The 230,686-nt window shown below is 48.1% G+C and carries 185 protein-coding genes, 1 tRNA gene and 2 pseudogenes (2 of these 188 running past the window's edge); 104 read left to right on the forward strand and 84 right to left on the reverse strand.

All coding sequences use genetic code 11. The annotated features are described in order from the left end of the window. The 10 genes and pseudogenes from queA to PRUB_RS01175 all read left to right on the forward strand — a co-directional run. Positions 1-262, forward strand: partial view of a tRNA preQ1(34) S-adenosylmethionine ribosyltransferase-isomerase QueA gene (queA, locus tag PRUB_RS01135; protein ID WP_010383278.1) — the 3' end only. 779 nt of this gene lie to the left of the window's left edge; 262 of the gene's 1,041 nt are visible here — the last part of the coding sequence; its start codon lies beyond the left edge, outside the window; the stop codon is at positions 260-262. 189 nt (positions 263-451) lie between these two features. After that, positions 452-1,576, forward strand: a complete 1,125-nt coding sequence (gene tgt / locus PRUB_RS01140) for a tRNA guanosine(34) transglycosylase Tgt (protein WP_010383277.1) — start codon at positions 452-454, stop codon at positions 1,574-1,576. A 33-nt stretch (positions 1,577-1,609) separates the two neighbouring features. Continuing rightward, the gene (gene yajC / locus PRUB_RS01145; protein WP_010383276.1) at positions 1,610-1,948 is read left to right on the forward strand and encodes a preprotein translocase subunit YajC; all 339 of its coding nucleotides are present in this window, start codon (positions 1,610-1,612) and stop codon (positions 1,946-1,948) included. Positions 1,949-1,969: 21 nt separating this feature from the next. Further along, positions 1,970-2,995, forward strand: a pseudogene (gene secD, locus PRUB_RS01150) (preprotein translocase subunit SecD family protein); the annotation flags it as partial. Then, positions 2,996-3,247 (forward strand): annotated as a pseudogene (yajC, locus tag PRUB_RS26705) (preprotein translocase subunit YajC); the annotation flags it as partial. Positions 3,248-3,268: 21 nt separating this feature from the next. Next, positions 3,269-5,128 (forward strand): protein translocase subunit SecD, encoded by a 1,860-nt coding sequence (secD, locus tag PRUB_RS01155; RefSeq protein ID WP_010383274.1) that lies wholly within the window; start codon positions 3,269-3,271, stop codon positions 5,126-5,128. Positions 5,129-5,137: 9 nt separating this feature from the next. Then, on the forward strand, positions 5,138-6,079 hold the full coding sequence (gene secF / locus PRUB_RS01160; protein ID WP_010383272.1) for a protein translocase subunit SecF: 942 nt from the start codon (positions 5,138-5,140) through the stop codon (positions 6,077-6,079). 66 nt (positions 6,080-6,145) lie between these two features. Beyond that, on the forward strand, positions 6,146-6,730 hold the full coding sequence (locus tag PRUB_RS01165) for a hypothetical protein (RefSeq protein WP_010383270.1): 585 nt from the start codon (positions 6,146-6,148) through the stop codon (positions 6,728-6,730). Between the two features lie 87 nt (positions 6,731-6,817). Further along, on the forward strand, positions 6,818-8,605 hold the full coding sequence (locus PRUB_RS01170) for a bifunctional diguanylate cyclase/phosphodiesterase (protein ID WP_010383268.1): 1,788 nt from the start codon (positions 6,818-6,820) through the stop codon (positions 8,603-8,605). A 128-nt stretch (positions 8,606-8,733) separates the two neighbouring features. Further along, on the forward strand, positions 8,734-9,525 hold the full coding sequence (locus PRUB_RS01175) for a substrate-binding periplasmic protein (RefSeq protein ID WP_010383267.1): 792 nt from the start codon (positions 8,734-8,736) through the stop codon (positions 9,523-9,525). Between the two features lies 1 nt (position 9,526). Here the strand turns inward: PRUB_RS01175 and PRUB_RS01180 are convergent, their stop codons facing one another. The 5 genes from PRUB_RS01180 to PRUB_RS01200 all read right to left on the reverse strand — a co-directional run bounded on the left by PRUB_RS01180 (position 9,527) and on the right by PRUB_RS01200 (position 14,183). After that, entirely contained in the window at positions 9,527-10,150 is a 624-nt protein-coding gene (locus tag PRUB_RS01180) for a hypothetical protein (protein WP_010383266.1), read from the reverse strand. A gap of 67 nt (positions 10,151-10,217) precedes the next feature. Beyond that, positions 10,218-10,838 carry a hypothetical protein gene (locus PRUB_RS01185; RefSeq protein WP_010383265.1) on the reverse strand — a complete coding sequence of 207 codons (621 nt, stop codon included), beginning with the start codon at positions 10,836-10,838 and terminating at the stop codon, positions 10,218-10,220. A 460-nt stretch (positions 10,839-11,298) separates the two neighbouring features. Then, a complete protein-coding gene (locus PRUB_RS01190) occupies positions 11,299-12,930 on the reverse strand; it encodes a methyl-accepting chemotaxis protein (RefSeq protein WP_021032737.1) in 1,632 nt (543 codons plus the stop codon). 126 nt (positions 12,931-13,056) lie between these two features. After that, positions 13,057-13,767 carry a pseudouridine synthase gene (locus tag PRUB_RS01195; RefSeq protein WP_010383263.1) on the reverse strand — a complete coding sequence of 237 codons (711 nt, stop codon included), beginning with the start codon at positions 13,765-13,767 and terminating at the stop codon, positions 13,057-13,059. Positions 13,768-13,850: 83 nt separating this feature from the next. Continuing rightward, positions 13,851-14,183, reverse strand: a complete 333-nt coding sequence (locus PRUB_RS01200) for a 5-carboxymethyl-2-hydroxymuconate Delta-isomerase (RefSeq protein ID WP_010383261.1) — start codon at positions 14,181-14,183, stop codon at positions 13,851-13,853. 125 nt (positions 14,184-14,308) lie between these two features. On the opposite strand from PRUB_RS01200, the gene PRUB_RS01205 reads away from it, so the two are divergent. From PRUB_RS01205 to PRUB_RS01225, 5 genes are all read left to right on the forward strand, one after another. Further along, positions 14,309-15,106, forward strand: coding sequence for a hypothetical protein (locus PRUB_RS01205; RefSeq protein WP_010383260.1), 798 nt, complete (start codon positions 14,309-14,311; stop codon positions 15,104-15,106). Then, entirely contained in the window at positions 15,087-15,710 is a 624-nt protein-coding gene (locus tag PRUB_RS01210; protein WP_010383259.1) for a LysE family transporter, read from the forward strand. The genes PRUB_RS01205 and PRUB_RS01210 overlap by 20 nt, the downstream gene beginning before the upstream one ends. Positions 15,711-15,725: 15 nt before the next feature. Further along, positions 15,726-16,229 carry a gamma-glutamylcyclotransferase family protein gene (locus PRUB_RS01215; protein WP_242065204.1) on the forward strand — a complete coding sequence of 168 codons (504 nt, stop codon included), beginning with the start codon at positions 15,726-15,728 and terminating at the stop codon, positions 16,227-16,229. A 15-nt stretch (positions 16,230-16,244) separates the two neighbouring features. Continuing rightward, entirely contained in the window at positions 16,245-17,822 is a 1,578-nt protein-coding gene (locus tag PRUB_RS01220) for a serine hydrolase (protein WP_010383257.1), read from the forward strand. An 87-nt stretch (positions 17,823-17,909) separates the two neighbouring features. Next, positions 17,910-18,827: a histone deacetylase family protein gene (locus PRUB_RS01225; protein WP_010383256.1), complete on the forward strand. Its 918-nt coding sequence runs from the start codon at positions 17,910-17,912 to the stop codon at positions 18,825-18,827. Between the two features lie 10 nt (positions 18,828-18,837). Here PRUB_RS01225 and PRUB_RS01230 read toward each other — a convergent pair whose 3' ends face one another. Further along, positions 18,838-19,131: a DUF4144 family protein gene (locus tag PRUB_RS01230; RefSeq protein ID WP_010383255.1), complete on the reverse strand. Its 294-nt coding sequence runs from the start codon at positions 19,129-19,131 to the stop codon at positions 18,838-18,840. A 76-nt stretch (positions 19,132-19,207) separates the two neighbouring features. Between PRUB_RS01230 and PRUB_RS01235 the strand changes: the two genes are divergently transcribed. Continuing rightward, complete coding sequence (locus PRUB_RS01235) at positions 19,208-21,760, forward strand: EAL domain-containing protein (protein ID WP_010383253.1); 2,553 nt, start codon at positions 19,208-19,210, stop codon at positions 21,758-21,760. 15 nt (positions 21,761-21,775) lie between these two features. Here the strand turns inward: PRUB_RS01235 and PRUB_RS01240 are convergent, their stop codons facing one another. The 12 genes from PRUB_RS01240 to rsmD form a co-directional block, all read right to left on the reverse strand. After that, entirely contained in the window at positions 21,776-22,603 is an 828-nt protein-coding gene (locus PRUB_RS01240; RefSeq protein WP_010383251.1) for a DUF2797 domain-containing protein, read from the reverse strand. 115 nt (positions 22,604-22,718) lie between these two features. Further along, positions 22,719-24,002, reverse strand: a complete 1,284-nt coding sequence (gene purD / locus PRUB_RS01245; RefSeq protein WP_010383250.1) for a phosphoribosylamine--glycine ligase — start codon at positions 24,000-24,002, stop codon at positions 22,719-22,721. Positions 24,003-24,017: 15 nt separating this feature from the next. Beyond that, on the reverse strand, positions 24,018-24,842 hold the full coding sequence (locus PRUB_RS01250; RefSeq protein ID WP_010383249.1) for a class I SAM-dependent methyltransferase: 825 nt from the start codon (positions 24,840-24,842) through the stop codon (positions 24,018-24,020). A gap of 103 nt (positions 24,843-24,945) precedes the next feature. Then, positions 24,946-26,532, reverse strand: coding sequence for a bifunctional phosphoribosylaminoimidazolecarboxamide formyltransferase/IMP cyclohydrolase (purH, locus tag PRUB_RS01255; protein ID WP_010383248.1), 1,587 nt, complete (start codon positions 26,530-26,532; stop codon positions 24,946-24,948). 239 nt (positions 26,533-26,771) lie between these two features. Continuing rightward, the gene (gene fis, locus PRUB_RS01260) at positions 26,772-27,062 is read right to left on the reverse strand and encodes a DNA-binding transcriptional regulator Fis (protein ID WP_010374122.1); all 291 of its coding nucleotides are present in this window, start codon (positions 27,060-27,062) and stop codon (positions 26,772-26,774) included. A gap of 15 nt (positions 27,063-27,077) precedes the next feature. Then, positions 27,078-28,049: a tRNA dihydrouridine synthase DusB gene (gene dusB, locus PRUB_RS01265; RefSeq protein ID WP_040644614.1), complete on the reverse strand. Its 972-nt coding sequence runs from the start codon at positions 28,047-28,049 to the stop codon at positions 27,078-27,080. 242 nt (positions 28,050-28,291) lie between these two features. Next, positions 28,292-29,164: a 50S ribosomal protein L11 methyltransferase gene (prmA, locus tag PRUB_RS01270; RefSeq protein ID WP_010383246.1), complete on the reverse strand. Its 873-nt coding sequence runs from the start codon at positions 29,162-29,164 to the stop codon at positions 28,292-28,294. Between the two features lie 90 nt (positions 29,165-29,254). After that, complete coding sequence (rpoD, locus tag PRUB_RS01275) at positions 29,255-31,099, reverse strand: RNA polymerase sigma factor RpoD (protein ID WP_010383245.1); 1,845 nt, start codon at positions 31,097-31,099, stop codon at positions 29,255-29,257. Positions 31,100-31,205: 106 nt separating this feature from the next. Next, on the reverse strand, positions 31,206-32,960 hold the full coding sequence (gene dnaG / locus PRUB_RS01280) for a DNA primase (protein ID WP_010383243.1): 1,755 nt from the start codon (positions 32,958-32,960) through the stop codon (positions 31,206-31,208). A gap of 73 nt (positions 32,961-33,033) precedes the next feature. Then, complete coding sequence (locus PRUB_RS01285) at positions 33,034-33,480, reverse strand: GatB/YqeY domain-containing protein (protein WP_010383241.1); 447 nt, start codon at positions 33,478-33,480, stop codon at positions 33,034-33,036. Positions 33,481-33,498: 18 nt separating this feature from the next. Beyond that, on the reverse strand, positions 33,499-33,714 hold the full coding sequence (gene rpsU / locus PRUB_RS01290) for a 30S ribosomal protein S21 (protein ID WP_010362466.1): 216 nt from the start codon (positions 33,712-33,714) through the stop codon (positions 33,499-33,501). A 228-nt stretch (positions 33,715-33,942) separates the two neighbouring features. Then, a complete protein-coding gene (rsmD, locus tag PRUB_RS01295) occupies positions 33,943-34,521 on the reverse strand; it encodes a 16S rRNA (guanine(966)-N(2))-methyltransferase RsmD (RefSeq protein ID WP_010383239.1) in 579 nt (192 codons plus the stop codon). A 288-nt stretch (positions 34,522-34,809) separates the two neighbouring features. Here rsmD and ftsY point away from each other — a divergent pair, with 288 nt between their 5' ends. The 7 genes from ftsY to PRUB_RS01330 all read left to right on the forward strand — a co-directional run bounded on the left by ftsY (position 34,810) and on the right by PRUB_RS01330 (position 42,437). After that, a complete protein-coding gene (gene ftsY, locus PRUB_RS01300) occupies positions 34,810-36,900 on the forward strand; it encodes a signal recognition particle-docking protein FtsY (protein WP_010383237.1) in 2,091 nt (696 codons plus the stop codon). An 81-nt stretch (positions 36,901-36,981) separates the two neighbouring features. Continuing rightward, positions 36,982-37,674, forward strand: a complete 693-nt coding sequence (ftsE, locus tag PRUB_RS01305) for a cell division ATP-binding protein FtsE (protein ID WP_010383235.1) — start codon at positions 36,982-36,984, stop codon at positions 37,672-37,674. Further along, complete coding sequence (gene ftsX / locus PRUB_RS01310) at positions 37,671-38,657, forward strand: permease-like cell division protein FtsX (RefSeq protein ID WP_010383232.1); 987 nt, start codon at positions 37,671-37,673, stop codon at positions 38,655-38,657. The genes ftsE and ftsX overlap by 4 nt, the downstream gene beginning before the upstream one ends. A gap of 313 nt (positions 38,658-38,970) precedes the next feature. Further along, positions 38,971-39,834: an RNA polymerase sigma factor RpoH gene (gene rpoH, locus PRUB_RS01315; RefSeq protein WP_010383230.1), complete on the forward strand. Its 864-nt coding sequence runs from the start codon at positions 38,971-38,973 to the stop codon at positions 39,832-39,834. 135 nt (positions 39,835-39,969) lie between these two features. Continuing rightward, positions 39,970-40,707 (forward strand): 1-acylglycerol-3-phosphate O-acyltransferase, encoded by a 738-nt coding sequence (locus tag PRUB_RS01320; protein ID WP_010383228.1) that lies wholly within the window; start codon positions 39,970-39,972, stop codon positions 40,705-40,707. After that, positions 40,682-41,017, forward strand: a complete 336-nt coding sequence (gene rraB / locus PRUB_RS01325) for a ribonuclease E inhibitor RraB (RefSeq protein WP_010383227.1) — start codon at positions 40,682-40,684, stop codon at positions 41,015-41,017. Before PRUB_RS01320 ends, rraB begins: the two co-directional genes overlap by 26 nt. A gap of 166 nt (positions 41,018-41,183) precedes the next feature. Continuing rightward, the gene (locus PRUB_RS01330) at positions 41,184-42,437 is read left to right on the forward strand and encodes a cyclic di-GMP phosphodiesterase (protein WP_040645119.1); all 1,254 of its coding nucleotides are present in this window, start codon (positions 41,184-41,186) and stop codon (positions 42,435-42,437) included. Here PRUB_RS01330 and PRUB_RS01335 read toward each other — a convergent pair. Further along, a complete protein-coding gene (locus PRUB_RS01335) occupies positions 42,397-42,708 on the reverse strand; it encodes a hypothetical protein (RefSeq protein WP_010383225.1) in 312 nt (103 codons plus the stop codon). The two genes, PRUB_RS01330 and PRUB_RS01335, sit on opposite strands and share 41 nt — an antisense overlap. A 293-nt stretch (positions 42,709-43,001) precedes the next feature. Between PRUB_RS01335 and PRUB_RS01340 the strand changes: the two genes are divergently transcribed. After that, a complete protein-coding gene (locus PRUB_RS01340; protein ID WP_021032863.1) occupies positions 43,002-44,258 on the forward strand; it encodes an outer membrane protein transport protein in 1,257 nt (418 codons plus the stop codon). Positions 44,259-44,299: 41 nt separating this feature from the next. On the opposite strand, the gene mutS is transcribed toward PRUB_RS01340, so the two are convergent. Continuing rightward, entirely contained in the window at positions 44,300-46,885 is a 2,586-nt protein-coding gene (gene mutS / locus PRUB_RS01345; protein ID WP_010383221.1) for a DNA mismatch repair protein MutS, read from the reverse strand. A 24-nt stretch (positions 46,886-46,909) separates the two neighbouring features. Between mutS and PRUB_RS01350 the strand changes: the two genes are divergently transcribed. Continuing rightward, positions 46,910-47,401 carry a CinA family protein gene (locus PRUB_RS01350; RefSeq protein ID WP_010383219.1) on the forward strand — a complete coding sequence of 164 codons (492 nt, stop codon included), beginning with the start codon at positions 46,910-46,912 and terminating at the stop codon, positions 47,399-47,401. Positions 47,402-47,466: 65 nt separating this feature from the next. After that, positions 47,467-48,519 (forward strand): recombinase RecA, encoded by a 1,053-nt coding sequence (recA, locus tag PRUB_RS01355; RefSeq protein ID WP_010383217.1) that lies wholly within the window; start codon positions 47,467-47,469, stop codon positions 48,517-48,519. A gap of 1,022 nt (positions 48,520-49,541) precedes the next feature. On the opposite strand, the gene PRUB_RS01360 is transcribed toward recA, so the two are convergent. Together PRUB_RS01360 and PRUB_RS01365 are read right to left on the reverse strand one after the other, a co-directional pair. Beyond that, positions 49,542-51,485, reverse strand: a complete 1,944-nt coding sequence (locus PRUB_RS01360) for a hypothetical protein (protein ID WP_010383215.1) — start codon at positions 51,483-51,485, stop codon at positions 49,542-49,544. A gap of 243 nt (positions 51,486-51,728) precedes the next feature. Next, positions 51,729-52,385, reverse strand: coding sequence for a Crp/Fnr family transcriptional regulator (locus tag PRUB_RS01365; protein ID WP_010383214.1), 657 nt, complete (start codon positions 52,383-52,385; stop codon positions 51,729-51,731). A 308-nt stretch (positions 52,386-52,693) separates the two neighbouring features. On the opposite strand from PRUB_RS01365, the gene PRUB_RS01370 reads away from it, so the two are divergent. Further along, positions 52,694-52,924, forward strand: coding sequence for a YgjV family protein (locus PRUB_RS01370; protein ID WP_010383212.1), 231 nt, complete (start codon positions 52,694-52,696; stop codon positions 52,922-52,924). A gap of 53 nt (positions 52,925-52,977) precedes the next feature. On the opposite strand, the gene PRUB_RS01375 is transcribed toward PRUB_RS01370, so the two are convergent. Next, positions 52,978-54,621 (reverse strand): amidohydrolase, encoded by a 1,644-nt coding sequence (locus tag PRUB_RS01375; protein ID WP_010383211.1) that lies wholly within the window; start codon positions 54,619-54,621, stop codon positions 52,978-52,980. A 134-nt stretch (positions 54,622-54,755) separates the two neighbouring features. Between PRUB_RS01375 and PRUB_RS01380 the strand changes: the two genes are divergently transcribed. Continuing rightward, positions 54,756-55,256 (forward strand): DUF1543 domain-containing protein, encoded by a 501-nt coding sequence (locus PRUB_RS01380; RefSeq protein ID WP_010383209.1) that lies wholly within the window; start codon positions 54,756-54,758, stop codon positions 55,254-55,256. 18 nt (positions 55,257-55,274) lie between these two features. On the opposite strand, the gene PRUB_RS01385 is transcribed toward PRUB_RS01380, so the two are convergent. Beyond that, positions 55,275-55,478, reverse strand: a complete 204-nt coding sequence (locus PRUB_RS01385; protein WP_010383207.1) for a hypothetical protein — start codon at positions 55,476-55,478, stop codon at positions 55,275-55,277. Positions 55,479-55,656: 178 nt separating this feature from the next. Here PRUB_RS01385 and proB point away from each other — a divergent pair, with 178 nt between their 5' ends. The 4 genes from proB (at position 55,657) to gltX (ending at position 59,887) form a co-directional block, all read left to right on the forward strand. Continuing rightward, on the forward strand, positions 55,657-56,781 hold the full coding sequence (gene proB / locus PRUB_RS01390; RefSeq protein WP_010383205.1) for a glutamate 5-kinase: 1,125 nt from the start codon (positions 55,657-55,659) through the stop codon (positions 56,779-56,781). Between the two features lie 128 nt (positions 56,782-56,909). After that, a complete protein-coding gene (locus PRUB_RS01395) occupies positions 56,910-57,863 on the forward strand; it encodes a GGDEF domain-containing protein (RefSeq protein WP_040645070.1) in 954 nt (317 codons plus the stop codon). Positions 57,864-57,932: 69 nt separating this feature from the next. After that, positions 57,933-58,298, forward strand: a complete 366-nt coding sequence (locus PRUB_RS01400) for a glutaredoxin family protein (protein WP_010383201.1) — start codon at positions 57,933-57,935, stop codon at positions 58,296-58,298. A 101-nt stretch (positions 58,299-58,399) separates the two neighbouring features. After that, entirely contained in the window at positions 58,400-59,887 is a 1,488-nt protein-coding gene (gene gltX / locus PRUB_RS01405) for a glutamate--tRNA ligase (protein WP_010383198.1), read from the forward strand. A gap of 92 nt (positions 59,888-59,979) precedes the next feature. Here the strand turns inward: gltX and PRUB_RS01410 are convergent, their stop codons facing one another. From PRUB_RS01410 to PRUB_RS01420, 3 genes are all read right to left on the reverse strand, one after another. Next, positions 59,980-60,423 carry a MarR family winged helix-turn-helix transcriptional regulator gene (locus PRUB_RS01410; protein WP_010383196.1) on the reverse strand — a complete coding sequence of 148 codons (444 nt, stop codon included), beginning with the start codon at positions 60,421-60,423 and terminating at the stop codon, positions 59,980-59,982. A 1-nt stretch (position 60,424) separates the two neighbouring features. Continuing rightward, entirely contained in the window at positions 60,425-60,907 is a 483-nt protein-coding gene (locus PRUB_RS01415) for a glutathione peroxidase (RefSeq protein WP_010383193.1), read from the reverse strand. Positions 60,908-60,992: 85 nt separating this feature from the next. After that, entirely contained in the window at positions 60,993-61,862 is an 870-nt protein-coding gene (locus PRUB_RS01420) for a LysR family transcriptional regulator (RefSeq protein WP_010383192.1), read from the reverse strand. Positions 61,863-62,014: 152 nt separating this feature from the next. Between PRUB_RS01420 and PRUB_RS01425 the strand changes: the two genes are divergently transcribed. The 3 genes from PRUB_RS01425 (at position 62,015) to PRUB_RS01435 (ending at position 64,771) form a co-directional block, all read left to right on the forward strand. Next, positions 62,015-63,169: an iron-containing alcohol dehydrogenase gene (locus tag PRUB_RS01425; protein ID WP_010383191.1), complete on the forward strand. Its 1,155-nt coding sequence runs from the start codon at positions 62,015-62,017 to the stop codon at positions 63,167-63,169. A 129-nt stretch (positions 63,170-63,298) separates the two neighbouring features. After that, complete coding sequence (locus PRUB_RS01430) at positions 63,299-63,943, forward strand: cytochrome b/b6 domain-containing protein (RefSeq protein ID WP_010383190.1); 645 nt, start codon at positions 63,299-63,301, stop codon at positions 63,941-63,943. A 135-nt stretch (positions 63,944-64,078) separates the two neighbouring features. Next, the gene (locus PRUB_RS01435; RefSeq protein WP_010383189.1) at positions 64,079-64,771 is read left to right on the forward strand and encodes a DUF3581 family protein; all 693 of its coding nucleotides are present in this window, start codon (positions 64,079-64,081) and stop codon (positions 64,769-64,771) included. A gap of 63 nt (positions 64,772-64,834) precedes the next feature. On the opposite strand, the gene PRUB_RS01440 is transcribed toward PRUB_RS01435, so the two are convergent. After that, positions 64,835-66,013, reverse strand: a complete 1,179-nt coding sequence (locus PRUB_RS01440) for a DcaP family trimeric outer membrane transporter (RefSeq protein WP_010383188.1) — start codon at positions 66,011-66,013, stop codon at positions 64,835-64,837. A gap of 323 nt (positions 66,014-66,336) precedes the next feature. Between PRUB_RS01440 and acs the strand changes: the two genes are divergently transcribed. Next, positions 66,337-68,274 (forward strand): acetate--CoA ligase, encoded by a 1,938-nt coding sequence (gene acs / locus PRUB_RS01445; RefSeq protein ID WP_010383187.1) that lies wholly within the window; start codon positions 66,337-66,339, stop codon positions 68,272-68,274. Between the two features lie 86 nt (positions 68,275-68,360). Then, positions 68,361-69,014 (forward strand): response regulator transcription factor, encoded by a 654-nt coding sequence (locus PRUB_RS01450; protein WP_010383186.1) that lies wholly within the window; start codon positions 68,361-68,363, stop codon positions 69,012-69,014. Positions 69,015-69,070: 56 nt separating this feature from the next. Here PRUB_RS01450 and purU read toward each other — a convergent pair whose 3' ends face one another. After that, positions 69,071-69,901, reverse strand: coding sequence for a formyltetrahydrofolate deformylase (gene purU / locus PRUB_RS01455; RefSeq protein ID WP_010383185.1), 831 nt, complete (start codon positions 69,899-69,901; stop codon positions 69,071-69,073). Between the two features lie 269 nt (positions 69,902-70,170). On the opposite strand from purU, the gene PRUB_RS01460 reads away from it, so the two are divergent. After that, positions 70,171-73,734: an amino acid adenylation domain-containing protein gene (locus PRUB_RS01460; protein WP_010383184.1), complete on the forward strand. Its 3,564-nt coding sequence runs from the start codon at positions 70,171-70,173 to the stop codon at positions 73,732-73,734. Positions 73,735-73,805: 71 nt separating this feature from the next. Continuing rightward, positions 73,806-74,291: a hypothetical protein gene (locus PRUB_RS01465; protein WP_010383182.1), complete on the forward strand. Its 486-nt coding sequence runs from the start codon at positions 73,806-73,808 to the stop codon at positions 74,289-74,291. 46 nt (positions 74,292-74,337) lie between these two features. Here PRUB_RS01465 and folE2 read toward each other — a convergent pair whose 3' ends face one another. Continuing rightward, complete coding sequence (gene folE2, locus PRUB_RS01470; RefSeq protein ID WP_010383181.1) at positions 74,338-75,231, reverse strand: GTP cyclohydrolase FolE2; 894 nt, start codon at positions 75,229-75,231, stop codon at positions 74,338-74,340. A gap of 16 nt (positions 75,232-75,247) precedes the next feature. After that, positions 75,248-76,579 carry a dihydroorotase gene (locus tag PRUB_RS01475; protein WP_010383180.1) on the reverse strand — a complete coding sequence of 444 codons (1,332 nt, stop codon included), beginning with the start codon at positions 76,577-76,579 and terminating at the stop codon, positions 75,248-75,250. A gap of 198 nt (positions 76,580-76,777) precedes the next feature. On the opposite strand from PRUB_RS01475, the gene PRUB_RS01480 reads away from it, so the two are divergent. The 3 genes from PRUB_RS01480 to PRUB_RS01490 all read left to right on the forward strand — a co-directional run bounded on the left by PRUB_RS01480 (position 76,778) and on the right by PRUB_RS01490 (position 80,730). Further along, complete coding sequence (locus PRUB_RS01480) at positions 76,778-78,931, forward strand: M3 family metallopeptidase (RefSeq protein ID WP_010383179.1); 2,154 nt, start codon at positions 76,778-76,780, stop codon at positions 78,929-78,931. A 120-nt stretch (positions 78,932-79,051) separates the two neighbouring features. After that, the gene (locus PRUB_RS01485) at positions 79,052-79,726 is read left to right on the forward strand and encodes a DUF1826 domain-containing protein (protein ID WP_010383177.1); all 675 of its coding nucleotides are present in this window, start codon (positions 79,052-79,054) and stop codon (positions 79,724-79,726) included. Between the two features lie 101 nt (positions 79,727-79,827). Then, positions 79,828-80,730 (forward strand): GTP-binding protein, encoded by a 903-nt coding sequence (locus PRUB_RS01490; protein WP_010383175.1) that lies wholly within the window; start codon positions 79,828-79,830, stop codon positions 80,728-80,730. A gap of 26 nt (positions 80,731-80,756) precedes the next feature. On the opposite strand, the gene PRUB_RS01495 is transcribed toward PRUB_RS01490, so the two are convergent. The 3 genes from PRUB_RS01495 to PRUB_RS01505 form a co-directional block, all read right to left on the reverse strand. Then, positions 80,757-81,146 (reverse strand): MerC domain-containing protein, encoded by a 390-nt coding sequence (locus PRUB_RS01495; RefSeq protein WP_010383174.1) that lies wholly within the window; start codon positions 81,144-81,146, stop codon positions 80,757-80,759. 155 nt (positions 81,147-81,301) lie between these two features. Then, positions 81,302-81,673, reverse strand: coding sequence for a hypothetical protein (locus PRUB_RS01500; protein WP_010383173.1), 372 nt, complete (start codon positions 81,671-81,673; stop codon positions 81,302-81,304). A 139-nt stretch (positions 81,674-81,812) separates the two neighbouring features. Next, complete coding sequence (locus PRUB_RS01505) at positions 81,813-83,312, reverse strand: calcium-binding protein (protein ID WP_010383172.1); 1,500 nt, start codon at positions 83,310-83,312, stop codon at positions 81,813-81,815. A 205-nt stretch (positions 83,313-83,517) separates the two neighbouring features. On the opposite strand from PRUB_RS01505, the gene PRUB_RS01510 reads away from it, so the two are divergent. The 6 genes from PRUB_RS01510 (at position 83,518) to PRUB_RS01535 (ending at position 94,827) form a co-directional block, all read left to right on the forward strand. Further along, on the forward strand, positions 83,518-87,264 hold the full coding sequence (locus PRUB_RS01510) for a DUF4132 domain-containing protein (RefSeq protein ID WP_010383171.1): 3,747 nt from the start codon (positions 83,518-83,520) through the stop codon (positions 87,262-87,264). Next, positions 87,258-88,328 carry an ATP-binding protein gene (locus PRUB_RS01515; RefSeq protein ID WP_010383170.1) on the forward strand — a complete coding sequence of 357 codons (1,071 nt, stop codon included), beginning with the start codon at positions 87,258-87,260 and terminating at the stop codon, positions 88,326-88,328. Before PRUB_RS01510 ends, PRUB_RS01515 begins: the two co-directional genes overlap by 7 nt. Next, complete coding sequence (locus tag PRUB_RS01520) at positions 88,316-90,556, forward strand: DUF5682 family protein (protein WP_010383168.1); 2,241 nt, start codon at positions 88,316-88,318, stop codon at positions 90,554-90,556. Before PRUB_RS01515 ends, PRUB_RS01520 begins: the two co-directional genes overlap by 13 nt. After that, complete coding sequence (locus PRUB_RS01525; protein WP_010383167.1) at positions 90,541-91,659, forward strand: VWA domain-containing protein; 1,119 nt, start codon at positions 90,541-90,543, stop codon at positions 91,657-91,659. Before PRUB_RS01520 ends, PRUB_RS01525 begins: the two co-directional genes overlap by 16 nt. Further along, positions 91,656-93,455, forward strand: a complete 1,800-nt coding sequence (locus PRUB_RS01530) for an SWIM zinc finger family protein (RefSeq protein WP_010383166.1) — start codon at positions 91,656-91,658, stop codon at positions 93,453-93,455. The genes PRUB_RS01525 and PRUB_RS01530 overlap by 4 nt, the downstream gene beginning before the upstream one ends. Before the next feature lie 79 nt (positions 93,456-93,534). Next, complete coding sequence (locus PRUB_RS01535) at positions 93,535-94,827, forward strand: FG-GAP repeat protein (RefSeq protein ID WP_010383165.1); 1,293 nt, start codon at positions 93,535-93,537, stop codon at positions 94,825-94,827. Between the two features lie 187 nt (positions 94,828-95,014). Here PRUB_RS01535 and PRUB_RS01540 read toward each other — a convergent pair whose 3' ends face one another. After that, positions 95,015-95,314: a hypothetical protein gene (locus PRUB_RS01540; RefSeq protein ID WP_010383164.1), complete on the reverse strand. Its 300-nt coding sequence runs from the start codon at positions 95,312-95,314 to the stop codon at positions 95,015-95,017. Positions 95,315-95,442: 128 nt separating this feature from the next. Beyond that, positions 95,443-95,829 (reverse strand): hypothetical protein, encoded by a 387-nt coding sequence (locus tag PRUB_RS01545; RefSeq protein ID WP_010383163.1) that lies wholly within the window; start codon positions 95,827-95,829, stop codon positions 95,443-95,445. Between the two features lie 107 nt (positions 95,830-95,936). On the opposite strand from PRUB_RS01545, the gene PRUB_RS01550 reads away from it, so the two are divergent. The 12 genes from PRUB_RS01550 to nhaA all read left to right on the forward strand — a co-directional run bounded on the left by PRUB_RS01550 (position 95,937) and on the right by nhaA (position 110,904). Next, positions 95,937-97,163 carry an AraC family transcriptional regulator gene (locus PRUB_RS01550; protein WP_162144653.1) on the forward strand — a complete coding sequence of 409 codons (1,227 nt, stop codon included), beginning with the start codon at positions 95,937-95,939 and terminating at the stop codon, positions 97,161-97,163. Positions 97,164-97,552: 389 nt separating this feature from the next. Next, a complete protein-coding gene (locus tag PRUB_RS01555; RefSeq protein ID WP_010383161.1) occupies positions 97,553-97,903 on the forward strand; it encodes a hypothetical protein in 351 nt (116 codons plus the stop codon). A 69-nt stretch (positions 97,904-97,972) separates the two neighbouring features. After that, positions 97,973-98,581 (forward strand): hypothetical protein, encoded by a 609-nt coding sequence (locus PRUB_RS01560; RefSeq protein WP_010383160.1) that lies wholly within the window; start codon positions 97,973-97,975, stop codon positions 98,579-98,581. Then, positions 98,581-99,696, forward strand: coding sequence for an efflux RND transporter periplasmic adaptor subunit (locus tag PRUB_RS01565; protein WP_010383158.1), 1,116 nt, complete (start codon positions 98,581-98,583; stop codon positions 99,694-99,696). The genes PRUB_RS01560 and PRUB_RS01565 overlap by 1 nt, the downstream gene beginning before the upstream one ends. Positions 99,697-99,704: 8 nt before the next feature. Continuing rightward, the gene (locus tag PRUB_RS01570; protein ID WP_010383157.1) at positions 99,705-102,812 is read left to right on the forward strand and encodes an efflux RND transporter permease subunit; all 3,108 of its coding nucleotides are present in this window, start codon (positions 99,705-99,707) and stop codon (positions 102,810-102,812) included. 71 nt (positions 102,813-102,883) lie between these two features. Continuing rightward, positions 102,884-103,258, forward strand: coding sequence for a hypothetical protein (locus PRUB_RS01575; protein ID WP_010383156.1), 375 nt, complete (start codon positions 102,884-102,886; stop codon positions 103,256-103,258). Between the two features lie 548 nt (positions 103,259-103,806). Then, on the forward strand, positions 103,807-104,721 hold the full coding sequence (locus tag PRUB_RS01580; RefSeq protein WP_010383154.1) for an IS5 family transposase: 915 nt from the start codon (positions 103,807-103,809) through the stop codon (positions 104,719-104,721). 519 nt (positions 104,722-105,240) lie between these two features. After that, a complete protein-coding gene (locus PRUB_RS01585; RefSeq protein ID WP_010383153.1) occupies positions 105,241-106,437 on the forward strand; it encodes an N-acetyltransferase DgcN family protein in 1,197 nt (398 codons plus the stop codon). Continuing rightward, positions 106,434-107,492, forward strand: coding sequence for an alanine/ornithine racemase family PLP-dependent enzyme (locus tag PRUB_RS01590; protein WP_010383152.1), 1,059 nt, complete (start codon positions 106,434-106,436; stop codon positions 107,490-107,492). Before PRUB_RS01585 ends, PRUB_RS01590 begins: the two co-directional genes overlap by 4 nt. Before the next feature lie 37 nt (positions 107,493-107,529). After that, a complete protein-coding gene (hflK, locus tag PRUB_RS01595; RefSeq protein ID WP_010383151.1) occupies positions 107,530-108,585 on the forward strand; it encodes an FtsH protease activity modulator HflK in 1,056 nt (351 codons plus the stop codon). Next, positions 108,582-109,580, forward strand: coding sequence for a protease modulator HflC (hflC, locus tag PRUB_RS01600; protein ID WP_010383150.1), 999 nt, complete (start codon positions 108,582-108,584; stop codon positions 109,578-109,580). The genes hflK and hflC overlap by 4 nt, the downstream gene beginning before the upstream one ends. After that, entirely contained in the window at positions 109,567-110,904 is a 1,338-nt protein-coding gene (gene nhaA, locus PRUB_RS01605; RefSeq protein ID WP_010383149.1) for a Na+/H+ antiporter NhaA, read from the forward strand. The genes hflC and nhaA overlap by 14 nt, the downstream gene beginning before the upstream one ends. 659 nt (positions 110,905-111,563) lie before the next feature. Here nhaA and PRUB_RS01610 read toward each other — a convergent pair. The 5 genes from PRUB_RS01610 to gorA form a co-directional block, all read right to left on the reverse strand. Then, the gene (locus tag PRUB_RS01610) at positions 111,564-112,001 is read right to left on the reverse strand and encodes a hypothetical protein (protein ID WP_010383147.1); all 438 of its coding nucleotides are present in this window, start codon (positions 111,999-112,001) and stop codon (positions 111,564-111,566) included. Next, positions 111,994-114,081, reverse strand: coding sequence for a hypothetical protein (locus PRUB_RS01615; protein ID WP_010383145.1), 2,088 nt, complete (start codon positions 114,079-114,081; stop codon positions 111,994-111,996). The genes PRUB_RS01610 and PRUB_RS01615 overlap by 8 nt, the downstream gene beginning before the upstream one ends. Positions 114,082-114,090: 9 nt before the next feature. Then, complete coding sequence (locus tag PRUB_RS01620; protein ID WP_010383144.1) at positions 114,091-115,794, reverse strand: hypothetical protein; 1,704 nt, start codon at positions 115,792-115,794, stop codon at positions 114,091-114,093. After that, complete coding sequence (locus tag PRUB_RS01625) at positions 115,787-116,989, reverse strand: site-specific integrase (RefSeq protein WP_010383143.1); 1,203 nt, start codon at positions 116,987-116,989, stop codon at positions 115,787-115,789. The genes PRUB_RS01620 and PRUB_RS01625 overlap by 8 nt, the downstream gene beginning before the upstream one ends. A 92-nt stretch (positions 116,990-117,081) precedes the next feature. Then, the gene (gorA, locus tag PRUB_RS01630) at positions 117,082-118,437 is read right to left on the reverse strand and encodes a glutathione-disulfide reductase (protein ID WP_010383142.1); all 1,356 of its coding nucleotides are present in this window, start codon (positions 118,435-118,437) and stop codon (positions 117,082-117,084) included. A 253-nt stretch (positions 118,438-118,690) separates the two neighbouring features. Here gorA and prlC point away from each other — a divergent pair, with 253 nt between their 5' ends. The 6 genes from prlC to PRUB_RS01660 all read left to right on the forward strand — a co-directional run bounded on the left by prlC (position 118,691) and on the right by PRUB_RS01660 (position 128,106). Beyond that, positions 118,691-120,736, forward strand: coding sequence for an oligopeptidase A (gene prlC / locus PRUB_RS01635; RefSeq protein ID WP_010383141.1), 2,046 nt, complete (start codon positions 118,691-118,693; stop codon positions 120,734-120,736). A 159-nt stretch (positions 120,737-120,895) separates the two neighbouring features. After that, positions 120,896-122,035, forward strand: a complete 1,140-nt coding sequence (locus tag PRUB_RS01640) for a response regulator (protein WP_010383140.1) — start codon at positions 120,896-120,898, stop codon at positions 122,033-122,035. An 82-nt stretch (positions 122,036-122,117) separates the two neighbouring features. Then, positions 122,118-122,873, forward strand: a complete 756-nt coding sequence (locus PRUB_RS01645; protein ID WP_010383139.1) for a class I SAM-dependent methyltransferase — start codon at positions 122,118-122,120, stop codon at positions 122,871-122,873. 474 nt (positions 122,874-123,347) lie between these two features. After that, positions 123,348-125,273 carry a methyl-accepting chemotaxis protein gene (locus PRUB_RS01650; protein WP_010383137.1) on the forward strand — a complete coding sequence of 642 codons (1,926 nt, stop codon included), beginning with the start codon at positions 123,348-123,350 and terminating at the stop codon, positions 125,271-125,273. Between the two features lie 148 nt (positions 125,274-125,421). Continuing rightward, positions 125,422-126,429, forward strand: a complete 1,008-nt coding sequence (locus PRUB_RS01655; RefSeq protein WP_010383136.1) for a DUF4350 domain-containing protein — start codon at positions 125,422-125,424, stop codon at positions 126,427-126,429. A 117-nt stretch (positions 126,430-126,546) separates the two neighbouring features. Beyond that, positions 126,547-128,106, forward strand: a complete 1,560-nt coding sequence (locus PRUB_RS01660) for a bifunctional GNAT family N-acetyltransferase/carbon-nitrogen hydrolase family protein (RefSeq protein WP_010383135.1) — start codon at positions 126,547-126,549, stop codon at positions 128,104-128,106. A gap of 89 nt (positions 128,107-128,195) precedes the next feature. Here the strand turns inward: PRUB_RS01660 and PRUB_RS01665 are convergent, their stop codons facing one another. Beyond that, on the reverse strand, positions 128,196-128,621 hold the full coding sequence (locus tag PRUB_RS01665) for a hypothetical protein (protein ID WP_010383134.1): 426 nt from the start codon (positions 128,619-128,621) through the stop codon (positions 128,196-128,198). 11 nt (positions 128,622-128,632) lie between these two features. Next, on the reverse strand, positions 128,633-130,441 hold the full coding sequence (locus PRUB_RS01670; protein WP_010383133.1) for a S8 family peptidase: 1,809 nt from the start codon (positions 130,439-130,441) through the stop codon (positions 128,633-128,635). 273 nt (positions 130,442-130,714) lie between these two features. Between PRUB_RS01670 and PRUB_RS01675 the strand changes: the two genes are divergently transcribed. Continuing rightward, positions 130,715-133,123 (forward strand): PAS domain-containing hybrid sensor histidine kinase/response regulator, encoded by a 2,409-nt coding sequence (locus PRUB_RS01675; RefSeq protein ID WP_010383131.1) that lies wholly within the window; start codon positions 130,715-130,717, stop codon positions 133,121-133,123. Between the two features lie 111 nt (positions 133,124-133,234). On the opposite strand, the gene PRUB_RS01680 is transcribed toward PRUB_RS01675, so the two are convergent. From PRUB_RS01680 to pepA, 3 genes are all read right to left on the reverse strand, one after another. Next, positions 133,235-136,081: a valine--tRNA ligase gene (locus PRUB_RS01680; protein ID WP_010383130.1), complete on the reverse strand. Its 2,847-nt coding sequence runs from the start codon at positions 136,079-136,081 to the stop codon at positions 133,235-133,237. A gap of 23 nt (positions 136,082-136,104) precedes the next feature. After that, on the reverse strand, positions 136,105-136,551 hold the full coding sequence (locus tag PRUB_RS01685) for a DNA polymerase III subunit chi (RefSeq protein WP_010383129.1): 447 nt from the start codon (positions 136,549-136,551) through the stop codon (positions 136,105-136,107). 147 nt (positions 136,552-136,698) lie between these two features. Then, entirely contained in the window at positions 136,699-138,210 is a 1,512-nt protein-coding gene (gene pepA / locus PRUB_RS01690; protein WP_010383127.1) for a leucyl aminopeptidase, read from the reverse strand. Positions 138,211-138,441: 231 nt separating this feature from the next. Between pepA and lptF the strand changes: the two genes are divergently transcribed. Beyond that, positions 138,442-139,554, forward strand: a complete 1,113-nt coding sequence (gene lptF, locus PRUB_RS01695) for an LPS export ABC transporter permease LptF (RefSeq protein ID WP_040645066.1) — start codon at positions 138,442-138,444, stop codon at positions 139,552-139,554. Continuing rightward, complete coding sequence (gene lptG, locus PRUB_RS01700) at positions 139,551-140,621, forward strand: LPS export ABC transporter permease LptG (RefSeq protein ID WP_010383123.1); 1,071 nt, start codon at positions 139,551-139,553, stop codon at positions 140,619-140,621. Before lptF ends, lptG begins: the two co-directional genes overlap by 4 nt. 65 nt (positions 140,622-140,686) lie before the next feature. On the opposite strand, the gene PRUB_RS01705 is transcribed toward lptG, so the two are convergent. Further along, positions 140,687-141,184: an RDD family protein gene (locus tag PRUB_RS01705; protein ID WP_010383121.1), complete on the reverse strand. Its 498-nt coding sequence runs from the start codon at positions 141,182-141,184 to the stop codon at positions 140,687-140,689. Between the two features lie 250 nt (positions 141,185-141,434). Here PRUB_RS01705 and PRUB_RS01710 point away from each other — a divergent pair. The 3 genes from PRUB_RS01710 (at position 141,435) to PRUB_RS01720 (ending at position 144,797) form a co-directional block, all read left to right on the forward strand. Continuing rightward, positions 141,435-141,519 (forward strand) — tRNA-Leu (locus tag PRUB_RS01710). Between the two features lie 2,169 nt (positions 141,520-143,688). Next, positions 143,689-144,090 (forward strand): DUF6746 family protein, encoded by a 402-nt coding sequence (locus PRUB_RS01715; RefSeq protein WP_021032861.1) that lies wholly within the window; start codon positions 143,689-143,691, stop codon positions 144,088-144,090. Positions 144,091-144,368: 278 nt separating this feature from the next. After that, positions 144,369-144,797 carry a BLUF domain-containing protein gene (locus PRUB_RS01720; RefSeq protein ID WP_010383116.1) on the forward strand — a complete coding sequence of 143 codons (429 nt, stop codon included), beginning with the start codon at positions 144,369-144,371 and terminating at the stop codon, positions 144,795-144,797. A gap of 83 nt (positions 144,798-144,880) precedes the next feature. On the opposite strand, the gene PRUB_RS01725 is transcribed toward PRUB_RS01720, so the two are convergent. The 5 genes from PRUB_RS01725 to PRUB_RS01745 all read right to left on the reverse strand — a co-directional run bounded on the left by PRUB_RS01725 (position 144,881) and on the right by PRUB_RS01745 (position 148,638). Continuing rightward, positions 144,881-145,084, reverse strand: coding sequence for a hypothetical protein (locus PRUB_RS01725; RefSeq protein WP_010383114.1), 204 nt, complete (start codon positions 145,082-145,084; stop codon positions 144,881-144,883). 195 nt (positions 145,085-145,279) lie between these two features. Continuing rightward, positions 145,280-145,492 carry a transcription antiterminator/RNA stability regulator CspE gene (gene cspE, locus PRUB_RS01730; RefSeq protein ID WP_010383113.1) on the reverse strand — a complete coding sequence of 71 codons (213 nt, stop codon included), beginning with the start codon at positions 145,490-145,492 and terminating at the stop codon, positions 145,280-145,282. Between the two features lie 268 nt (positions 145,493-145,760). Further along, on the reverse strand, positions 145,761-147,005 hold the full coding sequence (locus PRUB_RS01735; RefSeq protein WP_010383111.1) for a uracil-xanthine permease family protein: 1,245 nt from the start codon (positions 147,003-147,005) through the stop codon (positions 145,761-145,763). Between the two features lie 10 nt (positions 147,006-147,015). After that, a complete protein-coding gene (upp, locus tag PRUB_RS01740) occupies positions 147,016-147,645 on the reverse strand; it encodes a uracil phosphoribosyltransferase (protein ID WP_010383109.1) in 630 nt (209 codons plus the stop codon). A 132-nt stretch (positions 147,646-147,777) separates the two neighbouring features. After that, positions 147,778-148,638, reverse strand: coding sequence for a hypothetical protein (locus tag PRUB_RS01745; protein ID WP_155946332.1), 861 nt, complete (start codon positions 148,636-148,638; stop codon positions 147,778-147,780). A gap of 142 nt (positions 148,639-148,780) precedes the next feature. Here PRUB_RS01745 and PRUB_RS01750 point away from each other — a divergent pair, with 142 nt between their 5' ends. The 5 genes from PRUB_RS01750 to PRUB_RS01770 all read left to right on the forward strand — a co-directional run bounded on the left by PRUB_RS01750 (position 148,781) and on the right by PRUB_RS01770 (position 156,011). Further along, a complete protein-coding gene (locus PRUB_RS01750) occupies positions 148,781-149,173 on the forward strand; it encodes a hypothetical protein (protein ID WP_010383105.1) in 393 nt (130 codons plus the stop codon). Between the two features lie 154 nt (positions 149,174-149,327). Next, positions 149,328-149,816 (forward strand): DUF411 domain-containing protein, encoded by a 489-nt coding sequence (locus tag PRUB_RS01755; RefSeq protein ID WP_010383103.1) that lies wholly within the window; start codon positions 149,328-149,330, stop codon positions 149,814-149,816. Continuing rightward, positions 149,816-151,150 (forward strand): TolC family protein, encoded by a 1,335-nt coding sequence (locus PRUB_RS01760; RefSeq protein ID WP_010383101.1) that lies wholly within the window; start codon positions 149,816-149,818, stop codon positions 151,148-151,150. The genes PRUB_RS01755 and PRUB_RS01760 overlap by 1 nt, the downstream gene beginning before the upstream one ends. Continuing rightward, a complete protein-coding gene (locus PRUB_RS01765; RefSeq protein WP_010383100.1) occupies positions 151,143-152,846 on the forward strand; it encodes an efflux RND transporter periplasmic adaptor subunit in 1,704 nt (567 codons plus the stop codon). Before PRUB_RS01760 ends, PRUB_RS01765 begins: the two co-directional genes overlap by 8 nt. Before the next feature lie 15 nt (positions 152,847-152,861). Continuing rightward, on the forward strand, positions 152,862-156,011 hold the full coding sequence (locus tag PRUB_RS01770; protein WP_010383098.1) for an efflux RND transporter permease subunit: 3,150 nt from the start codon (positions 152,862-152,864) through the stop codon (positions 156,009-156,011). A 5-nt stretch (positions 156,012-156,016) separates the two neighbouring features. Here the strand turns inward: PRUB_RS01770 and PRUB_RS01775 are convergent, their stop codons facing one another. After that, positions 156,017-157,138 carry a TRAP transporter substrate-binding protein gene (locus tag PRUB_RS01775; protein ID WP_010383096.1) on the reverse strand — a complete coding sequence of 374 codons (1,122 nt, stop codon included), beginning with the start codon at positions 157,136-157,138 and terminating at the stop codon, positions 156,017-156,019. Positions 157,139-157,378: 240 nt separating this feature from the next. On the opposite strand from PRUB_RS01775, the gene PRUB_RS01780 reads away from it, so the two are divergent. Further along, positions 157,379-159,190, forward strand: a complete 1,812-nt coding sequence (locus PRUB_RS01780) for a sensor histidine kinase (RefSeq protein WP_010383094.1) — start codon at positions 157,379-157,381, stop codon at positions 159,188-159,190. Between the two features lie 17 nt (positions 159,191-159,207). Here PRUB_RS01780 and PRUB_RS01785 read toward each other — a convergent pair whose 3' ends face one another. The 7 genes from PRUB_RS01785 to PRUB_RS01815 all read right to left on the reverse strand — a co-directional run bounded on the left by PRUB_RS01785 (position 159,208) and on the right by PRUB_RS01815 (position 165,435). Continuing rightward, entirely contained in the window at positions 159,208-161,046 is a 1,839-nt protein-coding gene (locus tag PRUB_RS01785) for a DUF885 domain-containing protein (protein WP_010383093.1), read from the reverse strand. Positions 161,047-161,177: 131 nt separating this feature from the next. Further along, complete coding sequence (hemW, locus tag PRUB_RS01790) at positions 161,178-162,314, reverse strand: radical SAM family heme chaperone HemW (RefSeq protein WP_040645063.1); 1,137 nt, start codon at positions 162,312-162,314, stop codon at positions 161,178-161,180. Then, a complete protein-coding gene (gene rdgB / locus PRUB_RS01795; protein ID WP_010383091.1) occupies positions 162,311-162,904 on the reverse strand; it encodes an RdgB/HAM1 family non-canonical purine NTP pyrophosphatase in 594 nt (197 codons plus the stop codon). The genes hemW and rdgB overlap by 4 nt, the downstream gene beginning before the upstream one ends. 1 nt (position 162,905) lies before the next feature. Next, a complete protein-coding gene (locus PRUB_RS01800; RefSeq protein WP_010383090.1) occupies positions 162,906-163,352 on the reverse strand; it encodes a DUF4426 domain-containing protein in 447 nt (148 codons plus the stop codon). 18 nt (positions 163,353-163,370) lie between these two features. Continuing rightward, complete coding sequence (locus PRUB_RS01805; RefSeq protein WP_010383089.1) at positions 163,371-163,904, reverse strand: YggT family protein; 534 nt, start codon at positions 163,902-163,904, stop codon at positions 163,371-163,373. 10 nt (positions 163,905-163,914) lie between these two features. Next, a complete protein-coding gene (gene proC / locus PRUB_RS01810; protein ID WP_010383088.1) occupies positions 163,915-164,736 on the reverse strand; it encodes a pyrroline-5-carboxylate reductase in 822 nt (273 codons plus the stop codon). A 15-nt stretch (positions 164,737-164,751) separates the two neighbouring features. Beyond that, positions 164,752-165,435: a YggS family pyridoxal phosphate-dependent enzyme gene (locus tag PRUB_RS01815; RefSeq protein WP_010383087.1), complete on the reverse strand. Its 684-nt coding sequence runs from the start codon at positions 165,433-165,435 to the stop codon at positions 164,752-164,754. A gap of 29 nt (positions 165,436-165,464) precedes the next feature. Between PRUB_RS01815 and PRUB_RS01820 the strand changes: the two genes are divergently transcribed. The 3 genes from PRUB_RS01820 to PRUB_RS01830 are packed head-to-tail and all read left to right on the forward strand — an operon-like array spanning position 165,465 to position 168,567. Next, positions 165,465-166,511, forward strand: coding sequence for a type IV pilus twitching motility protein PilT (locus PRUB_RS01820; protein ID WP_010383085.1), 1,047 nt, complete (start codon positions 165,465-165,467; stop codon positions 166,509-166,511). Between the two features lie 15 nt (positions 166,512-166,526). Then, positions 166,527-167,651 (forward strand): PilT/PilU family type 4a pilus ATPase, encoded by a 1,125-nt coding sequence (locus PRUB_RS01825; RefSeq protein WP_010383084.1) that lies wholly within the window; start codon positions 166,527-166,529, stop codon positions 167,649-167,651. Then, complete coding sequence (locus PRUB_RS01830) at positions 167,623-168,567, forward strand: hypothetical protein (protein ID WP_242065205.1); 945 nt, start codon at positions 167,623-167,625, stop codon at positions 168,565-168,567. The genes PRUB_RS01825 and PRUB_RS01830 overlap by 29 nt, the downstream gene beginning before the upstream one ends. Here PRUB_RS01830 and ruvX read toward each other — a convergent pair. From ruvX to PRUB_RS01860, 6 genes are all read right to left on the reverse strand, one after another. Further along, positions 168,530-168,976 (reverse strand): Holliday junction resolvase RuvX, encoded by a 447-nt coding sequence (gene ruvX, locus PRUB_RS01835; protein WP_010383082.1) that lies wholly within the window; start codon positions 168,974-168,976, stop codon positions 168,530-168,532. The two genes, PRUB_RS01830 and ruvX, sit on opposite strands and share 38 nt — an antisense overlap. A gap of 75 nt (positions 168,977-169,051) precedes the next feature. Then, positions 169,052-169,609: a YqgE/AlgH family protein gene (locus PRUB_RS01840; protein WP_010383081.1), complete on the reverse strand. Its 558-nt coding sequence runs from the start codon at positions 169,607-169,609 to the stop codon at positions 169,052-169,054. Positions 169,610-169,627: 18 nt separating this feature from the next. Then, on the reverse strand, positions 169,628-170,587 hold the full coding sequence (gene gshB / locus PRUB_RS01845; protein ID WP_010383079.1) for a glutathione synthase: 960 nt from the start codon (positions 170,585-170,587) through the stop codon (positions 169,628-169,630). Between the two features lie 75 nt (positions 170,588-170,662). Then, positions 170,663-171,397, reverse strand: a complete 735-nt coding sequence (rsmE, locus tag PRUB_RS01850) for a 16S rRNA (uracil(1498)-N(3))-methyltransferase (protein ID WP_010383077.1) — start codon at positions 171,395-171,397, stop codon at positions 170,663-170,665. A 63-nt stretch (positions 171,398-171,460) separates the two neighbouring features. Then, on the reverse strand, positions 171,461-171,943 hold the full coding sequence (locus PRUB_RS01855; RefSeq protein WP_040645061.1) for a hypothetical protein: 483 nt from the start codon (positions 171,941-171,943) through the stop codon (positions 171,461-171,463). Between the two features lie 12 nt (positions 171,944-171,955). Then, complete coding sequence (locus PRUB_RS01860) at positions 171,956-172,849, reverse strand: DUF350 domain-containing protein (RefSeq protein WP_010383075.1); 894 nt, start codon at positions 172,847-172,849, stop codon at positions 171,956-171,958. Between the two features lie 71 nt (positions 172,850-172,920). Here PRUB_RS01860 and glnE point away from each other — a divergent pair, with 71 nt between their 5' ends. Next, positions 172,921-175,719 carry a bifunctional [glutamate--ammonia ligase]-adenylyl-L-tyrosine phosphorylase/[glutamate--ammonia-ligase] adenylyltransferase gene (glnE, locus tag PRUB_RS01865; RefSeq protein WP_010383074.1) on the forward strand — a complete coding sequence of 933 codons (2,799 nt, stop codon included), beginning with the start codon at positions 172,921-172,923 and terminating at the stop codon, positions 175,717-175,719. Positions 175,720-175,752: 33 nt separating this feature from the next. On the opposite strand, the gene PRUB_RS01870 is transcribed toward glnE, so the two are convergent. From PRUB_RS01870 to tolC, 3 genes are all read right to left on the reverse strand, one after another. After that, a complete protein-coding gene (locus tag PRUB_RS01870; RefSeq protein WP_010383073.1) occupies positions 175,753-176,361 on the reverse strand; it encodes a TcpQ domain-containing protein in 609 nt (202 codons plus the stop codon). Positions 176,362-176,389: 28 nt separating this feature from the next. Beyond that, entirely contained in the window at positions 176,390-177,316 is a 927-nt protein-coding gene (gene lpxL, locus PRUB_RS01875) for an LpxL/LpxP family Kdo(2)-lipid IV(A) lauroyl/palmitoleoyl acyltransferase (RefSeq protein WP_010383072.1), read from the reverse strand. A 164-nt stretch (positions 177,317-177,480) separates the two neighbouring features. Continuing rightward, positions 177,481-178,827, reverse strand: a complete 1,347-nt coding sequence (gene tolC, locus PRUB_RS01880) for an outer membrane channel protein TolC (protein ID WP_010383071.1) — start codon at positions 178,825-178,827, stop codon at positions 177,481-177,483. A 235-nt stretch (positions 178,828-179,062) separates the two neighbouring features. On the opposite strand from tolC, the gene PRUB_RS01885 reads away from it, so the two are divergent. From PRUB_RS01885 to PRUB_RS01915, 7 genes are all read left to right on the forward strand, one after another. Continuing rightward, positions 179,063-179,692: an NUDIX domain-containing protein gene (locus PRUB_RS01885; protein ID WP_010383069.1), complete on the forward strand. Its 630-nt coding sequence runs from the start codon at positions 179,063-179,065 to the stop codon at positions 179,690-179,692. Positions 179,693-179,716: 24 nt separating this feature from the next. Continuing rightward, complete coding sequence (locus PRUB_RS01890) at positions 179,717-180,157, forward strand: DUF1249 domain-containing protein (RefSeq protein WP_010383068.1); 441 nt, start codon at positions 179,717-179,719, stop codon at positions 180,155-180,157. After that, a complete protein-coding gene (locus PRUB_RS01895; RefSeq protein ID WP_010383067.1) occupies positions 180,144-180,917 on the forward strand; it encodes a metallophosphoesterase in 774 nt (257 codons plus the stop codon). Before PRUB_RS01890 ends, PRUB_RS01895 begins: the two co-directional genes overlap by 14 nt. Continuing rightward, positions 180,902-181,498: a YqiA/YcfP family alpha/beta fold hydrolase gene (locus PRUB_RS01900; RefSeq protein WP_010383066.1), complete on the forward strand. Its 597-nt coding sequence runs from the start codon at positions 180,902-180,904 to the stop codon at positions 181,496-181,498. The genes PRUB_RS01895 and PRUB_RS01900 overlap by 16 nt, the downstream gene beginning before the upstream one ends. Next, positions 181,495-183,384 carry a DNA topoisomerase IV subunit B gene (gene parE / locus PRUB_RS01905; RefSeq protein ID WP_010383065.1) on the forward strand — a complete coding sequence of 630 codons (1,890 nt, stop codon included), beginning with the start codon at positions 181,495-181,497 and terminating at the stop codon, positions 183,382-183,384. The genes PRUB_RS01900 and parE overlap by 4 nt, the downstream gene beginning before the upstream one ends. Before the next feature lie 80 nt (positions 183,385-183,464). Beyond that, positions 183,465-185,771 (forward strand): DNA topoisomerase IV subunit A, encoded by a 2,307-nt coding sequence (parC, locus tag PRUB_RS01910; protein ID WP_010383064.1) that lies wholly within the window; start codon positions 183,465-183,467, stop codon positions 185,769-185,771. Positions 185,772-185,992: 221 nt separating this feature from the next. Then, entirely contained in the window at positions 185,993-186,538 is a 546-nt protein-coding gene (locus tag PRUB_RS01915; RefSeq protein ID WP_010383063.1) for a hypothetical protein, read from the forward strand. A gap of 88 nt (positions 186,539-186,626) precedes the next feature. Here the strand turns inward: PRUB_RS01915 and PRUB_RS01920 are convergent, their stop codons facing one another. The 8 genes from PRUB_RS01920 to PRUB_RS01955 all read right to left on the reverse strand — a co-directional run bounded on the left by PRUB_RS01920 (position 186,627) and on the right by PRUB_RS01955 (position 195,697). After that, a complete protein-coding gene (locus PRUB_RS01920) occupies positions 186,627-187,562 on the reverse strand; it encodes a hypothetical protein (RefSeq protein WP_010383061.1) in 936 nt (311 codons plus the stop codon). Between the two features lie 9 nt (positions 187,563-187,571). Beyond that, complete coding sequence (locus PRUB_RS01925) at positions 187,572-188,954, reverse strand: hypothetical protein (protein WP_010383059.1); 1,383 nt, start codon at positions 188,952-188,954, stop codon at positions 187,572-187,574. Positions 188,955-189,136: 182 nt separating this feature from the next. Then, positions 189,137-190,390 (reverse strand): sensor histidine kinase, encoded by a 1,254-nt coding sequence (locus tag PRUB_RS01930; protein WP_010383058.1) that lies wholly within the window; start codon positions 190,388-190,390, stop codon positions 189,137-189,139. After that, positions 190,380-191,087 (reverse strand): response regulator transcription factor, encoded by a 708-nt coding sequence (locus tag PRUB_RS01935; protein WP_010383057.1) that lies wholly within the window; start codon positions 191,085-191,087, stop codon positions 190,380-190,382. The genes PRUB_RS01930 and PRUB_RS01935 overlap by 11 nt, the downstream gene beginning before the upstream one ends. A gap of 12 nt (positions 191,088-191,099) precedes the next feature. Continuing rightward, complete coding sequence (locus PRUB_RS01940) at positions 191,100-192,413, reverse strand: serine hydrolase domain-containing protein (RefSeq protein WP_010383056.1); 1,314 nt, start codon at positions 192,411-192,413, stop codon at positions 191,100-191,102. A gap of 382 nt (positions 192,414-192,795) precedes the next feature. After that, complete coding sequence (locus PRUB_RS01945; protein WP_010383055.1) at positions 192,796-194,133, reverse strand: radical SAM/SPASM domain-containing protein; 1,338 nt, start codon at positions 194,131-194,133, stop codon at positions 192,796-192,798. 46 nt (positions 194,134-194,179) lie between these two features. After that, on the reverse strand, positions 194,180-194,359 hold the full coding sequence (locus PRUB_RS01950) for a hypothetical protein (protein WP_040645059.1): 180 nt from the start codon (positions 194,357-194,359) through the stop codon (positions 194,180-194,182). A 435-nt stretch (positions 194,360-194,794) separates the two neighbouring features. After that, on the reverse strand, positions 194,795-195,697 hold the full coding sequence (locus PRUB_RS01955; protein ID WP_010383054.1) for a LysR family transcriptional regulator: 903 nt from the start codon (positions 195,695-195,697) through the stop codon (positions 194,795-194,797). A 351-nt stretch (positions 195,698-196,048) separates the two neighbouring features. Between PRUB_RS01955 and PRUB_RS01960 the strand changes: the two genes are divergently transcribed. The 3 genes from PRUB_RS01960 (at position 196,049) to PRUB_RS01970 (ending at position 210,247) form a co-directional block, all read left to right on the forward strand. After that, positions 196,049-197,518 (forward strand): hypothetical protein, encoded by a 1,470-nt coding sequence (locus PRUB_RS01960; RefSeq protein ID WP_010383053.1) that lies wholly within the window; start codon positions 196,049-196,051, stop codon positions 197,516-197,518. Between the two features lies 1 nt (position 197,519). Then, positions 197,520-208,571, forward strand: a complete 11,052-nt coding sequence (locus PRUB_RS01965) for a DUF4225 domain-containing protein (protein ID WP_010383052.1) — start codon at positions 197,520-197,522, stop codon at positions 208,569-208,571. A 563-nt stretch (positions 208,572-209,134) separates the two neighbouring features. Further along, positions 209,135-210,247: an FAD-dependent monooxygenase gene (locus PRUB_RS01970; RefSeq protein ID WP_010383050.1), complete on the forward strand. Its 1,113-nt coding sequence runs from the start codon at positions 209,135-209,137 to the stop codon at positions 210,245-210,247. Positions 210,248-210,303: 56 nt separating this feature from the next. Here PRUB_RS01970 and PRUB_RS01975 read toward each other — a convergent pair whose 3' ends face one another. Next, the gene (locus tag PRUB_RS01975; RefSeq protein ID WP_155946336.1) at positions 210,304-210,528 is read right to left on the reverse strand and encodes a hypothetical protein; all 225 of its coding nucleotides are present in this window, start codon (positions 210,526-210,528) and stop codon (positions 210,304-210,306) included. A gap of 347 nt (positions 210,529-210,875) precedes the next feature. Between PRUB_RS01975 and PRUB_RS01980 the strand changes: the two genes are divergently transcribed. Beyond that, positions 210,876-212,372 carry a Calx-beta domain-containing protein gene (locus PRUB_RS01980; RefSeq protein ID WP_010383047.1) on the forward strand — a complete coding sequence of 499 codons (1,497 nt, stop codon included), beginning with the start codon at positions 210,876-210,878 and terminating at the stop codon, positions 212,370-212,372. A gap of 28 nt (positions 212,373-212,400) precedes the next feature. On the opposite strand, the gene PRUB_RS01985 is transcribed toward PRUB_RS01980, so the two are convergent. Continuing rightward, entirely contained in the window at positions 212,401-212,943 is a 543-nt protein-coding gene (locus PRUB_RS01985; RefSeq protein ID WP_010383046.1) for a DinB family protein, read from the reverse strand. A gap of 209 nt (positions 212,944-213,152) precedes the next feature. Between PRUB_RS01985 and PRUB_RS01990 the strand changes: the two genes are divergently transcribed. From PRUB_RS01990 to glsB, 4 genes are all read left to right on the forward strand, one after another. After that, positions 213,153-213,458 carry a helix-turn-helix domain-containing protein gene (locus PRUB_RS01990; protein ID WP_010383045.1) on the forward strand — a complete coding sequence of 102 codons (306 nt, stop codon included), beginning with the start codon at positions 213,153-213,155 and terminating at the stop codon, positions 213,456-213,458. Position 213,459: 1 nt separating this feature from the next. Beyond that, positions 213,460-214,014, forward strand: coding sequence for a hypothetical protein (locus PRUB_RS01995; RefSeq protein WP_010383044.1), 555 nt, complete (start codon positions 213,460-213,462; stop codon positions 214,012-214,014). Between the two features lie 638 nt (positions 214,015-214,652). Beyond that, on the forward strand, positions 214,653-215,216 hold the full coding sequence (locus PRUB_RS02000) for a phosphoribosyltransferase (RefSeq protein WP_010383043.1): 564 nt from the start codon (positions 214,653-214,655) through the stop codon (positions 215,214-215,216). Between the two features lie 117 nt (positions 215,217-215,333). Continuing rightward, on the forward strand, positions 215,334-216,263 hold the full coding sequence (gene glsB / locus PRUB_RS02005) for a glutaminase B (protein WP_010383042.1): 930 nt from the start codon (positions 215,334-215,336) through the stop codon (positions 216,261-216,263). Positions 216,264-216,309: 46 nt separating this feature from the next. Here glsB and PRUB_RS02010 read toward each other — a convergent pair whose 3' ends face one another. After that, on the reverse strand, positions 216,310-217,614 hold the full coding sequence (locus PRUB_RS02010; RefSeq protein WP_010383041.1) for an inosine/guanosine kinase: 1,305 nt from the start codon (positions 217,612-217,614) through the stop codon (positions 216,310-216,312). 170 nt (positions 217,615-217,784) lie between these two features. Here PRUB_RS02010 and tadA point away from each other — a divergent pair, with 170 nt between their 5' ends. Then, the gene (gene tadA / locus PRUB_RS02015) at positions 217,785-218,306 is read left to right on the forward strand and encodes a tRNA adenosine(34) deaminase TadA (protein WP_010383040.1); all 522 of its coding nucleotides are present in this window, start codon (positions 217,785-217,787) and stop codon (positions 218,304-218,306) included. On the opposite strand, the gene PRUB_RS02020 is transcribed toward tadA, so the two are convergent. Both PRUB_RS02020 and mltF read right to left on the reverse strand, forming a co-directional pair. Next, complete coding sequence (locus tag PRUB_RS02020; RefSeq protein ID WP_010383038.1) at positions 218,297-218,461, reverse strand: hypothetical protein; 165 nt, start codon at positions 218,459-218,461, stop codon at positions 218,297-218,299. The two genes, tadA and PRUB_RS02020, sit on opposite strands and share 10 nt — an antisense overlap. Positions 218,462-218,579: 118 nt before the next feature. Continuing rightward, positions 218,580-219,968 (reverse strand): membrane-bound lytic murein transglycosylase MltF, encoded by a 1,389-nt coding sequence (mltF, locus tag PRUB_RS02025; RefSeq protein WP_010383036.1) that lies wholly within the window; start codon positions 219,966-219,968, stop codon positions 218,580-218,582. 183 nt (positions 219,969-220,151) lie between these two features. Here mltF and purL point away from each other — a divergent pair, with 183 nt between their 5' ends. From purL to PRUB_RS02050, 5 genes are all read left to right on the forward strand, one after another. Further along, on the forward strand, positions 220,152-224,036 hold the full coding sequence (purL, locus tag PRUB_RS02030) for a phosphoribosylformylglycinamidine synthase (RefSeq protein ID WP_010383035.1): 3,885 nt from the start codon (positions 220,152-220,154) through the stop codon (positions 224,034-224,036). 204 nt (positions 224,037-224,240) lie between these two features. Next, positions 224,241-224,783 (forward strand): hypothetical protein, encoded by a 543-nt coding sequence (locus tag PRUB_RS02035; protein WP_021032860.1) that lies wholly within the window; start codon positions 224,241-224,243, stop codon positions 224,781-224,783. Between the two features lie 135 nt (positions 224,784-224,918). Further along, complete coding sequence (locus PRUB_RS02040) at positions 224,919-227,510, forward strand: intermembrane phospholipid transport protein YdbH family protein (RefSeq protein ID WP_010383033.1); 2,592 nt, start codon at positions 224,919-224,921, stop codon at positions 227,508-227,510. 12 nt (positions 227,511-227,522) lie between these two features. Further along, positions 227,523-227,702, forward strand: a complete 180-nt coding sequence (locus tag PRUB_RS02045; protein ID WP_010383032.1) for a YnbE family lipoprotein — start codon at positions 227,523-227,525, stop codon at positions 227,700-227,702. Between the two features lie 11 nt (positions 227,703-227,713). Beyond that, positions 227,714-228,034 carry a YdbL family probable chaperone protein gene (locus tag PRUB_RS02050; RefSeq protein ID WP_010383031.1) on the forward strand — a complete coding sequence of 107 codons (321 nt, stop codon included), beginning with the start codon at positions 227,714-227,716 and terminating at the stop codon, positions 228,032-228,034. Between the two features lie 30 nt (positions 228,035-228,064). On the opposite strand, the gene PRUB_RS02055 is transcribed toward PRUB_RS02050, so the two are convergent. Both PRUB_RS02055 and waaA read right to left on the reverse strand, forming a co-directional pair. Next, the gene (locus PRUB_RS02055; protein ID WP_010383030.1) at positions 228,065-228,610 is read right to left on the reverse strand and encodes a DUF1415 domain-containing protein; all 546 of its coding nucleotides are present in this window, start codon (positions 228,608-228,610) and stop codon (positions 228,065-228,067) included. Further along, positions 228,611-229,882: a lipid IV(A) 3-deoxy-D-manno-octulosonic acid transferase gene (gene waaA / locus PRUB_RS02060; protein WP_040645092.1), complete on the reverse strand. Its 1,272-nt coding sequence runs from the start codon at positions 229,880-229,882 to the stop codon at positions 228,611-228,613. A gap of 147 nt (positions 229,883-230,029) precedes the next feature. On the opposite strand from waaA, the gene PRUB_RS02065 reads away from it, so the two are divergent. Further along, positions 230,030-230,686: the start of a capsule assembly Wzi family protein gene (locus PRUB_RS02065; protein WP_010383028.1), read on the forward strand. Its footprint extends 792 nt past the window's final position; only the first 657 of its 1,449 coding nucleotides appear in the window; the start codon lies at positions 230,030-230,032; its stop codon lies off the right edge, out of view.

Raw genomic sequence — 230,686 nt, forward strand, 5'->3', positions numbered from 1 at the left:
GTCAGCAGCTAAAGCGCATCCGGATGAGTTGAAGCCGTTTTATGGTGACACCGATATCTTCATTTACCCGGGCTATCAGTTCCAGCTGGTTGACGCCATGGTGACCAACTTCCACCTGCCTGAGTCTACCTTGATCATGCTGGTGAGTGCCTTTTCGGGACAGTCGCATATCATGCATGCCTATGAGACGGCGATTGCTGAGCAATATCGTTTCTTTAGTTACGGTGATGCCATGTTCCTGACCAGGCAGAACAAGGCGTAAATGATAAAAACCCAGCATTAAGGCTGGGTTTTTCTGTTTTAACCCCTGAATTCTGTGACCCGGCGCTTTAAAGTGCTAATTTAGCCCCAATATTATTGCCACTATGGTAGAATCGGACGGTTTTCAGTATAGCCAGGTGCTGCACCTGGCTAAGAGTAAGTTGGACTGTTTTTCCGACCAGAGGTAAGTATGAAATTTGAATTAGATTGTACACAGGGTAAAGCGCGTCGTGGCCGCCTGATCTTCGATCGCGGTGTCGTTGAAACACCGGCATTTATGCCTGTGGGCACGTACGGTACCGTAAAAGGTATGACGCCGGACGAACTAAAAGACACTGGTGCACACATCTGCCTGGGTAACACCTTTCATTTGATGTTACGTCCGGGCACCGAGATCATCAAACAACATGGTGATCTGCATGATTTTATGAATTGGGACAAACCAATCTTAACCGATTCGGGCGGTTTCCAGGTATTCAGCTTAGGGGCTATGCGTAAGATCAGCGAAGAAGGCGTACTATTCCAGTCTCCGGTCAACGGTGAGCGGATCATGCTTTCTCCGGAAAAAGCGATGGAAGTTCAGCGTGATCTGGGCTCTGATATCGTGATGATCTTTGATGAATGTACGCCTTATCCTGCGACGGAAAAAGAAGCGCGCGACTCCATGGAGTTGTCATTACGTTGGGCTAAACGCTCGAAAGAAGCGCACGGCGATAATCCATCCGCTCTGTTCGGTATTATCCAGGGCGGCATGTACCCGGAGCTTCGTGCTGAATCTCAGGCTGGATTGGAAGATATTGGTTTTGATGGCTATGCGCTGGGCGGTTTGTCAGTGGGTGAGCCAAAAGAAGACATGATCAATATTCTGGATCACTGTGCTTACAAGATGCCAGAACAAAAACCGCGTTACCTGATGGGCGTGGGCAAGCCAGAAGACTTGGTTGAAGCGGTACGCCGTGGTATTGACATGTTTGACTGTGTGATGCCAACCCGTAACGCGCGAAATGGTCACCTCTTTATTACAGGCGGTGTGATTAAAATCCGCAACGCGGTACATAAAACAGACACTGGTCCGTTGGATCCTGAGTGTGATTGCCACACTTGTAAAAATTACTCACGTGCTTATTTGCATCACCTGGATAAGTGTAACGAAATCTTAGGTGCGCGTCTTAATACTATCCATAACCTGCGTTATTATCAGCGCCTGATGGAAGGGATGCGTGAGGCCATTGCGGCCGGTACGTTTGATCAGTTTGTGGCCGATTTCTATGCCCGACGTGACAGACCGGTTCCGCCGTTGGCTGACACCGAATAACAGTTTGCAATAAAAATTAAATGAGGAAGAGCTATGAGCTTATTTATGTCTAGCGCGCATGCCAGTACGGCAGCCGCAGCACCAGCCGGTGGCGAGTGGAGCATGTTGATCATGCTGGGTATTTTTGGTCTGGTATTTTATTTCCTGATCTACCGCCCACAAGCGAAGCGTGTAAAAGAGCATAAAGATCTGATGGGCGCGCTGACCAAAGGTGATGAAGTACTAACTCAGGGTGGCCTGGTTGGTAAAATCTCTAAGGTTGCAGAAGACAAAGATTTTATCGTTATTGCCCTGAATGATCAGGCGGAAGTAACGGTACAAAAATCAGCGGTATCAGCTGTGCTACCAAAAGGCACAATGAAGTCGCTATAAACTAGCAATAAGGATGATCCAGTGTTAAACAAGTATCCAATGTGGAAATATTTACTTGTGCTCGCTGTATTGGCCGTAGGTATTTTATACGCTACACCAAACCTGTATGGTCGTGACCCGGCCATACAGGTTTCTGGTACTAAAGGTACCAATGCCGATCTCAGTGTGCTCGACCAGGTAAATAAAACACTTAAAGACAATAGCCTCACCGTCAAATCGACTGCCCTTGAAAATGGCCAGGTGTTGATCCGTTTCACTAATGTTGAAGATCAGCTAAAGGCGCAGGATCTGCTGCGTAATACCCTGAGTGACGATTATATCTCCGCCATTAACATGTCGCCTGCACAGCCTGACTGGTTAAAGAATTTAGGTGCTAACCCAATGAAACTGGGTCTGGACCTGAGCGGTGGTGTTCATTTTACGATGGAAGTGGACATGGCAACGGCCATGGACAAAGCATTCGAACAGATGGAGCAGGATTATAAGAGCGATCTAAGAGAAGAAAAACTACGTTATCGCTCTATTCGTCGTGTAGCCAACAGTGACCGTATTCAGGTGGTCATGCGTTCTGATGAAGACAGAGATGCGGCTGAGCGTTTTCTTAAAAAGCGTTACCCGGGCAATCTGTTTATCAATGACAGCAGCAACGGCCTGGCGTTTTTCTCAACGCTGAGTGAGCTGAAAATCAAAGAACTGCGTGACTACGCTATCAAACAAAACGAAACCATCATTCGTAACCGGATCAACCAGCTGGGTGTAGCCGAGCCGAACGTACAACGCCAGGGTGCGGAACGTATTATCGTTCAGCTGCCAGGTGTGCAGGACACCGCACGTGCAAAAGAAATCTTAGGCGCGACGGCAACACTGGAATTCCGTGAAGTTGACCAAAATGCCGACGCCCGAGCGGCGGCGCAGGGCCGCGTGCCTCCAGGCTCTGAAGTGATCATGCACCAGGCCGGTTATCCTGTTGTCGTGAAAAAGCGGGTGGTATTGGAAGGGTCACACATCACAGGCGCACAGTCTGGCCTTGATGAGTATCAACGCCCGATTTTTGGTCTGGTATTTTATTTCCTGATCTACCGCCCACAAGCGAAGCGTGTAAAAGAGCATAAAGATCTGATGGGCGCGCTGACCAAAGGTGATGAAGTACTAACTCAGGGTGGCCTGGTTGGTAAAATCTCTAAGGTTGCAGAAGACAAAGATTTTATCGTTATTGCCCTGAATGATCAGGCGGAAGTAACGGTACAAAAATCAGCGGTATCAGCTGTGCTACCAAAAGGCACAATGAAGTCGCTATAAACTAGCAATAAGGATGATCCAGTGTTAAACAAGTATCCAATGTGGAAATATTTACTTGTGCTCGCTGTATTGGCCGTAGGTATTTTATACGCTACACCAAACCTGTATGGTCGTGACCCGGCCATACAGGTTTCTGGTACTAAAGGTACCAATGCCGATCTCAGTGTGCTCGACCAGGTAAATAAAACACTTAAAGACAATAGCCTCACCGTCAAATCGACTGCCCTTGAAAATGGCCAGGTGTTGATCCGTTTCACTAATGTTGAAGATCAGCTAAAGGCGCAGGATCTGCTGCGTAATACCCTGAGTGACGATTATATCTCCGCCATTAACATGTCGCCTGCACAGCCTGACTGGTTAAAGAATTTAGGTGCTAACCCAATGAAACTGGGTCTGGACCTGAGCGGTGGTGTTCATTTTACGATGGAAGTGGACATGGCAACGGCCATGGACAAAGCATTCGAACAGATGGAGCAGGATTATAAGAGCGATCTAAGAGAAGAAAAACTACGTTATCGCTCTATTCGTCGTGTAGCCAACAGTGACCGTATTCAGGTGGTCATGCGTTCTGATGAAGACAGAGATGCGGCTGAGCGTTTTCTTAAAAAGCGTTACCCGGGCAATCTGTTTATCAATGACAGCAGCAACGGCCTGGCGTTTTTCTCAACGCTGAGTGAGCTGAAAATCAAAGAACTGCGTGACTACGCTATCAAACAAAACGAAACCATCATTCGTAACCGGATCAACCAGCTGGGTGTAGCCGAGCCGAACGTACAACGCCAGGGTGCGGAACGTATTATCGTTCAGCTGCCAGGTGTGCAGGACACCGCACGTGCAAAAGAAATCTTAGGCGCGACGGCAACACTGGAATTCCGTGAAGTTGACCAAAATGCCGACGCCCGAGCGGCGGCGCAGGGCCGCGTGCCTCCAGGCTCTGAAGTGATCATGCACCAGGCCGGTTATCCTGTTGTCGTGAAAAAGCGGGTGGTATTGGAAGGGTCACACATCACAGGCGCACAGTCTGGCCTTGATGAGTATCAACGCCCGAAAGTGAGCATCAACCTGGATAGCAAAGGTGGTGCGAAAATGAGTGCCTTTACCAAACGCGCGATTGGTAAACCGATGGCAACTGTTTTCATCGAATACAAGCCGTCAGGTAAAGTCGACAAAAATGGTAAAGCGCTGCCGCCAATCAAAGTGGAAGAAGTCATCAATGTGGCAACTATCCAGGCACGTTTGAACAGTTCTTTCCAAATCACTGGTATTAACACGCCAGCAGAAGCCCATAACCTGAGCTTGTTGCTGCGAGCAGGGGCACTGGTTGCGCCGATCCAAATTGTTGAAGAACGTACGGTAGGTCCTAGCTTAGGTCAGGAAAATATCCAGGCTGGTATGACTGCGGTTGTTCTGGGCTTTGCGTTTGTACTGGCATTTATGCTGATGTACTACAAAGGTTTTGGTCTGGTTGCTAATCTGGCATTGGCTGCCAACCTGGTCATGATTGTGGGCGTTATGTCGATGATCCCAGGGGCCACACTGACGTTACCTGGTATTGCCGGTATCGTACTAACCGTCGGTATGGCGGTTGATGCTAATGTACTGATCTTCGAGCGTATTCGTGAAGAATTGGGTGAAGGACGTAGTCCTCAGCAAGCCGTTCATCATGGTTATGACAGCGCCTTCAGCACCATTTTTGACGCCAACATCACCACGCTGATCGCTGCGGTGATCCTGTTCTCAGTGGGTACAGGCCCGATCGCAGGTTTCGCAGTGACACTGGCCATTGGTATCTTAACGTCGATGTTTACGGCTATTGTCGGTACTCGTGCGGTGATCAATGCGGTCATCGGTGGCAAGCGAATTAACTCGCTTTCAATCTAGGAGACGGACATGCAGTTATTAAGAATTAAAGAAACCATCCGTTTTATGTCGGCACGAAAAGTGTCGATGGCATTTTCTGCGCTACTGATCCTGGCATCTATTTTCAGCCTGACGTTCAAAGGCATGAACATGGGTCTGGATTTCACTGGTGGTACGGCTGTAGAAGTAGGCTTTTCACAGCCTGCTGACTTGCCAAAAGTACGTAGTACGCTGGCAGAGAATGGCTTCCCGGATGCATCGGTCACGCTGTTTGGTTCAAGTCAGGATGTGTTGGTACGTCTGGCCCCGCGTGATGATGTGAAAGCTGAAATCCTGGGTAACCAACTGGTTGATGCGCTGAAGCAGGTCGACAGCAATGTTGAAATGCGCCGTATCGAGTTCGTTGGCCCAAGTGTGGGTGAGGACCTGAAAGAGCAGGGCGGCCTGGCAATGCTGACAGCACTGCTGTGTATCCTTATCTACGTCGCGTTTCGTTTCGAATGGCGCTTCGCAGTGGGCGCGGTTGCCGCTTTGTTCCACGATGTGATCCTGACCATGGGTCTGTTCTCATTGCTTGGACTGGAATTCGACCTGACCATTCTGGCCGCGATCCTCGCCGTGATAGGTTACTCACTGAACGATACCATCGTTGTATCTGACCGGATCCGCGAAAACTTCCGCAAGGTCCGTATCGATGACACGTTGGAGATCATCGATATCTCGCTGACGCAGACACTGAACCGGACATTAGTGACATCAATCACAACCATTCTGGTATTGGTTGCCTTGTTTGTCTGGGGTGGCCAAACCATCCATGGGTTTGCAACGGCCTTGTTATTCGGTGTATTCATCGGTACTTACTCATCAGTCTATGTCGCCAGTTCAGTGGCGGTTGCGATGGGCGTGAGTAAGGAAGATCTGATCCCGGTTGAAGTGGAAAAAGAAGGCGCCGATCTGGATGCCATGCCATAATCAGCCAACTAGCTAACGGAAGCCGCGATTGTATCGCGGCTTTTTTGTGAGAACGGAGGAAATACCATGCGGAAGGAATGTGCGGCGGCACTAATTTGTTTATCGCTATTGGGGTGCTCTGAGCCATCAGGGCAGGCGGCCAATGCCCAGGCTGCGACATCTGCTCAGCAGGGAAGTGGCATTGAACCGTATGCGCTGTTAGCCAGCGAGTTACTGACAGACATTCGAATCCAGCGTGATGCAGGGGTGATCCAGGCTCGTGCGGATGACCTGATACAGCAAAGCAGTGTAGTTCTGGATGCCTTTAACCAGGCTTATCCACAGTGTCAGCCTTATCTGGATGCGGTATTGACGCTCAGAGCGTCTTTGGCAGAGATATCTCTTGACACACTGGCGCAAGACTATCATGGCGATGGCAAGTTGCCTGAGTTACCGGATCCGGTGTGTTACCATAGCAAAGATTTGGTGGTGCATCCTGCGACGGTTTTAGTGATGGCAAAAGGGGGACTTGCAGGCGACGAAGCGTATTTGGAAGCTGAGCTGGAAATGGTCGAGGTCATGGCACATATTGAGCAGGTAAAACAGGCACTTAAGCGTGCGGAGGAGCAGACAGAGCAACAGCAAGTTGCAAATGATTCAACATCAAATTAGGTACAATCGTCTTTTTGACATATAACTGTCATGTAAAATTGATAATTTGCTCGATTATCAATCAAACCTCATCTTGGTCATCGAGCAGTGGACTCAACGCAGATCCTTTTGGATGAAATCATCGCTAACAAAGCCGTTTATACGGCATTCCAGCCAATTTATGACTTGGCGAAGGAGCAGGTGCTGGGCTTCGAGGCTTTGAGCCGCGGCAAGCGTGGTTCTGTGTTGGAGCAACCAGATAGTTTGTTCGCTGCAGCCAGTCGCTACGATCGACTGTCGGAGCTGGAATTGTTGTGCCGTCAAAGGGCCATTACACAGTTTGTGGCGCAACAGTTGCCCGGTAAGCTGTTTCTCAATGTCAGCCCAAAGGCACTGCTGGATCCTCGTCATCCAAGAGGAGAGACCTTACACCTGGTTGAACAGGCCGGACTGGCAGCCAGCCGCATTGTGATTGAAGTGACAGAGCAGGATAAAGTCGATGATGGTTTCTTGTTGTTAAAGACCATAGCGCATTACCGCCAGCTGGGCTTCACGATAGCGATTGATGACTTAGGTGCCGGGTACTCCGGGCTGAAGCAGTGGTCAGAATTATGCCCTGACTTTGTGAAAGTGGATCGCTATTTTATTGACTATTGCGATCAGAGTATCGTTAAACGGGAGTTTCTCAAGTCTATTATTGAATTGGCTAAGGCAACCAATACCGCGGTGATAGCAGAGGGCATTGAGCGTATGGAAGAGCTCGCTCTGCTGGAGCAATTAGGGATTGTGAATGCGCAGGGTTATCTGCTGGCCAAGCCAAGTGAACAGCCTTGCCTGGAGATGATCAATCTGGCACAGCATCGTCACAGTGGCAGCAAGGATAACCCATTTGAGCAGTCCATTGCGATTGGCTGGCTGGCCAAGGACGTAGCTGCAATCCACACCTGTACTCAGTGCCTTGATGCTCATCGACATTTTGAACGTGATAAACGACTGATGAGTCTGACAGTTGTGAATGATGCAAGGCAGCCTGTTGGCTTGTTGCACCGGGACCAACTAACAGAAGTGTTTGCTGCTCCCTATGGTCATGCCTTATTCGATAAAAAGCCAGTGACCGAGTTAATGGACAAGCAGCCGTTGATTGTTGATGAGCAAGAGCAACTCGACAGTGTCAGTCAGCTGATCACCGAGCATGAATTCGATATCCGGCGTCATATTATCATTACCCGGGAAGAGCGCTATCTGGGATTGGCGCCTTTAAGGGATATCCTTAAGCATATTACGGACGAAAAAATCCGCCATGCGCAACACGCTAATCCACTGACCATGCTGCCGGGTAATGTGGCTATCAATGAGGCCATTGAACAGCGCTTAAGGGCTAAGCATGGATTCTCATTGGCCTACATTGACCTCAATCATTTTAAGCAGTTCAATGACCTTTATGGTTACGCCAGTGGCGATAGTGTGATTAAGCTACTGGCAGAGGTGACTGTTGCTGTGTGTAAACATAGTCATTGCTTTGTCGGCCACATTGGTGGTGACGATTTTATGGTGGTGTTTGACAACGACGATGCTGAAAACCTGTGTCATGAGATAATTCAGCGGTTTGAAGCTCAGTCTAAGGCTTTCTTTACGCCAGAGCATGTCGCTGCTGGGGGTTACTGGGCCAGTAATCGTGAAGGCCAGAAGCAATTTGTACCGTTACTGACCTTATCCATTGGGCTGGTATCGCCGGATGTGGAATCTTGCAGCAACAGTCATCAGGTTGCAGCATTGGCAACCGATGCGAAAAAAGAGGCCAAGCGCTATCGCAATAGTTATTTGTTTGTCTGTAATCGTCGCAAGCCCAGTGCACCGGTCGTGCGGTTAGAGGCGGTCAGCAGCTTAGCGACTTAAGTCAGCCAATGACGACAACACAATCTCGGTTGAGTATTGTTGCAGTTAGGTGTAGTTTGGAGGACAGGGTGATATGTCCTTTGATTGCACAATACAGGACTGACAATTCAATATGAGCTAGGTGGTGTATGGTAAAACGGGTTATTTATCTGATGCTGATACTGCTTGGCGTGGCGGCCGAAGCTAAGTCTACCATTTATGTTGCAAAGGAAATGCGGCCCCTCTATGACCGGGATTTGTTTCTTTACGAATTGCTCGACTTATCACTAAAAGCGGCTGAATACCCGGTTGATATCCAACATGTTAAAGTCCACCCGCATCAACAGAGAACCTTATTGGCTTTGAGCAAAGGGGAGGTTGACCTGCACTGGAGCATGTCGAGTCCGGCGCGAGAAAAGCTCGCCATTGCGGTTAAGTTTCCACTTTTTGATGGTCTGATAGGCAAGCGTGCGCTACTGGTGCATCGTGCACAACTGACGCGCTTTGAGTCCGTTCAGAGTAAAGCGGGACTCGCTAAACTGGTTGCTGTTCAGGGACATGACTGGCCGGATACTAAGATACTGGCTGCTAATGGATTAAAGGTCAGGCCCATTGTGAATTACCAGGCGATGTTTGATTTGGTGATCAGTCAAAAAGCAGACTATTTCCCTCGTTCAGTGGTGGAGGTAGACTCTGAGCTGGCGGCACAGTCAGCCACTGAACTGGTCAAACTGCCCGGTGTTTACTTGTCTTATCCGGCACATTTCTACTTTTTTGTGAATAAGCAAAAACCTGAACTGGCAGCAAAGCTGGCACAGGGCTTGAAACGCCTGAAAGACAGCGGCCAGTATGAACAGTTGCTGGCGCGCTATTTCGACCTTTCCTTCTTAACGACGGCACAGCCTATTTATCTGGATAATCCATTCTTTCATACTGACTGAGTTATGTTTCTCTATCATACACGATGAGGCGTCGTTTTTGATAGGTGAGCAGGGTGAGGACTAAGAGAATGCCGCACACCGATGAATAAAACAGATAGCCTGTTATCTCAAATGCATAGAAGAAGAGGGTGATGTCATATCCTCTGCCATTACGCAAATAGTTTTCGAATAAGGCTAAAAAACTAAAAATGGCGGTGAGCAAACATAACCACGGCAGCAGGGTATCAGCAAATGTGTAATAGATATGCCTGTTTGGAAAGAGGCGTTTACTTATCTCCATTCGGTAGATCAATAGCACCAGCAAAATAAGTTCTTTGATCAAGTGCAGACCAAAAATGAGACTGTTTTGGAACAGACGATTCTGTGTTTCTGACGTCAGGCTGATCAGGCCGGTGGTGAATAGCAGGTTTTCATAAACAATAGGAAACAGGGCCAGTCCTGTTAAACCGCACAGGTTCACCTCTCTCAGTCGGACTCCGATGATAAACAAGCCAATGAGTAAGAGTGAGTATGCTGAAAAAACGTAGAAAGTGGCGTCACGAAGAATGATTAAAAGCAGACTGAGTGTGACGGTGGCCATCAGCAAGGGTCTATTGAGATAGCGAAAATGGACCGCGAAGACCATGTATCAAATCCCTGGATATTATTAAGACAAACCTGTCGCTGGACTATACAGGTTTGCCTTTCGAATGTTAACTCCGTTTTTTAATGGTCGGTACTTTCAGTTCGTAGGCTTCTTTGTAGGAGATCACCGTCAGTGCAACCAGCATGGCACATATGGTAGAAAAGATCAGATAGCCTGTAATTTCAAAGGCGTAAAAGAAGAAGGTAATATCGTATCCCTTACCATTACGGAAGTAGTTTTCTATCAGTGCGAAGAAGCTGATAGCTGCACCTATGAGGTAGAGCCAGGGCATGATGCTGTCTGCAAAGGTGGCTCGGATCTGGTGTTTGGGGAACAGCCATTTGGTGATTTCTACACGATAGGTGAGAAGCACCAAAATAAGGAGCTCTCTGGCCATAGAAAGGCCGAATATAATGCTGTTTTGTAGCAGGCGATTTTCTTCGTCTGAATAGAGGCTGATCAGCCCAGTGGAAAACAGCAGGTTTTCTATCAGTATGGATGACAAGTTCATCATTGCGAGGACGCAAATATTAATGTCTTTGATCCGCAGCCCGATCAGAAAAACCAAAGAAATGATTGCAATACAAGAGAGGATGAACACATAGGTTGCATCCTGCATAATAAAAATGACTACTACCATCACAACGTATGGTAGTAGTAGGTCTTTAATCGATAAATCCTTTGTCATGTCGAAGTACGTTTTGTCTCTAGTTTTTGGGAAGTTTGTTGGCCTTTAGGTCTAACAGGGTGTAACACACTGGAACCGGCAGAGACTTTTTGGCAATCAGTAAATGAAAGAGATTTCATATTGATGTTCCTTATGTCATTGTTGTTTGCCTAACCAAAACGACTACAATAACTGGCTAGTCAGCTTCTAGAGTATAGGCACTGCATCCGCCTTTGCTCATTCATCTGAAAACTACGTGCATGTCGCGCAAACGTAATCCAGATGAACTGGGTGTGCTTAAGACCTATCATATATGATTTATTTCATACAGCACAACATAAGGTCTATTAAGCTCTGGTTAATAAATTTACCACCTAGTCCGAAAAAGTGAAATGAAATTTTTCATATAACTTTAATTAATTGTTAATTATATTGTTCGTTTCACTTTTTCTTCTTGAAAATCTGAATATTAACTACGTAGCTAAACTTTAAATTTCGCCATTTCTTTTTCCAGTTGATGCGTTAATGCCGTGATACTGTCGGTTGCCTGATGCGCATGATGGGAGACCTGTGCCGTCTGGCTGGCAGTATCAGATATGGTGACCACACGATGGGCGGTGTCTTCTCCGGCCGCGAGCTGTTCTTTTGCGGCTTGTGCGATTTGGTCACTCATTTGCGATATTGCACTGAGCGATTCAGCCACGCGCTTCAGCGCTTCGCTGGCTTCGTTTGACATTGTCACGGTTTTTTCACTGGTGGCGATACTGAGCGTAACCGACGCCTTGGCTTCCTGAGTTGCAGATTGCAGGTTACCAATCATGGTATGAATTTCTTCTGTGCTGCTTTGGGTGCGTTGTGCCAGCTGTCTGACTTCGTCTGCAACGACCGCGAACCCGCGTCCTTGCTCACCGGCACGTGCCGCTTCAATCGCGGCATTCAATGCCAGCAGATTGGTTTGCTCGGCAATGCTTTGGATGACACTCAGTACATTGGCAATGTTCTTCACTTCTTCATCGAGCACCTGAATATTATTGCCGGCACTGTCGATTTGCTGCTCCAGCAGAACAATGGCTTCTGAAGCTTTGGTGGTGAGCTTATCGGCACTTTGTCCCTGGCCTTCTGCCTGTTGCACTGAGTCTGCTGCTTGTTCAGCATGCTCAACCACAGTTTGCGCAGAGGCGGTGAGTTCGGTGATCGCTGAGGCCACCATTTGGGTTTCTTCGCTCAGGCTGCGAGTGAGTGACTCTAGCTCATTAGAGCGAGCTTCACCGTTGTGGCTTTGTTCATTGAGCGAATCGCTGACCGATTTTAGCCCCCCAACCACACCTTTTAGCCCTTCTTGCATATATTCCATGCCAGCCAGAATGCTGTCTGGCTTGGCGTTATCATTGTGGATCTGTGAGGTCAGGTTACCACGCGAGACTTCCTGAACGATGTCGAGCACATCATCCAGCTCTGCGCCTAATTTGTTAGACAGGGACAAGCCAAAACGGGTCAGCGCAAAGGTCAATGCGACAGCGATAAGTAATGACAAAGACGCGAGCCAGCTTGCGGTATCCCAGTAGCGCTCATCGACTTCCTGATAACTGATCCCGGTGCCAACATACCAACCGAACAGAGGAGTTTTTTGCACGACTGAAGTCATAGCCGCAACGGTGCCATTGCGCTGTGATGTCCAGTTGTAGGTAATAATACGATTTGTTTGTGAGCCTACCAGACGCTCCACCATGCGCCCGATACTGTTCCCATTTGCATCTTTAAAGTCGTTGAAGCTGGTGTCGTGTAAATGCGGGTCGTGTGGCGCAGCGATGAAATTGAGTTCACTGTCTACCACGTACACGTATTCGGAGTCATGATACTTATTTTCGCGTAAAATTTGCGATGCGAGTGTTTTGGCCTGTTCCTCTGTCAGGGCGCCGCTGCGCACAAACCCTTCAAACTGTTGCACTATATTGGCTGTGCTTTTCATCAGTTGATTGATCCGCGCAATATTATCTGTTTCGCTTGCATGTCTGAGGGATTGCAGTCCCACGATTGCCACCAGAATGAGTGCGACAAAGATAGAAGCTGCAAATAGGATGATTTTTGTTCTTAAAGTAAGTGATGAAAACACGTGATGCCCCTGTAGCAGAACCTGATTTAATGATTTAACACGAATTCCGTATTGTGGAAAGCTGAAAAAGGTCATTATAACAGTAATTTTAGATGATTTTTCCTCACTATAGGGGGTGACAGCGTTTTACCTTGCATTAATTATGTTAACTTCCGTATCACTGAGTAAGCGGTACTCTCCGGCTGCGAGTTGTGTATCCAGCTCGATACCTGCGACGTTTTCGCGGTGCAGCTCCACCACCTTATTACCGACCGCAGCTAACATACGTTTTACCTGATGATATTTCCCTTCGCAGATAGATAAGCGTAGCGCGTACTTATCCAGCTGCTCTGCTATGGCGGGCTGAGTGAGGTTTTTTTCGTTGTGCAGTGCGACACCCTGGCGCAGTTGCTCAAGTGCATCTTCGGTGAGTGCCTCTTGTGTTTCAACCAGGTAAGTTTTGTACTTCTGTTTCTTTGGTGAAGTGATTTGATGAGACCAGTCGCCATCATTGGTAATTAAAACGAGCCCTGTCGTATCCAGGTCCAGTCGTCCCGCAACATGAAAATCTTTTAAGTTGGGCTCGTCCAACAGCTCAAAAACGGTGGGGTGCAGGTCGTCCTGATTGGCGCATACATAACCGGCGGGTTTGTTCAGCATATAGTAACGTTTACCCAGATAAACCAGCGGTGTCTGGTTCCATTCGACCAGATCATTCTGCCCAACGGAATAATCCGCTTTGCTGATGGTGACACCATTGACAACGGCCAGGCCTTTTTTTATCCCGATTTTGACTTTACTGCGAGGCAGCTCCTGAACGTGGCTGACAAACTTATCTAAACGGCAGGGGAATTTCATAGTGATTGCTCTGTAAATTGTATACGACCCGCAGGTCAATGCAGGCGAGCTGAGGTCAGCTCTGAATTAGGGGCTATTATACGTCAGTTCTTGCGGTAGATCTCTGGGTCTAAGTCATAGGGGTGAACACTGAGGTGGATTTGCTCGCCATCGACGAGTGAATGCAGCGCTTTGAGTAGCGTTTCACTCAGCAGTTGTTTTTGCGCGACCGTTCTGCCGGTAATAATATGGGCTTGTACGTGTATAAAACCTTGATGGCCTCCACCGAGTTGATAGTCGTTATAGGCAATTGCCCGGGTTTTAATGGACGAAGGATCAAACAGCTGAGTACGTTCAGCGCCCTGGTGGACGGCCCGGACCAGCTCACAAACGGAAATATTCAGATGGGCAGAGTGTTCAATGATCAGATGAGGCATGGTATCACAGGGTATTTGTCGCTAATATGGCAATATGATATGAATCTTTTCTTGCAATGCCAAGTGATTAGTGGGCAGTGACACAGCCCGGAACTGGCAAACTTTGATACAAAAGACAGGATATTATGCTGGCGATATTTAAATCTAAACCGCTACTGGAAGACGCTCAGGCTCAGCAGTTAATTCATTTGTTTGGCTGGGCGGTTGAACATTTTGACGTCGACTTTTTTCTCCGTCACACCCGAATTGTTGAGCCAACCGTGCAAGACTTCCCGGATCAGGTCAACAGCGTCGAGCAAATGGCACAAACCGTATTTGACCGGGTGCGCGATTATGCCGGGTTGCAGCACTGGCCAATTGCTTTACTGCCACCTCAGCAAATGCCGCTGCAGCAGACCTTTCCTAATTTTTCCCTCAGTGGTGGATTGCGTGGTGCGCAGGTGTCGGTGTTGGAGCAGCCAGCTTTACCGATCGCGCTGTCCTATAACCCCAATCAAATCAACCAGCCTCAGGATATGGTTGCGAGTTTAGCAGGCTCTCTGGCGATGATTTTGATTCATCAGGTGGGTAAGTTGCCACCCGGCGGTCAGGAACACTTACCTGTTGCCGCTGATGTGCTGGCTGTGTATATGGGGTTTGGTGTGATGTTGAGTAACAGTGCTTACCATTTCAGAGGGGGGTGTGGCTCTTGTTATAATGCGTATGCCAATCGACAGGCTGCGCTCAGTGAGGCGGAAACGATTTTTGTGCATGCCTTGGTGTGTCATTTTAAGCCACAATATAATGGTGCTAAACACCTTAAACCTCACCTTAAAGGCCTGTATAAAAAAGCGTTTAAGCAGCTTCAGGGCATTTTGAAAACATCTCCGGATCCTGTTTTACTGGCACTTGAGGATCGCAGCCGTGTCGCCTTATCTGGATGAGTTTGTTTTGATTGTGCTGGCACATTTTTTTGCTGTTGCCAGTCCCGGACCTGATTTTGCTGTTGTATTAAAACAAAGTATCAGCTTTGGCCGGCGCAATGCCCTGATGACCAGCGCTGGAGTGGGGTTAGGGATATTGGTGCATGTCACTTATTGCCTGCTTGGGGTTGCGTTGTTGTTATCGCAATCGCCGGCGTTATTTAATGCGTTTAAATACCTGGCAGGGGCGTATCTGGCGTATATGGGTATTCAGGCGTTACGCGCCAGTGCGAAGCCGGTCTCACAGCAAGACAGCACTGCAACGGTGGGACAGGAAAGTGCACTGCAGGCGCTGCGCCTCGGCTTTTTGGTTAACGCACTTAATCCAAAAGCAACCTTATTTTTCCTGTCTTTGTTTACCCTGGTGATTGATCCCGGCACACCGCAGTCCGTACAACTTTTCTACGGATTGTATATGGCCGTGGCGACCTGGTTATGGTTTTCTTCGCTCTCAATGGTGCTGAGCAAAGCTTCTGTCCGTGGTTTTTTTCAACGCGCCGGGCATTGGTTTGATCGCGGAATTGGGGTGATTTTACTGCTGCTGGCGCTCAGAGTCATACTTTAAATAATGCCGGGAGTCATGATGGCAGACAGAGAGATACTGAATTTCGCTTTTGGATCAAATTTAACCCCCGCGCGCTTGTTGGCGCGTTTACCAGCAGCTCAATTGCTTGGTACCGCCCGCCTGCCAGGTTTTACCTTAGGCTTTCGTCATCTTGGTCAGGATGGCTCGGCCAAATGTTCTATCGAACCAGATGACAGTGCTGGGGCATGTGTACACGGGGTGCTGTATGCCTTAACTGAGCAAGAAGTCGTGCAGTTAGACCGCATAGAAGGAGAGGGCTATCAGCGCCAAGGTGTCGAGGTGGTCCGCCCCTGTGGTTCGCGTATAACAGCGCACTGTTACTTCACACAACAATTTTACGACGACCTGCTGCCGTTTTCCTGGTACCTGGAGCATGTGCTGCGGGGCGTGCAATATCATCAATTTCCCGCGTCCTATCAGCAGCTGCTTGCTAAGCAGCCATGTACCCTGGATTTGGATTATCACAGGGCCCGACGGGAGTTGTCCATTCATCAATAAGGAATAGCAATACACATGAAGTACCAAGTTGGCAAAGGCCTGATCGCCGCCGTGATTTTGTCGGTGAGTCATTTTTCTGCGTTGGCTGAGCAGCATGCGCCAGGCGTGAATATAGCAGATGTGGAACAGGCAGTCGCTGAAGCGATGGAAAGATTCCACATACCAGGCATTGCACTTGCTGTGGTTGAACACGGTGAGGTTGTATTGAGCAAGGGATATGGGGTACGCCATATCGCTCACCAAGATAAGGTGAATGCTGACACCTTATTTGGCATTGCTTCGAATAGTAAGGCCTTTACGGCTGCGGCACTGGCGATACTCGTCGATGAAGGCAAGGTGAATTGGGAAGACAAAGTCATCAAACATATTCCGGAGTTTCGCTTGTCAGACCCCTATGTAACGCGAGAAATGACGGTAGCTGATTTGCTCAGCCACCGCAGTGGCCTGGGTAAAGGAGCCGGAGATTTAATGATTTGGCCTGATACGGACAAAACCATGGCTGATTTGCTTGAAGGCATAGCACACTTACCAATTGAGAGCAGTTTTCGCAGTACCTATGCTTATAACAACCTGATGTTTGTGGTTGCGGGCGAAGTCGTACATCGAGTTAGTGGACAGAGTTGGCGAGATTTTATTGAGCAACGGCTGTTCAAGCCAATGGGGATGCATACCTCAAAAGCTGGATACTCACGCATTCCCCAGGAGAATAAAAATAGGGCGACCGGGAGTATCTACTGGGATGGCCAACTCACGCCTTTCTTTGTTGACTACTTAGAGGATTTTCGTGGCGCGGGTGCCATTGCTTCCAGTGCCAACGATATGAGCCTGTGGCTAAAGACTCAGCTGGCCGCAGGTAAAATGCCAAATGGCGATGTGCTGTTTCGCGAAGTGCAGCAGGCTTACATGTGGCAACCCTTTATTATGCGCTGGCCAAGCGAAGCGGGTAAGGCATATCAGCAACAGTTTCGAGGGTATGGACTCGGCTGGGGGATAGAAGACTATTTTGGCCATAAAAAAGTGGGCCACGCAGGTGGGATCCCGGGCATGGTCTCTCAGGTGGCTATGATACCGGGTAAACAACTGGGTGTGGTGGTACTGTCTAATCAACAGGCCTATCCGGCCCTGACAGCCATAATTAATGAGGTCTTTGAAGATGCGCTGGGTTTGCCTGACACAGACTGGGTTAAAGAAGCGGCTGAACAGTATACTCAAAAACGTGAAGAGGCCTATCGTAATGCTGGTGTGGTGAAGCTAGACAAACGGCAACCACCACTGGCTAACCAAGTGTACACAGGAACGCTAGTCAGCCCCTGGTATGGTGATGTCGTGGTGGAAGAGCTCAATGGTGAGCTATATATTGATTTTACCCATACCGCAATGCTGAAAGGGAAACTGCAACACCATACAGGTAATACCTTTGTTGTGAGGTGGCAGCACCCTATGCTAGAAGCAGACGCTTACATTGATTTTACTGTGTCTCCATCGCAACAGGTCGAAGCTGCGAATATGTCCTGGGTGAACCCGGATATTACGGACTTCAGTTTTGATTTTCATAACTTGCAGCTTAAAGCTAAGCCGCTTATAACAGAGTAAACTAGCAGGTTACACCAAAGTATCAGGGTTTGCTCCACACGGCTCTGATACACTTAAATGATGACTCTACGAAGGACTGATTTTGCTATGCGCACTGCATTGATCACTCACCCGCTTTGTCGTAAACATAAAATGATTGCGGATCATCCAGAATGTCCGGAGCGACTGGACGCTATTTCAGATCGTATTCTGGCGTCCGGGTTAGATGTGGCCATTGAATATAAAACGGCACCCAAGGCGACATTGGAAGACATTGCACGCGTGCACGACCAGGCGCATATTAACCGGGTGTGTGAGGCCTTGCCTGAGTCTGGTCTGGCCGAGCTGGATGGTGACACCTGGTTATGCCCTGATTCAATGAAGGCGATTGAGCGTGCTGTTGGGGCTGGTTTGCTGGCCGTTGATGAAGTGCTTGCAGGCAAGCTGGATGCGGCTTTTTGCGCGGTGCGTCCACCGGGACATCATGCCAATCAACATAGTTCTTCGGGGTTTTGCGTATTCAATAACCTGGCTATTGCGGTTGCTTATGCTCAGCAGCAGGGGGTGGATCGAATCGCGGTGCTGGACATCGACGTACACCATGGCAACGGGACGCAGGATATAGTACGCGATGACCCTCGGGTGTTGTTTTGTTCATTATTCCAATACCCTTTTTATCCTAATACAGCGATTGAAAATACGGATTCTATCTTGAATTCCCCGCTACCCGCAGGCAGCGATGGGCGAGATTTTCGTGCGCTGGTGGAGCAGCAATGGCTACCCAAGTTGGCTGAATTTTCACCTCAGCTTATCTTCATCAGTGCCGGGTTTGACGCGCACCTTGAAGATGATATGGGAGGACTGGGCTTTGTGGAGCAAGATTATATCTGGTTTACAGAGCAGGTGATTGCCTTCGCCAGGGCACACTCATGCCTGGGTATCATTTCTTATCTCGAAGGGGGCTATGATCTGTCATCGCTGGGGCGCAGCGCTGAGTGTCATGTCCGTGCGCTGGCAGAAGCCTGAGCCACCTCAATCAACGGATATCTTCTAACAACTCGAAGGCCTCTTTAACACTGCACTGGTTGAGTTTAGACACGCAACATTGGCCTTCCTGCACTAAGGTTTGTTGCACTAATCGGGTGAGTTCATCGGCCGACAGGGCTGGGACCTGTTGGCCTGAACGGGTCAAATACTGGCCATCAGGATAGATACAGATCCCCTCGTCAGCGCCCGCATAATGGCACATTTCGGTCAATTCAGTCTCATTGCTGACATAAGCTAGACTTTGGTCTAACCATAATAGGAACGGGTAAGACTTTATTGTCATTATTTGTTCTTGGTCAAGGTTGTGTAAATTGTCTTCATTATACTCGATTAGATTGGCTGAAAGCGAGGCTGTGCTTATGATGGGCGATACACGTCAACTGCAAATTAAAGATGTTTATTCTAATAACCTGTTGTGTTGTGACTACACAACGCGTTTATATGATGCGTTGAGTCTGATGCGAGAGCGGCGGGTCAGTTCGATATTTATTGAGCAGGACGGGAAAATCGTCGGAATTTGGACAGAGTCAGACTGTGTCAGTCTGGATTTCGAGCACACAGGTCTGGCACAGACTGCCATAGGTAATATTATGAACTCACCGGTGCATGACATTCTGATCAGTCAGACGTTGAGTGAAGCCACGATTAAGTTTCATCAGCTGGGGATCCGCCATCTCCTGGTGAAAGACGCCCACAACCAGCCACAGGGAGTGGTGTCTCTGTCTGATATTGTGCGCAATCAGGGGTTAGATCACTACCTGCACTTTCGCCCCATAGAAGATCATTTCGAGTCACAGATCAGCACGTTGGATGCCCAAGCTTGTATTTCCGAGGCGATTCATGCGATGCGCCGGGACAAGACCACCGCGGTGTTGGTGTATAACCAGGCATTGGCTGAGTATGGCATTATCACTCAACGGGATGTGGCCTATGTGATCCTGAACCAGGACTGGCGTATGCCCTGCTGGGAGTTGGCCAGCTATCCGATGGAATCCATGACCCCCAAAGACAGTCTGTTCGATGCTTACCGTCTGATGACGGCACGTTCAATTCGTCACCTGGTGATCCGCGAGCCCGGTTCAAATGCTGTGATGGGCTTGCTGGCTTTGAAAAATGTCCTGACCGAGATAGAAACCGCTTACTGTAGCGAGCTGGAAAAGGTGCTGGCTCAGCGGGATCTGGCGTTGCAAAAGTCGGAAAAAAATCTCTATTTGGCTAACCGCATCATCGATGCTTCGCTTGATGGCATTATGATCACCCGGGCCAATGGCGAAATCATCCAGATCAACCCTGCATTCAGTGCGTTGACGGGGTATCAGGATTATGAGGTGCTGGGTAAAAACCCCAGCTTACTTAGTTCGGGCGTACATGGTCAGGATTATTATGAAAGGATGTGGTCGGAATTGTCACATAAGGGCGTTTGGCAGGGGGAGATCTGCAATAAGCGTAAAAGTGGTGAAGTGTATGTCGAGTGGCTGACCATCATTGAGATCAATGAACCCTACAGTGATGATGTGCTCTATGCCGCTATTTTCAGTGACATCACCGAACGTAAAAATGCGGAAGAGAAAATTGCCCGACTGGCGTATTTTGATGAACTCACAGGCTTGCCTAATCGCCGGCTATTTTACGACAGGCTGTCTATGGCGTTGGCCTCGGCGCAGCGAGATAAGCACAAGCTCAGCGTGATGTTCATAGATCTCGATCGCTTTAAGGAGGTCAATGACACCCTAGGTCATAGTGCAGGGGATAAACTGCTCAGTCAGGTTAGCGAGCGGATAAAAGCCATTCTTAAGCCTGGCGACACACTGGCCCGTCTGGGCGGGGATGAGTTTGTGGTGCTGCTTACCGAAGTCGAGCATATGGAAGATGTGGTGGGCTTTGCCGATCAGGTGCTAAGTGAGCTCAGTGTGCCCTTTGCGCTGGGTGAGCTCAATGTGGCGGCGACCGCATCACTGGGGGCGGCAATCTACCCTGAGGATGGTCTGGACAGCGAAAGTCTGCTCAAGCATGCTGATGTGGCTATGTACCGCTCTAAAGAATTGGGGCGCAATTCTTTCCAGCTGTATAAAGCATCGATGAATGCGCGCTCGCTTGAACGCTTGTCTATGTTGAGTCGCTTTCAAAGCGCCCTCGAAGGCGGTGAGTTTGAGCTCCATTATCAGCCATTGCGTTGCCTGACGAGCGGTCGGATCATGAGTGTAGAGTGTTTGCTGCGCTGGCAAGACCCAAACCTGGGCACCATCTCGCCAGCCCAGTTTATTCCGTTGGCAGAAGAGCTCGGTTTGATTGTGAAATTGGATCAGTGGGTGATCAACGAAGCTTGTCGACAAATGGCTCAATGGTTGAATGAAGGGCTGGATATGCGTCGCATCGCGATTAACATTTCTGCCAGTCACCTCAGTCAGGGAGATCTGGTGATGACCATGGCCAAAGCGCTGGAACAGCATAATCTGGATGGTCATTATGTCGAGCTGGAGCTGACCGAAACCAGTTTTGTTAGCAATTTGCATGATGCTAAGGTGATGCTTAACAAGCTGAAAAATCTGGGAGTCTCGATTGCGCTTGATGATTTTGGGACAGGGTATTCGGCGCTAAGCTATCTGACTAAGCTGCCCATCGACATTCTGAAAATCGATGCCAGTTTTATCGCTAAAATACCGGATGAATATGGCAACAGTGAGATTGTGACAGCGATTGTTGCGATGGCCAAAGCACTGAATTTACATGTGGTGGCGGAAGGGGTTGAAAAATCCGTGCAGCAGAAGTTTTTGCAAAAGCTGGGTTGCCACACGATGCAGGGGTATCACTATTGCCGGCCACTGCCTCAGTCAGACTGGCTGAACTTTTACCGTTCAGAGCGGGGGCTGAATGAGCTCTCTCCCCCGCAACGACGGGTCAGCGGCCGCTAAATGGCCGCGCATGCGCTAGTCCAGACTCACCGAAACTTCGTATGAGGTGAACTTACGAATATTGATCACACCCGTGTCAAAGATCAGGTACTGGCCTTTAATGCCTTGCAGTATGCCACTGACAACTGGCTCTTTATCAAAGTTAAAAGAACTGATCTTGCTCGGGTAGTCAGTTACCGGGAAGTTCAGATCCACCACGTCTTCATCGAGCCGCTCAATTGCTGTGGCGCCAAACAGTTCAGCCAGCTCATCCAGCTTAGCCTGGATCTGTGGGATCAGCTCTGCAGCGGATGCTTTAAGGTCCAGTTCTGGATTAATGCCTTTGAGCATATTGCGCCAATTGGTTTTATCCGCAATAAATTCCGCGAGAGCCACTTCCACCAGGCCCGATTGCAACCGGGTCTGTACTTTGAAGATAGGGACTGCCTGCGTGGCGCCCTGATCTATCCAGCGTGTCGGGATCTGGGTATGACGGGTGATCCCCACTTTCAGGCCTGAGGTGTTTGCCAGGTAGACATAGTGCGGGATCATACAGTGTGTTTCGCCCCACTCTGGCTCACGGCAAGTGCCCTGATCATAATGGCAGGTTTCGGGCTTCATGATACACATGTCGCAACTCGCCAGTTTTTTCATACACACAAAGCAGTGGCCCTGAGAGTAACTCTTTTTGGTTTTCTTACCACAATTACAACAGAAAATGTTGCCACTAAATGTGAGCGTCAGACGCTTGCCAATCAGCTCGTTCAATGGCAACAGATCGTCGCCCACAGGCAGCTGATAGTTTATGGTTGGTGCCGATGCACAATTCAATTGTGCCTGCATCTTACGTAGAGTACCTTGCATCTTTACGCCCCTAAAGATGGTTGAAATAGGCGATCCTAGCAAAGCGTGACACAGAGGTGAAGAAAGGGGGAGAAATAAAAAACCGGGTCAGAGACCCGGTTTTGCGTTATGTGCTTTATTGCTCGCGTGCAATGGCACGGTAGGCGATGTCGGTACGATATTCAACACCGTCCCAGTTAATCTCCTGTACCAGCGCATACGCGCGCTTTTGTGCTTCTGTGACGGTGTGACCCAGCGCAGTAGCACACAGGACACGACCACCAGCTGTCACGACGGCGTCACCATCTTGTTTAGTGCCCGCATGGAAGACTTTTTCACCTTCCGGATAGGTAACACGTAAACCAGAGATCGCATCTCCTTTCGGATAGCTAGCTGGATAGCCCTTGGCTGCCAGCACCACACCCACAGCGGCGCGAGGATCAAACTGAATTTCAGTCTGATCTAGCTCTTGTCGGTTAGCTGCTTCAATCAGGGTCACCAGATCCGATTGCAGACGCAGCATGATAGGCTGCGTTTCCGGGTCGCCAAAGCGACAGTTGTATTCGATCACTTTTGGCGTGCCATCAGCTGCAATCATAAGGCCTGCATACAGAAATCCTGTGTAAGGGTGGCCTTCTGCTGCCATGCCCTCAACGGTAGGTGTGATCACCTCATCCATAATGCGCTGGTGGATCTCTGCGGTTACAACCGGAGCAGGAGAGTATGCGCCCATGCCGCCCGTGTTCGGACCTTCGTCACCATTATAAGCGCGCTTGTGGTCCTGACTGGTGGCGAATGGTAAAACGTTCTTACCATCAACCATTACGATGAATGAGGCTTCCTCACCTTCGAGGAACTCCTCGATAACAACGCGGCTACCAGCGTCACCAAAGGCATTGCCCGCCAGCATATCGCGAATGGCGTCTTCTGCTTCGGCTTCAGTCATTGCCACGATCACGCCTTTACCGGCAGCCAGACCATCTGCTTTCACAACGATTGGTGCGCCTTGTGCTTTAACATAAGCCAAAGCAGGCTCAATTTCTTCAAAGGTCTGATAAGCTGCCGTTGGGATCTGGTGGCGAGCTAAAAAGTCCTTAGTGAATGACTTAGAGCCTTCTAATTGAGCTGCTCCCTGAGTTGGGCCAAAAATGGCCAGACCCGCATCACGGAAGCGGTCAACGACGCCGATCACCAGTGGTGCTTCAGGGCCAACAATCGTGAGCTCAACTTTGTTGTCCTGGGCAAAAGCCAGCAAGGCATCGATGTCTTCGACACCAATGGCTACGTTTTGCAGCTTTGGCTCAAGGGCCGTGCCTGCGTTGCCAGGGGCAACAAATACAGTTTTTACAGATGGGTTTTGCGCAGCCTTGAACGCCAGTGCGTGTTCACGGCCGCCGCTGCCAATGACAAGTATATTCATGGCAATTGATTCCTATTAAAGCTTTTTGAATTTCAGGGTCATTCGATCGCTTTCCCCGATGGCCTTGTATTGCTCGGCCTTTTCATCACCCAAAGCTAAACGTGGTGGTAAAGTCCACACACCTTTCGGGTGGTTGGCGCTGTCCAACGGGTTGGCGTTGATTTCACTGCTTGCAACTAATTCGAATCCAGCTTGTTTAGCCAGGTTGATGACATAGTTTTGCTTCATATAACCAGAACGTTTCTGGTCTTCATCATCACGGTGTTCAGGTAAACGGTGCGCAACAACGCCCAAAGTGCCACCTGGTTTCAACGCTTTATTGAAAGCCTGAAAAGCAGCAAGCACACCTTCGTCACCCTGACGCATGTACCAGTTATGGACGCTACGGAAGATCAGTACCATGTCAGCGCTACCTGCAGGGGCAATATCAACGTGTGTGCCTGGTGCAAACTCAGTGACTTTGACTTCACTAAAGCGCGCATCTTCAGCGACTTTTTTCTTGAAGCCGTCCAGAGAACGTTTGAAGTAACCTTCGCTGTTTTCCGGGAAGTGTGCTGCGTAGTAAGTCCCCTGACCCTTAACAACCGGTGCCAGAATTTCACTGTACCAGCCACCACCTGGGGCAATTTCAACAACGGTCATATTTGGCTGAAGGCCAAAAAATGCCAGTGTTTGCTCCGGGTGACGATACTGGTCGCGTGCACGGTTCTCAGCCTTACGTTCAGCGCTCGCCACTGCTGAGCTCAGCTCGCTGGACGCACTGCTTTCAGTGGTGCTGTTACAGCCACTCAGGGCGGTCAAAATGCCTGCTGCGATGATAGATTTAATGGCAAATTTCATAGTCAGTTCCTTCACTGTCATTATTGTGATTGTCTTTTACTCACAATACTGGAAATTAGCGCAAACAAAAAGCGCGAAACGGTGAAGGTTTCGCGCTCATCGATTAGTGACGGAAATGACGCATGCCAGTGAAGACCATGGCCATGCCCGCTTCGTCGGCTGCGGCAATGACTTCTTCATCGCGCATTGAGCCGCCAGGCTGGATCACCGCAGTGATACCAGCTTCCGCTGCGGCATCGATACCGTCGCGGAACGGGAAGAAGGCATCAGAGGCCATAACAGACCCTTTGACTTCCAGGTTTTCATCGGCGGCTTTGATACCGGCGATCTTCGCAGAGTAAACACGGCTCATCTGGCCGGCACCCACACCTATGGTCATGCCATCACGTGCATAAACGATAGCATTCGACTTGACGAATTTAGCCACTTTCCAGCAGAACATCAGATCTTTCAGCTCTTGCTCGGTTGGCTGGCGCTTAGACACCACTTTCAAATCGCTCGCCTGAACCATGCCCTGGTCGCGGTCCTGAATTAGAACGCCACCATTGACACGCTTGATGTCAACGCCGGTTGTAGCCGTTTGCCATTCACCACATTCCAGCAAACGGACGTTCTTCTTCGCTGCCACAATTTGTGCCGCAGCGTCAGAGATTTTAGGGGCAATGATCACTTCAACGAACTGACGTGCAATGATGGCTTCAGCTGTGTCGGCATCCAGCTCACGGTTGAAAGCAATGATGCCGCCAAATGCAGACGTCGGATCGGTTTTGAAGGCACGGTCATAGGCGCTCAGGATGTCTTTATCTTGTGCCACACCACATGGGTTCGCATGCTTGACGATCACACAGGCAGGCTCTGAGAAGCTCTTCACACACTCAAGGGCCGCATCGGTATCTGCGATGTTGTTGTAAGACAGTGCTTTACCCTGAATTTGTTTCGCTGTCGCCACGGATGCTTCTTCAATGTCGTTTTCAACGTAGAAGGCTGCGTCCTGATGCGAGTTTTCACCGTAGCGCATATCCTGCTTCTTGGTGAACTGCATATTGATGGTGCGTGGGAACTTAGTGTCTTCGGCCGCCTCTTCGGTATAGTCCGGGACCATTTTACCGAAGTAGTTCGCGATCATGCCGTCATACTGCGCCGTGTGCTCATAAGCTGCAATCGCCAGGTCAAAGCGCGTCTTGTACTCAGTTGAGCCATTATTCGCTTTCATCTCGTTGATAACACGGTCATAGTCAGCTGCATTCACAACAATGGTCACATCTTTGTGGTTCTTCGCAGCAGCGCGAACCATAGTTGGACCGCCGATGTCGATGTTCTCAATCGCATCTTCCAGGGAGCAGTCAGCTTTTGCAACGGTTTGTGCAAAGGGGTATAAGTTGACTACAACCATATCAATGGCTGAGATGTTGTTGTCTGCCATCACGCCTTCGTCCTGGCCGCGACGTGCAAGAATACCACCGTGGATTTTCGGGTGTAGGGTTTTGACCCGGCCGTCCATGATTTCCGGGTGACCGGTGTGGTCAGATACTTCAGTAACAGGAATGCCGTTCTCGGCGATGAGTTTACAGGTGCCGCCAGTTGACAGGAGTTCAACGCCTTGCTCGCTCAGAGCACGGGCAAATTCAACGATACCGGTTTTGTCTGACACGCTTAGCAGCGCGCGACGAATTGGACGATGTATATCCATGATGGTTCAGGTTTCCTCAATGATAAGTTAAGGGCTAGCTTAGAAGTGCTGTATTTTAGCCTAACTTGGCTCAGAAAACGATTGAAAATGCGTGAGTGAGATTGAGAAAAACGGGGTTGCTTTTGGCTGTTTGCCATTTATTGCAGGTGAATGTTCGGGTTACAACAATAATCGCTCAATAAAAGTGACGCCAACAAAAAAGCACCCGAAGGTGCTTTTTGTGTTCGGCTGTGAACAGATTAGTTCATACCGTACTTTTTCAGTTTCTTACGTAGTGTACCACGGTTGATACCCAGTAAGATTGCAGCACGAGTCTGGTTACCACGTGTGTAAGTCATTACTTCTTCAAGTAGTGGTGCTTCAAGCTCAGAAAGAACCAACTCATAAACGTCTTGTACGTCCTGACCGTTAAGCTGTTTCAGGTAGTGGTGTACAGCTTTTTTCACTGCATCGCGAAGTGGTTGCGGTTTCTCTTGTGACTGAACATGAGCGTTAGTGATAAATGGAGAAGTCACATTTTGTTCGAACATCTTTATGTCTCTTTCTTAGTTAGCTGCTAGTGTTTCAAAATAGTGTTCTAATGTCTCGACTTGCGCATTGGCATCATCCAGAGCATTGAATACTCGCCTAAATTGACCTTCTTGGTCATGGGCCTGCAAATACCAGGACACATGTTTGCGTGCGATGCGTACACCCATTGGCATACCGTAGAACTGATGGAGGTTTGTCAAATGCTCCATCAAAATGCTGCGCACTTCGGATAATTCCGGAGCGGCTAGCGTTTCTCCAGTACGCAAATAATGGTCAATCTCCCGAAAAATCCAGGGACGACCTTGGGCTGCTCGACCAATCATGATGGCATCTGCGCCCGTAAATTCCAGAACCTGCTTGGCCTTTTGCGGAGAGTCAATGTCTCCATTAGCCACCACAGGAATGCCAACCGCTGCCTTGATCGCCTTGATCGTGGCGTATTCAGCATCGCCTTTATACATACATGCACGGGTACGCCCATGTACGGCCAAAGATGCAATACCATTGCGTTCGGCAATGCGGGCAATCTCAATGCCATTGCGATTTTCCGGGTCCCATCCAGTACGGATCTTTAGGGTGACAGGGACGTCGACTGCGTTGACCACGGCCTGAACTATCTCTTCCACAAGTTCCGGATATTGCAATAATGCTGAGCCTGCCAGCTTTTTATTCACTTTCTTAGCGGGGCAGCCCATATTGATATCTATGATCTGCGCGCCATTACTGACATTGAACTGCGCTGCTTGTGCCATCAATTCAGGATCTGATCCGGCAATTTGCACGGAACGAATACCCGACTCGCCGCTGTGATCCATGCGGTTCATTGATTTATCGGTTTTCCATACCTTCGGATTTGAAGACAACATTTCTGACACCGCCAGTCCGGCTCCTAAGCGCCGACACAATTGTCTGAAAGGCCTGTCGGTGATCCCCGCCATTGGCGCGACCATTAAGTTGTTTTCAAGTTGGTAAGGACCAATACGCACTGCTGTTCAATCCGCCTCTTTTCAAGGGGCGCTAAGTTTACGGTTTTTTTTGCAAAAATCAAAGGCTATAAATTGAACATAAGTGCTTTTTTTTTGAGCTTGACGGGTTGACTTTTTATAACAAACTGACTGAAGGCCATAATTGTTTTAAAATTAACCGTTTTTCATTTTAAGTAGGTGGGGATGACGCTGTAAAAAATGCGTAAAGCCTGTTAACTAAGGGCTTTACGCGTGATAGGGCACTAACCTTTTTTTCCGCTTACTCGGGTCCATTCACCTTCCTGAGCAATGGCATCCAGCGCAAGGAAAGGGGCATAGACATCGGCAACAGATTGCGCCTGCTCTTCCAGGATCCCCGACATGGCAATTTCACCGCCCGGTTTAAGAAAACCCAGGATCACTTCGTGAAGCTCTCTGAGAGGCTGAGCGAGGATATTTGCAACCACGATATCTGCAGAAAACTCAGGTTGGTTCTCTGGGAGGTAGACTTCCAGCTGCTCGACTACGCCATTACGGCTGGCATTATCGCGACTGGCAACCAGTGCCTGTGGATCGATATCGATGCCGATCACGCGTTCAGCACCCAGTTTGATCGCCGCGATCCCAAGGATCCCGGAGCCACAGCCAAAGTCGACGACGGTTTTGCCGCTTAAGTCTTGCTGTTCCAGCCACTTCAGGCATAGTGCGGTGGTCGCATGGGTCCCTGTGCCAAAGGCCAGTCCGGGGTCAAGCAGGACATTCACGGCGTCCGGCTCGGGTATATCGCGCCAGCTGGGGCAGATCCACAAACGCTCTCCGAATTTGATCGGGTGGAAGTTGTCCATCCACTCTCGTTCCCAATCTTTGTCTTCCAGCTGTTCCAGTTTGTACTTTAGCGGCGCATCGCTGGCCGTCTTTAAATAGTCCACAACGGCTTGCATATCATGACTTGCTTCAAACAAACCAATCACGATGGTTTGTGGCCACAGCAGCACTTCACCGGGCTTAGGCTCGTATATGGGGTTGTTTTGTCCGTCGATATATGTGACAGATGGACAGCCGATTTCCATAAGCAAATCGCTGTAATGGTCGGCGCTGGTTTTGTCGGCATCAATGCGGATCTGGATCCAAGCCATAGTTGTTACCTATTGATAAAGCAGGTCTTGAGACCTGTGAGTAAACTAAAAAGGCCGCAAATGCGGCCTTTAATGATTTTGAATGGGCGCTTAGCCTTTGACATCCAGGAAGCTCTTCAGTAAATCAGAGCGTGATGGATGACGCAGCTTTCGAAGCGCCTTGGCTTCAATCTGACGAATACGTTCACGTGTTACGTCAAACTGCTTACCAACTTCTTCCAGCGTATGGTCGGTATTCATGTCGATACCAAAACGCATGCGCAGTACTTTTGCCTCACGAGCTGTCAGGCCTGCAAGTACCTCATTGGTGGCGCCGCGCAGGCTTTCCATTGTGGCTGAATCCACCGGCGATTCAATCGTGGTGTCTTCGATGAAATCACCCAGATGCGAATCTTCATCATCACCGATTGGGGTTTCCATGGAGATTGGCTCTTTGGCAATTTTCAGCACTTTGCGGATCTTGTCTTCTGGCATCATCATGCGCTCTGCCAGCTCTTCCGGACTCGGCTCACGACCCATTTCCTGTAGCATCTGACGCGAAATACGATTCAACTTGTTGATCGTTTCAATCATATGTACCGGAATACGGATTGTACGTGCCTGGTCCGCAATAGAACGGGTGATTGCCTGACGGATCCACCACGTCGCATAAGTAGAGAACTTATAACCACGACGGTATTCAAACTTATCAACGGCTTTCATCAGACCAATGTTACCTTCCTGGATCAGATCCAGGAATTGCAGACCACGGTTGGTGTATTTCTTGGCAATTGAAATAACAAGACGTAAGTTGGCTTCAACCATTTCTTTTTTCGCACGACGGGCTTTCGCTTCACCAATGCTCATACGACGGTTGATGTCTTTGATACGTTCAATGCTCAGGCCTGTGCTTTCTTCAATGGCCGTCAGCTTATTCACACAGCGCTCAATCTCAGGCTTAACTTGAGCCAGCTTAGCTGAATGTTTGTCACCTGCGGCAATTTCTGCATCGACCCAGGCCATATCGGTTTCATTGTTGGCGAAGTGCTTGATGAAGGTTTTCTTCGGCAGTTTCGCTATCTGGCAAGCTTGCTTCATGATGATACGTTCTTGTACGCGAACGCGATCCATCATATCACGCATGTTATTTACCATGCGGTCAAATTGCTTAGGTACCAGCTTGAACTTACGGAATAACTCGCCAATTTCGGCGATCGCAGCTTGTGAGTCCGGGTGCGCTCGGCCTTTTACTTCAAAACACTTACGTGCATTGTTGTACAGGGTTCTTAATTCTTCGAAGTGCTCGCGCGCAATTTCAGGATCCGGGCCAGTATCAGCGTCTTCCGAATCGTCGTCGTCTTCATCGCCATCATCATCTTCATCGTCGAGATCTTCTTCGCTCAGCTCTGAACCGATGTGCGTTGCTGAAATGGGGGCTTCATCGTCTTCCAACGAGTCAAAAAAACCAGTTACAATGTCGCTCAGGCGCATCTCCTCGGCTTCGTACTTGTCCCATTGCTCCAGTAAGTAAGTAATGGCTTCAGGATACTCGGCAACCGAGATCTGAACCTGATTAATCCCTTCTTCAATGCGTTTAGCGATGAGAATTTCGCCTTCACGCGTCAGCAGTTCAACCGTGCCCATTTCACGCATATACATACGTACTGGATCTGTGGTCCTGCCGATTTCTTTTTCTACCGTTGCCAATGCGGCAGCCGCTGCTTCGGCTGCATCCTCGTCGGTCGTGGTTTCCTGCATCATCAGTTCGTCGACATCCGGTGCAGACTCTGCTACCTGGATACCCATATCATTGATCATGCTAATGATATCTTCTACTTGATCCGAATCTATGATGTCTTGTGGAAGGTGATCGTTAACTTCTGCAAAAGTTAAGTAACCTTGCTCTTTACCTTTCTGAATCAGAAGTTTGAGTTGTGACTGAGGAGATTGATCCATAGAGATTATTGCTTCCACTCTGATAAAGTTGTTACAACGGGCGTCAGCTAAAAACCACACTATTTTGGTTGACGCAGTGAATAGAACATTATAACAGCAAAAATTATTATTGACCAGTTCTTCGCGCACCTAACGCTTGAGTCAGGAGCGCGCATTCCAGTCGTTCATCGCTGTTTAACCCTTCTGTTTTGTCTTTTATTAATAAGGTCTCAAGGCGCAAATTTAAACACTGATCTTCAATAAACTGAAAAGTGTTTTTAAATTCATCAATGAGTTTTTCTTCATCAATGTTATGTTGCCAGGTTGCCAGCTTTTTGAGTGCTGAATATTCAGGCGTGTCCCTAAAAGCTTCAAGGATGTGTGCCGTCGTGTAATCAGGTCGTGATAAACAGGTGGCTTGTAAGGTCAGGAACAAGCGCATACCGGGTAAGGGGAGTTCTGCCAGATCCGGTAAATGTTCGACAACAGACGCCAGACTTGGATGCTGTAGCAACAGACCAATCGCTCTGCGCATTGGCGTGACTTTAAATTTACGTTCAATGGCATGCTGTTTTCGCGGTGTCGCCAGCTTGGCACTCAGTTGCTCGCGGGTACGACCGATCAGGCGCGCTAAAGTCGTCAGCAAAGACTCCTGATAATACTCACTGGGTACTTTCTCTATTAATGGCAGCGCTTCACTGAGTAACTTGGCTTTACCGGCATCAGTCGTTAAATCACATTGTTCTGACAGTCGGGCAAAGAGTACTTTGCCGTAGTCTTGTGCTTCAGACAGGCGCTGTTCAAATGTATCTTTACCTTCCTTTTGCACCAAGGAATCGGGGTCTTCACCATCCGGCAGAAAGACAAAGCGCAATGACTTGCCATCCTTTAAGTTGGGCAGTGCATGCTCCAGCGCACGCCAGGCAGCATCTTTACCAGCCCTGTCACCATCATAGCAACAAATGACCTCATCTGTGTTACGAAATAAAGTCTGCATATGTTCCGCTGTGGTTGCTGTGCCCAATGCTGCTACGGCATAGTCGATGCCATATTCAGAGAGGGCGACGACGTCCATATAGCCTTCAACGATCAGTACCTGTGCGAGCTGACGATGTGCTTGTTTAGCTTCATAAAAACCATATAACTCAAAGCTCTTATGAAAGATCCGCGTTTCCGGTGAGTTAAGGTATTTAGGGCCCTGATCTTGTCCCATAATACGACCACCGAAGGCGATCACTCTGCCACGCTTATCACGAATAGGGAACATCAACCGGTCTCGGAAAAAGTCGAACTGGCGACCCGGGGATTTCTCTGTCGCGAGTTTTAACTCAACCAGTTGCTGGCGTTGTGCCTGGTTACGCGCCAGGGTGCGAATAAGTTGATCCCACTCGGGCGGTGCAAAGCCAATCTGAAATTTATCGATGGTTTGCTGAGACAGGCCACGCCCAGTGACGTAGGCTTTAACCTCCGCTGATTTCTGATGTTGATTAAGCTGCTGCTGATAGTAACGCGCAGTTTGCTGCATCAGATCGTAATCGGACTTTTTCTCTTCAAAGCTTCTTTGTGGTCCGCCCAGGCCTTGTTCCCTGGGGATTTCCAGGCTGAACTGACCCGCTAATTCTTCAATGGCATCGACGAATTCGAGCTTGTCGTATTCCATTAAAAATGAAATGGCATTGCCGTTAGCACCACAGCCAAAACAATGATAAAACTGTTTATCACGAGAGACGGTGAAAGAAGGGGTTTTCTCGTTATGAAAAGGGCAACAGGCCTGATAATCTTTGCCGGCTTTTTTCAGACCAATACGGTTATCGATTAATTCAACGATGTCGGTTCTGGCCAACAGGTCGTCGATAAATTGTCTTGGGATTTTTCCTGCCATTTTTACCCTATCGCTTAGACGAAGAAACCGAGCGCTAGGCTCGGTTTACTTATAATCATACTTGATGCGGGGCTTATGCGCTAAGCTTCTGTTTAATCAAACCTGAAACTTTGCCCATATCAGCACGACCTTCAGCTTTTGCTTTGATCACGCCCATTACTTTGCCCATATCCTGCATACCAGCGGCGCCGGTGTCGGCGATTGCAGATTCGATCAAACTTGCTATTTCTTCTTCGCTCAAAGGTTGAGGTAAGAAGGACTCCAGCACGATGATCTCACCCGCTTCTACGTCCGCTAAATCTTCGCGGCCAGCGTCTTTATACTGAGTATAAGAATCGCGGCGTTGTTTTACCAGTTTCACTAAAACGGAGGTAATACCTGCGTCGTCCAGTGTGGTCTGGTTGTCGATTTCTCGTTGCTTAACTTCAGCAAGGGCAGCACGAATAGCAGTAAGACGAGGTTTGTCTTTGGCTTTCATTGCCGCTTTTTGCGCGTCTTTTAACGTAGCTAACAGGCTCATATGCAAGACTCGCAGCGATTAGTATAATTTAACGCGACGTGCGTTTTCGCGAGAAAGCTTTTTCATGTGACGCTTAACAGCAGCCGCTTTCTTACGCTTACGCTCAGCTGTTGGCTTTTCATAGTGCTCGCGACGACGAACTTCTGAAAGGATACCTGCTTTTTCACATGAACGCTTGAAACGACGAAGTGCTACGTCAAACGGTTCGTTCTCTCTTACTTTAATTACTGGCATTAAAAATTCACCTACCTAATTAGTGAGCTTTGCTCTAACCGACCAAAAAACGGTCAATTGGTTCAAAAATGGTGCGGTATTGTAAGCCGAAGCATCACCGCATGTAAAGACCAAATTATAGTTAAAATTGCGGCAACTGTCATGCCACAGGCCTGAAGCCACGGTCAACGTGAGCATTTATACTAAACTGTCCATTAATTCAGCAAGTTAGTGTAAATGCGGGATTGGTTAAGTGCGCTGGTAGAGACGGCAACAAACCTGTCCGGCTTGTTTTTCTTTCAAAATTGTCCAGTTCTCGGGAAATGTGGGCGTACTCTCGCGTTCAAATTCGACATAAATGAGGGCATCTTCACTTAGCCACTGATTGGCCTCCAGCAAAGCACAGCAGGATTGCACCATGTCGCGCCTGAATGGTGGGTCAACAAATACCAGGTCAAACGGTTGTGCTGCCGGGGTCGCCAGTTTATTCAGGCTATCGCCTTGTTCGACCCGGGCATTGTCAACCTTGAGCGTATCGGCGTTTTGTTGCAGCTGTTGTGCAACCTGCTTATCAAATTCGAAGAAGGTGGCGCTGTGCGCAAACCGTGACAAAGCCTCAAAGCCCAGGCTACCAGAGCCCGCAAAACAGTCGAGTACTTTGGCATCTCTGACATCCTGCATCAGCCAGTTAAACACGGTTTCTTTGACTCGGTCGGTGGTTGGTCTGAGTCCTTCAACGTCTTTAACGGGCAGTTTTCTGCCTCGAAATCGCCCACTGATCAATCGGATATGCCCTGACACCGGCTTTTTTGACTGCTGCTTTCTCATTTTTTACCAACTACGCGCAAAAGATAGCGGTCAGTATACCGCATCGGGGGAGGTGGATAGCAAGGTTTATTGTGACGCAGTGTGTTTATCAGGCAGATATCACTAAGCTGTGATTTTTCATCCTATTGGAACATGTTACACTGTCGCTCCAGTAATGATAGAGCTTGTTATCAGCCATTTGCATGGCCTGTCAGGTTTTCCTACAGAGCGCGGCCAGTGCATTTGGAGTATCTGCGCAAACAAGTTCTCACTAATTTGATTGCACACTAAAACGGTATTTAGCGAGTTATGGGTAAAAAGAGCAAAATTCTATCCTGGTTAGGATTTGGAAAGTCAGATAAAAAGCAGCAAGAAGCTGAACGAGAAGCCGCTCGCTTGGCCGAAGAGCAGGCAGCGCGAGAAGAAGCCGCTCGCTTGGCCGAAGAGCAGGCAGCGCGAGAAGAAGCCGAGCGTTTAGCTAAAGAGCAGGCAGAGCGTGAAGAAGCCGAGCGTTTAGCTAACGAGCAGGCAGCGCGTGAAGAATCTGAGCGTCTTGCCAAAGAGCAGGCAGAGCGCGAAGAATCTGAGCGTCTTGCCAAAGAGCAGGCAGAGCGCGAAGAAGCCGAGCGTCTTGCTAAAGAGCAGGCAGAGCGCGAAGCAGCCGAGCGTCTTGCTAAAGAACAGGCAGAGCGTGAAGCAGCAGAGCGTCTTGCTAAAGAACAGGCAGAGCGTGACGAAGCCGAGCGCCTTGCTAAAGAGCAGGCAGAGCGCGAAGAAGCAGCGCGTTTAGCTAAAGAGCAGGCAGAGCGTGACGAAGCCGAGCGTTCAGCTAAAGAGCAGGCCGAGCGTGACGAAGCCGAGCGTCTTGCTAAAGAGCAGGCGGAACGAGAAGAAGCAGCGCGTTTAGCCAAAGAACAGGCAGAGCGAGAAGAAGCCGAGCGTTTAGCCAAAGAACAGGCAGAGCGTGAAGAAGCCGCGCGTTTAGCCAAAGAACAGGCTGAGCGTGAAGAAGCAGCGCGTTTAGCCAAAGAACAGGCAGAGCGTGAAGAAGCAGCGCGTTTAGCCAAAGAACAGGCTGAGCGCGAAGAAGCCGAGCGTTTAGCCAAAGAACAGGCCGAGCGTGAAGAAGCTGAGCGTTTAGCCAAAGAGCAGGCAGAGCGTGAAGAAGCAGCGCGTTTAGCCAAAGAACAGGCAGAGCGTGAAGAAGCAGCGCGTTTAGCCAAAGAACAGGCTGAGCGCGAAGAAGCCGAGCGTTTAGCCAAAGAACAGGCAGAGCGTGAAGAAGCTGCGCGTTTAGCTAAAGAGCAGGCAGAGCGCGAAGAAGCCGAGCGTTTAGCTAAAAAACAGGCAGAGCGCGAAGAAGCCGAGCGTTTAGCCAAGGAACAGGCAGAGCATGAAGAAGCTGCGCGTTTAGCCAAAGAGCAGGCAGAGCGTGAAGAAGCTGAGCGTCAGGCGCAGGAACAAGAAAAACCGAAGAAGAAAGGTTTTTTTGCTCGTCTGAAGCAGGGCTTGCTGAAAACTAAGACCAACATTGGTTCCGGCTTTGCCAATATTTTCCGGGGCAAAAAGATCGACGATGAGCTATTCGAAGATCTGGAAACACAGTTATTGACGGCTGACATTGGTGTTGAGACAACCATGAAGCTGATAGATAACCTGACTGATGCAGCGGACCGTAAGCAGCTCAAAGATGGCGAAGCGCTATATGATCTGATGAAACAGGAAATGGCAGATATTCTGAAGGATGCAGAAAAGCCGCTAGAGATCCCGGCCAATAAAAAACCATTTGTGATTTTGATGGTGGGTGTGAATGGGGTTGGTAAGACCACCACAATCGGCAAAATGGCGAAGCAGTTCCAGGCTCAGGGTAAGTCAGTGATGCTGGCCGCCGGTGATACTTTCCGGGCAGCAGCGGTAGAGCAGCTGCAAGTGTGGGGTGAGCGTAACGATATTCCTGTTATTGCGCAGCATACTGGTGCAGACAGTGCATCGGTTGTATTCGATGCCTTCCAGGCTGCACAGGCACGTGATGTTGACGTATTAATAGCAGATACGGCCGGTCGATTGCAGAATAAAGATAACCTGATGCAGGAGCTTGAAAAAATTGCGCGGGTTATGAAGAAATTGGATCCGGATGCACCACACGAAGTGATGCTTACTATAGATGCGGGCACTGGCCAAAATGCGATTAGTCAGGTGAAACTATTTGATCAGGCCGTGGGTCTGACTGGCATTACCCTGACTAAGCTGGATGGTACCGCCAAGGGTGGGGTGATCTTTGCGGTTGCAGATCAATTCAAGATGCCTATCCGCTATATTGGTGTAGGTGAAAGTATTGACGATCTGAGAACCTTTAAGAGCGATGACTTTATCGAAGCACTTTTCAGTCAGGATAATTAAGACTGACAGTCAGGTGCTGCTCTGATCCTGCATGTCGGGATCAGGTAAAGCGGAAGCAGTATAACAAGAGCAGGGCAGGCAATGATCAAGTTTGAGCAAGTCAGTAAAACCTACCCCGGTGGACACCGGGCGCTGGAAAAGGTCAGTTTTGAGCTCACTAAAGGTGAGCTGGCGTTTCTGACTGGTCACAGTGGTGCGGGTAAGAGTACCCTGCTGAAGTTGATCAGCCTGATGGAACGCCCCTCAGCCGGGCGTGTTGCCATCAATGGTGTCGATCTGAATCAAATTAAAAATAGCCAGGTGCCGTATATTCGTCGCGACATTGGCATTATTTTTCAAAATCACCGCCTGCTGGAGCGCTATAATGTCTTCGACAATGTGGCACTGCCATTGGTCATTGAGGGCACCCATCATAATCATATGACCAAACGGGTACATGCGGCACTCGATAAGGTCGGCCTGCTAGACAAAGTAAAGTGTCAGCCGAGCACTTTGTCTGGAGGTGAACAGCAACGTGTGGGGATCGCCCGTGCAATTGTGAATTCGCCCCCCTTATTATTGGCAGATGAGCCGACCGGTAACCTGGATCCGGAATTATCAATGGAAATTCTCAAGTTGTTTGAGGACTTTAACCGCCATGGCACGTCGGTACTGATTGCCACACACGACCTTGGCCTGATTGCGCGGATGAAATACCGTAGTCTGACACTGGATCATGGCCGTTTAATTCAGGATCCTCTGCTGGGCACGTCGCTGCCAGGAGACGCGCTATGAGCTTATTATTCAAAGGTCGCGGCACGCAAAACGACAAACAAAGCAAATCGGTGATCCTGAAGTGTTACTTCTTCATTATTACGATATTGCGTCAGGGTGTGCATAGTTTAGGTGAAATGTGGCGTACCCCTTTGGCGTCGATGATGACCATTTTGGTGCTGGGTCTGAGTCTGACGTTACCAACCACCCTGTATGTGGTGGTTAAGAATGTGCAGAAAGTCAGTAGCGGCTTTCAGGAAGCGGCTGAGATCTCTTTGTTTGTCAAAGACAGTGTCAGTGAGCAGGCAACACAGACTTTGGTAAAGCGGCTGGCACTTTACCCTGAAATTGACACCGTTAGTTTCATTGGCAAAGACAACGCGCTGGAAGAGTTCAAATCCATCTCCGGGTTTGGCCAGGCACTGGATTATCTCGAAGAAAACCCGTTGCCCAGCGTCGTTCTGGTGACACCGACGGTTCGTCACCGCAGTGCACAAGCTGCTAATGCTCTGCTAAATAAACTGGAGCAGGAAAGAGAAATTGAGTTTGGTAAGTTAGATATTGAATGGCTTGAGCGCCTCAATGCCTTACTTAGCTTGCTTAAAGAAAGCGTGATCACCATCGGCTTACTGTTGCTCAGTGCTGTAGTCCTTATCATTGGTAACACCATTCGCTTGTCTATTATGGATAAGAAAGAAGAGATCCAGGTACTCAAGCTTGTTGGTGCGACCAACACATTTATTCATACGCCGTTTTTATGGACCGGGATCTGGTATGGGATCATTGGCGGCTTGATCGCCTTTATTTGTGTCATGTTGATGCTGTGGTGGCTTGAGTCAGCCGTTGCCCTGGTGGTGGGTGTGTATCAAAGTAACTTTGTACTACAGGGGTTATCTGGATCAGAGTTGCTGTGCCTGTTATTGCTGGCTGTGGCGTTGGGCTTTATCGGGTCTTTTTTATCGGTAAGAAAGTACATCAAAGACATCGAGCCAGACAAGGTGTAAAACTGCGCTCAGTTGTAATGGCCAAGAGAGTGCTAACTGATAAATACTTTAGCACTCTGTTAGGATAGATTAGCACTCTAACTCTTCCAAATTAGCACTGTCAGATATTGCAGCTGGCATTATCTGAACATCCGCTTACCATAAGTGCTTTTCTGAAGCCTAAAATACCCGTTTAAAATCAATGGCTTAATTATTAATTAAAGTGTAATAATAAAAAGCTTGATCTTTAAGGTTGAAAAGTAGTAGATTGCATTTAGCACTCTAAGGTAAAGAGTGCTAAAATTGGCAAAACGAATTATCACTGAGGTGAAAAATGAGTAAAGACATTTATGCGATGGCACTGACCGCTGGGCAACAAAGCGCGAGTATAGAAGGCTACCTACAATCGGTCAGTTCTATCCCGATGCTGGACGCTGAGCAGGAAAAAGCGTTGGCAACCCGCCTGCATGAGGATGGGGATTTGCACGCAGCTAAGCAGCTCATTATCTCTCATTTGAGATTTGTCGCCCATATTGCTAAAAGCTACTCTGGTTATGGCTTGCCACAGGCAGACTTAATCCAGGAAGGCAATATTGGTCTGATGAAAGCGGTGAAGCGCTTTGATCCGACAGTTGGTGTGCGTCTGGTGTCGTTTGCTGTACACTGGATCAAAGCCGAAATTCATGAATACGTATTAAAGAACTGGCGTATTGTTAAGGTTGCCACCACTAAAGCGCAACGCAAACTATTCTTCAACCTGCGTAAAAATAAGAAGCGCCTGGGTTGGTTTAATCAGGAAGAGATCACCACAGTTGCAAATGAACTGGGTGTCAGTGAAAAAGAAGTACGTGAAATGGAATCGCGCATGAGCGGCCAGGACATGGGTTTCGACTTAACTGCAGATGATGATGATAACAGTCCGAGCAGCAGTTTTTCACCGGTCCAGTACCTGACAGATGCAAGCAGTGATGTTGCAGAGGTCATTGAAGAAGAACAGTGGCAGGAGCAATCTCAAAACCGTCTTATCGCAGCAATGAAGACGCTGGATGAACGTTCTCAGGACATTGTGGCCGCACGTTGGCTGTCTGAAGATAAAGCGACGTTACAAGATTTGGCAGATAAATATCAGGTTTCAGCGGAACGCGTTCGTCAGCTGGAAAAATCTGCAATGAAAAAGTTACAGGCTGCAATGAGCTAATTGCTTAAGCTCCCTGAATAAAATTGAAAGTGCCGCTCAAGTTAGCGGCATTTTTTATGGCTGAAACAAAATTGAGCTTACAAGTGTAAGCCTATTTGATTATAATGCGCCGACTTGATAATAGGAGTCTCTATTTTGTTAGCTGTAGTTCGAATCCTGGCAATGGCGCTGTTTATCATCCTCAGTTGTCTGGCTGGCCTGACATTGAGCCTGATCCGCCCTTTCCATGCTAATAACGTGCATGTGGTTGCGTCCTGGTTTGGCAAGATGTCGCGTGTGATCGGGGTTAAGCTCGAGATCTCAATTGATCCTGGTGCGAAAGATCTGGGTCCCGCAATGTATATTGCTAATCACCAGAATAACTATGATTTATTTACCTTACCTGCTGTGGTGCCGCACAACACAGTGAGTATGGGCAAGAAAAGCCTGAAGTGGGTGCCTTTTTTTGGTCAGTTGTACTGGTTATCTGGCAACATTCTGATCGACAGGGCGAATCGCACAAAAGCGGTGAACACGCTGGACAAATCCATTGCAAAAATTAAGCAACGAGGGATGTCATTGTGGATGTTTCCGGAAGGAACGCGCAGCTACGGCAGAGGCTTACTGCCGTTTAAAACTGGTGCGTTTCATACTGCCCTGAGTGCTGATGTGCCTGTTGTGCCGGTTTGTATGAACAGTACGGCTGGTCAGATTAAGCTTAACCGTTGGGATAACGGCACAGTGTACATTGATGTTCTGGCACCAATCAGCCTGGACAAAGACATACCCGCACGTGAGCATGCCAAACAGATCCATGCTAAAATGGCAGCACATATTGCACAGTTAGACGAAAAAGTGAGAGCAGCAAGTGGAAAATTGGCAAGAGATCAGTGAAGACATCGTTGATTCGTTGTTAGAAGATGGGTCAAACCCGGATACCTTGTATGAGGTAGAACATCATTTTGTCAGCGAAGAATTTGAAAAGCTGGAACAGGCAGCGCTGGCTGCATTTAAACTTGGGTATGATGTTGAAGATCCGGCAGAGCTTGAGCTGGAAGATGGCAGTAAAATCTGGGGTTTTGATGTTGTCGTTGAAGCTGAGCTGGATGCAGCAGTGATTATGGAAGATGTCACTAAGCTGGTTGAAATTGCCACACACTGTGGTGTTGAGTACGATGGTTGGGGTACCTATTTTCAGGAGTAATCCCGCGTTGTAACTTCAGGTCAGGTGCCAAAGCAGCCCTGATCTGACACTTTTGTTCATAATACCTCATCCTTTTCTATTAAACTCGCTACAATGACTAGACAATTAAGTCTAGCCTATGCATATTAATGCAATTTACACTGCCGTCAGGCCTCATGCGAGCGATATGCGAGTCACCCTCCCTATTGAAGAGTTAAAACCCGGCATGTTTGTGGACAGCGTTCATAAACAAAAGTCAGGTGCTGAAGTTAAGATTAAATCTCGGGGTATGGTTCGGGATGACGCTATCATTGCTCGTCTGGTTGCCAATGGGGTGGTTGAGCTGAATATCGACTTTGCTCAAAGCGACATTCCGATTCCCGAAAAATACCAGCAACCCCAGGAAAAACCGGATGCGGCTGAGGCTGAGTCAAAAAAGCAGACGGCACAGCAAAAATCAGATAGAACCACCAAATCTGCTCCCACTAAAGAAAAAGTCATCAGCCTGGAAGAAGAATTTGCGAATGCAGCCAGGCAATTTGAACAGCACAATAAACAATTACAAATGCTGTATGGCAATCTGACAGCGGGCATGCAAGTCGATATGACGTTGATTAACGACATCAGTCAGGAAATAGTGGGCTCGGTACTGAGAAACACCAATGCGATGGCGATTTTAACGCGGATTAAGGACAAAGAAGGCTTTAATTGGCGTCATATGATCAACTGTGCGATTTTAGTGACTGTGTTTGCAAAGTATCTTGGCCTGGGTAAAAAGGTGATTGAACAAATGGCCATTGGTGCCATGCTACATGATGTTGGGCATACCAAAATACCTCAGGGCATCATCGACAAAAGTGGCCCCCTTAATAAATTAGAAATGAAAACCATGCAACGCCATGTTGCGCAGTCATTGGGACTGACGCGCGGTGCGCCAGGGATCACGCCTTTGATGCTGGATATGATAGTCAGCCATCATGAGCGCCTCGATGGCAGCGGTTACCCGCGTCGCTTACAGGGCATGCAGATCAGTAAAGCTGCGCGTATCATGGCGATTGTGGATGTGTACGAGGGAATGACTGCGGAGCGTCCTCATCGTGATGGCGATGAGCCTTTGGTTGCGCTACGATATTTGCTGGCTAATAAGGCTCAGTTTGACCCTGTACTGGTACAGCACTTTATCAAATGCATTGGTGTGCACCCTGTGGGCACCATAGTGAAACTCAGTAATGAGCGTCTGGCATTAGTTTTAGAGGGGAATCGGGGGGCGCCAACAGCACCCAAAGTGCGGGTGTTCTACAACACCAAGCATATGCACCATATCACGGCCAAAGACATTGATTTAAATGAGCAGGACAAAATCAAAATCGCTTCTACCGTCCGGCCACTGGACTATCAGATCAATTTATCCCGTCTGTTAAAAGATCATCTGCTTGCTTAAGTTTGCGTTTCTGCCATTGCGCAGATAGCAAAGCGCCGGCCAGGCAGCTGGCCATCATCAGGATCCACACTAACGTGCCTTTTTCGGTATGTAATGCCAGGCAGCTGCATACCAAAGCCAGCAGGGCGCTCAGTATCGCAGCCAGCCAGTAATGGTTGAGTGGGTTGTCGCATTGCCCGGCCCGCTTGCAAGCGCAGTAGTTAGCTTTGCACAGGCTGAATACGCTAAGTCCACAGAATGTCAGTGCACCGATCATCAATACTGCCAGCATAGACCTAATCTCCCTACAAGTGCCTCAATATCGCAAGGCGGTGAATGTGGCTAAGAGTATATGCGAATCAGTATCTCGACTCAATAGTAATGAGAATTAATATCATTTGGGTGTGTAAAGTTGAGGTTAGAGTAATTGCTCTTCATCTGATCTGATCTGTAAATAACTTGCTTAATCTGCTTTAAAGTTGTTCGATTGAGTTGCTAAAAGTACTTAAGTTGCGGATTTTTGCTTTTCTTTTCTGTACTGTGTGAGCAATTTTTTATTCTTGTGAATAACATTTGAGGTTGAGAATGAACACAGTACTACGCGCATTAATGGCGACAGGTTTGATGGTGGTGTCTTCACAGTCACTGGCCGCTGCATTTCAGTTGGCGGAACAGAACGTTTCTGGATTAGGTCGTGCTTACGCCGGTGAAGCAAGCGCTGCAGATGATGCATCCGTTGTTGCACGCAACCCGGCATTAATGAGTCAGTTTCAAGGGATCCAGGTGAGTGCTGCGGCCATGTATGTAGAACCGGATGTAAGCTTGCAAGGCATATCAACCAATAATGGTTTGCCGGCGAACTTGCTTGATGATGACAGCATTGCCCCCAGTGCCGTGGTACCAGCCGTGTTCATGACAGCACGCCTCAATGACCAGTGGTCTGTTGGTGCAGGTATGTACTCCCAATTTGGCTTGGCCACTGAGTTTGATAAGGATTACGCTGCGGGTCAGTTAGCAGGTGATACTGAAATTGTGACCATCAATACCGGTGTCTCTGTGGCCTATGAAATTGATCCACAATGGACACTGGCATTGGGTCTGAACCATGTCTATGCCGATGCCAAAGTGATCCGTCATTTGGGTGCTAACCCTCTACAAGCGCCTGCCAGCACAGAGGTGGTTAATCTGGAAGGTGATGACAGTGGTTATGGCTGGAACCTGGGTTTGAGTTATCAGATTGATGAAGACAATCGGCTTGGTTTTCACTACCGCAGTGAAACGGACATTACCTTTGATGGCCATTTCAGCAACCAGTTGCCAGCATCATTTGGCGGTACCAATGGCGTCGCGTTGCCTGGCACACTTGAGCTGACCTTACCTGCAATGGCCGAAATCTCAGGAACACATAAACTGACTGAACCAATGACTTTGCACTACAGTGTACTCTGGACGGGCTGGAATAGCTTCCAGGAGCTTGAAGCTCAGGTTGCGGGGAAGCCGGTATTCAATAAAAAGGAGCTGTTTGATAACTCATTACGCTTCTCTGTTGGGGGAGATTACCAGTGGAATGCCGTTTTGAAATTGCGCGCAGGTCTGGCGTATGACAGCTCGCCTGCCAATGAGTCACACATGTCTATCTCAATCCCAGATACTGACCGGACCTGGTACTCGCTTGGTGCAGAGTATCAGCTGAGTGAGACTGCCAGTGTGGATTTTGGCTTGAGTATCCTGCGTGGTAAAACTCAGACCTTTGTTGAGAAAGACAGCCTGGGTAGCGAGTGGGGCTTTAAATCTAAAGGTCATGCCACGGTTGTGGGCATTCAGTACAACCATAGCTTCTAACTTGAATAGAAAAAAGCGGCTTGAGAGCCGCTTTTTTTTGCTTAAAGGAGTGCTTTTAACTGATAGAGCAGGTCGTGTGCTGCACGAGGCGAGAGCTCGTCCGGGTCAAGCTCTGCAAGCATTTGTTCGACTTCAGACGGTTCACTGACCAAAGGCAGAGTTTGCTGCATTTGGGAGGCCGGCACTGTCTGCGGGCTTTCGACCACACTCTGGTGTTGCTCCAGCAATGCCAGCTTGCGCTTTGCCATGGCCAATACCGCTTTGGGTACTCCTGCGAGTCCGGCGACTTGTAAACCAAAGCTCTTGCTGGCGGCCCCTTCCATCACAGTATGTTTAAAGGCAATGGTATCATTGTGTTCAATGGCATCCAGATGCACATTGACCAGGCCTGATTGTTGCTCTGCCAGCTCGGTCAGTTCGAAGTAATGAGTGGCGAACAGGGTCTTGGCGGCAATTTTACCTGCCAGATAATCGGCAGTGGCATAAGCTAGCGACAAACCATCATAGGTACTGGTGCCTCGACCAATTTCGTCCATCAAGACTAGAGATTGGGCCGTCGCATTGTTGAGTATGGTGGCTGTTTCTGTCATTTCGACCATAAAGGTTGAGCGTCCGGAAGCCAGGTCGTCACTGGCACCAATCCGCGTAAAAATGCGATCGACTTTGCCTATTTGCGCAGCACTGGCGGGCACATAACTACCAATGTGTGCCATCAGCACTATCAAAGCCGTTTGGCGCATATAGGTCGATTTACCGCCCATATTGGGACCCGTAATGATCAACATCTTGCGATCAGCATTGAGGTGAACCGGGTTAGCAATAAAAGGTTCTTTGCTGACCTGCTCAACCACCGGGTGACGACCCGCTTCAATGTGGATCTCATCGCCATTACTCAGCTCAGGTTGACAGTAATCCAGCGTTTGTGCGCGTTCTGCCAGCGTATTGAGTACGTCAAGATCAGCCAGCGCCGCCGACATGGTTTGTAGTTGCTCGATGTAGGGCGCGATCAACGTGAAGAGCTCTTCGTACAGTTGTTTCTCGAGCGCCAGCGCCTTGCTTTGGCTACCCAGCACCTTGTCTTCATGCTCTTTGAGTTCAGGAATGATATAGCGCTCATTGTTTTTCAGCGTCTGGCGGCGAATATATTCGGGCGGTGCCAGGTGTGAGTTAGCTTTGCTGATCTCAATATAAAAACCATGCACTTTGTTGTAGCCAATTTTGAGTGTGCTGATCCCGGTGCGCTCACGCTCACGTTCTTCCAGTTGGTCCAGCACATCAGTTGCGCCCTCACTGAGGGCTCGCCATTCATCCAGCTCTGCGTTGTAACCCGGTGCAATGACGCCGCCGTCGCGGATCAGCACTGGCGGATTATCAATGATGGCGCGTTCCAGTAAATCCTGGAGTTTTGGCAAAGTCGGAGACTGTGCGCGGATCTGCTGTAACCTCGGATCGCTGCTTTCTCCCAAAAGTTGATGCAATGGGGGAAGTGCCTGCAATGCATTGCGCAGTCGCGTCAAATCTCTGGGTCGGGCATTACATAACGCCAGGCGTGCGACCACACGTTCAATATCGCCGATCTGGCGCAGACCGTCATAGACCTCAATATTGAGCTGTGACTCAATTAAGCTGGCAATGGCATTGAGCCGTGCGTTGAGCTCATCACGGTTGCGCACTGGTGTGTGAATACGACGTTTTAGTAATCGAGAGCCCATTGGTGTGGCGGTTTTATCCAGCACTTGTGCCAGGGTGTTTTCGATACTGCCAGACAGATTCACGGTCAGTTCAAGGTTTTTACGGGTGGCTGCATCCAGAATGACGGCGTGTTCGTTTTTTTCCAGAGTAATGGCACGGATATGAGGCAGTGCGGTGCGCTGCGTGTCTTTTACGTATTGCATGACACAGCCCGCAGCGATTAATCCTGCCCTGGCGTCTGCGACGCCAAACCCTATCAGGTCTTGTGTGCCAAATTGCTGGCAAAGCAAATGAGTAGCCGTATCCAGATCAAACTCCCAATCCGGGCGTCGTCTGGCGCCTTTTACTTGCTCGAGTACCAGCAAGTTACTGAATGACTCGGGGTAGAGCAGCTCTGCCGGCTGCAATCTTTGCAGTGTTGATGTGAGTGCTTCATCAGTGGCTAACTCGACGATGTTAAAGCGCCCCGAGTTAATGTCTAAATAGGCGACGCCATAGTGTTGCTTTTCCTGCCATAAGGCGGCGAGTAGGTTGTCCTGACGCTCCTGTAACAGCGCTTCATCAGTCACTGTACCTGGTGTGACGATGCGTACGACTTTACGTTCAACGGGTCCTTTACTGGTGGCCGGATCGCCGACCTGCTCACAGATAGCAACGGACTCGCCCATCTGAACCAGGCGGGCCAGGTAATTCTCAACTGCGTGATAAGGGACACCTGCCATTGGAATTGGCGCACCGCCAGCCTTACCCCGGTGCGTCTGTGAAATATCCAGTAACTGCGCAGCGCGAATGGCGTCATCAAAGAACAACTCATAGAAATCACCCATACGATAAAACAGCAGAATATCAGGGTGTTGTGCTTTGATCCTAAGATACTGCTGCATCATAGGGGTTTGTTGTTTTATAGTATGTTCGGAATAAAGATCTAACGACATTACTTATACCTAAAGGAAATGAGTATGGAGCTTCATACTGAGATAGCCAGCCTGGCGGCACAATTGGGGGCTATTCTAACCAATAACGGGCAGACAATCACTACCGCAGAATCATGTACTGGGGGTGGGATCAGCTATGCGCTGACCGATACGCCCGGGTCATCGGCGTATATTGAACGTTGCTTTGTCACATATAGCAATGAGGCCAAATCCCAGTTGTTGGGGGTGACGCCAAACACACTGGCTGAGTTTGGTGCGGTTAGCCAGCAAACGGTTCAAGAAATGGTGCAAGGGGCGGCGAATGCTGCCCGGGCGGACGTGGCCATTGCGGTATCTGGCATTGCCGGGCCTGGTGGCGGATCATTGGAGAAGCCGGTGGGTACTGTATGGTTTGGCTTCTATTTACAGGATAAAGTACTGTGTGAAGTCTGTCACTTTACCGGAACACGAGCTGAAGTTAGAGTGCAAGCTATTGAATTTTCAATTAGAAAAATAATTTCTCTGCTAAATGGTTAAATTAAGCTTGATACTGTAATTTCATACAGTATACTTGTCGTCAATACGCTAGATTGGAGAAGCAAATGAACGATAACAAACAAAAAGCGCTCGACGCTGCATTGTCTCAAATTGAGAGACAATTTGGTAAAGGCTCTATCATGAAGCTGGGCGATAGCCAGGCATTGGATATTGAAGCCGTTTCTACAGGCTCATTGGGGCTGGATATTGCTTTGGGTATCGGTGGCTTGCCAACTGGTCGTATTGTCGAAATTTATGGGCCTGAATCATCGGGTAAAACAACCCTGACGTTGCAAGCCATTGCAGAAGCGCAAAAGCAAGGTAAAACGTGTGCCTTTGTGGATGCAGAGCATGCCTTAGACCCAGTTTATGCAGAAAAGCTGGGTGTGAACGTCAATGACCTTTTGGTCTCTCAGCCAGACACGGGTGAGCAGGCGTTAGAGATCTGTGACATGCTGGTGCGTTCAGGCGCTGTAGACGTGGTAGTCGTTGACTCCGTAGCAGCACTGACACCGAAAGCAGAAATTGAAGGTGAGATGGGTGATACCCACGTTGGTTTGCAGGCAAGATTGATGTCTCAGGCACTGCGTAAGCTGACAGCCAACATTAAGCGTTCAAACACGCTGTGTATTTTCATTAACCAGATCCGTATGAAAATTGGTGTGATGTTCGGTAACCCGGAAACCACAACGGGTGGTAACGCGCTTAAGTTCTACGCGTCAGTACGTTTGGATATTCGTCGTATTGGCTCTGTTAAAGAAGGCGATGAGGTTATCGGTAACGAAACCCGCGTAAAGGTTGTTAAGAACAAAGTTGCGCCGCCATTTAAGCAAGCTGAATTTATCATCATGTATGGTGAAGGTACGTCGAAGCAGGGCGAACTTATTGACCTGGGCGTGAAACACAAACTGGTTGATAAAGCCGGTGCTTGGTTTAGCTACAATGGCAATAAGATTGGCCAGGGTAAAGCAAACTCAATTAAGTTCCTGAAAGAAAACACCGCCATTGCTGATGAGATTGAAGGCAAGCTGCGTGAAATGCTATTACTTCAGGCAACCATCAAGCCTGAAGAAGGCGAAGATCAAGGTCTGGCAGACGTAAAAGACCTGGAACTATAACGACTACTAGCGTAGCGGAGCACTCAGCAGTTCATATGGGTGCTCCTTTTGTTTATGTGAAACATGACGCGTCTACCTAATTGACTGGCTATGGCAGCAGTCTTCCAGTATTAACTACTTTTTTATCGCTTTTAGAACTCACAACTGCGTTCAGACACATTATGCGTTGTTCTGAGCTCATCTCAATCAGTCTTCTGATCCTATTATCCATTTATACTAAGCGGCTATCAGCGCAGTACTTCTTTAGTGAAAGGTACGCTATTTTGTATGGTTGTGTTATTTAATACGCCATGCTTTTAATACCAATTTGCTTAATTACATAATCTATTTTGAGGCGAGGAAATAGGGCCGATAACACCGCTCCCGCGTCCCGCTATCGCTGAGGCGCCTACATCCTATAGGCGAGGCAAATATTTGTGAATCTGTGTCTAAGGTGTAAGGTTCTAAATAAGAAGTTTTTAACGCTGTTAGCGTCCAATTTGCTCCTTCAAATAGACCAGGCAGTAAGTGAAATTGGTATAAGACACCAGCTAAGCATAGATAGACTCCTCGCTGAAGTGGTGAATGTTGGTAACATGAATTAGAGCTACATGTTCAACATAGTGGCTGTCAGCTTTCCTTATCTGTTACCCCGAATTAAGAGAATGCCACTGATAATATTGTATAAATACATCGATACGTGCGTGATATCAGATGAAGAGTGGCCTGACAGATTGTGTACTTAGCTGGTTAAGGCTAAGCCAGTGAGAGGCTTCGGGGCGGAATTAGGCAGTAAGTGTGTCGAATCGATATGAGGTATCAAAATGGCTAAATATGGCCTCAGGTAGTCCCAAACCCTACGATGATAATTTGGGCTTAGCGGAGTAAGGTTTGTCCATATCAACCGCAGCTGTGTTTAGCTGGCTCATACAATAATTGGTGTAACGCTGCCAGATGAATAAAACGCACAATGACCGTTTTATCTTGTACTCACAATAAAAAAGCCGCGTAAAACGCGGCTTTAATTCAGTTTACTTTAGTGATTAGTTACCACCGGTACCTGTTACAGGCTCGTCGGTGATAGTACACGTTACTGGGATATCAAGCGTTGCAGCTGTTGCGTTAGCAGCAATGTCTTGAGTAAACCAAGTGTTGTTGTTTGGATTTTTGAAGCGTACAGAGTAAGCTGTGTCGCCTTCTTCCAATGTTACGTCAAACGCACCTGAAGGGTAGAATGTCTTAACGAAACGGTTTTCACGGAATAACTGAACAACAGTTGGTGTAGTAACTGGTGTTGCAGGAATATCAGCGTCAGCGTTGTTAGTACATACGAACTGCGGAGTCAGTGACTTTGTAATCTCTGTTGCTGCAGAAGTAGTCAGTTTCAACGTACCGTTGTTCAGGTCACATAGGTTAGCGAAAGTTACACCTGTCGCTTGACCATCCGCAGCACCGCCAACTACGTTGCCGTCACCGTCAACTGCGTTGTCCAGAATGTTTACGCCGTCTTTCATCATCTTCAGTTTAACTTCAAATGATGGTGGATTTCTGAACGTACCTTTAGTCAGGTCAGAACGGTTGTATGCGCCGATAAGTAAGCGGTAGCTGTTCGCTTCAACCAATACGTCAGCGTATTCTTGGCTTGGCTGGTCGTTTGCATCAACAATGTTGAAGTTAACACGACGGTTGTCACACTTCTCTGCGTCCAGGATATAAGTGAAGAAATCCAGGTTCCAGTAAGATAGGTGATCTACGTCAACAACAACATTGTGTGTTGCTGAGTTTTCATCAGCATCCGCTGAAACTACGCCGTAGCTTTCAAAAGACCATTCACCAACTTCTTCGTTGTAGCTCCACACTGGGAAGATATCGCCTACAGCGATTTGACGAGGCTCAGGGTTAGTTTTACATACGCCGTTCTCAAACAGACCATTGTCACCTTCCGCAGCCGCTGCAACAGTGCCTTCACCGTCGAATACTTGTGGACAAGGGTTGCTGGTCGCTTTGTCTACTTTCATCGCAACCTGAATTGAGTTGCCTTCACCAAATTTTGAAACTTTGTTGCCCGCGTCATCAACCATTTCAATCGCAACGAAACCACCAGTTGAGAATGCACCGTCAATGTTAGTCGTTTCATTCTGAGCAACTGTCAGTGCCAGGCCACCAGGGAACGCATCGATAGCAGATTCTGCTGCTGCAACAGTATCAGTCTCATTAGCGTTACGCTGTGCTTCGTTGGCAAAGTAAGCCACAGTCAACGTAGGTGCTGAAGTCAGAGGTTGGTCATCTGCATCCAGGAATTGCGTACCGTTCTTAACAGTTACAGATACGCCACCTGCAGCTTTGTTTTCATTCTTTGCAGCGTCCAAGTTCTTTTCAAGAGTCAGCGCGTCTGCACCTTCAATTGCTAAACCAGCTTCAGCGCTATAAGTAGCTGTTACACCGTCACCTGCAAGTTCACCAATAGCTGATGAAGTAGCAATGATTGGAACCGCGCCGTCTGCTTGCTCAAGTGTGCGAGGAGTCAGGCGTACTAGCTCAGCAACATCAGCGGCGTCCTGAGTAAGTTCAACAGTGCCTGAGTTTGACAAGAAGCCTTCTGCCGTTACAACGAAGTCGAAAGTAACACCAGCTTCTGGTACTTCAGCAACAGTAAAGCCGAAAGAGCTTGCTTGAGAAGAAGTATCACCTTCACCAAGTGCTGCACCAGCCGTATTCAAGATACCTGTTGAGCCATCTGGGAAAGAAATAGTTGCAGTTACAGTATCCGCCAGTGGGTTACCTTGCGTGTCAGCTACAACGACAGTGAATGAGCCAGCTTGTTTTTCAACAACCTGATCTGTTGGAGGAGTTACAACCTTTTGAGTTGGCTCCGGTGGCGGCTGGATATCAACGTTATTGTCATTGTCGCTAAAACAGCCTGCTAAACTAACTGTAACGCCCAGTGCCAGGGCAAGTTTTGTTAGTTTGAATTGTTTGTTTCCCATGATTTTTACCTTTTCCTTTAAATCCAAGTAAACTGAGAGTAGTCACTAATGCTGTGCAGATGTAAGAGAGCCTTGCCCCGCGCGCAAATTAGTGTTTAGAGGATAAGCCCACATTAATTTTTCGTCAAGTGAACTGCTCGATCTTTATCCAAAATTTCACATAAAATAATAACCTACTGATGTACATTTAGGTTATCGTGCTACTTCTGTTAATAATCCTATGTCCAGAAGAATTATAAATAATTAAATTTGTGCAAATGCGTCGATAAATGCCTGTAATTTAGCCATGTCTACGGGCTTTAGCCCCTCAGATGTTCTCACTATTAACCCTTTCTCAACAAGTTCACTAACGACTCGGCGATAAGCCCGCTCCGTGGTTGCAAAACGCTCGGCTTCCGCACTGACGGTAGAGTATGCGCGCAGTAATGCTGGGTGGTTGTTCTCGGCTCTGAGCAAGCAATCTTTGGCGATATTATAGCTTAATGGCAGCAATAGCTTGTCGAGGTTTATTTTTTGGTTTTCTGTAAACTTTGCCGCAATCGTTTGCGCCGTGTATAAGCTCAATTCGGGTTGCGCCAGCAAAAGCTGTCGCCAATGCTTTAGCTCGATCAAGTTATACTGGACGTCATTAAGACAGGTAACCGTGTAAATACATGGCTGATTGTTCAAAGCTTCAATTTCACCTATTAAGGTGTTGTTGCAGTCTAGCTGGCCTAATAGCAGGCGACGACCATTACCGACATCGTAACTAAATGACACCGTACCACTTCTCACCAAGATCAGCTTTGTGAGTGGTTCATCCTGATGAATGAGCACTTCTTTTTTTGTGTGCTGAAAACTATTACCAGCGAAGCTGAGCAGTTGTTCCACCAAGGTGGTTGAAAAATGATATTGAAACATCTGGATGGCTCTTCGGACAATTGTCCTATTTATTAATTTGTTATGAAGATAGCATGCGTGTCATCGGTTTCATGCTAACTCACCCGATTGAGAGGCTAAATGCTTTTCACCCCCGTTCCCGTGTTAGAGCTTATTTCAGGTCCTAATTTCTGTGGGGTTTAGTGAGTTAGCCTTTTTATTCATGTCGCTTGCATGACAGCAGTGTGCTTTATGCAAGCTAACGCCAATTAGACGAGTGCTATTATCCTGCATTCTGAGTCTTGGTGTCTACACTGAATAATGCTAACTCAACTGCGAGGAGAGAACAAATGACTTGGGAACTTTTAGGTTACGTCGCGTCCGCATTTTTAGTCGTGTCTCTCATGATGTCCAACGTGGTTAAGTTACGTTGGTTTAACCTCGCAGGGTGTATTTGCTTTACTATCTATGGGGTGATGATCACCGCCTGGCCCGTTGCACTAACTAACGGATTGCTGGCGCTGGTGAATATTTATCACCTGGCCAAGCTACACCGCTCAGATAGCGACGCTTCCTCCTGACAGCGCATATCGAGCGGCTGTCCCGCCGCTCTGAGTTTCAGTCTGTTACAAGCTTAGTCTTGTGAATAACGTAGCTGACCTGCAATCCACGTCTGTTTGACCTGGATGTCTCTGATCTCCTGCTCTGGCACTTTAAAGTAATCTTTATCGAGTAAAATAAAGTCAGCCCACTTTCCTTGTTCCAGACTACCCAGTTTAAACTCCTGAAAAGCGGCATAGGCTGCATCTAAGGTAAACGCCTGTAGGGCCTGTGTTCGTGTCAGCCGTTCATGATTACGCCATCCCTGCTGCGGGTGGTGCTGTGCGTTCATGCGCGTGATTGCTGCATGTAAGCCATGAAACGGGTTGGCCAACTCGACTGGGAAATCTGACCCTGCTGCCACTTTACTGCCCTGTTGCAAAAAGGTTTGCCACGCGTAGGCCCCTTTGAGCTGCTCATCGGTGAGCCTTTGTTCCGCCATGTGCATATCCGAGGTAGCATGTACGGGTTGCATAGAGGGAATGATATCCAGAGTCTTAAATCTTGGGATGTCATCCGGTTCAACAATTTGTGCATGCTCAATTCGGTTTCTTAACAATTTACCACCGATGGTTTTAAAGACATTTTCATAGCTGTCCAGCACCAGCCGGTTGGCACGATCGCCAATGGCATGCGTATGCGCACTAAAGCCATGTTTTACCGCTTGCGCTATCAATTGTTCAAGGTGCTGCGGCTGCTCAAGCATCAGGCCCCGGTAGCCCTGGCGGTCTTTGTAATCTTTCAGCAATGCAGCTCCGCGACTACCCAGCGCACCATCCGCGTATATTTTAACACTACGAATAGACAGCATATCGCGCTTATCTTTGAATACCCCCGCTGTTAACATACTATCCAGCTGAGGGTCTGCGGCGCTGAGCATGGCATATATACGCAGCGGTAAGGTCTGGCTTTGTGAGCGGCTTTGGTAAAGTTTCCAGGTTTGTTTATCGATACCTGCATCATGTGCACTGGTTATACCCAGGCTGAGCAAATGATCACCGGCTTTATTTAGAGCCTGATTAAGGTGTGCTGTGGACGTGGGGGGGATGTGTTTTTTTACCAGGTGCTCTGCTTTGTCGATAAAAATACCGGTCGGATTCCCGGATGGGTGACGAAGGATCTCGCCGCCAGCAGGAGAGGCCGTTTTTGCATCAATCCCCGCCAATGACATCGCCATACTATTAACCCAGATGGCATGGCCATCAACCCGCGTTAAAACCACAGGGCGATCTTTGACAAATTTGTCCAGATCCGCCGCAGTTGGAAAGCGATTAGGCGTCCAGCGTGTTTGATCCCATCCGCGGCCGAGGATCCAGCCTTTGGGGTTTTGGGTGCTAAATTCCTTAAGTTGCTGACCTACCTGCTCGACTGAATTGGCTTCACGAATATCGAGCCGGGACAGGTTATTGCCCAAACCAATGATATGGCCATGCGCGTCAATGAGTCCTGGCAGCAAGGTCATTCCCTGACCATCAAATTTACTGGCTTTGGGGTATTGGGCTGCAAGTTGTTTATTGCCTATCCGGACGACTTTACCATCCTTGATCACTAAGGTCGCAAAGGTCTTGATTTCGCCGCTGCGGGTGGGGGTATAACCGTTGACGTTGTGTATCAGTGTAAACTGAGCCATGCTGATCCCACTGTACAAAGTCAGGGCCAGACAAATAAACCGGATCATGGCAGGAGTTTCCTTGTATTATTTTATTTCTTTAGCAACCAATACCGCATTTTGTCTTAAAAATACATCGAACTGAGACAGAAAAACGACTGTGGTAACATAAACCGATATTTGTTCATTTTATAGGGTCAATAATGCAGTTATTTATGGTTTATCTGGGCGGCCGTCTGAGTGGCTGTCACATCGAAATGCATGATATTCGTTTCGTGGTTGGTACACGTATCGAAGACACGTTTGGTGCGCTAAAGCAGCAATGGGTCGGTGACAAGGACAAAGTACACATGGACAGCTATGTCGCGCTCAGACATATCGATGGTTACCAGGTAGACCTGGTCAGTGAACCACCCGTCCAACAGCCCAATTTATATTTTGTGAATCTGGGTGGCTATCGCCATGACAGTCTGGCTGAACAGCATGCATTTGGCTTGCTTGTTGCCCCAACAGCACAAGCAGCCAAAGCCCGTGCGCTGAACACATTACTGCCTGATACCGAATTGCGCCATAAAGATGATTTGTATGCAGTGGATGACTGTATGGTGTTGGACCTCATCGATGGCAAGCACTATGTTCAGCTGACGCCCAGCGGTCAGTCCCAGCCCATCGCCCCGCAGTGGTTTGGCTACCATAAGTTGTGATGGCGCCTCTGCTCCGGTTTATTCTTCTTTATCTGCTTTAATGGCGATCCTGATAGCAATAATGACAATCGCAAACATCAGAAAGGGCAGCGCTGCTAAGGCATATTCTGCAATATGACTGTCCTGATAGTTAGGCTGCAAAATAAAGTGGCCACCAATACACAAAGCGATGCTTACAAAGAGTAAAGGTAACATTTTTAGTTCTTTATTTGGTTTGCTCATGATCCCAGCCTGTCATTACTTTTCGTCACAGGCTTTTTAAACGAGTTGGCTCGACAACGCAAGTTAATGCGGGCGTTTCTTTGATCCAACCCCTTTTTTGCAGTGCCATTTTTTTGCACCCCTCTTCGTGATATAACAAAGCTCAATGCCTGTCATTTATACAGTGAAGGAATGAGGAATGAAGAAAAGTAAAGTTATCGTGATTAAGTTGGGGACCAGTGTGCTTACTGCCGGTACAGATAAGCTCAATAAACCACGTATGATCGATATTGTGACTCAGTGTATGGCACTCAAACAGCAGGGTTATCTGCCCGTATTGGTGTCCAGTGGGGCAGTGGCTGCGGGCAGAGATGCGGTTGAGCACAGTGTCGGCGTTTCGATAGCAGAAAAACAAATGCTGGCGGCCATTGGACAGGGTCAGTTGATCCATTTATGGCAGTCTCTGTTTGCGCTATTTGATCAGCCTGTGGCACAACTACTGCTCACACGCGCAGATGTAGAAGATCGGGAGCGTTACCTTAATGCACGCGATACCATAACCCAGTTGCTGAAACATCAAGTGATCCCCATTGTCAATGAGAATGATGCCGTCGCCACCTCCGAAATAAAAGTAGGGGACAACGACAACTTATCGGCGTTGGTGGCGATTCTGGCCAACGCCGATAAGCTTTTGCTGCTGACCGATCAGCCCGGCCTGTTCACGGCGGATCCCCGCAGCAACCCAAAGGCCACGTTAATCTCTGAGGTTGAATTTATCGATCAGTCATTGATGGCGCTGGCGGGTGGGGCAGGCAGTAAACTGGGCACCGGCGGCATGTATACAAAGCTCGAAGCCGCACGCACTGCACAGCGGGCTGGGATTGAGACCATCATTGCTAAAGGGGCAGAACCTCAGGTAATTGAACAGGTGATGGCGGGCACAGCACAAAGCACCACCTTTGTGCGCTTTGATGCGCCGCTTGAGGGACGTAAAAAGTGGCTCTTGTCAGGTCCTAAATCAACGGGCTATGTGCAATGTGACCCCGGCGCGGTGGCTGCCATTGCGCATCAGGGCGCAAGTTTATTGGCGAAGGGCATTGTTGCCATCGGCGGCGAGTTTGCACGGGGCGATGTGATTGAAGTACGTGACCTTGACAATCAATTGCTTGCTAAGGGACTGGTCGCTTTTGATCATCAGGAAATGGATCAAATTAAACGTCTGCATAGCAGTGAAATCCCCCTGGTTTTGGGTTATCCGGCGTCTAATGTGGTGGTACATCGTGACGACCTGGTGTTGCTGGATATCTACGCCGGCTCACTCTAAGTTTTACTCGTTGCTACCTGGCTGAGTCTGTGATGCGCGGGCTCAGCTCAGGCACGTTATGAAGGTAGGATTGAAAGCTGGTAAATAAGCGCTAATCTTTAAGGTGGGTCTGAATACCGGGCAACTACGTGACTACTTCCACTTGCGGACACGAATACACCATTAGCTTGTTAGAGCTAAAAGAAGAGCAGGCATTGTATCAGCAGTTTTGCGACATTCTGCGGTCGCTGCTGCCAGAGCAGCCGTTGAGTTTTTTTATTCGCCCTAGCTTGTCTAACAAAGAAGCGCTCAAGCTGATCTATCAGCAACATGTCAGCGAGCCTTTGGCATTGCAAGAGATGCTTGAGAAAGCCCAGTTGTGTATGGACAAACCGGTGCTCATCAGTAAATCCTACACCTGTATGCCGTTGCGACTTGACGATCAGGTGATTGGGTTGCTGTGGATCTACGAGGCGTTAACTCCGGCTAATTGTAATTTGACTGCACATCTGATGAATGTGTTTTTTCATCAGTTGCATACCCTGGCGCTGGCTCGTATTGACCCCTTGTCTCAGTTACTCAACCGCCAGACCTTTGATGAGAAAGTCCTCGAAATCGCCTCTGGTCAGGGCTTTTTGCAACCCCGTGATGAACCGGATCCGCGTCGCTGGTATCTGGCTTTGTTCGACATAGACCATTTCAAGCGTGTCAATGACTCCTTTGGCCATGTGATAGGAGATGAAGTGATTTTATTAACCGCTCAGTACCTGAAAGAGAATTTTCGGGCCGAAGACTATGTGTTTCGTTACGGAGGCGAGGAGTTTGCTGTTTTGTTTCAGGCGCACAATGATAGCGAAGCCCAATCTTTGTTAGACCGCGTACGTGGCGTGATTCGTTCTGTGATGTTTCCTCAGGTGGGTCAGGTAACTCTGAGTGTTGGCTTTACCGATGTGACGGATGTTATGCAAGTGTCCGAGCTGGTAAATCAGGCCGATATGGCGTTGTATCACGCTAAACAACATGGTCGAGACAGGGTCGTTTTTTATGGCACGCTGGAGGGCCTCTCTTTGCAGGTTACGACCTCAGATATTGAACTTTTTTAAGTCATTCGGTACCAATTTTCCGGCAATTCTGTGGTATTCTACGCGCCACAAGAATTCTGGAGTATGACAATGAAATTAATCCGTATGCTGCTTGGCAGCCTGATTTTACTGTTTGATTTTATCTTTACCCCGCGCAGTAAAAAGCGCCCTGCAGAGGCGCAAGCCAAGTTGGATGCGCAAACCGCCAAACTGAAACTGTATCAATTCAAAGGGTGCCCATTCTGCGTTAAGGTGCGTCGTGCCGCTAAGCGGGAAGGCCTGAAACTGGAAACCCGTGATGCCAAGAATAATCAGGCATATCGTCAGGAGCTGCAAGAGCAGGGGGGCAGAATCAAAGTACCTTGCCTGAGGATTGAAGAGCAGAACCAGGTAACCTGGTTGTATGAATCGAACGACATTGTTGACTATTTACAAAAGCTTGAGCAAGCCGCTTAATCACGACATCCGGCACACTGGCTGTCAGCGGTTTGCCCGTACAAGGGGCTATGCTAGCATTAGCCCCATGACCTCATTAGACACAATTTAAGAGAAAAAACATGACTATCCGCACGCGTGTTGCACCGTCACCGACGGGCGATCCCCACTTAGGCACAGCCTATATTGCGTTATTCAACTACTGTTTTGCCAAGCAGCAAGGTGGTGAATTTGTTCTGCGTATCGAAGATACCGATCAACAAAGAAGTACCCCGGAGTCAGAGCAAGCAATTATGGACAGCCTGCGTTGGCTTGGCCTGGAGTGGGATCACGGACCGGATGTCGGCGGTGACTTTGGTCCTTACCGTCAGTCTGAACGCAGTGACTTATATAAAAAATATGCCCATCAGCTGGTGGAAGAAGGCAAAGCGTTTTACTGTTTTGCAACGGCCCAAGAGCTCGACGAAATGCGTGAGCAGCAAATGGCCGAGGGTTTACGTCCTAAATATGATGGTCGTGGTCTGAAACTGACTCAGGAAGAAATACAGGCAAACCTGGATGCGGGCAAACCTTATGTGATCCGTATGATGATCCCAGAAGAAGGCAGCTTTAAATTTGACGACTACCTGCGTGGTGAGATTGAGATCCCGTGGGAAAATGTCGACATGCAGGTGCTACTGAAAGCGGATGGCTTCCCAACTTACTTCCTGGCCAACGTGGTTGACGATCACCATATGCAGATCAGCCATATCTTCCGTGGTGAAGAGTGGATCAACTCAGCGCCGAAACTGCTCAAGCTGTATGAAGACTTTGGCTGGCAAGCGCCGGTTCTTGGCCACCTGCCATTACTGCGTAACCCGGATAAGTCGAAATTGTCTAAGCGTAAGAACCCGACTTCTATTAACTACTATAAAGAAATGGGTTACCTGCCAGAAGCGGTCCTGAACTATCTGGGCCGAATGGGCTGGTCTATGCCTGATGAGCGTGAGAAGTTTACGCTGGCCGAGATGATTGAACACTTCGACATGAAGCGCGTGTCTTTGGGTGGTCCGGTATTTGATATCGACAAGTTAAGCTGGCTAAATGGTCTGTGGATCCGTGAAGATCTCAGCGATGAACAGCTGATTGAACGCTTTGTTGACTGGAAGCTCAATGGCCAGATGTTAGCGCGAGTGCTGCCAGAAGCGAAAACCCGCATCAATACTTTGTCTGATTTGGTTGGTCTGGCAGGTCACTTTGTTGGTGGGATCCCTGAGTATGATCCGGCACTATTAACTGCGGGCAAAGCAGAAGAAGAGACCGTGCGTCAGGCACTACAGTTCTTTATCTGGGAACTGGACAAGCTGCGTCAGTGGAACAAGAGTGAAGTGTTCGCCGTGGCTAAGTCTGTAGCGACCTTCCACGAGTTGAAGATTAAGGACTTCCTGGAGCCCATCTTCGTTGCCATTACCGGCAAGACCTCGTCGACCTCTGTGGTGGATGCCATGGAGATCCTGGGATCTGACTTGTCTCGTGCGCGCTTACGGGTGGCATTAAACCACCTGGGTGTGTCTAAGAAGCAAGCAAAGAAGCTGGAAAAAGCATACCGTGAATACCCAAGCATAGGGTAACGGCGAACAACTCACATTATGCCCTTCAGATTGACGGGATAATGAATCGGGTTGGAATAAAAGGCTGAACTGAGGTTCAGCCTTTTTTATGGCTAATCAGCATCTGACTGACTCGTTAAAAAGCCATCCAGGAGTGCCTTGAGCTGTTGCAGATCTGCCAGTGGCATTTTGGTTTGTGCCAGCATTTGTTGGGGAATGCAGCTACACTCAGCCTCCAGTGCTTTGCCTTTTTCTGTGAGGTAAATATGGCACTGGCGCTCATCACGTTCTGAGCGCTCCCGCGTGACTAATGCTTGTTGAGCTAGGCGTTTAAGCAGTGGTGTAAGTGTGTTGCTATTGAGTTGCGCGCGTTTGCCAATTTCTCCCACCAGTAACCCATCCTGCTGCCAGAGGATCATCAGTACAATATATTGCGGATACGTCAGGCCGCGCGCCTTTAACAGCGGTTGATAAAGCCGGGTGACCTGCCGCGATGCGGCATACAGGCTAAAACACAGTTGATTGTCCAGACGTAGTTCCGTGGGCTGCTCTTTCATTTTATGCGCTTAATGCCTTTTCGATGTCTTTGCTTATTTTCTCAGGTTTTGTTGTTGGCGCATAGCGTGCTAATGGCTGGCCATCTTTACCCAGCAGGAATTTAGTAAAGTTCCATTTAATTTTATTACCAAACAGGCCGGGCAGGGCGTCTTTGAGATAAGCATACAACGGGTGTGCCTGCGCACCATTGACGTCGATTTTTTCCATCATCTGAAAATCCACCCCATAGTTGATCAGGCAGCCTTGCTGTATCTCGGTGGCACTGCCGGGCTCCTGCTGGCCAAACTGGTTACAGGGAAAGCCAATGATGCTCAGGCCCTGCGAACCATATTGCTCATGCAGCGCCTGAAGTCCCTCATATTGGGGGGTCAATCCGCACTGGCTGGCAGTATTAACAACCAGCACGACTCGGCCTTGCAGGCTGCTAAACTCAAACGGTTGCCCTTGCAGTGTATTTGCACTGAACTCATATAGTGTTGTCATTTAAAATCTCTCAAGATTATATCGTGTGCGATATAATTTAGAGTAACAGACCAGATAGATCAAGTTTTATTCAGTCACAGCTTGTCTATGTGGACTGAAACCGCTCCAAGAGAAAGTCGATGAGCAGGCGCACGCGATAGGGCATGAGATCTTTACGTGGATAAACCAGCCAGGAGGCGTTGTCGGTGACCTGAAACTCATCCAGTAGGCTGATCAGTGCACCAGAGGCGAGATGCGGCTCGACAATGTCGCGTGCCAGATGGGAGATCCCCAATCCTTGCAGGCAGGCCTGTAACAGGGCATGTGGGTGATTCGTTCGCCAGTTGCCGTTGATTTTGACTTCTTCAATCTCACCATCAATGATAAAGCGCCATCGATTATTTGCAGCCAGCAGGCAATTATGCTGAGCCAGCTCATGGGGGTGTGTGGGGGCTGGGTGAGCATCAAGGTAACGAGGGCTGGCAGCCAGGGTCATTGGTCGGGGTGTCAGCTTACGGGCGATGAGACTGGAGTCGCGCATGCGGCCAAAGCGGATCGCCAGATCAAAGCCATCTTCAACCAGATCAACGTTGCGGTTGTTGAAATCAATCTCAACGGTCACTTCCGGATACTGAAGGCAAAACTCGGCAATCACTGGCGCAACCGTATTGGCCACGAAATCCCCGGCACCGGTAATGCGAATGTGTCCTTTCGGTATTTGTTGACCACCTAATAGCTGATCATTGGCTTCGCTGAGCTCTTGCTGGATCAGTTTGAGTTTGGCCGCATAATGCTTGCCTGCGTCAGTCAGATTGATGCTGCGTGTGGTGCGTTGCAGCAACAAAGTGCCCAGTCGCTGCTCCAGTTGTTGGATTTGGCGGCTCACATGTGAAGTTGATACATCCAGTGCCTGAGCGGCTTTACTGAAACTGCCCTGCTCAACGACGGCGAGAAAGATATCCAGCCCTTGCCACATTTTTATTTCTCCAGTGCAAGTAAGATTAATATGGTATTAGTATTGTTGCAGTATGGCAAAATTAATTTGCCAGTGAACTAATGATCATGACAGTCTGTCAGGCTAGACTGAGAGTCGTTTTATATCGAGTCACAAACTAACAGGAACAAAGCATGCTGAATTTCAGTTTTCATAACCCAACGCAGATCCTCTTTGGAGAAGGTCAGATTGCCGCTATGTCGGATAGTATTCCTGCTGACGCGAAAGTGTTGGTCATCTATGGTGGTGGCAGCATTAAAAGCAATGGCATATACCAGCAGGTAAGTGATGCGTTGGCCAATCATCACTGGGGCGAGTTCAGTGGTATTGAGCCAAACCCCAGCTATCAGACCTGTATGCAGGCGGTTGAGGTCATTCGTCAACAAGGATATACCTATTTGCTCGCAGTTGGCGGTGGCTCGGTCATTGATGGCAGTAAGTTTATTGCGGCGGCGGCTGAGTTTAATGGTGAGCCCTGGGACATTCTGGCCAAAGGGGCACAAATTGAATCGGCCCTGGATCTGGGCGTCGTGCTGACCTTACCTGCAACCGGCTCTGAGTCGAATAGCTTCAGTGTGGTCTCTAACAAAGAAACCAACGACAAACTGCCGTTTGCCTCACCGCAAGTACAGCCTAAGTTCGCGGTGCTGGACCCCACGGTTATGAGCTCCCTGCCTGAGCGTCAGTTGATCAATGGTGTGGTCGATCCGTTTGTACATGTGATGGAGCAGTATCTGACTTACCCCATTGATGCGAAAGTACAAGACCGTTTTGCAGAAGGTCTGTTACTGACTTTAATGGAAGACGGTCCGAAACTCTTCTCTGATGAGGTGGACTATAAGGTTCGCGCTAATGTGATGTGGTCAGCGACCATGGCTCTGAATGGGCTGATAGGTTCAGGGGTACCGCATGACTGGGCAACTCATATGATTGGCCATGAATTGACAGCCGTTTATGGATTGGACCATGCTCAGACTCTGGCCATTGTTTTACCACGCGTAATGCATGAACAACGTGACAGTAAACAAGGCAAATTGCTGCAATACGCGGAGCGTGTGTTAGGGCTGGATATTAGTGATGAAACACAGGCGATTGATCAGGCGATTGAGAAAACCGAAGCTTTCTTCCAGTCGTTAGGCATGAAAACACGTCTCAGTGACTATGGTGTCGGTGAAGAGGCGGTGGATAAAATCGTCGCTCAGCTGGAACGTCATGGCATGGTTGCATTGGGAGAGCATCAGCAGGTTGACCTGAGCAAATCACGCGCCATTGTGGCTGCGTGCCTGTAACCTCAAAATCTCTCATATTAATCTCACTGTTCGGGGCGATGAGCGCAAATCTTCGCCCTGAATTCACGTATTTTTCCCGGCTGTGATACCCTTCGGGGGTTGTAACCAATATCACGCGGGGTAAATAGCATGGCAACTAAAGTTTGGGACGGATTCATACGTGGCTTTCACTGGCTACTGGTCATTGGCATTGCGGTGCTGTATTTCAGTGGTGAAGAAGGCTGGCTGGAAATCCACTTTGTAACAGGCTACCTGTTACTGGCACTGATGGCGACGCGTTTGATTTGGGGCCTGATCGGGAGCCAGACGGCAAAACTCAGCAGCTTATTCCACTCTCCAAAAGCCGTGCTTGCTTCGTTGAAATCTTCAGCCCCGTTTGTTGGTCATAATCCAGCAGGCAGCCTCATGGTATTGGCATTTTTTGTGTTGATCATAGTGCAGTTGATCTCTGGGTTGTTCACTACCGACGATATTTTGGTTGAAGGGCCACTGGTTTCATATGTGCCTTATAGTTGGGCAGAGTTGGCGGGTGATATTCATCATACCAATATCGACATTTTGCTGATTGCCATTGCCGTGCATATTAGTGCGATTGTGCTCTATCGTCTGAGAGGCAAAAATCTCGTTAAGCCGCTGCTCACCGGTAAAACAACTGAGCCAGTCGCATCAGCGCCGGCGATGCGCAGTGGTTTGCTGGCATATGGCATTTTTGTTGTACTCAGTGTGGTGTTGTTGCTGACGTGGGGGTATGAACCTCTTATGGCTTTATTTTGATTTTGTTAACTTGTTGCAATTACTAAACTTTTAACAGATAAAAACGTCTTTTTAAGGAAACTTAAACAGATATGACCTCTGTGGGTCATAATTCTGCTAACATAGTGCGGTTTTAACGCAATACAGAAGTGAATTATGCTAACTCCTTATTACCAGCAAGAAATGGATAGCGTGGCAATTAGCCGCGAGCAGGCCAGTCAGTTCGCTAAACAAGTGGCGGATGACTTTAACCCTTTGCACGATGTGGATGCTAAAAAATTCTGTGTACCGGGTGATCTGCTGTTCTCACTAGTCCTGGAACGCTACGGTGTGAGTGAGAATATGCATTTTGATTTTGTCGGCATGGTGGATGAAACCAGTCGTCTGCAGTTTCCACCGCTGAGTGATGCTTTTGATATCACCTCAGAAGACAAGGTCATGCTGTCGGTGAAACGCAGTGGTGAAATCAAACAATGTGACAGCCTGACCAGCAGCCTGATCCGTAATTACGTCGAGTTTTCGGGCACGACTTTCCCACATGTGATTATTCCATTGATGGGCAAACAAGATGTGATGATCAACCCAGCGCGTCCTATGGTGATCTACGAATCAATGTCGATTCATCTGGATAAGCTGGACATCGAGTCGGTGACTCTTGAACCGGCGGAGCCTGAGTTCTCCTTTGAAGGCAAACGCGGCAAAATCGTCCTGCGATTTAATCTGTTCCACGGTGATGAGCAGGTCGGTCAGGGTGAAAAGCACATGGTGGTTGCAGGCGTACGGGAGTATTGTCAGGAAGCTGTCGATAAGCTGATTGAGTATTACAACGAGCGAAAAGCAACCTTGTAAGCACTGCACATACAGTTTAAAAATAAAAAGCCCGCATCATGCGGGCTTTTTGTTGCGGGAGTTTTAAAAAACATACTTTACGGAGAACTGCAGGCGGTCCAGATCGCCTTCTGCGCCACTCTCAGTCTCACGTGTCGCGACTTTATATTCTGCGCCAAAGGTGAGCTTTTTAACTGGTGAGTAGAGAATATTCGCGCTATAGCTGGTGGTCGACTCTGTGGGATCTATGGTGATACCTAGCAGATCTTTGTCATTATCCGCAGATAAGAAAGAATACAGGAAGGTCGAACGCCACTGTGGGTTCCAGTAATGCTGGTAGGCGATAAATCCGGAGGTCGAATCAATTGCATGCAGGTCTTTGCCATCATAGACCGCACCATGTGCTGCATTGAGGCCCACATAACGACCCAGGCCCTGGCCTTGTGTCAGCATAAACTTAAGGTTGTTCTTACCAAAGTTGACACGACCAGAGGCGCTGATCCCGAAAGAAGTCTCGCTTTCATCAGCCGTGGCGACTTTGTAGGTCAGCTCGCGCCCTAAGGCGGCAACCACCAGGTGTCCCCAGTCCGCTTTATAGGTATATCGTGCGGTAAAATCAGGCATACTGGCGTCGTCAGTTACCACGCGTGCGCCACCTTCAGAGGTAATGGTACTTTCCGGGTTTTCCGCCGAAAAAGACCAGTTGCCAATGGTGTATTTGACCATGGCCTGGCGAACGAACACGGTACCATCTGCCGGACCGACAAAGTCCAGGGTTTCCGGCAGGGCGCTAACATTTTGGAAGTTAGACCAGGCCTGACCAAACAACCAACCTTTATAGGTCACATAAGCCTGACGGATCCGCGGTGAGTAAGAGTTCGTCACACGTTCGTTGCCGCCAGTTGAGGCGATAAAATCCAGCTCAATTTTTGTTTTAATACTGCTGCCGTCATCTAGCTTGGTATTTGTAGACAGGTTGAAGCGCGATTGACGGGCATGCATATCAAATACCGCATCTTTCGGTTCGCCGCCACTAACTGGGGTGGTACTTGGCACATAGAAATCCCGGCCAATATGCTGTGAGCCTAAACTGCCATCGGAAAAGTCACTCCAGATGGCATCCAGCTTAATGTATCCACCATATTTTACTTCGGTACTGCCCAGCTCAGCCGCATTGACACTGGCTGAGAGCAGGCCGCCAAGCAACGCGGTTTGCACGGCCAGGGCACTAAGCGTTAAGTTATTTTTCTTTGCTGTTGTCATAGTTGAATTCCTGTATACATTGCTCCGGATTGCGCAGACAAACCCGGGGTGAGGTCAGCGAATGTGCTTGTTGTTCTTCAATGTTGTTGATGACGGCTTTTTACTCAATTAACCTTTGGTCTATACGACTAAGGTGGGATGTCAGAGGGAAACGACTCTGCATTGTGTATCTTGTGCCTGTCGTACATCTGCAGAAGTGCCCGGTTTGTCTACTATGTTTGCAATACAGGTGCAAGTACAACTAAGGTCTAATACTTAATATAAAAAGAGTGGGCGATCCTTGGTGCATCGCCGTCTGGCCAAAAATCAACATGGAGATGACTATGTCACAGAGCATTTATCCGGTTCCTGAAGCCATCAGGAACGCAGCGCTGGTAGATAACGATCAATATACAAAGCTATACCAAGAATCCATTGACGATCCTCAGGCGTTCTGGGTGGAGCATGGTAAGCGCCTTGACTGGTTTACCCCTTACAGCAAAGTAAAGAATACGTCGTTTGACAAAGGTCATATCAGTATCAAATGGTATGAGGATGGCGTGCTGAATGCTTCCTACAACTGTATTGACCGTCATCTGAAAGACAATGCCGACAAAGTCGCACTGATCTGGGAAGGCGACGATCCAACGCAAAGTGAGCACATCACCTTCCAGCAACTGCACGACGAAGTGGCAAAGCTGGCCAATGGCCTGAAGAAGCTGGGTGTACAAAAAGGCGACCGTGTTGCCATCTATATGCCAATGACGCCACAGGCAATTTATGCCATGCAGGCGTGTGCCCGTATCGGTGCTGTTCACTCGGTTGTGTTCGGGGGCTTCTCACCGTCGGCAATTGCAGATCGGATCAAAGATTCGGGTGCAAAAGTGGTGATCACGTCAGATGAAGGCCGTCGTGGTGGTAATTGTGTGCCGCTTAAGGCAAATGTAGACGAAGCGGTCAGTCAGGACGGTGTGAGTATTGAACATGTGATTGTGCATCAGCTCACCGGTGGTGAAGTGGAATGGCAAGCGCACGATGTCTGGTGGCATGAGCTGGTGGCTGATGTTGCCAGTGAGTGTGAGCCTGAGCCAATGAATGCAGAAGACCCTTTGTTTATCCTTTATACCTCTGGTTCGACCGGCCAGCCAAAAGGGGTGGTGCATACCACGGGGGGTTATCTGGTTTATTCATCCATGACACACGAGTATGTGTTTGATGTTAAAGCCGATGACGTTTACTGGTGTACTGCCGATGTAGGCTGGATCACCGGCCACAGTTATATGGCTTATGGCCCGCTGGTAAATGGCTGCACTCAGGTTATTTTTGAAGGTGTCCCGACTTATCCAAGTTCAGGACGTATTGGTGAAGTTGTGGATAAGCACAATGTCACCATCCTGTATACGGCACCGACTGCTATCCGTGCCTTAATGGCGAAAGGCGATGAGCCAATTGCCAGCTCAAAACGCACCAGTTTGCGTATTATGGGATCTGTGGGTGAGCCAATTAACCCGGAAGCCTGGAGCTGGTACTACGAGAAGATTGGTAACAGCCAGTGTCCTATCGTGGATACCTGGTGGCAGACTGAAACCGGCGGCATCATGATCACGCCGCTGCCGGGCGCCACGGATATGAAACCGGGGTCGGCGACCCGCCCATTCTTTGGTATTGCGCCAGCCTTGTTCGATGCAGAGGGCAACACACTGCAAGGCGCAACAGAAGGGAACCTGGTGATCCTGGACAGCTGGCCTTCGCAGGCACGCACAGTGTATGGCGATCATGAACGTTTCGAACAAACTTACTTCTCGGCCTACCCGGGTGTGTATTTCACGGGCGATGGCTGTCGCCGCGATGAAGATGGCTATTACTGGATCACCGGTCGTGTGGATGATGTACTCAATGTGTCGGGTCACCGTCTGGGCACCGCTGAGATTGAAAGTGCCCTGGTTGCACATGAAGCGGTTGCAGAAGCAGCGGTTGTAGGTTATCCCCATGACATCAAGGGCCAGGGGATTTATGTGTACGTGACGCCAAACGAAGGGGTTGCTGTCACAGACGAGCTGACCAAGGAAGTACGTAACTGGGTGCGCAAAGAGCTCAGCCCAATTGCGTCACCGGATATGATCCAATGGTCACCGGGTCTGCCTAAGACGCGTTCCGGTAAAATCATGCGTCGTATTCTGCGTAAGATAGCGGCGAATGAGTATCAACAATTGGGCGATACTTCGACTTTGGCCGACCCGAGTGTGGTCGATGAATTGATCGAAAACAGACTAAACCGTTAATTGAGCGTTAATCGCTTGAATTATGACAAAATATTGACCTACTATATCGGCTGTCGAAATGACAGCCGATTTTTTAGGAGCCAAGCATGAACCAGTTTTTAATTGCGGACGATCACCCTTTGTTTCGCGAAGCATTAAAAGGGGCACTGCAAAACCAGTTTGACGGGTTAGAGATCTTTGAATCTGAAAACTTTGAGCAAACCTTGCAACAATTATCCGAACAGGACGAGCTGGATCTGCTGTTGTTGGATTTACATATGCCAGGCAATGGCGATTTATATGGCCTGATCCGGATCCGTGAGGATTACCCGAGTTTGCCCATCGTGGTGGTGTCGGGCAGTGAAGATTTGAATGTGATCTCCAAAGTGATGGGCTATGGTGCTATGGGCTTTATTCCCAAGGCGTCGTCGTCGCAGGAGATTGTTGAGGCACTGAATCAGGTGCTCGAGGGGGATGTCTGGTTGCCTGCCAGCCTGAAAGATCAGATTGCCGAACTCGACGGAGAAGACAAACAGCTGGCACAGCAAATTGCTTCTTTGACACCCCAGCAATACAAGGTCCTGCAATATCTGCACGAAGGCTTACTTAACAAGCAAATCGCCTATGAACTGAATATTTCAGAAGCGACGGTTAAGGCTCATATTACCGCGATATTCCGCAAACTGGGTGTCTATAATCGGACACAGGCAGTGCTAATTGCGGCTAAGTTGCAACTGGAACCGGTTGAAAGTACGAGCTAGCTGCGAGTCTAGAGCGTGTCAAACGCCAGCCCTGGGTGCTGGCGTTGTGTTGTGTGCTAGGCAAACACGACGGTTTTATTGCCGTTGATAAACAGCTTATGCTCTGCAGCCAGCTGAATGGCTTTGCAGAATACCACTTTCTCAATATCCCGCCCCATTTTCGCCATGGCCTCTGCGCTATCGGCATGACTCACCTGGGTGATATCCTGCATAATGATTGGGCCTTCGTCTAATTCGTCGTTGACGAAGTGTGCCGTAGCACCAATGATTTTTACCCCGCGCTCAAACGCCTGGTGGTAGGGTTTTGCGCCAATAAACGCAGGTAAAAAAGAGTGGTGAATATTAATGATTTGATTGCTAAAACGGGCAACAAACTCTGGGCTGAGAACCCGCATATATTTAGCCAGGCCGATAAAGTCGGGCTGATAGCGCTCAATGACTTTGGCCATGGCATCGTCATGCTGCTCCCGCGTGAGACCCTGGTGAGACACCAGATGAAAAGGCACGCCAAAACCTTCCACCAGCGGCTTAAGCGTATCATAGTTAGCGATCACTGCCTGGATTTCGACATTAAAGGCATTTTCGTACTGTTTCAGTAGCATGCCGCCCAGGCAATGGGCTTCTTTGGTCGCGAGCAGAACCACTTTGGTTTTTTCATTACCATGTAAATGTACCTGAGCACCGTCTGGTAGTGCACTGCGCAGTTGTGGTAAAAATGTTTCACTGATCGTTCCCGTCAGCTCTGTGCGCATAAAGAAGCGTTCGCCGGCGTTATCAACAAACTCATTGTTGCGCACGATATTCAGATTATGCTCAAAGCACAGCCCGGTTACTTTGGCGATCAATCCCACATCATCACGGCATTGGGTGGTTAAAACTATACTCATATCCTCATTCCCATACGTTTTCATGAATTCTTCACAATACCCCGTTGAACGTAAAAAACAAGCAGACAAAAGTCCTCACCCAGCCTGGGGGTTACTGGCTTACCTGAGTGAGTAAATGTTAATGTTGGTGTTGAATTTATGTGTATAAAAATCGCATTATTAAAAACCAGTTGTCACATCAAACACTAATACTGGCGTTAAGCTGCGTGAATCACTGCGCTTCAATTTGAAGAGTGACAAGGTTGACAATAACAACAAAGGAAAGAGGTATGGACCATTTAACTGGCCCTTCAGTTTCATCTGAACGCCACACACATCGGGAAAAAGATCAGAGCGTGAGTGATACACCAAGCATCCCGCATTCTGTTGCTGCCACATTGACCGCCCAGGTACAGCGCTACCCAGAAAAAACCGCACTGATTGACGGGACTAAGGAGATTAGCTACCAGGTATTGTGGGGGCGTGCCGGGGTCATTGCGGCTAAGTTGGTGAGCTGTGGTATTGAACCCGGTGCATTAGTCGGTGTGTGTATGGAACGCAGCTGGGAGCTGGTAGCGGCTATGCTCGGGGTGTTTAGAGCCGGGTGTGCTTATGTGCCGTTGGATCCGAGTTATCCACGTGCCCGGATTGACTATATGCTGACGCACAGCGCAGCGGCCACAGTCATCGTGGATAGCAGCACGTCGGCTGAATTATGCCAAAGCACACCTGGACAAATTTCGTTGGCTGATATCGGCGATGAGTTGCCTTCCTGTTCACCCCCTGAGCTGGACCCGCAAGCTCTTGCTTATGTGATTTATACCTCAGGGTCGACCGGAGAGCCTAAAGGTGTGGCTGTCACGCAAAGTAACGTGCTTGCCATGACTCTGGCTATGGGGGCACTATTAAACGAAGAAGAGCTGAGCGGAGTTTTGGCTGCTACCTCAGTGTGCTTTGACCCCTCAGTGATGGAGATCATAGGCACCTTATTGCTGGGGGGGACCGTGATCCTGGCGAAAAATATTTTGGCACTGCCAGATTTACCGGGGGCTGGCCGGGTTCGAACCTGCATCGGTGTGCCCTCAGCTCTGCGGGCCTTACTCAGTGGCTATACCTTACCTGACACACTGCGCTGCTTAATTTTTGGTGGTGAAGTACTTAAACCCGCATTGGTAAAACAAGTCTATGCGCAGCAGCCGACCCTGCGTGTTATCAATGTTTACGGGCCAACAGAAGACACGGTATTTTCGACGGCCGTCCAACTACACCCGGACATGGCAGAAATCACCATTGGCCAGCCTGTGGCAAACACCCGTGCTTATGTGCTTGATGAGGCGTTGCAGCCTGTTTCCACAGGTGAAGCGGGTGAGTTGTATCTGGCTGGCGACAAGCTGGCTGCGGGTTACCTGTTTGATGACTTGCGCACAGCCACGCGTTTTATCACGCCATCTCCGGATAGTGGCATAGCAGAGCCGCGCTTATACAAAACCGGCGATGTGTGTCAGTGGACGGATAGCAAAGAGTTGCGCTTTATCTCCCGTGTCGATCAGCAGGTCAAAATTCGCGGCTTTCGCATTGAGCTGGAGGAAATCGAAGCGGTTCTGAACACCATGCCGGGCATCGCTGACGCCGCTGTGAATGTGTTGCAGCAGGGACATGTGCAGGCCAGGTTACAGGCTTGTATTGTGCGCCAGGAGGGAGAAACTTTAAGTCCAGATGTGATTTTATCTTTCGTGGCGCGGCATTTGCCAAAACACATGGTGCCCCACAGCGTATGTTTTCTGGCGGCTTTGCCGTACCTGCCTAACGGTAAGTTAGATCGCAACAGTTTACCTGAGATTTCGACAGAGCCTGAGTCGCGGCGTTCCGGTCGGGTTGCAGACTCGGAGCAGGCACTGATTGCTGTGATCTGTGACGAGTTAAGTACTCTGCTGGGCCACAGCGCTCATGCTGTGCAGTCGCAGACTTTTGAGCAGGCGGGTCTGGATTCATTAACCTCGCTGGAGCTGAGCAACCGTCTGAGTAACCTGCTTGAGTTGCGCTGCCCGGTGCAGGCCATTTATCAATTTAATACGCCTCAGCGCCTGGCTCAGCACTTAAAGGCGTTAAATGGTCATGAGGTATTGCAGATTCAGCAACCATTGCGTGACACTTTGGGTGACTTGCAATTTCAATTACGCGCCAGCCATCCGACGTTTGCTGTGGCCAAGGCGCCGTCCTGGTCGGCTAGCGATAAAAGTAATGTGGTACAGGCAGCCACGCAACTGGTCAACAAACGTCGAGCTAATCCCTACAGCAAAGTGCTGCGCTCAGGAAGTGGCACCCGTGGCACGGTCGCAGATGCACATCATAGTGATGCACGCGAGGCGATTATCTGGACCACGAATTTATACCTTGGCCTGAACCGGGATACAGAGGTAGTCGATGCTGCACGTCAGGCCGTTGCGGAGTTTGGCACCGGCATGGGCACTTCGGCGGCAGCGTCCGGTTTAACCGATCTGCATCTGGCATTTGAACAGCAATTTGCTGCGCTGGTAGGCAAACCTGCTGCTTGTTTATTTCCCACCGGGTATACCGCCAATGTTGGTGCCGTAGCGGGCTTACTGGGCGAAAACGATGTGGTGGTGATTGATCAACTTTGTCATGCCTCGATTGTCGATGGCGCACGCTTGTGCGGTGCCAAAGTGCGCACCTTTAAGCATAATGATGTCGATGATCTGGCTTGTGTTCTGGAGAGCGAAACCTCTCCCTATCGCACTGTATTAGTGATTATCGAGGGCGTGTACAGCATGGGGGAAGGCGCAGCGCCTGTGGCTGAGATTGTGCGCACCGCCAAGCGTTACCAGGCTTTGATACTGGTAGATGAAGCGCATTCTTTTGGTTTTTATGGACAGCATGGCGCAGGGATCTGTGCGGCACAGGGGGTCAGCGAAGAGGTTGACTTCATCATGACCACACTGAGTAAGTCACTGGGTAGTCTGGGCGGTGTGGTAGCTGCCCGTGCTGAATATGTTGATTTACTCAAGTCGTCTGCCAGAGCCTATATTTTTCAGGCGTCTGTGAGTCCGGCTGACATTGCCGCGGCACTCACTGCACTGCAGCGCATCAGCCAGGATGATTCGTTGCGCGAGCAGTTATGGGAAACCGCCCGTTATATGCGGGCTCAATTCAGTGCCGCCGGCTTTGAGTTAGGCAGTGGAGACGGCCCGATTGTCACACCGCATTTTGCTGATAAAGACAAACTGTATGCGATTGTTCAGCGCCTGTATGAAAAAGGCATTCAGGCTTCAGCGGTGACTTATCCGATTGTTGAAACGGGGCGAGGCCGCTTAAGGTTTATCTGCTCTGCGGCACACACAAAACAAGATGTGGATGTCACGCTGGGGGCGTTACAGGAAGCTGTGCAGGAGGTGGAAGCGGTGTTTGCCAGGTCTGTGATGGCAACGCCAAAACCGTGGCTCGAAACAACGCGGCTGAATGACTGGTGGTGCTCCTTTGCGGCTTACCTGGAAAGGTGGCGAGAAACGCAGTCCGGTAAAGTCCCTGAGTTACAGCTGGAATTGAGCACGCCAGACAGCAGGTATACTTTGACTTTGTCGCAAGATGCAGTGACGACTAATGAGCCGTTAAAGGCTGGGCTACCTGTGTGCCGCATTCATTGCCTTGATACCAATGCGCTTACTGCGCTGACGCGCATGGATGTGCAGATGCTGTTGCAGAGCCTGTGTGAGGGGGAATGTGAGCTAAGTGGTCAAAGCGAAGTGTTTATTTGGCTTATGGGGCGTTTACTGACCTTGTCGAGCGGACTAAAACCGACTCGTGCCATGTCTGAAAATGTCGAGTTTTTGTCATAAAAGCACTGTTTACTTATACAGTTCAAATGCTAGAGTAACGCTCGATTATGACAATAAAACAAGGGATTATTATGCTTGAAAGCAATGCACCTGGTGCACCCGGCGACTTCGATTTTATGGTGGGCCAGTGGTCGGTACAGCACCGCCGTTTAAAAGACATACTGAATGGGGGAGACGAGTGGATAGAGTTTAAAGGGGAGTCATCAACACTCAACACGCTCGGCGGATTTGGCAATGTAGAAGATAACCATCTGCATTTTCCTGAGGGGTCTGTCAGAGCCAAGGCAATCCGTTCATTCAATGCAAGCACCGGTCAGTGGTCTATCTGGTGGCTGGATGGGCGTAATCCTGGCATGCTGGATACGCCGGTGGTGGGCGCGTTCACCGATGGCATAGGGCGTTTTTATGCCGACGAGGAGTATCATGGTCAGGCTATCAAGGTACGCTTTATTTGGGATGCCACGAACCCGGAACAACCAACCTGGTCACAGGCTTTTTCTAAAGATGGCGGTGAACATTGGGAAACCAACTGGGAAATGACGTTCACCCGTATCTAGTTGGGATAAACACCCACGTAACCTGTTACGTGGGTGCGTTATGGCTCTAAGATTTGCGGTCGTACACTACAGCATTGTGCGCATGCAGGCTTTCCTGATGCTCAACTTTAAACTGGTAGTCTTTGACTTCTGTGATTGATTCCAGTGTTGCTTTAATACGCCTTGCAGCGTCTTCACAAAACATCAGGTTTTGTGCATTCAGTGCAGCAAACGCCTGCTCATCTTCACGCTTAACCGCCGTTTGAACTGGCGTTGCCAGCGTTTCCTCAAACAATGAAAGCCAGTGCGCCAGATCGGGTAAGTGACCGCCAGCCAGATCGGCTTCAATGTAGGCAAAAGAGCGCTGGCTGTGTGGCGTTGCGACTGACCCTTGTGGCCCTTTGAGCCATGCCAGTAATTGTGCTTTGTCTATATTGTCCTGATCCGCAAACTGCTGCTCGACCGTGTCGCTCAGTAACTGGCGAGACAAAGCCGCTGAACAAGGGCAGGTGCTGCTGTAGGTAATGGTGCTGATAAGTTTGCAGTGGGTTTTGCCTTCAAGGTGCTCACAATGCAATTCTATCGGATAAGCATTGTAGCCGCTGTAGCTGCTTTTCAGAGCGGGTCTGTTCAGTGGCAGCTCAAACTTCAACACCAACTTGGCAGACTGACTGAGACCTTGTTGAGACGCGACTATCTCTTTGAGTACCTTATCCAGCTGTGCGTACGTGAGTTCAGTCCCTACCAGTGCCTCGTTGGCAAGCAGGTACAAACGCGACATATGAATGCCTTTTGCGCCTGTGTCCAGACTGACAAAAACGTCCATCAGGGTATTGATGTTGACGCTGGTCTGATCGCAGCGTACCTGCATGGGCAGTGCGATTTTTTCCATCCCAACCCACTTCAGCGGGCTTTGGCTGTCTGGCTCAAAATGGGTCGCAATATCGGGGAGTTGCATCATAATTTATGAGTCTCACTTAACGGTTAAAACGTAACGCCTGCGCGGCATTGTGCTCGGTATTGACCTTGTCACCATCAAACACCATGGCACCATTAACGAAGGTCGCACGGATCTGATGAGAGAAAGTGGTGTTATGAAACGGACTCCACTTACACAGGTAACGGGTTTGCTCGTGTTGTACGTGAGTTGCGTGATTTGGATCAATCAGTACCAGATCGGCAAAATATCCTTCTCTGAGGAAACCCCGTTTGTCGATGGCAAAGCGGGTTGCAACGTTATGTGCAGTTTTCTCAACCACCTGCTCAAGCGTCATTGCACCACGTTTAACCTGTTCCAAGAGCGTCAGTAAGGCATGTTCAACCAGTGGCAGACCTGCCGGTGCTTGCGGATAGGGCACGTTTTTCTCTTGCCAGGTGTGCGGGGCGTGATCGGTGGCAATGATATCAATGCGGCCGTCATGCAGGGCTTTTAGCAACGCGAGCCGGTCCGATTCAGCTTTTATGGCCGGGTTACATTTGATGAGGTTGCCCAAGGCCGGATAATCTTGTTCGTTAAACCACAAATGATGAACACAGGCTTCGGCTGTGATGTGCTTTTCTGCCAAAGGCGCAGTGCTGAATAAGCTCAATTCTTTTGCCGTGGTTAAGTGCAGCACATGCAGTTGCGTACGATATTTTTTAGCAAGCGCGACGGCATAAGAAGAGGATTGATAGCAGGCTTCATCATCACGGATCATCGGGTGATGGATGATTTGCGGCGTACCATATTGTTGCTCAATGCGCGCATTATTTTGCTGGATCACTGAACCTTGTTCACAGTGCGTGGCGATAAGGGTGGGACATTCTCTGAAAATCGCATCCAGGGCAGCGGGGTGCTCTACCAGTAAATCGCCGGTTGATGCACCCATAAAGACTTTCACGCCACACACCTGACGTGGATCAACGGCTTTGATCTCATCTAAATTATCAGGTGTAGCGCCGAGGTAAAACGCGTAGTTTGCGACTGAATCTCGTTGTGCAATGGCTTGTTTGTCTGCGAGTGCTTGTCGGGTCGTGGTTGAAGGTGAGACATTGGGCATTTCCATAAAGCTGGTGATCCCGCCGGCTGCGGCTGCGGCCGATTCACTTGCAATGGAACCTTTATGGGTCAGGCCGGGTTCTCTGAAGTGCACTTGATCATCTATCATGCCGGGCATCAGCCACATGCCCTGGGCATCGATGACTGTTTCATTGGGTCTGGCCGATAAATCCGGGCCAATTTCAGCAATGTACTGGTTTTCAATTCTGAGATCAGAAACGTAAAGCTTACCTTCATTCACTAAGGTGGCGTGTTTAATTAAGCGTGCCATTGGTATCCTGATTAATTGTAGAGATAAACAAAACTTAAGGCTGTTCTTTTGGGCCACGACGCAGGCCCAATCAACATTGCGCGTATTTTTCTTTGCGTACCCAACTCACATATGGGTCTGTTTAGCGCAACAAAGATTGTTGATTGTTTTGTTATATTATAACATATCCGCTCTATTTTACAGATGAGAGAATCGACGATGAAAAAGTTACTTGCACTGGCAGTGAGCTCTGCCTTACTTGTGACGGCCTGCACGGGCGGGGATCGTACGTCAGGCTTGCAAAAAACAGCAGCGTCTGCGACGGTAACTGAGGGTAATCCTTTACTGGTAGCAAGCACCTTGCAATATCAATCACCTGACTTTAACCGCATTGATGATGCGCACTTTATGCCTGCCTTTGAGCAAGGCATGGCTGAGCAAATGGCTGAAGTGAATGCTATCATTAGCCAAAACGAGTCTGCCAGTTTTAGTAATACCATTATTGCATTGGAGCGAAGTGGTGAGTTACTAAAGCGCACGCAGGGGGTATTCTTCAACCTGTCTAATACCGATTCAAATGCAAAGCGTCGTGAGATCCAGTCTGAAATGGCCCCTAAGCTGGCTGGCCACTACGATAATATTTATCTGAACAAAGCGCTTTATAAGCGGGTAGCTGAAGTTTACGGTCAGCTTAATGTGCTTAACCTGGGCGCAGAAGAAAAGCGTCTGACGGAAGTCTATTATAAGAACTTTGTCAGAGCGGGCGCCAAGCTGACTGAGTCGCAACAAAAAGAGATCCGTGAAATTAACGCGGATTTGTCTTCTCTGACGACGCAGTTCTCGCAGCATTTACTGGCCATGTCTAAGAGTAATGTGGTGCTGGTTCAGGACAAAGCGAAACTGGCTGGCCTGACAGACGCACATATTGCGCAGCTGGCACAAGCGGCTGAGCAAGCCGGGCATCCGGGTCAGTATTTGATCAAAATTACCAACACCACGCGCCAGCCTATTTTGGCTAAGCTGAAAGACCGTCAGTTGCGTGAGCAAGTATGGCGCGCCTCTGCTGAACGTGGCTTAGCAGGTGAGAATAACAACCGGGAAATTGTTGCACAACTGGCACAGCTGAGAGCAAAAAAGGCTGCGTTACTGGGCTATCAAAGCTGGGCTCACTATGGCCTGGATGCACAAATGGCTAAAACGCCAACTGCGGTTTACGACATGTTTGCCAGCATGGTGCCTGCTTTGCTGAAAAACGTGGAAGCGGAAGCGCAGGCCATCAATGACAAAATTCGTGCAACGGGTGGCGATTTTGAACTGGCTGCCTGGGACTGGTTGTATTACGCCGATCAGGTACGTCAGGATAAGTTCGATCTGGACGAGTCTGAGGTGAAAGCTTATTTTGAGTTTGATCGAGTGCTGGAAGACGGCTTGTTCTTTACTATGGAGCGCCTGTATGGCGTGACCTTCAAACCACGCACTGATATTCCGGTCTATCACCCGGATGTGAAAGCCTATGAAGTGTTTGACGCAGACGGCACCAGCCTGGCTATTTTTATGGCCGACTACTTTGCCCGTGAAGGCAAGCGCGGTGGCGCCTGGATGAGTTCGTTTGTGAAGCAATCGGGCCTTGACCAGGAGCGCCCAGTGGTGGTGAATGTGATGAACATTGAAAAAGCCCCTGAAGGTCAGCCGACCCTACTGAGCTATTCTGAAACCACTACTATGTTCCACGAACTGGGTCACGGCCTACACGGTATGTTGTCTCAGGTTAAATATCCGACGCTGTCGGGGACGTCTGTGTCTCGTGACTTTGTTGAATTCCCGTCAACGTTCGAAGAAGACTGGGCTATCCACCCGGAAGTCATTAAGAACTACGCTAAGCATTATCAAACCGGAGCAGCCATTCCGAAAGAATTGCTAGAAAAGGTTGTTGCCAGCCGCAGTTTCAATATGGGTTTTGACACACTGGAATATGTAGCGGCTGCGCTGCTGGATATGGAGTGGCATGCACTGGCTGCTGATGCGCCGTTGCAGGATCTGGTTGAATTCGAGCAAGCTGCATTGAGCAAGCATGGCGTGAACATCGACTATGTACCACCCAGATACAAATCGGCTTACTTCGCGCACTCAATGGGTGGCGGTTATTCAGCGGGTTACTACGCCTATATGTGGAGTGAGATCCTGGCTGCTGATGCCTTTGCTTATGTACAGTCTCAGGGCGGGCTAAACCGCAAGATTGGTACGCACTATCGCAAGAACATTCTCGAAGTGGGCAACTCTCGTGACCTGATGGAGTCGTATAAAGCGTTCCGTGGTGCAGAACCAACCACCGAAGCGCTGCTTAAGCGTCGCGGACTCAATGTTGCACCATAAAACCAGCAATTGAAGGGCTGCCTGTGGGCAGTCCTTACTCTGTTTGTAATTCTTCGATATGTTATACTGTAACCTTTGTTGTGAATGTCGCACAACTCGGTGCAGATGTAGGAGAAGACCATGACCCGTGCTTTAGCCACTAATGACAATTCAATGATCCCTGCCAATCGGTATGCAGCCATATCCTCTGAGCCGAACGTTCTGACGGATATCTATCGCGAAGATATTAACCTGAGTGTCTGGCAATGCACGCTGACTCAGGCGCTTAATTCAGAAGTAACAAATTTACTCAGCAATACCAGCGAGTTGCAGCTGTCGATTGCGGCGACTCCTGAGCAAACGATAGGCGAATTGCACGCCGCCTCTGCGTTGCTTGTTGATAAGCCTGCGCTGACTGAGCACCTGGCGATGCTGGTGGATATGTTTTGTACTTTGTTTGAGTTAAAGCGCGCCGGGCTCAGGCTCACGATACTCAATAAAGCCATGTGTCCTAAGTTCCATGTCGATCACATACCTTGCCGGCTGGTGAGTACGCTGGGCGGTGTGGCCTCTCAGTGGTTGCCTCACGATACAGTCGATCGCAGCAAACTTGGTGCCGGTAGCAAAGGTAAAAAGGACCATGAATCAGGAATCTACACGTGTGAATCGGACATTCAGCAACTCAATACTGGTGATGTTGCGCTATTGAAAGGCTCAGGCTGGCTTGGCAATGAAGAAGGAGCCCTGGTGCATCGTTCGCCAGCCCCCGGAGCGGGAGAAGCCCGCTTGTTGCTCACGCTGGATTTTATTGACTGAGTGGTAAAGTCACAGTGTGTTAGTATTTGACTGCACTGGATTGTCGTCAGATGACTGTCAGGTCATGACTATTTATAAGTTGGCTGGAGAGCAATGTAAGTATGGAACCAATCCTTGTACTGGTTGGCTTTTTGGGCGCGGGTAAAACCACGCTGTTAAAACGTTTGCTACTTGAGGCTCAGCAAGCCGACTGGGACCCCTATGTGATCCTGAATGATTATGAGCATGCCGAGCTGGATGCCAGACAACTGGCCGAACAGCTCAGTGAAGGGGCGTTAAAGCCGCTCGATGGCAGCTGTATTTGTTGCAGCGGCATCACCGCGCTGCGCGACAGCATTAATCGTATTCCACAGCGCAAGCGAGGGATCACCTTGATTGAAGCGAATGGTACATCCGATGCCTGTCGTTTAATGGGGTTTCTTGGTGTGGGGCTGGACGAACGCTTTAAACCCCCGGTACAGATCGCGGTGGTCGATGCCAAAAACTGGCAATGTCGTGGTGAGCACAATGCGCTGGAGGCCAATCAGGTGCAGGTCTCTTCGCTCATTGTGCTCACACATACCACCGGCTTATCCGACGCGCGTATACAAAGTGTTAAGGATGAACTTCACCAGGTGAACCCAAACGCGACAATTCAGGGGGGGAGTGAACTTGCACTTTGGCAGCTGCCGGAGCTGTCACCTGTGTCGGGTAATGTAGATGCATTTGAGCATCAAAAATCACACTGGGCGTCCTGCTCTGTGGCGTTACCTGCTTTACCTGATGAATCCTGCATTGAGGCTTTGTGTGCGCGTATACCCGAGACCATTTTGCGCGTGAAAGGTTGCACTCGAATTGGTACAAGTTCTGATTATACTTACTTTGAGCGATGTCCGGATGGCGCTGTGTCGATCCGGCCGTTCAAGGGCGAGCCGGTTACGGGGAGTAAATTACTGGTCGTTGGACCGGGTAGTGACCCAGGCAAATTGAATGAGCTTGTCATACAGGTTTTGGCCGCACATTGATTGTAAAGGCGGCCATGCAGGGTGGATTAGTGGCAACGCCCGGTCTGACACAGGTTAAAGTTTTTATAGTGGCTGATCACCAGCAACACGCTACCTAAAATGGTCAGTAATTTTTCCCCTTCCTCTGCCATTAAGTCATGGGCAAAAAATGCGGCGAAGAACAACACGCCGATGCCTGCGGTGCCGTAGCCAAAAATACGCCACTGGTTGTGCTTTTTACACCCCAGAAATAATGCGCTGCTGCTGGTCACCAGCACACCAACGAGTAACCAGCGATGAAATGCCTCATCTGAAAAGAAGGTCGCACCGAACGCCGGCAGCAGGGCAACCAGCAGGGGCACAAACAAGCAATGAACGACGCACATCGCAGACAAGCCGATGGCGTATTTGTCTAACCTTTCAGACAGGTTTCTCATGGATTCCTCACCTTGATGATTAACGTAAGCGCTTGCGCAGGCTGATCATACGAGCTGCTGAGCGCCTTGAATAAACTGTTATACTATATCATTTGTGGGACCTTGAATAGCTTGACGGTGATGAAAGCACCACGGGAGTTGGAGACTGTGGCCAGCTACATCGGGGCCACTACAAGCAGCACACTCACCACAGCAAATAATATCCATGACCAGTGCCTTCCTTTTGATAAACCCAAAGCCAGTAAACTGTGTAGCGCAAATGTCAGCGCGGTGATGTGCAGTAGCGTAGCAAGAGTGAATCCAGGTGATGCCAGCGCAATCAAAAGTGCGGCAAACCCCAGCCAGGCAATGGAAGTCAGGTGCCAGGCAAAACGCAGTGTTCGGATGGTAAAATCGCTACTGCCAAACAGTTGGGGCAGATTATTCCGCTTAAACAGCCGAATCAGAATAAAGCGCTCACCGAGGTAAGAATGTGCCAGCGAAACTAAAACGAGCAATGTGGCAGCGAGGTAAAGCAGTAAAGCCATAATAACATCCGGGTGTTGTCAGGTCGTGAAGTGAGATTTAGTTGTACCTTAATTGTTTTAATGTGACCAGAGGGCCGTAACCAGAAAAGTGTTTCATAGGCAGCGTGCTTCTGACTTCCTTGTCAGGCTGTAATTCGAGTTAACTACAGCTAATGGAGTCACCACTGCTGTTATAGCAGGTCTCAGTTTGCTGAATTATATGTCGGCACATATAGGCGACGTTGTTTTCCATGCAGTTAAAGTAAGTGCCGTAAATGCCAGAATTCCCGACATTATAATCAACCCGCCATTCATAGTAAGAATATGGCAGAGTCGATTGGTCGCTCAGCCAGCGCGCAAAGACGGCACCGGATACAATGTCGTATAACGGAGTCGGGCGGACACCCAGGCTACGCCAGCCATTGTTATAGCCAGAGTATTCACCTGACATTTCAACTACCGCGTTGGCCGCCTCGTAATACGGGTTATTGAAGTTACTTCTGTTATCCACCTTAGACAACAGACCCTGGTAGTCTTTGACCCAGGTAGTGCCTTCACAGCTATTCAGAAATACCATGCCCTTGTCATCGCCTTTACCACAGGTGCCCTGAGGCGCAGCGTCGGCACTCCAGATGAAGTCGGCACTTTTTCCGCCATGAATTTTTGCTTCATAGCCACTCGAAGAAGTGATGATCACATCATTGTCTTTACCGCCTTCCTGGTTGGAGTTTTCGCCATTGGTAAAGAGGATATCGTCACCATTGTTACCCCAGGCTTTGTGCCAGCGCAGGCTGTTTGGATTACCATCACCATTTTCGAACAAGGCATCGTTGCCATTGCCGCCATGTAAGCGATCTTCGCGGCCGCCATTGCCGGTCAGGTAGTCATTGCCATCTTCGCCATACAGGGTGTCATGACCGTTGTCGCCGCTGAGTACATCATGACCCGCGCCGCCGTAGAGTTTATCGTTGCCATCGCGATTGCTGTTACAGTTGCTCTGCGCATAAATATAGCCATTGTTAGCATTAGCCAGACGACAGCCACCGCCCAGGTAGTCGTTGTCATTGCCTCCGTAAAGTACATCGGTACCCTGACCACCCATCAGCAAGTCGCCGCCATCATCACCCCATAAGGTATCGTCGTTATAATCACCAAACAGCTTGTCATGGTGATTGCCGCCTTTGAGCTGATCATTCCCCCAGCCGCCGTGCAGTGTGTCGCTGCCATCTTCACCGAACAGCTGGTCATTACCACTGTTGCCCTTTAGGGTATCGTTGCCCCGGCCACCGTAGAGGCGATCGTTTTGATTACCCGAGATCAGGGTGTCGTTACCATATTGTCCGTACAGGGTTTGTGATACCGCAATGCTGCTGGCATTGAACGAATCGGCCCCATTGCCCAGGCGCGCTTCAAGCGCACTGATCTGGCTCATAAAGAAGGTCTCACAGCTACTGTTGCTACCCACTTTCCGGGTCACGGTCAGGGTATCGCCGGATTTACTGAGGGTGAACTGTTCGCTGTGGCGTGAGCCCTTAACTTTCAGCGTTTCGCCGTCCAGGTAAGCCGAAGCGCCGCCCGCAAGCCCGCTACAGGTTGCCATTGCCTGCCCCGAAACGCCCAGCGCAACTGCCAGACAGAGCGCATGTAACTTGGTGTTCATTCGCGTTCCTTAATTTCTTATTTTAGGTACTTTTATGCTGAGGGTAGCGGACAAATCTGCATGGAATATGGAGAGTTTTTAGATAGATGTGATACCAGGTAAGAGTTGGTGAGCATAGTTCAGTCCAATGGCTGCTGCGAATAGCATTGAGTTCTACAAGTTTGTTTGGTTCAATTGTCGGGAAATTACAATAGGGAGTGATGCTATGTTGTCCGATCTTTTAGGGAATATACTTAAAACTTACACCAATACTGTTCAGCAGGATGGCCTTGAGAAAGCATGCAAGGACTTCGAGCAATTTGACCCCAAACTACCCCGACGGATAGTGTCTTACGTGGTGTCGGGTGAATCTGACAGTGTATTAACCGACTTGCAGCAACTCACTGAGCAGCAACTTCAGGAAGTAACACTTCATCAGACACGGCTGATGATTTACTACCTTAAGGGTGGACAGAGCGGTAGTGGGTTTGAAAATAATGTCCGCGCCTACAATTACATTGATTTTTTGCGCAGTGCGTTGTTGTGTGACTTTGATGTTGCGCGTCGTCTTGGCAATGTGCTAGCCAGCTGCGGAAGGGAGCTTTCCATATCCACTGTGCAGAACCCTAGTTTACCCGGCTGGATCCGCCAGTTACTGGATGTGCTGAATTTTGCTTACATTCACGATGCAAACTCCCAAACCGGTGTGGAGCCTGCGCCGTTCCAATCTGTAACCTGGTTATTCGAACTGGCCAAAGCAAATGGCATTGATAAAGAGAGCATCTGGATCTATTTGCTGGAGTTGAGGGCGAATGCAGGGTATTTCGCGATGCCAGCCATTGAGCGGTTTTTAATTCATGTTGATCATATCGGGTTTTGCCAGCTGCCTGCTGATCCGCATCAGCTGGAAAAGCTGTCAATCGCAGCAAGATGTGAGTTAATACGCTTTGTTGTTGAGCGAAAAGACAAATCAAATCTGATGTCACTGGCGATGCTGCTGCATTCAGACTCTTCCAAAGTGGTGCGTGACAAGGCAAAAGCACTGCTGCCGTTTTTAGATACCCGGAAGCTGGCGTTATACCTTGAGAGCAACTACAGACATTTAAATGCCACATTGCGAAAACACTGGGTAGAAATAGCTCCTGAGTGTTTAGAAAATGGCGAGAGTTTACTGAAAACCTGGCGTCAAACAGAGACCGCTAAAGCAGTGCTGGAGTCTATTGAAAAAGTTTTGTCAGACAAGGCTGCAACAAACGAGGTCGCTCAGGCTTTTGCAAATATCACTTTGCCCAGCTTTGTTGCGCTGCCAGACTCAACCCCTTTACCTGAGCAGCTAAAACGAGATTGCTTCACTGCCCTGGAACTGCTGGCGGAGCACAAAAAAGAACGAGCCAGACAAGAGGTCGCTGATAATAAAGAGAATAACACCGACTGGACTTATGCCCAGAAGGAGCTTCAAGAGTTACAGGCACTGACGAGCAAAGACATTGCCCAAGAGCTGGTGGCCATTGAATCTGGTGTGGCAAATGCTGACACTCATAAAGTAAGGCGTTTTGTTGCGGAAGCATTTTCAAAGGCACGGGTTCTGGAAAACAGTGATATAGAGCTTATGCATTTGATAAACTATATCAATCTGTTCCCGGCTCGCTGTTATCAGGTTTTTGATCATTCGCTTTTTGAAGCGCTGGCCAGGACAAGCACCCCGCAACTGAATGATTATCGGCAGATTGTTGAGTACTACCAACGCAAAGGTTTCAGTACAGAGCGCATTAACGATCTGATCTTTAAACCATTTTGGGGAGACGAGGTAGATGAATTGCCCACTGGTGTGGGCGACACGATTAAGATATGGCCGTTTTTAATTGAACAAAAAGCCATATTAGACCATCGTTTGTTCAACCCGAAAGACCACGACCAGTTCTATCGGATACGTTATTTTGAAAGAGCTATCTGGTTGTTAAAGTATTTACCTAAATTGCCAACGCGCTACTCAAATTTTCTGTATGAGCTGGCTCTGGGGGATGCCAAAATATCGCGCTCTGCCGCACAGCAGGTGTTGGATCACTTTGAGATAGATATCGGGCGGGTAACACAGGCCTTGTGTTCGGGCAAGCAAGAGCTGCGTATTCAGGCTGCACGATGGTTGGCAAAATTGAATGCCCGGGAAGCCATTCCTGCACTGGAGCAAATGGTAGACAAAGAAAAGCGGGAATCTGCAAAAGCGGAAGGACTCGCGGCGCTTTCTGAGTTAGGGCAGGACATTTCTGCTTATTTGTCGCCAGACAAATTGCTCAAAGAAGCACAGCTGGGATTAAAAAAGGCCATACCTAAGTCCATGGCATGGTTCCCTTTTGAACAGCTCCCGGCGTTGTCTTTTTCTGATGGTAGCAAGGTGGATGCAAAGATCATTCGCTGGTGGATTGTGCTTGCTGTCAAGCTCAAAGAGCCCGGTGCCAATCCGTTGTTATTACACTATCTGCGTTTGCTCGACAGGACGAGTCAGCATCAGTTGGGCAGGTATGTTTTTTCCGCGTTTGTTGGTCAGGATACAGCGTGCCCTTCTGATAGTGAAGCGCATGAATACGCGCAAGAAAATAAAGCACAAAGGTATGCGAATTGGCAACGCTATGCCAATACAGACTGGGGAGCGGATTATGCGAACAAAACTGTTGAAGATGCTTATAAATGGTTGTTTAAATCTCACAAAGAGACTTTGCTGGGGTCGGCCATTAAAGATAAAGGCATGCTTTGCCTGATCAGCGGCATGATAGGTGCTGAAGCCGTTGAATTGGTATCTCGCTATATGAAGCAGCATTATACGCGACGTCACCAGATTGAAGCCATGCTGACCAGCCTGGCTAACAGTGATGATATGGCCGCGATACAATTACTTCTGAGTACGGCTCGTCGTTACCGCACCCATTCAGTGCAGGAAACCGCAAGAACTTTGATTGAGCGGATCGCCGAGCGAAATGGCTGGAGCCAGGATGAATTGGCAGACCGCACCATCCCCAGTGCGGGCTTTAGTGTTGCTGGTGAAATGGAGACTTTTGAGTTAGGTAATAGAGAGTTAAAGCTGGCGCTTACGTCTGATCTCAAAATATCGATTCTCAATGAACAGGGGAAGGCACTTAAATCTTTGCCACAGGCTCGCCAGGACGACGACACTGAGTTGTATAACCAGGCTAAGAAGCAATTCAACGCCAATAAAAAAGAGCTGAAACAAGTCATTGCATTACAAACGCAACGATTGTTTGAAGCCATGTGCTGTGGCCGCGAATGGACGTTTGCAGATTGGCAGGAATACTTATGGCAGCATCCGGTCATGTATCACTTGGTGCAAAGGCTCGTTTGGCAGTTTGAGATCGGCAACCAGTGGGTGGCTGCACGTCCCAGTGATGATGGCGAGTTACTGGACCTGGACGATGAAGAGCTGGAAACCGACGAGATCACTCAGGTGCGTTTGGCATCCGGTCATGAATTCACTGCTGAACAGCTCAAGCTGTGGCTAGCGCATATGAAGGATTACAAAGTAAAACCTTTATTTGAGCAACTAGCCGCAGCACAATTTAATTTGGCAAGCATCGAACCAAAGCAAACTCAGTTGACCCATTTCAGAGGGTTTTTAAGTGACACATTCACGCTACGTGGCCTGTTAACCAAAAGAGGCTATCAGCGCAGTGCAGCCGAAGATGGGGGCACCTTCTTCTTTTACTTCAAAGAATTTCAGTCACTGGGCTACCGCTTGATATTTGAGTTTTCTGGCAGCCAGCTGCCGGAAGAAAACATGGCTGCGGCTATTTACAGTGTGGGGGTTGTGCCCTTGTCTAAATCAAATTACTGGCGGGAGCAGGACTTTGTGCCTTTGAATGAGCTCAACAAAAGTCTGCTCAATGCTATGGCATTGGATTACGAAAGGGTCGCTGCCAAGTGTTCTGAAGATGCAAACTGGAAGAGTAAACTGCCATGGTGAAGCCATTACGCCAGCGAGCGGAGCAAAAATTTGCCAATGAACTGGCTTTGCTTAAAGAGCAAGATTCTGCACCTAAGCCACAAGGGTGGCAGCTCTCTCCCCGGGCTGTGAAGGCTTTTATACTCGGCGAGCCTGAGCTGGGGGTAGACAAAAAGTACTATGGCGAAGTCGCATTAGTAGAGCGTGCCATAGTCAGTTTAATGAGCAACCAGGGCCTGATGCTGGTCGGCCCGCCGGGTACCGCAAAGTCAATGCTGTCGGAGTTACTGGCGTGCGCTATCAGTGGGACCAGTGAGCTATTGGTTCAGGGCACTGCCGGGACAAGTGAAGAACAACTGAAATACACCTGGAATTTTGCACAACTATTGTCGAACGGGCCCAGTTTAGAAGCGCTGGTAAAAAGCCCGATTTACCATGCGATGGAGCAAGGCAAGATAGCCAGAATTGAGGAGCTGACCCGGTGTCCTCAGGAAATTCAGGATGCACTGATTTCAATTTTGTCTGAGAAACAACTCACAGTGCCTGAATTGGGGGTCAGTATTCAGGCTCAGCCAGGGTTTAACCTGATTGGCACCGCAAACCTGGCGGATAAGGGCGTGAATGAAATGTCCAGCGCACTCAAACGTCGGTTTAACTTTGAAACCGTACCGGTGCTTCAGGATCCCCTTCAGGAACGACGCCTGATCCAGTCACAGGTAAGTGCACAGTTAGAGCAACAGTCAGTGTCAGTTGCCATTGCCGATGAGCTGGTGGCTTTGCTTGTACAGGTATTCAATGATCTGAGGCGCAAGGGGCAGAGCAATCTGCAAAGTCTGGAAGCGGTTTTGTCGACCGCAGAGGCGGTCAATATTGTGCATGCATGCGCTTTACAAAGCCACTTTTTACAACAGCCGCTCAGCGGGGCGCATATCGCCCAGCAAATGCATGGCAGTGTAATCAAAGACAATGTGGAAGATATGGTTAAATTAGCCAGTTATCTCGACATTATCGTGCGCGAGAGAGCCCGTGAACAGGCCCATTGGCGGGACTTTTTTGAAGCAGGAAAAGTGCTGTGGATGAGCTGAACGCGGGTCAATGGAAACAGGAACTGTCTGAGCTATTTTACGCGCATGAGAGAATACGCTGGGCACCAATCCGTCATCATAGTCCTGCTTGCAGCTTGTACCTGCTTGAACTGTTAAATGCGTTTCAACCAGAGCAGGTGCTGATTGAGGCACCTGCGAACTATCTGGAGCACGTGGACGATATTGCAAGCGCCCACACCAAGCCGCCGATCGCCATCTACCAGCAAGGCAGTTTTTTTCCATTGGCTGAAAATAGCCCGGAATATCAGGCTATCAAGTGGGCAAAGCAGGCTGGGGCTGAGATCTGTTTTATTGACTTACCATATAGTCAAGACGCTCCAGGCGAGGCATGTTGGGATGAGTCCTGGCTAAACAGTTCTAGTTACAGCTTGCAGTTACAGCAGCGTTATCAATGCCGAGATGCCGATGAACTCTGGTGTCGCTTGTTTGAGCAAAAAGAATTTACCAGTGCTGATGCGTTCTTTTTTCAGGTTTTATTGTTTTGTGCGGCCAGCCGGGCGTGTTTTTCTCAGGCACAACTGGCGCGACAGGGCGACGAGCTGAGAGAAGACCATATGCGTGCTCATATCTCAACAGCGCATAAAAAAGACAACAAAATACTGGTACTGACAGGCGGATTCCATGTCCCTGCTTTATTTGCATTTGATGATCACGCGCAATTGGATCACACACCCGGTGAGCAAAGTTATCTGGTGCGATACAGTGAACCTCAGTTGGATGCACTGTTAGGCTATCGGGCAGGTATGCCATATCCGGGTTATACCAAAGAGTGGTTTCTGATGCGCCGCAGCAAAGTTGCAAATTTTGAACTGGTGTTGACTATGCTCGCACGCAGTGCCCCCGATTTTATGTCGGTTGCCGATAAGATTAAGGTCACCGAGCACCTTCAGGGAATATTGCAGTTGCGGGGCTTGAACCAGCCAAGTTATTACGACTTGTCAGATAGTATTACAAGTTGCTGGCTACAGGGAGAAAAAACGACTAGTTGGTTCACTCAGCTGCAGCTTGAGTGGCGTGGCAGAGCCTTGGGAGAACTGCCAGAGGGAAGCGTTGAGCTGCCTTTAATTGCGAATGTGCGGGCGTTGGCAAAGCAGCATCGTTTGTCTTTGCAGTACAGTGAAGCTAAAAAGGCACGGTTTGATGTTTTTGAGCCGAGCGGCTCAACACGCAACAGGCGACAATTTCTGTTTAGCTGCTGCATACTTGGCATTCCATTTTGTACGCGTTTGGTCGGCCCGAGTTTTTCGCATGGCGCGGACTTATCGCGTCAGCACGAGGTGTGGGAATACCAATGGTCTCCCCATGTCGAAGTCAGACTGCTTGAATTGTCCGGGTTGAGTGATAGGCTCGATGAAGTGGTGAAAAAAACGCTCCTGATGCAATTGCCCGATCTGGATTTCGAGGAGCGTATCGAGTGGATTGCCAATGCTATCCAGTGTGGGCTGGATGAACTGGTAGCGGACAATCTGAGCGCATGTTGTCAGGTCGTAGAGCTGCAAACGGATCTGAAAGCGCTGATATCAGCAATGATTCATTTGCTTTCATTGGCTAAACATCCATTGTTTGCTCATGAACACGATTTGCTCCGCGATCTCATTGAAAAAATATGGCTGCAGTTGTGTGGACAATTAACGCAATTGAATGCGCTGGAGATACGAGATGCACTGGATGTTTTGATGTCTTTGCAGGGCCTCTGCGTGACCTATCAATTGACGCCTGACTGGAAAGTACAGCTACAGAGGATAGTGAATAAACAAAGCCACAAAACCTGGCTTTATTATACAATCTCTGCGTTAATGGCCAGTTCAAGTGAAGACATTGATGCATTGGGCCATGAGCTAACACTTCTGTATTCGCGTGAACCTCAAGTCGCGTTTGATGCCTTACAAGCGATTGCTTCCTTGTTGCCCCATTGGCTGGATCAACAGCCGGTCATTTTGACACTCCTAAATGGTTGGCTGGAACAGATTTCAGATGAGCAGTTCAACCTGATACTGCCGTCATTACGAAAAATGTTTTGTCGCCTTGATAGTCAGGAGATTGACCGGATAGCTCAGCGTGTGCAGGGGATCAACCAATGGGATGAGCGCCTTGCATGGCAGCCCATTGGCATCAGCCAGAACAGCATTGACCGTGCTGCATACCTGCAACAAGAAATGATCATCAACTTAAAACAGCAAGGGTTATCTGAATGGCTGAGCGACTAAAATCACGTTGGCGTTTGGCTTTAGGCCGGTACGCGGAAGACCGCCTGGACGCCCAGCTGTCAGCAAACCAGCAAGCGCAGGATCAATGTCTTTTTCAGTTATATCAGCACGGTCTGGCCGACAGAGGGCATAAACTGAGTGCGGGCCTGGATGACAGCGCACCAGCTTTGGTTGAATGGCTGAATGACATTGACCAGCTATTTCCTAATTCTGTTTCTCATCAACTGCAAAAAGAAGCCATCGAAGAGTTCTCTTTGTCAGCATGTATTAACGAACCCAAGGTGTTGGAAAAACTACAGCCAAGTGTGGGGTTACTCAAGCACTTGTTGAGCCTGGGAAGCACCCAAAACCCAGCAGTACGCCAGCAGGTGCAAAGGATCATAGAGTCTGTAGTTGATGACTTGCTTGCCCGGCTAACGCCAGTCTTTACACAAAAACTGAGGGGGCGGATCAATCGATACGAGCATAGTGGGGCGCGAAAACTGGCTAACCTGGACTGGCAAAAAACAATTAAATCTAATCTGAAACACTATGACTTAGAGAAGAAAAAACTGCACTTTCAGAATATTTACTTTAATACGCGACACCAACAAAGCCTGCCATGGCACGTGATTATGTGTATCGATCAATCCGGATCTATGGCTGAGTCAATTATATATTCAGCGGTGATTGCGGGTATCCTCCATCGTCTTCCGACTATTTCGTTAACCTTGTATGTCTTCGATACCAGTGTCGTGGATCTGAGTTCAAAGGTTGAAGACCCGGTTTCCTTGCTGCTCTCAACGCAGCTTGGCGGAGGAACTCTGATAACAAAAGCCTGGCAAGTGGCAGAAAATGCCGTGTCTGATCCACGCAGAACTGTGATTGCAACTGTCTCTGACTTTTGTGAGGGAGGGTCTCCTCAGGCGCTATTTGAGCAAGCGCAAAGGTTAATAAGCAGTGGAGTAAAGATGATAGGCATGACGGCGATGAACGACCGGGGCGACCCATTTTACGATAGCTTTGCCACTAAACGCTTATCAGGCCTGGGTATGGAGATTGCGGCGCTGAGTCCAGATCAGTTTGCTGATTGGCTTGCGAAACAAATGGGGTTAGTGAAATGAACCAGCAGTTTTTAGAGCAGCTTACGAGCCCAGGGCTGGTCCGGCGTGCTAACAAGATATTGCAAAAAGAGTCGCCTGCGATTGAGAAGACCCACTCGAGTGTTGAGTACAGCTTAGAGGGGATGTCGGGAACATTGGATGTTGAAGACATTACCAAAAGCCGGTGTAGTTGCAATGTACAGGGGCTCTGTAAGCATCTGGTTGCCGTCGCTTTATTTGTGATAGAGAATGAAGATGCGTGTGAGGTAAAAGTTCCAGCAGTAGAGCCAGATGCACTCATGAAAAGTGCCGGGCGAGAAGCCGTCCGTCGAGTGTATAAACTCTACACGCTCAGCGCATCCTATAGCGGTACCAGGGATGGTGCCGTGGTGCACATAGAGATTAATGGCCAGGCATTTAGCTTTACAAAAGCGCAGCATATTGATGACTTGATCGGAGACTCTGCCAGTAAAGCAGAAAAGCTGTGGGGTATTTACCTTTACAGCTGTGAACAGGGCGTGGAGTGGCAGTGGCCGGATTGGTTGTTGGTTGAGCAAACTCAGATACAGACTAGCCTCAAGACACTACAAACAGAACTCAAAGCGGCGCTGCTCTGTGTGTGGTGGGTGGGTATCCATCGGGTGCGTTCTGCCCATTTACTGGACTTACAATTGTTAATCATCCCGCTGGCGAAAGCAGGGCTAAAGGCTGAAAGTCAGGCGTGTAAACGCATTATTGGTGCCTATCAGCGCTTTATATCGGGAGAAGGGCTCAGAGATGAACTGGTGATTATGACTGAGCTGGCATACCTTCTGGTCCTGATAGAGCAACCCATCAGTGAGGTTAAATCAGTCGGAGGGCAAGACCAAACTACACTCTTTTGCTTAGGTCCTGAACCCTGGCAAAGTGTGGGGCGCGCGCAAGGGCTTACCATTTTATTTCAATCGTCAGACGGCCAGATTTTTTCGGCTTCAGAAGCCAGAGCAAATACGTCGGGTCACTTTGACTCTGAACATGTCGCCCGGTATATGCGCTTTTGGGAGACGTCGAAACCCGCGATGGAACTCATGGGGAACTTGGTGTCATTTAATAAGTTAGAGGTGAATGAATACGACCGAATTCGGCGTACGCAGTCAACAGAGGTCATTGCTACAGAAAAAGGTGCTCCGTTTGTTTATTATGCTGATTTTAGCACCATAGAGTGGTCGGCTCAGCCGTATATTGTGATTGCACCTGATCGGTTTCATCATCTGGAATTTGATCAGGCACTTCAACAATTTCAGCTCCAGTATCGGGACGCAAATAAAAACACACTTACGCTAACGGTGCCTTATCAGAAAAACCATGCCTTGCTCATGAAAAACATGACCGCTTTGGAAGGTTTACCGGTTAAATATATCGCGTGTAATGTCAGCGAGAAGGGAAACCAAATACAGCTGAGACCCTTCGCACTGCAGCAGAGTGATGGGGTACAGTGGCAATCCTTATATTTCGACCAAATATCAACGGAAAGTCGTTTTCTGGACCGTTGGCGTGCCAAGTTTAATGCCCGAACAACTGCTGTGCCTGGCCGCGAAATAACTCAGTTACAACAGCTGCTTGCGGATTTTTCAAGGTGGTTATGTGCCTTCCCTTATCAAAGTGACGATGAAGTCAGGATTTGGCAGGGTAAGCTCGAGCAACTCGGCTTATACCAGCTATCCGTAAAACTTCAGCAAAACGACGACTTTGACCTGCTCCGATGCTTCTATATGCTGTATTGCTTGCGTAAAGCGGATGTCGCTTTACCTGTTATTTTGTATGATGAATGTACCTAAGAATAGTTTAGACTATTGAGAAATAATCAAAAATCAGACAAGTTATACAAGGTAACTGGAAAGAAGAAGGAAGGAACGAGTGAAATTACAATCAACCATGAAGTATAGCCTGTGCGCTATGCTGACAGCATTGGCTGGTCATAGCTTTGCGGCGCCAGACAGGTTACTTGCCAATGATGGCAAGGCGGAAGACTATTTTGGTTATGGTGCAGCGATTGACGGCAACACAGTTGTGGTGGGCGCGCACAAAGCGGATATCAATGGGATTAATGACGGCGGCGTGGGCTATGTCTACGTATTAGGGGAGAAGGGCTGGCAGCAACAAGCTAAGCTGGTTGCAAAGCCTCTGTCTGCTGATGACACCCTCGGTGGTAAGGTGGTCTTAAAGAACGACATTGCTATGCTCGGCGGTATGAGACGAGATGACAAAGGCAAAGACGCCGGTGCGGTGGTGGCCTTTGCACGTAAAGCGGACACATGGACACAAACTGAGATTTTTACCGCGCCCGATGCCAAACCGGGCGATGCCTTTGGTCAGAGTGTAGCATTTACCGACAAAGTGCTGGTGATCGGCGCCCCACGTAATGATGCAAAGGCGAACGATGCCGGTGCTGCGTATATTTATACCCGCTCTGGTGACACCTGGCGCTATCAGAGCAAAATCATGGCCAGTGATGGCGCGGCAGGCGACTTGTTTGGCATCGACGTCGCGGTTGATGGCAATACCATAGTCGTTGGTGCTGACTTGCACGACAAAACGGCAGAAAACGCCGGAGCCGTATACATTTACGTGCAAGACGGGGAGCAATGGCATCAGCAGGCTAAGTTGATGGCGTCCGATGGCGGTGATACCGATATCTTTGGTGTCAGGGTCGCAATTTCAGGAGATACGGCGCTGATTTCTGCGAGGCGCGATGACGTAGAGGGGCTGGGCGTGGATGCCGGCTCTGCCTATATTTTTGAGCGAACAGGCACGCACTGGGCGCAGGCTCAAAAGCTCACGTCACCGGATGGCGCGGCCGATGACCGCTTTGGCCGCGGTGTGGCGCTTAGTGGTGATACGGCGATTATCAGCGCGATGAACCATGACGCACAAGGCAAAGACACCGGCGCGTTATATGTTTATAAAAAGCGCGCTGATGGCTGGCACTATTCATCCAAAGTGGTTGCTAAACATGCGCAGCCAGGCGATCAACTCGGCTGGAACATCGGCCTCTCCGACGGTAAGGCGGTGATCGCGACCCCACACCATGACGCCAATGGTAAAGAGTCTGGTGCCGTCTACGTACAGGATCTGAATCAGTACAGCGCGTTTCATATTAAAAACCAGGTATCCGTTGCGGATAAAGGGAAAACGAAGTCTTCACAGTAATTAAACTCAGTACAATCAGACGTTAGTGTGGGTTATGTTCTGAACAGAAACCGTCATCTGGCGTCTGGCCAATTGCCGGGCTCAACAATGATGCCTTGATAAAGCAATGGGTCTAAAGTTAAAACTAACAATGGTGTTTTTAGCTGTGTGATTGATTTATGGTGCCCATGTGCTTACAGAGAGTGAATTATCGGTTTAAATAGGCCAACCACTCTTTCGCATTGGCAATGATAAACTCATAGCTATGACCGTTTATCAGCGTAATTCTGATTGCCTCAGTCGTTACAGGTAATATACCTGCCCCTTTACCATAACACCTCTCTATTTTTGATATGGCACTGCGCTCAATATGATACGGTCCTAACCCGAACTTTTTATTCAATGGCTCGAAAATCAAGGCGTCTTTTGTTGCTGAGAGTTTACCATCAGAGCGGGCGACGCCGTTTTGCATTGTTGCGATAGAAACGCTTGTTGAAGTTTTATTCATGACTTTCCCTTTAATGAATAAGTGTTTTTTATTACGAGTGGTTTTGATAAGTCAGCTATTTAAAAGCTCTGTGGAATTTAACAAGCAGAGGTTAAATTCCGCCTCTGCTTGTCTGTGTTTGCGTCCCTTCAATGCTGGGTACTAAATGCCTTTTTATTGGCCGCGCCTTTTTTCAACTGAATTGTGCCAGATAAAGAAAACGCTAGTATTAACCCCATTAAAATAGTCGTGACGACTTTCGCTACCCATGGATCTTGCACCGCGAACGCTGCTGCGTAACTAAACGTGAGTATGTTCGCGAACAGAGCCGTAAGGTGAATTCTAAAGCTTGTTGTTTTTTCTTTTAGCCTTGTAATGTTGAACGTGCAGGAGATTAAAAATGCGATAACCATTCCCGGGTTGCTCATCTGTTCAGGAGTAAGTTTAAAATTAAGGCTTATAAATACCAAAGCGCCATAAGCCACTGCGATTACAATGACAATGTAATTTAATAATAACTCTATCTTTGACTGCATACTTAACCTCTGATTTGTTGGTGTGGTTTTGTATGTTAAGCTCGTGCCTAGTGCTTTTCGGGGATACTGGCCAGTATGGACCGTTTATTTTTATCTTCTTGATTTTTATGTTTTTTATTTTTCTTTGCAAGGTGCGAAGAGGCCAGATTGGACGTATTTTTGAATACAAGGGAGTCTTGATGTTCAGTTTTAGTAATATCGTTGCCTTGGGCTGTATTCAAGCCTGTATTCAATCCTTGTATCTCTTGAGGTTTTCTGGCCCGGGCAGATTGCTTGCTGCTTTTATACTGCTTGTTTCAACCAATATGTGTGTTGGTTTCTATGTAGACAGTGGTCTTTTTGAACCTGATATGTTGCTCATAACGATGTGGGAGCGCTTAAACAGTTATTTGTTGTTGGGCCCCATTTTTATTGCGTTTGTTATGACAATGACAAATTCAGCGCATCGGTTTGATAAAAAAGATGTAATTCACTTATTACCTTTTCTTGTGTGGGTCGGGTATTTCGGTTCAATCTCATTGTATGAGCAAAGTGATTTTCTGGCTGCGCAAGCTTTTAACTTACAAACAGTATCAACCAGACCCTTTTCTGAGCGGTTTACCATGATATCTCTGTTCACCGCAGGGCATTTTTGTCTTTATCTGGCCTATGGTAGCTGGCAAATTTTTATGTTTTGGTGGCAACAACGCGGTAGCAGTATTTTTCGCCAGTTGTGTTGGTTGCTTACCGTCACTATGATTTGCTACCTGATGATGGCGAGTGTTTTTATCGTCTCTGTGACAGCAGTCATTATGGAACTTGAAAAATCAGATAAGCTGATTGCGTTGAGTTATCTGTCTACTGTGGTGGGCATATTTTCTATCAGTTATTTGTTGATTTGCTATGGGAGGCCTGCTGGCTTTAATCGTGCACTCGTAAAGGAGGGCATAACTGATAAAGACTTCGCAGAGCAAATCAAACCTGAAGTATCAACACAACAGAAAGGCCTTTTGATGTTGGTCGAGCAAGAGCTCAGGACGAACAAACTTCATTTACACCCTGATTTCAGCCAAATTCAACTGGCAGAAAAACTGAATATAAGCAGACATCAGCTTTCTGATGTGTTGGCCCTGCATGCTTCAGGTGGGTTCTATGAGTTGATAAACCAATTAAGGGTGGATGCGGTGATTGAGGAACTGGGAAAAAGGCCTAAAAGTGACAGGTTGATTAATATTGCCTACGATTGCGGATTTAATTCAAAATCTAGTTTTAATCAGGTGTTTAAAAAGCATACAGGAAAAACGCCGAGTCAGTACCGTGATATGGTTAAAACCAGTAAGGCTGAATCTCGCTAAGAGGAAAATGTGCATAAAGCACCACTGTGCGCTATTCAGACATGGTTGTCGTGTGGGGCTAATTCTTTCCCATCGTTTCAAAGCGCTTTTACTTTACTGATAACGATGAGTATTAGCCCCAGTAATAATCTACTCTGTACATCCAAATCTGGAATCCTATACGCCATCTAGTCTGGAAATTGGTTTTCCAGAACTGTACGGTCCTGCTACTAGCTGCTCAAAAGTGAAAATTGTCTAAAAGGTTAGTTCACTCAAAAAATAGCTGTGCTAACTGCAATGTAAAAGAAAGTTTTGAATAGTAGGCGTTTGCATTTTTTAAAAAATTAAAAATTGAGCTCGATTTATTTCGGTGGTAGGATTTCGTCAAACTGTTAATCTTTAGTCGCCTGATGCATAAATTGACGCTCATTCTGATCATGCTTTGCATTCTGAGTACCCAGGTATTCGGAAGCGTAGCGTATGAAGGAGAGCATAAGTCTCAGGGCGATGTGCATGCTTTACTGCACGAAATTGGTCAGCCACACAGTCACGACCATGATGATGAGGGTGAGTTTAGCCTCTCGTTTTCGGAAGAAGCCGTGAAGCACATCAATCAAGACCTTGACTGTTGTACCACGGGTATCGTTGAGGTGTCACCCTACTCAAATTCTGAAGTAAAACCGACAGGCCCGATCGCATCAATTAGCGTTGATTGGTCGCCCCCTTTTATTAAACATACCACACCTCCCCCCAGAGCTTAATCCAACTTAACTTTTCGTTGTCAGTGACTTGCGTCTGCTGGCAAGTGTTTCGTTTTTTTTGGATTAACTATGTCTTTTACGTTGAATATGCTGCGTACAGTGCAGCTGAATGCGAGCGTTATTTTCGTTGCGCTGATCGCATCGCTTTTTGTCCTTTCCAATGCGATGGCATCACCCGGGGCACACGGCCCGAATGGTGAGCACCTGGATACGCGAGCGAAAGTTGCGAGCTCCACAAACCCTAAATTTGAGAGTTTTACCGAAACGTTTGAGTTAGCCGGTGAGCTGCTTGAAAATGAACTCGTTATTTACCTCCATGACTTTAAAACCAATGCCCCAATTGCGCATGCATCATTGGATCTGGAGCTTGGCAACTTAAGTGCAAGTGCCGAATTTTATGAGCAATTACAAGCTTATGTACTTACACAGCCTGCGATGCTTTCTCAGTTACAACAACCTGGTTTACATGAAGTTGTTTTGACCATTTTGACAGAACACAGTGGTGATTTGCTGGTGGCGAATTTAGAAAACCATCAGGCAGCTGAAGATGCCGGCGCTCACGCAAATTCTGAGCACGATGAGCATCATCATGATTTTCCGTGGCTGATGATTGGATTGTGTATTGGTGTGTTCATTGCCGGATTGTTTTTGGGTCGTATCTCAAAGGAGCGTAAATAATGACATTTAAGAATGCAGTATTGTTTTCATTAAGCTTATATTCGTTCAGTTTGTTGGCCTCTCCAGGGGCCCATGGACCCAATGGCGAGCATCTCGATCAAAAACCAACTAGGGTAGAAGGCGCATTAGGCAAACAAGCTGACGGCTCAGTTATTATACCGATGAAGCATCAGACTTTACTGAATGTACGCACTCAGTTTGTTCGCGACTCTGAAGTGAAAAAACAGGTTCGCTTAGATGCCATTGTTAAACCTCATCCTGATGGATATGCAAAGATTCAATCCAGCAGTGATGGCCGATTAGACGCGCCTGAAACGGGTATCCATCCAACCGGTGTAAAGGTGCAAGCCGGGGATGTGCTGGGGCTTATCCGTTACCAGGACACCGCATACGAATTGGCGAGTCAGACCAGCGAATTAATCGCTATTCGTAATCGCATTGAACAAAGCAATCGCGATGTGGAGCGCTTAAAAAAGCTGGGAGATTTAGCCTCGAAACAAGCGTTAGAGCAGCTTGAAACTGAGCTGTTAAGCTTGCAACAGCAAGCGCAAGCACTACAAAAAGGCCTAGAAAAACCGGAGGTACTGATTGCACCTATCTCAGGTGTGCTCATTAATCATACGGTATCCAGAGGACAGTGGGTTGAAGCAGGCGAAGCATTATTTGAGATCATTGCCACTGAGCAGTTTTTAATTGAAGCCAGTACCCGTGATTTTGCGCTAACTCAGCAGCTAACATCCGCGAGAGTTGTCGAGCAGCCGGGCATCTCTCTCAATTACCTTGGTTTTTCACCGGAGCTTGTCAACGGCTTAGTGCACCTCAACTTTGAGCTATCACAGGGCCAGGATAATACTAACTTGTTTATTAATCAGAGTATTAGCATACAGGCGCCGATTGATGAAAAGCTCGAAGGCATCGTCATCCCGGCCAGCGCAGTTGTTCTCAGTCCAAATAATTTGCCACAAGTCTGGATTAAGCTCTCGGCTGAGCGCTTTTTGCCACAGCTTATTCGTTATCAAAACCTTGAGCCCGGGTTGGTGTTGGTGACCCAAGGGTTGGGCGCTGATAACCGCGTTGTGGTTGACGGTGCATCACTCCTTAACCAGGTGAGATAGGCGGTAAGATGTTTAATTTATTAGTCAAAAGCAGCCTTAAAAACCGTTTGGTTGTGCTCTTGCTGGCCTTTGTCATGATGGCTTACGGTGTTTTGCAAGGGCAAAAACTGCCGGTTGATGTGTTTCCAAATCTTAACAAGCCAGTGGTCACCGTACTGACTGAAGCCGGGGGCATGGCACCTGAAGAAGTCGAACAATTGGTGACGTTTCCACTTGAGAATTTGCTCAATGGTGTGACTGGCGTAACGCGGATCCGCTCGACATCAGGCATTGGCTTATCCATCGTTTACATTGAATTTGAGTGGGATACGGATATTTACCGCAATCGCCAGCTGGTCTCGGAGCGGCTCGATTTAGCCTCAGAGCAATTGCCAGCAGGCATAACTTCGGTGATGGGGCCAGTATCGTCCATTATGGGTGAAGTCATGTTAATTGCCTTACCCGTTGATGAACAGGGCAACACCGATGCAATGGCTGCCCGAGAATATGCGGATTTCGTTTTACGACCACGTTTACTGGCCATTCCTGGTGTTTCGCAGGTGATCCCGATTGGCGGCGAAGTACGCCAGCTGCGCGTGTCACCCGATACGGTGCGTATGCGTCAACATAAAGTGAATTTAGAATCGCTTCAGGCCTCTGTCAGTGATTTTGCCGCCAATTTTGGTGGTGGCTTTGTTGATTTGAACAATCAAGAGTACCTGATCCGCCATCAGGGGCGTACCTTAGAGGTTGACCATCTTAAAAACCTGGCGGTTGGCTGGCACGCGGGACGTCCGGTGTTGCTATCCGAAGTCGCATCGGTGAGCTATGCTGCTGCTGAAAAGCGCGGTGATGGTGGCTTTAATGGCAAGCCCGCGGTGGTGATCAATGTGCAAAAACAACCTAATGCCGATACGGTTCAGTTAACAACGCAAATTGAAGCGGCGCTGGCTGAGTTAGAAACGGGTTTACCAAAAGGTATCGCGCAGCCGCAGGTCCTGTTCCGTCAGGCCGACTTTATCAAATCGTCAATTGACAATGTCACAGAAGCCCTGCGAGATGGCGCAATCATGGTCACAATTGTGCTGTTTTTGTTCCTGCTTTCAGTCAAAACAACCATTATTTCTCTGTTTGCCATTCCGCTTTCCTTAGCTGTCACTGTGCTGATTTTCCAGTGGCTAGGTCAAAGTATTAACGTGATGACGCTGGGGGGGCTTGCTATTGCGATTGGTGAACTAGTGGATGACTCCGTGGTGGATGTTGAAAACATTCTGCGCCGTTTAAAACAAAATGCACAATTGCACTTGCCAAAGTCAGTGTTTGAGGTGGTTTGGCAAGCAAGTGTAGAGGTGCGTTCGGGCATTGTTTACGCAACCGCCATTGTTATCCTGGTGTTTTTACCTTTATTTGCGTTACCCGGTATTGAGGGGCGGTTGTTTTCACCGCTTGGTCTTGCCTATATCGTGGCGATCCTCGGCTCGTTATTAGTGTCCATGACCGTCACACCGGTGCTGTGTTACTACTTGCTGCCCAATGCCAAAGTGATCCATCAGGGTGACAGCTGGCTGGTTATTAAACTCAAGCACTTACAAAGTCTTTGGATTGACTGGGCGTTACCTAAGTCAAAGCAACTGATAACAGTGACGGGCCTTGTCGCGGTGATTTCAGCGGCCAGTATCATCCAATTTCCCCGCGCGTTTTTACCTGCCTTTAACGAAGGCTCTTTGGTGCTCGGCATTATTTTTGAGCCAGGCACCTCGTTGAGCGAGTCCAACAAAATGGGCCATTTAGCGGAGTCTCTGCTGTTGTCTGTGCCAGAAGTCACGCAGGTCGGCAGGCGAACGGGTCGCGCTGAGTTAGATGAACATGCTGAAGGGGTTCACTCGTCTGAAGTGGATGTTGATTTAGTGTCCTCAGCGCGCAGCCGCGAAGAAGTCCTCGCTGAAATTCGTGACAAGCTATCTGTATTGCCAGGACAAGTTGCCATTGGCCAGCCGATCTCACATCGACTTGATCACCTGTTGTCAGGTGTTCGGGCTCAACTTGCCATAAAGCTCTTTGGTGATGACTTAGAAGGCTTGCGGATCAGCGCTGAGCGACTGCGCAAGAAGCTCGAAAGTGTGCCTGGCCTGGTTGATGTCAATATTGAAAAACAAGTACTTATTCCCCAGTTGAGTGTGCGTTTAAAATATGACGAACTGGCCAAATATGGTCTCACACCGGGTTCTGCACTGCGTCAGTTGAATATGCTCACCGAAGGGACCAGTGTTACGGATGTCGTTGATGGGGTGAAGCGGTTTGAGCTGGTACTTCGGTTGGAGGATGCGGATCGCACACCCAATGCCATAGCCAACACCTTGATTGATTCGCCGGCGGGGGCGATTCCGATCTCATATATTGCAGATATTCAATTACAGGACGGGCCTAACCAGGTGCTCAGGGAAAATGGTCGCCGTCGCTTAGTGCTTTACGCCAATAGTGAAAATGTTGACGTAAAACAGTTGCTAGGTTCTGTTCGGGAGATAGTGGCAGAACATCAATTACCCGATGATAGTTTTATCAGCCTGGAGGGGCAATTCTTAGCACAGGAACAAGCCATGCGTTTATTGATCGTGCTTAGCGTTTTGTCATTCGCATTAATCTTTCTGGTGCTCTACTTACGTTATCAGTCAATGGTATTTGCAGCCATTATCATGTGTAGTTTGCCAATGGCCTTGATTGGTGCGGTGCTCGCCATGTGGTTAACCAAAACCTCACTATCGGTGGCCTCTGTTGTTGGTTTTATCACGCTTACCGGAATTGCATCACGCAATGGCATTTTAAAAATAAGCCATTACTTAAATCTAATCCGCTTTGAGGGGGAGTCATTTGATAAAGCCTTGATAATACGCGGCGCAAAAGAACGCTTGTCTCCGGTGCTGATGACGTCAATGGTTACGGCGTTTGCACTCATTCCGCTACTGTGGGCAGCAGATCAGCCGGGCAAGGAAATATTGCATCCAGTGGCCATTGTTATTTTTTCCGGCCTGATGAGCTCGACTCTGCTGGATACCTTATTGACCCCCTTGCTTTACTGGAAATTTGGCAAAAGACCAACAGAGCAATGGCTCAACAGTAATTCAAAAGAGCTAATTTAATAAACCAATGCCCCTTTGTGAAGGAGCATCGGGACACAATTTTACTAACAATACAAAGAGAGAAATAAAATATGAAAAACACATTGATAACACTTGCTTTCATTGCATTGAGCACACTGTTTTTTGCACCGTTTTCACAGGCGCACGGTGACACCAAACCGGTTCACGGTGGTGTCGTAAAGGTTGAGCATGAAATGGTATTTGAGCTTGTACGCGGAGAAACCGGTGCAAGCCTGTATCTTCGTGACCATGGTAAACCTTATCCAACGGCCAAAGTAACAGGTGACATCACTGTACTTGCCAATGGTAAAAAGGCTGGGGCGACGTTAACTGCTGCGGGTGATAACAAAATGACCGCTGACGTTGCCATACCTGATGGCGCCAAAGTACTGGTTAAAGTGAAGGAAAGTGGCCATCACTCGGTGACGGTTCGTTTTACATTCTAAGAAAACAGATTATTTTTAGGGTACTCACTCTTAGTGACTTGGCCCTTAAGTCAAGCTGTTTTATCAGCCACGACTGCGTTTGCAGTTTATCCGGTTAATCATTGTCGATGTTGCAGTATAAAAAAGCGCGAGCAGCTTTAGCAGACTCGCGCTTTTATTTTATTGCTCACAAAGAGACTTATCTCATTGTCATCAACTACTCTGTACATAAAAATCTGGAAATACTCTGGATAGCTATACATCATCTAATCTAGAAGACTTTTCCAGAAAAAGTGAAAAAACGCAAAGAAATTTGGACTTTTTTAGATCTGGAAAATAGTTTTCCAGACAAAAGGGGGTCGGATTAGCTCGTGTTTTATTTAGCCGTTCTGATAAATAGGTATGGATGCTACCTGAACGATCTCTATGAACGAGGAACAGACGGTCACTCTAGAGCGTTTTTGGACAGTTTCTATTTATGGCGAATTCAAACGGCGTTGTTTCCTAAATCATTGAACTAATCTAGCATTGTGTGATCAGATCTCAAAAGCAAACACCGAGACTGAATTTTGAAAGAAAAGCGTATCACTAACTGGCGTGATTACAATAAAGCTCTTATCGCCAGAGGCAATATCCAGCTTTGGTTTTCCGAGGGGGCAATTGAGCAGTGGAACAACACGCAACATCACGGCGGTAAAGGGCGAGCTAATCATTTCTCTGAGCTGGCGATTGAGACCTGCCTGGCTTTGCGGGCTGTATTTCGCTTGTCTCTTCGAGCTGTGCAGGGTTTTGTTTCTTCTCTGATATCAATGATGAAGCTTGATTTGGATACGCCAACTTATAGTTGTTTGTGTAAGCGAAGTGCAGAGTTGGCTGTTCATTACAGACCAAATAGAAGTACTTCCGGAGGCATTGATATCGTGGTTGATAGCACCGGTTTGAAGGTATACGGAAACGGTGAGTGGCACGCAAGAAAACATGGTGCGAATAAACGCCGGACATGGCGAAAATTACACCTGGCCGTTGATGCAAATACGCACCAAATCGTGGGTGCGGAGTTATCTACAATCTCCGTAGCTGATTCAGAAGTTCTTGGCGACTTACTCAGACCATTGCGCAGGAAGGTCAGCTCGGTAAAAGCGGATGGCGCATATGATACTAGAGGCTGTTATGCCGAAGTAGCAGCCAAAAAGGCCGACGCAGTGATCCCGCCAAGGTGTAATGCGCAGTTGTGGGAAGATGGACATGCTCGCAACAGCGCGGTTATTTTAACAAAGCATATAGGCAGCGGTGAGTGGAAAAAGTGTGTGAACTACCACCAACGTTCACTGGCGGAAACAGCAATGTACCGATATAAACAGCTTATGGGTGACAAGCTGGTCAGTCGAGGATTCAATCAGCAGCACACTGAAGCGATGATCAAAGTGAAAGTGCTCAATAGAATGGCTGGGCTAGGTATGCCTGAATATCAGGGAAACAGCTGAAATCGCAGTGTTGCCTAAGCTATCTGGATTTGATCAACAAGGCCAATTCAAACAGATATGGTGCATAGATTTTGTTTAACACTTGAAACACTAACCGTTATAAAAACTTTAAGCTTGAACCGTATAACCAAATAACGAAGAGCTCAATCAACTGAAAATACAGGACAAACTGGCATATTTTGCGCCGTTCTGAGCTTAGTAATACTACTAGAGTATTTTGATAGCAATTCAATAGTTTAATTCTTAGATATGCTCCAAGACTTAAATAAACACAACCTCTTCACAGTACACTAACCCGTTTTAATAAACGATTCGAATTATTACTTTTAATTCATAATATTACATTTTAAATAAAATTATTAGTAATTAAATTTGATTTTTAGCTATCTTCTGTTCAAAAAATAGACTACCTTAGATGTCCCCCAACTAACTTAGTGGGGACCGCTTGTACCTCTCCCGAACTAGAACCTCGGAATGCACAAATTGCCCCCTAAGTATGTACTTACTAGAGGTGTTATCATGATTAAAAAGTTACTCACAACGAAAGAGACTTTTTCGCAACGCTTTTTTGACTATAGTAATGAACCAAATCAAAGTAAAAGCATTCAACCTAATTCTTTCTTCGATCTCGATGTTGTGCCTACCGCAATTGTTTTTTGTGAAGCTAATTTTACTAAAAGTGATGGTAAAACAGCCAATGGGCTAATCCGTCACTCATCTAATTTTAAAATACTTTCAGTCATAGATAGCGAAATGGCAGGTTTAGACTCAGGGTGTGTTTTAGATGATAAAAGAAATGGAATCCCTATTTATGCAAGCCTCGATGAAGCAGCTGCAATGGCAGATGAATATCCTAACTTTTTCATTTACGGTTTAGCCCACTCCGATGGTTTACTGCCAAATTTCGCGCGCCAAGTTATGTTGGAAGCTATGTCGTTGGGCATGAATATTATCAATGGTTTACATCAATATCTAAATGATGACCCGGAGTTTATCGCAGCTTGCAACGAATATGGCGTGTCAATATATGACATCCGAAGGCCAAGAAATATAAATAATTTACAAATTTACCAAGACATCATTCGAGAGGTGTCATGTCCTCGAGTTGTCGTTATGGGCACTGATTGTGCTATAGGAAAACGCACGACGGCAGTAAAACTAAGCAATGCACTTACAGAGTATGGATTGAAGACCGTTTTGATTGCAACAGGCCAAACGGGGGTAATCCAAGGAGCACCTTATGGTTTAGTGATGGACTCTATACCATCACAATTTTGCCCAGGCGAGCTCGAAGCAGTCATTCACCGAGCTTATCATGTCGAAAAGCCCGATATCATCATTATTGAAGGCCAAGGGGCTTTGAGTCACCCTGCATTTTCAACAAGTGCAATGATTTTAAGAGGAAGTGCACCTCATGCTGTGGTACTGCAACATGCGCCACATCGAAAGGAGCGTATAGATTTTGATAATATGCCAATGCCAAAACTTTCTTATGAAATAGATCTTATTGAACGATTTACCCAAATAAAGGTTATTGGTATATGTATAAACCATGAAGATATGGATGAAACTGAGGTAGAAGAATACATTTATCGGTATTCTAAAGATTTCTCAGTACCCGTTACCGATGCTTTAAGTCGCTCAAGTATGTTTTTAGTCCATATGATTCTCGTCGCATTTCCTCATCTCGAAATCAAAGTGTCTTCACTGCAATGAGTAATCCTCGATTGCAAATTAACTGTAGCAAAATAGCAGAGAATTCTGCTCTGCTAATGCAGATACTAAAACCACTGTCTATTGACATTGTCCCTGTAACTAAGGTCTTTATGGGTCACCCAGTTATTGCGCGCATACTCATTGATGCAGGAGCAACTCAATTAGCCGACTCACGTATTGAAAATATCGAAAGGATGCGAAGTGCTGGCATAAATGTCCCCATCATGTTGATTAGAACCCCTATGTTAAGTCAAGTTGAGCGGGTAGTTACAAACTGTAATATAAGTCTCAATACTGAACTTTCTGTAATAAGGGCTCTTTCATCAACAGCAAAAAAATTAGGGGTATTTCATGAAGTGATTATCATGGTAGAGCTTGGTGACTTAAGAGAAGGTGTTATGCCTAAGAACCTTCTTAATATTATTAAAGAAACACGATTATTATCAAACATAGGTTTTATAGGGATTGGTGCTAACTTAGCATGCCGCTATGGCATTGCACCCGACCAGCATAATATGTCGATTTTGGCCAAGTTAGCGTCAAAGATAGAATCAAAATTCCATCTCAAACTTGAAATTATCTCCGGTGGCAACTCTGCTAATTTATTGTGGACAGTTAGCTCAAAAAACAAAAATAACTTTAATCAATTACGACTAGGTGAGGCAATTTTTTTTGGTGTAGAGGCACTTGAAAAACGCCACATAAAAGGCGCACATACTGATACAGTAATACTCATTGCTGAAGTCATCGAATCCAACCGAAAACCATCTATGCCTTGGGGTCAACGCCATCAAAATGCATTTGGTGAAAAACACGAAATTACAGATAAGGGAGATGTTAATCAAGCATTAGTTGCTTTAGGAAGGCAAGATGTGGACCTTAAAGGGCTGACACCTCCGAGGGGATTATCTATAGTATCTAGTTGCAGTGATCATCTTGTCTTAGAAAGTACAGGTGTACCTTTAAAAATAGGGCAAGAAATTGAGTTTAATATTGATTACGTGGGATTACTGTCAGCAATGACCTCACCTTATGTTCAAAAGCAATTCATCTAACACAGCGGAATAATTTTAACTTTGGAGAAATTCACTAATGAACCAGTTATCAAATCCAGGAAATCCATGGGGAGGTGGAAATAACTCACCTCCAAATCCAAAATATATATTTAACGCATATTCTCAATACAAGAAATATCTACCTGGTCGAAGTCCATTTAATTTTTTAATCATAGTAATTGTGGTGAGCATCATATTAATTATATGGAGCTCAATTTATACAGTTCCTAGTGATTCTGTTGCTGTAATTCAGCGATTTGGAAAATTCTCACACACAGAGCAACCGGGGCTACATTTTAAGCTGCCTTTAAACATTGATAAGTCAACAATCGTCGCAGTAAAGCGACAACTTAAACAAGAGTTCGGATTTTCGACTATTAAAGAAGAACCTCGCAGCCAATTGTCACGACAATCTTTAGACTTAAAAGAAACTCAAATGGTTACAGGTGACTTAAACGCTGCGCTTGTTGAATGGGTGGTTCAATACCGAATAGATGAACCTACAAAGTTTCTTTTTGAAGTAAGAGAGCCCTCAGAAACATTAAGGTATGTCTCTGAATCTGTGATGCGTGAAGTGGTCGGCGATAGAACAGTTGATGAAGTGATAACAATCGGTAGACAAGAAATTGAATCAGAAGCATTAAGTAAAATGCAGGCTCTATCAACAAAGTATGCAATGGGTATTAGAATAGACCAAGTTCAACTGAAAAACATCAACCCGCCTGAACCTGTACAAGCCTCATTCAATGAAGTAAATCAAGCTCAGCAAGAGAAAGAAAAACTAATTAATGAAGCTCGCCGAGATTATAACAAAGTAATACCGCTCGCTTTGGGGGAAAAAGACCAAAGAATAAGAGAAGCGGATGGTTATAGATTAAAACGCATCAATGAAGCTAAAGGAGATGTCGCTCGCTTTAATGCGCTCTACATTGAATATTTAAAGGCGCCAGAAGTTACAGTAAAAAGGATACACCTAGAAACCATGGAGCACGTGCTCCCTAATATCCGTTCAAAGGTGATAATTGAAGACACTGAAAACAGCATTTTGCCATTATTCCATTTTGGAAAGTCAAAACTAGGAGAACCACAGTGAAAAATCTTCTCACATTTTCAACGGTTTTTATCGCAGTGGTTGTATCTATCTTTGCCAATAATAGCTTATACACGGTCAGTGAAGTTGAACAAGTTATTATCACTCAGTTTGGTAAACCGATTGGTGAACCAATAACCCATGCAGGCCTCAAAATAAAAATTCCGTTTGTCCAACAGGTCAATGTAATGGATAAGCGAGTTTTAGAGTGGAATGGCAGACCTTCTGACATGCCCACAAAAGATAAGCTCTACATATCAGTCGATTTATTTGCAAGATGGAGAATTGTTGATCCCTTACAATACTTTCTGAGATTAAAAGATGAGCACAGTGCCCAATCAAGGTTAGATGATATTCTGGGCAGTGAAACCCGCAATGCAGTTGCCAAGCATGAACTTATCGAAATTATCAGAACTAACAGAAACCGCTTAGCATTAAGAGAAGGATTATTAAGTACTTTTGAGGAAGAGCTAAAAATAGGCACTTTAGTGCCAATCAAAAAAGGTCGAAAATTTGTTGAGCAAGAAATCTTTTCTTCTGCGTCTCAAAAGGTTGCCGTATTTGGTATTGAACTATTAGATATCCGGTTCAAAAGAATTAATTATAATGCAAGTGTTCGGCCAAAAATCTATGAACGCATGATCAGTGAAAGAAGGCAAATAGCAGAGCGCTTCTTATCAGAAGGTAATGGCGAAGCTGCCAGAATTCGTGGAGACAGAGTCAGAGATCTAAATAAAATTCAGTCAGAAGCTTATCAGCAAGTGGAAGAGATTAGAGGACAAGCCGATGCTTTAGCTACCCAAATCTATGCTAAAGCCTACAATCAAACACCTGAAGCAGTGGCATTCTATGAATTTACACACACCATGACAACGTATTCATCCATCATGACAGAGGATACAACACTTATCCTTTCATCAAAAAATGAACTTTTTAAGTTTCTGGGTAATACAAGACTAAGTAACTCAATAAATACGCTGCAAAATGCGAAGGACTAAAGGCGCGCTAAATCAGATTGAGCAAACTCAATACAATGAACTACCAAAAAAGCATATAGATTGGTTTGTAAAGCCAATTACTCGATTTATACAAATTGAAACAGCGTCAGGCGGTATCTTACTACTTGCGACACTCATCGCATTACTATTCGCGAACTCTAGTTTAAGCAGTGTCTATTTTCAATTTTGGGCAACTCCTGTTGGAGTCAGCTTTGGTGATATTCAGCTTAACCGTTCTATACATCAATGGATAAACGATGGTGCCATGACCATTTTTTTCTTTTTAGTCGCTTTAGAACTAAAAAGAGAACTTATTTTAGGTGAACTAAGAAGTCCCAAATTAGCTATGCTCTCAATTTCTGCCGCCATAGGCGGTATGATCGTACCTGTGTTCATTTTTGTATTGTTACAATTTGATGCCCCTGCCTTTAATGGTTGGGGGGTAGTCATGTCGACCGATACAGCTTTTGTTTTAGGGTGCTTAGCATTACTTGGTAAAAGTATTCCAAAAGTCTTAAGGGTTTTTATGCTGTCCCTTGCAGTGGTCGATGATATTGGAGCAATTTTAGTTGTCGCAATTGGTTATAGTAACGCAATTGACTGGGTATACATTGGCTTTGCTGTAGTTGGTTTGATAACTGTGAAAACAATGGCCTATGTTGGCATTAGAAGCTTTTTGATATATTTGGTGGTTGGTGGGATGATATGGTTAGCTATCGATTCGTCAGGCTTTCACCCTACTATTGCAGGCGTAATCCTCGGGCTTATGACGCCAACAGTAAAATGGGTTGATAACGAACGTTTACACAGCATAATAACATGTATTACTTCATACCCTTTATCACAAATCAGTGAAGGTAGTGTTCCATACAAACAAGCTTTAAAAACTGCTGAAGCAGCAGCAAGAGAAGCACTATCCCCTGTTGAACGGCTAGAGAATATTCTGCACCCATGGGTTGGCTTTGTAATTATGCCACTTTTTGCATTATCAAATGCTGGAATTATTATAAAAGAAGATAATATTTTTGATTTTCTAGCAATTACTATATTTATAAGCTTGGTACTTGGTAAACCTCTTGGAATAATTTTATTTAGTTGGTTTGCTGTCAAAACACGTATTGCTGTCTTACCAGAAAGCTTGAATTGGCACATGCTATTTGGTGGAAGCTTACTAGCAGGGATAAGTTTTACTATGGCATTGTTTATAGCCGATTTCGCATTGCAAGCAACCTATGTAACAACTGCAAAACTCGCCATAATTATTGCATCACTCACTTCAGCTTCCATTGGTTGTTTATTTTTAAAGTGTAGGACACGGTTGTGAGGTGCAAAAAAGTGATGTTATTTTCACAGTTAGGCTGTCTTGGACAAAGTTTCCAGTTCTTATAAACAATGATATTAGTACTTCTAAGATGCATCTCAAATCAGTAAGGTTTTAGCATTTTTACAAATGCAGCTCACACTCTAAATAATTTATTCTTTTAAGAAACTGATGATTCGATAGTGCAAGAGCGTTGTGAGTAGCCGCCACTAGTGACATCAATTCTTTGAGGCTCGCGGTATTTTTCTTTTTACCGTTTTTCATTGGCAAGCTTCTCACGTAGCCTAGTGACATCAGAGTTTTGTTGTGCTTGTTTTTTTGTGATGGCTTTTGACTTGAACTGCTTAATTTTTTCAATTACATCTTTGTAGTAGTAAGTAGAACCATTACCGAGATTAGCTTCCTCTTAGACTGCTATCGCGCTTAACCCACGTTTGGCATCAATACGTATGGTGTTGCCGGAAAGTATTCTGTCAATGGCGTTTAGAAGCTCTAATCTTGTGTTTTCTGACTTACTCAAATCTGTCTGAACTCGATTTCAGGTTTGTAAGGAGTGTAACTTATCTCGAAGTAATCCATAACTTTTTCAGCTGAACGAAGTTGTATAAAAAGTTGTTTAGCTGCTACAGAGATAGTGCTTAAACCTTTATGTTATTGCTCCGCTAACGATCCTTGTTCTCTATTCGGTGAACTTTATCCAAATGTTCTAACTCATTAATTTTGAACTGATATTGCTGGATAATTAACGCGAGTTGGTTATGTTGGCTCGCCATACTACTCAGTTGGGATTTTAGCTCTATGACCTCGAAACGATATTTTTCTTTTAACCTTTTCTCGTTTTTCAATTTCTTCTGTAGAGATGATATTTTTTCTTCATACAGTGAGTTATTTTGGCTTTTTTTCTGTGTCTTTAAAGTATGCTCTTTTATCCTACTGACAAGCTCAGGGTAGTAATAGACAGAACCGCTACCTAATCCAGCTTCTTCTTCCACCGCTTTTACTGATAGCTTTTGTGATGAAGGCACTATTTTTGGGTGCCCCTGGAGTATGCGCTCCAGAGCTTCCTCTATTTTTACTCGCGTTAAATTTGACTTACTCATTTTCTTTGCCTTTGAGATTAAATTTTTCAAAAGGGATCTTAAAATAGTGCATAACTCTTTCTGTAGCATGAATTTGTGTTATATAATGGCTTTCAATGGATGAGGTTAATCTGTTAATTGAATCTAAATAAATTATTTGCTCAGTTGCCCATCTATGGCGTTGAATCCAGTTTTTGGCTTTTTCTTCATCAATTAATTGGTTCTCACACTTAAAACAACTTGCTGTGGAAGCTACTTTATCCATGCGGCATTCATAACCTGCAAGGCAATATGAGTGCAGTGTTCCAACTAGATCAATTATGCCCTTTTCAACAAGCTCTTGGATTTGTTCTCTAGTTTTTAAGTCTGATGGAATTGAGCTGCGTTCTTTCATTATCTCGAGGCCTCTTTTTCCATATAGTTTTTCATTTGAGTTAAACCAGCGGTAAACATTATCAATAATTACTTCATTTGCGACTGAGCTTATGAGCTCTTTTAATTCATTGTCTTTTTCTATTCCTTGCAATGCAGCTGAGGCGCTTCCTTCTCCATACCAATCAGTAGTGGGTATGTCGAGATGTTTGAATTGATCTTTAATAGCTGTAAGTGAGCAAAGGTTATGCCGTCTAACGAATACGGCATAAGTTCGTCTAAATTGATGAGTTGTAATTCGCCAAACCTTACCTACTTGAATCTTTTTGTCAGCGTTCAGAGGGTTTCTATTTGGGTTGATCAGTTTAAACTCATCCAGGACTTGCTGGTCAATTAATGCACCAGCCTCTTTAGCTATCAAGTCGAAGTTAGTCCTCAAGTGTCCTTCATACATTAATTTTGGCTCTTCACTTTTTTTGGATTGATTTATCCAAAGGCAACTAGCTTCATGGTTTTTCATTGGGTTAGGACTTGATAATAATTCGACTCGCATATGTCGAGTTAGAGCTTCAGCTAATTCAATAGCCTTCCTGGTAATTGGAGACGTGACCCATTCTGTCAACTGTCCTCTCCCTTGAGTCATTTTGTGATGATAAGACTGAAGTGTGTAAATTGTTTTGCCATTGAATATTCGAGTTTTAAAGCTATCTGAGTGGAGTCCATACAATTCATTTCTTCGCATGCCAGTGAATGCTGCACACAGAATATAGCAAGCCGTTAATACTTTGCTGAACCAACCCTGTGTTCTTGCGGCTGACGGGATACAGTATTTTTCAAGAGGTGAGCCAACTAAAAATGACTCAATGATGAGCTTGTATGGCACAGGTTTGGATTTATTAACTTCAATACGGTAATTCGGTGAGTCATAACTCAGCCATGGCCAAGTGCCTGAGTCTATTTTCTTATCTATGGTCTTTTTACCCATTTTGTAGTTAAGCCTCAGTTCAGAGGCTAGTTCGTTTAATAGCTCTTTGTGCGGGTGGAGTTCTTCAATAAATTTAATGCACCATAAATAAATTTTTTCCATCACAGATGTAGGCATAGCATAGAATTGGTCAGCTCTACTTTTTGAAGGGCTACAGTATTCAGACGCTAACTCACCTGAACCTTGGTCAGTAGGAATTTCGAATGAGAAAGGTAAATATTTTGATGACTCTTGTACTTTTCCCAACACTGAAAATATGTGCTGGGCACTTATGAAGCTATACTCTAGTTCTTTGATGTAACTGCAAAATTCATAAAAAAGAACGGGGTGGGATAAATTTGAAATGCTATCTAACTTTAACTTGTCTAGGTACTTATAAACTTGTGTCAACTTACTATGAATTGCTATAAGAGAAGTGGGTTTTAGTGGTGAAGTTCGACGCTGCCCTGCAGGAGTGTATATCCAAATAAAAAAGATCAACTTGAACTCGTTAGCAAGGGATTGTGATGATATTTCGTTAAATGTTATTTTATATTTGTTTGTAATTTTTCTATCAACATAAGCGGTTAAATCCCACTCTTTGTCGCCAAAGTAACTGACGATAGAACCTGAGAATGTCTTAGTCACTGGGATTTTGTAAAGGTGCAATAAATCGTTTTTATTGTACAGGTCAAGTACGTTTAGATACCCATCTTGATTTTCTTTTAGCACGTTATTATTTGGAAGTTCTAGTAAGACTCTCATATCTAACTCCTAAAATAGATCATTGATTCCTTCCGGCCATAAACAATGTCGCCCTTCTTTTTTGAGCTTATTCTGTGCCTTTCGGCGTATAGAAGGATCGACCTTGAAAATAGCCAATTCAATTTTGTCTATTAAGTCTTGAAAGTTTCTTTCGAATTGCTGTCGATTTGCATGATTTGCAAGAGAGTCGTTAACCGCCTCTTTAAAACTCATCAAACACCAAATATCCTCGACTTCCTCTAGAATCACTTGATTAGGGCAGCTAAAGCATTTCAGAATATCTGAGCAAGCCAGGTGCTCGACATCGAGATCTTTTGGGCTGAAGTTCATTTTTCTTCTGTAATTGTCAGCTTGGGTACCAAAAGGGTCTTTGCAACCAGAGCCTATGATTGTCGCTTGTGGTTTCTTTTTAAAAGATGAGTATTTTTCTAGGAACTCCTCATATGGCAGTACCTCAACATCCAGTTGTTGTTTAGCATAATTTTTTGATTCAGCTACGTCAGAACAACGAGCAACAGCTTCTAGTGTGTAGGCCGCAGCCTGAAGCTGCTTTTTGTTTTCTATGGGACTACCTGTTGTATAGTGACGACTTAATGTTTGGGGGGTGTTACCTAATAGACTAGCTACCCCAACCGCATCTCCCGTCAAATCTAAGTAACGAGCACTACCTGAAGCTCTAAACCTTTTAGCCATTGGCCGCAGTGGCTTCCCGTAATCATCTATGGGGTTGAAGTACTCAAGTAACCAATTAGTTATGTCACGAAGATTTGAAGATTCAAGGGGGGAAGCTTTTCCTCTGCTAACTTTAAAAAACAGATGATCGCTATGCGGAGCGATTAGGTTACTAAGTTCTAGAAGCTTGTTGATAAATCTCAATGCATGTTTAGGCACATGCTGACTGTTGTTTTCACCAATCGAGATAGTCACATACTTATTAGCTCTGGCTTTTAGTACGCTTTGAGAATATACGATATTCTTGCTCAGGTCAGATTGCTTAAATTTCTTCATTTTCAGAATGGTAGTGCTATTTCCCCATGTGTAGTACGACATTAAGAAGTACCCAAGGGTAAAGTACTTAGTGATGGCCCCAGCTACTTGGTAATTGCGTCCTTTAAGCTGGATAGACGCAAATTTATCTCTTGGCTGGGCATTTAGGTAGAGAGTGAAATTAGATGTAATCTGTTTATAAAGTTGATTAAACAGTGGTTGAATAAGTCTCAGAAGAGTTTTTAGCTCTGCGTCTGAATAGGCTTCTGTCGGATTTGACTCCCGACGAAATAGGCCATGAGGAGAGAACCATTTAGCGACGGGGTAGCCTAAGAGTTTTAACAGGCACCGAATTGCACTGTTATGCTTTTGTGCTGTATTAACTTGCATGCTTCCTAGCCTAACTTTTTCAATGAGGTGCTGCTCCCAAGCATTCGCAGCCTCCTCTGATTCTGGGTTGAGCACCCGGCTGTCAGTAAAACTTACATATCGAGTTAAATCATGGAAATAACCAAACTTAGTCCGGTCAGAATATTCTTGGTTTCTTCCCAAGGTATCTACCCACTTGTGAACTAACTTGTCGCGGTTAGCGAATTTTGCCTTTTCAATTTGTTTTTTTGTGGGAACTCCAAGGTAGCGAAATCGATTGAAATCAAATGATTGATATTTTGATATACCAATTTTGAGGCTTACTACCAATTCTGGATGGTGTGATATTTCATTCATATACTGCTTCCTCTAGTATCTGGTCTAAGAAACTAGTGGCATCCTGAACGCTCTTTTCTCTCTCAAGGTAGTCTACGTATTTCCATATGGTACTTTCACTGTTGTGTCCCATCCATGCCATCATTTGGAGCACAGCATTTTTTTGTAGCCCATGCTCAAGCAATGATGATAGCCGATAGGTACAATAGGTTGCTCTGAGATCATGAGTCCTATGCTTAAAAGCCATGGAATTTTTTACTTCTATGTTTTTTTTCAATCGTCGGAAGGATTGCTGTACGTTGTTTGCGTTGAATGGAGTACCATTTTTTGTAACGAGCAGGAATTGGCTCTCCTTACCTTTTAGGCGCTTCTTTCGCCTAATAGATGTTGCGTAAGAATGGAGTAAAACAGCTAACTTTGCTGGGATTTCTACCTTTCGCTCTTTACTATGTTTCGTAGTAACGCCATTCGCTGGCCCTATCACAACTTCAGAGTAAAAGCCTGTATGCAGTTCATTGAGGGCAAGAGATTGTGGGAAAGTACAAGCTTCATTAATTCTTAGCCCAGAGTGAATTTGCAATAACTGATGTAATACAAACTCAATGCTAAAGTTTGTTAATTCAGAGGCATAAAGACGAATATTCTCTTTACTTAATGGGTTTAATGACTGAATGTTGGCGCGTTTGGGAACCTTAATGCGTAGGTCTGTACTTGTTACAAGAAACTGTGGGTTTAGATGTCTCATTGTCCCTTGGTTTTGCACTTTAACTAACTCATACTCAAATGGTTTAGCATGCTCTGTCACATGCAAGAGTCGGTGTGCAATACACCATTCATAAAATTTGATGACATGAAGCATGTACAAGGATGCGGTAGAAAACTGAATTTCACCATTTCGAGCACTGCTGAGTAAATCATCATTTCTAAAGCGGTAAGTCGGACGCAGGTACTTCGTAGCAGGAAAATCATCCCACCTTAATTGTTTTGCTTCCAAAAACTGCCAGTACCTTTTGATTGCTCGAACTGCAGAGTTTAAGTCTTTTGATTTCCGAAGATTTACTAAATAGTTCATCCATAGGTTAACAGGCATCAAGTATTGATGGTCGGAACTATAAAAGGTAGGAAAGCCTTTCAGTGAAATGGGAGGAGTTTCAGCTGATACTTTAGGGTATATTCTAGGAACATTTACGGGTGATGATTCAACTACGTAAACCATAAAAAATACCCTCAAAAAAGATAAGTCTTTAATGAGGGTAGTTCAGTTTTCCAGACTATGAAAATCTACAGTTTAGTTTTCCATAAAAAGATCTACATAGTAACAAACTCTTCAGATCCCGTCGGGTGAATAGCCACAACCGAATCAAAGTCGGCTTTGGTTGCGCCCATCTTCATGGCAACACCAAAGCCCTGGATCATTTCATCAACCGCGAAGCCGATGCCGTGCAGGCCAACGATTTTTTCGTCGTCACCGGCACACACTAGTTTCATTTTACAAGGCTGGCGGTGCTGGGTCACAGCTGTGTACATGGCTGCAAAGGTTGAGGTGTAGACCTTGATGTTGTCTTCACCGTATTGTGCAACAGCTTCTGGTTCGGTCAGGCCGATAGTGCCGATGGGCGGGTGACTGAAGACCACAGTCGGGACCAGGTTGTAGTCCATTTTGGCGTCAGGCATTTCCGGGTTAAACAGGCGCTCGGCCAGCATACGACCGGCTTTCACTGCTACCGGCGTCAGCTCAATGCCGCCTTCCATGATGTCACCCAGCGCATAAATGCCAGACACCGAGGTGTTCTGGTATTCATCTACTTTTACGTAGCCGCCGTCTGTGATGGCCACATCGGTGGCAGCCAGATTGATTTTGTCAGTCACAGGCTCACGACCAATGGCCCAGATCACTTGCTCAACCGTGTGTGACTCGCCGTTTTCCAGGTGTAAAGTGACGCTGCCGTCGTCGTTCTTGCTCAGCGACTTAGGTGTGCTGTGGGTGTGCAGGGTAGGCCCTTCTTTGTCCATTACCTCGGTGAGGGTGTCAATCAGGATAGGATCAAAGTTGCGCAGCGGAGCATGCTTACGTACGAACAGGTGCGTGTCTGTGCCCAGGCTGTGTAATACGCCCGCCAGCTCAACGGCAATATAGCCTGCGCCAATCACGGCCACGCTCTTAGGCTGTGCCTTAAGCTCAAAGAAGTCATTAGAATCAATGCCCAGCTCAGCGCCCGGAATATTCGGAATCGACGGGCGACCGCCTACGGCGATACAGATGTGATCGGCGGTGTAGTGTTCGCCATTGACTTCAACCGTGTTGTTATCAACGAATTTGGCAAAGCCATTGATCACAGTGACGCCATTGCTGGCCAGATATTTGTTATAACCCTGGTGGATGCGGCCAATGTAGGCTTCGCGGCTTTCAACCAGTTTGCCCCAGTCGAAGTCTTTAACTTCTACGTCAAAGCCATAATCCGGTGCATACAGTTTAATGGCTTCGGCCACTTGTGCGCCATGCCACATAACTTTTTTGGGCACGCAGCCCACGTTTACACAGGTGCCACCCATATGTTTGGCTTCGATAAGGGCGACTTTTGCGCCACGCATTGCTGCTCGGTTGGCCGAGGCAATACCACCGCTTCCGCCACCAATGGCGATATAATCAAAATGTTGTGCCATGCTTTAATCTCTACAAATGCTGATAAATGGCCCTAGCTTAACACTATATCTGCCGGGGCAAAGTCTGGTGGGATGAATTTTTCCGATGATAGCCATCGCTTTTTCCGATAACACTGTGATGCCGCACGTGACCAGAGAGGGCGATGCCCTGAGGTGGTCCTGTTTAATTTGTCAGGATTGACCGGGAAGCCTTGTTTTTTGTCAGGAAACACCCCAAATACATGAGATAAGCAAAGATCAACAGAGAGGCGTTATGACTAACCCGTTAATTGGCATGGAAGGCTTGCCACCGTTTTCACAAATCAAACCAGAACATGTTGTAGAAGCACTTAAACAGGCGATTGCGCACTGCCGTGATACCATAGATACGGTGCTCAAAAACGATGCATATAGCTGGGAAAACCTGGTTTTGCCGCTCGAAGAAGCCGATGACAAACTATCTCGTATGTGGTCACCTGTGTCGCACATGCACTCGGTTGTTAACAACGACGCCTTGCGCCAGGCCTATGATGCCTGTCTGCCGCTGATCTCAGAATACAGCACCTATGTTGGTCAGCATCAGGGGCTTTACGAAGCCTATAAATCGTTAAAAGACTCTGACACCTTTGCAGCGCTGAGCACGGCACAGCAAAAAACCATCAATAATGCACTGCGCGATTTCCAGTTGTCGGGCATCGCACTGGCCCCTGAGCAGCAACAGCGTTACGGCGAGATCAGCGCGCGTTTATCTGAGCTGGCAGCCAAGTTTGGTAACAATGTGATGGATGCCACTCAAGCCTGGACTAAGCATGTGACTGATGAAGCCGAATTGTCTGGCTTACCTGAATCCGCATTGGCATTGGCGGCACACACGGCGCAGAGTAAAGAACTCGAAGGCTGGTTATTTACCTTAGATATTCCATCGTATCTGCCTGTGATGACTTATGCGGACAACCGCTCGCTGCGTGAAGACATGTACCGTGCTTTTGTGACGCGTGCGTCAGATCAGGGTCCAAATGCCAAAGAATTCGATAACTCAGAGATCATGCGTGAGGAGCTGGCCCTGCGTTATGAGCTGGCGCAGCTGCTTGGCTTTGACAGTTATGCAGATAAATCACTGGCCACTAAAATGGCGCAGTCACCAGAGCAAGTCTTTGCCTTTTTAAATGACCTGGCGTTGCATGCTAAGCCACAGGCAGAGAAAGAGCTGGCCGAACTGAAAGCATTTGCAGAAAAAGAGCATGGGGCCACTGAGCTGGCGGCCTGGGACTACGGTTACTATGGCGAAAAGCTAAAACAGGCTAAATACGCCATCTCTGATGAGCTATTACGTCCTTATTTCCCGGCAGATACCGTATTAAAAGGCTTGTTCGAAACCGTGAACCGTCTGTTTGGTATTAAGGTCACAGAGGTTCAGGGTTTCGATACTTATCATCCTGATGTGCGTTTTTTCGCTATCCATGATGCGCAAGACACTTTGCGCGGCCATTTCTATCTGGACCTGTATGCTCGCGAACATAAGCGCGGCGGCGCCTGGATGGACGACTGCATGGGCCGTAAGATACGCGCCAGCGGTGAGTTGCAAACTCCCGTTGCCTATCTGGTGTGTAACTTCAACAAAGCGGTCGGTGATAAACCGGCGTTGTTTACGCACTACGAAGTCACGACGTTATTCCATGAGTTTGGTCATGGTATTCACCATATGCTGACCCAAGTCGATGCTGCACCAGTTGCGGGTATCAACGGGGTTGCCTGGGATGCGGTAGAATTGCCAAGCCAGTTCCTGGAAAACTGGTGCTACGAGGAAGAGGCGCTGGCCTTTATTTCTGGTCACCATGAGACTGGCGAGCCGTTGCCAAAAGCACTGCTCGACAAACTGCTGGCAGCGAAAAACTTCCAGTCCGCAATGCAGATGCTGCGTCAGCTGGAGTTCTCTTTGTTTGATTTCCATATTCACAGCGATTTTGATGCAGATAAACCGTGTCAGATCCAGCAAACACTGAATGCCGTTCGGGAAAAAACTGCGGTTGTAAAAGCGCCTGAATTTAATCGTTTCCAGCACAGCTTTAGCCATATTTTTGCTGGTGGTTATAGCGCAGGTTATTACTCTTATAAGTGGGCTGAAGTCCTGTCTGCGGATGCGTTCTCCCGGTTTGAAGAAGAAGGGATTTTCAATAGCCAGACTGGTGCGGACTTTATGCAGCATATTCTGGAGAAGGGCGGCTCAGAAGAGCCAATGGCTTTGTTTACCCGTTTCCGTGGTCGTGAGCCCAGTGTAGACGCACTGCTGCGTCACAGTGGTATCGAAAAAGCGGCATAATCGCCCCTAGGCTGGTGGCGTTTTGAACATCTGTTTCCCGCGTGTCACCAGCACCGACTCAAAAACACCACATAAGTACGTTGTGTGGTGTTTTCCATTCGCAAATTAGACAGTTCACGCTATGCTGTTCTAAAGAACAAACCTTGTAGGGAATGCTGCATGAGCAATCTAGTACTGGCCATTGACGACGATAAACTGGTACATCACATTGTTGAACAATCTTTACTGCACAGCTGCAAAGTCATCCATGCCTACAGTGGCGAAGAAGGCCTGGAAATGGCAGCACAGCAGCGCCCGGATATTATTTTACTCGATATTGAAATGCCTGGCCCTTCGGGGTTTGAGGTGTGTGAGCGACTCAAAGCCAACCCTCAGTTGTGCGATATTCCGGTGATGTTTTTATCTTCTAAAAGTGCCACCTCTGAGCGCATGCGCGGCTACAACGCCGGTGGCGCCGACTATATTGTCAAACCCTTCGACAGCGATGAAATGCTGGCCCGTATTAAAGTACTCGATGAGTATCGCCGTCAGTCACTTAAGCTGAAGCAGGATGTGCAGAAAGCGCAAATCACCGCCGAAATTGCTATGTCAGATTCGGGTGATATGGGCCGCATTATGCGGTATGTGGGCCAGTCTTATCATGCTCATGACCTGAATACGCTGTCGGAGTATTTCTTTGAGTTTTTTGTGCCTTTGCAGCTGCAAGTTGCCGTCGCATTTTGGTATCACGACAGTGAAGTGTTTTATTCTCAGGAAGGTGCTATTCAGCCTTTGGAGCAGGAGCTGCTCGAAAAACACCGAGATGGCGACCGGTTTGTCGATTTTGGCCGTCGCACCATTATTAACTATCCCAAAGTCTCACTGCTGATCAAAAACATGCCAACCGATGATGTGGGTTTGTACGGGCGTTACAAAGATCTGCTGCCGCATATACTGGAAGCCACCAATGCCAAAATCAAAGATATGGAGGTCAGCGAAGTCGCACTCACTAAAGTGGAGCAAATTGGTCTGGCATTTGAAGAGCTGAGCGATCAGCTGGGCGAGGTAGCTAATGGATTCAATGATAAACTGAGCCAGTTTTCTGACTATGTGAGTGACGGGCAGGCCAATGGCAATCAGGCTGAAGTAAAGCAGTTGTATGAGCACTTTTCACTGATCAATGACGACTTTTCGATTATCCGCTACAAACTGGGAGAGATCACAGAAGTACGCCATGAACTGATCCAGAGCCTTAACCAGATGGCCAAACCCTGGAGCGAGGAAGATGTGCCCGCCCAGACCGACATTGAACTGTTCTAATCTAATCAGGCACAGACACAAAGATTTCATAACCGGGATGATCCAGATATAATCTCTGCGTTACTATTTGCGGAGCCTGCTGTTGATCATCCACACCCCTTTTGCCGAAAACCGACCTTATCTTGCGCGTATAGAGCAGCAGTTTGCGCTGCACGACTGGCAGCAGACCAACCCTAATTTTCGTCTGACTTATGATGAAGCGGGTTTGCAGTTGCTAAAACTGGATGAGCCAAAGCTCGGTGGCATACGGGTAGACTTTGTCACCGGCGCCAGTGCGCACCGTCGTAAGTTTGGCGGTGGTAAAGGACAGGCCATTGCCAAGGCGGTGGGGCTCAACAAAGGGGCAACCCCTGTGGTACTCGATGCAACCGCAGGGCTGGGACGCGATGCCTTTGTGCTGGCTGCGTTGGGTTGCGAAGTGATATTACACGAACGTCACCCTGTGGTGGCTGCCTTGCTGTTTGACGGTCTGGAGCGCGCCTATCAGGATAGTGAAATCGGCAGCTGGATGCAGCAAAATATGCGAATGATCTTTGGTTCCAGTCATGACTTGTTAGCGCAGAGTGCGTTAAATCCGGACGTTGTTTATCTGGACCCTATGTTTCCGCATCGTGAGAAATCGGCTCAGGTTAAAAAAGAAATGCGGGTGTTCCAGTCTCTGGTAGGGGGAGATGCCGACGCCGATGCCTTATTGCCATTCGCTTATACACTGGCCACCAAGCGGGTCGTAGTTAAACGTCCGGATTATGCGCCTTTCCTGAACGAGCAAAAACCCAGTATGCAGATAGAGACCAAAAAGAATCGTTTTGATGTTTATGTTAAAGCTGCGATGAAATAGTGCTATGTGCGCTTAACTTTTGTGTCTTGCACTCATCCCGCATTGGATACGAGCACTGTCTCATAGCAACACGGAGAGTCCGTATTTTGTTTATTGATTGCATTCTCCTTCTGTTGTTTATTGCAATGAGTGCAGCCACCAACATATAAATATATAAACTACTCAATGGCCGCACGGTAAGTGCCTTTCGCTCACTGATTGCAATCTGCCCAGTCACCCGGGTGTTAGCCGGACAACCATTTGTTTGTGTGTGGTGAAATAGGGGCTTTTAAAGCAACAACAGAGTCAGAAATTGACCATTCTGAGTAGGTTGTCATCTGCATGAAGTAAAGTTCCTGTAAAAGGTAGAGAGTTCGCCTACGCCAAAAGTATGTTTTTAAAATTGACTGGCTATTTTCTGAGCAATCTACATCAAATTGTCATAAAATATTAATAGTCTACGCCCGAATTTGAATCAATATGGCTGTAGTATCTATGCGTGTTTCTACCTTTACCCGGCTGCTTGCCGTGTTACTGGCTCTGGCCAGTATCGTGCTGGCTGCCACTCTGTTTTGGGCCAGTCAGGTCTTTAGTGAATTAGATAAACAAAACAACGCTTATGTTACGCTGAAAAACACCATACTGATCGATTTAGCCGGTACGATCGAAGACTATCTGAGCAGTGGCGATAGCCAGGAGCTCAGTAAAGCCAGCGGACAAATAGCGCAACTTAAACAACAGCAATTGACAGCGTTGCCTTCCACCCTTGCCAACGATATGACCAGCCAGCTTGATGCACTTGATGCGGACATCAATGGCAAGTATCGTGCGCTGGGCAAGCTGTCGGGCAATGAAATGGCATTACTGGACAATGCCATCAGGCAGATGTCAGGCTCGGCATCGTCATTAATGAGCTACACCGCCAAAGCCCCTGAACATCCGCTAGCACCGCGCTACTATGCACTGGCTTCAGACTATTATGGTGAAGTGACTAACCTGAGCATTTACACCTACCAGCTCGTGATCCATTTTGAACAGCAAACACGTCAGAACCTGATGAACAGCGTGCGTCGTCTTCAGGAGCTGGCGCAACAAATCGATCGCCTTGGCAATCTGGGCGTCATGAGTGAAATTGATGAAGATGAGCTGTTCCTGGGCGCGGAAGCTGAAGATCTGGCTTTAGAGATTAAGGCCGAACTGATCAGCTGGCCCAAACGGTTTAGTCGCGATCTGGAAAATACCCTGGCCCAGGCCGAGCAGCGCCAGCAGGGGATGGCGCAATTAAGAGGTGATATTAAGGACATTTCGGCACTGGTACTGAGTGCGGAAGTGGCACTACAAGCCGAGCAGAATTCACTGAAGAAAAACGTGTTTACTATCTTTGGTGTGGCGATCGGCTTGCTGGTGCTATTGGCCATTGCTGTTTATATCGTCCAGTTTAGCCAGGTACTGACGCCACTGCGCCAGTTACGTAATGGGTTTGCGTTCCTGATAGAGAGCAATGAGCTGAAAAACATCGACAGCCAGAATGCCAATACCGAAATCGGTGAAATCGCCAGTTACTTTAACCAACTGATTGAACGTCAGCGCGGTGAAGCTGAGGAGCGAGAGCAAATGCTGGCGGTGATCAATGATTTTATGCAGGATATGAACACCAACCTGGCCAGTATCAGCGAACTGGCTGAGACCACCTCAACACAGGTAGAGCAAAACCAGGACCAGCTGGATGAGATTAAAGCGCTGGGTCTGGAAGCCAGCGAAATCAACCAACAGGTATCTGACAATGCGGGTGAAACCTTCTCTGCAATGAAACAGAGTGTCGGTTACGCTGAGTCGATGCTAAGCGCAAGTTCCAGCACACAACAACGGGTAGAGCAAGGCTTGTCCAGCCTTAATGAGCTACTCAATGGCGTTGCCGATGTGGGCAAAGTGATCGAAATGATCCGCACTATTGCAGAACAAACCAATTTACTGGCGCTGAACGCCGCCATTGAATCTGCGCGTGCGGGTGAGCATGGACGCGGGTTTGCTGTGGTGGCCGATGAAGTCCGTAAGCTGGCGCAACAAACGCAGGATTCACTCTCTGACATCAATGAACAACTGAATATTCTCAGCGATAACTCAAGCAAAGTGTCTTCGCAGATCAGCGCGCTGGCTGATGAAGCGCAGCAACAGACCGAGCATGCTCAGGAGTTAAAGGGGAACTCTGAAGGCGTCGCGGAGCGCGCGCAAAGTGCCAGTCAGGTCGCTGAGCATGCCATGGAGCTGGCACAGCAGCAAAGTACACTGGTTGATAACTTCAGCAGCGCAATGGCCACGATGAAGCAGCAGGTGAATGGCTCTAACCAGCAGGTACGTGACATTCAGCACAGCCTGCAGGAGCAAATGGCTAAGATCCGCGAGAGTATCGGAATACGATAATCATTGTGCTTTCTGAGTTAACTTGTCTGCTCGCCTGACGTGTTGTCTGCATTGAACGAGCAGAGACTCTGGCTGTCCTTTTCTGGTAAGTCACCGGATCTTTGCTAATACTTGCCAATGCATGATGGAAAAGTAAGGACAGCACACAATGACTTGGCTAGCCAAAGCGCTGACAGCGGGCATGTTCACCATGATCGTTGGGTCAGGCTTGATTGCCTGTACTGACAGTACCCAGCAGGGCGACCCGGATTTTACACCCCAGAACACCGAACGGCGTTTCTCAGCAAATAACAGCCCATTGGTGTTGTTTGATGAGGCACACTATAATTTTCTGACTATGCATGGCCGCTACCGTGCTTTCACTCAGGTATTGCAAAGCGATGGTTATACCGTGAAAGCCAGCAGTCAGCCATTCAGCACAACCCACTTAAACCAGGCCGATATCCTTGTCATAGCCAATGCGCTGGACCGTCACCGCACTGACTGGAGTCCCCCCTTTGGTCAGGCGTTTACAGCGCAAGAGGTGAGCGCTGTCATTGGCTGGATAGAGCAGGGTGGATCGCTGTTTTTAGTGGCAGATCATACACCGTTTCCTCGCGTGATCGATAATCTGGCGACTGCGCTGGGTGTTGAGTTCAGTCATGGCCATGTGGGCGAAGCGCAGTTTAGCACCGCTGATAATACCCTCGCACAACATGCCATCACACTGGCCGTGGTGCCCGCACTGAGAACCTTACCCGGCGCGGTGTCTATGACCGGGTTTGGCGTAACAAGTGCGGTTGGTGGGGCTGCATCAGCCGCAGCAGAGCAATCAACAGGTCAAATCGAGCGGGTGCGTGCTTTTGGCGGGTCGGCATTCAAAGTACCTCAGGGTGCTGTCTCATTACTGACGCTTGGTCAAGGTAAGATAGCGGTGACACCAGAGATCCCCTTTCAGATCACCGCCGACAGTCCTCGTGTGGATGTCGCAGGCTGGAGCCAGGGCGCCGTATTCGAGGTCGGGAAAGGTCGCGTTGCGGTATTTGCAGAAGGCATGATGTTCTCCTCTCAGGTTGATAGCAAAAGTGGCAAAAAATATGGTCTGGCGTCTCCCGGTGCCGAGCACAACGAGGGGTTTTTACTGAATGTGATGCACTGGCTGGCCCGCGCTGAGTAAACCAGAACACGCTCATCTTTGCTGCACCAATTTGTGCGCTTATTTTGCAGCGACTATCTTTAACTAAGGTGGTCGTATAACACCGTAAACAGTGAATATTGGATAGCAGGAGCCACAATGAGCGACGGTAATTTAACGGAGAACTTTGAACATAAACTCAATCTGCGCAGCCTGGAGGCAGGTGACTACGCAGATCTTAAAGAAGTCATGGCCATTGTCTATCCAGACTTAGGCGGGGCACCTTCAGAAAAACAATTTAAGGCTCAGCTCTCTAGTTTTCCCGAAGGCCAGATCTGTATTGAGGATCACGGTAAAGTCGTCGCTGCTGCGTTCTCATTGATTGTGGATTACGACAAGTTTGGCGATCATCACACCTATGAGGAGATCACCGGCGATGCCTATCTGACCACCCATGACCCACTCGGTGACGTGTTGTACGGCGCAGAAGTCTTTGTGCATCCCGATTACCAGGGCATGCGCCTGGGGCGGCGGTTATATGAAGCCAGAAAAGAGCTCTGTCAGAGTCTCAATCTTAAATCGATTGTGGCAGGCGGGCGTATTCCCAACTATCAGCACCATGCCAGTGAGATGTCGCCACAGAAGTATATTGAACTGGTCAAAAAGAAAGAAATTTACGACCCCATTTTGAGCTTTCAACTGTCTAATGATTTTGAGGTCAAACGGGTGCTCAACAAATACCTGCCTGAAGACAAAGAATCAAAAGGCTACGCCACTTTGCTGGAATGGACCAACCTTTACTATGAACGCAATGAAGTGCCGCTGTTTGGTGCGGTGAAGAAGTCGGCCCGGGTCGGCTGTGTGCAATGGCAAATGCGGCCACTCCATTCTGTGGCAGAGCTGACACAGCATGTGGAGTTTTTTATCGATGCACTGGCTGATTATCAATGTGATCTGGCGTTGTTACCTGAGCTGTTTAATGCGCCTCTGATGGGCATTGAAGCGCACGAAAACTCACTGGATTCAATCAAAGCGCTGGCTGAATTCTCAACTGAAGTGGTGGAGGCGATTTCGCATCTGGCGGTGAGTTATAACATTAATATTATCGCCGGCTCCATCCCGGTGATTGAAGACAAAGCCCTCTACAATGTGTCCTACTTCTGCCGTCGCGATGGCACCATAGAATCGCAAACCAAGATCCATCCGACCCCCTATGAAAAAAGTGCCTGGATCATGCAAGGCGGCGACAGTCTGAACGTGTTTGACACCGATTTTGGCAAAATAGGGATCCTCATCTGTTATGACGTGGAATTCCCTGAACTGGGGCGGTTACTCTCAGAGCAGGGCATGCAGATCTTATTTGTCCCATTCTGGACAGATACCAAAAATGCTTATTTGCGGGTACGCTGTTGTGCCCAAGCCCGCGCCATAGAGAACGAATGTTATGTAGTGACGGCAGGCAGTGTGGGCAACTTACCTAAGGTCGATGGCGCGGATATCCAGTACGCCCAGTCTGCGGTGTTCTCGCCTTCAGATTTTGCGTTTCCCCACGACGCCACGATGGCTGAAACCACCCCCAACACAGAGATGACTCTGATAGTCGATTTGGATCTGGAGAAGTTACACGAGCTGCGTCACGAGGGCTCCGTCAGAAACTACCTGGACAGAAGGCGGGACCTGTATCGAATTAACTGGCTGGGCGAACAAAAAGTTAAGTAATTGGGATGGGCGCATGTGATGAATATGCGCTGAGACTATGGCTGCTCAGAAGAGCTACCCAGCACCTGAGTGCCGGGTTTGTTTGCCCGTTACTCTGACTCCAGGCCTTCGATATCAATACCAAATTGGGTGCTGGTCACCCCTGCCAGGCCCTCGATATGGGCTTTAAAGGCATTGAGCTCTGTACCAGGTTGTGCTGCGAAAATGGCACGATTGGCCCGGACATAAACCAGTTCCAGGTTATGTGCCGCAGCAAATTCCTGGGCATTGATGAGCGGTTCCAGTTCTGCAACCACTTCACCGGTTAAAATGTAGGTGGTGCCGGTTTTCGCATCTGTGATTGCTACACCTGTTAGCAAGTGCTCACTGGCAGACAAATAACTTTTTCCATTGAGCGTCACGCTATGGCTGAGTGTCGCACTGAGCGGTTGTGCTTCATACACTTCGTTACTGGATGCACTGGCAGTTGAAATTCCGCAGGCAAGTAATGCGGTGGTGAGTAAGTATTTTTTCATGTCAGTACTCCTTATTTACGACCGATGAAGCGAATGTCCCACGACTTCAGCAGGCCATTGTCTGAATTGTTTCTGTGCACCATGTTGACGTTGGGCGCACCAGCTGCACGCGGGTCGAAAACATAGAATTCGTCCTGAGCTGCTGTATCGATGACACGCAGGGTCCATTCACCTTGTGCCTGCTCACCATAGAAGTGATGTGTCAGCATTTGTGTATTTTCCATGCCGTTTTGTCCCAGGATGGTGCCTGTGCGTGGTGTCATGATCACACTGCGCGTACCTGATGGAGAAATCAGTTCAATGGCTAAATCTCTTGTGCTGGTGTGGTCGATGTTAACACGTACCTGAATGGCATCGACTGTCATCACTTCTGTTGACTGATAAGTGCTTGATACTCCGTTGATATCGCCATCTGGAATGGCACTGTTGGCTGTCACTGCAAAGCGTTCAGTTTGTGTGAACTGACCCAGCTGTTGGTCATAGAAGCGCGCCATGTTTACGGCTGCATCCACGTCTACTGCACCGAAGCCATAGAAGTTATGGAAGGCATAGCCTGCGGCGTTGGTTTGCCAGGCGTCAATGGCCTGATAGCTGACCGTGTCACCTTGCGCAGTTTCAAACGACAGTGCCACACCGGCGTTATCCGGATCGATTTGTCTGGCGGTGCTGGCCAGTATGTGACGCACATCTTGCCAGCTCAATGCCGGGTTGGCAGACATGATCAGGGCAATGGCACCCGCAGCGCTTGGTGCTGCCGAAGACGTCCCGTTGAAGCGCGCGCCATAATCACAGTTCGGATCCAATGGATGACCGCCATGCAAGTCATTGCGACCATAAGCCGGGTTGTAGCCAGCGTCACAGCCGGTCAGATCGGTCGTGATCATTGCCGGGGTATAGACACCATATTGACCGCCCGTGGCTGATACGAATACTGCTGAACCAACGGTGGAGTATGAAGACAATTGGCCATCGGCATTGTAGGCCGACACAACCATATTCCAAAATGAGGTATCCATTTGCTCCAGGTTGACATTCTGTAAAGGCAGGCCATGGTTGTTGTTTTCAAAGCGCAGATAGCCGGAGCCAAAACGAGGGTCGGTAAAAGTTTGTCTGGCGTAGCCATTACCCGCAGATTTGACGAACAGGGCACCACGTCCACCATGGGTGGTACGAGTGATCTCTTCCTGGGCATCTTCATAGGTTTTCAGCCAGGGATCGATTGTGTAGTCAAAGCTGTCTGGTGCAGACATAGTGCGGCCATAGCTTTGGTTAAAAATTCTTGGGAAATCAAAAGAATGTTTATTATAGCCATCTGAGTACATGCCGTGCGACTGTAGCCAGTTCGCGGTGTTGTAGTTGCCTGATGAGATCAGGTTAAAGCCCACAATACCGGCGCGTGGTGCGATGCCTCGTCCACCAATGCCGTTAAAGGCACTGGCAGCAATGATCCCGGCAACCGACGTGCCGTGACGATCTGTGGGGCCACCAGGGACCAGATCCGGAGTATCAGTGGTAAAGTTCCATGAACCAGGGCGCACGTTGTCGCGCAGATCCGGGTGGGTTAGCTCTACGGCGCCATCGATCACCGCGGCTGTCACACCTGTGCCCAAAATGCCCAGCGCATGGGTCAGTGACAAGTTCATGTCTTCACCGGCTTTACCACCTCTGTCAGAGAATGCTGCCTGACCTGTATTTTGCAAATGCCACTGATGAGAGACCAGCGGATCGCCAGGCATTAGTGGATAGTCGTTAGCCGAGACGGCTAAGCTGTGGGTAGCAGCAATACAGGCTGCCAGTATTGTAAGCTTAGTTCTTATCATAAATTAGTTTCTTCTTATTTACATTTGTACCTGTTGTTTTGTGTACCCTATATTGTCACATTTGAAAATGCAAGGTTGCATTTTGTTTTTATAATGGGGTTTTTTATTTGTTTTTTTGTTTGTTTTGACTAGTTGGTGTGGCTTTTTACTGCAATCGCAAATGAGGTTGTTGGAACTGCACCAGATTGATCTAGCCAATGCAAAAGCACTCTGGCTTTATCATCCGTTTTTTTTCGCCTACATTTTTAGCATGAGCACTTCTTTGATTTCAGTATGGCTAAATTACCGGATGTAAATATTTTGGACGGAACACCACAATTAGATGCTGAACCCGCGCAGTTTCCGCCCAGTATGAGTGAAACTGAGTTACTTCAATTTCTGAAGTTGTCAATGGAGTATGCGACCGATGAAATCTTATGGATCAGCTCTGACTCTGAAATCCTGTATCTCAACAATGCAGCAAGTAAAAAATTGGGTTATGCACAGGGTGCACTGATTGGATCGCACATTTGGGAGTGTAACCCCAGTTTCACGCCAAAAAGCTGGGCTGAGTTTTGGCTGAGGGTGCAGAGTAACAAGCACATCGATTTCGAAACTCAACATCAGCATAAAACAGGCGCGCGTTTTCCTGTCAGGGTCCGTGGACATTTGGTTGAACACGGCGCTAAGAAGTCTTTGCTGGCATTTGTCTCTGATCTTGAAGTTCGCATGCATACATTGGGCGGGGCCAGTATGCAGATTGAAACTTTGCTGGAACAAGAAAGGCAGAAGTTTGCAGAGTTTGTGGATCTTGCACCGATTGGTATCGCCATTAACTATCTGGAAGATGGCCGGTTCGATTATATCAACGCAGAATTTAGTCGTTTTACGGGGTACGGTATTGATGAACTAAATCGGATGGATTACTGGCAACTCACGCCAAAAAAATATGCTGATCAAGAAGCTAAGCAACTTGCTGATATGGCAGAAATGGGGCGTTATGGTCCATATCAGAAAGAGTATATTCATAAGCTAGGGCACACCTATCCCGTATTGTTATCAGGTATCCTGATAACCGATGTCACTGGTCAGGATTTTATCTGGTCTATCGTTCAGGACATTTCAAAACAAAAAGAAGTCGAAGAGCAAATTCGTGCAGCTAAGGAAAAGGCAGATGTCAGTGCATTTAGAATGCAATTAGCGAATGATTCTGCCGGGATAGGCGTATGGGAATGGGATTTGCTGACCAATGCACTGGTATGGGATGACTGGATGTATAGGTTGTATGGTATCTCGGAAGAGACATTCTCAGGTGCTTATGAAGCCTGGGAGAATAGTGTTCACCCTGACGATATTGCATCAGCTAGAGCTTTGCTTGAATCGGCAATCGCAGGAACAGGTTACTACGATACTGAGTTTAGAGTGGTCCATCCCGATGGGCGAATAAGAACCATGAAAGCGACAGCTGAGGTGATCCGAAATGAACAAAATCAGGCCGTTAAAGTCATTGGTGTTAACTATGATATCACTGAAAAAGTGACTGCCATGAAAACCATGATTAAGGCTAAGCAAGAAGCGGAAAACGCAGCTAAAGCAAAAAGTGATTTTCTTGCCAATATGAGCCATGAGATTCGGACGCCGATGAACGCTATATTGGGTGGGCTGCAATTGCTTCATCAAGCCAGGTTGGAACCTGATTTAAAAGTTATCTTGGACAATGCGGCTTTTTCGGCTCAAAGCTTGCTGACAGTTATCAATGATATTCTGGATTATTCTAAAATTGAGTCTAATCAGTTAACGCTGGAGCAGGTGCCCTTTTCGTTGATTGATGTGTTGGATTCAGTGAAGTATGACCTGGATAGTATTGTAAGCAAGAAAGGAATTGAATTGATTGTGACCATTGAGTCGTCATTTACAGACGGCTGGTTGGGCGATCTTGTCAGAGTCAAACAGGTGTTACTCAATCTTATCTCTAATGCGGTGAAATTTACGGATCAGGGCTGTGTTAAAGTGATTGTGAGCTGCACAGAGCAGAATAACCAACAGGCGCTCTGTATTGATGTGATTGATTCAGGGATAGGGATGAGCGTAGAAGCTCAGCAGCGGATTTTTGAGCGTTTTGCTCAGGCGGATAGTTCAACTACACGAAAATATGGTGGAACAGGTTTAGGGATGTCTATCACGCTGAGCCTTGTTAAGTTAATGAATGGCTCTTTGGATTTAATCAGTAAAGTGGGAGAGGGCACCCAAATTAAGGTTGTATTACCCCTGGAGAAAACAGTACTTAAATCGAGTGGCCAAAAAAGTGAATCGTTATCGCCGCCAGATTTGACGGGGAAACACATTTTAGTTGCCGAGGATAATAAGATTAACCAAATGTTGATCAAGGCAATTTTAAAAAGTACACAGGCAGCACTGACAATTGTCGAAAATGGCACTCAGGCTGTCGACGCGGTAATGCACACTCACTTTGATTTAATACTGATGGATATTCACATGCCAGAAATGGATGGCAACGAAGCGCAGCGTCAAATTAGCAAGAGTCATGCGGACATTCCTGTTATTGCACTGACTGCGAATGTGATGACCGAAGATGTGAAAGGGTATTTGGCACAGGGATTTGTGGCACATGTTGGCAAGCCTATAGATATGAGTAATCTATATCAGGTGTTAGCGCGTTTTTCGACCTCTTCAGAGCCGTGAGCCGATATGATTACGTAAGCAACACTCATTATGGGTTGTAAAAAAAAAGCCGCTTAGCGGCTTCTTTTTGAGACTTAACTCTGAGCCAGATAACTGACTCAGGTTTAAATTTTACAGGCTTTCGATTTTCGCTTTTTGCTCAAGCAACTTGGCTTTGGCGTCGCTGTACTCGGCCAGTTTGGCCTTTTCTTTATCGAGTACCGCAGCAGGAGCGTTGTTGACGAACTTCTCGTTTGCCAGCTTTTTCTCAACCTGTGCCAGGCCTTTTTCCGCTTTTTCCAGCTGCTTGGCGATACGGGCCATTTCGGCTTCGACATCAATCAGACCCGCCATAGGGATCATGATCTCAAGGTCGCCAATAAAGGCGGTAGCGGATGCCGGGGCATCGTCTTTGCTTGCCAGTACCTTGATGTCTTCCAGTTTAGCCAGTGAGCTCAGGAACGCCTGGTTGTTGTCAAGACGGCGTTGATCCTGCTCAGACACATTGGCCAGCAACACGCTAAGTGGTTTGCTTGGACTGATGTCCATCTCACCGCGAATGTTACGGATAGCCAGAATGAACTGTTTAACCCACTCCAGGTCTTCCATTGCTTGTGTATCTACCTGTTCGGCATCAAACTGTGGGAAGCGCTGCAGCATGATGGTGTTTGCTTCGATACCAGCCAGTGGTGCAACACGCTGCCAGATGGTTTCTGTGATATAAGGCATCAGCGGGTGCATCAGACGTAGCAGGCCTTCCAGAACCGTGATCAGGGTGTGACGTGTACCACGTTGCTGGGCTTCGTTGCCCTTGAACAGAATTGGCTTAGTCAGCTCCAGGTACCAGTCACAGAACTGGTTCCAGGTGAACTCGTAAATGGTGTTCGCGGCCAGATCAAAGCGGTAGTTGTCCAGGTGCTCCGTGAAGGTTTTCACTGTGTTCTGGAACTGACCCAAAATCCATCGATCTGCCAGAGACACCTGCATCTCGCCACCGTTGAAACCACAATCCTGCTCTTCGGTGTTCATCAGCACGTAACGGCTGGCGTTCCACAGCTTGTTACAGAAGTTACGATACCCTTCCAGACGGTTCATATCCCAGTTGATATCACGACCGGTTGAGGCCATAGCAGCCAGGGTAAAGCGCAGCGCATCGGTGCCGTGTGCTTCAATGCCATCAGCAAAAGTCTTACGGGTGTTCTTTTCAATCTTTGCGGCCAGCTGTGGCTGCATCATGTTGCCGGTACGCTTCTGAACCAGGCTTTCCAGATCGATACCATCGATCATGTCCAGCGGATCCAGTACATTACCTTTTGACTTAGACATCTTGTCGCCATTTTCGTCACGGATCAGACCGGTTACGTAAACGGTTTTAAATGGCACCTGAGGTTTGCCTTGGTCGTCTTTCACAAAGTGCAGTGTCATCATGATCATACGGGCAACCCAGAAGAAAATGATGTCAAAACCAGTCACCAGCGTATCTGACGGGTGGAACATCTTCAGATCGTCAGTATTTTCTGGCCAGCCTTGGGTTGAGAAGGTCCACAGTGCAGAAGAGAACCAGGTATCCAGTACATCATCGTCCTGGCTCAGAACAACGTCGTCGGCCAGGTTGTTGTCGCGGCGTACTTCGGCTTCATCGCGACCAACGTAAACATTACCTTCGTTGTCGTACCAGGCCGGGATACGGTGTCCCCACCATAGCTGACGAGAAATACACCAGTCCTGAATATCGCGCATCCAGGAGAAGTACATGTTTTCGTACTGTTTAGGCACGAACTGGATGTCACCGTTTTCTACGGCTTTAATTGCCGGCTCAGCCAGTGGTGCAACGCGTACATACCATTGGTCAGTCAAAAGTGGCTCAATGACCACACCAGAGCGGTCGCCATAAGGGACAGTCAGGCTGTGGTCGTCGATTTTTTCCAGCAGGCCAGCTTGTTCAAACTCATCAACAATCAGTTTGCGGGCATCGAAACGATCAAGACCATGGAAGCGCTCAGGCAATGGCGCATCCAGCTCCAGTGGCTTGCCATCAAAGGTGAAGGTTTCGCCTTCGCTCAAAATCGCCGCATCTTTGTTGAAGACGTTGATCATGGGCAGCTGATGACGCTTACCAACTTCGTTATCGTTGAAGTCGTGTGCTGGTGTGATCTTCACACAACCAGTGCCTTTTTCCATGTCTGCGTGTTCATCGGCAACGATTGGAATACGACGGTTGACGATTGGCAATAAGATCTCTTTGCCGATCAAGTCCTGATAACGCTCATCATCCGGGTTGACTGCCACACCGGTGTCGCCCAGCATGGTTTCCGGACGCGTTGTTGCCACTACAATGTAGTCTTTGCCGTCTTTGGTTTTAACACCATCAGCCAGCGGGTAACGCAGGTTCCACATGTGGCCCTGCTTGTCTTTGTTTTCTACTTCCAGATCAGAAATTGCGGTGTGTAGTTTTGGATCCCAGTTAACCAGACGCTTACCGCGGTAGATCAGATCGTCTTTATATAAACGAACAAAGACTTCTTTCACCGCTTCAGACAGACCGTCGTCCATAGTAAAGCGCTCACGATCCCAGTCTACCGATGCACCCAGGCGACGAAGCTGCTTGGTGATGGTGCCACCTGACTCGTTTTTCCATTGCCAGATACGGTTGATAAACTCTTCGCGGCCCAGGTCGTGACGGGTTTTGCTTTCTTCAGCGGCCAGCTTACGCTCAACAACCATTTGGGTTGCGATACCTGCGTGGTCTGTTCCCACCTGCCATAAAGTATTTTTGCCCTGCATTCGCTGGTAGCGGATCAGGGTGTCCATGATGGTGTCCTGGAAGGCGTGGCCCATGTGTAGGCTACCCGTGACATTCGGTGGTGGGATCATGATCGAATAGGCATCGCCCTGACCTGATGGCTTAAAGTAGCCATTCTCTTCCCAGCCTTGGTACAAAGACTGTTCGATATCTTGCGGATTATAGGTTTTATCCATTACACAGAACCTTAAAAAATACTTTAGTTGTCAATTTCTTTGGTTGAAATTTCAGCGCCGAGTTGACGCAATTGCATGAACCGCTGGCGTGCCGCGTGTTTGGCATTGCTTTCAACCGGCACAAAATCGTAGATCTTGTCGAATCGGCGCACAAAATCCGGCAGCTGTTGTGCCAGATTAATCAAAATGGTGCGTCTGCCAACTGGTGGCATCTGGCCGATCTCGACCGGTGCGCCCCCTTTGGGGCCTTCGCCTTGCAGGTTGTGAGGCACAAAGCTGTCGGCCTCAAAACACCACAAGTGCTCGTCAACCGCATGGGCATCTTCAACGCTGTCTACGTAAATAAAGACACGTTGTCCGGCGCGGTACAGCTTTGCGGCGCTGCGTGCGGCGAGATCAAAATGAGCCGGCACTGGTTTGCCCGGCTCATTGTTCTGCTTTAATACAAAAAAGCGTGCGTTGATGGTCATGACATGTGGTTTTCTAGCTAGCGAAACGCCTTGTCACAAGGGGAAAGCCTTTAAATGACACAGCGTTCAAAATAAAGCCGCATTCTGACACAGAATACGGCTATCATCAATCAACGTGGTGCGTGACATCGGCTGTCACAGCATGAATTAGTCCTGAGGTTGCTCAGTCACGTCCACGCGGTTAAGCAGGTATTGCATTAACATAGGGACCGGACGACCGGTTGCACCTTTATTGGCACCACTGCGCCAGGCTGTTCCTGCGATGTCCAGGTGTGCCCAGTTGTACTTCTTGGTGAATTTAGACAAGAAGCAGGCGGCGGTAATCGTTCCGGCAGGGCGGCCACCCAGGTTGGTGAAGTCGGCAAACGGGCTCTTCAGTTGTTCCTGATAGTCATCCCATAAAGGCAGCTGCCATGCGCGATCACCACTTTGCTCAGACGCTTTTAACAAGTCATGCGCCAGCGGGTTGTGGTTCGACAACAAACCGGTTGCATGATGGCCCAGGGCGATAATACACGCACCGGTCAGGGTTGCCACGTCAACGACCACTTCTGGCTCAAACGCTTCAACATAGGTTAGTGCATCACACAGGACCAGTCGGCCTTCTGCATCGGTATTGAGTACTTCAACTGTCTGACCAGACATAGTGGTCAGGATGTCACCCGGGCGATAAGCATTGCTGCTCGGCATGTTTTCACAGCCAGCCAGCACGCCGATAACGTTCAGTGGCAGCTGCATTTGCACGACGGCGCGCATCAGGCCCAGAACGCCGGCGGCGCCACCCATGTCGTATTTCATCTCGTCCATGCCTTCGCCTGGTTTGATAGAAATACCGCCCGAATCAAATGTCAGGCCTTTACCGACGAACACGATAGGCGCTTGCTTTTGCGGGGCACCGTTATAGTGGATCACCGACATCACGGATTCGTTGTCACTACCGCGACCAACCGCCAGATATGAGTGCATACCCAGCTCTTCCATTTCTTTTTCGCCAACCAGATTAACCGTGACGTTGTCGAATTCATCGGCTAATGCCTGAGCCTGCTCACCTAAGTAGCGAGGATTGCAGATGTTTGGCGGCATGTTTGCCACGTCTTTACATAAAGTGGCACCGGCTGCGATGGCCAGTCCATGCTCGATGGCGCTCTCGCCAATCGGCAATTCACGGCGTGTCGGTACGTTGAAAACAATTTTACGTAGTGGACGACGTGCTTCGCTCTTTTTGCTTTTCAGCTGGTTAAAGGTGTAAAGGCTGTCCTGAGTGGTTTCTACTGCCTGGCGAACTTTCCAGTAAGTATCGCGTCCTTTAACGTGTTGTTCAGTCAGGAAGCAAACGGCTTCCATTGAACCTGTGTCATTTAAGGTGCTGATGGTTTTGGCGATGATCTGTTTGTATTGTTTGTCGTCTAGCTCACGCTCTTTACCACAGCCCACAAGTAGCACACGTTCACTCAATACGTTTGGTACATGGTGAAGTAAAAGCACCTGGCCGGGTTTACCTTCTAGGTCTCCGCGGCGCAGCAGGTTAGAAATATACCCTTCGCTGATTTTATCCAGCTGCTCCCCGACGGGTGAAAGGCGGCGTGGTTCGTATACGCCGACAACAATACACGCACTGCGTTGTTTTTCTGGGCTACCACTTTTTACGCTGAATTCCATTGCGACTCCTGAGTCAATGTGCTGTCTTTTTTGAACTTTTTATGCCTCAGCCACTCCATTTCTAGGTGCTGAACTAAAAAACGGCTAATTGACGCGTGCATTTGGCGCTTTAGCCTGTTGCTTTAGTAGGATATTTGGATCCGATGGCATATAATAAAGTGATTAAAATAACCAGTTTACTCAAAATTTCCTACTATTCCAGTGAAATGAGACGTTTTATAGGGGCGGACATTGCTTATTTTTCGATATCTGACTGCTGAGATATTAAAATCTCAGGTCGCCGTTTTTATGACCCTTATGACCATCTTCATCTCGCAGAAGTTTGTCCGGATCCTGGCTGAGGCCTCAGGTGGCAGCATTCCGGGAAAACTTGTTATGTCTTTTCTGGCCCTAAATTTACCTAAACTGGCGGTGTATATCCTGCCATTAAGCTTATTTTTGGGCATTATCCTCGCCTATAGCCGGGTCTATGCTGACAGTGAAATGACGGTACTCAAGGCGTGCGGTGTCAGTGAGTGGTATGTCGTGCGCGTGACTTTGGTCTCCAGTTTTGTGATTGCGCTGATGGCCGCGGTGCTGAGCTTATATCTGGCGCCCTGGGCAGGTGAAAAAGAAAATCAGCTGCGCGAACAAGCCAATGCAGAATCGGGGCTCAGCCAGATCCGGGCCGGGCGCTTCCAGCAAACGGGCAATGAAAAGGCAGTGGTATTTGTCCACAACACCAGTGATCAGGGCAAAGAGCTAAATCGTGTGTTTGTGGCTCAGTTACCTGATCGCGATTCAAATCAGGCGGCACGTATCGTGTTTGCTCAGAATGGTCGGGTCGTTGAAGAAGGCACCGGTGAGCAGCAGCTGGTGCTCAGTGAAGGGAAACGATTCGAAACCGACGGTTTCAGTCAGGCGCTGAACAAAACTGAGTTTAGCAGTTATCAGGTGCAGATCCGTGAGCAGGAAATTGAACAGCGGCGTCGTAAGCTTGAAGACTTGCCCTCGTCCAGTCTGCTGCAAATGGGCACCCCCGAGGCCATTGCCCAGTTCCAGCTACGTTTATCTGTGCCAATTTCTATTATTTTGCTGACCTTACTGGCGGTTCCGCTGAGTGTGGTGAATCCCAGACAGGGTAAGTTTGCCAAACTGGTTCCGGCGATTTGTATCTATCTGGGTTACTTTATCATGCTCAATGCGGGTAAATATCTGGTCGCTGAAGGCAAGGTACCAACCTCGGTTGGCTTGTGGTGGATCCACTTGTGTGTGTTATTTATTGGTGCTTACCTGATAGCCAAAGGCCGGCCTTTTGGTGTCTGGGTGCGTGCCATGCTGTTAAAACGGGAGCCACAGCAATGATGAAAACCCTGGATTGGTATCTCGGGCGCAGCATTTTACAAACCACGGGCTTTGCCTTGTTGGTGTTTGTGGGCATCAATACCTTAATCAAATTTATTGAGCAGTTACGCTCTGTGGGTCGCGGCACCTATGATGTCATGGATGCGTTGTTGTTCACTCTGTACAGCATGCCCAGTGATATTGTGGTGTTCTTCCCAATGGCGGCGCTGATTGGTGGCCTGACCGGGCTGGGGGCTTTGGCTTCGAGCAGCGAACTGGTGGTGATGCAGGCTGCGGGGATGTCGCGATTACAGATCATCGGGTCGGTGATGAAATCGGCGATTGTGCTGGCATTATGCATGATGGCATTGGGCGAGTGGGGTGCACCACAGGCAGAACAAACAGCCAAACAACTGCGTAATCAGGCAATTAATGGTGGTGAGGTGTTCGAGGCGCAGCAGGGCGTGTGGGCCAAAGATGGCAGTAATTTTATTAATATTGCCAACATCGAAAAATCCGGCAATCTGCAAAATATCAATATTTACCACTTTGATGATGATCTTAATCTGCTGAAAATCACCCGTGCTAAGTCTGGTACTGCGACTGATGACGGTTGGCAGCTGAAAGCCATTGAGGAAGTGACCATTGAAGAGCAACAGATCAGTACACAATACGCTCAGACACTCAATTATGCATCACAGCTGACGTTGGATCGGCTGGACGTGGCTTCGGTAGAGCCAGACGCATTGTCTTTCTCTGGTTTGTGGTCGTATTTGCAGTATCTGAAGCAAAATGAGCAGGACACCAGTAACTATGAACTGGCACTGTGGCGTAAAGTGATGCAACCGGTGACGATTGCGGTGATGCTGCTGGTCGCCTTGTCTTTTATCTTTGGGCCACTGCGCTCTGTGAGTATGGGGGCGCGTATTATCATGGGGGTGATCACCGGGCTTATCTTCCACCTGAGCAACGAGATTTTCGGTCCAATCGTTATGGTGTATCAGATCCCGCCGGTCGTAGGGGCTGTGATGCCCAGCGTCTTATTTACCGCCACAGCGTTTTATCTGCTTAACCGTCAACGCGGGTAAGAAAGAGGATGAAAACAAAAAAGCCTGACTCAGTCAGGCTTTTTTGTTGCAATGCAACGACCTTTTTAATCCAGGCTGTCGTAAATGCGTTTGTTCTCTTCTTTGCTCAGCACCACCACTTCAGTCCCACAAATCATATCTTGCAGTGCGCGTTTGTGTTTAAAGTCGATCAGTACCAGCAGATTGCCCAGCCCTAGCAACGCACATAAGGCCCGTGCACTGGCTCTTGGCCAGCTGAGCAACTCACCATCTGGTGTTTGTACTTTTAGCCGCCAGGCACGCATGCCGATGGTTTGACCGCTTTTAACCCAAAAGTAAGCAAAAAACAGCACAGATACGGCAATCAGCACAAATCCCCGGAAAAATGACAACAGGGGAGAGGCCTGGATCAGCGCTGATACGTCTTCATGGTTTCCTTGTGAGATCCAGCCTAAAGAGATAAAGCCTTCAATTACCAATAAAAAAACCACCATAGAGAGCATTGCAAATGCAATCACGACCAGACCATCATAGATCAGAGATGCAAGACGACGGGTTAAGCCCGCACGGGGAAACGAAGCCATTTAGTTCACTCATTAAAGCCGAAATATGACTTATTCTACCTGATTTTTAATCTAACACTAAAAAACCCGACTAGTTTTAAGCGACTGTTCATTTACCAAGCACTTAAACGACGTTTTGTAAAAAATGCTTGCTACCCTCCCGCCAATTTGTATAATGCTGGGCATAGAGACGAAGGCATATAAAACAAAGCCTAAGCTCAAAGTGGTTTTTCTTTATTTTCTCTTGGTTAGAAGATTAAAGAAAAATTATGCCAGTGTGATGGAATTGGTAGACATGACGGATTCAAAATCCGTTGCCTTCGGGCGTGGCGGTTCAAGTCCGCCCACTGGTACCACTTTTTATAACCCTGACCGAATAGGTCGGGGTTTTTTTATGTCTGAATTTTAATGTTTTGTTGAGTGTGGTGTAGGACTTGAGCCCCACGCCGGGCGTGGCACTGATGCAAGTTAAGAGTCCGCTCACGGGTACCACTTTTTATAACCCTGACCGATTAGGTCGGGGTTTTTTTATGCCTGTTTTTCAGTATATTATTTTTTAGCGAAGCAAAGTGGAGTCGGACTTGAGCCCCACGCCGGGCGTGGCACTGATGCAAGTTAAGAGTCCGCTCACGGGTACCACTTTTTATAACCCTGACCGATTAGGTCGGGGTTTTTTTATGCCTGTTTTTCAGTATATTATTTTTTAGCGAAGCAAAGTGGAGTCGGACTTGAGCCCCACGCCGGGCGTGGCACTGATGCAAGTTAAGAGTCCGCTCACGGGTACCACTTTTTATAACCCTGACCGATTAGGTCGGGGTTTTTTTATGCCTGTTTTTCAGTATATTATTTTTTAGCGAAGCAAAGTGGAGTCGGACTTGAGCCCCACGCCGGGCGTGGCACTGATGCAAGTTAAGAGTCCGCTCACGGGTACCACTTTTTATAACCCTGACCGATTAGGTCGGGGTTTTTTTATGCCTGTTTTTCAGTATATTATTTTTTAGCGAAGCAAAGTGGAGTCGGACTTGAGCCCCACGCCGGGCGTGGCACTGATGCAAGTTAAGAGTCCGCTCACGGGTACCACTTTTTATAACCCTGACCGATTAGGTCGGGGTTTTTTTATGCCTGTTTTTCAGTATATTATTTTTTAGCGAAGCAAAGTGGAGTCGGACTTGAGCCCCACGCCGGGCGTGGCACTGATGCAAGTTAAGAGTCCGCTCACGGGTACCACTTTTTATAACCCAGCTTTTTAGCTGGGTTTTTTTATGCCTAAATTTTAATATTTCATGGTGTGGTGTCGGACTTGAGCGCCACGCCGGGCGTGGCACTGATGCAAGTTAAGAGTCCGCTCACGGGTACCACTTTTTATAACCCTGACCGATTAGGTCGGGGTTTTTTTATGCCTGTTTTTCAGTATATTATTTTTTAGCGAAGCAAAGTGGAGTCGGACTTGAGCCCCACGCCGGGCGTGGCACTGATGCAAGTTAAGAGTCCGCCCACTGGTACCACTTTTTATAACCCCGACCGAATAGGTCGGGGTTTTTTTATGTCTGAATTTTAATGTTTTGTTGAGTGTGGTGTAGGACTTGAGCCCCACGCATGGCGTGGTACTGATGCAAGTTAAGAGTCCGCCCACTGGACCCACTTTTTATAACCCAGCTTTTTAGCTGGGTTTTTTATACCTGAAATTCAAGGTAACATACTGAAGCAATGTGGTGTCAGACTTGAGCCCCACGCCGGGCGTGGCACTGATGCAAGTTAAGAGTCCGCTCACGGGTACCACTTTTTATAACCCTGCTTTTTAGCTGGGTTTTTTTATGCCTAAATTTTAATATTTCATGGTGTGGTGTCGGACTTGAGCGCCACGCCGGGCGTGGCACTGATGCAAGTTAAGAGTCCGACCACTGGACCCACTTTTTATAACCCTGGCCGAATAGGTCAGGGTTTTTTTATGCCTGAATTTTAATGTTTAGCCTAGTGTGGTGTCGGACTTGAGCCCCACGCCGGGCGTGGCACTGATGCAAGTTAAGAGTCCGCCCACTGGACCCACTTTTTATAACCCCGACCGAATAGGTCAGGGGTTTTTTTATAGCTGAGATTCAAAGAACCATGCTGAAGTTAGAAGCAGTGTTTGGACTTGAGCGTATGGTGGGTTAATTCAATCTCCTCTTTGCTCGCTTAACGTGTACCTTAGCCAGCAGGTACCAATGCTGTTTTCACTCAGATCATTATGTCAGTAAGGTGAGCTCAAACCTTTATCTGAGGCGGGCTCAAATTCAATAATCGGCGATTTTTGAGAAAATGATAAATTTTTTCCAGTATTGAACGTCTAGTAAGATCAGAGCAAAGCGGTTTTTGGCCTGTGACGTTTTAATATCGCAACGCGCGCTGGCTATCAGGTGCAATCCCGACAACTTTTAAAGAGGCTCAGGGATTGTTAAAATACACCTCCAGTTGCCGGTTTTATCAGTACCCAACAATTAAAAACCGCCCTATTGACCCTTATACTTCAACAATAGAGAGATAAAATGAGAACTTTAATTGTATTACTTATGGCTGCTGTTTTTTCAACAACGGTACAAGCGAGTGATGAATCGGGCGAAAAATCTATTCAACACCTTAAAGTGGCAGACGTGACTTCCATCGAAGATGCAAGAAAGATTTTCATTGAAAAAACCTCAGAAATTAGAAGCAAACGAGATCTGGATGAGGCTGAACTACAACAGATCCATGTGATCACGTATACGCTTGAGAAAAGCGTTGAATTTTTCACATTTAACCTTATCGGCGACAACAAAAAGCTCGCAGATGATCTTGCGGTTGTGGTAGAAAACATCCACCTTAATTCAGAAAGAAACCGTAAAGAGCAGACTAAAAAGCACCTTAATCAGTATTTTGTGTTAGCAGACAGACTGATTGCGAGTTTTTAATTTAGCACGCTGAGCACGCCTTTCTATACTGACGAGGCCGGGTGAACCTGGCCCCGTTGTCCTCCCCACAGCTCCACAACGTATATTCATCGCAAGCGCAAATTAAGCAGGCTGGCGGATTGGGCCTATAGCGTCCTGGCAGCTGTGTCCGGCCAACTGAAGTTTAAATTATTGATACATATAAGGTGTTCAGGCCAGCCCTTTTGTTCCATTGATTGGTTTTGCGCAATAACTGCGTTCGACTATGCTTATCTTCAGGGTGAACAAGGGGGGTTTCCATGGCCTTGATAGAGCTTATTTATGTCAGTACTGTATCGGCACCTCTGTCTGATGAGCAGTTGATTGAGTTAAATCGTTTTTGCAAATCGACTAATCAGCTCAATGGCATTTCCGGTATGTTACTTTATGATGGACATCACTTCATGCAAGTGATTGAAGGTGAAAGAGATCATGTTGAGCGTTTGTATAAGAATATTCAACAAGATCCAAGGCATACCGAAGTGGTCGCGTTGATCATTAATGACCTGCCAAAGCGTAATTTTTCGCGTTGGTCCATGGGCGTGATTGATCTCTCCAAACATCCGAGTTATCGCAAGGTAAAAACGACACGGCCTCATCGACGGCTGCCGCTCAGTTATAAGTTGCTTAAGTCATTTCGCGATCAAGAAATGGAGTTTGAAGAGCGGGTCAGAAAATCTTTTGGCTAGTCAGTGGCAGGCTCAGAATGCTCTCCATTTTCATCTAAGCTCAAACTTCAGTGCGTAGTAAAGCCTAATCAAGAGCAAGTAAGTTAGCGATTTCGGCCAACAAAGCGCTCTACATTGGCAAAAAGCCGATTACACTTCTCAAGCTGACTTTGATATTCAGATGTCTCTGTACTTAATAATTCAAGGCTCTCTTTTTCCTGGCGGTATTCATTCACCATTCTTTCAAGTTTTTCTTCAAAACTTACTTTTCGTCCTTTACTCGCTGTCTTTTTTGATGATTTTCGCATGCTACTCTCAATTTGATAGATGGGTTTTATGAGAAATACGGGCCTGTCAAATTGATAATGCTGTAATAACGATTAACTTTGTATGCCGGTTTTCTATATGGAAGGTTCAGAAATAGGTAAAAAATTTTTGACTTATTTTACTGGGGGTCAATAAAGAGATATGCGTTTTACACACCATATCTCTTTATTATTAGATTAAGCTACGGTGACGTTGGCAGCTTGTGGGCCTTTGGCGCCCTGTTCTGAATTGAAAGCAACTTTTTGTCCTTCAACCAGAGTCTTAAAACCATCACCTTCAATTGCGCGGAAGTGTACAAAAACATCTGTGCCGCCATTGTCTGGTGTGATAAAGCCAAAGCCTTTAGATTCGTTAAACCATTTTACTGAACCAGTTGTTTTATTAGACATATATACCTCGATATAATCGAAAAAATTTAAAATGAAGCTACTAAATCTGTAATGAAGGAAAAGATATCGCAGGGTAAATATGACGAAGTAAATCGAAAAGAAACTGGGAAAGCTTGTACTAAATATTCATTAATAGCTCAGCTGTTTGAGCTGTCAATTACTATACAGCATATTGGGTGAATAGATAGCTATTTATTTTATTTCTTTATTTAAAAATGCTCAGCACTGTAGACTATTACAATATGCTGAGCATTTTTATCAACTTAAGTTAGGCTTCTTGTTTAGGGTTGGGTAGTAGCAAATTAAGCACAATGCCCAAAATGGCACACAAGCTCACCCCTTGCAGGCTAAACTCGGTGCTGCCAAGCTGCATTCCTCCAATACCAAATACCAATATCAGTGCAATAATGCTGAGGTTGCGGGGGGCACTGAGGTCGGTTTCTGATTTCACTAAAGTGTTTAAACCGACCACCGCGATTGAGCCAAACAACAGGGTCATGATCCCACCCATCACAGGCGTTGGAATGGTTTGCAAGCCAGCGCCCATCTTACCGACAAATGCCAGCACGATGGCAATCACCGCTGTCCAGGTCATTACCTGAGGGTTGAAGTTACGGGTCAGCATAACGGCGCCGGTTACTTCTGAGTAGGTGGTATTGGGTGGGCCACCAAACAAAGAAGCCGTTGAGGTAGCCAGGCCATCTCCCAGCAAAGTGCGGTGCAAGCCGGGTTTTTCGAGGTAATCTTTGCCTGTTACGTTACTGATCGCCATCATATCGCCGATATGTTCAATCGCCGGGGCAATGGCCACAGGCACCATAAACAGAATGGCCGGCCAGTAAAACTCTGGCCAGACAAAGGCAGGGACGGCCAGCCAGCTGGCATTGTGTACCGCATCAAATTGTACGATACCAAATGCCAGAGATAAGCCGTAACCTGTGATGATACCCGCCAGAATCGGGATCAGGCGGAAAATCCCTTTGGCTGTCACTGCCACGATTAAGGTGACTATCAGTGAGGACAATGAAATGATCAATGCCTGATCGTAAGCAACTAGCTGAGCACTGCCGTCACCACTTTTACCCATGGCCATGTTCACCGCAACCGGCGCAAGGGCCAGTCCGATGACCATAATGACCGGGCCAACTACCACGGGGGGTAAGATCTTATGCAGAATATCGGCACCTTTAAAGCGTACCAGCAAGCTCAACAGGATATAGGCAAACCCGGCTGCCATGAGCCCACCCATAGTGGCGGGGATCCCCCATACCTGTACGCTGGCAATGATTGGAGCGATAAAGGCAAAGGAAGAAGCCAGAAAGACCGGCACTTGTCCGCGGGTGACAAACTGAAACACCAAAGTACCGAGGCCCGCAGTAAACAGCGCGACATTGGGGTCCAGGCCGGTCAGCAGTGGCACCAGCACGAGTGCCCCAAAGGCTACAAAGAGCATCTGAGCACCGCTCAGTATGGTCTTGAGCGATGTCAGAGAATTAAGGGGTTTGTTGGACATTCAGGGCGTCCTACACAGTGCCAAAAATTTTGTCACCGGCGTCGCCTAGCCCAGGCACTATGTAACCTTTTTCATTCAGGTGACTGTCCAACGAGGCGGTGAAGATCTCGACATCAGGGTGCGCCGCCAGGGTTTTTTCCACCCCTTCAGGCGCGGCGACCAGCACAATCACTTTGATCTCTTTACAGCCCGCTTTCTTTAACATGTCGATTGTGGCAATCATTGAGCCACCAGTGGCCAGCATAGGGTCAATCACCAGGCCCATGCGCTCTTCGATGTTACCAACTAGCTTTTCAAAGTAGGGCACAGGCTCGAGTGTTTCTTCGTTGCGTTGCAGTCCGACCACACTGACCTTAGCACTTGGGATCAACTGCATCACGCCTTCCATCATCCCCAGTCCTGCACGCAGGATAGGCACAACGGTGATTTTCTTGCCCTTGATGTGCTGCACTGTGAGATCATCACCCTGCCAGCCTTTGATGGTAATATCTTCCAATGGGATGTCTTTGGTTGCCTCATAGGTCAGCAAAGTGCCCACTTCCTGACATAACTCGCGAAAGCTCTTTGTGCTGATCCCATGCTCGCGCATCAGGCCAAGTTTATGCTGTACAAGTGGGTGTTTGATTACATGAATACTCATTGAAAAGATACTCCAAATAAAATTTAACGCTATTTTAGCTTAGCTATTTGAGAATTACCCTGAGATAACGCAAATAATTTATTCAATGAGTTAGGTGTAGTTTACAGCACTCAGTGTAGATAGCTTAAAAGCTTAGTGCGCTGGCAGAGGCTGCTGTACGGCCTGAGCAGCGGCGGGTAGTGTGAGGTGAATAACGCGTCGTTCCGACAAGCGGTGGCGTTGTTGTAAGTAACCAAAATGCTTGCGCATTAGGCGGGTTTGCAATCCATTCCTTTGTGCACGTTCCAGTGCTCGGGTGAGAATGGAAATATGGGCTTTGTTTTGCGGGTGCAGATAAAAATGAAAATCCAGCGGGTAGCTGAGTACCAGATTAGGTTCGATGATCAAACCATCACTCAGTGGGTAATCATCTATTTCATTGATGCCTCGTGAAAAGTAATCAAAGCCCCGATTGCCGCCTGTGAGCATACGCACTATCGTGCCATGGTCGCTGGCACTTTCGATGTAAGGCAGCTGATTGGCCTGCCAGATCTGCGCGTCATACCAGCCGGGCGCAAAGACCCCGACTAATTTACTGTCCCGAAAGGAGTCCAGTGATTGCACAGCATCAAAGCGTGACTGGGTACGCTGATGGATCAATAGCAGCCTTTTGCCAATCAAGCTTTGTGTCAGTGGCACATTAATTTTGTGAAATGTGGCGTCGCGTTGCGGTGTTGCCAGCCGCATTATCATGGTGATTTGGCCACTGTTTAGTAATCGGGATTCACGTTTATACAAAGGGTTAGGAGTCATGGTGAGCGTCAGGTTATAGCCAAGGTCTGCCAGCGAGACGTGCAGCAGCTCACTGATGTACTTTTGCAGCTTAACCTGGCGGACAGGGAGGGTGATGTGAAGCTCCGGGGGCGTCGCGTCTTTGCTGATTTGCTGTGCCCTGACGGGCGAGAAAAGCTGCACAACGACAAGTAAAAAAAGAAGGCTTTGTATTATCCACACAAACTGACTACCCAACCACACAAACTGACTACCCAAAAACCACCGTCACAACCAGTATAGGCAATTTATCGCCATTATTATGCGTGTGCTTTCCTTTTTTTGTTGTTTATGTGAGAATCTGACCCGTTACCCTGAGGGCCTTATGAATAAATTCACCGCAACATTACTGATGATACTCGCTTTGTTTGCCTTTGTTGTGCAAGGCATGGCGAATGCTGTGATGGCGTGTGAAGCACATATGCAGGGCCACGATATGCCAGGGACCATGATGACACATCAGCACACGTCAATGGACAATCACGTCATGTCGCACAGTGAGTCAAATATGATGAGCCATTCGCAGCACGCAATGGATTGCTGTGACGATGACAGTGAGTGTGTATGCCTGACTCATGCCTGTGGTAGCGCTCAACTGTTGCCTGTGGCTGAATTCTTTCTGGCAACAGACCTTAGCTATACGGCTGCTTTATGGCAGGAAAACCAACCCCCGGTTGCTGTCGCTCGATCTCTTTATCGTCCCCCCATTTTTGCCTGACTCAGGTGAAGTGCGTCTGAAATTCGGCATCTGAGCCTGTTTATCCAACTTCTTTTGATGATTTCACTGCATTTTGCAGTGTGATGTTTACATTGATTCTGACCCGGACATGCCATATCGAGTTGCTGTGGGCCAGAAGGAGACGGAGGCAAGTGTGTCTTTTACTACCAATAAATATTTTCTATTTCTGAGTGCCTGTTTGTTTTGGTTGCTGAGCCTGAGTAGTTACGCTCAGAGCAGCCCGGAGCAGGCTTTAACTGTGTATAAAACGCCGACCTGTGGGTGTTGTAAAAAATGGCTGTCGCACCTGCTTGAGCAAGGTGTAAACGCACAAGGGCAGGAACTGGCATCGCTCAGCGCAATTAAGTCACGGTATGGGATAGCTGCACGTTATCGTTCATGTCATACCGCTGTCAGTCACGATGGCTGGGTATTTGAAGGGCATGTCCCCGCCAGGTTTATTCAACAATTTTTAGCCAATCCCCACAAAGACGCCATCGGCCTTGCTGTGCCAGCCATGCCGCTGGGATCGCCGGGTATGGAAGTGGACGGCCGCTTCATGCCGTATCAGGTTTTACTTTTGATGAAAGACGGCAGCCACCAGATCTATGCGCAGGTGAATGCTTATAAGGAGCAGTTTTGATGCAACCTTTTATTATCCGGTTAGTCAGTTTGACACTGTTAAGCGCACTGACATTGAGTGTCACTGCCGTACAGGCGTCAGAACGACTGTCATTGCAAAAAGCAATTGAGCTGGCAACGGAACAGGATCCGATATTACAAAAGCAACATTACCAGCAGCGCGCAACACAAGCGCAAAGCATTGCGGCCGGTACATTACCGGATCCCAAAGTGGCCTTATCTATGATGAATCTGCCTGTGGATGGCTGGCAGCATGACCGTGAAGCGATGACGCAGCTCAAAGTGGGCGTGAGTCAGCAGTTTGGCCGGGGTGACGAGTTGGCACTGAAACGTCAGCAGCTGACGATTGCCAGTAGCGAATATGCCTTGCTGCGCGCCGACCGCACTGCGCAGATCCGCGCTCAGGTAAGTCAATTATGGCTCGATACGTACCTCGCAGAACGCACCATCGCTTTGATTGAGCAGGATAAAGCACTTTTTGAGCAACTGGTTGATGTGAGCAAGGCCAGCTATGCCAATGCCGTGGGGCGTACCCGTCAACAGGATGTGATCCGCGCTCAGCTGGAGCTGGTGCAGCTGGATGATCGTCTCAATGTCGAGTATCAAAAACGCGATGCAGCTCGTGCTCAGCTGATGTCCTGGCTACAAAGCGGCCAGACACAAACTGTCTGGTCGGATACCCGGTTAGCAGAGGGGCTTCCATCACTTCAGGTTGCGGTTCCAACGCTGTTTGTGCAAGGCAAACCGGATCCGCAGCGGTTGCTGAACCGGCTAACCAGTCACCCAGTGGTGTTGGCGCAGGACGTGCGTATTGAGGTCGCCGCTAAAGGTGTCGCGATTGCCCGTCAGCAATATAAACCGCAGTGGGGCGTGAACGCCAGTTATGGTCATCGCAGTGATATGCCCGATGGCAGCAGTCGGGCAGATTTCTTTTCAGTGGGGGTAAGCGTCGATGTGCCTTTGTTTACCGCTAATCGTCAGGATCAGTGGCTGAGTGCCTCACAGGCTGATCAGGAAGCGATCAAAACGGACAAGCTGTTGTTGCTCAGAGACTTGTCAGGTCAGGTTGAAAAAGAAGCAAGCCAGCTGAGGCGCCTGTCTGAGCGTCAGGTTTTGTATCGAGAGCAATTGTTACAGCAAACCTATGAACAGGCCGAAGCTGCACTGACTGCTTACACCAATGACAGCGGCGACTTTGCTGAAGTGGTACGTGCTCGGATCGCTCAGTTGAATGCCAGAGTGGCCGCAAAACAAATTGACGTAGATGCGCTGAAAGCCGTTGCTCGATTGAATTATTACCTCACGACTTACCAGCCAGGAGCTGCATATGAATAACACACTAAAACTATTGCTGGCTGGGTTATCTGGGGGTGCACTGAGCTATGCTGTGATGACCACAGGCACAGCCCCGTCTGACACGCCGCAAGGCGAAGATAACAGTAAGCAGCCACTCTACTGGGTCGCACCGATGGACAGCAATTACCGCCGTGATAAGCCCGGTAAATCGCCGATGGGCATGGATTTGGTGCCTGTTTATGCACAGAGTGAGACGCAAGAAGCCGGGGCGGTCACTATCTCGCCTGAAGTGGTGAATAACCTGGGGGTGAGAACGGCTATCGTGGAGACCGGCCCGCTGTACAACATGATCTCGACAGTCGGTTACATACAATATGATGAAGATAAGCTGGTGCACATTCACCCGCGCGTTGATGGTTGGGTAGAAACCTTATACATCAAAGCCGCCGGAGAGCCGGTGGAGCAGGGACAGCCTCTGTACTCGCTCTATTCACCGCAGCTGGTAAATGCTCAGGAGGAGTTTCTGATCGCCCTGAAGCGCAACAATGCAGCACTGATCAAAGCAGCACGGGAGCGTTTAATGGCATTGCAATTGTCGGCTGACTTTATTCGCCGTTTAGAAGCGCAGCGTCAGGTGCGCCAGACCATTACTTTCTATGCCCGTCAGAGCGGCGTAGTTGCCGATCTGAAGATCCGTGAAGGTTTTTACGTTAATCCGGGCAATACCCTGATGAGCATTGCTCAGCTGGATCAGGTTTGGGTGGAAGCCGAAGTGTTCGAGCGGGATACTGCGCTGGTTGAGGCAGGCCAGCCGGTAGTAATGACACTGGATTATTTGCCCGGTAAGCGTTGGCAGGGCAGCGTAGATTATGTTTACCCGACGTTGAATGAAACGACCCGGACGCTGCGGGTTCGGCTCAAGTTCGACAATGCTGCGCGGGAGCTGAAACCCAATATGTTTGCTCAGGTGCAGATCCAGGCGGGCAGCAAAGCAGACACCATGCTGGTGCCGAGCGAGGCGGTGATCCGCACCGGTAAGCAGGACAGAGTGGTTGTTGCGCTGGGCGAGGGACGCTTTAAGTCGGTCGCAGTGACTTTAGGCCGGGTCGGCCTGGAACAGACTGAGATCCTGGAGGGGCTGCAACAGGATGATCGGGTCGTTACATCGGCTCAGTTTCTGATTGATTCAGAGTCCAGTAAAAGCTCTGATTTCAAGCGTATGAGTGCTGATGCAAAGCCAACTCAGGTCTGGATGGCCGGTACGGTGAATCACTATGAAGCGCAGTCAAGTGTGATCAACATGACCCATGATGCTGTGCCTGAGTGGGAATGGCCAGAAATGACCATGGACTTTCAGCTGGCTGATAAGCTCGATAGCAGTGCGCTTAAAACCGGACAGTCGCTTCATTTTGAGGTCACGAAAACGGATGCCGGATATGAAATCACTACCATTCATATAATGGCTGAACCGACCCTACCAACGGCGACTGTTGGGGGCCACATCAAGGCAATAGACGCCGAGTCTCGCATCGCCACTATCCATCGCGACGCAATTGAAAAATGGGGTCGTGCCGCCGCCACGATGGACTTTGTCATAGCCGAGGATATCGACTTGAATGCGTTTAACGCTGGCGATCAGGTCACCTTTACCTTTGAGGTGGGGGATGACTTTGTTGTGACCGAGATGCAGCACGGTGAACAAACCCCCGCTATGTCTGATCATGCAAACCATTAAGCCAGGAGGACAATCATGATAGCAGCAGTCATAACCTGGTCTTTGCACAATCGTGTGCTGGTCCTGCTGAGCACTTTGATGCTGGTGGCAGGCGGTTTATTTGCCGTTAAGCAAACGCCGGTTGATGCCATTCCGGATCTGTCGGATGTGCAGGTGATCGTAAAAACCAGTTATCCGGGTCAATCGCCACAGGTGGTTCAGGATCAGGTGACTTTTCCGCTCACTACCGCCATGTTGTCGGTGCCCGGCGCAACCACAGTGCGGGGTTATTCCTTTTATGGTGATTCTTATGTGTATGTGATTTTCGATGACGACACCGATCTCTACTGGGCGCGCAGTCGGGTACTGGAATACCTGAGTCAGGCAGCCAACTTATTGCCATCAACCGCCAAGCCACAACTTGGGCCGGACGCAACTGGCGTAGGCTGGGTGTATATTTACGCTCTGACCGACCGCTCGGGTCAGCACGACATCAGCCAGCTACGCAGCCTCCAGGACTGGTTTTTGAAATACGAGTTACAAACGGTGCCGGGGGTATCCGAAGTCGCGTCAGTGGGCGGGATGGTTAAGCAATATCAGGTACAGGTTGATCCGGATAAACTGCGTGCCTATGGGTTGCCTTTGAGCCATATTCAGCAGGCACTGCAACGGGGCAACCAGGAAACCGGGGCGTCTGTGATTGAGATGGCGGAAGCCGAATATATGGTCACGGCTACCGGATACATTCGCTCCGTGACAGATATTGCTCAGATCCCTCTTGGCCTCAATGCACAGGGGACCGCACTGACCATGGGAGATGTGGCACAGATCACGCTTGGCCCGCAAATGCGCCGGGGCATTGCCGAACTCAATGGCGAAGGTGAAGTAGTCGGTGGCGTCGTGGTCATGCGCTTTGGTGAAAATGCTCAGCAAACCATTACTGGCGTGAAGACCCGGCTCGCTGAGTTGCAAGCGTCCTTACCTGAGGGGGTTGAGGTCGTTACTGTGTATGACCGCAGTCAGCTGATTGAGCGGGCAGTGGATAATTTATGGCAGAAACTGCTTGAGGAGTTACTGGTTGTGGCTGTGATTTGTGTGGCCTTCCTGTTCCATTTGCGCTCTTCGCTGGTGGCCGTGATCACCTTACCGTTGGGAATATTGGTGGCCTTTATCGTGATGTACTTTCAGGGGATCAACGCCAATATCATGTCGCTTGGCGGGATTGCCATTGCCATTGGTGCGATGACGGATGGCGCCATTGTGATGATAGAAAATCTCCACAAGCATATGGAAAAGACTCCGTTAACCGATGACAATCGCTGGCAAATAGTGGCAAAAGCGGCGACTGAAGTCGGGCCTGCCTTGTTTTTCAGTTTGTTGATCATCACAGTGTCGTTCTTGCCGGTGTTTATTCTTGAGGCGCAGGAGGGGCGCATGTTTGCACCTTTGGCGTATACCAAAACCTATGCCATGGCAGCTGCGGCCGGACTGGCCATTACCCTGGTGCCGGTGCTGATGGGTTATTTCATCCGGGGGAAAGTCACGCCTGAGCGCAAAAACCCGCTTAACCGCTTGTTGATTGCTGCGTATATGCCGTTGCTTCGTCAGGTTATGCGTTTTCCTAAAACCACTTTGTTCGCGGCAGTGGCGCTGACCGTGGCTGGGTTTTACCCGCTGAATAAAATCGGCAGCGAGTTTATTCCGCCCCTGGATGAGGGCGACCTCATGTATATGCCAACCACGTATCCGGGGATTTCTATCGGCAAAGCGCGTGAGCTGCTACAGCAAACAGATAAGCTCATTGCCACGGTGCCGGAAGTGGAGAATGTGTTTGGTAAAGTCGGGCGTGCTGAGTCGGCCACCGATCCGGCACCATTGACTATGATTGAGACCTTTATTCAGCTTAAGCCTCGCAGCGAATGGCGAGCGGGCATGACGACCGACAAGCTTAAAGCAGAGCTGGACCGCCTGGTAAAACTGCCTGGTGTCAGCAATGCCTGGGTGATGCCAATCAAAACCCGCATCGACATGCTGGCAACGGGGATCAAAACGCCGGTGGGGGTTAAGATTGCAGGCCCGGATCTGGCTGTGATTGAATCACTGGGCCAGCGTCTTGAGAGCATTCTGAAAACAGTGCCTGGCACCGCTTCGGTGTATTCAGAGCGCGTTGCTGGTGGGCGCTATATCAAAGTGGATATTCGTCGTGAGCAGGCTAGCCGCTTTGGACTCAATATTGCGGACGTACAGCAGGTTGTGGCCACCGCAATTGGCGGCATGAATGTCACACAAACTGTGGAAGGACAGGAGCGATATCCGGTTAACCTGCGTTATCCACAGGATTACCGCAGCTCGCCTGAGCAGCTGGCTCGTTTGCCTATCGTGACGCCCACAGGGCAGCGGATCGCCCTTGGTGATGTCGCGGATGTCTACGTTGAAAGCGGTGCGCCGGGGATCAAAAGTGAAAATGCCAGGATCAATGGCTGGACCTTTGTTGATATCGATGGGGTCGATTTGGGCAGTTATGTTGAACAGGCACGCAGTGTGGTCGCCGAGGAACTGGATTTACCTGCCGGATACTCACTGAACTGGGCTGGCCAGTATGAGTACATGATCCGCGCACAGGAAAAGCTCAGCTATGTACTGCCGCTGACATTGGCGATCATCATGTTGCTTTTGTATCTCAATTTCCGTCGATTTGGAGAGGTGGCGTTGATCCTGCTGACTTTGCCTATGGCTACCATCGGGGGTTTGTGGTTAATGTATTTGCAAGGCTTTAACTTCTCCGTTGCCGTTGGTGTCGGCTTTATCGCGCTGGCCGGTGTCGCGGTTGAAATAGGGGTGATCATGCTGGTATATCTGGAGCAAGCTTTTAAAGACTTACAAAGTGAAGCGCAATCACGCCAGGCGCCTGTCAGTGAGTCGCAGTATATCGACGCTTTGCTGCAAGGGGCTGCGCTGCGAGTTCGACCTGTGATGATGACGGTATCGACGATCATTATCGGCTTACTGCCTATCTTATATGGCACGGGCACAGGGTCTGAAATTATGAGCCGGATTGCCGCGCCTATGGTGGGTGGCATGTTGAGTGCGTTGGTGTTAGCGTTATTGGTATTGCCTGTGTGCTATAGCCTGATGAAAAAGCCGGCGTTGCGACAGTTTAACGCGCACATGCAACAGCATAATTAACTGCATTAAGTTGGGAAAGTCAGGCCATTGTTGACCTGAGTGGCTGCCACAAAGGCATCAAAGGCGCTGAGTTTCCCTAACAATGCCACCTTAGTCGCGCGCCATTCTCTGCGCTGATAACCGCCAATCTCCTGCCAGCTGGCCATCTCATCAGCGCTTGGATAATAAATCGTGGCGCCATTTCTGAGCAGGCCGCGCTGGCAGTATAACGCAGCCTGACGGGCCATGGATAAGTGCTGCACAAAGGTTTTTTCTGCCCCTTCCCAAACGGCAATACGCAGCTTGCGAGGCAAGGATTTAAGCCACCTTTGATTGATCACCGACACCCAGCCATCTTGTACTGAATTGATTAAAGAGACGGCCCCGATATGTTGATTCAGGCCATTGGGCCCGTTGTATAAGCCGGTAACCGAAGGGTCGAGGGCATCAAAGCGTTTGTTGGCAGCCAGCATCGCCGCTTTGTGCCAGGCGACCTGGACGGGGGTGGTACCACACAGCTGATAAAACTGTCTCAGCACCTGGCTGACGGGCACGCGAAAAACCACATCAATGATATCACTGGGTGTTTTCAGCAGCTTGCCATACTGACGGGTGGAGGTCAGTGTTCTGGCGCCGGGTAAATGATACAGCAGGATCGCGACATCGCCCCGGGTGCGGATCTGCTCGGTCACCTGCTGCTGCCACAAATCGGAAGTGATCAGATTCAGGTAAGCCTGAGATTCAGCGGCCCAAAATGGAATGTTCAATATATCCAGTTTAGGCACTATGGGGGAGAGATTAGACACACTCAGCAGCGCCCCCTGGATCACGCCACGTGAAACTTGCACCGCTAGGTCATGACCAACTCCCTGACTGCCTTTATCGCGGATTTCGACACAAATCTTACCGTTAGAAAAGTCTTCAATGTTGTGTTTGAGTTGCTGATGCATATGAGGTGATGAGAGCCAAAGCTCGCTGTTATAGGGCGAAGCAAATATCAGTTTGTAACGAGCGCCAGGACAGGTTTGTGGTTGTGCCATCGCTGTGTGTGGCCACGCACTGACTAGTGGCAGTAGTGTGGCGCTTTGGCGTATAAAGGTACGTCGACTTGGGGATGGTGGGCTTTCGGTTTTACTCAAGTTGCTCATACCTTCATTCATGGTAACGACAGCCCAAACAACATCAGATTTGCATAAGCCACAATGTTAAAGTCTAGACGCCATTGCAATAAATGGAAAACCGGGCTTTGGGCGATAAGTTTGATGTGTGTTTTAAGCGGGTACATATGAAACCGAAAAGCGGAATGGAGCAAAGTCCGTGGCTGGGCTCGCCGAACCTGCCGATGTTGTCTAAGCTTAGGAAGAACGGGGCAAGTCGGGAACTTATTTGTGCAGCTAAAACAGTCACTTTTGTTATTCAAAGTGGCCGCAGTTGGTGCGGCGGTGATCATTGCGACGGTGAGCTGGTTTCTGTATCGGGAGCTGGACCACAGTAAGCAACTCAATGATCATCTGTTCAAATTACAAACCCAGATCCAGCGCTTGCTGGATCAGGAAGAGCGGTTTGTGATTGAAAGACAAAAAGCCTCACTGTTGTCCATTGATGATTATCGCTATGCGTATCGCGATAGTTTTAACGAGTTAGTTGCGTTACTGGTCACCGATCATCAGCATCTTGAGCTGATGTTTAAACTGGACGAGCAGGTTAACCGCTTTGCTGAGCTGTATGAACAGTTGGCCTCCATGCAGGCATTATTGGGTTACGACAAAGACGATGGTGTTTATGGTGAGTTCCGCAGTAAAGCGCATGCCCTGCAGGCACTGGCCAAAGAAGCACAAGATCCGCAATTAGAAATTCTGCTGCTGGAACTGAGGCGGCGGGAAAAAGATTTTTTGCTGAGGCTGGACAGAAGCTACCTGAATCAGCATGGTGATTTGATCCAGCAAGCCAAGAACCGCATCCGGGCGCAATTTCCGGCGCGTGCTGATGCCTATTTAATGACGCTTGAGCAATATCAGAACGGCTTCATCGTTTATACCAATGTGTTGCAAAAGCAGGGGCTGGACCACAACCAGGGAGTGCGTGGTGAGCTGGGGGAGTTGAAGTTGGCTATTCGCGGCCACTTTACCATAGTGGCTAAGCAACTCTTCAGCGCTTATCAGGAAGAGCAGCAACAGCTGATCCTGATTAGCTTATTGTCGATCGTGTTAAGCAGTGGTTTTAGCTTGTTACTGCTGTACTATCTCAATAGCCGGGTGTCTGAGCAGGTGATGGCGATCGGTCGGGTGCTGGTCAGAGTGGCTAAGCATGAAGACTTTTCTTTGCGGGTTAACCTGAACAGCGAAGACGAAATTGCCCAGATTGGTCACCACCTGGATGAGCTGCTGGACTTTATTGAAACATTGATGGCACGACTTAGCGCGGCTCAGCAGCGGCTGATTGAAGAGGCTAAAATGGCCAGCCTGAGTAACATGGTGAGTGGCTTTGCCCATGAGCTGAATACACCGCTCGGTATTGCCATTACCAGCCAGTCGCATCTCAAGGCACAGGTTGAGAGCATGCGCCGTGATCTGGACAGTGGGCAGCTGAAAAAACATACCCTGACCAACCTCATCGGAGAGGCAGAATCAGCGTTGTTTTTGCTCGAAAATAACTTACATCGCACGGCATCCCTGATCGATGACTTCAAAAAAGTATCGGCGCAGCAGCATTATGATACGGAAATGGAGTTTGATCTGAAAACCCTGGTAGAGGGCGTGTTTGATTGCTATCGCAGTGATTTATCGGAGGATGAATACAAAATTGAGGTCGAAATACCAGATAACCTGATCCTCAGTAGTTACCCCAATGTGTTTAATCAGATTATCAGTTACAGTCTGAACAACAGTATTTTGCATGGTAAATATCCGGACAGACCGCTGACCATCATTGTCTCGGCACACATAGTGAATGACTATGTGCATTTTTATTTTAAAGATGACGGGCAGGGCATAGACAAAGAACTGCTGCCTGTGATCTTTGAGCCCTTTGTGACGTCGAAACGACATTCGGGCGGGACCGGACTCGGTCTCAGTATTATTTATAACCTGGTGACGCAAAAGCTGGGCGGGGAGATTAAAATACAAAGCCCCGCACATGGCGGGGCTTGTTTACACATCATTCTGGCGAACACGCAATTTAAGCTGGTGTCGCCAGAGTAACGGGTCGTTTGGGTGAATTACGCCTTTTTGCTGGCAACCCACTCGTTGACGAACTGCTCCAGTACGTTCAGAGGTACCGGGCCGTTTTTCAGTACTACGTCGTGGAACTGACGGATATCGAACTTATCGCCCAGCTCTTTTCTCGCCGCTTCACGTAGTTCAATAATTCTCAGCATACCAATCTTATAGGCCGTTGCCTGAGATGGGATCACGATGTGACGTTCTACCATTTTAACCGCGTCTGATTTCGCGTTTGGCGTGTTGTTCACGTAGTAATCAATCCCTTCCTGGCGAGTCCACTTCATTGCGTGGATACCTGTGTCTACCACCAGGCGGCAGGCACGCCATAGTTCCATAGCCAGTCGACCGAAGTCAGAATACGGGTCTTCATACAGGCCCATTTCTTTTGGTACCAGCTCAGAGTATAGTCCCCAGCCTTCAGTGTAAGCGGTGTAGCGACCGAACTTACGGAACTTAGGCATGTTTTCCAGCTCCATCGCAATGGCGATTTGCATGTGGTGACCAGGTACACCTTCGTGGTAAGCCAGGGCTTCCATCTGGTAGGTTGGCATGGCTTCCATGTCATACAAGTTCGCGTAGTAGATACCCGGGCGTGAACCGTCCGGAGAAGGCTGTTGATAGAAAGCTTTACCCGCTGATTTTTCACGGAAGGCTTCAACGCGTTTCACGATCATGTCGGCCTTAGGCTTGACGATGAATAGTTCGTCCAGGCGATCTTTCATGTTGTCGATCATCGCCGTGGCGTCAGCCAGGTATTTGGCTTTCCCTTCTTCGCTATTTGGCAGGTAGAATTGCTTGTCGGTGCGCATGAATTCCATAAAGGCTTTCAGATCGCCCTTAAAGCCAACTTTTTCTTTGATTTCACGCATTTCATCATGGATACGTGCAACCTCAGACAAGCCGATTTTGTGGATCTCTGCGGCAGTTAAGTCTGTGGTAGTAGTCCGTGCCAGTGCGTTGTTGAAGTACTTTTCACCATCAGGGAACTTCCAGGCACCGTCACGGGTGTCAGCGCGCTTTTCAAGTTGTTGCAGGTAACTGATCAGTTTGCTGTAAGCTGGCTTCACGGCTGCTTTCAGTGCGTCAGTTGCTTCAGCGATCAGCGCTTGCTTTTCGTTGTCTGCAATTTCCAGCTTTTCCACTTTGCGTTTAAAGTCAGCCAGTAAGGTTGAATCTTCACCGTCAACAAACGGGGCACCCTTAATGATGTTTTTGCTTGAATCAATGACATGTGGGAAAACAAACTTAGGTGCGATGATCCCTTTGTCAGCACGCACTTCAAGGTTTACGATCAGCTGTTCAAAGACAGCTGGAATACCGTTCAGGCGTGAAATATACGCTTTGGCGTCTTTGACGTCTGTGATTTGATGCTGGTTGATCAAAAATGCTGGCAGCATAGAGTGCGTACCATACATCTGGTTAACCGGGTAGCTGTGGAAACGCCATTGGAAGTCGGCGATTTCATTTTCAAGGTTTTGCTTGAACAGGTCGTAGCTCACCTGAGTTTGGCCATCCAGTTTGCTGCGATCAATGGCTTGCAGGGCAACCAGATCTTTTTTCGTTAGCTCAAGATCCTCAAGCCGACGCGCTTCTGAGTCATCGTCCCATTTGTCATAATCTTGTTTGATACCCAGGTAAGTTTGATAAACCGGGCTGCGCATGACGCTGCGCATGAAGACTTCATCGAAAAAGGCATTGGCCTTTTCGACTTCGCTTTGAACGACTTGTTGTGTTGTTTCCGCTTTAGCGGTGTTGGTTGGTTGCTCTGCTGTTTGCTGACAACCGGATAGTAGCGCTGCTGCCACGGCTGCGGCAAGGAGTGTCATTTTACGCATGGGTTACCTTTTTTATTTTATTCCATTGGACTCGGGTGTTGGTGCAATGTTACCAACAAAACTGTATCGCGATAGATGTCTTTTATCTACAGGGCGAATTCACCTGTTCAATCTTATCCTATGAGCAGGTATCAGACGAACAATTCTAGCAGGTCATTCAGATATCTGTGGCCCTTAATTGTTACCAACCATGAATCTCCCTGGTCAATCAACAACTCTTGTTCAAGTGCCTGGTTAATCGCGGGCTCAATATCGCTCAGTGATAAGCCGGTATAATCGCAAAAATCCTGTTTAGCACAGGGGGCGTGTAAGCGAAAACAATTCATAAAGAACTCAAATGGCCGATCGGCTGGCTCTACCTGCCAACTGTCGTATAAATACGACTTGCTAAGATCCATATAGCCACGGGGATGCTTAACTTTTACGGTGCGCAATATCTGGTTATTTTCGGGTTGAGTGATTTTGCCATGTGCGCCACAGCCAATCCCCAGGTAGTCACCGAATTGCCAGTAATTCAGGTTGTGCTTACACTGATAACCCGTTTTAGCATAGCCTGAGATCTCGTATTGCTGATAGCCATGTTTGGCCAACAAGGCTTGCCCTTGTTCCTGGATATCCCACAAAATTTCGTCCTGGGGCAGCTTAGGCGGCTTAGACGCAAACTGTGTGTTTGGCTCAATCGTGAGTTGATACCAGGATAAATGCGGAGGATTGAGGTCAATGACTTGCTGCAGGTCGCTCAATGCGTCTGCAACCGATTGGTTTGGCAAGCCGTGCATTAAGTCCATATTAAAGCTATTGAGGCCCGCGTCGTGCGCTTCTAAGGCGGCGTGGCGGGCTTCCTGTTCACCATGAATGCGCCCCAGTGCCTTGAGCTTATCTGCCTGCAGGCTTTGCACGCCGATGGAGATACGGTTGATGCCAGCTGCAACATAGTGTTTAAAGCGATCGGTCTCCACCGTCCCCGGATTGGCTTCAAGTGTGATCTCTATGTCATCACTAAAGCCAATCAGCGCTTCAATTTCACCTAACAGGTGGGTGTAAGCTTCGCCACTGAGCAGGCTGGGCGTGCCCCCGCCAATAAAAATACTATGCAGCGGGCGCCCCTGTACAAGGTGCAGATCGGCACGTAAATCTGCGAGCAGGTGCTGAATATATTCCTGCTCAGGGATCTCGCCTTTCTGACCATGACTGTTAAAGTCGCAGTAAGGGCATTTCTGCACGCACCAGGGAACGTGAATGTATAAACTTAACGGAGGGAGATTCACAGCTGACCTTCAAAGTGTGCCAGCAGCTGCTGCAATGCCTGACCGCGATGGCTGAGGGTATTTTTCTGTGCTTTGCTCAGCTGCGCGGATGTGCACTGAGTGGCTTCAACCCAGAATACGGGGTCATAACCAAAGCCTTGCAAACCTTGCTGATCCTCTGTGATGCGACCTTCCCAGCTAGCCTGGCAAATGACAGGAGTAGGGTCATCGGCATGGCGCATATAGACGAGTACGCACCAGAAGCGGGCTGTGCGCAGTGTTTCGCCACTCATCGCTGCAAGCAGTTTGTCGATGTTATCCTGATCGTTGGCATCCACTCCGGCGTAACGGGCAGAATACACACCCGGAGCCCCTTGCAGAGCATCAACTTCCAGACCCGAGTCATCTGCAATGGAGGGTAGCCCCGTGACTTTAGCAGCGTGGCGCGCCTTGATAATGGCATTTTCTACAAAAGTAGTGCCCGTTTCTGCCACTTCGCTCACGTTGAACTGGCTTTGTGGCAGGATTTCGATTTTCAGGTCTTTGAGCATGCTGCCGAGTTCGGCTACTTTGCCCTGATTGCCGGTGGCAAGAACAATTTGTCTGGTCATATTAATCTACATAAAACTTTTGCTGAAATTTAAGCACGTGTCGGGTGTTCCCCTGACGGATCGTGACTTCAAAGCGATAGGTGTCTTCATGGTCGACATCCATCTGCGCCAGATAATAAACCGCGTCACCTTCCACCACTTCTTTGAAGGTTAAGGTGGTTTTATTGCCGATCAGGTTGCGCGCCTGGCCGGTTAAGGTGGCGCGTTGTGCGGTGTTGTTGGCATCATCAGCCAGCACTGAAATGTTTATTATGGCTTTGCTGTTGCTTCGGGTTAAACCGTAAGCACTGGCAATGTTAGGCTGAATAAAGGTCGACGGAAAGGCGATGTAATGGACCTGCCAGTCACCCAGTTGTTTATATTGCCCACCTTGTTCATTGTTGGCATGCGCTGGTCGTGCAACAAGTAGCACGGCTAGCATTGAAATCAGTGTTAATAAGGTTTTCATTGTGACGACTCCGAGTGCTTAACGTAGCAGATCCATCATTAAGATCTGTAAGAACTGCATACCAATCAGAACGACCAGGATCGACAAATCCAGCCCTCCCAGTGGCGGGATAATTTTACGAACTGGGCGCAACATAGGTTCAGTTAGCTGATCAAAGACCGCGGCGATTGGGTTGTAGCCCTGAGCCACCCAGCTGAGGATAGCGCGGATAATTAACACCCAGAACACCAGAGAAAAGGCTTCTTTGGCCACGGTTAACGCACCGTCAATCGCCGCTCCCATTGGATCCCAGTAACCGCCCAGCATGAGCATCAATACAGACACCTTGGCAAAACCAACCAACAGCGCCACGACCAAAGATGCCAGATCCAAACCGCCCAGTCCGGGAATAAGCTTACGGAGCGGGTTCACGGCAAACGATGTTGCTTTAATTACGGCCTGGCTCAGCGGGTTATAAAAATCTGCTTTGACCAATTGCAGCCAAAAACGCAACAGTACGACCATCAAAAACAGGTCAAAAATAATCCCTACCAAAAAATGCATGGCGTTCATTGTATGTCCTCTAGATTTGTTGTTCCATTTCCTCTGCCCGCGCAATGCAGGCATCCATGGCATCAGCCACGGTTTGCGGTAACTGGTTTGCTTTTAAATGTTCAACGGCTGCGTGTGTGGTGCCACCTTTGGAGGTGACGTTAGCACGCAACTGCGCAATACTGATGTCTTGCTGAGACAAGGCCATTTCTGCGGCGCCGAGTGCAGTTTGTTGCACCAGTGCGCGTGCCTGCTCTGGTGAAAAACCCAGTGCAATGGCTTTTTCTTCAATGGCTTCCATAAACAGGAAAAAGTAAGCAGGTGAGGAACCCGTTACGGCAATGACATCATTGATTTGTGATTCTTGTTCCAGCCAGATGGCGATGCCCGTTGATGAAAAGACCTGCTCGATGTAGGTTTTTTCCTCATCAATGATATCTGCAGCAAACAGACCCGAGACACCACGTCCCAGTAAGGACGGTGTATTTGGCATACAACGCACCAGTTTGACGTCCTCTGCCAGCATTTCGCGCAGACGTTTGACGGTGATCCCTGCTGCGACAGAAACAAATAGCTTATTGCTGAGATCTAATCCGGCATCAACAAAAGTCTGGCAAAGCTCGGCCATCATTTGTGGCTTCACAGACAACACCACGACATCGGCTTCCTCAACCGCTTTGAGATTATCCTGCTCGGTACGCACCCCAAAATCGGCATGAGCCTTAGCCAGCTTCTCAGGGTTGCGATTGGTTGCAATGATACTCTGTGGGGCAAATCCGTTTTTGATCATGCCACCTATGATGGCATAGCTCATATTACCTGTGCCGATAAATGCAATCGTTTTATTAGCCATTAGGAATGTGTCACCTTATTGTCGTTTGCCAAAAATATCCGTGCCGATACGCACCATGGTTGCGCCGCCCTGAATGGCCATTTCCAGATCGCCACTCATACCCATCGACAAGGTATCCAGCTGTTGATATTGAGCCTTTAGTTTATCAAAGCAAGCCTTCATTTGGCGAAAATATTGCAATTGTTGTTGTGCGTCATCGGTTTGCGCTGTAATTGTCATCAACCCGCGCAGTTCCAGCTGGCGTGCGCCATCAATATAGGCGGCGAGTTCGTCTAGTTCATTCAGCGCGCATCCGGATTTTTGTTCGTCGTTACTGATGTTCACCTGGATCAGCACTTTGAGTGGCATCAGGTTGGTGGGTCTTTGTTCATTCAGGCGACGCGCAATCTTCAGACGGTCGACACTTTGCACCCAGGAGAAATGCTCGGCAATCAGGCGCGACTTATTAGATTGAATGGGACCGATAAAATGCCACTCAATGTCTTTTTGCTGCTGAAAGTGGCGGACTTTATCGACAGCTTCCTGGACATAAGATTCGCCAAACAAGCGCTGGCCTGCCGCATAGGCTTGTTCAATGAGTTCGACAGGTTTGGTTTTCGATACGGCCAGTAATGCGACCTCGTGGTCTGTGGCACACTTTTGCTGTGCTTTTGCTATGCGATCATAGGCGTTGTTCAGCCGTTCTGCTATTGTAACCATATTATTATTTGCTCGTTGTGGAGTCTGAGATGGATATTACTGAATTATTGGCCTTTAGTGTGCAACACAAAGCATCGGATTTACACCTTTCATCGGGAGTTTCACCGATGATCCGGGTGGATGGCGATGTGCGCCGGGTAAACATTCCTGCACTGGAAGCGAAGGACGTTAACAGCCTCGTTTACGATATTATGAATGATAACCAGCGTAAGGACTATGAGCAAAATCTTGAGGTAGATTTCTCATTTGAAGTGCCGAACCTGGCTCGTTTTCGTGTCAATGCATTTAACGCCAGTCGCGGTCCGGCGGCGGTGTTCAGGACTATCCCCAGCTCAGTGCTGACGCTGGAAGATTTGGGCGCGCCGGAGATTTTCCGCAAAATTTCTGATTGCCCGCGCGGTTTAGTGCTGGTGACAGGCCCAACCGGATCGGGTAAATCCACCACGCTGGCAGCTATGGTGGATTACATTAACAGCAACAAGCATCACCATATTCTGACCATTGAAGACCCCATTGAATTTGTTCACGACAATAAATTAAGTCTGATCAACCAGCGTGAAGTACATCGTGACACACACAGTTTCAATGCCGCGCTGCGCAGTGCGCTACGTGAAGATCCGGATGTCATCCTGGTTGGTGAATTACGTGATTTGGAAACTATCCGTCTGGCGATGACGGCCGCCGAAACCGGTCACCTGGTGTTTGGTACTTTGCACACCACTTCAGCGCCTAAAACCATTGACCGTATTATTGACGTTTTCCCGGGTGAGGAAAAAGACATGGTCCGTTCTATGTTATCTGAGTCCCTGCAAGCTGTTATTTCACAAACGCTGGTGAAAAAAGTGGGCGGTGGTCGGGTTGCTGCACATGAGATCATGATGGGGATCCCGGCTATTCGTAACCTCATTCGCGAAGATAAAATTGCGCAAATGTACTCGTCTATTCAAACCGGTGCGATGCATGGCATGCAGACTATGGACCAGTGTCTGACTAATCTGGTGAACCGTGGCCTGATCACCAATCAGGATGCCCAGGCGAAAGCCCATGATAAGAGCCAGTTTGGCACCACTTATTAATCCCGGGAGGTTATGATGGAGCTTGTACATTATCTGCAAACGATGAGAGACAAAGGTGCATCGGACTTGTTTGTATCTGCCGGTCTGCCCGTGAGTGCCAAAATCGACGGTGAGCTGCGTGCACTGGATGATGACCAGTTGGATGCTGAGGCGGCATTGGCCATGGTCGAATCAGCCATGAGCGAGAAGCAAAAACAGCAGTTTCATGGTGAGAAAGAATGTAACTTTGCGGTGGCCAATGAAATAGGCCGTTTCCGGGTCTCGGCTTTTTGGCAACGTGACTGCGCCGGTATGGTGATCCGGCGTATTGTCACGGATATCCCTGAGGTGACTGACTTAGGTCTGCCTTCGGTGCTGACGGATGTGATCATGTCTAAGCGTGGTCTGGTGTTATTTGTCGGTGGGACCGGCACCGGTAAGTCGACTTCTCTGGCTGCCTTACTGGGCTATCGTAATCGTAATCAACGCGGTCATATACTGACCATCGAAGATCCCATTGAATTTGTGCATCAGCATCGCAAGAGCATCATTACGCAGCGTGAAGTCGGGCTGGATACCGAGAGCTTTGAATCTGCACTGAAAAGCTCACTGCGTCAGGCGCCGGATGTGATCCTGATTGGTGAGATCCGCTCTCGTGAAACTATGGAATATGCGTTGAGTTTTGCTGAAACCGGGCACCTGTGTGTTGCAACGTTACACGCCAATAATGCCAACCAGGCCATCGACCGTATTATGCACCTGGTACCAAAAGAGAAGCACGACAAGCTGAAATACGATCTGGCGCTCAACCTCAGGGCCATTGTCGCGCAACAATTGGTGCCATCGGCCAAAGGGGAGGGGCGTGTAGCGGCCATTGAGGTATTGCTCAATTCACCTATGGTGGCTGAGCTGATTAAGAAAGGTGACATTGGCTCAATTAAAGAGACTATGTCTAAGTCCAAGGAAATGGGAATGCAAACCTTTGACCAGGCGCTGTTCGAATTATATAAGCAGCAAAGGATCAATTACGCGGATGCCCTGCATCATGCTGATTCACCGAATGACCTGCGTCTGATGATTAAACTGCAAAACAATGAGCAAAAAGGAGCGGGCTTCTTGCAAGGGGTAACCGTTGACGGCCTGGACGATAAAAAGCGCTGATTGGGCCAGGCACGGGGCTATATTGGCCCTGTGTTGCTTAGTCGCTTTATCCCCGGCAACGGCGAGTGACCTTGTTGCTGAGCGATCTGCCGACCATAATGTGGTAGATATGTATATCCGCGATGACGTGTATGCCGATTATCTGCGCTTTTTGAATGGTCGTGCCCCACTCGAAGTGTCGCAGTTTTCGGGTGACTATGTACGCAGAGATGTCGTTGATATGGTGCTGGTGCAACAGGCGCTGGCACTGGGCGGATTCAAAAAATCATTCACTTACCGGCCGGGTAACGTCAGCTTTCGCCATTCGAATTTGCTGGAGCAGGGTAAGCTGCTGCTCAGCTTTGACAGTTACTGGCTGGATGATGCGAACGCAAAAGCGGATAAACTGTTTATCAGCGATGCGGTGATCCGCCGGGGGGAATATTTCGCCGGGATTTTTTATGCCCCCGAGAATCTGGCGGTGGCACGGATCACCCAGTTAAACGAATTGCGTGAGTTGAGTGCCGTCTCCACCAGTCGCTGGCGAACTGACTGGCAAACTTTGAACAACCTGGGTCTTAAGCATTTGATGAATGAGCCTGTCTGGGCGTCACAAGCACAAATGGTGAATCGCCAATGGGTTGATTTTATGCTGATGCCGTTAATGCCAAGCCTGAATAATGAGTTCAGACTGGATGATATTCTTTTGGTGGCCCACCCTAATTTAGTGGTGCAGTTCGATGGTAGCCGCCACTTTGTGGTGTCGCGGCTTCATCCTGACGGAGAGCGTGCATTTAAGGCGCTGCAAAGTGGCTTAAAGCAACTCAGATCTCAAGGTCGGATCCGTCAGGCCTATCAGCAGGCTGGATTCATTCCCGATCTGCAACGCTATCGGGTACTTAACCCCATTGCGCCTCAAAAAAGCTCTCCAGAATGATAATGGCTGACATGCCATCAATCTTGTCTTTGGCCAGCGAGCGATAACCCCCTTGTTCAAATAGCCGGGCTTTGGCATCTGCTGTGGTCAGGCGCTCATCCTGAGTCTCGACAGGCAAGCGAAACTGGTTGTGCAGTCGGTTGGCAAACTTTTTAGCGCGGAAGGTCAGATCCTGGTTCGTGCCATCCATATTCAATGGCAGGCCAACGACCAGTAGGTCGGGTTTCCACTGTTCGATATAGGGGGCGATATCCTGCCAGTCTGGAATACCGTCACGGGCTTTGACTGCCCCCAGACTGCTGGCGGTGCCCGTTATCTCCTGACCGACTGCCAGGCCGATGCTACGGGTACCAAAATCAAAGCCTATGACCGTACGCTGGCCGGGTGCTGTTTTATCGTTATTACTCATGGTGTATTCTCAAGTGTATACAGACTGCCGCCAATTGGTGTAAAGGCGACAGGCTGTTAACTGGGGTGGTCTGGCTCAGGCGTGTCCCGCCTCGGTGCTCAGTTGCCCGGCATCGATACCGAGCATTTCGACTGCTTTTTCCCAGCGTTTTTCCGGGGGCGTATTAAAAATAATGGCCGGATCTGCTTCAATGATCAGCCAGGAGTTTTCCAGGATCTCTTTTTCCAGCTGTCCTTGTTCCCACCCTGAATAACCCAGGGTAATGATAAAGGCATCCGGACAGTTATGTGAGGTCAGTGAGGCCAGCACATCTTTGGAAGTGGTGATCATCATGTCTGAGCTGAGTTCTCGGCTGGACGCATAACCGGGCTTGGGCGTGTGTAACACAAAGCCACGGTCAGTATGTACTGGTCCACCGGCAAACACAGACTGGCTTGCCGCGTTACTGGATTTATCGTTATCAATTTCTATCTGATCAAGCAGCTCACCCACAGTCACGTTAATGGGGTGATTGACGACCAGGCCCATTGCGCCTTCTTCGTTGTGCTCACAAATATAGGTGACTGTGTGCTTAAAGAAGGGATCTTGCAAATTTGGCATAGCGACCAAAAAATGATTTGCGAGTGATTGCATAGCGAGACCCCCTTTTAATTACCCTTTAGTATGGTCGAGTTTTGCTGCAATGGCATCAAAAAACTTATCCATAATCGAAATATCATACGCCGCCTCAATTTCCTTCACACAGGTTGGCGCAGTGACATTAATCTCGGTGAGCTTGTCGCCGATGATGTCCAGACCGACAAAAATCAGCCCTTTCTCTTTCAGGACAGGGGCAACTGCTTCAGCAATTTTTCGGTCGCTATCACTGATAGGACGTGCTTCACCACGACCGCCTGCGGCCAGGTTACCACGCGTTTCGCCCCCTTGAGGGATACGGGCAAGACAGTAAGGCATGACCTCTCCGTCGACCACCAGAACGCGTTTGTCGCCATCTTTAATGGCAGGCACGTAATTTTGCGCCATCGCAAAGCGACTGCCATGTTCGGTGAGGGTTTCACAGATCACGCCTATGTTCGGGTCATCATGACGTACCCGGAAAATTGAGGCGCCACCCATGCCATCCAGCGGTTTAAGAATGATATCTCCGTGTTTGGTCAAAAACTCACGGATCTGAGATGCAGAGCGTGTCACTAAGGTATCTGGTGTATGCTCGCTGAACCAGGCGGTAAACAGCTTTTCATTGGCATCGCGCAGACTTTGCGGTTTGTTGATCACCAATGTACCGGCTTGTTCAGCGCGCTCCAGCATGTAGGTCGCGTAAATGTATTCGGTATCGAACGGGGGATCTTTACGCATTAAAATCACGTCCAGATCGCTCAGTGCGATATCATCTTTGTCTGCCAGTTCATACCAGTGCTGTTCATCGTCAAACACTGTGGCCTTAGCGGCGGTTGCCCGGGCTTCACCCTGATACAAATACAGATCCTGCATTTCCATGTAGTAAAGCTCATAACCACGTGCCTGCGCTGCCAGCATCATGGCGAAGCCAGTATCTTTTTTGATATTAAAGCCACTGATTGGATCTGAGATGATCCCGAGTTTCGCTGCCATTGGGGTTACCTTATGTAAAGTTAATCAATTCAACTGCTAAGTGTCTGATTAGGATATAAGGGCGAAACTGACTTTTTAAAGGGCCAGGTCGCCGAACTCAAGCTGTAATGCGCTGAGTACGGTCAGCGCTGCGGTTTCTGTGCGCAATACGCGCGGGCCGAGACGAATATCGATGAAGCCTTGCTGGGCCGTGGCGGCCATTTCTTCGTCGGTAAAGCCGCCTTCAGGACCAACCAGGAAACGGACACCATGCTCAGGGGCCGGCAGGGTTTTAATGGAGTGTTCAGCTCTGGGGTGCAGTGTCAGCTTTAAAGCTTCACTCGTCTGTGCCAGCCAGTCATCAATTGAAATCGGCGGGTGAATGGTGGTAATGGTGTTCCGGCCAGACTGTTCTGCGGCTGCGATGGCGATTTTCTGCCATTGCTGGTGTTTTTTCGCCAGTCGCTCACCACTGAGTTTAACACCACAGCGGGTGGTGAATAAGGGGGTGATTTCAGTAATACCCAGCTCCACTGACTTCTGAATGGTAAAGTCCATTTTGTCACCGCGTGAAATGCCCTGGCCGAGGTGAATTGACAGCGGTGACTCAACCTGCTTATCAATGAATTGTTCAGGCATGACCCGAACTTTCTTTTTACTGACTTCGCTGATGGTTGCCAGATACTCACCGCCCTGACCATTGAACAGGCTGAGTGTGTCGCCTTCACCCATACGCAGTACACGAGCAACGTGCCCGGCGGCATCATCGCCAAGGTCAATCGCTTCGCCAATAACAAGGTCGGAAGGCTGGTAAATATGAGGTATGCGCATGGTGGACTATTCCGCTGTTAAATAGCCGTAATAGTAAGGGGTTATGTACAGTGAGTCCAGCACCTATTCGGCTTTGTCCGTGTGATGTTGGGCGAAGTCGAGGACGGAATCCTGAGTCGTCGCAGAGACCGTTGAGTGGCAGGTCAGGTGGTTGTTATTAAAAGGGTCGCGAAGTGGGTGATAGACGTATCCCCGGTCGCTTTGTTCGACTGTGATGCGCTGGCGGTGGAGCGAGTTAAAGATAAAACGTTGAGTCTCGTCGGCCAGATGATAGTCGAGTGCGTAAATTAACACGCCTTTCACTTTATGATGTTCATGCAGATAAGACGCCAGTTCAGAGACGCTGATTTCATTCGCAAAGTCACAGTAGCAATAGTCTTTGACTTGCTCCTGAAACATCATTTTCAGCATTTGCTTGGTGTTGTCACCAGCAATCAACAGCTCACTGGGCGCATCAGGATGCTGCGCCTTGAGGTGTGCAGCAAACTCTCTGCTGAATTCCCAGTTGCTGTCGACCAGCAAGAAGTTTTCTAGGTTTAAACGCACTAACAAGCCTGGTTACATTGAGAACATGTTAATAAGTAAATAGCCTATTGCGCAGAAAACAGCAAACTCCAGACAGGCAATACCGATATTATCCTGATGGTCGACTTCCAGCCCAATGTCCACTCTGGGCAACGCCAGCTGGAGTAACAAATGGCTGATACCGTATAGTAACAGCCACATTACACCGCAGTGCATGACAATCACAAAGAGGTTTTCTACCACTTTGGCACCGTGATAAGGGGCACTGTGCAGACCGGCATAAATGGCCAATGCCAAGCCAATGCTCTTACCCGCGTAGCGGATCCCAATCGAGGTGTTGGCCAGGTTGAAATTTTGCTGTAAAGATGCGCCCTGATTGTAGCGGGCAAAGCGCCATTCACGGATTTTACTGTCCAGCGCGCACATTAACTGCACAACCAAAAAGCTGAGAGTGACCACCAGTAAGTTGCCAAAGCCCTGAGGGTGGATCCAATGATATAGCCCGAGCACTAAAATGGTGTTGCCGACCAGCATGCCGGAGTCGACCACCGCAGCACAGACATTCTGTTTTAGGATTGCCTGCTCCTCGTTGAAGCGATGGAGGATCCACTTGCGATGAATATGCTGACCAAAATAAATGAACACCAGGATCAGCAGCAGAATAATGCCGCTGCGCAGTGATTCGGCCTGTAACACCATCATGCCGGTGTCATTGAAAACGTAAGCACAGCAGATCACCAGCACGGCCAGGTGTGTGGCATAGCTGATCCCCAATGCAAAGTTATCTCGCTTGGCCAGTTCATCTTCCAGCATTTGTCTGGCGCTGAACTGCACGTACAAACGCAGCGCAATGGTGAACAGGCAAATAACGATAAAACTGACTAAGATGGCGAAAAAGTTGATATTGGCTAAAGACAAATAACTCATGCTAAGTGTATGGTGATGGCAATTAAGTTTACTATAACACCGCTTTTTGCAATTGCACTGGAGATTTTTCTATGGATTTCGGTGGCTTGCCCCAGGCTCTTGGGGAGCTGGCAGAGGAACGCTGTCAGGCACTGTTTGCCCAACACACAAGCAACCCGGCCGTGCTCAGGCTACTTGGATTGAGTGATTTTGCGTATCGTATATTGCAGCGTCATCCAGACTGGATTGACTGGTTGCTGGATCACAGACAAATGCAACAAAGAGTGTGTCCCGTGCCGCTCACAGAACCCCTCGCGGAGCTGGATGAAGCCAGCTGCTTCAGACAACTGCGTGAATATCGTCAGCGCTACTGGCTCAAGATGATGTGGTTGGATCTGGTGGAGGGAAATTCAATCGCCGACAGTATTGCTTATCAGTCACGGCTCAGTGAAACGCTGATCGACTGGGCAAACCGCTGGGCACACGCCAATGTCGCCAAAAGCAATGGTCAGGTGTGTGATGAAGATCAAACACCGGTGCCTATGCTGGTGCTGGGCATGGGCAAATTGGGCGGTGGTGAACTGAATTTCTCCTCGGATATCGATCTGATATTTACCTATCCGTTTGCCAAACCGACGGAAGGTGGACGCCGCAGCATAGAAGCACAGGTGTTCTATACCAAAGTGGCGCAAAAACTCATTGCCGCGCTTGATCACTGTACCGCCGATGGTCAGGTATTTCGCGTTGATATGCGCCTGCGGCCTTTTGGCGATAGTGGCCCTTTGGTCATGAGTTTTGCTGCCATGGAAGATTATTATCAGGATCAGGGCAGGGAGTGGGAGCGCTATGCGATGCTAAAGGCGCGCCTGCTTGGTGAAGAAAACCGATATTGGGATGAATTTAAAACCCTGATCCGCCCCTTTGTGTTTCGTCGCTATATTGACTTCTCGGTGATTGAATCTTTGCGCAAAATGAAGCACATGATTGCCCAGGAGGTGCGGCGTAAAGGGCTGACGAATAACATTAAGCTCGGCGCGGGCGGGATCCGCGAAGTGGAGTTTATTGTTCAGGCGCTGCAAATGATCCGCGGCGGTCGCGAACCCCAATTGCAAACCCCATCACTATTGTCAGCATTAGAGCAGCTTCAGCACTTGTCCCTGATCCCACCGGAAGTCGGTGAAGTGCTGTCTCAGCAATATCTGTTACTGCGCCGTACAGAACAATATTTACAGGCGTTTGATGACTGTCAGACACAGACTTTGCCGGATGATGAGCTAGGTCAGCAGCGTCTGGCGGTACTGCTGGAGTGCACTCAGTATAGCGACGTATTGGCTATGCTCGAGCAGGCCCAGGTTGCGGTACGGGCCGAGTTTACCCAGGTTATCGGTGAAGAGCCTGAGCTCGGCGAGGCGCTGGCACCGGAATATGTCTCTGCCTGGGAGCAACGCGATATCAGCTATCTGGAATCGCCATTACCAGAGGCTGTCAGCGCAGCCTGGCAACAGTCTCTGGAGCAATTTCACCTCGGATTGAGTAAAACGCAAATGGGCACGCGCGGCAGAGATGTGCTGGATAAACTGATGCCGGCTCTGCTCAGCGAAATAACCCGAGCACCAGTGGCTGAAATACTCGACAGGGTATTACAGGTGATCCTGAAAATTGCCTCGCGCACGGCTTATCTGGAGCTATTGTTTGAAAATCGCGGGGCATTACAGCAACTGATTAAGCTATGTGCGCACAGTGTCTGGATAGCTGAGCAGGTAGCACGCTATCCTATCTTGCTCGATGAGTTGATCGACCCGGCGGTATTGTACCGGCCGCTGCCGCTGAGCGCTTACTACAGTGAAATTCAGCAGTACTTTTTACGTATCGACAGTGAAGATCTGGAATTACAGATGGAAGCGCTGCGTCAGTTTAAGCAAACTCAGGCATTACGGATTGCCGCAGCAGATGCGACCGGGGTGCTGGATATCATGAAAGTGAGCGATCACCTGACCGCACTGTCCGAAGCCATCATCGCCAAAGCGGTGGACATAGCCTGGCAACAAATGGTGCGCCGCTATGGGGCACCTGAAGGCGCTGATGCGGAGCACAAAGGTTTTGCCGTGGTGGCCTATGGTAAAGCGGGCGGACTGGAGCTGGGATACAACTCAGATCTCGATCTGGTATTCGTGCATAATCGCGATGGCAACAGTGTCACCATCGGGGACAAATCTATTTCATCACGGCAGTTTTATTTGAAACTGGCGCAGCGCTTAATGCACCTGTTCAATACCCGTACTAATTCCGGCATTTTGTATGAACTGGATACTCGCTTGAGACCGGAGGGTAACTCGGGCCTGCTGGCGATTAACATTGAGAGTTTTTATCAGTATCAGCAGGCGCAGGCCTGGACCTGGGAGCATCAGGCGCTGGTGCGCTCGCGTATGGTGCTGGGCGAGCCCGAACTGGTCGCGCGTTTTAACGAAATCCGCCATGAAATTCTGTGTCAGCACCGCGATAACGACACACTGAGCAAAGACATTGTTGAGATGCGGGAGAAGATGCGCGGGCATCTGGACAAGAGCACCGAGGTGGAGTTTGATTTAAAGCAGGGAGTTGGCGGAATGACGGACATCGAGTTTATTGCGCAATACCTGGTGCTCAACTACGCGCATGCCCATCCGGAGCTGGCACGGTTTCCCGATAATATTCGGATCTTTGAAATGGCCCATCATGCCGGAGTAATTGACAATGCCACTCAGTCAGCCCTGACTGAGGCATATTGTGAGTTCCGTGATCGCTATCACCTGCATAGTCTTAACGCAGGAGGGCGGGGTGTGGCCATGCATGAGGTGGCTGAGTGGGTAGATACAGTTAAGATCGCCTGGCAGCGCCTGTTGGGTTCGTAGCCGGAGAAGAAGGGCTTTCTCCGGCCCGAAAGCTTATTTGGTTAACCTACAGCAGTTTTCACGCACAAAGCGAGAAGGCTTTTGGGTGATGATGGCGGCACGCTGGCGGTGACAAAAGAAAGTGAATACTTCAAACTCAAAATCATCATTGATGGCGGTGCCGACCTGATACAGGGTCGACACAAAGTTGGTATCGACGCGGAAATTGTGTTTCACCACATAATCTTTGTCCAGGTACCAGAACAGCTCGATGTCTTCCTGTTTGGCATAGTTGGTCAGCACGCCACGCAGGGTGTCACCACTGTCAAAGCGACGCGGCTGGATCTCTCCGGTCCAACGCTGTGGCGCAGGTTTGACTACCAGGCCACGCTGCGCAATTGCATCATCCAGTGGGTAGGTCGGTTTACCCAAGTCCAGGACGTATTTCTCACGCTCAGTATTGCGCTCATTAAAATTGCGTTTAAATCCTTCGTAAAACTGGGTAAATCCGCGTGCGGCGGCATTGGTGGTGTCGCGAAATTCCATTGACGGGACATTGCCATATAAAAAGTAATAGGCGGCCCATACCAATAACACACCTAACGACAGGTGCTTGGTCCAGAACCACAGGTTTGATAAGCGTTTTGAACGTTTTTTAGCCATATTGTCACGACACACTTTATGCTAACGGTTACTCATAATACGATGGCGCATTTTCATCCGGACGCGTTTTAAAGCGTCGGTGTAGCCACATGTATTGTTCCGGGGCCTCATTAATGGCCTGCTCCATACGTTGATTGACCCGGGTGACGTCGGTAAGCGGATCGCCACTTGGGAAGTCAGCCAGCGCAGGTTGGATCTGTATGTGGTATTTACCCTGCTCATCGCGAACGCCATGTAGACTTAATGTCTCACAATTTTTGCTTCCTGCAAAGAGCAGCGTTCCTGTTGTAGAGGCAGCGTCGGGCACAGCAAAGAAAGGCGCAAATTCGCAGCGGTTGCGACCATAGTCTTGATCCGGCAGGTAGTAGCACATTTTTTTGTTTTTCAGTGCCTGCAATAAACCTTTAACATCGCGCTTGCCAATCAGGAACTCGTTAGAGCGCAAGCGGCCCTTAGTCATAAAGTACTCCATCAAAGGGTTATTGTGCGGGCGGTAAAAACCGATCCCCGGCTGTGCAATGCCCAGTACTCTGCCCAGCATTTCCAGGTGCAGCATATGTGGGACCAGTAACAGGACTCCTTTGCCATTGGCCTGTGCCTTCTCAACATGCTCTATGCCCTTTATGGAGCCGACGACCCGATTTAGTCGCCATTGAGGCCACCACCAGGCCATTGAGGTTTCGAAGGTAGCGATACCTGTGTTTTCCATGTTTTTCAGTACTAAATCGTCACGTTGTTGCGCGTCCATAGTGGGAAAACACAAGCGTAAATTGACGTCTGCAATGCGGCGACGCTTTTTTAACAGGCGGTGCACCAGGCGACCGAGCATTTTACCCAGCCACAATTGAATACCCTGCGGCAGCCAGGACAGAGCATACATAAAAAACACACTCAGCCAGGTTGGCCAGAATTTTGGGGCTAAAAATGCCAGCTTAAAGGTGGGGTTGTTAACCAAAGGTGCACTCTCTTTCAAACTTCAAAGGGTTAGTTTAGCGATATCGGCTGAGCAGCTCAAGAGAGTGATGATGAGCACCGATCTGGTGCGACCTACCTGGGAGGGCAAATCGCAGGCAGAAAAAAACCGGTTTACACCGGTTTTTTGCTCGAGCGAAATAAAAATTAACCTGCGACAAGGCCTTTGTTGATGGCTTCCAGGTCGCTGCGGTTCAGTGTACCTGCTGCTTGTTTCAGCTTCAGAGTTGATAACACATACTGATAACGCAGGTTAGCCAGGTTACGCTTTGCGCTGTACAGGTTACGGGTGCTTACCAGTACGTCAACAATGGTACGAGTACCCACTTCAAAGCCTGCCTCAGTCGCTTGCAATGCACTTTCAGCTGAGACTACCGCTTGCTCCAGTGCGCGATAGGTTGCGACGTCAGACATCACCTGGTTATATGAGGTGATCACCGAGCGCGTAACGTTACGCATAGAGGCTTCCAGATCTTCACTGGCTGCAACATACAGGGCGCGTGCCTGATCGGTTGCTGCGACTGTTTTGCCACCTGAATAAATAGGCACATTGAAAGTCAGGCCGATGCTGGTGCCATCTGTACGAGGTGACAGCTCTGCGCCTTCAGTGTTACCCAAAGAGTCAGAATACGACGCTTGTAAACTCAGCGTTGGATAGTGGCCTGCCTGCGCAAGGTCAATCTGATCCTGTGCTATGTCCAGCGCTGATTTAGCGACCTGTAGCGACAGGTTTTGCTCTTTCGCCAGGGTAATGAAGTCGTTGGACTGTCTGTTTGGCTTCACGGTAGAGAAGCTGTCAGTATTGAGCTTATCCAGTTTGGCATGGTACTTACCTGTGATGGTACGCAGGGTTTCACGAGCCGTTTCAACGGTGTTCTGAGCAACGATTTCGTTAGCCACAGATTGGTCGAACTGAGCCTGAGCTTCGTGTACGTCTGTGATGGCGGTCAGACCCACTTCGTAGCGTTGCTTGGTTTGCTCCAGCTGACGCTCGATGGCGCGTTTTTCGGCCTGTACAAATTCCAGATTGTCCAGTGCGCTCAGTACGTCAAAGTAGCCCTGTGCAACACGGACAATCAGGTCTTGTTGTTGCTGCTCGTAGCTGGTCAGTGCCTGCATCGCCTGTTTCTCGGCAATGGTCAGATTTTGCCAGGTGGCCATGCTAAAAATAGTCTGGTTCAGCGTGACACTGCGCGTGATTGAATCACTCCAAGTATCCACTACAGTGTAACCTGATGCATCGTTTTGACCGGGTAATGTAGACTCACCATCGTTATCGGTGTAGCTCATTGAAAAACCCAATGAAGGCAATAGATCGCCTAATGCCGAATCCTGGGCATATTTTTGTGCGTCAGCCTGGGCCTTGGCTTTTAATACCGTTGGATCGTTAGCGGTGGCAATGTCGTACACTTGCAACAGATCTTCTGCCTGTGAAGCTGCGCTGGACAGGGCGCAGGCAACACCGATAAACAGAGATAGAATGCTTTTTTTCATTGTTTGCTCAGTCCTTAGACAATTTTTCGTTGTCGGCATGTTACCTTGTTTTAGTCAATTCCCATATAAGGAAAACAGTAAATCGGTCAGAACAAGTGTAACAGAATATAATACTGTGCCACCTGAGAGTTCTGGCAGGTAACGAGCAGTAAAATAAGATAAAATTCGAGAATACCTATGATGGGGGTTCAGGGTTAAAAATTAAACCCCAATCAAGAAAAAAATGAGATGAAACATGAAACCAATTGCACAATTTAATCATCAGGACGTCGAATTAGATGAGCCTGAGCGGTGTTATGACAAATTCTTTAAAATTGACTTGTATGCGTTTAAGCATGCGTTATTTGCTGGTGGCCAGTCGCAGACCATTTATCGCGAAATTTTAGAACGCGGCCATGCCGTGGCTGTATTGCCTTACGACCCCGTTACCGATCAGGTTTTACTGATCGAGCAGATCCGCATCGGAGCGCTGGCGACCAAAGATTCTCCCTGGTTGCTGGAGTGTATTGCGGGCATGGCAGAGGGCAGTCTGGATTATGAAGGGGTAGTGCGCAAAGAAGCGATGGAAGAAGCAGGACTTGAGTTAGATGAGCTGCATTACATGACGTCTTACCTGTCCAGTCCGGGCGGCACAACGGAGCGTTTGTATTTGTACCTGGCTAAGGCTGATCTGAGCCAGGCGGGGGGCATTTATGGTTTACCAGAAGAAGGGGAAGACATCAAAGTGCATGTGATACCCTTTAGCGATGCCATGGCGAGACTCGAAAGTGAGGAAATTGATAACGCTGCCACTGTGATTAGTCTACAATGGTTGGCGTTACATAAACCCAAGATGTTGGCGCAGTGGCAATCTCAGCCAGTATAAAGTGAGGTCGTTTGATCAGCGGTTATGCAAAAAGAATACATCCAGTCTTTACCTAAATACATTACCCTGTGTGAGCGCAATTATTTGCGGGCACTGAAACTGCTGCCTGAAGAAACCGTCGGAAATAGTCGGGAGTTACATCTTGGGGCAGCAAGTTATCACATCCGCATTGATGGAATTGCCCGCTATACCACGGATATTGCGGTGGTTCAGAAACAACAGATCAGTGCCCACCTGGATGATTTTGTGTTGTCTGTGCGCCTTTACCATGATGCCAAAGTGGCAGAGGTGATCCACCATGATTTTCACCAACGCATAAAGCCATCGTATCGCTATCCCAATCCGGACATGCATCACAAAGATGAAAAATACCAGCTCAATGCGTTTTTGGCAGACTGGTTGATGGCGTGTCTCGAAAGTGGCCGGATACCGCTCAACTGGGATGTGAACAATGGCCTGGTTTGAACAACGCCATCAGTTTTATGGGGCAGAGTTACGTCTGGCACACATTACAGACAGCCATCTGTTTGGCACCCCCGAAGGATGCTATTTTGAGGTTAATACGGCGACACACTTCAGCAGAGTGCTCAATGCACTGGCTGAGGAGCAACTGGATGGGGTGGTATTTGGCGGTGACTTAACTCAGGACCACAGTGCGGCCTCGTATGCATTGTTCGCTGAGCTGGTGGCGCAATCGGCGTTGGAGTGTCCATTGTTTTGGGTGCCGGGCAATCATGATGACTTGACTTTGCTGGCACAGATCAGTGAAGGGCAGATCAGTGCTGCCAAGTATTTACAATGCGAGCAGGGTGATATCGTGTTGCTCAACAGCAAGGGACCGACGCCGGCAGGCTGGTGTGAGGCTGCACATCTGAGTGAGTTGCAGCAGTTATTAAGCGAAGGTGCTCACGCCGTTTTGGCCTTTTGTCATCATCATCCTGTTCCGATTGATGGGTATCTTGATAAGCATATGTTGGAAAACGGGCCCCAGTTGCTTAATACGCTGATCGACAGTCAACGTGTTGAAGCGCTTATCCATGGTCATGTCCATAACGCGTATACCCAGTCGTTTCGCACTTTACCTGTCTATGCCACGCCGGCGACTTCGATCCAGTTTGCCAAGCATACGCGTGACTGGCAGCAGCACAACACAGGCCCAGCCTACCGCCTTATTCATTGGACAGCACAGGGGGTGCATACTGAGGTCAAATGGCTCGAAAATTAATTTATATTCATGGTTTTAACAGCTCAGAGCAGTCCTTCAAAGCGCAACAGTTAGGGCGCTGGCTTGGACAGCAAGCGTTTACGTGTCGCTATCTGACGCCGCGTTTACACTACGATCCGGCGATTGCCATTATGCAGCTTGAGCAATTAATAGACCCAGACACCGCGCTGATTGGTAGCTCCCTGGGTGGCTATTACGCAACTTATCTGGTGCAGCAGCATGGTTTGCGCGCTGTGGTTGTGAACCCGGCGGTGAGGCCATTTGAATTGTTGCATGATTATCTCGGTCCTCAGTATAATCCTTACCAGCAACAGCATTACACGCTGACGCACCAACATGTTGCAACTTTGCGTCAGCTCTACGTTGAGTCACTGCACTCACCAGAAAATATTTTATTGCTACAACAAAGCGGCGATGAAGTGTTACCCTATCAACAGGCAGTGAACTACTTCAGCGCCAGCCCTGGCCACATTGAATTTGGCGGGGACCATAGTTTTATGGGTTTTGAGCGTTACTTTGAGACCCTAGTCAGGTTTCTTAACATCACCAACACAAGCGAAGAAAATCAGATCCAATTATGAGTCAGCAGAATTATAATGCCGAAGCCATTGAGGTGTTGAATGGCCTGGAGCCGGTGAAACGCCGACCTGGCATGTATACCGACACCACACGGCCGAATCACCTCGGCCAGGAAGTGATAGATAACAGTGTCGATGAAGCCCTGGCCGGTCATGCCAGCAAGATCGATGTGATCCTGCATGAAGATAACTCGCTGCAGGTGATCGACGATGGCCGCGGCATGCCCGTGGATATTCACCCTGAAGAAGGGATCCCAGGTGTTGAACTGATCCTGACCAAGTTGCACGCTGGTGGTAAATTCTCTAATAAAAACTATCAATTTTCCGGTGGTCTGCACGGGGTAGGTATCTCGGTAGTGAATGCCTTATCGACCCGGGTTGAGATCACGGTTAAGCGCGATGCTCAGGTGTATCAGATGGCCTTTGAGCACGGCGACAAAGTCGAAGACTTAGAAGTCACAGGCACGGTTGGTAAACGCAATACCGGTACGTCAGTTCAGTTTTGGCCTGACGCCAGCTATTTTGATTCTGCTAACTTCTCGCTCAGCAAGCTCAATTACCTGCTGAAAGCCAAAGCGGTATTGTGTCCTGGCCTGCGTATTCGTTTTATCAATAAACAAACCAAAGAAACGCAGGAGTGGTGCTACGAGTCGGGTCTGGAAGATTACTTAAAAGACAGTGCAAAAGGCTATGAGACCTTGCCACAAAGCCCGTTTGTGGGCAGCTTTAGTGGCTCAACCGAAGGGGTTGACTGGGCATTACACTGGTTGCCTGAGGGCGGCGAGTCCATTACCGAAAGCTATGTGAATCTGATCCCAACTGCGCAAGGCGGAACACACGTCAACGGCCTGCGTCAGGGTCTGCTGGAAGCCATGCGTGAGTTTTGCGAATTCCGTAACCTGTTGCCACGCGGCGTGAAACTGACCCCGGACGATGTCTGGGACAAGTGTAGCTATGTATTGTCGGTGAAAATGCAGGATCCGCAATTTGCCGGCCAAACCAAAGAAAAGCTGTCATCGCGCTCTTGCGCTACGTTTGTCTCGGGCATTGTGAAAGATGCCTTCAGTCTGTGGCTGAATGAGCACACCGACACCGCTGAAGCCCTGGCTGAGTTGTGCATCAGCAATGCGCAGAAACGCATGCGAGCAGCTAAAAAAGTGGTGCGTAAAAAGGTCACCAGTGGCCCGGCATTACCCGGTAAACTGACTGACTGTTCTGGCTCAGAAACCGAGCGCTCCGAGTTGTTTCTGGTGGAAGGGGACTCGGCGGGCGGTTCAGCCAAACAGGCGCGCGATCGTGAGTTTCAGGCCATCATGCCGTTGCGGGGTAAAATCCTGAACACCTGGGAAGTTGATTCCGGGCAGATTTTGGCTTCACAGGAAGTTCACGACATCTCAGTGGCTTTAGGCATAGATCCGGATTCCGAAGATCTGTCAGCGCTGCGCTATGGCAAAGTCTGTATTTTGGCCGATGCTGACTCCGACGGACTCCATATCGCTACTTTGCTGTGTGCCTTGTTCGTTAAACACTTTCCGGAGCTGGTACGTCGTGGTCATGTGTATGTGGCCATGCCACCACTGTTCCGTATCGATGTTGGTAAAGAGGTGTTCTATGCGCTGGACGAAGATGAAAAGCGCGGCATATTAGATCGCATTGAAGCAGAGAAAAAGCGCGGTAAAGTCAATGTTCAGCGCTTTAAAGGATTGGGTGAAATGAACCCGATGCAGCTGCGCGAAACCACCATGGATCCAAATACCCGCCGTCTGGTGCAACTGACCCTGGATGAGCCCGAAGAGACGCTCGAAGTGATGGACATGCTACTGGCGAAGAAGCGTGCCGGCGACAGAAAGAGCTGGCTGGAACAACATGGTGATAAAGCAGAAGTCTAAGCTTGCTGCTAAGAATTGAATTCGGATGATTACGCCAACGCGATAACTCGTGTGCGGTACAACAAACAATAAGGTGTATCATGACAGATCCGCAAACCCTGTCTTTGCAGGGGATTGAACAACTGGCGATGGGCCGCTTCACAGAAGACGCCTATCTCAATTACTCCATGTATGTGATCATGGACCGGGCCTTGCCGCATATTGGCGACGGTCTGAAGCCAGTACAAAGGCGTATTGTGTATGCCATGAGTGAGCTGGGCCTGTCGGCCGCGGCTAAGTATAAAAAATCTGCCCGTACTGTGGGTGATGTGTTGGGTAAATACCACCCACACGGTGACAGCGCCTGTTACGAAGCCATGGTGTTGATGGCGCAGCCGTTTTCTTATCGTTACCCGCTGATCGACGGTCAGGGTAACTGGGGTGCTGCTGACGACCCTAAATCGTTTGCGGCAATGCGTTATACCGAAGCGCGCTTGTCTAAATTCTCAGAAGTGCTTTTGAAAGAGCTGGGTCAGGGCACTGTTGACTGGATCCCGAACTTTGACGGCACGATGAACGAGCCTATGGTGCTGCCGGCACGGTTGCCGCACATTCTGCTCAACGGTGTTACCGGGATTGCCGTGGGCATGGCCACAGACATTCCACCGCACAATGTGCGCGAGCTGGCCGAAGCCTGCTGCACTTTGCTGGATAAGCCAAAAACCACTTTGGAAGAAGTACTAGAGATGGTTCAGGCACCGGATTATCCGACCGAAGCGGAGATCATCACACCAAAAGCTGAGATCCAGAAGATTTACACCACCGGACGTGGTTCTATCAAGATGCGTGCGGTGTATGAAGAAGATCAGGGCGAAGTGGTGATCACTGCGCTGCCTCATCAGGTGTCTGGTGGCAAAGTGCTGGAGCAGATTGCTGCACAGATGACTGCCAAGAAGCTGCCTATGGTTGCCGATTTGCGCGATGAATCAGACCATGAAAACCCCACCCGCATAGTGGTGGTACCGCGCTCAAATCGCGTCAAAGTTGAGCCCTTAATGGCGCACCTGTTTGCCACCACAGATCTGGAAAAGAACTACCGGGTTAACCTCAATATGATTGGCCTGGATGGTCGTCCTCAGGTTAAAGACTTGCGTACTATCCTGGCTGAGTGGTTGGTGTTCCGTCGCGATACGGTGCGTCGTCGCTTGCAGCATCGCCTCGATAAGGTGTTGGCACGTTTGCATATTCTTGAAGGTTTAATGATTGCCTTTTTGAATATCGACGAAGTGATTGAGATCATTCGTACCGAAGACAAACCAAAAGAAGAGCTAATGAACCGCTTTGGGTTGTCGGACAAGCAGGCTGAAGCCATTTTGGACTTAAAGCTTCGTCACTTGGCCAAGCTTGAAGAAATGAAGATCCGCGGCGAGCAGGATGAACTGAGCGCTGAGCGCGATAAGCTGGAGCAGACCCTGGGTTCTGAGCGCAGAATGTCGACGCTGCTGAAAAAAGAAATTCGCGAAGCCGCTGAGCTATACGGCGATGAGCGTCGTTCACCGGTTGTTGAACGTCTTGAAGCCAAAGCTTTGAGCGAAAAAGATCTGATCCCGTCAGAATCAGTCACTGTGGTGCTGTCTGAAAAAGGCTGGGCCCGGGTTGCTAAAGGCCACGATATTGATGCCGAAGGGCTCAATTACCGCGCCGGGGACAGCTATAAAGCGTCGGCCAAAGGCCGCAGTAATCAGCCTGCGGTGTTCCTCGACAGCTCCGGCCGGGCATTTGCCACCGATGCGCATAGTCTGCCATCCGCCCGTAGCCAGGGGGAGCCGATGACAGGTCGCTTTAATCTGGCAGCGGGTACTAATTTTGAACATGTGGTGATGGGCGAAGAGCAGTCGCTCTACCTGATGGCCACTGATGGGGGTTATGGCTTTATTGCCGAGTTTAACGACCTGGTCAGTAAAAACAAAAACGGTAAGGCCCTGGTTAGTATCCCGAAAGGGGCTGAGCTGATGGCCCCGATCACCGTTGGCGATGTGGCCACCGATCGTTGTATGGCCATTTCTAACGAAGGCCGGATGTTGATCTTCCCATTGCGTGATTTGCCCAAGCTGGCCAAAGGTAAAGGGAATAAGATCATCTCGATCCCAAGTGCCAAAGTCCAGGCCCGTGAGGAGTTTGTAAAAGTGCTTGCAGCAATACCTGATGGCTGCGCCGTGACCTTACATGCTGGTAAGCGCAAACTCACGCTCAAACCCAGCGACCTGGAGCACTACTATGGTGAACGCGGTCGTCGTGGTAACAAGCTGCCCAGAGGCCTGCAACGGGTTGACGGATTTGAAATTGAATTCAATGGTCAGGGTGCCACAGACCTGCAAGACAACGAGCAGTCATCAGACGAGTCTTAACCTATTGGCAGGCATAATGCTTATTATGCCTGCTTGCTTCCTCTATACGTATACTCGCTGACATTTACCTCATCACCCGATGTAGGATCCATCTTCACATACCCAGGTATTTCAAAGTGGCAGTCTGTTTTATTTTTTGTTCGAAAGACTCCGTTTAAGTATTTGATTAAAATAGCAGTATGTTCAAAAATAGTCTGTGGACAGGACGAAGGAAGACGATTATGCAGAGGTTAAACGTAGCACTAAAATGGGTATCTCTGGCTATGGCAGGCACCTTATTGGCTGGGTGCAGCTACTTTTTGGATCATGATATCGAGCTAACGGGGTGCTTTCCTGCGCTTGAATACTCTACCTCAGAAGCTGATAAGCCTATTTATAATCTACCTTTTTATGACACTAATAATCCATTGATTGCCGCTGGGTATAACTTCAATGTTGTTAACTATTACTTTTCGTCATCGAGCATTGCCGAAAGTGGTGAGTTAGTATTTGATGACCCTGCACCCATGTCAGGGCGTTTTAGCATGAATGGAGATATGGTTATCTCAGTGCCAGGCTGGGCGCATAAATATCTGGGTGGGAGCACAATTGCTTTGTACTTTCCCATCACCTATCAAGGGGAACATGGCGTGTTTAATGCCTACACAATGGGAGACAGTGGTCTTGCATTGCCGCAGGGGATAAGTGCGTCCTGCAAGCAGGAGATTGTCAATGTATGTGAAGGGCGGCACTGCCGATTTTTAAAGTACCTGAGCCTAGAAGAATAAGCACGGGCAGGCCCGCTTTTTAGTCAGACTGCTGTGGGTGAAATATCCAGCTATTTAACAATAACTGGATATTGATGAGGGTAGTAAACTAGATGCTGGGCTCTATTCTTAAAGAAAACAAAACGGTTTCCCCGCTTACCTTATGTATTTCATACTCTAAATACCCCTCTTTACTGACGTAATCCATATCGTGGATCAGAGTAAATGAGTAATTCTGGCCCTTCTGGATAACCTGATCCTTAATCTCTCTACCACCTTGCCAGACCTTTAATCGTAGCGCTCCATCGCTGCCACCTTTATTGGCAACCGAGAACCGCTTAGGTGCATTGATACCTAGCCCGAACTTGCCTGTTTTATTTACGGCAGTGGTACCGTAGCCATCCGTGACATAGCCATGTCTGTCTATGATTGAGAGCGCATGGAAACCAGTGTGATCAGGTTTGAGTGCTTCATTGTTTTTGAGTACACACGTGGTGCTGTCATCTGCGCTCTTGATCACTTTTCTGAATTTATTTACGTTCTTAAGGTAGGCTGTGAGACGTTCGCGGGAATCCATATTCATGGCAGCAACGCGGTTGATTAGAGTACGGCCTTCAGTATCTAAACAGTTAGTGGCTTTTTGGCTCTCCACATACGAGTAAATGACCTGGTGTGGCAGCATTACACCTGCTCGTATGCTGTCCATTGCCGGTGAGCTTGGCGCAGTGACTATTTTCCGTGTATAGGCGGCAACGTGGTATAAATACCCGCGTTTTTCCTGGTCTAAAGGGTACTGCCTGGCAATATAGTGCTCGATGTCATCGCGGATCCCATCGTCGTCAGAGTCGGTGCTCCCCAGGCTGCCATCATCTTGAGGAGCGGGGGGTAAGTTGTGCTCGTATACAAGAACAAGCGGAATAGTGATGCCGCCAAGTGAAATTGGCACTAATCCACCAACAGGGCCCTCTTCGATTTTGGAAACGTCAACGGCAAAGCTGGGGCTGGACAGTGCACCAAACAATAAAAATATCAATAAATTTTTCATAATTATTCCTTAATACAAGCACTTAAGTGTTGCGCTCCAGTTAACACTGTAAGCTGCTTGATGTGTCGCTGTGTGCCTGATACCAAACGTGAAGCTGCCATTATTATTACGGTTGTAATAAATTGGATTGCTGGACGAAGTCATGTTATTCAGCAATGTTTTGGTGCGAACGCGTGAGTCTTTGCCAAACTTCCAATTAAATTCAACATTGTTCCCTAAAGAAGAAGGGTTGGCGCCCCAGACGGCAAAGCTTAGATTGAACTTGGTACCAACGGGTGGCCAGAAGGTACGTTCAAAGCCAGAAAAGTGGCTATTTTCTGAGTGAGAGGGGATGTGCTCTTCCACGCTTTGAAACGTGACGGTGTAGTTCTTGCCATTGTGCAAACACGTCAGTGCAGGCTCTGATCCCCCATCGTCTTCATTGTCTGGCCGCTTTTCCATTTCTTCAAACGCTTTGACCACGTCATTGATGATCTTTTGTTTTGAGGTGTAATGGCCCCGGGTAAAGGCATCGCGTCTGATATAAGTCTCGGCCAGACCATGTCCAGTAACATCTTGATAAACAGGAATGCTGACATTGGCTGCCCTGGGCTCTTTATGGGCCGGTTTTATTGCGCGAATTGCATTCATAACCAGATCCCGCGTGTTGGTCGTGTGAGGTCCACCCCCTTTGGTGGTGACCGCGGGTGTTGCGACCGATACAATTTCCAGATGATTTAGAAAGGTATCTCCATATCGGGCCGCTATCGCGTCATAGACTTCATTGGCGTAAAAGTTGCCCTGAGAGTGAGCCAGCAAAACCACATTATAGTTAGCGTTTATATAAGAAAGGGATTTACTAATCATGGCTTCCAGATCTTTGTCTGTCGGCTGATTGTGGAAATCAATGATGCTGGCGAGTAGTTGGATGTTCTCTACGTTCGAACCACCTAATGATAAGTAGGCGGCCTCACGCCAGTAGTCAGCTGACGAGTTGCGGTTTTCATCCCGCTCTTTCTGTGCCAATACTTCCATGAATTGCTCAAGCTTATCTTCATTCATGTTGTACACATGATCAATGGCATGGACGTGCCGACTAAACGCGCTACGTACCGCTGGTTTGTTTTTACCCAGTGCCTCTTCATCCGTAAACATACCATTGAGGTATATCAAGGCACGCTTGCGTGCCGAGCTGCCATCATTGCTCGAGCTTGCCCGGCTTAGGTTCGTGCTCGATACACTCTGTGGTACAGCATCGGCAGTCAAAAATTCATTGGATGCGAGTTGTGTGGGGGTCAGAGGAACAAAGTCAGCTTTGTTGAAGTAGTGAGGTACTTCGCTATCGCTGGCTAATGCTGCTGAGGCATACAGCATAGGTATACCACAGCCAAGGGCCAATAGTTTCTTTTGCATTTATTAAAGCACTCCTTTGAAGCTATAAATGGGTAATTATTGTCGAGTTAAATTCGACCGTTGTTTATTAGTAGTAGATTATATATGACAGTATCATGTCAGGGACAGAATTACTAAAGGCAGGTGTTTGATCTATATTACTTTTATTGAAATTAAATACCCAATTTATGCAGGGGGATGTTTTACTTGCCTGTGCTCTGCAGCAATGGTTTCTTAACTCTCAGTGAAACGCTAAACGTCTGGTTGGTTTGTCGGGCTTCACAGCCCACATTAAATTTATCCATTAATGCGATCACTAACTGCAGTCCCAGACCAAAGTTGTCATGAGCCGATGTCTCATCCGGCGCTTGCAGCGTGGGATTGCAGAATTGGATCTGGGATGGACTGATGCTAATCTGCCAGTATTTATCGGCCTCTGATGTTTGGCAATGATGGATCACATTGGTTAATAAGTTCAATATAACCAGTTCTAAAACGACTTCGGGAACAGGCAGTGAGAGTGTCTTGGGTGGGTCCGGTTCATTGATCCGCACATCAATTTGGTGAAGGGTTATCAGTGCCTGAGACTCCGATAATACGGTGTCGAGTACATGGCGGACTTGAATGGTATGTTGCTCCTTAGCATCCGATGTAAGCCACAGCAATGCACTGCTGATCCGGTGCATTCTCGCAATGGCCTTGTCTAGACGATGATATGACTTTAGTGAGGCTATCTCGGGTGCTGAGGCACCGATCAGTTCCATCGAGTGTGACATCACTTGCAAGGGCGTTCTTATCTCATGGGCCATACCCTGGTTAAATGCAATTTGCTGCTGCAACAGTTGTGTTTTTTGTTCCAGTGCATCCACTAATTTTTTTGCAATGACTTGAATATCTTGTTCTTCAATGTCGCTCAGTACGGCTTTGACCTCATTGATGTACAAGTGCTCTGCAGCAATGGCATGGTGGATTTTGCTAAATGGCCGCAGCGCTTTTTCTGAGAGCTTATTAGAAAACCAGTAGGTCAGCAGTAATGTGGGCAGCAACATCAATAATAATATTACCAAAATATCATCGATGGCGCGGGATATGATCCCCAACTCTGAACTATTGAGAAGCAGGACTCCAAGATCGGTTTTCATAAAATGAAAATGCTGCTCACCCCGGTTAAACTCTCCAAAGTGCGCGTCAAACTCAAAGTATTTAAGCTGCTCGCTGTCAGACAGAGTAAAGGTCTCGGTCTGCGTGACTAAGGTCATGTTAGCGGGTAATGATCCACCTTGCTGGATCGCGTGATAGGCTTGCTTCAGTTGATCTTTAAAAACGGCATCTTCCAGAGCAAAGACAATAAACAAGGTCATACCCGAAAAAAGCAAAAACAGCGTTAATGCAAGCCATAAGCTGTGTTGCCTGACACGTGAGAGTAAAGTGGGCTGACTTGTAGATTTAAATAACATGGTTACTGGCCAGGGTAAATTTGTATCCCACTCCTTTGATCGTCTCGATAAAATCTTGATCAAAGTGGGCTTTGAGTTGTTTTCTCAGTTTGTAGATATGTGCCCTGAGCGGATCGCTGTCTGGTGTTTCATCGGGCCATAAGTGGGCATGGATCGTCTGTGTTTTTACCACATTTGGGGCATGATCAAGGAGTAACTTTAATATCTCATAACCGATATTATGCAGTTGCAAGCTTTTGTTTTGGTAGGTGAGCAGTAATGTCGCAGGATCTAGCGTCACGTCTTCAAATGTAATGACATCTGATAACGTGGTTGGTGGCATTGATTTCATTAACCCAACATCGATCCGTGCGGTCAGCTCGGCAAATGAGAAGGGTTTTTTCAGGTAATCCCAGGCACCGCTGGCAAAGCCTTGCAGGATGTCTTGCTCGTGGCTACGAGAAGACATCATGATCACAGGGATTTTAGTCAGGTGCTGGCCCAGTGTGTTGTCTGACAACTGACGGCAGACATCGTAACCATTCACAAATGGTAAGTTGATATCTAACAAAATGAGTTGATAACGGTTTTGCTCCAATAGGACGAGGGCTTGTTTGCCGGTGTAGGCAAAGTCGAGTTCGTGTCCTTTGGGCTCTAAGAACTCAGCAATGCCTTGTGCAATATCCATATCATCTTCAACTATCAGAATGTGTGCCATGTTTAATTCACTTTATAACTCGGTTTTAGCGATTTGAGCACGCATTTGAGGTGCGTCAATCAGGGTATAAATGTGGGGGATTAACCACTTTTCGAGTGCCACCCAGCCGTCTTCTACCTGCATCATTGCGACCACTTCAAGCTGAGATTTTGGGTCGCTCCAAAATATGGTACCGCCCATGCCACCCCAAAAGAAGGTGCCTTTCTGACGAAGATCGCCAGCTGTTTCCTTAATTCCTACACCGTAACCAAAACCCACGCCTTTGTATACCCTGGGCATAAAGTGGGTATCCAGACCCTGCGTTTTAGTACTGAGCATAGTGTTAACCAAGTGCTTTGATAACAGGGTCTGGCCATTAAACTTCCCCTGATTTGAAAGCATGGAAACGAAGTTACTGTAATCTTGTGCTGTTGAAACCAGCCCGCCACCACCCGAGAGTAACACCGGTTTGTTTAAATAGTCGCTATCTGCGCCTTCTTCGCTAAAGAGAATTTTGTCTTTGTTGAATACATAGGCTTCTTCAAAGGTGGTCGCGTCATACTCATACATATCAACCAGCCGGTGTTCGCTGCCCTTTGGCACTGCGAAATGGGTGTCTTGCATGTTTAACGGCTCAAAAAGGTGGCGCGTCAGATAGGTATCTAAAGGCAGGCCCGATACTTTTTCGATAATGGCACCCTGAATGTCACTGGCAATCGAATACTCAAAGCGCTCCCCCGGCGTAAATTTGAGGTCTATGCCAGACAGGTCGTCAATCATCTCGTCCAGGGTATTGCCGCGGCTCAGTGGGTTCGCTAATAAATAGCGAATATCAATCCAGCTTTTTAGCCCACCGCCATAACCAAATCCTGCGGTATGTGAGAGTAAGTGATGGATGGTGACCGTATGTGGTTGTCCATCGACTTCGAGCACATCCAATTCAGGTAAAAATTTGCGAATATCATCTGTTAAAGCGATTTGGCCGCTGTCGACCAGCTGTAACAAAGCCACTGACGTGATGGGTTTACTCATTGAAAAAATACGGAACAGCGCATCTTTTGTCATTGGCTTGGCTTTCTTGACGTTGACTTTGCCGTACGCGTTGTAATGTACCAGTTTGTTTTGGTGCTTCACCATCAACACTAATCCCGGTAAGTGGTGCTCAGCGAGTAATTGCTCTATGTGTGTATCGAGCGTGTGTGAGGCCGTGTGCGCTGCGATTGGTGTTGTAGTATTGGTAACTGTGGTGTCAGACGCCGCCATTGTATGTGATGCCAGGCCAAAGAGTGCCGCAGAGATCAGTGTTGTCAGTGTGGCTTTGTTTGGTTTGATAGTTGCTGTACGCATGGTGTTTCCTTAAATTGGGTGGTTGTTAGCTGTTGAGTCACAGGTTAAATCAACCCAGGTAAACTCAATGTAAAACGGCTAACGCCACGCGAGAAAATCGTCAGGATAACTTTGCGACGCGCGTGATGACTGGGAAATCCGTGCTTTTTGATACTGACATTTTGATGAGCAATACAGTGCTTACCCAAGCAGACACGCAAGATCCAAGATACCTTCAGGATCAAAGTGACGCTCAGTAAAAGCAAGCGGCTTATTTGCTGGTGGGTGGCATTTACTCCCTGCTTTGGTCTAGGCAAACAAGGAGTTCTGGAGACAATAGAAAACCTAACCTGAGCCAGTGTTAGCCCTGTACTCAGACGATACGTCTTGTCGTGAGCGGGGCTTATCCAAGCAATGCACGGTAGTTATTGATGGCACTAACCTTTTCTTCACGGATCAGGGTTACCAGGTCCAGCCCCTCGTCCTGCCAGCGCGCAGGGATCGCCATCTTATCAATTTGGAATTCGTCAGAGTCTGCATTCATCACACAGAGCTCGTCGTGTATCGCAAAAACACCATGGTCAAACGATTTGCCCGGCGCTGCTTGTTGAATATAAAACCTTTCTCTTTGATTTAATGCCGCTTTTTTAAGTGCTCTGTGATGACAATAGGGGTTATTGCCTCGCTTGCCAAAAAACACATGTGCAGTCCAGTGACAGCCAGCACGGCAAACTGCTGCAAATTCGCAGTTCGCGCATTCGCCCCACAAATGCCGGGTGGCATCTTCAGGGGTGGTGACGTCATTGATGCGTAGCTCAGGGCTATTTTGATAGATATCTTGTAATGTACGTTCGCGAATGTTGCCGCCGGTATAGGCCTCGCTCGGTAATGAGGGACAGCCTTTGATACTGCCGTCAGCTTCTATGCCGATGGCGTTTTGACCTGCACTGCAACCCCGTGAGAACGCCCATTTGGGGTCGGATGCAATGGGCTCTCTGAGTAACCTTTCGTAGGGCCCAAAGTAGCCAATATTATTCCCCATGTGTACCCGCATCCCTTCACGGTTGCCGCGTTTTGACAGGTATGCCAGCAGCGGGAAGACATCGAGTAATTCATATGGCTGGAGTAAAATATGGGCATTTTCAACAGCGTTGCCCATGGGCACCGTCAGGGCCAATTGCCAGGCTGATATTCCGGCTGTAAGCAGCGCTTCGTACAAAGTGGGGAGTTCTGCAATTGATTCGCGATTGACCTGTGAGTTACAGCCTACCGGGATCCCTGCTTCGCGCAGGTGCGCAATGGTTTCAAAACACTTCTGCCAGGCGCCTTGTTTTCCTCTGAGCAGGTCGTGGCTGCGCTCCATCCCGTCAATGGATAAAGAGACCGCCGCAATACCTGCTTCCTTCATCCGTTTAGCTGTGCCGAGAGAAATCCCGTAGCCGCCCGTTGTCATGGTCGCTTTCATGCCTTTTTTGGTGATCTCTGCTGCGATCTCCAACCAGTCGGGACGCATAAATGCTTCGCCGCCGATTAGGGTGACTTCTTTAATGCCCAGTTCAGCCATCTGCGCGACTAAATCCAGTGCTTCACTGGTGGATAACTCATCGACTCGGGCATTGCCCGCCCTGGAACCGCAATGGTTACAAGCCAGGTTACATTTCAATGTAATTTCCCAAACCGCATAAGTTTGTCTGTATGCCGCATTGATTCGGATATCAGATCTGTGCGTTAAATCAGTCATATTTGCCCCTAATCAGTTATGGTTGTGCGTGTTATGAAGCTGGCAATTAGTCAGCCAGGCTTGAACCGTAGATCTGCACGCCAGGGCCAGTTGAATCTGCACCCATCGCATCTTGCTCAGCGCCTTTACTTTGATAGGTGTTGCTTAGCTTTGAGCCTCCTTCGATTTTTGCCAGCAATTGCTCTGCTTCAATAACCGCTTTTTTGTTTTGCTTTGTTGTTTTCATGGTATTACCTCGAAATAAGTTAAAATGAATTTAGGTCAGATGACCTGCCGGTTGCAGTACAGTGCCACCGGGCACCGGGTAGGAAAAGCCGGTACAAGTTCAATCCTGCGAGGTCGGTGTCCAGCTGTCAAAATGACGAAATAACTTCAATATCAAATAAAATCAAATGTTTATCTCAATAAATTATTGAGTGAATTGAACTTGATAAGGTTTGATAAGCGGGCAGGGAAGCAGGGCACTCAGTGATCACTGACGCTCCTGCGTGGAGTATGATAACCCGTGAAGCGAGCAAGAAATGGCCAAAAACAGCAGTATCGCAAAGTAAAGGTGGCGAGTTTATTTATTGCGTGCGTGTACAGGATACAGGCTTTGTCGACGACTGATTAGCAGGTTTATAGTGCGTAAAGTCTGGCTGTTGCTTTGATATCAGTGCACTTACTTTGCCGGTGTATCCATCAGCTCACTTAACCCTGTTTTAAGGTGTGATAAGAGCGCAGTGACTTTTTTCTGAGGGTATTTGCGACCTGAGTAAAACGCATATAACACCAGGTCTTCCGGCGCATGGTCTAACGTGAGCTCACTTAAAGTGCCAGCCTCCAGCTCTGCCTCGCACATATGCCGTGGCAAAATGGCAAAGCCCAGTCCCCGGATTGCGGCGGCCTTGGCCATGTGACCACTATTCACTTTATAACTGGATTGCACATACAAGGTTTTATTGTGTTTGAATCGCCACGGGGTACCTTGTAGCACGGTCAGGCTGGTAATACAGGGCACTTTACTGAGTGTATCCAGCGAGTGCACATGGGCATGACGGTGCAGCAGCTCAGGAGCACCCACAACACAGCTGGGCAGGTGCAGAAGGGCTTGCGCTATCCAGCCCGAGTCCTCCAGTGTGCCCCGGCCAAAGCGCACAACCAGATCTAATCCCTCCAGCATGCCTTCAGTGGGATTTAATTGTGTGTCACAACTGAGTTGTATATCAGGGTGTTGGTGGCAGAAATCGGCAATAAGCGTTGCCAGTACTGGCAAATCTGGTGTGACCAGGTTGAGGTGGCCAGACAACGCATCATTGTGCTGAGACACCTCTGTCAGTGCATCATCCATTGTTTGAATGAGCGGCTTAAGTGTTTGATAAAGTTGTTTGCCTGCCGCTGTCGGGCGCATTTTTCGCGTTGTTCGCTCCAGCAGCCGGGTATTTAAGTGTTGCTCCAGCAGGGCCACATGGCGGCTGATATTAGATGTGGGCAGCTGGCGATGCTGTGCAGCCTGCTTAAAGCTTAACTTTTCATAGACTGCGGCAAAGCTCAATAGCCACTGAATATCGGTCCTTTCGATCATCAAGTATCTCAGCACATGGATTTAAAGCGGTATTTTATCATGCTTATCCATTTGGCTGCTTTACCACACTGCATTCAGATACTGAAATAAGTGAACAATGAAAAAAGGAATGACGACACGCCAACAAATACTTTGTACCGGTAATTGCATTAAGTGTGTCTTGTGCTCGGTTTTATTAATTGACTAAGCCTCTTAATTTGTATTTTTTATCTATTAAATAGGCTGTTTAAAGGATTGTTTTGATTTTTCATCAGGTTTTAGGTGTTTTCTTTGTTTTATAGTTGTGATTTATGCAGTTATGAAATATCCTTTCGCGCTTTTCTGTCCAGCGTTTCTAAAAAGGAGAATTTGGTGTCCAAATTTTATGTCGCTTTCTTGGCTGTTTTGTCCTTGAATGTATTTGCCCAATTTGAACAGGCATATGCGCCTGTACGAGTGGGTAAGAGCACTGTGTTTATTCCGATAGACCTTAAACCGGAAAATTCAGCACAAGTATGGTCAATGAGAATTGAAGATGGATATAAGTTAACCTGGTCCAGATCTCAAGATGCTGATTATTATGAGGTGGTATATCGTTACAAGGACACTTTAGGCCAGATAAAAACGGATACCATTCGAGTAAATGGGCTTAACTACACGCTGAAACCAAAAGGAACTGTGCAAGGCGCGATTCAAGTCAGAGCATGTCATCGATATGGCTGTTCCAGCCTCAGCTATACGCGACCCCAAAGCGAGAGTCAGCTGATATTACAAGCCTTAACAACGGAGCAAACGAGCGCCAGTAGCATCAAAGTTTCATGGCGTACACTCGGTGCTACAAGCGTCACGTTGCAGGAAAAAATTGATAACAGAGTCACCAGTTCGACCTATGGGCTGTCTCCGTCAGCTGGCTCGGCACATGTGTCGATCCAAAACGGACAACGCAAGACGGTAACAATATATGCCTATGGTTTTGATGGTAATAAAGTTTCTCGCTCTGTGAATCTTGCTGGTCAGTTCAAAGACAGCACGCGTACACAAGGTGTGAAACATGACGATTATCTTCAGCCGTTTTATCAGTTGAATTACTCTATTGTTGAACGAAGTGTGTTGTACACAGCTAACTCTATCTACTTCGCTACGCGAGACTTCAAGCTGTATCGTTTTGATAAAAAAGATAAAATTAATTATAAACAGACGCCGACTTGGGTAGTTAATACGGATGGCATGGTGGCAAACAGGCCTGTTCTGGACAGTGACTCGCTCTATTATACCGCCAGCTATACACCTCGCTCTTATGTTGATGGCAAACATCAATCAGTCGAATATTCTGGTCAGGTATGTTCCCTTAATGTTGCAACGACAGCCAATGCCCCGACACCTAGCTGTACTCATATGACCACGAATGTGGTTGCCAGCCCTGTGTTGGTTAAACAAGAAGCTCGTACTTTTAGCAATGGTTTTCGCTTATTCAGTCGCAGCGCCGCGGACAACGCACAGTTCGGTTTGTATGTTTTCGGAAAAGATGGTCAAGTTAAAATACTCGATCCTCGAGACATTGGACTGGAAATTCATAGCACGTCCGTGCCATTGAACGGTATGAATCAAGGTGTGTTGGCTACACCGGAAGTATATCTCTCCAAAAACAGCAACAGCAAAAATCAATTCGTCATTAAAAGTGGTAATAAAATCAGGGGCATTGCGGTACCAAATAGCAACGAAATTACCAGTCAGTATGAAAAGTCAGCCCGAGCACTGCTGCAAAGTGTCGGCATAGAGTTCGAGCAACGCTCGGCAGAAGAAAAGCAAGTAATGCAGGTATTGTGGGAAAAGGAGCTGTAATATGACCCGGTTAATTAATAAGTATGTGCCATTACTGCTGACAAGTGTTTTGGCGACCAAAGCCTGGGCTGGCGCAAGTTGTGTCGATACGGCTGCTTCTGCTTATGTTAATGAACAGGTTTCCATTAAGTTGGTACAACCCAATACGAGTAACCCGTATAAGCACACCTTCAAGTCACTCTATGTTGGTAAGTTGAAGCTCGATACTGATGATATTAATTATGAAGGTCGCCTTGATTACAAGTTTGCCAACACAGGTAGTTACACTTTCAAAACAACACTGTCTCATTGCTATGGACCCGGCTACTGTGCTGAAACAGTGTGCACAAAATCCATCTCCGTCAAAGAGCGAAAGAAACCGGTCATTGTTTCTACCAGTATGGTACCACAGAGCTCAGATGTCGCACTCAAAGCTAACTTGACGTTTAGGGTGAGTACAAAAGATGCAAAACAGATTAAAATGTATCGGAAAACAGGAGATGGACCATGGGAGTATTCGCACTCGTGCTCTAGCATCGACGGTGTCAATGCAGGTTGTAGCATAGGTGGGCAGGCAACTGAATATACTACGTACAGCAGAAAAGCAGTCGCGGTAAATGGACACCTGGAGACGACATCGGATGTCTTTACATGGTCCAGTGTAGGTACCAATGAATCACCAAGCGTATCAATCTCGGTCGCGGACAGCCAGGTGAATAGCGGTAACGCGACTAAGGTGACAATAACGGCGTCTGATCCTGATGGTAACCCTGCATTTCATATATCTGATGTACTTTTGAGGGGAGCTAATGGTCGTTGGGAATCCAAAAAAGAACACTGTTTACCAAATAAAGGGCAGTCAAAGTCGAACTCGGTGCAGTGTGAGCTGACCACGGCAAACCTCTCGACAAAAACTACTTTTCAGGCAAAAGTAATAGATACAGGAGGTGCCGTTACCTCGAACGCGATTGACGTATCGATAAATAACCGGCCAAGTATAGAGTCATTGTCTGTTACAAGTAATGGCGTTGCTACTGATTACTTTAACAAAAACAGTAGTGTCTCTATTTCAACCAGTGCGACAGACAGTAACGGCAATTTGAGCACAATACAGATATGTGTTGCGCCAGGGTTATCGGTCAATACCGAAGTTGCATGTGGTTCTTCTGCACAATGGGCAAGTTGTACAGGTTCTCCTTGTACTGTCACTGGTAATTTCTCTGAACACGGTGCATATACTATTTACAGTCGTGCCGAAGATGAGCTGGGTGCTGCTCATTCTAGTGCTCCGAAAGTGGTTTATGTATTGTCAGATTTTGGCATATATGTTGAACCGCAAAGTGTACAAACGGAATATGTAGTTGAAGATCCCGCAACACCACAGACAATTAGCTGGAGTGTGATTGCCAACAAAGTTTATTCCTCAGGTAATAAGGTGGCTGGGTTCCGAATTGTGCCTAACGGGAACCCTGCTCATGCGGTAACTCCAGACGTCCCAGAGCTGGCCAATGGCCCACAAAGTATCACTGAGGCCTGTGATGACGGTCTGTGTCGTTTTACACTAAACTGGAAACCTACAGACGCAACTTATGGTAGCCCCATTCAATTCTATATAAACGCGATAGATGAAAATGGTTCTGTACAGTCTACGGATGTTATATCGACTGAAATAATGTCATTGTTACCGCAGATCCCGCCCGTTCCAAGTGTTAGCGTTGAATTTGACGAAAGCAGCAATCGGTATGTGGCTGCCATTACGGGAATGGGGCATGCCAGTGAAGCAAAAATTGCGGTGTATATTGGCGGAGTCAAAACACTAGATAGCACGGACAAGAACAACAGTCGCGCTTGGTATGTGCCTAGTACTTATGAAGACAATGGCAAATCCCTCAGAGTATGTGCTAAAGGAGTTGCTGTAAGTACTCATGGCAACTCTGAAAGTCACACCTATGGATGTTCTAAAACGTTAACTATTGAACACAACAATATGCCTGACGTCTCCTTGTTTGATATGAGTTATAGCCAATTTGGCGGTCCATATGTACTAAAATGGCGTGGGGGAGCGGCCTATTATAAAGTGTATCGTTGGGCTGGACACATAGCTGATGAACCGGCGTCACTCGTTCCTTTACAGGACAACGTAAAGGCGAATACAACCACGATCACCCATGTTCCTCAAGGAACACATACCTATCGTTTATCTGCTTGTAATGGCCCGAATCAATGTACGGATTCTCCGCCTTTAGTGGTAGAGCATATTGCTCCAATTATCGCCAGTGCCAGCGTGAATGAGGATAATCGTCAGCTTGTATTGGGGGGAGCTGGTTTTTCTGCTCATGCAGGGCGTTTGTTTGCTCAAATTGAAAATACCTCTGAGACGCATGAAATTATACTTGGGGATATTACCGTGTCTGCTTCTGGTGGGGTGTTAACGGCGCAACTGACTGAGCGCTTGTTTGAAGGCTACCAAAATAAGGGACTGCTTGTTGAATATCGTAACCAGGTGTCTTGCTTAAACAATGATGTGAATAGCAACTATGTCGGAAAAGTGATGTGTGTTGATTCTCGCTTAACTTATAAAGTGAGAGTGGATGATCAGTCTCCGGACACCATCATCGACATGACGGAAAACAATTTCACAATTAGTGACAGCGGGTATGTTTATGTGGGAGCGTCAAAAACTGCACGTGATTCAGGTGATGCTCCCTTTTATGAAGTCGGTGATTACAGCAATACTGTAACCGGGTTATATGTATATAATCAAAACTCGGACGACGGCGGTTGGGTATTTTCGACCAATGATATCGACGACAAGACGGATGATCAGGTAATAGGTAAACCCTTGGTGATTCCGTCTGATGGTATTGATCACGTTTATTTTGGTGCGCAAAACCATAAGGTCTACAAGTTTACTCATAACCCACAAAATAATTCGGGTAGCGGGTTTAAATTCATCTGGGACCAGATCACTGGAGGACCCAATACAGCAGGTCTGCAGACGGATGCTATCGGTAACATTTACGTAGGCTCTATGGATCAACGCTTATATTCATTGTTACCTGAAACCGGTCAGATCAACTGGCATTATTCATTTGCCCCGTCAGGCGGCATCCATGCGCTGTCAGGGGTAGGTCCGGACGGCTTGGCTGCTGTAACTACGCAGGACGGTGAAATGACTATGATTGACCGAACCCTGATCGATAAAAACGCAGTAAGCTGGTCACGTCTGGATGATTATCTGGAAATGGCAAACCCCGGGTGGGAACCGCCAGCGAGTTATCTTGAAGCGAATATCATTGGGCACTTGTTAATTGCCGTGCATCAACGTTTACCAAGTAAGAATGAAATTGCTGCATTGTCTTATGCGCACTTAAATGGTCATTCACTGGAAGAGGTGGTGAACGCGATTATTAATGCGCAAGTTGAGTGCCAACAGAACTGCGCAGATGCGATTGCATTACGTGGGTCTGACAATCTCGCCTTTACTCAAGTGCTCATAAGAAGACTAATGGACCAGCATATTTCTGCGACAACAACAGTCTTGGGCAAAACAGCTGAGCAGTGGGCACAGATGCTCGATACTGCGCAGCTACGCAGAGCTGAATTGGTGCTGCTGTTACAGCAACCAACCTACAAAAACCATAGCGACACGATACAAGAGCTATTAAATATCTATTTTGGCTATTGCTTTGGTAGTGAGTGCAACTACTCCCAGGATACGGATAATGATGGGATCCCAAATCTGGTCGAAATAGAGAATGGTACGTCTGTGAACAATCCTATTGATGGATTGGCGGCACCAACCATGACCCAGCTGACTGATGAGCCGGTCAAGGAGGGTGAACTACTTTTCTCACTTGAAAGTAATGACGAGATTGATTTCTATATTGTGCATTACCAGTTAGACGAAGGAGGTGAATCTAAAGACAGAGTGGATGTGGCCATTGATGAAGATGACAACCCTTATCCTAACTTTGCGACCAGGTGGAAAAAAGCGGTGCGCGATGGCACCTATAGTTTCTATGCTAAGGCGTGTAAAACCACTCAGGTTCAGAACCAAAACTACAACTCGTGCAGCGTATCTGGCTCTGAGGTGATCACAGTTGAGATAGTGCACACACCGAGTGAGTTAGCTCCAAATGTAGTCATCGACAATGCCGCTATGAGTGCTCAGACGGATACCATTAACCTGTCATTGAACGCGGAGCTTACGCCCACGATTGGTAACTTTAGAGTCAGTGAAGCTGGTAGTGCAACTTATTCATTACCTATCGAGTTGCCACAGGGGATCGCCGGTGTAACACCTTCAGTTTCGTTAATGTATAACTCGCAACAGGGAGATTCGAGCGTTGCTCTGGGCTGGTCATTGAATGCAGGCTCATCTATCTCACGATGCCGCGCTGTGCTGGCAATCGATGGTTATTCAGGCCCGGTTGCATTTGATGAGACTGATAAATATTGCCTGGATGGCCAGCGTTTGATTGAAGTTGATAACATTGACTGGCCAATCAGCAATGGGGTCCCAAGTGCCACTTATGTGCTCGAGAAAGACGCGCAACTATTTATAGAGCGATATGACACTGGCAATTCAGAGTACTTTGTTGTTTATGGCAAAGATGGATCTAAAAAAGTCTTTGGCGGCGAGAGTGCAAGTGAAGTCAGGGTTGGCCGTGATGATGAGAACATGGCAACTCTGACCTGGTTGTTGGTCCGTGAGTACGACAACATGCAATCAGACAGCAGTGTTGTTCAGTATGATTACGCGACCCTGGGTGAAGGAGAGAAAGTCCTAACAACGATCCGCTATAGTGGTTATCGTGTTGAATTTGACTATGTTGCCTCTAAGGTGCGTAGCCGAACATATATGAACCACGGGAGTCTCTCGCAAAGCGCACGACTGAGTAAAATATGGGTTAAGACGTCGGGCTCTACATCGATTGAATTGAGTTCATATGACATTGCAGGCAACACTAGCCAGCCAAATGGAGATGGGCCACGTCGCCTGGATAAGCTACAGCAGTGCCGCGGTACAATCTGTAAAAAGCCCATTTTATTTGACTACAATGACCTGCCAATTGGTCACGAGTTTAAAAATAGTAGATTACTCTTTGATGCTAAGCACAATGGTGGCTATAACGAAAGTCAACTCGTTGCATTTACCTTCCTGGATACACAGGGCAATGGTAATCAGGAACTCGCTACTCTGGAGCGTATAGATGGTGCAGATAAAGAGTATCAATTATGTATTTGGGCCGGGCAGACAATCGATGACGAACAGCAACTTGGTTGTACCAACATCACGCGAAGTGACAATGATGATCAGGTTACTATGCTGGCGATGGATGTTGAAGGAGACGGTAGCCAGTCTTTATGGATCAATAACAAGTCTGATTATGAGGAAGGTTATTTAGGTTATTACTGGGACAAAGTCGACTTTGATGGTGCCCGTTTCACATTCGGGTATCCGGAAGTAAAGTACCTGACTGGTAAGTACTTACGTGAAATTAAAACAGCAGACTTTAATGGTGATGGGTATGCCGATATTGCTTATAAGAAGCAAAAGGATGACCTGAATCTCTACATAAGGGAGTGGGATCGCCATGCACATATGTTCGTTGACGAAGTGGTTATCTCAATAGACACTGAAAAAGAAGTGAAAGCCACTGATAAAGGGAGTGACTGGCAGACCGTTGATATTAACTTTGACGGCCTGGCGGATATCATTGCTTTAAGATGTGGTACTGACAAATGTGCGGATGGCCAGCCAAATAGATTGTATGCGTACTTGAATAATGGCGCCGATGCCATGTTTACGCCTTTTACAATCGCAGCGACAGGCCAATATTTTAGACAGTTCATGTTAACTGATATTAATAGTGATGGTTTCCTGGATATCCTGCTGCAAAGAGCGACCAATGACGGTGATTTTGTCTGGAATGCTTATATTGCTAAAGCGGCAGTGAGCAACGAAAAGCCGAGCGGTGCTAATTATCAATTGGTATCGTTTGATTTAGATGGTGAGCTCGATACGTTTTTTAGTACAGAATCCGCTGAGCTAAACAAGCTAGTGAGCCCATTTGTCATTGACTCCGATCGCAATGGCATTAATGAACTGTATTTCAAAGAAGCGGGCGCATTTAACTACCATTGGCGTAGATTCAACTGGAACCCTGAAGCGGAAGTTATTGAGCGCTCATCAATTCGTATAGAGACCTGGGGCTTTAATGCGCAGCAGGGTAGCCTGGTATTCCCTGCGGACTTTGATAACAATGGTACGGTAGATCTGATCCTGAAGTCGGACAACGATATTCATGCTTACTATGAACATCAGCAGTCAACTCAGGCGGGCTTACTTCGTACCATCACTCAAGGGTATGGCAGCAAAACTCAGATCCATTATACCCCTATGAATACTGAGGGGGCGGACGCCGTATATAGCCAGACCATGTCTGCACTGTCGAACGAAATGCAAAACATTGCAGAAGACTCACAGGCATTTGATGAGCCTGAGCATAGAGTACAGCGTTTGTTCAACAGTCTGCCACTGGTGTCTTCGGTGGAAACAGAGAGCGCGGTAACGGGTGTCAATGATGAGCAGATACTCACGGTAAATTATCATTATTATGATGCCAAAGTGCAATTTGGTGGGCGTGGCATGTTGGGCTTTGGCGCTATCACCACGACCACTGAAAAAGACCAAATTGAGTTTGAAACCACCACACGTTATTACCAGGCATTTCCGTTCACCGGTATGCCTAAGGCAACGGAAAAGCGTTTCGGAGCTCAGCGCATTTCGCTGTCGGTTAATGACTATAAGTATCTTCAGGACAAGCACACTAAGAGCTATCAGGTGTTTGTGCAAAGGAGCCGGGAGTGTTCTGCGCGTTTTGACAGCGTAGATCTTGAAAGCAGAAATACGGCTAGCGATTATTTTAAATCTGGCTATTCATGTACTGAGACTGTCTCTGACGAAGATGTGTGGGGCAATGTATTTACCAATTCGGTGAAACAATATGATGTGCTTCCAGTCAATGTGAATGCGTTTGCACACCATAATAGCAGCAGTGCCAAAAATGCCAGTACCCTGCTAACTGAGACAATTACCAGCAATTGCTATGATCTAGCATGCAGCTCGTCTTATATTGATACAACAGATTATATTAAATTAGGACGTCTTACAGAGGTGACGGTCGAGCACGTAGGTTCTGATTCCGCACCTTTGTATAAAGAGGATAAAGTTACAAAGAAATCTGCTTTTGCTTATTACTCATCTGGCCCTGAAAAGTACTTGCTCAAAGAAGAAAGGTTCAATGTTGGGGCGGGAAGTGATCACGAGCTGGTTAAATATTATACCTATGATAGCGTTGGCAATATTGTCACTGTAACTTCATCAACTAGCGGTGAAGATTGTGCAAGTGATGATGCCCTGTGCCGGGTAACGACCAACAACTATGATGCGAGTTTGCACTTTATTGATTCGACCAGTAATGACTACTTTACACCGAGTAGTGTAGTTCGTCGCAATGCTTTTGGTCAGCCAACACAAATCATGAGTGTTGATGAGTCGTTAAGCACAGTACTTTACGACAAGTTTGGAACCAAAATAGGTTCTCACTCGGCAACGGGTACTCAGCGTTATACTTACTTGACGACATGTAGTGCCTCAGGGTGTGCTGTGCAGCAAAACACTTTGGCTAATGGTGTACTCGTAGAGAAAAAGTACATTGATATCAATGGTCGCGTCTTTGAGACACATACGCGTGGTAAGAAAGACGACCATTGGTTTATTTCAAAAACTCACTTTGATCTGCATGGCAGAGCTATGTCTCAACAAGCACCTGGGCAAGAAGCTGTTACAACTGAATATGATGTATTCGACAGAGTTATCTCGGTGCAAGATCCTAATGCGGGGACTATTACTTCACATACTCAGGTTGGCCAGACAAGCACAGTTACGGTCTCTATGGACGATAACTTTAGTAGAGTTGGTGTCAATGAGGATAAAGGATTGCCCGGAGGTAGTGCGCATAGCCAGATAACTGAAAAAGACTTGTTAGGCCGCAATTACAAAGTGACAGACAATCAGGGTAATGTGTTGACCTATGATTATGATGTCTTGGGTAATAACACAACCGTTCAGTCCTCTGCTGATAATAAAGTCGTGCTGACCAACAAGTTCGATGCACAAGGTCGACTTGAGTACAGAGAAACACTGGATAATGGCAAATGGGTATATAAGTACAATGCCTTCGGTGAGGTGTATGAGCAAACGGATGCCCGTGGTATAAAAACCACGACCAAATACGATAAATTGGGTCGTAAGGTCTTACAGACTCAGAGCGGACCAACAGACAGTGATGTGCTGATTGAGAGCGCCAGTAGCTGGCACTATTCAGAAGAGAAAGAAAAAGACAGCGATTCACCTAAGATCACACATCAGCTGCATTATGCGACACAAGGTCAGTGGCAACAAAATTACTATTACGATGAACATGGCCGCCTGGCGAGCACCTTGACAGATCTGGACGGCAAGAGTTGTTCTGATAAAGTCACTTTTAACAAAACGTACGGAGACTTGAGGTACACCCATAGTGATCTGAAAGATGCCGTGGCCAGCCTGTGTGTTATTCAGCAGAAGTTTTACGATGCTTACGGCCGCAGTACCTACCAGTTTGATGATTACCGACGCGATAATAGTGATGGTTATTATGCAGAAGCGCGCGGTATTAGAAAGATTTACAATCAGTACGGCATAGTTGTCGCGATTCAGGAAGCCAGAGATACAGAAAAAGGGATTAGATACTATGACGTTGATACCGGTAAAGTTAATGAGCGAGGCCTGGTTACCCGTTACAACAAAGGTTTGGCCACAGTCACCTTAGCGTACGATAGTCAGGGAATGGTGAGTGCGATTGATGCGCGCTATAACCAAACTGATGATGAGACGCCTTACTTGCAGGGCGACAGGTATCGATTTGATAGCCTGGGTAACCTGACTTATCGCAGTACTCTTGGGCTGACAACCGCGCAAAAATTTGGCTATGACACCCTGAACCGAATCAAAACTGTGAATGGTGTTGAAAAATATCAGTACTGTAATAATGGTAACCTTAAGCTTAAAGATGGTTGGAAGCTCATTTACGGAGAGGGAGAGGGTGAGTGTGACGGGCATCGTTTGAGTGAGCGTGTTCGGGAAACAACCAGTGGTGCGCCTGTTGGTGATTTCAAACCATTCACCAGTGGTTTTGACGTGACAGCATCGTCTGCTGCGCTGGCTCTTTCACAAAAAACCGAAACCTATGCATACGATGCAAATGGTAACGAAACGTGGATGAAAAAAGACGGCAGTACGTATCGCACTCAAACCTACAGCGGTCGAAATAAAGTGGTTTCGATCACGGGTAATGGCAATAAGGAAGTGACATTTGCGTATGACGTTAATAACCGCCGTTATAAACGCGAAGATGCGGGTCAGACTGTATACTATGTCGGTGCACTTGAGCTGACAACGCGTCAGGTCGGTAATACCACTGAGCGGTTTATTCGTCGATACATTGGCAACGAAGCCATTCAGATTTATTACTCAGACTCAGATACAAAACGCAGCCGTTTGCAATGGTTATTTACAGACCATCAGGGGTCGGTGACTGCGGTTGCAGACAGTAACTACAAGCTATTAGGGCGTTACAGTTACGGGGTGTTTGGAAAACGCTATGAACATCAACTAAGTGAAGTTGATAAGCCCGCGCAAAATAGCCTGACTTTATTCACTACTATTGCGCCTAACATGCGTGCATATACCGGTCATGAGCCTATATCATTGGGGGGAGATGATCGTGTCATTCATATGAATGGCCGGATTTATGACTCGACCACCGGACGATTTATGCAGGCGGATCCTGTGGTACAGGCGCCGGGTAATTTGCAAAACTACAACGCATACTCATATGTATTGAATAACCCGTTGTCATATACGGATCCAAGTGGTTACTTCTTTAAGAAGCTACTCAAAGGGGCGATGAAAGCAACGGGCACATGGCAACTGTTAAGGGCAATTGCTGACAATCAGTTTATGAGCATGTTTGTTCAAATTGGGCTGGCTTTGATCCCGGGCTGTCAAAGTGGTATTTGTCATGCGATATATAATGCTGCAACAACTTTTGCCGTTACTGGAAGCCTCAATGCGGGCTTAAAAGCAGGTGCTATATCGTACGCGCAATCCACTGCATTACAAAAAATTGGTGGTAGTCAGACCTGGGGTGAGGCCGGTTCTGTACAAAATATTGCTGCAAATGCACTGGTTGGTGGTGTTGCTTCTGAGTTGCAGGGTGGAAAATTTGGCCATGGATTTTTGTCTGCGGGGGTTGCCTCAGCGTTTAAGCCTATGCTGAACGACATTGGTGGCGCACAAAGTGCAAACTCAGCGATAAAAACCGGTAACTTAGAAATGTTGGCCAAGTTTAAGATGCATCGTATTGTTGGTGCAGCCGTGATTGGCGGAACAACATCAGTGATATCTGGCGGTAAATTTGCAAACGGTGCCATCAGTGGTGCGTTTAATCAGGCGTTTAATGGTGAGAATAATATCCAGAAAATGACTGAGACTGTAAAAAATAAGCTTATCTATTACTCGTCTGTTGCCGAGGTTTATGGTCCCAGAGTTATAACCTTTGCTGGCGGCGTAGTTCAGGTAGGTACGGGCGTGGCGACATGCGCTGCATCTGGTGGTTTAGCATGTGCGGGTGGGGTTTACTTGGCGATGCACGGCTTTAACAACATGTGGGAAGGGTGGAGCGGTACAGATGGACTAATAAGGCAAGGCTATCGGTTTGCTGGAGAGCTCGCTGGAAATGCTACGTATGGAGATTTTGCTTACGGTGCTATCGATATTGGCATGTCAGTTTATGGTGCAGCTAAATTGGTTCCAAGTGTGGAAAGTAGAAAGTTATTTAGGAACTTAAATGAAGATATGGTAAGAAGTGTGAAAGAAACAAGTCAAGGCATTTTGATGTTCAATACGACTGTTGACATCAATACCGGAGTTGATACGTATATTAGGATGACTTCTCAGTGATAACTATATATGTGATTTCTTCTTTTTTATTATGTTACCTCTCTTGTAAGCTTGGAGAGTTTATAGGAAGAAGGACAGATAGAGGTATAGCAGTTTATCTCTTTATAATCTATCTTGTGTTAAATATGCTTGTACACTTGAGGCTTTTTCTTAATGGTAAGTTTGGGCCTATTATTGTTGAGGAAGACAATGTTTTAATAGATTTGCTATCTATTTTCTTCTTGTTTTTCTTTGCTTTTATTCCTTTGAAGAGGTTAAATAAAAGTGCTGCTTTAAGAAGTGATAAAATTAAGTAGGTAAAAAGAATTTTATTTTCTGTTCTTTTTTCTGGGGTGATGCTTTGTGGTATTACCCTTTCTAAATTGGCGCTCGTTGAGCGCCTTTTTTCTGCAAACCAGTTTCATCATTTTTTATAAAACTACTCAAAACCCGCATTCAGTGAACATGGCTGTTCGCGCAGGTTTTACTATCCCAATAAATGGGATTTACAAAGCCATAATACCATATTTATCCCACTAAGCTGCTTTGTCACACTGCACTCAAGATATTGAATGGAGTGAATAATGCAGAAAAAACGAATTGCGATTATAGGGGCTGGCGTTGCTGGTATGGCACTGGCTCTGCTGGCAAGCAAACAAGGGCATGAGGTGCAGGTGTACGAGCGTGCAGCCGCGCACAGGGTGATGGGGGCTGGCGTCACGTTATGGCCTAACGCGATGTTTGTGTTAGCGCAAATGGGGTTAGCATCGGACATCATTCGAGCCGGGGGGACACCCGGGCTTGTGTGTCAGTATGACCGCAGTGGAAATCGGCGAAATGCGCTGGATATTGATGAGCTAAATCGGCTTAGTGGTCACGCGACAGTGACCATACTGCGCCGTGATTTGATCCGAATACTGGGTGACGCACTTAGCGCGCAGGGAGTATCCATTGCATTTGCAACCACAGTGACTGAGCAGGATATCGATAAGCTCAGACTGGCATATGATTTAGTCGTTGGCGCTGATGGGAGGATGCACTCAGTGGTGCGTGAGGCGCTGTTTACTTCGCCAGTGTCACCGTGCTATCAGGGGTTTATCAATGTGATAGGGATCAGCCAGCTTGAGCCTGGCACCTTAGCAAACAGTATTGGCGACTTTCGTTGTCCGGGTGAACGTTTCGGCATTGTGCCCGTAAAGCCGGATACGTGTTACTGGGCTGGGGCGTGGCGCACACCGCTTGATAAAAATTGCAGTCAGCGCGATTGGCTGGGTGAGTTAAAGCAGCGATTTGGCGGATGGGCTGAAGCAGTTCAGGCGGTACTGAGGGACCCGGAAACTGAATCGGTCCGGCCCGTTTTTGTCCATGATTTGGAGCCTCTCCCATACTGGCATAAAGACAATATGGTGCTGATTGGCGATGCAGCGCACGCGTCATTACCTACGTCAGGACAAGGGGCGTGTCAGGCACTGGAAGACGCCTGGCTGTTGAGCTGCCTGATGTCACAGCAGCATGACCTCAGCGTGGTACTTGGCAGGTTTTATCAGCTGAGGATTGAAAAAGCGACAATGGCTCAGGTGGCTGGGCGGCAATTAGCGCAGCAGCTATTTTCCGGGCGTCGTGAGGAATCGACTGCGCCGTCAGGCGTATCCCTGGCTCAGCTGAGTCAGATATGGATGCAGGGGCTGAGTTTGTAGTATAAGGGGTTGGATAGGCCTGCTGGCGTTGTTATAGAGTGAGATTCTAAAGGCGGTTATTCTAGCGGGTCGCCGGGCACTTCTTTCTTTTTACGCTGCTCTTGCTTCGCCTTTGCCACATTTTTAAATACGGGCGGTGGAATGGGAAACAAAGACAGCAATGGAAAAATCGCCATCACCAGATAAGCGGCTTTGGGCATCCCTTTGGCCCATTTCACTATCCTGATCAGACACCAGATGCTGAGTACACTCAGTGTGAGAATTAGCCCTGCTTTTAGCATTATCTGCATCAGGGTCAGGTCGTCGTTGTTCATCAGCGTTATTCCTTTTGCTTAATTAAACTTCTCAATAGGTACGCGCTGACTAAAAATCAAGCGGCTTGTATTGTACTGAGATTATTCAGAAAATCTGATTATGGTGCTTTTATGGTATAAAATTAATCCATTGTTCTTATTTTATTGTTGATTTTTTGTGTTTTGGCGCGCATCATGGCCTCAGATTGCAAAGATAATAATGGAAGCACTCACTCCTAATGGAATAGGAAATCGCATCATACAGCGGAGGTAGATGTGTCATTACTTTGTGTTGTATTAGCCTGAATTTGGATGAACCGAACGAGTTTATTACCATGCTAAAAACATCACTTTCTTTGATTGCCCTGGTGGCGTCTTCTGTTTCTTACGCGAATACCTGTAGCGGCCAGCTATATGGCATTAATGCGGGTCGTGGCGATGTGGGGATTTTATTTGGTCTGAACGAACAAGATAACAGTGCTTACGCACAAACGCTGGCGGAATTTAGTGCCTCAGCGTTGGCTTATGATCCGGCCAGCAAGCGCATGTATTATGTGTCAGCGCCCAGACCGTTTGAATACCAGGTTGACGTGAGTCACCTGAACCTCAGTGCAGAGCAGTTAACGCACCTGCCGATAGAGGGCAAGCGCTTTAAATATTTGCGCCTGGCATACTATGATTTTGCTACCGATACACACACACTGGTGGGCAGAACCTCTCAGGTGCTGAGTATGGTGTATGATCCTGAGCGCGATGCGCTGCTGGGCACCGATTTTAAAAAGCTCTATGAAATCAATAAAAACACGGGTGAAGCAACAGAGCTGGGTGCATTGGGATCGCTCAAAGGCAAGTTTCGTGGCGACTTAGTGATCCAAAATGGTAACTGGTATTTGATCACCAGTCGCAGTGTTTATCAGATAGATAAAACCACCTTCGAGGCCACTAAACTGGCCAATCATAGCCTAACCGCTGCCACCGGGGCTGCGTTAAATCAGGCCGGAGAAGTGGTTGTCAGTCGCACCCTGATCAACGACTATGGCCATGTGAATCGCTCTAAGCTTTACAAACTCAATCCTCAGTCGGGTAATACCTGTTTACTGGCTACGGTGCCGGTGCGGCTCAACGATTTGGCGGTGAATACCGATCAGGCAGTGGCCTGCTACACCACACCCAGTTGTGAAACTGATCCTGAACCGACCTTCACGGTAGAAGCAGTGACGGATACGGTATCGGAAGGGGGTCAGCTCGAATATCAAGTGACTTTAAGTAATGCTTATTATCAGGATGTGACGCTCGACGTCAGTGTGCTGGATGACACCACCTCTGCCGGTGATTACACCTCGCCATCTGCCAGCGTCACGATTGCTGCGGGCGAGACCAGTGCGACCATTAGCATTGCTACCCTGGACGATGACAGCCATGAAGACAGCGAGGCGCTGACCTTGGTGGTTGAGGGCGCAACACACACCAGTGGTTCCGCATCTGTTTCGGGCACCATAGAAGACAACGACCCTGCCTGTATCCCTGATAATTATACCCGCATTCATTATCAGTTTGTCAGCGAAAGCGCAGGCTACAACAATGACTGGGGTGTCCGGGTGAATGGCAGTTACGTGAAACTGCTGGACGAATACGGTGGCTCAGGCAGTTATGATGTCATTGAAGGGGCCAGTTATGACTATGTGCTATCCATTAACGGCAATCCTAACCAGCTGACCACCAATTATCGTGTTTATGGTGACAAACAGTATTGGGAAGACCAAAACGACCGCGATTATAACGACTTTATATTGAAGGTCTGGACAACCAGTATTCAAAAAGGCTGTGAGTAATCTGCATGACCGTGACCTCCCTGTGAGGTCACGCTTTTTCTATATCATCAACCAGCAACACCAGATCGGTTGCCCCGAGGTCTTCTCCCGCCTGACTTAACAGCGTAGATATCTGCCCACGATGGTGCGTCTGGTGATTAAATAAGTGAGTCAGTAAACTGGCAAAGGGTTTCTGATAGGTCGCGCCTTTGGTGTTGCGATAGGTCAGTGTGCCCGCTAAATCGCTTTCCTGTAACGCTTGCAACAAATAGATGATCTGTTTATCCAGCCACTGACGATAATCCGTTAATTGCGCCAGGTCTTCAAATATACATTGAGCCAGGCTGGTGGGGTCGGGCTGCGCAGCCACAGGTGCTAGCACACTGGCACAGGCTTCAATGGCAGCAAAGCGCTTGAGCCAGATAAGATCGGCCACAACCAGGTGGTTCAAGGTGCCCAGTATCGAACCAAAAAAAGCCCCCCGATCCTGTTTTAAGGCGGTTTCATTGAGTCGCGCGGCGGCGGTATAGATCTTGTGATTCATCCATTGATTATAGTCGGCCAGCAATCTGAACTGGGTAAGTTGGCTCATGGGCGTTTCCTTCATGGCGGATAGAGTGGGTGTTATAAACGCTGTACAAAACTAATACAAGTAGTTGGTAAGTATTTATAAAGATAGACAAAAAAGGCAAGGGAGTGATGAATATATTCATAGATATCCCTAAGCCTGCGCAATTCAGTTGTTGCTCTGGTTAACCTGTGGTAATTATCTGTTTACAATTTTAACCCGTGGAAAAAAGAATGAAGCATAGCCCAAGGAAGCGACAGCAGGAAATAGAGCGGTTTAACCGCCTGGTCCAGCGCTCCATTCGTCAGATGCGTAATGAACTTGGCTTAAGCCAGAAAGATCTGGCCGCTAAAATGTCGTCAGCGGTTGACCAGTCAACGGTGAGTAACTGGGAAAGTGGCAAAACGGATATGACCAGTGCCCAGTTGCTGGATATCTTTATGATTTTTGGCAAGGACCTGGTTGCCATGTATTTCAGTTTCTTAAGCGACAAGCCATCAGCCAGCCCGGAAAAGCAAAACGAAGAAGAGGAGTCGTAAGATGGATTTTTATACAATTTTTAGTTATTCAGGCTTCCCATTTATACTAGCTGCCTTGCTATATACATGGAAGTATGAAGGCTCACGATATTTTTTGCTCTTGATGTTGATTTTGGAGATCGTCGATTTAGCCCTATACAAGGTTAGTTATACCTGGACGACGCACATGTATTTGTACAACATGGTGATATGTATGTTAATCGTAGTGCCTGTCGTCTACCGTAGTCGAATTGCGCTTTTTATATATCAGTTGACAGGTATCTCTTTCTTCTTGCGCGTTTATAAAAATCATCACTTCTCGGTGCAAGAGATAGGGTTGATATTGTTGCATCTTGTTGACTTTGTTCTGGCTGCATTTAAATACCTTGAGGTATGGTTATATAAGTTCTACCTGATTGATGGCTGGATAATGAGTAATGATATACGCAATTTTATAATGATCTCATTAAACTTGCTGATGTACTTATGTTTGTTGACTTATGCCGTCAAAACGCCAGCCCGTGAACTTTTTTATAAGGAGCGTGGGGAAAGCTTTGCTACTAAAGCATCCGATTAGTAGTACAAAATGCTTGGCGCGACTGTTAGGAGCCTTTAGTGCCGGACATGCTTACAAACCGGGGTTTACTAATGGTCGCAAAGTGTGTATTTGTATTAATAAATTCATCATGCTGAGTGCAATCCCATAGGGTGTGCCAGTAAATAGCGAGGAAGCATAGGAATGAAAAACATCAGCAAAGCAGATTTGTTAAAAGTTCAGGGTGGGGTTAACAAGCCCGGTGATACGAATTTACCACCAAGAAGTCAGCCAATTGAAAAGCCCCCCAAGTCTTAAAGGCTTTTAACCTGGTAGCCCCTGTGTCGGGTCTTTACTCAGTGTGCGCTTTGGGTGGCGCTCAGGTGTCAGGCTCATTTAATTACCATCTTCGGGGCTATTCGATTACCGGCTAAAGCACGGGTATCAGACTGGCGGTAAAAGTGTTTCACCGTCAGTCATTCATTTACGCCCAGGTTAAGCGATCAGCGTTCCACTTCCACTCAGTCATCATCCTGTAAAAAAACTGCGCTAGCGCAAGCAATTTTAATTTTACTCAGCTAAAATACCCGGTTATACGTTATTCTCAGCCGTGCTGTCTGTGCAGGTATCTGTAGGCTCGCAGTGGTGCGGTGTTCTTTGCTCAATGACACGGGGTTTGTATGTCTGACAAGTGCTATATCACGGCGCAACAATTACTTGAAGATTCATTTCGACTGGCCGCTCAGGTTTATGAAGACGGCTTTCGTCCTGACTTTATTATCGGCATCTGGCGCGGTGGTGCGCCTATCGGGATTGCAGTTCAGGAATACTATGATTACAAAGGCATAGAAACCGACCACATTGCAGTGCGTACCTCGTCTTATTACGGCATTGGCAAGCAGTCGAAAGAGATCAAAGTACACGGTTTGCATTATATTGTTGAAAACGCCAATGCGGGCGACTCGTTGCTGATTGTGGACGATGTGTTTGACTCGGGCCGCAGTATTTATGCGCTGCGTGAAAAACTCGAAGAGCTGATGCGCCTGAACCTGCCAAAAGACATTCGTGTTGCTTGTCCGTATTACAAGCCGACCAATAAAAAAGTCCCTATGACGCCGGATTACTTTATCCACGAGTCGGACGAGTGGCTGGTGTTCCCGCACGAATTATCAGGCTTAACGCCGGATGAGCTGATCGCTGGTAAATCAGATTTGGCCAATATCAAAGAGCTGTTTGCCAAGTAAGCCGGGCCAACAGGCATCAATAAAAAGCCGCACTGACACTGCTCAGCGCGGCTTTTTTGTGGCCATAGATCTGTTACACTCGCGCTATTGTGCTTTTTGAGATGATGACCGTTTTCTATGACAACAGCCACGCCCGATTATCAGGCTATTTTGCAACACGTTGCACAGCAGGTTCAGCCCTTCTCCCAGCAGGGAAAGGTCGCTGATTATATTCCTGCGCTGGCTGAGCAGCCACTGGGGCAGTTTGCTATTGCACTGCAAACTGCCGACGGACAGACCTTCAGTGCCGGCCACTGTGACAGCCGTTTTACCATTCAATCTGTCTCTAAGGTGATGACCCTGACGCTGGCGTTACAGCGTTATGGTGATGAGCTGTGGCAACGCGTGGGCAAAGAGCCGTCGGGGACGGCATTTAACTCCCTCACGCAGCTTGAGTTTGAAAATGGCATCCCCCGTAATCCCTTTATAAATGCCGGGGCCATTGTTACCTGCGATGCCTTGTTCAGCCGCCTGAGTGCGCCTATCCACACTATGCTGGAAAGTTATCGCTGCCACACGGCGAATCCAAAAGTGGCCATTAACAAGGTGGTGGCGCAATCTGAGTACGATCATCGTTATCGCAATGCCGCCATGGCCTACCTGATGAAATCATTTGGTAACTTTGACAATCAGGTGGAAGAGGTGCTGTGGTCGTATTTTAATTTTTGTGCCATTGAGCTCAATGTCTGCGAACTAGCACGGGCATTTTCTTATCTGTCAACGGGTGGAGTATGTCAGCAAAGTGGTCAGCAGGTGCTAAGTACACGTCAAACCCAGCAGCTTAATTCTTTGCTGTTTACCAGTGGTTTGTATGATGCTGCCGGAGACTTTGCTTATCGGGTGGGGATGCCGGGCAAATCCGGGGTGTCGGGCACCATCATTGCTGTCGCACCGGGTCGCTTTACGGTGGCGGTATGGTCACCGGGGCTCGATAAAGTCGGTAATTCCGTTGCGGGTATTGCGGCGCTTGAGTTACTGGCTGAAAAGCTGGGCACCGCATTATTTTAGGTGACAGTGAGACACAAAAAACGGGAGCCATGGCTCCCGTTTTTGCTTACTGGTCCCAGTAAGTTTGTTCGAGCGAGTCTTCGCGCTCTGGCAGGCCACGCGACAGGCGCGGTGAGTGCTGTACTAATACCTCATAGCTGGCGCGGTTAGCATATTTGCTGATCTGTGCCAGTGAAGAATAGGTAATGGCGTGCTGCTCATGTTTGGCTGAATTTGGCACGTTGAGCTTGTGATAGACGTTCGCCGACAGGTCGTGTAAGACTGCCGCCAATGCACAATCTCCGGCACCATTGGTATTTTTAATGGTATCCGGGCCACCCATGTAAGGGGCGGTATGGCTATACGCCTTGATTGGCTGTTTACACGCACTGCGGCGCATTGCCCGGGAGAATTCATACTGGTTGAATTCAGGGATAGCGCCTGGCAGCAGCGGGTACTCGGTTTCGCGTTTCTTCTCATCATCCACGTAACCGGCCATAAACAGGCCCTTAGGTCCGGCTGTACAGATCACTAAATCAACCCAGTCCAGCGCTTTGTCAGCGGCCAGCAACGGGTCGTCAAAACCGGTGATGGCTTCGCCTTCTTCCTCATTCATGGCCAGAATGTCGACGTGTTTTTCAACGAACTCTGCCCACCAGGTCGGATCTTGCTCAATCAGGAACTTAGTGCCCAGCGTTAATACCACGGGCACACCGGCATCGTTGGCATATTTCACTGCCTGCATGGTGGCCTGAGTCATAGTTTCTTCACCTGAAGTACGCATCAGATAAGCACTGATCACTAATGCTGAGGCGTGTTCAATCAATGACTTGTCAATAGACTCAGGTTTAAGGTGGTTCATCATGCCGGCACTGATGGCGAAGGTCCGCTCGCCACTGTCGTCAATCAGTGTAAAGCAGCGGCCGATGGGACCCGGAACGGGTTGCAGATAATCGAGATCGACCCGGCTGGAGGTATTGCACAAAAACTTATAGGCATAACTGCCTATTTGGATGTTTTCGCTCATGACGCCCAGTAACACCGAGCGGCTATCAGCCAGCACTGAATAGTTGTGCATGGTGTTGCCAATGGTGCCGCCAGCAAATTCATAGTCAATCATGTCATCACGTTTCAGGCGATCGTAAAGCGCATTGGTGACATCATTGTCTATCACTTGAGACATACCGCGTTGCAACCCAAACTCATCCAGGAAGGCCTGATCGACCTTAGCTTCGATGTCTACTACAATTTGGTCTATCCCACAAATGTAGTTGCGTTTAAGTCGATCAACGACATGTAACTGGTTAATTATAGGGTCTTTATCTTCGACTGGAAAATAATGTTTATGTCTTCTGCGGCCCGGAAATTTCATGTTTTACCCGTGTGTGTTGAGCTCGTCAAATAAAAAAAGCGGCGAATTATAGCTTAAATTGATGTCATTGAGCCATGGCAATTTGCTAATTTTAGCAATATAACTGTCACAGTGCGCAGTTCGCGACAATACGCTAGAATATCCCCCATTTTGTACCCAGGAGCATTTAGGTGGACGAACAACAGCAAGATCTTTATTGGATGCAGCGTGCATTGGAGTATGCCGACAAGGCCGAGCAGGAAGATGAGATCCCGGTTGGTGCCGTTGTGGTAAAAGACGGTGAGCTGGTTGGCGCGGGCTGGAACCGCTCTATTTGTTGTCACGATCCGTCGGCCCATGCGGAAATGCTGGCGATCCGGGATGCAGGTCAGCGCATCGAAAATTATCGTCTGGTAGATTGCACTTTATATGTCACGCTGGAGCCATGTCCTATGTGTGCTGGCTTGCTGGTACATAGCCGAATTAAACGGGTGGTGTTTGGTGCCTCGGATGCGAAAACGGGGGCTGCGGGGTCAATCATGAATTTGCTGCAGGAGCCGAAACTGAACCACCAGGTTGAGGTGACCGGCGGGGTCTTAGCCGAGCAATGTGGCGAGAAATTATCGGCATTTTTTAGGCGTCGACGCAAAGAGATCAAGGCGCAGAAAAAAGCCAGGCAAGCCGGATTTAACGACCAAGCAGCTCAGGATTGAGCCGCTCTTTCGTCTGCCGCAATTTGGATCAGTGCATAGATGCGACGGCGTAATAAAATCTTACGGTTGATGTTGCGTAACATAATACGGCGACGATTTGGATTCGTGTTGCGCGTGTTACGTTTAAACTGATGAGTTCGACGTCTTCTTAGCATCGTAACCTCCATTTTTAGTGAGAGAACAACTACGCGCGACAGCTATAGCGTATTCGTATGTCAACTTGATGACAGGCTCTGAATACCGTACCGGGTACTTAACGGAACGCCTTGTAGATCATTGGGCTGGTTGCTCTGAGTCTGTATTGACTTGAAGGGCCCCATTTTCGTCCAACCAGATCAGGGCGTCGTAGTATCGGCGAATATTATCTACATAGGTCACTGCCACATCGCCGCGCGCATATCCATATTTTGTCTCTCGATAGTAGCGCTTTTTAGTCAGCAGTGGTAGTCGTTTTTTCACCTCTGCCCAGCTGGTTGGCGAGCCACCCTGACGTATCGTCAGCTTACGTGCATCATTCACATGGCCCCACCCCACATTATACGCAGCAAGCGCAAACCAGGTTCTGTCTGGCGTACCTATCTGTTTGGGGATGCGATTAATGAGTTTACGTAAATAGCGAGCGCCACCGCGAATATTCTGTTCCGGTTTGAGCCTGTGTGTTACGCCAACTTGTTTGGCTGTGCGCTGTGTGAGCATCATGATCCCGCGTACACCGGTGGGCGATTTAGCCCTGGGATTCCACATTGATTCCTGATAGCTCAGTGCGGCGAGTAAACGCCAGTCCAGCTGGTGCTGCTCAGCATATTGCATAAACCAGTGCTGATATTTAGGCAGTGTGGTTTTACTCGCTTCGACAAAAGCCAGGGTGTTGACGTAATTAAAGCGTCTGACATGACCAAAGTACTTCTCTTCGAGCGCGGCGAGTTGCTGAGATTGCTGCATTTTGGCAAAAAACGGCGGCAGCAGTGCATATAAAGAATCGTCTTTTTCGTTGCGCAGCACCCAGGAAACCGGATCGGCCTGAGTGACGGAAAATGCGATGCTGACATTGGGGTGGTAACGTCGGAACAGGGCCAGCGAGTGCGAATCGACCACTGTGTATTGTATGTCGCCGTCGATGATCCCTTGTAATAGCTCTTCCTGATCCCGGTCATCGACGGTTTGCCAGCTGAGCTCTGGGTACTGCTTTTGTGCAGCCTGCAAAGAGATCACATGGTGGCTGTCCGCTAAAACGGTGACAGGTCCGGTTAACTGGGCAAAGTTGCGAGGTCGGGTATTGCCTTGTTTAAAGACCAACTTTTGGCTGATCTCCCGATAGCTGGGGCCAAAACGAAAATGGGCCGCGCGCTGAGGGTGATAGCTGAGCCCTGCCGCTGCCATGTCCAGATCACCACTTTGCAGGCGTTCGAACAGTTTTTTCAGGCTGAAAAAAGGCACCATTTGTAACTCAACGCCGAGCTCATTGGCAAACTGCTCTGCCAGTTCATACTCAAACCCCTGTTCACCGCCAATGCCCTGATAAAAGGTCGCGGGTCCCACCAGGGTGCCAATGCGGATCACTTCCTGCGCTTTGATCTGTTGTAATTGAGTGGCAGGCATTTTTTCGCAGCTGCTTAATAGCAATACACAGCACAGTACCAGCACAGAGGAAAGCAAACGCATAAGTGACTTTTGGCTCCTTGATCAAATGAGAGTGACAGACCGCTCCATGCTCGCAATTAACGGTGCTTTTGTGAAGGGGCTTTTTTTCGATAATTGCTAAATTTGAGTTAAATAAGGAGGGCAAATCGACTATAATGGCGGCCCAAAATATCGTTCAATCCTTAACCCCGGATGAAAATACCTATGTTGATCCTACGTGGTGCACCTGCACTTTCTGATTTCAAAGTTCAAAAAATCCTTAAAAGCTGTAACGATGCGCAATTGCCAGTGACTGGTGTGTATGCCGAGTTCATGCATTTTGCTGATCTGACAGCGGAACTTTCTGAGTCTGAACTGGACAAGCTGAGCAAGCTTTTAAAGTACGGCCCGACCATTGCCGAACATGCGCCTGAAGGAACCCTGATTTTAGTCACGCCGCGAATTGGTACGATTTCGCCTTGGGCATCGAAAGCCACTGACATCGCCAACAATTGTGGTTTGGATAAAGTACACCGCGTAGAGCGTGGTATTGCCTACTATGTCGAGGGCGCGCTGAGTGCAGAGCAGATCGATGAGGTAGCCAAGCTTTTACATGATCGCATGACAGAGTCGGTACATAGCTCGCTGGAAGATGCCGGTCAGCTATTCCGCGTTGAAGAGCCGCGCCCAATGTCATCGGTAGACATTCTTGGCGGTGGCCGTGAAGCGCTTGCGACTGCAAACGTTGAGCAAGGCTTTGCGCTGGCGGATGACGAAATTGATTACCTGGTAGAAAATTTCCAAAAGCTAGGGCGTAACCCGAACGACATCGAGCTATTCATGTTCGCACAGGCGAACTCTGAGCACTGTCGTCATAAAATTTTCAACGCCGATTGGACAATCGACGGTGAACAGCAGCCTAAGTCGCTGTTCAAAATGATCAAAAACACATACGAAACGCACCCTGAAAATGTATTGTCTGCGTATAAAGATAACGCAGCGGTAATGAAAGGCTCAAAAGCAGGTCGTTTCTTCCCGAATAAAGAGGGGGAGTACAGCTACAATCAGGAAAACATTGAAATCCTGATGAAGGTTGAAACCCACAACCACCCAACCGCGATTGCCCCTTTCTCTGGTGCATCAACGGGTTCAGGTGGTGAAATTCGCGACGAAGGCGCTACTGGCCGCGGCTCTAAGCCAAAAGCAGGCCTGGTTGGTTTTACGGTATCTAACTTGCGTATCCCTGGCTTCGAGCAGCCGTGGGAAAGCAATTTCGGCAAGCCAGGTCGCATTGTTAATGCACTCGACATCATGATCGATGGTCCTCTGGGTGGTGCGGCGTTCAATAACGAATTTGGTCGTCCTAATCTGCTTGGTTACTTCCGTACTTACGAAGAAAAAGTGAACAGCCACAATGGTGAAGAAGTACGTGGTTACCACAAGCCAATTATGCTGGCAGGTGGCCTGGGTAACATCCGTACTGAGCATGTTCAAAAAGGTGAAATCCCTGTCGGTGCTAAGCTAGTTGCACTGGGCGGCCCTGCGATGAACATCGGTCTGGGTGGTGGTGCTGCATCATCAATGGCATCGGGTCAGTCAAATGAAGACTTGGACTTTGCGTCTGTACAACGTGAAAACCCTGAAATGGAACGTCGTTGTCAGGAAGTGATCGACAAGTGTTGGCAGCTGGGCGACGAGAACCCCATCGCGTTTATTCACGATGTGGGCGCGGGCGGTCTTTCAAACGCATTCCCTGAGCTGGTAGATGACGGTGGCCGTGGTGGTAAATTCCAGCTACGTAACATCCCGAACGATGAGCCGGGCATGGCACCACACGAGATTTGGTGTAACGAATCTCAGGAGCGTTATGTACTGGCCGTAGCCGCTGAAGACTTTGACCGTTTTGAAGCCATCTGTCAGCGTGAGCGCGCGCAGTACGCAGTGATCGGTGAAGCAACTGAAGAGCGTCACCTAACGGTTGCAGATAGCCACTTCGACAACAACCCTGTGGATCTTCCGCTTGAAGTCCTGCTTGGTAAAGCGCCTAAGATGCACCGTGACGTTGAGTCAAAGAAAGTTGAAGGTCAAGCCCTTAACACTGACAGCATCAACGTTGAGGAAGCCGCTAAACGTTTACTTCGTCTACCAACTATCGCTGAGAAAACATTCCTTATCACCATTGGTGACCGTACGGTGACAGGTCTGGTGGCCCGTGACCAAATGGTTGGCCCCTGGCAGGTACCAGTAGCAAACTGTGCTGTAACAGCAGCTGCGTTTGATACTTACCACGGTGAAGCAATGTCAATGGGTGAACGCACACCTGCGGCACTTCTAAACTACGGTGCTTCTGCACGTTTAGCAGTAGCAGAAGCGCTCACTAACATTGCTGGTGCAAACATTGGTGGTCTTGAGAATATCAAGTTATCAGCAAACTGGATGGCAGCAGCAGGTCACCCAGGTGAAGACGCAGGTCTTTACGAAGCGGTTAAAGCCGTAGGTGAAGAGTTGTGTCCGGCGTTGGGTCTAACGATCCCGGTTGGCAAAGACTCAATGTCGATGAAAACCACGTGGCAAGACAAAGGTGAAGACAAAGCGGTAACAGCACCACTTTCTCTGATCATCACTGCGTTTGGCCGTGTTGAAGACATTCGTAAAACGGTAACGCCTCAGCTTCGTACTGACAAAGGCGATTCAAGCCTGATCTTAGTTGATTTAGGTGCAGGTCAAAACCGTATGGGTGCATCAAGCCTTGCACAGGTTTACAAGCAGCTTGGTGATAAGACGCCTGACGTAGATAGCCCAGAGCTATTAAAAGGTTTCTACAACGCGATGCAGGCTCTTGTCGCGGATGAGAAGCTACTTGCTTACCACGACCGTTCAGACGGTGGTTTATTCACAACTGTCGCTGAAATGGCATTCGCAGGTCGCACCGGTGTCACGGTAAATCTTGATAGCCTGATAGGTTCTGACATCGAAGCGCTTTATAACGAAGAGCTGGGTGCAGTAATTCAGGTTCGCAATGACGACCTTGCAGCAGTTGAAGCAATTCTTGCTGATAATGGCCTTGCAACAATCAGCCACACTATCGGTGCACTAAACACAGAAGACAAAGTAATCTTCAACCGTGGCGGTGAAGCCGTACTGGCAAATACACGTACTGAACTACGTACTATTTGGGCTGAAACCACATATAAGATGCAGGCACTTCGTGACAACCCTGAGTGTGCTAAGCAAGAATTTGATGCTAAGTTTGACGAAACAGATCCAGGTCTGAACGTTAAACTAAGCTTTGACTTAAATGAAGACGTTGCAGCACCTTACATCGCAACAGGTGCTAAGCCTAAGATGGCCATCTTGCGTGAGCAAGGCGTTAACTCACACGTTGAAATGGCCGCCGCATTTAACCGTGCAGGTTTTGCAGCAGTAGACGTACACATGAGTGACATCCTTGAAGGTCGCTTAACACTAGAAGAGTTTAAAGGTCTTGTAGCGTGTGGTGGTTTCTCTTACGGTGACGTACTGGGTGCGGGTGAAGGCTGGGCTAAGTCAATTCTATTCAATGATATGGCACGCGATCAGTTCCAAACCTTCTTTGAACGTCAAGATACGTTCAGTTTAGGTGTGTGTAACGGTTGTCAGATGTTATCAACTCTGAAAGAGCTTATTCCAGGCACTGAGCACTGGCCACGTTTTGTAACTAACAAGTCAGAGCGTTTTGAAGCACGCTTCAGCCTTGTAGAAGTACAAGAAAGCCCGTCAGTATTCTTCCAGGGTATGGCTGGTTCTCGTATGCCAATCGCAGTCTCACACGGTGAAGGCCATGCTGAGTTTGCCAACGACGCAGCAGTAAAAGCGGCGCTTGAGTCTGGCACAGTAGCCGTTCAGTACGTGGATAACTTTGGTAAGCCGACTACGCAATACCCGAACAACCCGAATGGTTCACCAGAGGGTATTACCGGTATTACATCAACTGATGGTCGTGCAACAGTTATGATGCCACACCCAGAGCGTGTATTCCGTGCCGTAGCGAACTCTTGGCACCCGGATGAGTGGAAAGAGGACAGCCCTTGGATGCGCATGTTCCGTAACGCACGTAAGAATATCGGCTAATTGTTTAGCTTGTTTGAAAAAGGTCACTTCGGTGGCCTTTTTTATTGCCTGTCACATCATTGTGTTCATGGTTTGGTATTATTCATGCCGTATACTTTCTCTCCTCAAGTATTCTATGTAAATACCGATACAATGGTTGAATTAGAGGTACCTCCAGGCGCAGAGCGACGCCTACAGACCAATAATGACAGTCAAGGAGTGAGTATGGACATACAAGTACACCCAGGTAGTGCTTCTGTAAGCAAGTCGGTATCGCATGCGCAAGTGCGCAATAACAGCGATAGAGCGTCTGAATCTAAGGTCAGTGTGGATATGCAGAATCGTGACGAGATTGATACGGTCCCTCCCTTACTGTCACAAGAGCTGGATGAAGAGGCGGGTCAGTACAAAGAAGACAACCCGGTATTCAAAGAGGACTACGAGGAACTGGAAAAAGCCATGGCATTGATCCAGGCGTTTATCCGTAAGCTACAGGCACAGCTCAGTAAGCTCATGCAATCTGTGCAACAGCGCCGTCTTCAGGTGCAGGAGCACGAAGAAGCAGAAGTGTTATCGGATGCGGTGCTCGTTGAGCACATTGGTTTGAAGCAATATCGTGACAGTGCTAAAGTGGATGAAATTGCACTGCTGGAACAGCAGCTCTCTGAATACAAGCAACTCGAAGCCGATATCCGCGTCAATATGATTAAAATGATCCTCGCTGAGCGTGAGAGGCTCGAAGAGCTCAAGCGCAAAGGCAAGCTGTAAATCCGTTAGCTGATGACATAATGGCCTATTTGTAAGAGGTTTTTGCGAACTTAACATCTTCTTACTTGGGCAAACATTACATCGTCAGTAAGATCCCTTACACTTAAGCCAGTTTTCATTGAATACCAGGTACCGATGCGGCGCTTTTTTCTTATTCTGCTATTTGCTCTGTTTACATTAGGGATCACGGTCTATTATTTTCGCGTGCCACTGACGCTGACGATTGGTAAACAAATACTAACCGAGGAGCAGGGCTTGCTTGAATGTCTGGATTGGTCCGTAGACAGTTGGGACAGACTTGCCGTCGAGCGTATGTGCTGGCGCAGTGAAGCCGTATCCGTTGAGCTCCGCGATGCTACCTTTGATGGCGACCACTTCCAGGTGGGGAGCATGAGGGTGGTTCATCAGCAAACTCAGACGGATAACAACACTCAGGTGACCTATGCGCCTGCACCTTTACAGCTTGATTTACCTGAAGGCATGCCCACGGTTGAGGTTGAGGCGCTCACTGTATCCAGTCCATTATTGCCTGAACCGCTGAATTTGAGCGTTAAGCAAACCGATGATTTTGCTTTTACCATTAACGGGGATGTCGAGGCCGACGTTGCCCTGAGTGATACCAAGCTGCGTGCGGCACTGAGGCTATCGAGTCCGGCTGTACAGATGTTTTTGCGTGAGGCGAAACTCCCTGTGAGTGTGTCTGCACTCACTGGCAAAGTTGAAGCCGAGTTCAACGGTCAGGCTATCAGCGCTGATATCCAGTTACAGAGCACATTGAACTATGCTTTACCTCAGTGCCAGCCCGAGATCCAGGTCAAGGGTGTGATTACGGGGCAATGGGACTTTACAGACGAGCGCGCAACGCTGGATTTGCGTCAGCTGCCTGTTGACTTGGCCGTCGCTGAGTGCCAAGCGTTGCTGGCTGAGCTGCCAGCAGACTGGAAAAACAGCATCTGGTCCGGGCACTGGCAGGCACGTATATCGGAGCCCGTTACACTTACCACACAGGCCCTTACACTGCCGCTTTTGAGCGTGCAGGATGTTGCACATGTTAGTACATTCACCCTGAGTGAGTTTGTCTATCAGCTGCCTACACAGCAGATGCAGGGCAAACTGATGGTGTCGCATCACAGTGAGGCATTTCAGTTGCTGGATGCGCAAGTCGATTTTTTGCTGGCAGGGACACAACTGGAAAGTCAGGGCATGGTGACTTTTGAGGTTGCGCAGGCACCAGAGGAGCTCCCCATCGACTGGCAGGCATTGAACATGCGCAGTGACTTTTCATTACAGGGCAAAGTGACCGAACAGTTGATGCTCAATGTCACAGCAAAACCACAGGCTCAATCTGTAGCGACGGAAGCAATGATGCTAGACAATTTGACTACCTCTGTGTCAGCTCAGGCTCTCATCGCAATGAGCGAGCGCCGTGACACAGCGCAACAGGTGCCGTTTGAGCAGTTACAATGGCAGCTCGACGCTGAGGTAGAGCGATATCAGATCAGTGGGGTGCAGGGGCGCAATCTGATAATGGCAGGCCATGGTGAAATTGATGACTCGCTGGTGGTTAATGTAAACGCTGATATTCGGGTTGGTTCGTTTAAACGCGAGGACGTGCGAGGTAAAGAACTACATCAGCAGCTGACATTTAGTGGTACATTACGACCTGAGGGGCCTGTTGGCAAACTCAATGGTCGCTCAACTATAGAGCTGGTGGCTCATCCGCAGTTGGTACTTAGAGAAGTTGCAATACGCAGCGAAGGCGACATCGAAGGTACTGAACAGCTGGCACTGACTCATTTATTGACCCATGATAACCTTGAATTACAGCTTACGCACCGCGTTGAAGCCGGGCTGATGCCCTTTACGTTGACGTTGGCCGAGCATGGCCTGGGGGCGATTCAGTCTGTGGCCAGCCAGTTTGTGCCTAAACTCAAAGTAGAGCAGGGCCTGATCAATGCCAGTGTATCGGGTGAATTATCACGCCAGGCTTTTGACTTTGAAATTAGCTTGGATGATGCCTCGTTTTTGTATGAGCACCACTATGTGTCTGGACTGAATTTGCCTTTGAAGGGGCAGTGGCATTCGGGATCGCTCATGATAGAGCCTGCACCCATGAGTATCACCGAGGTACGCTCTGGCCCCGTATTGACAGACGTGCGCGGCCAGATAACCTCAGATAATAATTTGCCCGTGCTACGCCAGTTTAGCGCCAAGGTGTTCAGCGGTCAGCTTGCGGCTGAGCAGGTCTTACTGGATAAGCAAGATCAGGAAATTTTGGTGACGGCCAGCGACCTGGATTTGATGCTGATTTCAGAGGCTGGTCGTGAGTCTGGGGTTGAGTTGCATGGCCAGGTCTCTGGCAGGCTACCGGTATTCATACGCAACGGACAGGCCGAGATCCGCGATGGCTATTTGAGTAATGTAGTAGATAGCATGTTGAAAGTAGAGGACAATGCGTCGTTTAATGCGTTAAAGTCTCAGCGCCCGGAGTTGCAGACAGTGTTCGGTGTGTTGGATGAACTGAGTATTGAAACCTTAAGTGCTGATGTGAATATGGCACAAGATGGGCAGCTGGAGCTGGCCGTTAAAATTGCTGGAGAAAATAAACAGCAAAAGCAACCTGTGAATTTCAATTATACGCACAGTGAGAATATTTATACCCTGTTCAGGGCGTTGCGTCTGAGTGATGAAATTACTCAGGCAGTGGAAAAAGCGTTAAATCAATAGGAGCAACTCAGCATGAAATGGATGCTAACTTTGGTGTTTGCTTGTTTGGTATCGGCTTGTACACATAAAGTGCAGGTAGAAACCAAAGAGCCTATCACCATCAACTTAAACGTCAAAGTTGACCACGAGATACGTGTTAAGGTCGACAAAGAGCTGGACGATCTGTTCAGCGATGACAGTGAATTATTCTAAGGAGCCAGATCATGAACGCATCTAAGTTACTGACTACGATTGCCGCCGCTTGTATGAGTTTTTCGGTATTTGCCATTACCCTGGATGATGCTAAGTCGCAGGGCTTAGTAGGTGAGACCGCAGCGGGTTATCTGGGCGTGATCAAGGGCAGCAGTGAAGTGAAAAAGCTGGTGAAAGAAGTAAACAGTAAACGCAAGGCTAAGTACCAGCAACTTGCTAAGAAAAATGGCATTAGTCTGAGCCAGGTTGAAGCCATGGCAGCCAAGAAAACATTTGCGAAAACCGCACCGGGCCATTTCGTGAAAGTCGATGGCAAGTGGGTTAAAAAATAGCGTTCAGGGCGGAGTTCTCCGCCCGGACAGTTAATCTGTTTGCTGGCACTGACGTAACAGTTGTTGCCAGAAGGCCGCGCCTTTTCGGCGTGCGAGCTTGATGTTGTTATCCGGAATAGATTCTGGATCATCATAACTTTCCAGGGCCTCAGCCATACTGGCTTCGCGAATGACATGTAAAGCAGGGTAAGGCGCTCGGTTTGTGTAGTTGGCTGGATCATCTTGCTCTGAATCTGCAAAAACGTAATCCGGGTGGAAATTGGCAAGCTGGAAGGTGCCTTCATAGCCTTGGGCAACTAACAGTGCGTTTGCCAGGTCTACCAAATCTAAAAACGCATCAAAATCTGTGAAACCTTGGGTAAAGATGAGTAAGCTGGTTTCGCGCTTTGGTGTTTCCGTCAGAGCCTGACACTCATCCAGCATATCCATCACGGCATCTTCCGCTTTTTGTGATTCGCAGACTCGGTAGTGGATCGCGTTTTGTTCCACTTCTTTGCGAGCAAACGGGCAGAAGTTGTATTTGACAATCACTGAGCTGACCCAGTTTTGCATCGCTTGGACGGCAATATGGTGCATTTATTTTCCCAAAAGAGAGTTGATCATAGTAATACTGCGTACAATGGCACCCTGGTTGCGTGCCAGACACGCTTTTGCATGTGTGCCCAATTCTATTGCGCTTTGCTGTGAGCGCAGGTAAACCAATAAAGTATCAGCCAGCGCTTGCTGATCCGCCACCTCAATGGCACCGTGCAGCGCAAACAGTTCAGGGTATATATGGGCAAAATTATAGGTATGTGGTCCGGTCAGCACACCGACCGAACAGGCCGCTGCTTCAAGCGGGTTGTGCCCGCCCCGTTCAATCAGGCTGCCGCCAATGAAGGCGATTTGTCCACATCCGTATAACCACTTAAGTTCGCCTAATGTGTCTGCCAGCAAGACCTGTGATGACGGCGTGTAATCCTGGCTACGACGGCTGTAGCTGAGTGCCCGCGCTTCAATTAAAGCGGCAACTTTATCGAATTGTTCTGGGTGTCTGGGCGCAATGATCAACAGTGCATCGCTTTGGTGGGCCAGTAACTGCTGATGGGCCGTTAACACTTGTTCATGCTCTGTGGGATGGGTAGAGCCGGCAACCCACACTGGTCGCGTGCCGAGCTGTGCTTTTATTGCCTCAATCTTGCCTTGCTGAACGTTATCCAGGGCAATATCAAATTTGATAGAGCCCGTTACGGTGACTTTGTCTGGTGCCAGTCCCAGTTTAATAAAACGCTCGGCATCTTCCTGGTTGTGGCTGGCCAGCATAGAGATTTGCTGCATTAAAAAACGGCTCAGGGAAGCCACTTTTTGATATCCTGTGAGTGACTTTTCGGACAGGCGGGCATTGATGACGGCGACCGAGCAGTGTGCCTTATTGGCGTAATAAAACAGGTTCGGCCACAGCTCAGTTTCCAGTACTAATAATATTCTCGGCCTGAGTTGTCTGATGAAGCGCCGTGCTGCAAAAGCAAAATCAACGGGTAAATAGCAAATCGTGATAGCTCGTTCGCTGTTGCCAAAGAGTTGATTCAGCTGCTCGCGACCTGTTGGCGTGTTGCAGGTAAGCACAAAGGGGGCATCAGGATGTGCTTCTAGCAGTGCTTTTATGAGGGGCGCAGCAGCCAGTACTTCTCCCACCGAAGCGCAGTGGATAACCACGGCCTGCTTTGCAGCCGCTGTAGGGACAAAGCCAAATCGCTCGCAAAAATGCGCTTTATACAGGGGGTTCTTTTTTCCTCTGATAACGTACAGGTACAGTACGATGAATGGACATAAAATCAGCAGCAGCAGGGAGTATAAACGTCTAATCATGACAGCCATCAGTATAAAAAACGCTTATTTTAACTTGTCCGCCTGAAAAAGCGATAACACACGTACAAATTATCACAGTTGTTGAGGTGCTCAGCGGACGGGAATTTGCTAGGATCGGGCAAAATCTCCAATTTTAAAGGTTTTAAGTTGTCCTTTCGTACTATCACGCTTTCTACTTTGTGTCTGCTGGGCGCAGCGCAGGCTTTTGCCATGCCAACCGCTTTTTTGCCTTTGGGTAAAGACAATCTTCTGGAATATCAGATAGACCAGATGTTTGCATTGACAGGCACTACGCCAATGGCGAAGCCGTATCGCATAACCGAAATTAATAAAACCTTGTCTCAGCTTGTGAAGGTTGACCCTGCATTGCATCAAAGCATTAAAACTCGACTTGCCCCTTATCTGGAAAGGGACGCAATTACACGTCGTGGTATTAAGCTGCGGGTTGATTCCGGCGAAGTACAACAACTTGCCAATGACAGGGGCAATTACAGTAGTGAGTATGCTGAGTTATCGTTTGATGGGATCTGGCGCGGCAGTGATATGAGTCTGGTTCAGATTGGCGCAGAGTATCGTGTCGAGTCTGGTAAGGTGGTGCCTTACAATACCTTCTATGCGATAGGGGGAGATAATTTACAATTGACACTGGGCTATAAAGAGCACTGGTTTTCGCCATTTAAACATGGTGCTCAGGTGTATTCAAACAATGCACAAGCGCCATTATCGGCCTCTTTGGGTCTGAATCTGCCATTGGATAATTGGTGGAACTTTGATTTTGAATTGTTTTACGCCGAGCTTGAGCAT

Source organism: Pseudoalteromonas rubra, assembly GCF_000238295.3.
GTDB lineage: Bacteria > Pseudomonadota > Gammaproteobacteria > Enterobacterales > Alteromonadaceae > Pseudoalteromonas > Pseudoalteromonas rubra.

Bases quoted from the DNA above. Each gene is read 5' to 3' on its own strand.
- tgt (WP_010383277.1), top strand. From the start codon at position 452: ATGAAATTTGAATTAGATTGTACACAGGGTAAAGCGCGTCGTGGCCGC.
- yajC (WP_010383276.1), top strand. From the start codon at position 1,610: ATGAGCTTATTTATGTCTAGCGCGCATGCCAGTACGGCAGCCGCAGCA.
- secF (WP_010383272.1), top strand. From the start codon at position 5,138: ATGCAGTTATTAAGAATTAAAGAAACCATCCGTTTTATGTCGGCACGA.
- PRUB_RS01165 (WP_010383270.1), top strand. From the start codon at position 6,146: ATGCGGAAGGAATGTGCGGCGGCACTAATTTGTTTATCGCTATTGGGG.
- PRUB_RS01175 (WP_010383267.1), top strand. From the start codon at position 8,734: ATGGTAAAACGGGTTATTTATCTGATGCTGATACTGCTTGGCGTGGCG.
- PRUB_RS01180 (WP_010383266.1), bottom strand. From the start codon at position 10,150: ATGGTCTTCGCGGTCCATTTTCGCTATCTCAATAGACCCTTGCTGATG.
- PRUB_RS01185 (WP_010383265.1), bottom strand. From the start codon at position 10,838: ATGACAAAGGATTTATCGATTAAAGACCTACTACTACCATACGTTGTG.
- PRUB_RS01195 (WP_010383263.1), bottom strand. From the start codon at position 13,767: ATGAAATTCCCCTGCCGTTTAGATAAGTTTGTCAGCCACGTTCAGGAG.
- PRUB_RS01200 (WP_010383261.1), bottom strand. From the start codon at position 14,183: ATGCCTCATCTGATCATTGAACACTCTGCCCATCTGAATATTTCCGTT.
- PRUB_RS01205 (WP_010383260.1), top strand. From the start codon at position 14,309: ATGCTGGCGATATTTAAATCTAAACCGCTACTGGAAGACGCTCAGGCT.
- PRUB_RS01215 (WP_242065204.1), top strand. From the start codon at position 15,726: ATGATGGCAGACAGAGAGATACTGAATTTCGCTTTTGGATCAAATTTA.
- PRUB_RS01220 (WP_010383257.1), top strand. From the start codon at position 16,245: ATGAAGTACCAAGTTGGCAAAGGCCTGATCGCCGCCGTGATTTTGTCG.
- PRUB_RS01225 (WP_010383256.1), top strand. From the start codon at position 17,910: ATGCGCACTGCATTGATCACTCACCCGCTTTGTCGTAAACATAAAATG.
- PRUB_RS01230 (WP_010383255.1), bottom strand. From the start codon at position 19,131: ATGACAATAAAGTCTTACCCGTTCCTATTATGGTTAGACCAAAGTCTA.
- PRUB_RS01235 (WP_010383253.1), top strand. From the start codon at position 19,208: ATGATGGGCGATACACGTCAACTGCAAATTAAAGATGTTTATTCTAAT.
- PRUB_RS01240 (WP_010383251.1), bottom strand. From the start codon at position 22,603: ATGCAAGGTACTCTACGTAAGATGCAGGCACAATTGAATTGTGCATCG.
- purD (WP_010383250.1), bottom strand. From the start codon at position 24,002: ATGAATATACTTGTCATTGGCAGCGGCGGCCGTGAACACGCACTGGCG.
- PRUB_RS01250 (WP_010383249.1), bottom strand. From the start codon at position 24,842: ATGAAATTTGCCATTAAATCTATCATCGCAGCAGGCATTTTGACCGCC.
- purH (WP_010383248.1), bottom strand. From the start codon at position 26,532: ATGGATATACATCGTCCAATTCGTCGCGCGCTGCTAAGCGTGTCAGAC.
- fis (WP_010374122.1), bottom strand. From the start codon at position 27,062: ATGTTCGAACAAAATGTGACTTCTCCATTTATCACTAACGCTCATGTT.
- prmA (WP_010383246.1), bottom strand. From the start codon at position 29,164: ATGGCTTGGATCCAGATCCGCATTGATGCCGACAAAACCAGCGCCGAC.
- rpoD (WP_010383245.1), bottom strand. From the start codon at position 31,099: ATGGATCAATCTCCTCAGTCACAACTCAAACTTCTGATTCAGAAAGGT.
- dnaG (WP_010383243.1), bottom strand. From the start codon at position 32,960: ATGGCAGGAAAAATCCCAAGACAATTTATCGACGACCTGTTGGCCAGA.
- PRUB_RS01285 (WP_010383241.1), bottom strand. From the start codon at position 33,480: ATGAGCCTGTTAGCTACGTTAAAAGACGCGCAAAAAGCGGCAATGAAA.
- rpsU (WP_010362466.1), bottom strand. From the start codon at position 33,714: ATGCCAGTAATTAAAGTAAGAGAGAACGAACCGTTTGACGTAGCACTT.
- rsmD (WP_010383239.1), bottom strand. From the start codon at position 34,521: ATGAGAAAGCAGCAGTCAAAAAAGCCGGTGTCAGGGCATATCCGATTG.
- ftsY (WP_010383237.1), top strand. From the start codon at position 34,810: ATGGGTAAAAAGAGCAAAATTCTATCCTGGTTAGGATTTGGAAAGTCA.
- ftsE (WP_010383235.1), top strand. From the start codon at position 36,982: ATGATCAAGTTTGAGCAAGTCAGTAAAACCTACCCCGGTGGACACCGG.
- ftsX (WP_010383232.1), top strand. From the start codon at position 37,671: ATGAGCTTATTATTCAAAGGTCGCGGCACGCAAAACGACAAACAAAGC.
- rpoH (WP_010383230.1), top strand. From the start codon at position 38,971: ATGAGTAAAGACATTTATGCGATGGCACTGACCGCTGGGCAACAAAGC.
- PRUB_RS01330 (WP_040645119.1), top strand. From the start codon at position 41,184: ATGCGAGTCACCCTCCCTATTGAAGAGTTAAAACCCGGCATGTTTGTG.
- PRUB_RS01335 (WP_010383225.1), bottom strand. From the start codon at position 42,708: ATGCTGGCAGTATTGATGATCGGTGCACTGACATTCTGTGGACTTAGC.
- PRUB_RS01340 (WP_021032863.1), top strand. From the start codon at position 43,002: ATGAACACAGTACTACGCGCATTAATGGCGACAGGTTTGATGGTGGTG.
- mutS (WP_010383221.1), bottom strand. From the start codon at position 46,885: ATGTCGTTAGATCTTTATTCCGAACATACTATAAAACAACAAACCCCT.
- PRUB_RS01350 (WP_010383219.1), top strand. From the start codon at position 46,910: ATGGAGCTTCATACTGAGATAGCCAGCCTGGCGGCACAATTGGGGGCT.
- recA (WP_010383217.1), top strand. From the start codon at position 47,467: ATGAACGATAACAAACAAAAAGCGCTCGACGCTGCATTGTCTCAAATT.
- PRUB_RS01360 (WP_010383215.1), bottom strand. From the start codon at position 51,485: ATGGGAAACAAACAATTCAAACTAACAAAACTTGCCCTGGCACTGGGC.
- PRUB_RS01365 (WP_010383214.1), bottom strand. From the start codon at position 52,385: ATGTTTCAATATCATTTTTCAACCACCTTGGTGGAACAACTGCTCAGC.
- PRUB_RS01370 (WP_010383212.1), top strand. From the start codon at position 52,694: ATGACTTGGGAACTTTTAGGTTACGTCGCGTCCGCATTTTTAGTCGTG.
- PRUB_RS01375 (WP_010383211.1), bottom strand. From the start codon at position 54,621: ATGATCCGGTTTATTTGTCTGGCCCTGACTTTGTACAGTGGGATCAGC.
- PRUB_RS01380 (WP_010383209.1), top strand. From the start codon at position 54,756: ATGCAGTTATTTATGGTTTATCTGGGCGGCCGTCTGAGTGGCTGTCAC.
- PRUB_RS01385 (WP_010383207.1), bottom strand. From the start codon at position 55,478: ATGAGCAAACCAAATAAAGAACTAAAAATGTTACCTTTACTCTTTGTA.
- proB (WP_010383205.1), top strand. From the start codon at position 55,657: ATGAAGAAAAGTAAAGTTATCGTGATTAAGTTGGGGACCAGTGTGCTT.
- PRUB_RS01400 (WP_010383201.1), top strand. From the start codon at position 57,933: ATGAAATTAATCCGTATGCTGCTTGGCAGCCTGATTTTACTGTTTGAT.
- gltX (WP_010383198.1), top strand. From the start codon at position 58,400: ATGACTATCCGCACGCGTGTTGCACCGTCACCGACGGGCGATCCCCAC.
- PRUB_RS01410 (WP_010383196.1), bottom strand. From the start codon at position 60,423: ATGAAAGAGCAGCCCACGGAACTACGTCTGGACAATCAACTGTGTTTT.
- PRUB_RS01415 (WP_010383193.1), bottom strand. From the start codon at position 60,907: ATGACAACACTATATGAGTTCAGTGCAAATACACTGCAAGGGCAACCG.
- PRUB_RS01420 (WP_010383192.1), bottom strand. From the start codon at position 61,862: ATGTGGCAAGGGCTGGATATCTTTCTCGCCGTCGTTGAGCAGGGCAGT.
- PRUB_RS01425 (WP_010383191.1), top strand. From the start codon at position 62,015: ATGCTGAATTTCAGTTTTCATAACCCAACGCAGATCCTCTTTGGAGAA.
- PRUB_RS01430 (WP_010383190.1), top strand. From the start codon at position 63,299: ATGGCAACTAAAGTTTGGGACGGATTCATACGTGGCTTTCACTGGCTA.
- PRUB_RS01435 (WP_010383189.1), top strand. From the start codon at position 64,079: ATGCTAACTCCTTATTACCAGCAAGAAATGGATAGCGTGGCAATTAGC.
- PRUB_RS01440 (WP_010383188.1), bottom strand. From the start codon at position 66,013: ATGACAACAGCAAAGAAAAATAACTTAACGCTTAGTGCCCTGGCCGTG.
- acs (WP_010383187.1), top strand. From the start codon at position 66,337: ATGTCACAGAGCATTTATCCGGTTCCTGAAGCCATCAGGAACGCAGCG.
- PRUB_RS01450 (WP_010383186.1), top strand. From the start codon at position 68,361: ATGAACCAGTTTTTAATTGCGGACGATCACCCTTTGTTTCGCGAAGCA.
- purU (WP_010383185.1), bottom strand. From the start codon at position 69,901: ATGAGTATAGTTTTAACCACCCAATGCCGTGATGATGTGGGATTGATC.
- PRUB_RS01460 (WP_010383184.1), top strand. From the start codon at position 70,171: ATGGACCATTTAACTGGCCCTTCAGTTTCATCTGAACGCCACACACAT.
- PRUB_RS01465 (WP_010383182.1), top strand. From the start codon at position 73,806: ATGCTTGAAAGCAATGCACCTGGTGCACCCGGCGACTTCGATTTTATG.
- folE2 (WP_010383181.1), bottom strand. From the start codon at position 75,231: ATGATGCAACTCCCCGATATTGCGACCCATTTTGAGCCAGACAGCCAA.
- PRUB_RS01475 (WP_010383180.1), bottom strand. From the start codon at position 76,579: ATGGCACGCTTAATTAAACACGCCACCTTAGTGAATGAAGGTAAGCTT.
- PRUB_RS01480 (WP_010383179.1), top strand. From the start codon at position 76,778: ATGAAAAAGTTACTTGCACTGGCAGTGAGCTCTGCCTTACTTGTGACG.
- PRUB_RS01485 (WP_010383177.1), top strand. From the start codon at position 79,052: ATGACCCGTGCTTTAGCCACTAATGACAATTCAATGATCCCTGCCAAT.
- PRUB_RS01490 (WP_010383175.1), top strand. From the start codon at position 79,828: ATGGAACCAATCCTTGTACTGGTTGGCTTTTTGGGCGCGGGTAAAACC.
- PRUB_RS01495 (WP_010383174.1), bottom strand. From the start codon at position 81,146: ATGAGAAACCTGTCTGAAAGGTTAGACAAATACGCCATCGGCTTGTCT.
- PRUB_RS01500 (WP_010383173.1), bottom strand. From the start codon at position 81,673: ATGGCTTTACTGCTTTACCTCGCTGCCACATTGCTCGTTTTAGTTTCG.
- PRUB_RS01505 (WP_010383172.1), bottom strand. From the start codon at position 83,312: ATGAACACCAAGTTACATGCGCTCTGTCTGGCAGTTGCGCTGGGCGTT.
- PRUB_RS01510 (WP_010383171.1), top strand. From the start codon at position 83,518: ATGTTGTCCGATCTTTTAGGGAATATACTTAAAACTTACACCAATACT.
- PRUB_RS01515 (WP_010383170.1), top strand. From the start codon at position 87,258: ATGGTGAAGCCATTACGCCAGCGAGCGGAGCAAAAATTTGCCAATGAA.
- PRUB_RS01525 (WP_010383167.1), top strand. From the start codon at position 90,541: ATGGCTGAGCGACTAAAATCACGTTGGCGTTTGGCTTTAGGCCGGTAC.
- PRUB_RS01530 (WP_010383166.1), top strand. From the start codon at position 91,656: ATGAACCAGCAGTTTTTAGAGCAGCTTACGAGCCCAGGGCTGGTCCGG.
- PRUB_RS01540 (WP_010383164.1), bottom strand. From the start codon at position 95,314: ATGAATAAAACTTCAACAAGCGTTTCTATCGCAACAATGCAAAACGGC.
- PRUB_RS01545 (WP_010383163.1), bottom strand. From the start codon at position 95,829: ATGCAGTCAAAGATAGAGTTATTATTAAATTACATTGTCATTGTAATC.
- PRUB_RS01550 (WP_162144653.1), top strand. From the start codon at position 95,937: ATGTTTTTTATTTTTCTTTGCAAGGTGCGAAGAGGCCAGATTGGACGT.
- PRUB_RS01555 (WP_010383161.1), top strand. From the start codon at position 97,553: ATGCATAAATTGACGCTCATTCTGATCATGCTTTGCATTCTGAGTACC.
- PRUB_RS01560 (WP_010383160.1), top strand. From the start codon at position 97,973: ATGTCTTTTACGTTGAATATGCTGCGTACAGTGCAGCTGAATGCGAGC.
- PRUB_RS01565 (WP_010383158.1), top strand. From the start codon at position 98,581: ATGACATTTAAGAATGCAGTATTGTTTTCATTAAGCTTATATTCGTTC.
- PRUB_RS01570 (WP_010383157.1), top strand. From the start codon at position 99,705: ATGTTTAATTTATTAGTCAAAAGCAGCCTTAAAAACCGTTTGGTTGTG.
- PRUB_RS01575 (WP_010383156.1), top strand. From the start codon at position 102,884: ATGAAAAACACATTGATAACACTTGCTTTCATTGCATTGAGCACACTG.
- PRUB_RS01585 (WP_010383153.1), top strand. From the start codon at position 105,241: ATGATTAAAAAGTTACTCACAACGAAAGAGACTTTTTCGCAACGCTTT.
- PRUB_RS01590 (WP_010383152.1), top strand. From the start codon at position 106,434: ATGAGTAATCCTCGATTGCAAATTAACTGTAGCAAAATAGCAGAGAAT.
- hflK (WP_010383151.1), top strand. From the start codon at position 107,530: ATGAACCAGTTATCAAATCCAGGAAATCCATGGGGAGGTGGAAATAAC.
- nhaA (WP_010383149.1), top strand. From the start codon at position 109,567: ATGCGAAGGACTAAAGGCGCGCTAAATCAGATTGAGCAAACTCAATAC.
- PRUB_RS01610 (WP_010383147.1), bottom strand. From the start codon at position 112,001: ATGAGTAAGTCAAATTTAACGCGAGTAAAAATAGAGGAAGCTCTGGAG.
- PRUB_RS01615 (WP_010383145.1), bottom strand. From the start codon at position 114,081: ATGAGAGTCTTACTAGAACTTCCAAATAATAACGTGCTAAAAGAAAAT.
- PRUB_RS01620 (WP_010383144.1), bottom strand. From the start codon at position 115,794: ATGAATGAAATATCACACCATCCAGAATTGGTAGTAAGCCTCAAAATT.
- PRUB_RS01625 (WP_010383143.1), bottom strand. From the start codon at position 116,989: ATGGTTTACGTAGTTGAATCATCACCCGTAAATGTTCCTAGAATATAC.
- gorA (WP_010383142.1), bottom strand. From the start codon at position 118,437: ATGGCACAACATTTTGATTATATCGCCATTGGTGGCGGAAGCGGTGGT.
- prlC (WP_010383141.1), top strand. From the start codon at position 118,691: ATGACTAACCCGTTAATTGGCATGGAAGGCTTGCCACCGTTTTCACAA.
- PRUB_RS01640 (WP_010383140.1), top strand. From the start codon at position 120,896: ATGAGCAATCTAGTACTGGCCATTGACGACGATAAACTGGTACATCAC.
- PRUB_RS01650 (WP_010383137.1), top strand. From the start codon at position 123,348: ATGCGTGTTTCTACCTTTACCCGGCTGCTTGCCGTGTTACTGGCTCTG.
- PRUB_RS01655 (WP_010383136.1), top strand. From the start codon at position 125,422: ATGACTTGGCTAGCCAAAGCGCTGACAGCGGGCATGTTCACCATGATC.
- PRUB_RS01660 (WP_010383135.1), top strand. From the start codon at position 126,547: ATGAGCGACGGTAATTTAACGGAGAACTTTGAACATAAACTCAATCTG.
- PRUB_RS01665 (WP_010383134.1), bottom strand. From the start codon at position 128,621: ATGAAAAAATACTTACTCACCACCGCATTACTTGCCTGCGGAATTTCA.
- PRUB_RS01670 (WP_010383133.1), bottom strand. From the start codon at position 130,441: ATGATAAGAACTAAGCTTACAATACTGGCAGCCTGTATTGCTGCTACC.
- PRUB_RS01675 (WP_010383131.1), top strand. From the start codon at position 130,715: ATGGCTAAATTACCGGATGTAAATATTTTGGACGGAACACCACAATTA.
- PRUB_RS01680 (WP_010383130.1), bottom strand. From the start codon at position 136,081: ATGGATAAAACCTATAATCCGCAAGATATCGAACAGTCTTTGTACCAA.
- PRUB_RS01685 (WP_010383129.1), bottom strand. From the start codon at position 136,551: ATGACCATCAACGCACGCTTTTTTGTATTAAAGCAGAACAATGAGCCG.
- pepA (WP_010383127.1), bottom strand. From the start codon at position 138,210: ATGGAATTCAGCGTAAAAAGTGGTAGCCCAGAAAAACAACGCAGTGCG.
- lptG (WP_010383123.1), top strand. From the start codon at position 139,551: ATGATGAAAACCCTGGATTGGTATCTCGGGCGCAGCATTTTACAAACC.
- PRUB_RS01705 (WP_010383121.1), bottom strand. From the start codon at position 141,184: ATGGCTTCGTTTCCCCGTGCGGGCTTAACCCGTCGTCTTGCATCTCTG.
- PRUB_RS01715 (WP_021032861.1), top strand. From the start codon at position 143,689: ATGAGAACTTTAATTGTATTACTTATGGCTGCTGTTTTTTCAACAACG.
- PRUB_RS01720 (WP_010383116.1), top strand. From the start codon at position 144,369: ATGGCCTTGATAGAGCTTATTTATGTCAGTACTGTATCGGCACCTCTG.
- PRUB_RS01725 (WP_010383114.1), bottom strand. From the start codon at position 145,084: ATGCGAAAATCATCAAAAAAGACAGCGAGTAAAGGACGAAAAGTAAGT.
- cspE (WP_010383113.1), bottom strand. From the start codon at position 145,492: ATGTCTAATAAAACAACTGGTTCAGTAAAATGGTTTAACGAATCTAAA.
- PRUB_RS01735 (WP_010383111.1), bottom strand. From the start codon at position 147,005: ATGTCCAACAAACCCCTTAATTCTCTGACATCGCTCAAGACCATACTG.
- upp (WP_010383109.1), bottom strand. From the start codon at position 147,645: ATGAGTATTCATGTAATCAAACACCCACTTGTACAGCATAAACTTGGC.
- PRUB_RS01750 (WP_010383105.1), top strand. From the start codon at position 148,781: ATGAATAAATTCACCGCAACATTACTGATGATACTCGCTTTGTTTGCC.
- PRUB_RS01760 (WP_010383101.1), top strand. From the start codon at position 149,816: ATGCAACCTTTTATTATCCGGTTAGTCAGTTTGACACTGTTAAGCGCA.
- PRUB_RS01765 (WP_010383100.1), top strand. From the start codon at position 151,143: ATGAATAACACACTAAAACTATTGCTGGCTGGGTTATCTGGGGGTGCA.
- PRUB_RS01770 (WP_010383098.1), top strand. From the start codon at position 152,862: ATGATAGCAGCAGTCATAACCTGGTCTTTGCACAATCGTGTGCTGGTC.
- PRUB_RS01775 (WP_010383096.1), bottom strand. From the start codon at position 157,138: ATGAGCAACTTGAGTAAAACCGAAAGCCCACCATCCCCAAGTCGACGT.
- PRUB_RS01785 (WP_010383093.1), bottom strand. From the start codon at position 161,046: ATGCGTAAAATGACACTCCTTGCCGCAGCCGTGGCAGCAGCGCTACTA.
- rdgB (WP_010383091.1), bottom strand. From the start codon at position 162,904: ATGACCAGACAAATTGTTCTTGCCACCGGCAATCAGGGCAAAGTAGCC.
- PRUB_RS01800 (WP_010383090.1), bottom strand. From the start codon at position 163,352: ATGAAAACCTTATTAACACTGATTTCAATGCTAGCCGTGCTACTTGTT.
- PRUB_RS01805 (WP_010383089.1), bottom strand. From the start codon at position 163,904: ATGAACGCCATGCATTTTTTGGTAGGGATTATTTTTGACCTGTTTTTG.
- proC (WP_010383088.1), bottom strand. From the start codon at position 164,736: ATGGCTAATAAAACGATTGCATTTATCGGCACAGGTAATATGAGCTAT.
- PRUB_RS01815 (WP_010383087.1), bottom strand. From the start codon at position 165,435: ATGGTTACAATAGCAGAACGGCTGAACAACGCCTATGATCGCATAGCA.
- PRUB_RS01820 (WP_010383085.1), top strand. From the start codon at position 165,465: ATGGATATTACTGAATTATTGGCCTTTAGTGTGCAACACAAAGCATCG.
- PRUB_RS01825 (WP_010383084.1), top strand. From the start codon at position 166,527: ATGGAGCTTGTACATTATCTGCAAACGATGAGAGACAAAGGTGCATCG.
- ruvX (WP_010383082.1), bottom strand. From the start codon at position 168,976: ATGAGTAATAACGATAAAACAGCACCCGGCCAGCGTACGGTCATAGGC.
- PRUB_RS01840 (WP_010383081.1), bottom strand. From the start codon at position 169,609: ATGCAATCACTCGCAAATCATTTTTTGGTCGCTATGCCAAATTTGCAA.
- gshB (WP_010383079.1), bottom strand. From the start codon at position 170,587: ATGGCAGCGAAACTCGGGATCATCTCAGATCCAATCAGTGGCTTTAAT.
- rsmE (WP_010383077.1), bottom strand. From the start codon at position 171,397: ATGCGCATACCTCATATTTACCAGCCTTCCGACCTTGTTATTGGCGAA.
- PRUB_RS01860 (WP_010383075.1), bottom strand. From the start codon at position 172,849: ATGAGTTATTTGTCTTTAGCCAATATCAACTTTTTCGCCATCTTAGTC.
- glnE (WP_010383074.1), top strand. From the start codon at position 172,921: ATGGATTTCGGTGGCTTGCCCCAGGCTCTTGGGGAGCTGGCAGAGGAA.
- PRUB_RS01870 (WP_010383073.1), bottom strand. From the start codon at position 176,361: ATGGCTAAAAAACGTTCAAAACGCTTATCAAACCTGTGGTTCTGGACC.
- tolC (WP_010383071.1), bottom strand. From the start codon at position 178,827: ATGAAAAAAAGCATTCTATCTCTGTTTATCGGTGTTGCCTGCGCCCTG.
- PRUB_RS01885 (WP_010383069.1), top strand. From the start codon at position 179,063: ATGAAACCAATTGCACAATTTAATCATCAGGACGTCGAATTAGATGAG.
- PRUB_RS01890 (WP_010383068.1), top strand. From the start codon at position 179,717: ATGCAAAAAGAATACATCCAGTCTTTACCTAAATACATTACCCTGTGT.
- PRUB_RS01895 (WP_010383067.1), top strand. From the start codon at position 180,144: ATGGCCTGGTTTGAACAACGCCATCAGTTTTATGGGGCAGAGTTACGT.
- PRUB_RS01900 (WP_010383066.1), top strand. From the start codon at position 180,902: ATGGCTCGAAAATTAATTTATATTCATGGTTTTAACAGCTCAGAGCAG.
- parE (WP_010383065.1), top strand. From the start codon at position 181,495: ATGAGTCAGCAGAATTATAATGCCGAAGCCATTGAGGTGTTGAATGGC.
- parC (WP_010383064.1), top strand. From the start codon at position 183,465: ATGACAGATCCGCAAACCCTGTCTTTGCAGGGGATTGAACAACTGGCG.
- PRUB_RS01915 (WP_010383063.1), top strand. From the start codon at position 185,993: ATGCAGAGGTTAAACGTAGCACTAAAATGGGTATCTCTGGCTATGGCA.
- PRUB_RS01920 (WP_010383061.1), bottom strand. From the start codon at position 187,562: ATGAAAAATTTATTGATATTTTTATTGTTTGGTGCACTGTCCAGCCCC.
- PRUB_RS01925 (WP_010383059.1), bottom strand. From the start codon at position 188,954: ATGCAAAAGAAACTATTGGCCCTTGGCTGTGGTATACCTATGCTGTAT.
- PRUB_RS01930 (WP_010383058.1), bottom strand. From the start codon at position 190,390: ATGTTATTTAAATCTACAAGTCAGCCCACTTTACTCTCACGTGTCAGG.
- PRUB_RS01935 (WP_010383057.1), bottom strand. From the start codon at position 191,087: ATGGCACACATTCTGATAGTTGAAGATGATATGGATATTGCACAAGGC.
- PRUB_RS01940 (WP_010383056.1), bottom strand. From the start codon at position 192,413: ATGCGTACAGCAACTATCAAACCAAACAAAGCCACACTGACAACACTG.
- PRUB_RS01945 (WP_010383055.1), bottom strand. From the start codon at position 194,133: ATGACTGATTTAACGCACAGATCTGATATCCGAATCAATGCGGCATAC.
- PRUB_RS01950 (WP_040645059.1), bottom strand. From the start codon at position 194,359: ATGAAAACAACAAAGCAAAACAAAAAAGCGGTTATTGAAGCAGAGCAA.
- PRUB_RS01955 (WP_010383054.1), bottom strand. From the start codon at position 195,697: ATGATCGAAAGGACCGATATTCAGTGGCTATTGAGCTTTGCCGCAGTC.
- PRUB_RS01965 (WP_010383052.1), top strand. From the start codon at position 197,520: ATGACCCGGTTAATTAATAAGTATGTGCCATTACTGCTGACAAGTGTT.
- PRUB_RS01970 (WP_010383050.1), top strand. From the start codon at position 209,135: ATGCAGAAAAAACGAATTGCGATTATAGGGGCTGGCGTTGCTGGTATG.
- PRUB_RS01975 (WP_155946336.1), bottom strand. From the start codon at position 210,528: ATGCTAAAAGCAGGGCTAATTCTCACACTGAGTGTACTCAGCATCTGG.
- PRUB_RS01980 (WP_010383047.1), top strand. From the start codon at position 210,876: ATGCTAAAAACATCACTTTCTTTGATTGCCCTGGTGGCGTCTTCTGTT.
- PRUB_RS01985 (WP_010383046.1), bottom strand. From the start codon at position 212,943: ATGAGCCAACTTACCCAGTTCAGATTGCTGGCCGACTATAATCAATGG.
- PRUB_RS01990 (WP_010383045.1), top strand. From the start codon at position 213,153: ATGAAGCATAGCCCAAGGAAGCGACAGCAGGAAATAGAGCGGTTTAAC.
- PRUB_RS01995 (WP_010383044.1), top strand. From the start codon at position 213,460: ATGGATTTTTATACAATTTTTAGTTATTCAGGCTTCCCATTTATACTA.
- PRUB_RS02000 (WP_010383043.1), top strand. From the start codon at position 214,653: ATGTCTGACAAGTGCTATATCACGGCGCAACAATTACTTGAAGATTCA.
- glsB (WP_010383042.1), top strand. From the start codon at position 215,334: ATGACAACAGCCACGCCCGATTATCAGGCTATTTTGCAACACGTTGCA.
- PRUB_RS02010 (WP_010383041.1), bottom strand. From the start codon at position 217,614: ATGAAATTTCCGGGCCGCAGAAGACATAAACATTATTTTCCAGTCGAA.
- PRUB_RS02020 (WP_010383038.1), bottom strand. From the start codon at position 218,461: ATGCTAAGAAGACGTCGAACTCATCAGTTTAAACGTAACACGCGCAAC.
- mltF (WP_010383036.1), bottom strand. From the start codon at position 219,968: ATGCGTTTGCTTTCCTCTGTGCTGGTACTGTGCTGTGTATTGCTATTA.
- purL (WP_010383035.1), top strand. From the start codon at position 220,152: ATGTTGATCCTACGTGGTGCACCTGCACTTTCTGATTTCAAAGTTCAA.
- PRUB_RS02035 (WP_021032860.1), top strand. From the start codon at position 224,241: ATGGACATACAAGTACACCCAGGTAGTGCTTCTGTAAGCAAGTCGGTA.
- PRUB_RS02040 (WP_010383033.1), top strand. From the start codon at position 224,919: ATGCGGCGCTTTTTTCTTATTCTGCTATTTGCTCTGTTTACATTAGGG.
- PRUB_RS02045 (WP_010383032.1), top strand. From the start codon at position 227,523: ATGAAATGGATGCTAACTTTGGTGTTTGCTTGTTTGGTATCGGCTTGT.
- PRUB_RS02050 (WP_010383031.1), top strand. From the start codon at position 227,714: ATGAACGCATCTAAGTTACTGACTACGATTGCCGCCGCTTGTATGAGT.
- PRUB_RS02055 (WP_010383030.1), bottom strand. From the start codon at position 228,610: ATGCACCATATTGCCGTCCAAGCGATGCAAAACTGGGTCAGCTCAGTG.
- waaA (WP_040645092.1), bottom strand. From the start codon at position 229,882: ATGATTAGACGTTTATACTCCCTGCTGCTGCTGATTTTATGTCCATTC.